Genomic DNA, 224792 nt, shown 5'->3' on the forward strand with positions numbered 1-224792 from the left:
CTGGAGCACACTCTCGGGGGCAAGGACATCGCCGAGGTCCACGAGATGTCGGTCGTCGACGCGCTCGCGCTGTTCAGCGACGGCGACGCGAAGATCCCGGCCGCGGTGAAGATCCTCGACCGCCTCGTCGACGTCGGGCTCGGCTACATCACCCTCGGGCAGCCGCTCACCACGCTCTCCGGCGGCGAGCGGCAGCGTCTCAAGCTGGCTGTCCAGATGGGGGAGAGCGGCGACGTCTACGTCCTCGACGAGCCCACCACCGGCCTGCACCTCGCCGACGTCGAGAACCTCCTCGGCCTCCTCGACCGGCTCGTCGACAGCGGCAAGTCGGTGATCGTCATCGAGCACCACCAGGCCGTCATGGCGCACGCCGACTGGCTCATCGACCTCGGCCCGGGCGCCGGCCACGACGGCGGCACGGTCGTCTTCGAGGGCACGCCCGCCGACCTGGTCGCGAGCCGCGCCACCCTGACCGGCGAGCACCTCGCGGAGTACGTCGGCGGCTGAGCCGACCATCGACGGCGGACGGGCGACGTGCCCGTCCGCCGCTGTGTCGTGCGCTCTTGCCAAATGCGTTAGTGACGACTAACGTATTGCAGGTGGTCGACGCCCTCTCTGCCGCCGCGGAGCCGAGTCGACGACGCATCCTCCAGCTGCTGGCGGCGCGCCCGCTGACGGTCAGCGAGATCGCGGCGCAGTTCACCGTGACGCGCTCCGCGGTCTCGCAGCACCTGCTGGTCCTCGCCGAGGCGGGGCTGGTGGAGGCGGAGAAGGTCGGCCGCACGCGGGTGTACCGCGTGCTGCCGTCCGGGCTGAGGAAGCTCCAGGCCGAGATCGACCGGTTCTGGACCGATGAACTCGACATGCTCGTCGCCGACGCGCACCGACTGAGGAGAGACCAGTGACCTACACGAAGACCGCCACGCTGCCCGTCACGCCCGACGAGGCGTTCGCGCTGATCACCGAGCCGGAGCGGCTGCGACGCTGGCAGACGGTGTCGGCGTACGTCGACCTCCGGGCCGGCGGGGAGTACCGGTGGACGATCACCCCGGGCCACGTCGCGGCCGGCACCTACCGTGAGGTCGAGCCGGGACGGCGCATCGTCTTCGGTTGGGGCTGGGAGGGCAACGACGACCTCAAGCCGGACGCGTCGACGGTGACGGTGACGGTGGAGCCCGTCGACGGCGGCACCCGGGTGACGCTCGAGCACGATGGCCTCACCGAGGAGCAGGCGCGGATGCATGCCGAGGGCTGGGACCACTACTTCGAGCGGCTCGTCGCCGTCGCCACGACCGGCGACGCCGGTCAGGACGAGTGGGCCTGGGCGCCGGAGGCACTGACCCCGGTCACCGCAGCCGACGCCGCGCTGGCGGCGTTCCAGCCCGTGCTGCGCAACCTGACCGCCGACGACCGGCCCAAGCAGACGCCGTGCGCGGACTTCACCTGCCACGACCTCGCCGAGCACCTGTTCACCTCGCTCGAGCAGCTGGGCGCCATGGCCGGCGTGACCGTGACGAACCCCGAGCAGGGCTCGCTGGAGAACCGCATCTCGGTGATGGCCGCCCAGACGATCGACGGCTGGCGCGCGGTCGACCTCGACGGCACCGTCCCCGGTCCCGGCGGCCGCGAGATGCCGGCGGCGTTCGGTGCGGGGATCCTGGCCGTCGAGCTCCTGCTGCACGCGTGGGACATGGCGCAGGGGAGTGGCCAGGTGCTCCGGGTGTCCGACGAGGTCGTGGGCTACGTCGCATCCCTGACCGAGGACATCGTGCCCGGCGGCCGCGGCCGCTCGTTCGCCGACGAGGTGGCCGCCCTGCCCGACGCCACGGCTCTCGACCGGCTCGCCGCCTTCGCCGGCCGCACCCCGGTCACCGCCTGACCACCGAGCACCCACATCCGACCAGACCTGAGGAGATCACCATGACGAAGTACCTGTTCGTGTACCACGCCCCGATGACGCCGGCCGACGCGACACCGCCCGACCCCGCCCAGATCGACGCGGTCATGCAGCAGTGGAACGACTGGGCCGGAAAGGTCGGCGACGGCATGGTCGACTTCGGCACGCCGCTCGCCCACGGCACCCGGGTCACCCCGGAGGGCACGTCGGACAGCACCCGCGAGGTTGTCGGTTACACGCTCATCGAGGCCGACAACAAGGAGGCCGCGATCGAGCTCGCGAAGGTGCACCCGCACCTGAACATGCCGGGTGGTTGCGAGGTCGAGGTGCACGAGGCGCAGGCCCTCCCTGGGATGTAGCCCGCCCGGAGGTCAGTCCCGACCCAGCAACGACTCCATGGCGTCGGCGACGTCGGCCTCGCGGCGGCCCCCTTCGGCACGCATCCCGGCGGCGGCACCGGCGCGGTCCTCGTCGGAGCGGTTCTGGCTGAGCTTCGCCTTGGCCTCGACCTGCTCCACCACGAGCTCGACGCCGACGATCGCGCGCAGCTGCTTGCCGACGTACACCTCGGGGGCGTCGGTCACCGCCCACGGCTCGGCCCGGTGCTGCTCGTGCAGGTCGGTGAGCCGGGTGACGGCGTCCCGGACCCAGTCGGGGTCGTCGTGCACGGTGACCCGGCCGGTGACGTGCACCGCCGAGTAGTTCCAGGTGGGCACGACGCGACCGTGCTCGCGCTTGGTGGCGTACCAGCTCGGCGACACGTACGCCTCCGGACCGGTCACCACCGCGAGCGCGGGCGTGTCCGGCTCGATCGTGCGCCAGTGGTCGTTGGCCCGGGCCAGGTGGAAGATCCAGCGGTCGCTCGCGCGCAGCAGCGGCAGCCGCGACGCGCGCGGGTAGCCGTCGGGACCGGTCGTGACGAGCTCGGCGGCGCCGACCGCGTCGACGAAGGCGGCGACGTCGTCGGTCATCTGGTTGAAGCGGGGCAGGTACACGTCGCGACGATAACGCCGGGCACACGCCGCGGACCCCGCGCGGCGCACGGCGCCCCGATGCGGCAATTCGGACATTTCGCTGCGCGGGGCGGCCGGACTCAGCACACTGGACCCGACGGGATACCGGGGAGTCTCCGGCGTGCACGCGTGCGGCCGGGGTCAGAGGGGGGTGTTCGTGACGTCTCGTACCGACGACGACGCTGCCGGCGCGCCCGTCGCCGCCGACGTCGCGGTCCCCGTGCCCGCCCGGCCGGCCGGGACCGACGAGCCCGCCGTCGCCCCGCGCGCGCGCCCCCGCCTGCTGCCCACGGTGGCCGCTGTCGTCGCGACCGGGCTGTTCGCCGCGTGGCTGGCCGACGACCTCGGCAGTCGGTACCTCCGCCTGCTGGTCTCCGACCTCGTCTTCGTGGCCGCGCCGTCCGTCGCGGCCGTCGCCTGCTGGCGCGCCCACCGGCGCACCGACTCCGGGCACACGGGCTGGCTCTGGCTCTCCGCCGGCATGGCCACCTGGGCCGTCGGCGGCGTCATCTGGGCGGTGTACGAGCTGGTGCTCGGGATCGTCGCGCCGTTCCCGTCCGCCGCCGACGTGGGGTTCATCGGCTACGCCCTCTTCGTCGGGGTCGGCATCGCCCGATTCCCGCGGGCTGCAGGCGGCTTCCTGAGCCGCTGGCGCTCCCTGCTCGACGGCCTGGTCATCGGGGCCTCCATGATGCTGATGAGCCTGATCTGGGTGCTCGCCCCGATCACCGACGATGGGTCGTGGACGGCGAAGCACAGCGTCGCCCTGGCCTACCCGGTCGTCGACGTCATCGTCGCCTCGCTGGCGCTGATGCGCCTGCTGGTGCGGCCGCCCGGGCGACGCCGCACCTGGGCGCTGCTCGGCGCTGCGCTCATCCTGCTGTCCGCGACCGACAGCCTGTACGTCGCCGAGACCTTCGACCGTAACTTCCGGCCGGGCGGCCTCGTCGACCTCGGTTGGCTGGCGACGTTCGCGCTGATCGCCCTGGCCGCGACGCACGCCAAGGACGATCGGCCCGCCCCGGACGAGCAGGCGGAGTCGCTGCCGCCGAGCATGGCGCAGCAGCTCGTGCCCTACGTCGCCATCGGGTTCGCCGCCGCGGCGTACCTCTCCTTCACCGACACCGAACACGGCAGCCACCACTACCTGTGGCTGCTCGTTCCCTACGTCGTGCTCGTCGCCGTGCGCCAGGTCGTCGTGGTCGCCGACCACACTGCCGTCGCCCGCGACCTCGGCCAGGCGGTCGAGCGCCGCACCGCCCAGCTGCGCCACCAGGAGCAGTGGTGGCAGGACCTCGTGCAGAACCTCTCCGACGTCGTGATGGTCGTCGGGCCGGGCGGCTCCGTGGAGTACTGCAGCCCGTCGATCGGCACCGGCCTGGGCTCCTGGCCCGGCCAGGTCGAGCACGTCGCCGACGTGTGGTCGCGGGTGCATCCCGACGACCGGGTCGCGGTACGGCGGTCCATGTCACCGGTCCTCGAGGGCCGGCGGCGGCAGAGCTTCGTCGAGTGCCGGCTATCGCGCGCCAACGGGGTCTGGGGCTGGTTCGAGGTGACCGTCGTGGGTCAGCTCAACGAGCGCGCGCTGGTCGGCGCCGTCGTCACGCTCCACGACGTGAGCGAGCGCCGCCAGCTCACGGACCGGCTGATGCACCAGGCCGACCACGACGCGCTCACCGGTCTGCCCAACCGGCTCTCGCTGATGCGCCGCATCGACGAGCTGCTCGACGAGCGTGAGCCCGGCGAGGGCGTCGCCTCGGCGCTGCTGCTCATCGACCTCGACGACTTCAAGGTCATCAACGACAGCCACGGCCACCCCGCCGGGGACCGGGTCCTCGAGGTGATCGGCCGCCGGCTCGAGGGCGGCGTCCGGGAGTCCGACACGGTCGCGCGGCTCGGCGGTGACGAGTTCGCCGTCGTCACGACCGGTTCGGTGGACGAGGTTCGGGCCACCGCCGACCGGCTGATGCAGCGGATCTCGGAGCCGGTCGCCGTCGGCGGCCGACGGTTCCTGGTGCGCGCCTCGATCGGCGTGGTGTTCGCCGGCGACCGCGAGCACGAGAACGCCGACGCGCTGCTCTCGCACGTCGACATCGCGCTGTACGAGGCGAAGGCGCGCGGCAAGGGCGGTGTCGTCTACATCGAGGGCTCCGAGCGCGAGGCGGCCGCCACCCAGGTGCGGCTGCGCGAGCAGATCGCCCAGCCCGACCTGAGCCAGTTCCGGATCGTCTACCAGCCCGTCGTGGACCTCGCGACCCGCCAGGTGCGCGGCGTCGAGGCGCTGCTGCGGTGGCAGCACCCCGAGCTGGGCAACGTCCCGCCCGACGAGTTCATCCCGATGGCCGAGCACGGCGGCTCGATCCAGCGGCTCGGCTGGTGGGTGCTGGAGTCGGTGTGCCGGCAGGTCGCGGCGTGGTCCCGGCAGGTGCCGCGGCACCGGCTCGCGGTCGGCGTGAACGTGTCGATCCGCCAGCTCGACGAGCCCGACTTCGCCGTGCGGGTGCTCGACCTGATCGACGAGCACGGCCTCGAGCGGGACCAGATCATCCTGGAGATCACCGAGCAGTCGCTCGCCCGGGACTTCGAGAACGCCGTCGAGGTGGTCGCGCAGCTGCGCGCCGGCGGGGTGTCGGTCGCGGTCGACGACTACGGCACCGGCTACTCGTCGCTGCAGTACCTCGACCGGTTCGCCGCCGACGTGGTGAAGATCGACCGCAGCTTCGTGTCGAACCTGGTCGCCAACGAGCACACTCAGAAGATCGTCAGCTCGGTGCTCGACATGGCCCGCGCCCTCGACCTGCAGTCGATCGCCGAGGGCATCGAGACGCCCGAGCAGCTCGACGTGGTGCTCCGGCTCGGCTGCGAGCTCGGCCAGGGCTACCTGTTCTCGCGCCCGGTCGGCGCCGAGGCGATCGGCGAGCTGCTCGGTGCCGGGCCGCTGGCCGAGCCGACGTCGGCCGCGTCGGTCTCCGTCGCCTGACGCCCCGACGGGGACCCGATCGGTCAGGCCTCGCGCAGCCGGTCGGCCAGCGCGTCCTCGTCGTCGCGCAGGTCCCCGGCGCCGTACCCGGTGAGCCGCCAGCGCACCAGCTCACCCTCCGGCGTCACGAGCGAGCCGTGCCCGAGCGCCTCGTTGATCACGTCGCGCACGTGCCCCTCGGCCTCCGGCTCGCAGGCGAACACCACGCGCACGTGCAGCCGGCCGTCCTCGCTCTCGGTCACCGACGTGTGGTGGGCGGCGACCGGGCACGGGGGCTCGTGCTCCCAGGTGCCGCACAGCGCGAGCGTGACCGCTCCGCCCAGGGCAGCGGTGTCCGCGCCGCGGTCGAGACGCACCTCGGCGACCTGAACGTGGACCTGCTTCATCTCGCTCCCTGCTCGCGGACCGCCGCGCCGAACCGCCGCATCGCGAGCGCCCCGAGGACCGGCCCGGGCGCGAGCAGCACGAACGCATACTGCCAGCCCGTGACCGCGGCGAGGAGGGGCACCAGCTGGATCGTGACCACGGTGAGCGAGAACCCGACCGCCGTCTGCACGGTGAGGGCGGTGCCGACGAAGCGCTGGTCGGCGGTCTCGCTGAGCGCGGTGGAGAACACCCCCGAGTCGGCGATCACCGCGGCGCCCCAGACGCAGAGGAACGTCAGCAGCACCGGCCAGGGCGCGACGAAGGCCAGGGGCGAGGCGAGGCAGCAGGCACCGCTGACCGCGAGCGCCCACCCCGCGGCCGGGCCGCGGCCGTAGCGGTCGGCCGCGCGCCCGCCGACCACCGCGCCCACGACCCCGGCGAGACCGATCGCGACGAAGGTGGTCAGGCTGACCGCGGTGGCGGAGCGCTGCGCGTGGGCCGCGGCGAGGAAGAGGGGCAGCCAGGTCCACCAGGCGTACAGCTCCCACATGTGCCCGAAGTAGCCCAGGTTCGCCAGCCGCGGCGCGCGTTCCCCGAACACCGCGAAGGCGTAGCGCGCCTCCGGCCGCGGGCTCGGCGCGAGCAGTGGCCCGGGCCGGACCCACGCCAGCGCGACGGCGGCGGCGCCGACCGTGACCAGCGCCGCCGTGACCATGACCGACCGCCACGGCAGGTCGCCGAGGCCGCGGATCAGGTGGGGGAGCGCGGAGCCGAGCGTGAGGCCGCCGATCAGCCAGCCGAAGGCGCGGCCGCGGTCGACCGGCGCGGCCCACGACGCCATCAGCTTCATGCCCACCGGGTAGACCCCGGCGAGGAACGCGCCCGTCAGCGTCCGCAGCGGTACGGCGGTCGCGAGGCCGTCGGCGAACGCCGCCAGCGCGGCCGTCGTCGCCGCGGCCCCCAGCGCGCACGCGGCGAGCAGCCGGTGCGGCGGGAACCGGTCGGGGAGGTTGAGCAGGCTGGACGTCAGCGCGCCGGCGGCGAAGCCGAGCTGCACCGAGGCGGTCAGCCACACCAGGGCCGACGCGGACAGGTGCCACTCGCTGCGCAACGTCGGCGCGATCGCCGTCGCGGAGAACCACACGGCCAGCCCGAGCACCTGCACGAGCACGACGAGCGCCTTCTGGGTCGGTGCCGACAGGGTGCTCATCGGGGCCGAGTATCGCAGCGCGCCGCGGCGTACCGTCGAGAGATGGCCCGCCTCGACCGCAAGAAGGCGTACTTCTGGCTGATGGGCACCTGCATCGTGCTGATCCTGCTGGCCTGGAACGTCGTGCGGCTGTGGTCGGTCACGGCCGCCGTCGTGATGAGCGTGGTGGCAGCGGTCATCCCGCCGGTCGCGGTCGTCGTCGGCAACTACGGCGCGCTGCGGGACTCCGAGCCGCCCACGGGACAACCCGACCCCGACCGCTGAGCGGCCAGGGACCGCCTCAGGTGTCGTCGCCGCGCTGGTAGACGTCCGGGATGCTGTCCTGGTCGAGGTCCTCGGTCTCCTCGGCCTCGATCCGCCGGTAGACCCGGTTGCGGGCGCGCAGCACGACCGCCGCCAGCACCGCGGAGGTCAGCGAGCCCGCGAGCACGCCGACCTTGACGTGCTCGTCGCGGACGCTGTTCGGCCCGAACGCCAGCTCCCCGACGAGCAGCGCCACGGTGAACCCGATGCCCCCGAGCAGCGCGAGGCCCGCGACGTCCACCCAGGCGAGGTCGCCGTCCAGGTCCGCCCGCGTGAAACGGGCGACGAGGTACGTCGTGCCGAGGACGCCGACGAACTTGCCGACGACCAGGCCCAGCGCGATGCCGGCCGCGACCGGGTCGCCCAGCGCGCCGCTCAGCCCGGCCAGGCCGCCGACCGCGACGCCCGAGGCGAAGAACGCGAAGAGCGGGACGGCCACGCCGGCGGACAGCGGCCGGATCCGGTGCTCGAACCGCTCGGCCATGCCCGGCCCGTCGCGCTTGGTGAGCACCGGCACCGTGAAGCCGAGGAGCACGCCGGCCACGGTCGCGTGCACCCCCGACTCGTGCATGAGCACCCACGCGACGACGGCGAGCGGCACCAGCAGCCACGGTGTCGTCACCCGGCGCTGCACGAGGACGCCGAACAGCAGGATCGGGACGAGCGCCGCGGCCAGCGCCCACAGGTGCAGCTCGCGGGTGTAGAAGATCGCGATGATCGTGACGGCGAGGAGGTCGTCGACGACGGCCAGCGTGAGCAGGAACGTGCGCAGCCCGGTCGGCAGGTGCGTGCTGATGACCGCCAGCACCGCGAGGGCGAACGCGATGTCGGTCGCGGTGGGGATCGCCCACCCGACCAGCTCGCCGTCGGCGGACGTCGCGTTCACGGCCACGTAGATCACCGCCGGCGCGACCATGCCGCCGACCGCGGCGAGGATCGGCAGCGCGGCCCGGCGGGGGTCGCGCAGGTCGCCTGCGACGAACTCGCGCTTGAGCTCGAGCCCCACCACGAAGAAGAAGATCGCGAGCAGCCCGTCCGCGGCCCAGGTGCCCAGACTCAGGTGGAGGTTCAGCGCGGACGGCCCGACCTCGAGGTCGCGCAGCGCGTCGTAGGACGCGCCCCACGGGCTGTTGGCCCACACCAGCGCCACCAGCGTGCCGGCCAGCAGCAGCGCGCCACCCACGGTCTCCTGACGGAGCAGGTGCGCGATCCGGGAGTCCTCGGCCCACGATCCGCGGCGGAAGAGGCGGGTGCGGGGCTGGCTCATGGGCGGTGCTCCTGGCTTCGGGGTCGCGGCATTCCTGCCGACCAGACTTCCCGGCGCACCGTTCGTCACGCTACCGGTCCGCCGCTCCGCCCGCCCGGCCGGTCCAGGTCCCGGCCGGCCCAGGCCCCGTCGGTCAGGCCGGCCGCGGCAGACCCGGGTGCTCGCGCCGCGCGTGCGCCGACAGCGGCATCACGACGGTGAGGACCCCGTCGGTGACGTGCTCGTCGAAGGCCAGCCCGGCCCGCTCGATCGTGCGGAGCACGGTGTCGTTGTCGGGCTGGGTCAGGCACAGCAGCGAGCGGTAGCCGCGCCGGCCCGCGTCGGCCGCCACCTCCCGGAGCAGCCGGGTGCCGATGCCGCGGCCCTGCTGGGCGTCCTCGACGACGACTCCGATCTCGACCTCGTGGGGCGAGACCGGGCCGACGCTGGCGAGGGCGACCACCACGCCGTTCTGCTCGGCCACCACGCTCCACCCGCGCGCGGGGGCGAGGAGCTGCGTCGCGAGCCGCTCGGGGACCCGGGTCACCGGCGCGTGGAAGCGACGGGTGAGCGCGTCGGCGGAGCAGCGCTCGTGCAGCGCGACCGTCGCGCGGACGTCGTCGAGGGTGCCGTAGCGGGTGCGGACGAGGGACGTCGTCACGGTTCCGGTCTTCCTTCCCAGGGGGTACGACGTCCATCCTGTGCGGCTCAGGTTTCACACCGGCCACATGCATGTTTCGCCTGTGCGAAGCGTTGGTGCGCGATGCAAGACTGGCGCGCATGGCAGCTCTCGACGCGGTCCACGAGCCCCTGCTCCCGCGCGACGTCCTGCTCGGCCGCACCACCCACGTCCGGCGCGTGCTGCCCAACAAGACCCGGCGGATGGTCGGTGCCTGGTGCTTCCTCGACCACTACGGCCCTGACGACGTCAAGACGACCGGCGGCATGTGGGTGCCGCCGCACCCGCACACCGGGCTGCAGACCGTCACCTGGCTGTTCGAGGGGCTGGGCAGGCACACCGACAGCCTCGGCTCCCACCAGCTGATCCGCCCCGGGCAGCTCAACGTGATGACCGCGGGACACGGGATCTGCCACGCGGAGGTCTCGCCCGACGACGCCCCGCGGCTGCTGCACGGCGTCCAGCTGTGGGTCTGCCTGCCCGACGCGGTCCGCGACAGCACGCCACCCGACTTCACCCACCTCGCCGACCTCCCGACGTACACCGAGGGCGGGGTGACGCTCAAGGTCCTCGTAGGCGAGCTGGCGGGGGAGGTGTCGCCGGCCCCGGCGTTCACGCCGCTCGTCGGTGCCGAGATCCGGCTGCGCCCCGGCGCGAGCGCGACGCTGCCGCTGGAGCCGGAGTTCGAGCACGCCGTGCTGACCGTTGCCGGCGACCTGCGGGTCGAGGGCCGGTCGGTGCCGGCCCACGAGATGGCCTACCTCGGGACGGGTCGGCACGGCCTCCTGCTCGAGGCGCCGGACTCGGGCGACGACGTCGTGCTGATGCTGCTCGGCGGCGCGCCGTTCGAGGAGGAGATCGTGATGTGGTGGAACCTCATCGGCCGCAGCCACGACGAGGTGGTCGAGCAGCGCGAGGCATGGAACGGTCCGGGCGTGTCGTGGACCCCTCCGAGGTACGGCGAGGTGGCAGGCTTCGACGGTGACCGCCTGCTCGCGCCGCCGATGCCGAACGTGCGCCTGCGCACGCGGGGCCGCACGGCCTGACCGGGCTCACCGGGCGAGCTGCGTCGTGCGGGGCCTTCCACCGTCCCCGCCGCGGGGCCGACACGCCGGGCGACACGCCGTGACGGATGAGATTTCGGGTGTTGTTGTGGCGAATGGGTTGCCCCGTAGGTCACAATGGCCTCACAACCACACATCTGTGACTCCCAGGACTTCCTGGATCCGCGAGACCGCTGGGGAAGGCGTATCTCGACGCCGGATCAACAGGAGGCCAAGGTGACCACACGCACGTCGACTCGGGGCGTTCTCTACGTCCACTCCGCGCCGTCCGCGCTGTGCCCGCACATCGAGTGGGCCGTGGGCGGTGTCCTCGGCTCTGCCGTCAACCTCGAGTGGACTCCGCAGTCCGCCCAGGCCGGCACCTACCGCGCCGAGTTCTCCTGGGCCGGTGAGGCCGGCACCGCCGCCTCCGTCGCGTCCGCGCTGCGCGGCTGGAACCACCTCCGCTTCGAGATCACCGAGGAGCCGACCGCCGGCACCGAGGGGTCGCGCTACTCCTACACCCCGGACCTCGGCATCTATCACGCCGTGACCGGCCTGCACGGCGACATCATGATCCCCGAGGACCGGCTCAAGGCCGCGGTCGTCAAGGCCGCCCTCGGCGACACCACGCTGCTGCTCGAGATCGACAAGCTCCTCGGCAAGCCGTGGGACGACGAGCTCGAGACCTTCCGGCACGCCGGCGACGGCGCCCCGGTGCGCTGGCTGCACCAGGTCGTCTGACCCAGCCCCACCGATCAGCCCCCACCCCAGGAGCCCCCACCTGGGAGCAACGCCCGGACCCGCCCCCCAACGGGTTCGGGCGTTTGCCTGCGCGGGGGTGGTCGCCCCGCCGATGATCTGCGCGTGACTTCTCGGATCACGCGGCTGGTGCCGGTCCTGCTGCTCGCCGCCCTCGTCCTCGGCGCCTGCGCGTCCCAGCCGCCGGTCCGCAGCGCCACCCCGGCCGGCGCGCGGGTCGCCCCGGTCCTGCTCGGTGCGCACAACGACACCAGCACGCCCTTCAACCTCGTCTCGGTGCCCGCCCTCACCCGGCACCGGTACGACGGCCGCGCGCTGCGGCTCGACCGGGTGCTCACCCGGACGCTCGCGTTCACGCGGTACGCCGTGAGCTACCGCAGCGGCGGGATGATCGAGCGCGAGCGCGTGACGCTGGCCGAGAACGGCTTCGTCGCCTTCCAGATCGACTACCGCAACCACGGCGGCTCGACTCGCGAGTCGGGCGACGTGGTGGCCCGGCCGCTCGGCTACCCCGAGGACCTGGTCAACGCCGTGCGCGCCGTCCGCCGGGCCCGGCTGCCCTTCGTCGACGCGACGCGCGTCGGGCTCCTCGGCCGCTCGATGGGCGGGGGCGTCGTGCTCAACGCGCTCGCTGCCCGCCCACGACTGGCGCAGGCGGCGGTGCTGTACTCCCCGGTGAGCTCGTCGGCCGTCGACACCTACCGGCGCTGGGTGCGCCCCGACCCGGTGCTGCGGGCCCGGGTCACCGAGGTCTACGGCTCCTCGGCGACCCGCCCGGGCTTCTGGGCGACGGCGAGCGCGCGCACCTATCTCGACCGGCTCGACCTGCCGGTCCAGATCCACCACGGCACCGCCGACGACGTCTGTCCCGTCCGCTGGAGCCGCGCCACCGCGGCCGCGCTCCGCGCCGGAGGCAACCGCGACGTCACGCTGTACGAGTACGCGGGGGAGGACCACCGGTTCGGACCCGCGTGGGGTCGCTTCATGAACCGCGCCGTGATCTTCCTCCGGGCCGAGCTGGCCTGAGCGACCGGCTCAGCCGGGGCGACCGGGTCAGCGGCGGCTGGTGACGACGGCCTGCGACTCGGCCACCCAGACACCGGCGTCCATGGTCTGCCCACGGAACTCGGGCGGGGCGCCCGGGATGTTGATCGGGTTGCCGTTGAGCTCGAACGCCAGCGACCAGACAGGGGTGCCGCTGGCTGCGTAGGCGTCGTGCCCGTCGACGCTCGCCCGGCCCCGCGTCGCCGACGACCGCTCGTAGGCGTGGCTGCAGGTGTCGGACTGCGCCGTCGTCCAGGGGCACTGCACGGCGCCCGAGCCGTCGCCGGGGTCGACCTCGATGTAGTCCGGGGTCGCGATCGCGACGAGCCCGAACGCCGAGGAGCCGGTGAGGTCGTCACCGGACAGACCGTCGGCCCAGAACCAGGTCGGCAGCGAAACGAGGCTGCGCGTGGTGGGGTTCACCGACAGCTCGCCGACCGGCGGGGCCAGCTGCCCGATGGCGGTCCACGCCTGGTCGATGAGTGGCGGCGTCGGCGGGTTGGCCGGGTCGATCCAGATGGCATCGAAGCTCTCGGCCAGGTTGGCGCCGATGCAGACCCGCACCTTCCACTCGGCGTCCGGCGTCGGCGGCGGCGACTTCGGGGGCGCGAACGGCACCACGGAATCGCGCCAGTAGCAGGAGTTGGGGCCCACGCAGAACGTGCCTGGCGGCTTGAGGTCGCAGGACGGTCCGTTGCTGCCACCGCCGCCCTCGTCGCCCGGACCACCGGGCTCGCCAGGCTCGTCGCCGTTGCAGACGTAGGTGATCTGGCCGGTCACCGGGTCGAGCACCAGGCAGTCGTCCGCCTGCGCGGGTCCGGTGGGTGCGAACGCCACCCAGAACAGCGCACACGTGAGCGCCGTCAGCGCGTGCAGCGGCAGCCAGCGGCGTCGGCCGGTGGTGGTCATGCGTCCCCCTCGTTCGTCCCCGCCGCTCGCGGGCGGCGCCTCCATGATTCCCAACGATCTGCGGCGCGTAACGTCACGCCGCCTTGCAGCCACCGCCGCCGCCGCGCTTGAGGACCTCCCAGCCCGTCGGGCTGTCGGGCGACGTCGCCAGCGTGAACTCGATCCGGGTCGGCGGCGAGGTGCCGACCTTCTCCTCGGGCTTGGCGAAGGTCATGTACATCTCCATCTCGGAGTTGTCGAAGCACGTGACCGCGGTGGCCCGGTCGCCGTCGACCGTCACGTCGACGGGCGTGTACACGATCCGACCGCGCAGCTGGACGCCGTTGGACTGCTGGATCGCGACCTGCTGACCGTAGGCGCGGGTGTACTTCCCGCCGGTCAGCGTGCGCAGCGCCCTCATGTCCAGCCGTGTCTTCGCAGGGTCTGCGAGCGCCTGGGCGTACCAGTCGTTGAGCGCCTCGACCGTGTCGAACACCGCCTGCTGGTCGGCGTCGAGCCCCGAGGCGCTGTCGTCGCCGAGCTGCGGTGCGTCCGCGGACGACGCGGACTCCTCCGGCCCGCTGGCCGGGTCGCCGGAGCAACCGGCGAGCACGACGAGGCTCGCGGCCGCGATCGTGCAGCGCAGAGCCCGAGAGGGCGAGGTTCCGAGCAACGTGCCTCCTCCGTCGACGCAGCAGCATAGGGGAACTGCCGAGGATGTGTGCTGCGGCCACATAGGCCGGTCAGGTGAGCACCGACACGATGAGCCGCATGCGCTCGTCTCGGACCTCCCGCCGGCTTCTCGCCGCCGCCCTCCCGCTGCTCCTCGTCGTGCCCACCGGCGCCGCCGCGTGGCCGGCCGCCGCCGACCCGGCGTGCACCGCGCCCGCCGTACACGGGGCGGAGCGGCAGGTGACGGCCTGCCTCGACGACCTGACCACCGCCGGCACGGTCGCGAGCGGCCACACCAACCCCGACGACTGGGCCGGCCTGCACGCGGCGGGGACGACCAACCCGTCGGGCGTGCCGGGCGTGCAGGTCGACGGCTACTTCCCGGACGACTCGACGACCAACACCAACCACGGCTGGAACCACGACAGCCAGTTCGTGGTGAGACTGCCCGACGACTGGAACGGCAAGCTCGTCGTGTCCGGTGCCCCGGGCACCCGCCGGCAGTACGCCAACGACTTCATCATCGGTGACTGGGTGCTCGCGCAGGGCTACGCGTTCGCGTCCACCGACAAGGGCAACACCGGCGCGGCGTTCTACCGGGACGGGTCGGCGCCGGGCGGCTCGATCCGCGAGTGGCACCACCGGGTGACGCAGCTGACGAAGGCGACGAAGAAGGCCGTCGCCGAGCACTACGGCGAGCGCCCGCGGCGCACCTACATGTTCGGGATCAGCAACGGCGGCTACCTCACCCGATGGCAGCTCGAGAACCGGCCGGGCCTGTACGACGGTGGCCTGGACTGGGAGGGGACGCTGCTGCGCGCCGACGGCCCGAACCTGCTGACCTACCTGCCGGCCGCGCTGAAGCACTATCCGGCCTACGCCGCCACGGGGGACCAGGCGGCGCACGACGCCATGATCGCGGCGGGCTTCGCACCGGGCTCGGAGTTCCTCTGGCCGTTCCACTACTCCTACTACTGGGACCTGACCCAGCGGATCTACCGCGAGGAGCTCGACCCGGAGTGGGACGGCGCGCTCGACGCCGGCGTGCCCTTCTGCCCGAGCGGCAGCACGCCGTCGTGCGACGCGGACTACGACTACTCCTCCCGGCCCACGGCGGTGAAGGACGCCGTCCGCTCCGTGCAGCTCACCGGCCGGATCGGCAAGCCGCTGCTCACGGTGCACGGCACGCTCGACACGCTGCTGCCGCCCGCGACGTCATCGGATGCGTACGACGCCCTCGTGGACCGCGCCGGCCGCGGTGCCCGGCACCGCTACTACGTCGTCGAGGACGGCACCCACGTGGACGGCTTGTACCCGACGTACCCCGACCGGCTGCGGCCGCTGCTGCCGTGCGCGCGGACGGCGTTCACCGCGCTCACCCGCTGGGTGGAGCGAGGCACGCGGCCGCCCGCCGACGGCTACTACGCGCGTCCCGAGAGCGGCGACCTCCTGAACACCTGCGACCTCTGAGGCAGACGCGACCCGCCTCAGGCGGACTCGCCGTCGTCGAGCGCGGGGTGGAAGTCGTCCATGCGGCAACCGACCGCGTGCCAGTCGCCGACGACGCGGTCGGCCAGCCGCCACAGCTTGACGTTGCCGTCCTGGGAGCTGCGGCGGAGGTACTCGAAGGCCTGCTCGGTGGTGAGGTCGTAGCGGGCCATCAGCAGCCCCTGGGCCAGGCCGATGGTGTGCCGGGTCTCCAGGGCGCTGTGCAGGTCGTCGACCTTCCGCCGGACGTCGTCCAGCTCACGACGACTCTCCTCGTGCCGGCTCACGGCCCTCCTCCTCTCGCTCGGGCACGGGCGGGGCCGGGACCCGCATGGAGCGGGTCCCGGCACCGGACCCTCAGGACGACAGCGCCCGCTCGTCGCGGTTGCTGCGGGTCACCTCGATCTTGCGCGGCTTGGCGCGTTCGGCGACCGGCACGGTCAGCCGCAGCACGCCGTCCTCGTAGTGCGCCTCCAACCGGTCGAGGTCGATGTTGTCGCCGAGGACCAGCTGCCGGCTGAAGAGCCCGGTGGGTCGCTCGGCCGCCAACGGCTCCCAGTCGCCGTTGCGGGCGGGCCGCTCGGCGCGGATGGTCAGCACGTTCCGCTCGACGTCGATGTCGAGGGTGTCGGCCGCGATCCCGGGCAGGTCGAACTCGAGCCGGAAGACATCGCCCTCGCGCCACGCGTCCATCGGCATGACGGCCGGGCGGGACGTCGTGCCGGTGCCGAGCAGCTGCTGGGCCAGGCGGTCGAACTCGCGGAACGGGTCGGTGCGCATCAGCATCGTGGACATGGGGTCGGTCTCCTCTCGACTCGAAGGCTGGCCACATCTATGGTGGTGGCTATAGGTTTTATATAGCGCTGGTACCCTCTTCGCGCAAGACCGAAACAGGCCGGACCGGAGGTGAGTCGTGCAGCCGCTCCACACGAGGGCCGTCTACGCCATCTCCGTGGCCGCCGAGCTCACCGGCGCCGGGATGCAGAACCTGCGGGCCTACGAAGCGCACGGGCTGGTGACGCCCACCCGCACCCATGGCGGCACGCGCCGCTACAGCGAGGCTGACCTCGACCGGGTCCGCCGGATCCTCGAGCTGCTCGACGACGGGCTGAACCTCGCCGGCATCGCGCTCGTGCTCGACCTGCAGGACGACAACGCCCGCCTGCGCGCCGAGCTGGACACCCTTCCGGACCGCTGAGCGGTTTCCCCGCTCCCGGCAGACTGGTGGCGTGCACCGCCGTACCGGCGTCCTCGCCGGCGCCGGAGGCCTCGCCCTCGCGCTGGCCCTGACCGCCTGCACGTCCCCCGACCGGCCCGCCGCGGAGCGTGAGGGGCCCCGCGCCCCCGCGACCTCGTCGGCCGCGCCCGAACCCGTGCAGCCTGGGGAGCCGGAGGTCGCTGCGTCCCCGAGACCGCGGCCGGTCTCGCTGCCGGCGCTGTTCGACCGGCAGTACGACGGCGGCGCCCTGCGCACCGGCGCCGTGCTCGCGGAGACCGAGGCCTACACGCGCTACTTCGTCAGCTACCGCAGCGACGGCCGGCGGATCTCCGGCATCCTCAACGTCCCGCGCGGCCGCGGACCCCACCCGGCGCTGGTGCTGGCCCACGGCTACATCGACCCCGCGCTCTACGTGAACGGCCAGGGCCTGATGCGCGAGCAGGACTGGCTCGCCCGGGCCGGGTACGTCGTGCTGCACACCGACTACCGCAACCACGCGCAGAGCGGGAAGGACCCCAGCGCCGAGCGGCGGATGCGCCTCGGCTACACCGTCGACACGATCAACGCCGTGCACGCGCTGCGGCGGACGAAGCAGGTCCGTGTCGACGACGACCGGATCGGCCTGCTCGGACGCTCGATGGGCGGGGGAGTCGTCTACAACGTGATCGCCGCGCAGCCCGGCCTGGTCGACGCCGCGGTCGTCTTCGCGCCGGTCAGCTCGCGGACGATCGACAACTTCGACCGTTGGATCCGCGACGACCCCGGGCGCAGCGCGCTGTCGGACTTCGTCCTCCGGCGGTACGGCGACCTGCGGGAGGCGCCGCGGTTCTGGCGCGAGGTGAGCCCTCGTACGTACTTCGACCGGGTCACCGAGCCCGTCCTGATCCACCACGGCACCGCCGACGAGAGCTGCCCGATCCGCTGGAGCCGCGCCACCACGCGCGCGATGCGGGCGGCCGGGGTCGACGTGCGGATGCACACCTACCCGGGGGAGCCGCACGCGTTCGTCGCGGACTGGCCGCTGTCGATGCGAAGGACCACGGCGTTCCTCCGCGCGCACCTGGCCTGAGACGGCCGGTCACAACGTGAGACGGGCCGCGGACGGGGGATTGCCGCGGCCGCGGCCGGGTATCGATGAAGCGTCAACCAATGCCAGTGAGGAGAGCACATGACGACCCAACAGCTCGGATCCCTGACCGGTGAGTACGTCGTCGACGGGACGCACTCCCGACTCGGCTTCGTGGCTCGGCACGCGATGATCACCAAGGTGCGCGGCCAGTTCAACGAGTTCGAGGGACGGGCCCACATCGACTTCGAGGACCCGGCCAGGTCCACGGTCGAGGCGACCATCACGGTGCAGAGCATCGACACGCACAACGAGCAGCGCGACGGGCACCTGCGGTCCAACGACTTCTTCGACGCGCCGAACCACCCCCAGATCACGTTCCGCTCGACCGGGGTGACCCGGCAGTCGGACGAGACCTACGAGGTCGAGGGCGACCTGACGATCAAGGGCACCACCAAGCAGGTGTCCATCCCGTTCGAGTTCACCGGCACGGCCAAGGACCCGTTCGGCAACACCCGGGTCGGGTTCGAGGGCAGCCTGACGGTGAACCGCAAGGACTGGGGCATCGAGTGGAACGCCCCGCTCGAGACCGGCGGCGTGCTCGTCTCGGAGAAGGTGACGCTCGAGCTCGAGATCTCCGCGATCAAGACGGAAGGCTGAGGCTCCGGCTCAGTCCTTCGCCGACCGGGGCGGCGCCGCGTAGAAGTGCACGTGGTGCCGCTCGGTCGCCGACCCCCACGGGTCCACCGCCAGGAGCCGCCAGCCCCGCTTCTCCAGGAACGCCATCCCGTCGACGCTGGTGCTCACCACGTCGGTGACCGGCACGAGGCCGCGTCGACGTACGTCGTCGACCGCCACGTCGAGCAGGTCGGTCGCGATCCCGCGCCGCCGCACCTTCTGACGCACGAACAGCCGGCTGATCCGGGCCAGCTCGGTCGTCTCCTGGCCGGTGATCTCCTGCCAGCGCACCCGGGAGATGCCGTTGCGCGGCACCGTCGCGACCGCGACGTGGCCGAGGACCTCGCCCTGCACCTCGCACACCCAGGCGTCGAGGACGTCCGGCCCCGCCAGCCACGAGCGCGGCGCGTCCGGCCAGCGCGCGGGGTACTGGTGCTCGTTGGCCACCACCCGCAGCAGGCGGGCGCAGGCGGGCAGGTCACGCGCCGTGCGTGGCCGGATGCCCTCCGGCAGCCCGGCACCCTCGGCGTGGGCCTCGGCGGGAGCCTGGTCGCGACGCTGCGTCGGCACGTGCGTGCCCACCGTGCCTCGGCCGGCCACCCAGCTCGCGAGCGTGCGCCTCATCGGCTCTCCCTCCCCGTAAGCGTGACTCTAAGCCTCGGACGAGTCCGCAGGGAGGGGTTTTACCAACGAGTAACCAGAAGCGCGACGAGGCGTGCTACAGCGGGATGTTGCCGTGCACGCCGCGCTGCACGATCCCGGCGTCGGCGATGGCCTTCGCCAGGGCGGTGCGGGTGACGGTCGGGTCGACCACCTCGTCGACCACGCCGATCTCCACGGCCTTGTCGACGCCGCCCGCGATCCGCTCGTGCTCGGCCGCCAGCTCGGCCTCGACCTGGGGCCGGATGTCCGGCGCCACCTCGAGGAGCTTGCGCCGGTGCAGGATCCGGATCGCCGCCACGGCGCCCATCACGGCCACCTCCGCGCCCGGCCAGGCGAACACCTTCGTGGCGCCGAGCGACCGGGAGTTCATCGCGATGTAGGCGCCGCCGTACGTCTTGCGGGTCACCAGTGTCACCCGCGGCACGACCGCCTCGCCGAAGGCGTGCAGGAGCTTCGCGCCGCGCCGGACCACGCCGTCCCACTCCTGCCCGACACCGGGCAGGTAGCCGGGCACGTCGACCACGACGATCAGCGGCACACCGAACGCGTCGCACATCCGCACGAAGCGGGACGCCTTCTCGGCCGAGAGCGAGTCGAGGCAGCCGCCGAGCCGGAGCGGGTTGTTGGCGATGACGCCGACCGTGCGGCCGCCGAACCGGCCCAGCGCGGTGACGATGTTGGGCGCCCAGCGGGCGTGCACCTCCTGGGCGGTGCCCTCGTCGAGGATCGCCTCGACGAGCGGGTGCACGTCGTACGCCCGCTTCTTCGACTCCGGCAGCATCTGCGACAGGTCGACGTCCTCGACGTGCTTGACGTCGAGGGTGCCCTGGGCGCCCAGGAGCGAGGCGACGCCGCGGGCGCGCTCGAGCGCCTCGGCCTCCGACTCGGTGAGGATGTGCACCACGCCGGACCGGCGGCCGTGCGGCTCCGGCCCGCCGAGGCGCAGCATGTCGACGTCCTCGCCGGTCACCGAGCGGACCACGTCGGGACCGGTCACGAAGATCCGGCCCTCGGGCCCGAGGATGACGATGTCGGTCAGCGCCGGCCCGTACGCCGCACCACCCGCGGCCGGCCCCAGCACGACCGAGATCTGCGGCACCTTGCCGGACGCCTGTGTCATCGCGTGGAAGATCTCACCGACGGCGTGCAGCGACAGCACGCCCTCCGCGAGCCGGGCGCCACCGGAGTGCCAGAGGCCCACGATCGGCGCCCGGTCGGCCAGCGCGCGCTCGTAGGCGTGCACGACCGCCTTGCAGCCGACCTCGCCCATCGCGCCGCCCATGACCGTCGCGTCCGAGCAGAACGCGACCACGTGGGTGCCGGCCACCTTGCCGACCGCCGCGAGCATGCCGCTGCCGTCGTCCTCGGTGATCAGCTCCAGCGTGCCCTCGTCGAAGAACGCGGCGAGCCGGTGGTTCGGGTTGCGCGGGTCCTCCCCGCGGGGGAGCTTGGCGGGCTTGGCAGCGGCGGGCGCCTGCGTCATGCGGTGGCCTCTCGGTGTGGGTCTCGCGGACGGTCGGGGTCGAGCAGCGTCGGTCAGACGGTCGCGAAGGCGACGGCGACGTTGGAGCCGCCGAAGCCGAAGGAGTTGTTCATCGCCGCGAAGTCGCCGGCCGGCAGGTCGCGCGGCTTGGTGGCGATGTCGAGGTCGACGGCGGGGTCCTGCCGGTCGAGGTTGATCGTCGGCGGGACCACCCGGTGGTGGACCGCGAGCACGGTGGCCAGCGACTCCAGCGCCCCGGCGCCACCGAGCAGGTGACCGGTCATGGACTTCGTCGAGGTGACGACGACCCCGGACGCGGCCTTGCCGAGCGTCGCGTGGATCATCAGGCCCTCGGCGACGTCGCCCTGCGGGGTCGAGGTCGCGTGGGCGTTGATGTGCTTGATGTCCGAGGCGGACAGGTCGCCCTCGATCAGCGCGCGCGCCATCGCCCGGGCGCCGCCACGACCCTCGGGGTCGGGCTGCGCGATGTCGTGGGAGTCGTCGGTGAGGCCGGCGCCCCGCACCTCGGCGTAGATCTTCGCGCCGCGAGCCTTGGCGTGCTCCTCGGACTCGATGATGAGCACGGCCGCGCCCTCACCGAGCACGAAGCCGTCGCGGTCGACGTCCCACGGACGCGAGACCGCGGCCGGGTCGCCCTCCTTCTTCGACAGCGCCATCATCTGGCCGAACGCCGCCATCGGCAGCGGGTGGATCGCGGCCTCGGTGCCGCCGACGACCACGACGTCGGCGCGGCCGAGCCGGATCTGGTCGACGCCGAGCGCGACGCCCTCGTTGCCGGAGGCGCAGGCCGAGACCGGGCTCTGCACCGGGCCCTTGGCGTTGACGAGGAGGCCGACGTTGGCGGCCGGGGCGTTCGGCATCAGCATGGGTACGGCGAGCGGGGAGACGCGGCGGTAGCCCTTCTCCTTGAGCGCGTCGTAGTTGCTGAGGAGCGTCTGCACGCCACCGATGCCCGAGGGCAGCGCGACGCCGAGGCGCTCGGGGTCGGGCGGAGCCTGGTCGAGGCCCGCGTCCTTCCAGGCCTCCATGGCCGCGACCATGGCGAACTGGGTGGACCGGTCGAGGCGGCGGGCCTTGACGCGCTCGAGCACCTCGGTGGGCTCGACCGCGGCGACACCGGCGATCTTGACCGGGATGGTCTCGGCCCAGTCGTAGGGCATCAGCTTGACGCCGGACTCACCGGCGAGCATGGCGGCCCAGGTGGACGCCACGTCACCGCCGAGCGGCGAGGTGGTGCCGAGGCCGGTCACGACGACGCGCTTCATGGATTGTGCTCCTCAGGATGTGGTGGGGGAGGGCCGGCGTCATACCGACATCGGTAGTCCTTGCGTGACCCCTGGGTCACCCTCCGACTACCGACATCGGTATGTCGGAGGTCAGCCCTGGGCGCGCTCGATGAACGCGACCGCGTCGCCGACGGTCTTGAGGTTCTTGACCTCGTCGTCGGGGATCTTCACGTCGAACTTCTCCTCGGCCGCGACGACGACCTCGACCATCGACAGCGAGTCGACGTCCAGGTCGTCGACGAACGACTTGTCGAGCTGCACCTGGGCGGCGTCGACTCCGGCGACCTCCTCGACGATCTCGGCAAGGTCGGCGCGGATTTCCTCGGTGGTGGCCATCGGGTGGCTCTCCTTCTCGGTGGGTGGTTGCGGTGTGTTGCGGTGGTGCGGTGGGCTGACCCGGGGCTGGATCAGGGAACCGTGACGACCTGCGCGGCGTACGCGAGGCCGGCGCCGAACGCGATGAGCAGGGCGGTGTCGCCGCTCTTGGCGTCGCCCTCCTCGAGCATCCGGTCGAGGGCGAGCGGGATGGACGCGGCGGACGTGTTGCCCTGGTCGGCGATGTCGCGCGCGATCTTCACCGTGTCGGGCAGCTTCATGGTCCGCGCCATGGCGTCGATGATCCGCATGTTGGCCTGGTGCGGCACGAACACGTCGAGGTCGTCGACGGTGATGCCGGTCCGGTCGAGGGTCTGCTGCGCGATCTTGGCCATCTCGAAGGACGCCCAGCGGAAGACCGGGTTGCCCTGCATGACCAGGTGCGGCATGGAGGGGTTGTCCTGCTCGAGGACGTCGCGCCAGTCCTCCTTCTGCCGGATCAGGTCGAACTGCTCGCCGTCGGAGCCCCAGACCACCGGGCCGATGCCCGGCTCGTCGCTCGGTCCCACGACGGCGGCACCGGCCCCGTCGGCGAAGATGAACGCCGTACCGCGGTCGCCGACGTCGGTCAGGTCGGAGAGGCGCTCCACGCCGATCACCAGGACGTGCTGCGCGCTGCCGGCCTTGACCATGTCGGAGGCGAGCGCGATGCCGTGGCAGAAGCCGGCGCACGCGGCCGAGATGTCGAACGCGACCGGCCGGTTGAGGCCGAGCTCGTGGGCGATCATCGTGGCGACGGCCGGGGTCTGCAGCATGTGCGAGACGGTGGCGACGACGACGCCGTCGATCTGGGCCGGCTCGATCCCGGCGCGCTCCATGGCGATCTTCGAGGACTCGACCGACATCAGCGTGACGGTCTCCTCGGGGGTGGCCCAGCGACGGGTCTTGATCCCGGAGCGCTGCTGGATCCACTCGTCGGAGGAGTCGATGGCCTCGACGAGCTCGGCGTTGGGGATCAGCCGCGAGGGACGGTAGGAGCCGACACCGAGGATGGTGGCGTGCCGGGCGCCCTCGACGTCCTGGAGCTTGGTCATGACGGGACTCCCTCGGGGTGGAGGCGGATCAGCGGCTGGCCGGGGGAGACCAGGTCGCCGTCCTCGACGAGCCACTCGACGACGGTGCCGCCGTGGGGCGCGGTGACCGGGGTCTCGTCGCGCAGGCTGGCGACGGAGCCGATCGTGGCGTCGGCGGGGATGGCGTCGCCCTCCTCGGCGTCGACCCCGCGCTTGAAGGTGCCCTTGGCCGGTGCAACCAGCATCCGCCAGGTCGGGGCGGTGTCCATGGCGGACGGCGCGACACCGTGCTTCTCGATGAACGCACGCGCGTCGTCGAGCTGGTCGGGGGTCTTCAGGGCGAAGGTCTCGACGCCCTTCAGGGCGCGCTTCGCGATGCCGGTCAGGGTGCCCGCGGGCGGCATCTCGAGGATGCCGGTGACGCCGAGGTCGAGCATGGTCTCCATGCAGAGGTCCCAGCGGACCGGGTTGCTGACCTGGGTGACGATGCGCTTGAGCGCGTCGCGGCCGTCGTGGACGACCTGCCCGTCGCGGTTGCTGATGATCGGGATGCGCGCATCGTGGGTGGACACCGACCGGGCGAGCCGGCCGAGCACGTCGACCGCGGGAGCCATGTGCCGGGTGTGGAAGGCGCCGGCCACCGACAGGGGGACCAGCCGGGCCTTGGCCGGGGCGTCGTCGGCGAGGGCCGCGAGCTCCTCGGCCGTGCCGGCGGCGACGATCTGGCCGGGGCCGTTGTCGTTGGCGGGGGTGAGGCCGTGCTGCTCGAGCTTGGCGAGCACCTCGTCGCGGTCGCCGCCGAGCACGGCGGTCATGCTCGTCGGGGTCTGCGCGGCCGCCGCGGCCATCGCCCTGCCGCGCTCGCGGACCAGCACCATCGCCGACTCGGCGGTGATCGCGCGGGCGCCGGCGGCGGCGGTGAGCTCACCGACGCTGTGCCCGGCGACCGCCCCGATCTTGCCGAACGCGTCGGCCGGGTGCGGGAACAGCTCCAGCGCGGCCAGCAGGCCGGAGGCGACCAGCAGCGGCTGGGCCACGGCGGTGTCGCGGATCGTGTCGGCGTCGGCCTCGGTGCCGTAGTGCACCAGGTCCATGCCGGCGACGGCGGAGAGCCAGCCGAGACGCTCGGCGAAGGTCGGGTTCTCCAGCCAGGGAGTCAGGAAACCGGGAGTCTGGGCCCCTTGTCCGGGGGCGACGATGACGAGCACAGGTCCATGCTGCCGGGCCGCGGGCCGGGATCGCGCCTTGGATGCGCACGAAGTTCGACCGCCGTGTCTTGTAGGAACCCTACAAAGTCTCGGGAGGACTGGCCTCCGGGGCGGCGAGCCGGCCGAGGGTCAGCGCAACCCGGTAGGTGTAGGCGTGACGCGGATCACTCACCGCCATGCCGGTGATCTCGCCGGCCCGGCGGAGCCGGTAGCGAACCGTGTTGGCGTGCACGAACATCGCGCGCGCGGTGCCCTCGATCGAACCGCCGTGGTCGAGGAACGCCGCGACCGTTTCGAGCATCGGCGCACCCGCCTCCACGAGCGGGCGGTAGACCTCCTGGACGAGCTGACGCCGGGCGTGGCCGTCGCCGGACAGGGCGCGCTCGGGGAGCAGGTCGTCGCTGGTCACCGGCCGGGGCGCCTCGGGCCAGCCGGGGGCCGCGCGCAGGCCGGCCACCGCGGCCCGGGCGGAGACGTGCGCACTGACCAGGTCGGCGACGACCGGTCCGACGACGACCGGGCCCTCGCCGAAGTGTTGAGCGACACTCGCGCCTGCTTTGTCGGGATTGTCCACTCCGCCGAGGACGACGACGAGCCGGTCGCTCTGCACCGCGCACAGGGCGACGAGGCCCACGTGACGGGCCGACCGGCGCACCTCGTCGAAGAGCGACTCGCGGGCGCTGGCGGACTGGTCGGGGTCGGGCGCGCGGCCCAGCACCACGGCGACGTCGCCGCGCGACTCCCAGCCCAGGGCGCTCGCCCGGGACCGGGTGGTCTCGTCGGCCTCCGCGCGCAGCACCGAGTCGACGACCAGGGCCTCGAGCCGGGCGTCCCAGGCGCCGCGCATCTCGGCGGCGCGCGCGTAGACCTCGGCGGTGGCGAAGGCGACCTCGCGGGCGTAGCGCACGACCGCCTCGCGGACCGTCCGCGCCGCCTCCTCGTCGTCGTCGCCGACCGCCGTACCGACGTTCTCCTCGACGACCTCGATGGTCAAACGCACCATCTCGACCGTTTGGTGAAGGCTCACAACGCCGGTGAGCGCGCGCGGCGCGGCGCCGAACACCTCGGCGGTGATCGGCGTGCGGCCCTCCGGCTCCTTGAACCAGGTGACGAAGGCGTTGATGCCCGCCTGCACGATCATCCCGATCCAGGACCGGTCCTCGGCCGAGAGCTGCCGGAACCAGGGCATGTCGCGGTCCATCCGGGCCAGCGCCGCGGTGGTGAGCGTTCCCAAGGACGCCTGGAGCCGCCGGGCGACCTCGTCGGCCCGGTCCTGCTCCTTCCTACCCATGTGGGGAGCCTAGTGGGACACGCCGGAGGGGAAACGGGTGCCCGAACGGACGGATTGTGTGTGATTCCGTGTAACGAAGTGCAAACGGGGCACACATCGAGAACTCGTTCTCGCTACAGTCACGCTCGGTTCACCGTGCATCAACGTGCAAGGAGCCCCATGGTCAAGGCCCCGGAGGTTCAGTACCTCACCATCCACGGGCACCGGCGAGCGTTCGTGAAGGAAGGCCAGGGGCCGGCGCTGCTCCTGCTGCACGGCCTGGGCTGCGACCACACCACCTGGGCGCCGGTGATCCAGACCCTGGCCCGGCGCTACACGGTAATCGCGCCCGACCTGCTCGGCCACGGCCTGAGCGACAAGCCGCGCGGCGACTACAGCGTCGGCGGCTACGCCAACGGCATGCGCGACCTGCTCACGGTGCTCGGCATCGACCGGGTCACCGTCGTCGGGCACAGCCTGGGCGGCGGTGTCGCGATGCAGTTCGCGTACCAGTTCCCCGAGCGCACCGAGCGGATGATCCTGGTCGCCCCCGGCGGCATGGGTCCCGACGTCACCCCGGCGATCCGCGCGATCTCGCTGCCCGGCTTCAACGCGGCGATGGGCCTCGTGACGCTCCCCGGGGTGCGGCACGTGACGACCGGCTGGCTGCGCACGCTCGCCGCCTCCGGCCTCTCCGCCGCCCGCGACCTCGACGAGGTCGCGACGATCGTCGACTCGTTCAAGGACGCCAAGGCCCGCTCCGCGATCCGGCAGGTCGTGAGCGCCCTGGTCGACTGGCGCGGCCAGGTCGTGACGATGGCCGACCGCGCGTACCTCACCGAGGCGATGCCGATGTGCGTCATCTGGGGCACCGACGACAAGGTGATCCCCGTCCGGCACGCCGGCCTCGCCGCCGAGATGGCCCCCGGCGCGACCGTCGAGGTGATCGCGAACGCCGGCCACTTCCCGCACAAGGACCACCCGCAGCGGTTCGTGAAGATCGTGAGCGACTTCATCCGCACCACCCAGCCGGCGACGTACCACCGCGGCCGCTGGCGCGCCCTGCTCAAGGCCGGCAAGCAGACCCCGCTGCCCGCCGAGGTCAGCCGCCTCGCCGCGGAGGAGATCGCCTGACGGCCTGGCCGCCAAGGCCGACGGAACGAGAAACGGGTCACGAACGACGCGCGACACGCCGTGCCGCTCGTCGTTCGTGACCCGTTGGTCGGGTCAGCGACGCCTACGCGTCGCCGCCCTCCTGCTTCACGCCCGACACCGCGGTCGGGTCGTCGATGCGGTACTTCGCGAACGCCTCCTGAACGGTCTCCGGCTTGACCTCGCCGCGGGCGGCGAGGGCGGCCAGCGCCTGGACGACGACCGACTGGGCGTCGACCTGGAAGTAGCGCCGCGCGGCCGGGCGGGTGTCGGCGAAGCCGAAGCCGTCGGTGCCGAGCACGTGGTAGTCGGTCGGGACCCACTTCGCCATCTGGTTCGGGACGGCGCGCATGTAGTCGCTGACCGCGACGATCGGGCCCTCCGCCTCCTTCAGCTTGTCCGTGATGTACGGCGTCCGTGGCGACTCGCCCGGGTGGTTGAGGTTCCACCGCTCGGTCTCGACACCGTCGCGGGCCAGCTCGTTCCACGACGTGACCGACCAGGTGTCGGCCGCGACGCCCCAGTCCTCGGCGAGCAGCCGCGCCGCCTCGGTGATCCACGGGAAGCCGACGCCCGAGGCGAGCAGCTGCACCCGTGGGGCACCGTCGCGCGCGCTCTCGGGCAGCTCCGGCGGCGTGGCCACGTGGTAGATGCCCTTGAGCAGACCCTCGACGTCGAGGTTCTCCGGCTCGGCCGGCTGCGCGATCGGCTCGTTGTAGACCGTCATGTAGAAGATGACGTTCTCGCCCTGCGGGTGGGCCTCCGACTCGCCGTACATCCGGCGCAGGCCGTCCTGCACGATGTGCGCGACCTCGTAGGCCATCGCCGGGTCGTAGTGCACGACCGCCGGGTTGGTCGCCGCGAGCAGCGGCGAGTGGCCGTCGGCGTGCTGCAGACCCTCACCGGTCAGCGTGGTGCGACCGGCCGTGGCGCCGATCAGGAAGCCGCGCGACAGCTGGTCGGCCATCGCCCAGATCGAGTCGCCGGTCCGCTGGAACCCGAACATCGAGTAGAAGATGTAGAACGGGATCATGTGCTCGCCGTGCGTGCTGTACGTCGAGCCGGCGGCCGTCGCCGACGCCATCGCGCCGGCCTCGGAGATGCCCTCGTGCAGGAGCTGGCCCTGCGCGGACTCCTTGTAGGTCAGCAGGAGCTTGCGGTCGACCGACTCGTAGGTCTGCCCGGCCGGCTGGTAGATCTTCGCCGTCGGGAACATCGAGTCCATGCCGAACGTGCGGAACTCGTCGGGCGCGATCGGCACGATCCGCTGGCCGATCTCCTTGTCCCGCATCAGGTCGCGCATCAGCCGGACCAGCGCCATCGTGGTCGCGACGGACTGCTTGCCCGAGCCCTGCTTGAGCTCCTTGTAGACCTCGTCGCCCGGGAGCTTGAGCAGCGTCGAGCGGTCGACCCGCTTGGGCAGCGAGCCGCCGAGCTGCTTGCGGCGCTCGAGCATGTACTCGATCTCGGGGGAGTCGGCGCCGGGGTGGAAGAACGGCGCGACGTCGCTCTCGTCGATGTCCTTGTCGCTGATCGGCAGGTAGAGCCGGTCGCGGAACTTCTTGAGGTCGTCCTTGGTCAGCTTCTTCATCTGGTGGGTGGCGTTCTTGCCCTCCAGGGCGTCGATCGTCCAACCCTTGATGGTCTTGGCCAGGATGACGGTCGGCTGGCCGCTCTGCTTGGTGGCCGCCTCGAACGCGGCGTACACCTTGCGGTAGTCGTGGCCGCCGCGCGGCAGCTTCTCGATCTGCACGTCCGTCATGTGCTCGACCATCTTGCGCAGCCGCGGGTCCGCACCGAAGAAGTGGTCGCGGATGTAGCCGCCGTCCTCGACGGAGTAGGTCTGGAACTGGCCGTCGGGGGTGCTGTTCATCCGGTTGACCAGGACGCCGTCGACGTCGCGGGCGAGCAGGCCGTCCCACTCGCGGCCCCAGACGACCTTGATGACGTTCCAGCCGGCGCCGCGGAACTGGGACTCCAGCTCCTGGATGATCTTGCCGTTGCCGCGCACCGGGCCGTCGAGCTGCTGCAGGTTGCAGTTGACGACGAAGACCAGGTTGTCGAGCTCCTCGCGCGCGGCCAGGCCGATCGCGCCGAGCGACTCGGGCTCGCCCATCTCGCCGTCGCCGAGGAACGCCCACACGCGCTGGTCGCTGGTGTCCTTGATGCCGCGGTTCTGCAGGTAGCGGTTGAACCGCGCCTGGTAGATCGCGCCGAGGGCGGTCAGGCCCATCGACACGGTCGGGAACTCCCAGAAGTCCGGCATCAGCCGCGGGTGCGGGTACGACGACAGCCCGGCGTGCACGCCGTGCTGGACCTCCTGGCGGAAGTGCGCGAGCTGCTTCTCGTCGAGCCGGCCCTCGAGGAAGGCGCGGGCGTAGATGCCCGGGGACGCGTGACCCTGGATGTAGATCTGGTCGCCGCCGCCCGGGTGGTCCTTGCCGCGGAAGAAGTGGTTGAAGCCGACCTCGTAGAGCGAGGCCGACGACTGGTAGGTGGCGATGTGGCCGCCGACCTCGAGGCCCTTGCGGTTGGCCGTCGAGACCATCACCGCGGCGTTCCAGCGGATGAACGCGCGGATCCGGCGCTCGATGTCCTCGTCGCCGGGGAACCACGGCTCCCGCTCCGGCGGGATCGTGTTGATGTAGTCGGTGGACCGGAGGGCCGGCACGCCGACGCTCTGCTCACGCGCGCGCTCGAGGAGGCGCAGCATGACGTAGCGGGCGCGGTCGCGGCCGCGGTCACCGATCATGGCGTCGAACGAGTCCAGCCACTCGTTCGTCTCGTCCGGGTCGATGTCGGGCAGCTGCGTGGGCAGGCCCTCGTGGATGACGGAGGGGCGGTTGTGGCCGCCCTGGCCGGCGGACTGGTCAGAGCCTGAAGCCATGGGTTCCTCTGCTCTCGCGCTCGTGTCGAACTCGTCGTCTGCGTCTGGATCGATGTCGGGCCCGAGCCCCGGGTTCGCCGGCGGCTCCGACCGGACGCCAACCGCAATCGTGTCACGCCTGCCGGGGAGGTGGTATCTACCGCCCAGTAGCGATCGGAGGGCGCCTCCGCCGCGGGGCTGCGCGTGGTGCCGCAACCGGCTGGGTACCGTGACACGCAGGTCGTACGACGCGCGGATCTTGCTTCCCGGGGGGAGTTCCGGTGGACTACGCGCAGGCAGTGACCTCGTCAGACGCAGGACGATCGGAGAGATACACGTGAGCGCGACCCCGGGTGGGCAGGACGGTGCCACCCAGACGACGCCGGGAGCCGGCCAGAAGCTCGGCCTGTCGAAGGGCATGGTCGTCCAGGAGCTCGGTTGGGACGAGGACGTCGACGACGAGCTCCGTGTGGCCATCGAGGACGCGATCGACGCCGACATGGTCGACGGCGACTACGGCAACGTGGTCGAGTCCGTGGTGTTCTGGTGGCGCGACGACGACGGCGACCTCGTCGACGGCCTGATGGACTCCCTCACCGACCTCGTCGGGGGCGGCGTGGTCTGGCTGCTGACCCCCAAGGTGGGGCGGCCCGGGTCCGTCGACCCGGCCGACATCGCCGAGGCCGCCGAGATCGCCGGCCTGGCCAACACCACGACCGCGGGCGTCAGCAAGGACTGGACCGCCAGCCGGCTGGTCGCCCCCAAGGGTCGCTGACCCCTCCCGCGGAGCGCCGGTAACCCGGGGCTACGTTCGTCGTTGGACCGGGTACGACCGGATCCCTCGGCAGGAAGGTGGCTCGTGCGAGCCGTGCAGCAGACGCTCCAGCAGGTGGGCAAGTACCCGACGATGCTCCGGGTGCTGCTCGGCACCGGCATCGTCCGCCCCTACTCACCCGTCGTCCTCGCCCGGATGGCCCGCACCCTTCTGGAGTGGGGCACCGGCCCCGCCGGCGGCTTCACCGCGCTCGCCCTGCGTGAGCCCGACCGCACCGGTCTCGTCGACGAGCTCGGTGAGCTCACCTTCCGCGAGCTGCACGAGCGGAGCAACGCCCTCGCCGCGACCTGGAAGGGCCTCGGCGTCGAGGCCGGCGACGGCGTCGCGATCATGTGCCGCAACCACCGCGGCTTCGTCGACGCGAGCATCGCGGCGGCCAAGGTCGGGGCCGACCTCGTCTACCTCAACACCGCGTTCGCCGGCCCCCAGCTCGTCGACGTGCTCGAGCGCGAGTCGCCCGCACTGGTCGTGCACGACCAGGAGTTCACCGGCATGCTCGCCAGGGCCGAGGGCGTCGACCGGGTGCTCGCCTGGGTCGACGACGAGACCGAGGTCGGCGACACCCCGACGCTCGAGCAGCAGATCGCCGCCGGCGACACCGCCGACCACCGCGCACCGGAGACGCCCAGCCGGATCATCATCCTGACGTCGGGCACCACGGGTACGCCGAAGGGCGCGCCCCGCTCCGAGGCCGGCATCGACTCCGCCGTCGCGCTGCTGTCGCGGCTCCCGCTGCGGCAGGGCTGGCGCACCCACATCGCCGCCCCGCTGTTCCACACCTGGGGCTGGGCGCACTGGGCGCTGGCGATGCTGCTCGGCTCGACGATCGTGCTGCGCCGGAAGTTCGACCCGGCCTCGTGCCTGTCGACCGTCGAGGACGAGGGCTGCGACTCGCTGGTGGTCATCCCGGTGATGCTCCAGCGCATCCTCCAGCTCCCGCAGGACGAGCTCGACAAGCACGACCTGTCGCGGGTGAAGGTCGTCGCCGCCTCCGGCTCGGCACTGCCGGGCGACCTGGGCATCACCTGGATGGACCAGTACGGCGACACCCTCTACAACATCTACGGCTCCACCGAGGTCGCCTACGCCACCGTCGCGACGCCCGACGACCTGCGCCGGGCACCGGGCAGCGCCGGCAAGGCGCCGTGGGCGACGGTCGTGAAGATCTACGACGACGAGGGCCGGGAGGTCCCACCGGGCGAGCCCGGCCGGATCTTCGTCGGGAACACCCTGCTCTTCGAGGGCTACACCGGCGGTGGCAGCAAGGACATGCAGGACGGGCTGATGGCCACCGGCGACGTCGGCCGGTTCGACGAGGAGGGCCGGCTCTTCGTCGAGGGGCGCGACGACGAGATGATCGTGTCCGGCGGCGAGAACGTCTTCCCCCAAGAGGTCGAGGACTGCCTCGCGCGCCACGACGCCGTCGTCGAGGCCGCCGCGATCGGGGTGGACGACCCCGAGTTCGGCAAGCGCCTGAGGGCCTTCGTCGTACTCTCGCAGCAGGTCGACGAGGACACCCTCAAGGCCCACGTGAAGGACAACCTCGCGCGCTACAAGGTGCCGCGCGAGATTGTCGTGGTCGACGAGCTGCCGCGCAACGCGACCGGCAAGGTGCTCAAGCGCGAGCTCGCCGAGCGCGACTGACCCGACCAGCAGACCACCGAGGAGCGACGCGGATGGGCATCGAGGCCGGCGACGAGGCCCCCGACTTCGAGCTGCGCGACCAGAACGGCCAGCCGGTCAGGCTGTCGACGTTCCGCGGGGACAAGACCGTGGTCGTGATGTTCTACCCGTTCGCGTTCAGCCGCGTGTGCACGGGCGAGCTGTGCGCGGTGCGCGACTCGCTGCCGCAGTGGCAGTCCGACGACGTCCAGCTGCTCGCGGTCTCCTGCGACATGATGTTCTCGCTGCGGGCGTTCGCGGAGCGTGACGGGCTGGAGTTCCCGCTGCTGTCGGACTTCTGGCCGCACGGCGCCGTGGCGTCGGCGTACGGCGTCTTCAACGAGGCGACCGGGGCGGCCGACCGGTCCACGTTCATCGTCGACCCCGACGGCGTCGTGCGGTGGGTGGTGCACAACGAGATGCCGGAGGCCCGCGACCTCGCGGAGCAGGTCCGGGTGCTCACCGACCTGGCCTCCTGACCCCGCGAATCCGGGCAACCAGGACAGGGTGCCGCCGCGATCCCGAGCGCCAGGTAAAGAAATCCTCGATTTCGCGGTTTTCCTGTGACAGTGCGACGGGCGCGGGGTTGAATATCTCTTGCACGGCCGCTGGTGACCCGAGACGCCAGCGGCCGTCGCTTTTTCCCCTCCCGCTCCGGCCCCGGTAGGCTGCGGCCCGCGCGCGAGCGCCCGGGCGTATAGCTCAGCGGTAGAGCACTGGTCTTACAAACCAGCGGTCGCAGGTTCGATCCCTGCTGCGCCCACCGGTCCTCCCGAACCTTTCACCTCACCCGATGAGACCCGGTGAGACCGGTGAGACCGGTGAGAGCAGTCTCATCGCGGCCTCACACCACCCTCATCGACGCCTTCCAGGCTGGTGCCCGTCCAGATCGCACCAACCCGGATAGGGGAACCACGATGAAGAAGATCCTGCTCCCGCTCGGCACGCTCACGGTCGCCGGTGCCGTCGCCCTCGGCCTGCTCGGCACCGCCGGCGCCAACGCCGCCGACGGCAACGACACCCAGGACAACCCGGCCTTCCTCAAGCGCGAGGACAAGGTCGGAAGCCTGGTGCTCGTCGCCGACGACGATGACGACGACGACAACGGCGACACGAGGACCCGGACGCGGACCGGAGACGGGACCGGCACGCAGGGCACCGGGTCCAGCCGCTCGCGCGCCGACGGCACCAGCTCGCGCTACAGCAAGGTCAGCCGCGACGCCGACCGCAGCCGCGGCGACCTGACCCGCGACTGGACCCGGGACGGCGGCGACCGCACCCGCGACCTGACGCCGAACCTGACCAACGACCGCTCGCGCAACGACACCCGGGGCTGAGCCGGATGACCGAGCCCACCGCAGGTGACGAGTCCTGGGGCTTCACCGAGGGCGATGCCATCACCGACGACCTGACCGCGATCCGGCTGCTGGGCGGCGGTACGTCGTACGAGGCCTACCTGGCCTTCGACGACGTCACGTACGCCCCGACGGTCGTGAAGGTCGTGCGGCCGCACCGGCGCGACGACACGTCGAGCCTGCGGGGGCTCGCGCGCGAGGTCGACATGCTCGGCTCGGTCAACCACCCGGTCGTGGCGCGCGGGCTGCGCGCGGTGCTGGAGGGGGAGCGGCCGCACGTGGTGCTGGAGGCGATCGACGGCCCGAGGCTGTCGACGCTGATCCGGCGGCACGGGCCGCTCCCCGAGCAGCAGTACCTGCCGCTCGGGATCGAGCTCGCGTCGGCGCTGCACTACTTCCGCCGGCGCGGGATCGTGCACCTCGACATCAAGCCGAGCAACGTCATCATGGGCGCTCCGGCGCGGCTGATCGACCTGAGCGTCGCGCGCACCGTCGAGGACGCGGAGGCGCTGACCTACCCGATCGGGACCGACGAGTACATGGCGCCCGAGCAGTGCGACCCTCCGGGCAGCGGCACGCCCGGCTTCGCCTCCGACGTGTGGGGGCTGGGCGCGACGCTGTTCCACGCGATCGCGGGCTACCGCCCGTTCGCCGGCGGCGACGCCGCGTCGGACGACGTACGGCGGAGGTTCCCGCAGCTCGCGGACCTCGCCTACGCGCTGCCCGGCACGGTCGCCGGCGACGTGGCGAAGGTCGTGCTCGCGTGCCTGGAGCCCGACCCGGCGGACCGGCCGCTGCCGCACGAGCTGGCCGAGGGTCTGCAGCCCGCGCTGGAGCGTTCGCCGCGCGGCCGGCTGGCCGGTTGGAAGGTCCGCTAGCAGGTCAGCCGCAGCGGTAGCCGACACCGCGCACGGTCGTGACCACCCCGGCGCCGAGCTTCTTGCGCAGGTAGCCGACGTACACGTCGACGACGTTGGAGCCGGGGTCGAAGTCGTAGCCCCACACCAGGTCCAGCAGCTGCTCGCGCGAGAGCACCTGGCCCGGGTTGCGGAAGAAGATCTCCGCGAGGCGGAACTCGCGGGCCGACAGGTCGACCTCACGACCGGCCTGCAGCACCGCGCGGGTCCGGACGTCGAGCTGGACGTCGCCCACGGTGAGCACGTCGCCGTCGGGGCCCGAGCCGTCGACCGGCTGCCGGAGCCGGGCCCGCACCCGGGCGAGCAGCTCGGCGAACCGGAACGGCTTGCTCATGTAGTCGTCGGCGCCGCTGTCGAGCGCCGAGACGGTGTCGGTGACGGAGTCGCGGGCGGTCAGCACGATCACCGGCATCCGGCTGCCCTGCGCGCGGAGCTGGTCGAGCACGTCGAACCCGGAGAGGCGTGGCAGCCCGATGTCGAGCACCATCAGGTCGAACTCGCCCGACAGTGCGTGGTCGAGGCCGACCTGCCCGTCGGCCACCTCGGTCGTCGCGTGCCCCTCGGCCTTGAGGCCCTTGGCGATGAACGACGCGATGCGTTGCTCGTCCTCCACGATCAGGATCCGGGCCATGGTTCGTCCTTCCGTCGGTGGGGCAGCACGAGCGTGAAGACCGCGCCGCGGCCGGGGGCGTCGTCGACGCGGACGGTCCCGCCGTGCGCGCGGGCGATCGCCGCGACGATGGACAGGCCGAGGCCGAACCCCTCGTCGTCGTCGCGCACCCGGGCGCGGCTGAACCGGTCGAAGATGTGTGCCTTGTCCGCGTCGTCGACACCGCGGCCGGTGTCGCGCACCCACAGCCGGACACCGCGCTCGTCGACGTGGGCCCCGAGACCGATCTCGTCGCCGTCGTCGGTGTGCTTCACGGCGTTCTGCGCCAGCTGCAGCATCGCCTGGGTGACCCGCTGCTCGTCGAGCTGCGCGACGTGGGCACCGGCGTCGTCGACGACCCAGCAGCGCGGGCCGAGCGCGCGGCACTTCTCCAGCAGCGTCTCCACGTACGGCGCCAGCTCGACGGCGTCGATGCGGTAGTAGTCCGGCCGGTCCGTCTTGGCCAGCGTGATCAGCTCGTCGACCAGCCGCGACATCCGGTCGACCTCGTCGAGCAGCAACGCCCGGGTCGCCTCGACCTCGTCGGCGTCGTCGCTGTCGAGGAGCTCGAGGTGACCCTGGAGCACGGTGAGGGGTGTCTTGAGCTCGTGGCCGGCGTCGTCGAGGAACTGCCGCTGCCCGCGGAACGCCGCGTCGAGCCGGCCGAGCATCTGGTTGAACGTTCGGGTCAGCGCGGTGATGTCGTCGTTGCCGGTCTCGGGGATGCGCCGGGAGAGGTCGGTCTCGGAGATGTCCTGGGCGGTCTCGCGCAGCGTGCGCAGCGGCGACAGCAGGCGCCCGGCCTGCCACGCGGCCGCGCCGGAGATCAGCAGGAGCAGCAGGGCGGAGACGAGGGCGTACGTCGTGATCGTCTGGTTGAGCTCGCCGTACTCCTCGCGCATGAAGTTCACGATCACCAGCGCGCCGGAGGTCGAGGAGTTGGCGGCGGGCACCACGGTGACGACGACCTCGCCGTGCTGCGACTCGAAGCGTTCCGTGCCGCCCGAGTCGAGCCGACGCGTGACGACCTCGGACAGCTCCGGGGAGCGGGCGTACCCCTCGTGCGGGGACTCCGACTGCAGCCGGGCCCGGCCGCCCCAGAAGCCGATCAGCGTCTCGTCGTCGTCGGGCACGTTGCGCGAGAGGAACAGGTCGATCAGCGCCTCGACGCTGGTGAACGGCTCGCCGGTGGCCGGGTCGGTGCCCTCGGCCTGGAGCGTGCGGAACTCCTCGACCTCCTGGTCGACCTGGGTGGCGACCGCCTCCTCGATCCGCCCCGCCTCGTAGGTGTAGACGAAGACACCGGCGCTCGCGAGGGCGAGGCCGGTGAGGGCGGCGACGGCGGTGATCAGCCGGCTCCGGACGGAGACCCCCCGGAGCCCCGCCGCTCCCGGGTCAGTCGTCATCCGTCACGTCGTCGCCCGGGTGGTCACGGTCGTTCTCGTCGTCGAGGTCGCGACCGTCGTCGTCGGAGTCGTCGTCGAGGTCGTCGGGGTCGGGCCGGACGACCTCCACCTCGTCACGGTCGTCGCCCTCGTCCCGGCCGTCGCGGTCGTCCCGGTCGTCGTCGCGGTCGCCCGTGGCGCCGTCGTTGCGCGGCCCCTCCGAGTGCGACGGCTCGGGCGCGGTGTCCCCGGAGGACGGGTCCTGGACGACCACGGGCTCGAGGCGGTCGGGCAGGTCGGCGGGCGCGCCGGCGAGGCTGCCGGTCACGTAGGCGCCGACCGGGAGTGCCAGGAGCAGCACCACCAGTCCCTTCCAGAACCACGACATGCGGGCAATTCTGCCGGTCGTTCGTGGCACCGGCGTGAGACGACCATGAGAGTGCTCTCATCTATCCTCACGGGCATGCCGATCGCGCTGCGAGACGTCGTGAGCCTGCTCGACGGGTGGTACGACCCGGCCTGGGCGGAGTCGTGGGACGCCGTGGGGCTGGTCACCGGCGACCCGGAGCAGCCGGTGCGCAAGGTGCTGTTCGCGGTGGACCCGGCACCCGCCGTCGTCGAGGAGGCGGTCGCGTGGGGGGCCGACCTCGTCGTCGTCCACCACCCCTTGCTGCTGACACCGGTGAGCTCGATCGCCGCGACCACGCCGAAGGGCCGGGTCCTGCACACGCTGGCCCGGCACGGCATCGCGCTGCTCACCGCCCACACCAACGCCGACGTACCGGCGGACGGGGTGAACGAGTCGCTCGCCCGCGCCGTCGGCATCGCCGACCCGCGCGTGGTGGTCGACGAGGGACGCAGTGCCGACAACGCGCTCGACAAGCTCACCTACTTCGTCCCGCGGGGGCAGGCCGACGTCGTGCGCGACGCGGTGGCCGATGCCGGCGCCGGGCAGGTCGGCGACTACGACCGCTGCTCGTTCTCGTCGCCGGGGGAGGGCCGGTTCCGGCCGCTCGAGGGCGCGAACCCGACGCTCGGCGCGGTTGGGGAGGTCGAGACCGTCGAGGAGGTGCGGGTCGAGTGCGTGCTGCGCCGGTCGCAGCGCCGCGCCGTCGTGGCCGCCCTGCTGGCTGCGCACCCCTACGAGACCCCGGCGTACGACGTCGTCGCCCTGGCGAACGACGACGGCCCGTCGGACCGCGGGCACGGCCGGATCGGCAGGCTGGCGGCGCCGACGACCCTGCGGGAGTTCGCCGACCGGGTCCGTGACGCGCTGCCCGGCACCGCGCACGGCGTACGGGTGTCCGGCGACCCGGACCGGCGCGTGGAGACGGTGGTGGTCGGCAGCGGCGCGGGCGACTACCTGCTCGACGTGGTACTGGGCACCGGAGCCGACGTCTACGTCACCTCCGACCTGCGGCACCACCGGGCGGCGGAGTTCCGCGAGCACGACGGCCCGGCCCTGGTCGACGTCGCGCACTGGGCGGCGGAGTGGACCTGGCTGCCGGTGGCCGCGCGCAAGCTGGCCGCCGCGCTCGAGGAGCGCGGCGGGGCAGGGGCTACGGTGGAGACCCGCGTGAGCACGACCGTGACCGACCCGTGGACGTTCCGGGTCGACTGAGCCACCGACCGACACACCGAACCGACCAGGAGCCTCCGCTGAAAGCCGACGCCTTCTCCCAGCTCCGGCTGCTCGACCTCCAGGAGCTCGACTCCCGGGCCGACCAGCTCCGGCACCAGCTCGCCAGCATCCCCGAGGCCAAGGAGCTGGCCGCGCTGAAGACGCAGCGCGGCACGGTGGACACCGCGGCGCGCGACGCTCGGATCCTCGTCGAGGACCTCACCCGGGAGCAGCGCAAGGCCGATGCCGACGTCGAGCAGGTCAAGGCGCGCCGCGTCCGCGACCAGCAGCGGATGGACCAGGGCCTGGTCACCAACCCCAAGGACCTCGAGCGCATGCAGGGCGAGCTGGTCTCGCTGGAGCGCCGGATCTCCAATCTCGAGGACGTCGAGCTCGACGTGATGCAGCGGCTCGAGGACGCCCAGGCCGAGCTCGACCGGCTGACCGCCGACCTCGAGCAGATGGACCGCCGAGCGGCGGACCTGTCGGCGACCCGCGACGAGAAGGCGGGCAAGCTCGACGCCGAGGTCGCCGAGGTGGCCCTCCAGCGCAAGCCGCTGGCCGACGGGCTGCCCGCGGACCTCGTCGCCCTCTACGACCGGCTGCGCACCCAGAAGGGCGGCGTCGGCGCCGCGGCGCTGCGGGCCCGTCGCTGCGGCGGCTGCTCGCTGGAGCTGACCGCCGCCGACCTCTCCGTGATCAGCAAGGCGCCGACCGACGAGGTGCTGCGCTGCGAGGAGTGCAACCGGATCCTCGTGCGGACGTCGGAGTCCGGCATCTGATGACCGATGCCTACACGTCGGTCGTCATCGAGGCCGACGGCGGTTCGCGGGGCAACCCCGGGGCGGCGGCGTACGGCGCCGTGCTCAAGGACGCGACCACCGGAGCCGTGATCGCCGAGGCCGCGGAGACCATCGGCGTCGCCACCAACAACGTCGCGGAGTACCGCGGCCTGATCGCCGGCCTGGAGCTGTACCACGACCACGCCCCCGAGGCGGACCTCGAGGTGCGGATGGACTCCAAGCTCGTCGTCGAGCAGATGTCGGGCCGCTGGAAGATCAAGCACCCCGACATGAAGCCGCTGGCGTCGGCCGCCCACCGGCTGGCGCCGTTCGGGACGACGTTCACCTGGATCCCGCGCGAGCAGAACAAGCACGCCGACCGGATCCTCAACGCGGCGCTCGACGCCGCGGCGGGCAAGCCGGTGAAGGCCGCGCGCACCGCCACACCCGAGCAAGGGGAGCGCAAGCCGCTGCGGCCGCTCCCCGAGATGGGCGAGCCGACCACGCTGATCCTGGTTCGGCACGGCGAGACCGCACACACCAAGGACCGCCGGTTCAGCGGCACCGGCGGCGACGACCCCGGGCTCGACGCCGACGGGGAGGCGCAGGTGCGCGCCACCGCCGAGTGGCTCGCCCCCCTCGCCCGCGACATCGACGCGCTGGTGTCGTCCCCGCTGCGGCGCACCCGCGAGTCCGCGGCGATCCTCGGCGAGGTGCTCGGCATGGAGGTCGCGATCGAGGAGGGGCTGGCCGAGGCGGCCTTCGGGGTCTGGGACGGGCTGACCTTCGCGGAGGTGCAGGAGGCGCACGCCGACGACCTCGACGCGTGGCTCGGCGCCTTCGACGTCGAGCCCACCGGTGGCGGCGAGTCGCTGGAGACCGTCGACAACCGCGTGCGGCGGGCGCGGGACCGGCTGATCGCGGCGTACCCGGGCAAGACCGTGCTCGCGGTCACCCACGTCACCCCGATCACCGTGCTCGTCCGGCTCGCGCTCGGCGCGCCGATGGAGTCCCTGTTCAAGCTGCAGCTCGCCCCGGCCTCGGTCACCGTCGTGTCGTGGTACCCCGAGGGCCAGTCGACGCTGCGCATGTTCAACGCCCGACCGACGGAGGCCGCCTTCCTCGGGCGGTGACGAGAGAGAGCCATGAGCCCCAGCACCAGCAACAGCAACAGCAGCAAGGCCACGATCGCGGCCGTCCTCGCCGTCGCCGTCGTCGTGGTGGCGACGCTCGTCCTCGTGCAGACGCTCGGCGGCGGGGGAGACGAGCAGCAGGGCGCCACGACGGCCACCGAGGCGCCGCCCACCGACGGCACCTGCAACGAGCCGCCGGCACTGCCCGAGAAGCCCCTGCAGTTCGACGAGGTGCCGCCGAAGTCGCTGGCCGAGAACACCACCTGGACCGCGACCGTGCACACCAACTGCGGTGACATCGTCATGGAGCTCGACGGCAAGAAGGCTCCGCAGACCGTGTCGTCGTTCATCTCGCTGGCCCGTGAGGGCTACTGGGACGACAGCGCCTGCCACCGGCTCACCACCGCGGAGACCGACGGGCTGTCGGTCCTGCAGTGCGGCGACCCGACCGGCACCGGCTCCGGCAACCCGGGCTACGGGTACGGCGTCGAGAACGCGCCCAAGGACTACCAGTACCCCCGCGGCACCCTCGCGATGGCGCGCACCCAGGACCCGAACTCCAACGGCGGCCAGTTCTTCATCGTCTACGACCAGACCGAGCTGCAGGACCCCACCGGCTACTCGATCTTCGGCAAGGTCACCGAGGGCATGGACATCGTCGACCGGGTCGCCGAGCAGGGCATCGGCGGCACCCTCGGCCCGGCCGCGCCGAAGCAGCCGATCAGCATCCTGTCGGTCGACGTGGAGAAGACTGCTTCCTGACCACCGGGCGGTCGAGCCTGTCGAGACCCCTCAGAGCTCGGCGACGACGACGTCGAGCCGGGTGCCGGTCTTCGTGGCGTCGCCCAGCTCGACCTTCCAGCCGAGCCCGGTGAGGTGGTCGGCGAAGCGCGCCGGCGACGACGGCGCGGTGCCGTCCTCCAGCAGCGCGCGCACCAGCCGGCCCTTCGTCGCCTTGTTGAAGTGCGACACGACCTTGCGCACGCCTCCGACCTCGTGCAGCACCCGGACGGTGACGACCTTCGGCGCCAGGTCGGGGCCCGGCCGCCAGAACGGCACGTAGGTCGACGAGCGCAGGTCGACCACCAGGCCGCGCCCGGCGGCCTCGCGGACGGCGGGGTCGAGGTGCTTGCTCCAGTACGTCGCGACGGGTCCGGTGCCGGGCAGCGAGACGCCGCCGGCGAGCCGGTAGGCCGGGATCCGGTCACCGGGGCGGACCAGCCCGAACAGCGACGACGTGACCGCGAGCCACGACGTGGCCCGGCGCCGCGCGGCCGCGTCCAGGCTCGCGACGTCGAGCGCCTCGTAGACGACGCCCGAGTAGACCTGGTCGGCCCGCGCGGTCGGGGCCTCCCGGAGCGCGGCGTTGCGCGCCACCTCGTCGAGCTGGGTGGTGCCGAGGCCCAGCACCGTGGCCGCGACGGCGGCGTCCCCGCGGCACACGTCGGTGAGGGCGTCGAGCATCGTGCCGCGGGCGTCGTACAGGGCCGGGAAGGCGAGGTCGTCGAGCCGCAGCGGGCGACCGCGCCGGGGAGCGGCCTTGCCCTCGGACGGGGGCAGCAGGATCAGCACGCGGGTCACCCTATGCCCGGCCCTATGCTGGGCCGGGACCAGTCGATCCGAGGGGTGACCGAGCTGTGCCGAGACGAGTCGTGAAGGTCCTGCACACCGACGGCGACGAGCTGCGCGACGGGATCGCGCAGATCCAGGAGGAGCTCGGCGTGACGCCGTCGTTCCCCGCCGAGGTGGAGGACGCCGCCGCCCAGGCCGCCGACGGTGCGGTGCTGCCCGGGCTCGACCGCACCGACATCCCGTTCGTGACGATCGACCCCGAGGGCGCCCGCGACCTCGACCAGGCGCTGCACCTCGAGCGCGACGGCGACGGCTACGTCGTCCACTACGCCATCGCCGACGTCGCGGCGTTCGTGAAGCCGGGCGACCCCGTCGACGTCGAGGCCCACCGCCGTGGCGAGACGCTGTACGGCGCCGACTCGAAGGTGCCGCTCCACCCGACCGTGCTCTCGGAGGGGGCGGCCTCGCTGCTGCCCGACCAGGAGCGGCCCGCCCTGCTCTGGACGATCAAGGTCGACGAAACCGGCGAGGGCACCGACGTCGACGTCGTCCGGGCCCGGGTGCGCAGCCGCGCGCAGCTCGACTACGCGGGCGTGCAGGCACAGGTCGACGCCGGCACCGCCGACGAGATGATCGGCCTGCTCCGCGAGGTCGGCGAGCTGCGGATGAAGCGCGAGGCCGCCCGCGGCGGCGTCTCGCTGCCGCTGCCCGAGCAGGAGATCGACATCGACGGCGACCGGTGGACGCTGTCGTTCCGCGACCTGCTGCCGGTCGAGCAGTGGAACGCCCAGATCTCCCTGCTCACCGGCATGGCCGCGGCGTCGCTGATGGTCTACGCGCGCGTCGGCCTGCTGCGCACGCTGCCTCCGCCGGAGCCGGGCGAGGTGCAGCGGCTGCACCGCACCGCCAAGGCGCTCGACATCGACTGGCCGGCCGAGCAGCTCTACCCCGACTTCATCCGGTCGCTCGACCCGGCGAAGCCGCAGCACGCGGCGATGCTGCTGGCCTGCACGCGGCTGCTGCGCGGCGCCGGCTACGTCGGCTTCGACGGCGAGGTGCCGGAGCAGCCCGAGCACGCCGCGCTGGCGTCGGAGTACGCGCACGTCACCGCGCCGCTGCGTCGCCTCGCCGACCGCTACGCCTCCGAGGTGTGCGTCGCGCTCTGCGCCGGCGACGACGTACCTGGGTGGGTGCTGGCGAAGCTGCACGACCTGCCCGCCACCATGCAGGGGAGCGGGCAGAAGGCCAACGCCTACGAGAGCGCGGTGGTCGACCTGGTCGAGTCCGCCGTGCTGCGCCCGCACGTCGGGCAGGGCTTCCCCGGTGTCGTGGTCGCCGTCGACGACGAGGAGCCCGCCCAGGGCGAGGTCGTCGTCCAGGACCCCGCTATCGAGGCCCGGGTGTCGTCGAAGTCGGGCGACCCGCTGCCGCTCGGCACCCACGTCGAGGCTGTTCTCGCCGAGGCCGACCCCGGCACCCGCACGGTGCGCTTCGAGGTCTGACTTGGTGCGGACGGTCCTCGCGGCGATGCTGCTGGTCGCGGGGGCCGGCTGCTCCGCCGCCGACGAGGCGCCCGCGCCGACCTCGACCATCCACGTCTCGCTCGGCTTCACCCAGCTGCTGCCCGACGAGGGCACGCCGAAGGGCCTGCTCCGCGTGGTGAACGAGGGCGACGAGCCGCTCGCCGTCACCGGCGCGGGACTGCGCTGGAGCGGCTACGGGCCTGAGTTCACCCGGGCGCAGGACGCCACGCTCGCGCCGGGCCAGACCCTCGATCTGCACGTGCTGCTGCCCGAGGCTCGCTGCGACGAGGGGCAGGAGCCGATCTCCGGCGTGGTGTCCACGGCGGGGGAGACGAAGGTTCAGCGGCTGACGACGAGCGGCCAGCAGTTCCTGCGCCGCCTCTGGAAGCGCGGCTGCGACGATGCGCTGGTGGCAGACAACGTCGCGATCTCGTACGCGCCGGGGTGGCGGACCACGCCGGACGCCACGTCGCTCGACGGGGCGCTGCGGCTGGTCAGGAGGACCGGCGGCGAGCCCGTCACCGTGACGTACGCCGACGGCTCGGTCCTCTACGACCTGGTGCTACCGGGCGAGGTCACGATCGGTGCCGACCAGCGCAGCGCCGACGTGCCCCTGTCGATCCAGCCCGGCAACCGCTGCGACGAGCACGCCATCGGGCAGGCGACGGCACCGTTCGCCTTCCGCGTCGGTGTCCGGGTCGGGGTCGGCCCGGACGCGACGGAGACGCTTGTGCTCGTCCCGCCGCCGGTCAGGGTGCAGGCGCAGGCGACGAGGATGCTGCTCGCCTACTGCCGGGCGTAGGCCGGGTAGGCCGTCAGGCGTGCCGGAGTCCCTGGTTCACCAGGGACTCCGGCACTTCCAGGGTGTTGCAACGCCCTGGAAGTGCATGACTTGCCCGGGCAGTTGCGGGATCAGCCGTCCAACAGCGGCTTGCCGACCTGCTCCTTGATCCCGTCGATGGCGTCCCAGTCGTTGGCGTGCATCGCCGCAGCGACGACGCCGTCCTTGACCCAGTAAGCCCGGAACACGCGCTCGCCGCTCGTGTCGCCCCGCACGACGACGTCGTCCGCCGCTGCCGGGTCGACGTGTCCGACGTACTCCATGCCGAGGTCGTACTGGTCGGTGAAGAAGTACGGCAGCCGGTCGTAGCTGACGTCCTCGCCGAGCATCGCCCGGGCCGCGGCCTTGCCCTGCTCGATCGCGTTGTCCCAGTGCTCGACGCGCACGCGGCGGCCGAGGACCGGGTGGTCGGCGTTGGCGATGTCGCCGGCGGCGAACACGTCAGGAGCAGAGCTGCGCAGCGACGCGTCGACGAGGACGCCGTTGTCGACGTCGAGGCCGGCCGCCTCGGCGAGCGAGGTGTCGGGTGCCGCGCCGATGCCGACGACGAGCAGGTCGGCGTCGACGGTGCCGCCGTCCTCGAGGGTGAGGCGGACCCCGTCGCCGTTCTTCTCGATGCGGCCGACCGACGCGCCCAGCCGCAGGTCGACACCGTGCTCGCGGTGCAGGTCGGCGAAGACCGACGCCACCGCCGGACCGAGCACGCGCAGCAGTGGCTGGTCGAGCGACTCGACGACCGTCACCTCCGCGCCGGCCTTGCGCGCGGCCGAGGTGGCCTCGAGGCCGATCCAGCCGGCGCCGAGCACGGCGATGCGTGCGCCGTCGGTGAACGCCTTCTGCAGGCGCTCGGTGTCCTCGAGCGTGCGGAGGTAGGCGACGGGCGCCCCGGACGCGTCGGCGTCCGCGAGCCGGCGCGGCTGCGACCCGGTGGCCAGGAGCAGCTTGGAGTAGCCCTGCGGGTCGCCGGTCGCGGTGACGGTGTGCGACCCCGGGTCGATCGCGCCGACGCGCACCCCGAGCCGGAGGTCGACGTCGTGGTCGGCGTACCACTGCGCGTCGTGGACGAAGACGCTGTCACGCTCGTCGTCGCCCATCAGGTAGCCCTTGGACAGCGGCGGGCGTTCGTAGGGGAGGTGCTGCTCGGCGGCGTACACGACGAGTCCTCCGTCGTACCCACTCTCGCGCAGCTGCTCGACGGCCTTCGCGGCGGTCAGCCCGCCACCTACGATCACGAACGGTTCGCTCATGCCCCGAACCTAGTACCCCGACCCCATCGGCGGCCCGCTCCGCGGCGCCCGGCGGGCGCCCGGCGGCGTTGTCGAGGACTCGACGATGCTTCGCATCGCCTTCGCCTCTTCGCCTTGCCGGCCATCCCGCCAGACGCCGCTCGCCGGGGCCGACGATGGGGCCGCGGCACTTGCGCGGGATAGGATCCTGCTGGATGAGCTGGCCGGGCGGCCGCGAGGAGGTGACTCCTCGAGGAAGGTCCGGGCTCCGAAGGGCAAGGGTGGTGGGTAACGCCCACCCGGGGTGACCCGCGGGACAGTGCCACAGAAAGCAAACCGCCGCCGCGCTTGCGCGGAGGTAAGGGTGAAACGGTGGTGTAAGAGACCACCAGCGTTCCGGGTGACCGGAACGGCTCGGTAAACCCCACCCGGAGCAAGGTCAAGAAGGACCGTCGCGAGACGGTCTGCGCGGATGTTCGAGGGCGGCCCGCCCGAGTCCGCGGGTAGACCGCACGAGGCTGTCGGCAACGGCAGCCCTAGATGGATGGTCGCCGACCGCGACGCCGCGAGGCGCGCGGGGACAGAACCCGGCCTACAGGCCAGCTCATCCCTCGTCCCGGCGGCCATCGCCTGCTGTAACGCGGGGTTGTGGACGCTTCACAAGGCGCATGCCGCTGGGGAAGCGTCCGTACGCCTGGGGAAGTGCCGCCGTACGGCGGTCGTCAACGTCACCTGTGAGGGGCAAGACGCGCCGACTCGGCAGGTCTGAAGGGGCAGGACGCGCCGACTCGGCAGGGCTGGGAGGGCAAGATGCGCCGACTCGCGCTCTCGCGGCGCGAGGTTCGAGCCGGGTCGGCGGGTCTGCGTGGGAGGTTCGAGCCGGGTCGGCGGAAGCGGGCGTCAGCCGGTGAGCCAGCGGTCGAAGGCGTCGGTGTTCGTCGGGCGGCCGAGGAACGACTCGACCAGGTCGGCGGCGTCGCGCGAGCCGCCGGCGGCCAGGACCGTGTCGCGGTAGCGTCGCGCGACGTCGGGCGCCAACAGGTCGTCGTGGTCGAACGCCGAGAACAGGTCCTTCGCGATGACCAGGCTCCAGAGGTACGTGTAGTACGACGACCCGTAGCCCTCGTCGGCGAGGTGGCCGAACGACGTGTGCTTGTGCGTGCCGTCGAGTCGCTCGAACGGCATGTAGTGCTTCGCGAGGTCGTCGATGTACGACGTGAGGTCGTCGGGCACGTCGGCGTGGATGCCGACCGAGATCGCGGCGTAGAAGATCTGCACCCGGACGTCGAAGCCGCGGCCGAACTCCTGCGCGGCGCGCATCGTGGCGACCAGCTCGGCCGGGATGGGCGTGCCGGCGTCGTCGGTGGCGAACGACGCGAGAACGTCGGCGTCCCAGGCCCACTCCTCGAGCATCTGGCTCGGCGCCTCGATGAAGTCGCGCTCGGTCGCGACGCCGCTGAACCGCGCCCAGTGCTGCCGGCCGCCGACCACGGCGTGGATCAGGTGGCCGAACTCGTGGAAGAGCGTGACCACGTCGCCGTGCGTCATCAGCCCGCGCGGCAGGTTGCACAGCAGCGCCGACTGCGGCAGCTGCACGTCGCGCACGCCCTTGACCAGCGGGAAGTGCGCGGCGTGCTTGAACTTCCCGTCCCGCGGGTGCAGGTCGAGGTAGATCCGGCCGAGCAGGGCGCCCTCGGCGGAGACGTCGTACGTCGTCACGTCCTCGTGCCAGGTGGGAACGTCGGGGCGCTCGGTGTACTCGAGCCCGAAGAGCCGCGATGTCACATCCAGCAGTCCCGCACGCACCTTGTCGAAGGCGAAGTAGCGGCGCACTTCCTGGGCGTCCAGCCCGAGGCGCTCACGGCACACGACCTGGGCGTAGTAGTTGACGTCGGCCCAGCTCATCGACGCCAGGTCGGGAAGGTCCTCGCACTGCCGCTCGACGAGCGTCGCGAGGTCGCGGTCGGAGGCCGGCCCGGCGGCCCGGTCGAGCCGCTCGACGAAGTCGCGGATCGCGGCCTCGGAGCCGATCATCCGGACCTCGGCGTCGTAGTCGGGCCAGCCGTCGTAGCCGAGCAGGCGGGCGCGCTCGCGCCGGATCTCGGTCAGCTCCCGAAGGATCGGGTCGTTGACCGGCCAGCCCCGGTTGTCGAACTGCTCGTACAGCGCGTGCCGCGCGTCGCGGTCCGTCGCGAACGTGCGGAACGGGAACACGTCCGGGTAGTCGGTCGTGATCGTCACGAGCCCGTCGTCGCCCACCGGGTGCGCCTCGACGTAGTCGTCGGGCAGCCCGTCGAGCTGCTCGGGCCGCAGCCGCACCTCACGCACGTCGTCGCTCACGTTGCGCTCGAACGTCTGGGACAGCGTCTTGTCTCGCTCTGCGAGGTCGCGCAGCCGTTCGCGCGTCGTGTCGTCGCGGTCGACGCCGGCCCGACGGAAGTCGCGCAGCGCCATCTCCAGCATCCGGGTCGCGTCGTCGTCGAGACCGTCGGCGTCGACGGCGGAGAGCGCGTCGTAGAGGCGGCGGTCCTGGCGCACCTCGTTGGTCGTGGCCGCGACGGCCTGCTCCGCGGCGTCCGCGCGGTCGCGGATCGCGGCGTCGGGGTGGGCCTGGCCCAGCAGCCCGGCGGCGGTGGTGGCGTTGAGCAGCGCGACGGTCAGCTCGTTCCAGCGCTCCAGCACGCGCGCCGCGTCGCCGGGCTCGGCCGCGATCGCGTCAGCGGTACGCCGCACGGCGTCGAGGTTGTCGTCGCAGCGGGAGACCAGGAAGGAGGCCCAGGCGTCACGGTCGTCGGGGCGGGCGGGGAGCTCGAGCGGCAGCACGCTGGCACCCTACGCGGCGCCGGGGCCGCAGGTGCGCGGGAATGCCGTGGGCGCGGAGTACGTTCGAGAGGACACCGGGACGAGAGGGAGGAGTCACCGTGTCGCTGCCACCGTTCGAGCTTCCTCAGGGGATGCGAGCTCCCGAGGGCGACCGCCACCCGGCGGACGCGTACCAGGAGGCCTGGCGCCTGCTCGAGGCGTCCGCTCCGCTCGAGGCGATCGAGCTGCTCGACCCCGCCGTCGCGGCCGAGCCGATGTCGACGGGGCTGCGCACGCTGCGCGCCTGGGCGTACTTCAAGAGCGCCCAGCTGGGCCGCGCGGAGGCCGACCTGACCCGCATCGTCGAGCTCGACCCGAGCGACGTGTGGGCGCGCTTCGCGCTCGGTCGCGTGCTGGAGCGCCAGTCCCGGTACGCCGACGCGCTGCCGCACCTCCGTCTGGCCGCCGTGATGTCGGGCGACGCCGAGCACGAGGCCGGGGTGCTGCGCGTGGAGCGTCGCCTCGCCGAGCGGCAGGGCACGCTCGACAAGCTGTCCTGACGGAACCCTGACGGCGTCAGGGGAGCGTGAGCACCTCCGCGCCCGTCTCGGTCACGAGCAGGGTGTGCTCGAACTGCGCGCTCGCCTTGCCGTCCTTGGTGACGACCGTCCAGTCGTCGTCCCACATCTCCCACTCGTGAGTGCCCAGGCAGAGCATCGGCTCGATGGTGAACGTCATGCCCGGTTCGATCACCGTGTCGTAGGTGGGGTTGTCGAAGTGCGGGACGATCAGGCCGCTGTGGAACGTCGTGCCGATGCCGTGCCCGGTGAACTCGCGCACGACGCCATAGCCGAAGCGCTTGGCGTAGGACTCGATGACCCGGCCGATCACGTTCATCCGCCGCCCCGGGCGGACGGCCTTGATCGCCCGGCGCAGGGACTCCTCGGTGCGCTCGACGAGCAGCCGCGTCTGCTCGTCGACGTCACCGGCGAGGAACGTCGCGTTGGTGTCGCCGTGCACGCCGTCGACGTACGCGGTGATGTCGATGTTGACGATGTCGCCGTCCTCGACCACCCGGCTGTCGGGGATGCCGTGGCAGATCACCTCGTTGACGCTGCTGCACAGCGACTTGGGAAAGCCCTTGTAACCGAGCGTGGAGGGGTAGGCGCCGTTCTCCACCAGGAAGTCGTGGCCGATCGCGTCGAGCTCGTCGGTCGTGATGCCCGGCGCGACGTGCTTGCCGACCAGCTGCAGCGCCTGGGCGGCCAGCCGCCCCGCGACGCGCATCCGGGCGATCGTGTCGGCGTCCTTGACCTCGGAGCCGCGGAACGGAAGCGGGGCCGGCTGGTCGACGTACTCCGGCCGGTCGATGTGCGCGGGCACGGGACGCCGAGGAGAGATCGCGGCGGGGGAGATGGGGGACACGCGTCGAGTGTAGTTTCCGAGGCATCGGGAACGATCGGGTCGTCCGCGTCGCCGACGCGGACCGGACCAACGAGGAGGACGGGTCATGAGTGACGACGGCGACTACTGGTTCTGCCTCAAGCACCACACGGTGGAGGGCCGCGACGGCTGTCGCAACGCCGATCGGCTCGGCCCCTACGCGACGGCCGAGGAGGCCGGTCGGGCGCTCGAGAAGGTCGAGGAGCGCAACGAGGAGTGGGACAACGATCCCAACTGGAACGACGAGAACCTGGAGGACTGAGCCGGGCCGCCGAGCGTTACGGGCACAGCACGAGGCCCCGGCACCCTGAGGGTGCCGGGGCCTCGTCGCGTCCGGTCAGGCCTTCTTCGCGGTCCGCTTCGCAGCGGTCTTCTTCGCGGCCCCGGTCTTCTTGGCCGCCGCGACCTTCTTGGTGGCGGTCTTCTTCGCGGCCGTCGTCTTGGCGGGCGCCTTCTTGGTGGCCGTCTTCTTCGCCGCCGTGGTCTTCTTGGCCGCGGTCTTCTTCGCCGGAGCCTTCTTGGCCGCGGTCTTCCTGGTGGCGGTCTTCTTCGCGGCGGTCTTCTTCGCCGTCGCCTTCTTCGCGGTCTTCTTGGCGGTCGTCGCGGCCTTCTTCACGGCCTTCTTCGCGACCTTCTTGGCCGGTGCCTTCTTCGCAGTCGTCTTCTTGGCGGGGGCCTTCTTCGCCGCGACCTTCTTGGTGGTGGTCTTCTTGGCGGGCGCCTTCTTGGCCGCCGTCTTCTTCGCCGTGGACTTCGTGGCGGCGGCCTTCTTGGCCGGCGACTTCTTTGCCGCGGTCTTCGTTGCTGCAGGCACCTTGCTGCCTCCTGGTTCGAGAGTCCGACCCGGTGTCGGCTTCACTGTTCCCTCTTGGTAGGCGGCCTCTGGTCGCCCTTCGCAGAGAATCTTGCCGACAAAGACAAGCGAGGTAAACGAAATCGCAAAAGTACGTGCGCGTGTCGCGATTGCCGACATCAACGGATTGGGATAGAGGCCAGCAATGGGAGTTGCTCAGAACCCCTTGTTTTGTTGATGATTCTCACACGACAGTCACACGCACGACGAAAGCGAACGATGAAGCAGGACTTCGAGAAGTCGGGACCGTTCTTCGCGGTCGGCGGGCTCGCCGTCGCCTTCTTCCTCTATGCGTACGTCGCGATCGCGATGCCGAGCTTCGTCCACACGGTCGTGCTCCCACTCGTCTGGCTGGCGCTCCTCGTCCTGTCAGTGCGCTGGTTCACCCGTCGGCCGAAGGCCGCGATGGCACTGCCCGTCGTCGCGATCGCCGTGTGGTTCGCGGTGATGCTGCTCGTGCCGCGCTGATCGCACGATCTCCTTGCCCAGCGGGTCAGAACGTGTGCTCGGGACCGGGGAACGAGCCGTCGGCGACGTCGGCGGCGTAGCGCCTCGCCGCGTCGAGCAGCACACCGTGCACGTCGGCGTACTGCTTGACGAACTTGGCCATCCGTCCCGTGCGCAGGCCGAACGCGTCCTGCCACACCAGCACCTGTCCGTCGCAGTGCGGGCCGGCGCCGATGCCGATCGTCGGGATCGTGAGCTCCGCGGTGACCTTCTCCGCCACGTCGCCGGGCACCATCTCCATGACGAGCGCGAACGCGCCGGCGGCCTCCATCGCCTTGGCGGAGTCGAGCACGCGGGTGGCGGTGTCGCCCCGACCCTGTACGCGGTAGCCGCCGAGGGTGTGCTCGGACTGCGGCGTGAAGCCGATGTGCGCCATCACCGGGATGCCCGACTGGGTGAGCTTCTCGACCTGCGGCACCATCTCGGTCCCGCCCTCGAGCTTCACCGCGTGGGCGTTGGCCTCCTTCATGAACCGCACCGCGGTGTGGAAGGCCTGCTCGGGCGAGGCCTGGTAGGAGCCGAACGGCAGGTCGGCGACGACGAGGGCACGGCGCGCCGACCGGGTGACGGCGCGCACCAGCGGCACGAGCTCGTCGACGGTGACGGGCAGCGAGGTCTCGTTGCCGTAGACGTTGTTCGAGGCGGAGTCGCCCACCAGCAGCACCTGGATGCCGGCCTCGTCGAAGGTCTGCGCGGCGTACATCTCGTACGCCGTCAGCATGGCGAAGCGCTCGCCCCGCTCCTTCATCTCGCGCAGGTGGTGCGTGCGCACGCGACGCACCGGCGCGCTGGTCTGCTGGGCCGTCGGGCCGGTGCCGTAGGGGGCAGCCGTCTCGCTCATGGGTTCCTCCGCTGACGTGTTCTCGTGGCTCCCTGATGGAGTCCCCGGACCGTCTCTCAGGCTAGTCCCGGCACGGCGTGCGGCACCTGTGTCGCCTGTCACGTCGGGACGTGCCTCGCCCGGGCTGGCAGACTCGTGACGTGGACTTCACCTCGGCCTACGACCAGGGCTTCGCGCGGGTCGCGGCGTGCACGATCACGACCGCGATCGCCGACCCCCGTGCCAACGCCGCGTCCGTGCTCGCGGAACTGCGTGAGTGCGCCGACGAGGGCGTCGCCGTGGCGGTGTTCCCGGAGCTGACGCTGTCCGGCTACGCGATCGACGACCTGCTGCTGCAGGAGCCGGTGCTGGACGCCGTCGAGGAGGCGATCGAGGACCTGCGCGACGGGACCCTCGGCCTGTCCGTGCTCACGGTGGTGGGCGCACCGCTGCGGCAGGGCACCCGCGTGCTCAACTGCGCGGTCGTCCTGCACGACGGCGAGGTGCTCGGCGTCGCACCCAAGTCGTACCTCCCGACCTACCGCGAGTTCTACGAGCGGCGCCACTTCGCGCCCGGCGACGACCGCCGCGGCCAGTCGATCGTGCTCGGCGGCCGGGACGTGCCCTTCGGTCCCGACCTGCTGTTCCGGGCCCCGGAAGTGCCCGGCCTGGTGCTGCACGTCGAGGTCTGCGAGGACATGTGGGTGCCGGTGCCGCCGAGCGCCGAGGCCGCGCTCGCCGGCGCCACCGTGCTGGTCAACATCTCGGGCAGCCCGATCACCGTCGGCCGGGCCGAGGACCGCAAGATCCTCGCGCAGTCCGCGTCGAAGCGGTGCCTGGCGGCCTACGTGTACGCCGCCGCGGGGTTCGGCGAGTCCAGCACCGACCTGTCGTGGGACGGCCAGACGTTCGTCTACGAGTGCGGCGAGCTGCTCGACGAGACCGAGCGCTTCCCCGACGGACCGCGCCGCGCGGTCGCCGACGTCGACCTGCTGCGGCTGCGCCAGGAGCGGCAGCGCCAGGGCACGTTCGACGACAACCGCCGCACCCACGACGCGCGGATCCGCGAGTTCCGCACGGTCGACGTCGACCTCGTCCCGCCGGCCGGCGACGTCGGACTGCGCCGGCACCTCGACCGGTTCCCGTTCGTGCCCGACGACCCGGAGCGCCTGGCGCTCGACTGCTACGAGGCCTACAACATCCAGGTCTCCGGCCTGGAGCAACGGCTCAACGCGATCGGCAACCCCAAGATCGTCATCGGCGTCTCGGGTGGTCTCGACTCGACGCACGCGCTGATCGTCGCGGCGAAGGCGATGGACCGGCTGAAGCGGCCGCGCACCGACATCCACGCGATCACCATGCCGGGCTTCGCGACCAGCGCCGGGACCAAGGACAACGCCACCCGGCTCGCGCAGGCGCTCGGCGTGACGTTCGAGGAGATCGACATCCGCCCTGCCGCGCGCCGCATGCTCGAGGACCTCGACCACCCGTTCGCCGACGGCGAGCCGACGTACGACGTGACCTTCGAGAACGTCCAGGCCGGCCTGCGCACCGACTACCTGTTCCGGATCGCCAACCACCGCGGCGGCATCGTGCTCGGCACCGGTGACCTGTCGGAGCTGGCGCTCGGCTGGTGCACGTACGGCGTGGGCGACCAGATGTCGCACTACGGCGTCAACGCCGGCATCCCCAAGACGCTCATCCAGCACCTCATCCGCTGGGTCGTCGCGACCGACCAGCTCGAGCCCGGATCCAGCGAGGTGCTGCTGGAGATCCTCGACCAGGAGATCTCGCCCGAGCTGGTGCCGGTGAAGAAGGGGGAGAAGCCGCAGAGCACGGAGAGCGCGATCGGTCCCTACGCGCTGCAGGACTTCACGCTCTTCCACGTGCTGCGCTACGGCTACCCGCCGAGCCGCATCGCGTTCCTCGCCGAGCACGCGTGGTCCGACATGGAGCGGGGCGCGTGGCCGCCCGGGTTCGACGACGCGCGCCGGGTCGCCTACGACCTGCCCACCATCCGGCGCTGGCTCGAGGTGTTCGTGAACCGGTTCTTCGCGTTCAGCCAGTTCAAGCGCTCCGCGCTGCCCAACGGGCCCAAGGTCGTGGCGGGCGGCTCGCTCTCGCCGCGGGGCGACTGGCGCGCGCCCTCCGACGGCAACGCTCGGGTCTGGCTCGACGAGCTCGAGCGCAACGTGCCGAAGTTCTAGCCCCAGGGGAGGGCGCGATCAGTCCAGCGGTCGCAGCTCGTCGGCGTACGACACGGAGATCCGGCGCAGCACGCCGTCGTCGCTCACGGCGTACTGGCCCATCCGCCACAGGGGCGGGCTGTAGACGTGCACGGACACCGAGCCCGCCCGCGCACCGTTGAGCCGGTGGATGTGGTCGGGGCCGAAGCAGAACGCCAGCCCCTCGGTGACCGGCGTCTCGACGCCGCCCCCAGGGCCGGTGCCGAGCGCGAGGTTGTTCTCGACGAGCTCGCCCGCGACGACGGCGACCGCGCCGGAGGAGATGTCGTGGTCGTGCCAGCCGGTGTCGTTGGCCGGTGTCCAGCACAGCAGCCAGACGTCGACGTGCGCGTCACGGTGGAGGGACGCGTAGACCCGCTCGTCGTCGTCGAAGCCGACGAGGTGCGTCCACGTGTCCGGGTCGTCCGCGACGCTCGCGGCCAGCGCACGGCACTCCTCGGGGGTCAGGTCGCGGCCCGGGAGACCGCTCAGCGAGAGGCTCCCGGCGGCTTCGCCGACCGGCACCGCGGCGGCCGCCGGGACCGCCGCGGTGCGGGTCAGCTGGCTCGTCGCCACGTGGGCACCTCCCGCTCGGGGACGGGCAGCGTCAGGGGCGTGTCGTGGCCGGTGAGCACGCGGCGCGGGTTGGCCTCGCGGACGGCGTACGTCGCCGCCTCCCCGAGCAGCCGGTCGACCGGCAGGCCGTAGGGGCGGTCGCTGCCCAGTGCCAGGGCGTCGATGCCGAGCACGCGGACCAGCGCGTCGAGCGCCTGCGGACCGTAGGACGAGGTGTCGACGTAGACGTCGGGGTCGACCGTCGTGGCCACGCCGCCGCGGGCGAGGTGGCGCTCCTGGTGAACCGGTGCGAGGCCGGCGCCCGCGCCGAACAGCACCCGCAGCCGCGGGAACAGCTCGCGCCCGCCGGCCGCGTGCCAGCCCCACCACGCCGTCTGCATCTGGGTGGCGTAGCCGACCACCGGCGCCCACCACGACGGCAGGCTGCCGGTCAGCGGCCGGGTCACCTCCGGCCCCGGGTGCACGAACACCGGCTTGCCGGCGCGCTCGGCCACCCGCAGCACCGACCCGGCACGCTCCCACGCAGCGGGGGAGGCGAGGTCGGTGGCGGGCACCTGGAGACCGACGAAGACGTCCTCGGCGAGCAGCCCGGCCAGGTCGTCGAGGTCCGGGTCGACCACCGGGACCGACGCCCAGGCACGGAAGTGCTCGGGCAGGTCGCGGACGCTCTCGTGCCAGACGTCGAGCAGGGCGCCCGCCTCGGGGCGGACGAGGTACTCCACGCCCAGCGGGGCGGAGAGGGAGACGCAGGCGAGGCCCACCCCGGCGGCCTCGTCGGCGGAGGTCCGCGCGGTGGCGTCGTGGTCCCCCGGCGTGACGTCGTACGGCGCCTCACCCCGGGTGTGCAGGGTCCAGCCCCGCAGGAACGGTGCGCGGGCGCGCGCCCGCAGCCGGTCCACGAGCGGCTCCGGCCACAGGTGCTGGTGCAGATCGACGGCAGATGGCATGGGGTCCTCCCTCCAGGTCCTCGGATAACTATAGTAAATCACTCGACTTAACTGGGAAGGAGCGACGCGCCGAAGGACCTCAGGATCGGACGTCGGCGCGTGCCCACGGGGGCGAGGCGGTGCCCGTCACCGCTGCGAAACATGGGAGAGTCAGACTGTCCGGCGGTCAAGGCATCTCGTGCGAGACAGGAGCATCGATGGGCAAGCAGGAAGACTTCGTACTCCGCGCTCTGGAGGAGCGCGACGTGCGCTTCGTCCGGCTGTGGTTCACCGACGTCCTGGGGTCGCTGAAGTCCGTCGCGATCGCCCCCGCCGAGCTCGAGGGCGCGTTCTCCGAGGGCATCGGCTTCGACGGGTCGGCGATCGAGGGCTTCGCCCGCGTCTACGAGGCCGACATGCTGGCCAAGCCCGACCCGTCGACGTTCCAGATCCTGCCGTGGCGCGGTGAGGGCCCGGCCACGGCTCGCATGTTCTGCGACATCGTGATGCCCGACGGGTCCCCGTCGTACGCCGACCCGCGGTTCGTGCTCAAGCGCACGCTGTCGAAGGCGGCCGAGGCGGGCTTCACCTTCTACACGCACCCCGAGGTCGAGTTCTACCTGTTCAAGGACACCCCGGAGCCGGGCGCCGAGCCGGTGCCGGTGGACCGCAGCGGCTACTTCGACCACACCGCGCAGAGCATGGGCTCCGACTTCCGTCGCGAGGCCATCACGATGCTCGAGGCGATGGGAATCTCGGTGGAGTTCAGCCACCACGAGGGCGGGCCGGGTCAGCAGGAGATCGACCTCCGGTACGCCGACGCGCTGTCGACCGCCGACAACATCATGACCTTCCGCACCGTCGTGCGTGAGGTCGCGCTGTCGCAGGGCATCTGGGCGACGTTCATGCCCAAGCCGTTCACCACGCACCCCGGCTCCGGCATGCACACCCACGTGTCGCTTTTCGAGGGCGACCGCAACGCCTTCTTCGCCGCCGGCTCGGAGTACCAGCTCTCGACGGTCGGACGGCAGTTCATCGCCGGTGTCCTCCGGCACGCCTCCGAGATCACCGTCGTCACCAACCAGTGGGTGAACTCCTACAAGCGGCTGATGTGGGGCGGCGAGGCGCCGTCGTACATCTGCTGGGGGCACAACAACCGCTCCGCGATGATCCGGGTGCCGATGTACAAGCCCAACAAGGGCCAGTCGACCCGCATGGAGCTGCGGACGATCGACTCCGCCTGCAACCCGTACCTCTCCTTCGCGGTGATCCTCGCCGCCGGCCTCAAGGGCATCGAGGAGGGCTACGAGCTGCCGCGCGAGGCCGAGGACGACGTCTGGTCGCTGACCGAGCGCGAACGCAAGTCGCTGGGCATCGACCCGCTGCCCAAGAGCCTGTACGACGCGATCCAGGTGGCCGAGTCCTCGGAGCTGCTGGCGGAGACGCTCGGCGAGCACGTCTACGACTTCTTCCTGCGCAACAAGCGCAAGGAGTGGGAGGAGTACCGCATCCAGGTCTCGACCTTCGAGCGCGACCTGATGCTGCCGGTGCTCTGACGCGTCGCACCCGGTCGATCTGAGTACCCGTACGGATCCGCCCGCGGGTCGCGCGGGCGCACTCTGAGGGCATGACACGCGCAGTCGACCGCTACCTCGCCGGGCTCCTCGTCCTGCTCCTGCTGGCTGCGCTGGCCGGCGCCGTGCCGGGCCTCTGGATGGTGGGCGACGACCTGCAGTACTCGGGGGAGATGTTCGACGGGCTCGGCCTCGGCCTGGGCCTGGCCGCGCTGGGGGTCGTGGCGGTGCCGGCGACGGTCGCGGTGCTGGCGCTGCGTCGGCTGTGGTCCGGCCGCCCGACCGCCCACCGGTGGGCGCTCGCGGCGGGGGTGCTCGGGGTCCTGGCCGTTGTGCCGTTCGGGGTGTTCTACCACCCGCTGTTCGCCCTGCTGGTGGTCCCGGGCCTGCTGGTCGTCTCCGCGATCGGCACCGAAGCGGGCAGGCCGTGACGACGCTGCGTGGCCGGCTCGCCACCCTGCTCCTGGTCGGGTACGCCGTGTCCGGCCTCTGGGTCGTGGTCGGCGCCCTCGTGCTCGCCGCGGCCGTGTCCGGGCTCGGTGGGCTGGGCGACCTGCTGGCAGACCTGCTCACCTGGGCCGCGGTCCTCGTGGGCGTCCTGGCGGTGCTGCCGGGCGTCGCGCTGGCGGTCCGCGTCCGGAACAGGAGGGCCGGCGACGTGGTCGCCACGCTGTACGGCGCGCTCGTCGTGGCGCTGACCGCCGGCCAGGTCCGCGAGGACACGATGTTCCTCGTCCCGCACCTCGCCGGCCTGGTCCTGGTCGTGTGCGCGTTCCCGTGGGAGGAACCAGTAGATTCGGCCGCGTGAGCGCCCCGATCCTCGTCGTGCAGCACGAGACCGACTGCCCCACCGGCTGGGTCGGTGACTGGCTGACCGAGGCCGGCGCCACGCTCGACGTACGCCACCCGTACCTCGGCGACGACCTGCCGGCGTCGCTCGCCGGCTACGCCGGTCTGCTCGTGCTCGGCGGCTCGATGGGCGCCGACGACGACGCCGACCACGCCTGGCTGACCGCGACGAAGGCGCTGATCCGCGAGGGCGCCGACCGCGGCGTACCCACCTGGGGCATCTGCCTCGGTCACCAGCTCTGCGCGGTCGCGCTGGGCGGGGAGGTCGTGCGCAACCCGCGTGGGCAGCAGATCGGCGTGCTCGACGTCGGCTGGCACGACGAGGCCGTCGCGGACGAGCTGTTCGGGGCGACCGCCGGACCGGTGCGCGCCGTGCAGTGGAACAACGACATCGTGACGCGGCTGCCCGACGGTGCCGTCCTGCTCGCGGAAACCGCCGCCGGCGAGGTGCAGGCCGCCCGGTTCGCCCCCACGGTGTGGGGCGTGCAGTGGCACCCCGAGGCCGGCCACGAGATCATCCGGACCTGGGTCGACGAGGACCGCGACGACGCCGCCGAGCGCGGGATCGACGTCGACTTCCACGTCGCTGCGGTCGCCGACGCCGAGCAGGAGATGCGCCGGACCTGGCGCCCGCTCGCCGAGCGGTTCCTCGCCCTCACCCGGAGCGGGCGACCGCAGCCGACCTCCGCGGTGTCGTGAGGTCCTGAGGTCGTGAGCGACGGGCGGCTGTCCACGGCGGCCGGGCAGCTCGCCCGGCTGGGCTTCCGTGACGTCGAGCGGTCGACGGCCGCCCTGGAACGGATCGGCCCGCACGCCGACGTGCTGATGCACCTCGGCTCGGTCGCGGCCGACCCCGACCAGGCCGCGTGGTACCTGGCCGACCTCGCCGACCGGGTCGACGAGCGCGACGCGATGCTCGAGGCCGTGGCCTCCGACGAGGGCACCGCGATGCGGCTGCTGGGGGTGCTCGGCGCGAGCTCGGCCCTGGGCGACCACCTGCTGCGGCACCCGGAGCACTGGCGCGACCTCACCGACCCGACGCTCGGCTCGACGAGGCCGGCGGCGTTCCACGTGCGCGGCCGGATGCTCGAGGCCGTCGGCGCCGACCCGGCCGACGAGACCCCTGTCGCCACCCTGCCGGACGGAGAGGCGGTCGACGTGCTGCGCGTGCAGTACCGGCGGCTGCTGCTGCGCCTCGCCGCGCGCGACCTCTCCCACGACGTCGGCGTGGACGACGTCGCCGCGGAGCTCTCCGACCTGGCGGCCGCGACCCTCGAGGCGGCCCTCGCGATCGCGCGGGCCCGGATGGGGGAGGCGGCCGAGTCCGTCCGTCTCGCGGTCGTCGCGATGGGCAAGTGCGGCGGGCACGAGCTCAACTACGTCAGCGACGTCGACGTGATCTTCGTGGCCGAGCCGGCCGAGGGGCACGACGAGGTCGCCGCGCTGCGGGCCGGCACCCAGCTCGCCTCGCACCTGATGCGGATCTGCTCCGACCACACCGGCGAGGGCACGATCTGGCCGGTCGACGCCGCGCTGCGCCCCGAGGGCAAGGCCGGCCCGCTGGTCCGCACGCTGGCCAGCCACCAGGGCTACTACGGGCGGTGGGCCAAGACCTGGGAGTTCCAGGCCCTGCTCAAGGCGCGGCCGGTGGCCGGCGACCTGGCCCTCGGGCGGGAGTACGTCGAGATCGTCTCGCCGATGGTGTGGACCGCCGCCGAGCGCGAGGGCTTCGTCACCGACGTGCAGTCGATGCGCCGCCGGGTCATCGAGCACATCCCGGCCGCCCATGCCGACCGGCAGCTGAAGCTCGGTGCGGGCGGCCTGCGGGACGTGGAGTTCGCGGTCCAGCTGCTGCAGATGGTGCACGGCCGCGCCGATGTCGACGTCCGCTGGCCCACGACGCTGAGCGCGCTCGCCCACCTCACCCGCGGCGGGTACGTCGGGCGGGAGGACGGCGCGGCCCTCGACGAGTCCTACCGGTTCCTGCGCGCCCTCGAGCACCGCATGCAGCTCGCCCAGCTCCGCCGGACGCACGTCGTACCGACAGACGAGCACGCGCTGCGCTGCCTCGGCCGCGCGATGGGGCTGCGGAAGGACCCGGCCGACGAGCTCGAGCGGCAGTGGAAGCGGCACAAGCGCGAGGTCCGCCGGCTGCACGAGAAGCTCTTCTACCGCCCCCTTCTCGCGGCCGTCGCCAAGCTCCCCGGGGACGAGGTGCGGCTGTCGCCGGAGGCGGCGCAGACCCGGCTGGCGGCGCTCGGCTACGAGGACCCGGTCGCCGCGATGCGCCACCTCGAGGCGCTCACCGCCGGGGTGAGCCGGACCGCCAGCATCCAGCGGACCCTGCTGCCGGCGATGCTGGAGTGGTTCGCGGAGTCGCCCAACCCCGACGCGGGGCTGCTCGGCTTCCGGCGGATCTCCGACGCGCTCGGGTCCACGCACTGGTACCTCAAGACGCTGCGTGACGAGGGGCAGGTCGCGCAGCGGCTCGCCACCGTGCTGGCCTCCAGCCGCTTCGGCACCGACCTGCTGCAGCGTGCGCCCGAGGGCGTCCGGATGCTCGGCGAGGACGACGGCCTCGTGCCGCTGACCCGCGAGGCGCTCGACAAGGAGATGGACGCCGCCGCGCGCCGGCACGACGACCCGGTGGAGGCGATCACGGCGCTGCGCGCGATCCGGCGGCGCGAGCTGTTCCGGATCGCGGTGGCCGACCTCGTCGAGGACCTCGACGTGGCCGACATCGGCTACGCGCTGAGCGACATCACCAGCGCGACGCTCGACGCCGCGCTCACCGTGGCGACGTCGGCGATCGAGGCCGAGCGGCGTGCCCCGCTGCCGACACGGATGGCGATCATCGCGATGGGACGGTTCGGCGGAGCCGAGCTCGGGTTCGGCAGCGATGCCGACGTCATGTTCGTGCACGACCCGCTCGAGGGCGCGTCGTCGCAGGAGGCGTCCCGGGCGGCCCACGAGGTGGTCCAGGAGCTGCGGCGGCTGCTCGCGCTGCCCGGCACCGACCCCGAGCTCGCCGTCGACGCGGACCTGCGGCCCGAGGGCCGGTCGGGCCCGCTGGTGCGCACCATCGAGTCGTACGCCGGCTACTACGCGAAGTGGTCGGCGGTGTGGGAGGCACAGGCGCTGCTGCGGGCCGACCCGTCGATCGGCGACCCAGACCTGCGTCGGCGCTTCCGCGAGCTGATCGACCCGCTGCGCTTCCCGGCCCAGGGCATCGCCACGGACGACGTACGCGAGGTGCAGCGGATCAAGGCCCGCGTCGACGCCGAGCGCCTGCCTCGCGGCGCCGACCCCGCCACCCACCTCAAGCTCGGCCGCGGTGGGCTCGCCGACGTCGAGTGGACGGTCCAGCTGCTGCAGATGCAGCACGCCGGCCGGGTCGAGGGCCTGCGCACCACGCGCACCCTCGACGCGCTCGAGGCCGCCGTCGAGGCCGAGCTGATCGGGCTCGCCGACGCGCAGTCGCTCGCCGCGGCGTGGCGGATGGCGAGCGGCCTGCGCAACGCGATCGTGCAGGTGCGCGGCAAGGGCTCCGACCAGCTGCCGCGTGACACCCGCGAGCGCGCCGCCGTCGCGCACATCCGCGGCTACGCGCCCGGACAGTCCGACAAGCTCGTCGACGACTACCTCCGGGTCACCCGCCGGGCCCGCCAGGTCGTCGAGCGCGTGTTCTGGGGCTGAGCCCGTCCGACGGACCGGCTGTAACGCGGGGTTATGGACGCTCAACAAGCGGCATTCCGCGTGGGAAGCGTCCATCCGCCTGGGGAAGTACGGCGTCCGCTCCGGACGAGCCACCGGCAGGATGCGCCGACTCGGCGGTCCGCCCGGGGCGGGACGAGCCCGGTCGGGCCATGGCCGGCCGCCACCGAGCAGGCGCACGGTGGGAGTGAACCCGTCGTCGTCGCCCATCGCGACGGACCGCGAGCCACAGGAGGCCGTGATGCTCGACGAACCCCAGCTCCTCGCTGCCTTGCGCCGGCACTGGGAGTACTCCGGCAAGGACGAGGACCGCGCCCACGAGATCTACCACGAGAACGCGGTGCTCGAGTTCCCGCAGTCGGGGGAGCGCTTCGAGGGTGTCGCGAACTTCCGCGAGTGGCGGCGCCAGTACCCGGCCGAGCTCGCGTTCCACCTGCGTCGCATCTCGCACCGCGACGACCTCGTGGTCACCGAGTACCTGATCAGCTACGACCGCGCGCCGTGGATGTTCACCGTCAGCATCATGGAGCTCGAGGGCGATCGTGTGGCCCACGAGCGGATCTACATCATGGACGGCTGGGAGCCCGCTCCCTGGCGAGCACCCTGGCGCGCCGAGGCGAGGGCGGACCCGGCGCCGCCGCCCCCGTGAAGCCGGGGCAGGCCCGACGTACCGACCGGGCCCTTGGCCTCTGGGCGGGACGAGGTGGTCGCGGTTGTCTAGGAGCAGTCGGCGCCCCCAGGACGGGTGACGGGCGCCGAGCCCGAGCCGACCGGGAGGAGCTCCCCGATGACGACGACCTACGAGAAGCGGCGTCCCCGGCCGACCGCGACGGAGCTCGCCCGGGAGGTCGGGTCCGTGATCGCCGACCTGCCTCGGTTCGCGACCGCGCCCCTCGTGCGCTCCTGGCACCAACGCTGGGGAGCCACCGATCACGAGGTGGGCGCGGAGATGCCGGGTGACGAGCTGATCACCGAAGTGGCTTCCGTGGCCACCCGCGCGATCACCATCGACGCGCCACCTGAGGCCGTCTGGCCGTGGCTGGTCCAGATCGGATGCCTCAAGGCCGGCTTCTACGCCAACGACCTCCTCGACAACCTCGGCCACCCCAGTGCCCGCGAGATCCTGCCGGAGTTCCAGCACCTCGAGATCGGTCAGTGGGTTCCGATGTCGCCCAACCCCAGCGACACGACGGCGTTCAGGGTCGCCGGCTTCGAGACGAATCGGTGGCTGCTCTGGCAGCAACCGCTGAGCACCTGGTCGTGGAAGCTCACGGAGCTCCCCGGTGGCCGCACCCGGGTCGTGACCCGGTTGCGCGCGCACCTCGACTGGAGCCACAAGACCGTCTCGGTCTTCTCGCTGCTCCTGCTCGAGCTCGGCGACTTCCCGATGATGCGTCGGATGCTCCTCGGGATCCGGCAGCGAGCGGAGGCGGCCTCGAGCGGCCGTGCACCGTGAGGGTGAGACACGCCGACTCGACGGGTCTGAGAGGGCAAGACGCGCCGACTCGACGCGTTTGAGAGGGCAAGATGCGCCGACTCGGCGGGGTGGGGGGGTCAGGCGGAGAGGCGGAAGGCGTCGCGGTACCTGATCCGGCCGCCGGTGCGCAGCAGGGTGCGCTCGTAGAGCCGGCTGCCGACGCGGACGAACACCACCGCGGCCGCGAGGGTCGCCAGGATCGCGACCGCGACCTGCCACCACGGCACGTCGCCCTGCGCCATCCGGCCGGGCATGATCATCGTCGAGACGATCGGCAGCATCGAGACGACGGTCTGCACCTTGTCGCTGGCCATCACCGAGACGAAGTACGGGATGATCAGGATCAGCTGGCCGGGCATGGTCGTCGACTGCAGGTCCTCCTGGCGCGAGGCGAGGGAGCCCGCGACCGACCACAGCGCGGCCAGGGCCAGGAAGCCGAGCACGAAGAACGCGACGTACCACAGCGCCGCCCAGGTGATGCCGGACAGCAGCTCCCGCCGGCCGGTGACCGCCAGCCCGACGAGGCCGACGAGGACGATCAGCACGACCTGGCCGAGGGCGAGCAGGGTGTTGCCGATGATCTTGCCCCAGAGCAGCGCGCGGATCGGTACGGCGGCGGCGAGGATCTCGACGACGCGGGACTCCTTCTCCTGCGTCACGCTCTGCGCGATGGACATGCCGAACCCCAGCGCGGTCATGAAGAAGACCAGGGCGAACGCGAAGGCGACGACGCCGCGAGCGCCGCTCTGGTCGGCGTTCTCGTCGAGCAGCCGGACGGCGAGGGTGGTGCCCTCGTTGAGCGCCTCGAGGTCGACGTCCTGCGCGGCGGCGTTCTCCTCCAGCACGTCCTGCGCGACCGCGGTGGTGAGCGCGACCCGCAGGCCGGTGTCGACGTCGTCGTCGCCGACGAGCTCGTACCCGTCCTCGCCGCTGACAACGGCGGCGTCGACGTCCCCGGCGCGCACCAGGGCCTCGGCCGCGTCTGCGTCGTCGACCTCCTCGACGGTGATCGAGCCGTCGGGGGAGTCCGCCTGCAGCACCGTCTCGGCCTGCTCGACGAGCGCGGTGTCGGCGCTGCCGACGACGGCCACGTCGAAGTCGTCCGACCGTCCCTCGACGAACGAGCCGATCACGAAGAAGCCGACCAGGAACAGCAGGGTGAAGATGGTGGCGCCGATGAACGTCTTGTCGCGGATCTTGGTCGTGAACTCCCGCTCGGCGACGATCCGCCACACGGGCGTGCTGCGGGTGCTGCTGCTCATCTGACGGCCTCCCGGTAGATCTGGGCGAGCGGGCGGACGACGCGCGCGAACTCCGCGACCTGGGCCGTGCCCTGGATGATCTCGAGCGCCTTCTCCGGGGTTCCGTCGATGATCTCGACGAGCGCCTCGGCCCCCTGGGCGTCGAGGACGGACAGCTGGGGTACGTCGCGCAGCGTGCCCGCGTCGGCGCCTCCGGTGAGCACGACGCGGTAGCGGACCGCGTGCCGGCCGCGCAGGTCGTCGACCGCGCCGGAGGCCACGAGCCTGCCCCGCGACAGGATGACCAGGTCGTCGCAGAGGTTCTCGACGAGCTCGAGCTGGTGCGACGAGAACAGCACCGGCATCTGCGGCGACACCTCGTCGCGCAGCAGCGAGACCATCGAGTCGACCGCGATCGGGTCGAGGCCGCTGAACGGCTCGTCCATCACCAGCGCGTCGGGGCTGTGCACCAGCGCGGCGGCGATCTGCACGCGCTGCTGGTTGCCGAGCGACAGTGTCTCGAGCACGTCGCCGGCCCGCTCGTCGAGGCCGAGCCGGTCGAGCAGGTCGTGGGCACGGGCGGCCGCCGCGGCGGTGTCCATGCCGTGCAGGCGGCCGAAGAAGACCAGCTGGTCGAGCACCTTCATCTTCGGGTAGAGGCCGCGCTCCTCGGGCATGTAGCCGATCCGGCGGCGCTGCTCGGCGCCGATCGGGGCACCGTCCCAGGTCACGGACCCGCGAGTGGCGGCGAGGACACCGACGATGATCCGCATCGTGGTGGTCTTGCCGGCCCCGTTGGCGCCGACGAAGCCGGTCATCCGGCCGGGACGGACGTCGAACGAGACGCCGTCGAGCACGGTGGTCGTGTCGTAGACGCGGGTCAGGTCGCGCACGCTGAGCATGCGCCGAGCCTAGAGAGCCGGCGGCCGCGTCGTCGTCCGTCGCGAGAGTGATCCTGGGGCGGTCCGGGCCCGCCGGCGTCAGTCCTGAGGTGGACCCACGAGGCCGGAGCGGTACGCCAGCACGACGGCCTGCACCCGGTCGCGCAGGCCCAGCTTGGTGAGGATGCGCGAGACGTGCGTCTTGACCGTCGCGGTGCCGACGACGAGCTCCTCGGCGATCTCGGCGTTGCTCTTGCCCTCCGCGACCAGCGCGAGCACGTCGCGCTCGCGATCAGTCAGCTCCGCGAGCGCCGGGTGGTGGTCGGCCGGCTCCGCCGCCGCGGGGGTACGGCGGTCGGCGGTGAACCGGTCGATGAGGCTGCGGGTCATCTTCGGGGCGAGCAGCGCGTGGCCGTCGGCGACGTTCCGGATCGCGCCGACGAGCTCGTCGGCCGAGCAGCTCTTGAGGAGAAAGCCGGACGCGCCGGCTTCGAGCGCAGCGAACAGGTAGTCGTCGCGCTCGAACGTGGTGAGGATGACGACGCGGGCGTCGGACCGCTGGACGATCCGCCGGGTCGCCTCGATCCCGTCCATCGTCGGCATCTGCACGTCCATCAGCACGACGTGCGGGGCGAGCTCCTCGACCAGCCGGGTGGCGGCCAGCCCGTCGGCCGCCTCGCCGACGAGCTCGATGTCGTCCTCGACGGAGAGGATCATCCGGAAGCCGGTGCGCACCAGGTCCTGGTCGTCCACCAGGGCGACGGTCGTGGTCACGAGGCGGCCTCCTGCTCGACGGGCAGTCGCACGCGCACCCGGAAGCCGCCGTCGGGCCGCGGCCCGATCTCGCACTCGCCGCCGTGCAGGCCCACACGTTCGCGCACCCCGGTCAGCCCGTAGCCGGTGCGGCCGTCCCGGGCCGCCGGCCGCGGCGTGCCCTGGTCGAGCACCTCCACCTCCACGGCGTCCCCGCCGCCGAGGTACCGCAGGACGACCTCGGCGCGCCGTGCGGTCGAGTGCCGGCGGACGTTGGTCAGTGCCTCCTGCACCGTGCGGTAGGCCGACGTCCCGACGACCGGAGGAACCGGGAACGCGTCGCCGACGACGCGGTAGTCGACCGCGAGGCCGTCGTCGGACGCGGCGCCGGCGAGGTCGCGCAGGCCGGTCAACGACGGCTGCGCCCCTCCGTCACCGTCCGCGTCGCGGAGCAGGCCGACCATCTGGTGCATCTCCCGGACGGCGGACCGGCTCGAGGACTCGATCGCGGCGAGCGCCTCGCGGCTGGCGGCCGGGTCGCGGTCGAGCACGTGCCTGGCGGCCGCCGCCTGGACGCCGATGCCGGTGACGTGGTGGGCGACGACGTCGTGCAGGTCGCGGGCGATCCGCAGGCGCTCGTCGACGACGGCCCGTTGCGCGCTGAGGTCGCGCTCGGCGCGCAGCTCGTCGGCCTGCTGCGCGAGCAGCTCGCGCTGGTGGGCGGAGCGGTGGGCCGCGAGACCCCAGGCCATCGCCCCGAAGAAGTAGACGATGTTGACGCCGAACGTGATCAGCGTCAGAGCGACCGCCGGGCTGGTGATGCCGGACGCGTCGGGCACGTCCGGGAACGGCGAGGTGACGATGATGTGCACGAGCCACGCGAACATCCCGACGATGACCGCCGCGCTGGCGACGTACAACGCCCGCCGGTTGCGGGCCCACGCCCAGGCGGAGTAGATCGACATGAAGTAGCCGATCTGCACGACGACCGAGGCGTTCACCGGCGTCACCCGCTCGCCGACGCCGTAGAACGCCAGCGAGCACAGCAGCATCACGGTGATGGGGAAGCGGCGGCGCACCACCAGCGGCAGCACCGCGGCGACGCCCCAGCCGAACGCCTCGGCGGTCCGGCCGCCGAAGTCCTCGACCGCCGGGGTCGAGCGCAGCAGCTCCACCATGAGCAGCGACAGGACGACGAGGCCGGTGCCGACGAGGGCGTCGGTGCGCTGCTGGTCGCGCGTCGGTGGCGGACGCAGCCAGTCGTCGTCGAGGGCGAGCACGCGCCGAGACTATCCAGCCACCGGCGGGCCTACTGTCGACGACATGACCACTGCGGACAAGGCCACCCGATTGCTGGCGCTGCACCAGGCACCCGAGATCCTCACCGTCGTCAACGTGTGGGACGTCGTCAGCGCCCGCGTCGTCGCGGACGTCGAGGGCACGACGGCGCTGGCGACCGCGAGCCACTCCATCGCCGCGTCGCTCGGCTACGAGGACGGCGAGCGCATCCCGGTCGACGAGATGGTCGACGCTGTGGCGCGGATCGTGCGCGCCACCGAGCTTCCCGTGTCGGCCGACCTCGAGGCGGGGTACGGCGACCCGGCCGAGACGATCCGCAAGGCCATCGGGGTCGGCGTGGTCGGGGCCAACCTCGAGGACCGGATGCGGCCGCTGCCGGAGGCGGTGGCGGCGGTCGAGGCCGCGATCGGGGCGGCCCGCGCCGAGGGCGTGCCCGACTTCGTGCTCAACGCGCGCACCGACGCGTTCCTCGTGGCCGGCGACCGCGACCCGGCCGACGTGCTGGCGGACGCGGTCGAGCGCGGCCGGGCGTTCCTCGAGGCCGGGGCGCCGGTGGTGTTCGTGCCCGGCCGCCTCGACGAGGCGCAGGTGTCCACCCTGGTCGACGCGCTCGGGCCGCAGCGGCTGACCCTGATCTGCGTGCCCGGATCGCTCAGCCCACGACGGATGGAGGAGCTCGGCGTGGCCCGGGTGTCGTTCGGGCCGTGGTCGCAGCGGGTCGCGCTGACGGCGCTCAAGCACCTCGTGGGCCGGGCGCGACAGGGACAGGGCCTGCCCGACCACGTGGAGGCGCTCAACTGACGCGATGGTCCACACTGGCCCCATGCTCCGGCTGGGGACCTGGAACCTGGAGAACCTCTTCCGGCCCGACGCCGGGTCCGGTGCGCCGACGACGAGCACGGCCTACGAGTCCAAGCTCACCCGGCTCGCGGCGACGATCGACGCGCTGGGTCTCGACGCGGTGGCGGTGCAGGAGGTCGGGTCGCCGGAGGCGCTCGACGACCTGCGCGACCGGCTGAGCGGGCGCTGGCGCGCGGAGACCGCCGACCCCGACGCCCGGGGCATCCGGTGCGGCGTGCTGTCGCGGCTCCCGGTGCTCGGCACCGCGCAGGTGCGGGACTTCCCGGAGCTGCTGCTGCCCGTCCAGGTCGACGACGACGGCACCACCCTCGCCGAGCTCGGCCGGCCGGCGCTGCGCGTGCGGGTCGGGGTGCCGGACCCGGTCGGTGCCGTGACCGCGGTCGACCTGGTGTCGGTGCACCTGAAGTCCAAGCTGCTGACCTTTCCCGGCGGACGCTTCTCCCCGCGCGACGAGGACGAGCGGGCGCGGTACGCCGTCTACGCGCTGCACCGCCGCGCGGCGGAGTCGGCCGGCGTGCGCGCCGCCGCGACCGCGCTGCTGGCCGCGCCGGACGCCGTACCCGTGGTGGTGGCGGGAGACCTCAACGACGAGCCGACCGCCGCGACGACGCAGATCCTGCTCGGCCCGCCGGGATCGGAGATCGGCACCGGTGGCTTCGACCAGCCCGACCGGGGGGACCCGCAGCGGCTGTGGAACCTCGCCGCCTTGATCCCGGAGGAGGACCGGTACTCCCGCGTGTACCGGGGCAGGCGCGAGCTGATCGACCACCTCCTGGTCTCGCACGCGCTGGTGACCCGGGTGGTGACGGCGACGACCGGCGGGCCGACACCGCCGTCCGTGGTCGACAACCCCAACGTCCGGGTGGACGACCCGGTCTCCGACCATCGGCCGGTCCTGGTGACGCTCGACGTCTGACGGCCCGCGTGGCCGGTTGGCCGGCCGGGTTTTCCGGCGGAAGATGGCACCGGACGGTACGGCGACAGGAGGGGACCCGGTGACGGACAAGAAGCAGAAGCGGAAGGGCCGGTCGCCGGTCAAGAACCTGATCGGCCTGGTGAGCCTCGGGCTGCTCGTGACCGCGTTCGTCAAGGAGCTGCGCACACCGACCGAGACGCGCACCTGGCACGGCGAGCTGTTCGGTGTCGTGCCGTACGACCTGCGGCCGCCCACACCCACCCGCATCCGGCAGAGCCTGTGGCAGCCGGAGTCGGACCGGCTGATCCTGCCGCGGTCGTTCGGCGTGGGCTGGTCGGTGAACTTCGCGCGCGTCGTCGAGCTCGCCAACCGGCGCACCGGCGACGACCACGCCTGAACCGCTACGCGGCGAACACACCGCCCGCGGCGAACGACGGGGCAGAGGACGGGGGAGATCAGCAGCAGCGGGGTGGTGGGGTGCCCGTCGCGGATGGTGTCGAGGAACCCGTGCACCGCGGCGGTGAACGCCCGCAGCCGCATGACGTCCTGGTTGGTGTATTTCCCTAGAGCCTTTAGACAAATCGACTGTCCAGGGGAGGTTGTCCCCGGGCAACGAGAAAGGCCCCGACGCTGTCGCGTCGGGGCCGAACTCGGGGTGGTGCTACCACCGTGTGCGACCGTCAGGGGGGCTTGACGGCTGCGGGCGAAGGATCGGGGGGCTGACCCTTCACCACGATTCTCGGCAGGGCGGCGGGGCGACTTGAGGCCGGCCGCCCACTGGTCTGGACCAGGCGGCTCCCTCAGAAGAACCCGTCCCGCGCCCGCGGGTCGACCGCCCGACGCCCGGCCGAGACCTGCGCCAGGTCGCGGCTGATCGCGTCGGCCACCTCGACCAGGTGCGGGACCACCTCGTCGAGGACGGTTTGCGGCTCGGTGCGGCCGCGGGACGTGGAGTAGGCGAGTGCGGCGACGACCTCGCCCGAGGGGTCCCGGACCGGCGCGGCGGCGGAGAGGAAGCCGGGCTCGAGCTCGCCGTCCACGACCGCGAAGCCGTCCTGGCGGACGGCGTGCAGCGCGTCGCGGAAGGCCACGGGGTCGGTGACGGTGGTCGGGGTGAGCTGCTCGAGACCGGCCGCGATGACGCGCTCGACGACGCCGGGGTCCGCCCACGCGACCAGCACCCGGCCCATCGACGTGGGGTGCACGGGCAGCCGGCTGCCGACGTCGACGTTGAGGCTCATCACCCGGCGCACGTGCACCCGGGCGACGTAGACCACGTCGGTGCCGTCGAGCTGGGACAGCGACGCCGACTCGTGCGTGAGCTCGGTGAGCCGCAGCAGGTGCGGCTGGGCGACCTCGGCGACCCCGTGCGTGGCGGCGTAGTGCTGGCCGATCGTCAGCACCCGCGGCGTGAGCCGCCAGCGGCGGCCGTGCGCGGCGACGTACCCCAGCTGCTGCAGGGTGAGCAGGATCCGGCGGACGGCCGGCCGGGACAGGCCGGTCGCCGCCGCGAGCTCGGCCAGCGTGGGGTCGGGCAGGTCGCGGTCGAAGGCGAGCAGGACAGCGAAGCCGCGCTCGATGCTCTGGATGAAGTCCCGGTCGCTGACGGTCCCGTCCGCCTCACTCATAGCCCCGTCCTCCTGATTGATCGCAACTGGGTACCGATGGGGGTGGTCCGACCCGTTGACGCGGGCCTGTGACCACAGCCACAGTCGTGTGAACGCAAAGCGTGCAGAGAGTACGCAGAGCGTACACCGGAGGTGGGATCCATGGACGCACGAACGCTCCGGAACGCGTTCGGCCAGTTCGCCACGGGCGTCACCGTGGTCACCTGCAGCACCGACGGCGGCGAGCCGCACGGCGCCACCGTCAACGCGTTCACCGCGGTCTCGCTCGAGCCGGCCCTGGCCCAGGTCACCCTGGGCCGCTCGTCGCGGGCGTGCGAGTACCTGAAGGGGCAGCCCTTCACGATCAACGTGCTCGCCGCCGACCAGCTCGACGTGGCCTGGCACTTCGCCGGCCGCCCGGCCGACGAGCCGCCGCGCTGGGCGGACGGGCCCACCGCCCCGCTTCTCGAGGGCACCGCCACGACGATCTCGTGCCGGCCCTGGCGCACCTACGACGGGGGCGACCACCTCATCGTGATCGGCGAGGTCGCCGACGTCGGCATCCACGACCGCGACCCGCTGCTCTTCCACGGCGGCACGTTCCGTCACCTCTCACCCGTCGAGACCGGCGTGCACTGGGGCGGCTCCCTGGACTGCCCCCACCGCGGCTGGTTCGACGCCACCGCCACCTTCACGCCCCTCACCACCGCCGGGCTCTCCTGAGCCCCGCAACCGACCCAAGGAGCATCCGTATGACCGTCACAGAGGACCGCACGACCCAGCAGACCGGCGCGCCGGTGACCGCCCCGATGACCGGCGACGAGTACATCGAGTCGATCCGCGACGACCGGGAGATCTGGATCTACGGCGAGCGGGTCGAGGACGTCACCGAGCACCCGGCGTTCCGCAACCCGGTCCGGATGACCGCCCGGCTGTACGACGCGCTGCACGACGACGCGACCAAGGCCAAGATCACCGTCCCGACCGACACCGGCAACGGCGGCTTCACCCATCCGTTCTTCCGCACGCCGCACAGCTCGGCCGACCTGCAGCAGGACCGCGTCGCCATCGAGCACTGGGCGCGGCAGTCGTGGGGCTGGATGGGCCGCAGCCCCGACTACAAGGCCAGCTTCCTCGGCACGCTCGGCGGCAACACCGAGTTCTACGCGCCGTACGAGGAGAACGCGAAGCGCTGGTACAAGGAGAGCCAGGAGAAGGTCCTCTACTGGAACCACGCGATCATCAACCCGCCCGTCGACCGCAACCTGCCGCCGGACGAGGCTGGTGACATCTTCATGCGCGTCGAGAAGGAGACCGACGCCGGCGTGATCGTGTCCGGCGCCAAGGTCGTCGCGACCGGCTCGGCGATCACCAACTACAACTTCATCGCGCACTACGGGCTCCCGATCAAGAAGAAGGAGTACGCGATCATCTGCACGGTGCCCATGGACGCACCGGGCGTGAAGCTGATCTGCCGCCCGTCGTACACGATGCAGGCCGACGTGATGGGCAGCCCGTTCGACTACCCGCTGTCGAGCCGGATGGACGAGAACGACACCATCTTCGTCTTCGACAAGGTGCTCGTGCCGTGGGAGAACATCTTCCTGTACGGCGACGTCGACAAGATCAACGGCTTCTTCCCGCAGTCCGGGTTCATCCCGCGCTTCACCTTCCACGGCTGCATCCGGCTCTCGGTGAAGCTCGACTTCATCGCCGGCCTGCTGCTCAAGGCGCTGGAGTGCACCGGCAGCAAGGACTTCCGCGGGGTGCAGACGCGCGTCGGCGAGGTGATCGGCTACCGCAACACCTTCCGGGCGCTGGCCGACGCGATGGCGCTCAACCCCGACGAGGGACCCAACGGCACCGTGCTGCCCAAGCTCGACTACGGCCTGGTCTACCGGCAGCTGATGATCGAGGCCTACCCGCGGGTCAAGGAGATCATCCAGCAGGACGTCGCGTCCGGCCTGATCTACCTCAACTCCAACGCGGTCGACTTCAAGACCCCGGAGGTCCGGCCCTACCTCGACCGGTTCGTGCGCGGCTCCAACGGCTACGACGCGGTCGAGCGCACCAAGCTCATGAAGGCGCTCTGGGACGCCGTCGGCACCGAGTTCGGCGGCCGCCACGAGCTCTACGAGCGCAACTACTCCGGCAACCACGAGAACGTCAAGGCCGAGGTGCTGTTCGCCGCCGAGGCACAAGGCGAGACTGATGCCATGAAGAACTTCGCCGAGTCGATGCTCGCCGAGTACGACCTGGACGGCTGGACCGTTCCCGACCTGGTCAACCCCACCGACGTCTCTCGGATCCTGAACAGGAGCAAGTGACATGAGCACCACCCAGCAGTCGCCGACAGCCGCCGGTTCCGGCGCGAACGCCAGCGAGAACTTCAAGGCCTCGGCCGAACGCCGCGGTGTCGCCGACACCCCGCCCGAGCGGGTCGCCGCGATCGTCACCGCCGTGCTGAAGGGCGTCCACGGCGCCATCCAGGAGTACGACGTCACGTACCCGGAGTTCCAGGCCGCGAAGGCGTGGCTGATGGCGGTCGGCGAGGGCGGGGAGTGGCCACTCTTCATGGACGTGTTCGTCGAGCACGCCGTGGAGGAGCAGGTCGCGGCCTCGCAGCACGGCACCAAGGGGTCGATCGAGGGGCCGTACTACCTCGCCGACCAGGTCCGGCTCGAGTCGACCTGCCGGCTGCCCCGGCGCGACGACGAGCCCGGCACGGCGCTGGTCCTCGAAGGGCAGGTCCGAGGCCTCGACGGCACCCCGCTCGGTGGTGCCGAGGTGGACATCTGGCAGGCCGACGCCGACGGCTACTACTCCGGCTTCGCGCCGCACCTCCCGGAGGGGAACCTGCGCGGTGTCGTGGTGACCGACGCCGAGGGCCGGTTCTCGATCAGCACGGTCCAGCCCGCGCCGTACCAGATCCCGACGGACGGCCCGACGGGCCGGCTCATCGAGGCGGCCGGCTGGCACCCGTGGCGCCCGGCGCACCTGCACATCATGGTGCGCGCCGACGGCCACCGGACGATCACGACCCAGCTCTACTTCGCCGGCGGCGAGTGGCTGGACTCCGACGTCGCCGAGGCCACCAAGCCCGAGCTCGTCATCGACCCGCAGGACGACGGCACCGGCACCCGCCGCGCGACCTACGACTTCGAGCTCGAGCCGGCCTGACGGTGTGATGGAGCCACGCCGACGCGTCTGGGGCAGCTGGCCGGAGCCCGGAGAGCTGGAACGCTCCGTGGTGACGATCGGGGTCTTCGACGGCTTCCACCGCGGCCACGTCGCGCTCGTCGAGGCGGCGCTGGCCGCGGGCACCAGGCGGGGGTCCCCGACGGTTCTGCTCACCTTCGACCCGCACCCGCTGGCCGTGCTCGCACCCGCGCAGGCCCCGCGCCAGCTGCTTCCCGTGGACGACCGCGTCGAGCATGCGTTCGCCCTGGGGGTGGACTGCGTCGTCGTGCTGCCGTTCACGGCGGAGCTGGCCGAGCAGTCGGCCACTGACTTCGTCGAGCAGGGTCTGGTCGGACGGATGGGCGTCGAGTCGCTGGTCGTCGGCAGCAACTTCAGGTGCGGCCGCGGCGGCGAGGGCGACGTCGACCACCTGCGCCGTGCGGGTCGCCGGCACGGCTTCGACGTGCGGGTCGTGGACCTGGTACGGCGGGGCGAGCGGACGTGCTCGTCGACCGAGGTGCGCCGGGCGCTGGCGGCCGGCGACGTCCACGACGCGTTCGACGTGCTGGGCCGGCACGACCCGCGCATCGCGGCGGCGGCCGGCTGAGCTCTACCAGAGCCCGTAGAAGGGGCCGAACAGGTAGAACCAGACGAAGCCGATCGTGTCGTCGAAGCCGTGCGCCAGCACCGGCGCCCACAGCGTGCCGGTCCACAGCCGGAGCAGGGCGAACACGACGCCGCCGAGCGCGCTCGCCACCACGCCGACCACCCCCTGCTCGGTGTGCAGCAGTCCGAACAGCGCCGAGGACAGCACGACCGCGGCGACGACCGCCGCCCGGCCGCCGCCGAGCAGGTCGCGCAGCCGGGTGAGCAGGTAGCCGCGGAACGCCGTCTCCTCGGCCAGGGCCGCGACCACCCAGGACAGCACCAGGTAGGCGGCGAGCAGGCCCAGGTCGCCCTCGAGGTGCGCGAACGCACTGACGTCCTGGCGCTGCCCGCTGAGGTGGTTGGTCACCGGGATCAGCAGCGCGACGTTCAGCAACGTCCACCCGGCCGCGAACGCCAGCATCCGGCCGGCGAGCCGCCACGGGTGGGCCGGGCGGTGGAACCCCAGCGACGACGGGCGCTGCCGGCGGACCACGAGAGACACCCCGGCCATCACCACCAGCACCAGCGAGGGGATGAACCAGTCGGCGACGACCGCGACCGTGGCCGCGGCCACCTCCACGAGAGTGAGCACGGTCCACCACGGGCGCCGGCCGCTGCGGCCTGGGGGTCGCGCGCCGGTGCCGCCGCTCGGTGAGGTCTCGGCTTTGGTGGTCATGGCGTCGCCCCGGTGCCCGTCGCGCGCGCATCACTGGCCGCGACCTCGTCGAGGACCGGAGACGACCTGGGCGGCGGCACCACCGCGGTGGCCCCGGTGGCCCGGTCGAGCAGGGCACGGCGGTGGAACCAGGCGACGGCGAGCGCCACGAGCACGAACCCGACCATGTCCCACGGCTGCGCGTCGGGCCAGGCGGGGCCGTTCATCTGCGCGTGGAAGAGGACGGCGACCAGCAGGCTGCCGCCCGCGGCGTTGAACATCGCGGTGAGGATGACCGAGATCGCGACCACGCCGAGGAAGAACGGCCAGAAGCTCCACGCGGCCTGCTTCGTGCCCGAGAGGAAGAAGGCCGGCGTGTGCCAGACGGCGGACACGACGCCTACGACGAGTGCCGCCACCAAGGGCGTGAACCGCCGCTGCAGCAGCGGCAGCGCGACGCCCCGCCAGCCGAGCTCCTCGAACGGGCCGATCAGGAACGCCGGGAGCAACGCGGGCAGGACGCCGTACCAGGGGTCGAAGGGGAAGTCCCCGGCGGAACCGCTCGCGGCCGCGCCCAGGTAGAAGACCGCGGGCATGCCCAGCGCCAGCAGCAGCCACCAGCCCAGGCCCATGCGCCAGAGCCGGAGGCGCCGGAGCAGCCCGACCACGCCGGCGCGACCGTGGTGCCGCCACACGAGGAACAGGGCGACGAGACCGGGCGCCCAGACCGTGACGACGAACGCCGGGTTGGTGTACCCCATGGGCCCGAGGAGCGCCTCGACCTGGTCCATGAACAGGACCACCACGACGCCCAGGCCCCAGCTCAGGGCGAACGTCCCGGCGAAGAACCACCACGCGGTCCGGGCGGTCATCGGGATCCTTCTTGCCGACGCGAGAGCAGCCCGAGCACGACCAGCAGGCCGGCCACGGTCCCCATCACCGCCTGCAGCATGCTCGGCCCGACGAACGGGACCTGCACGACGAGCTCGAGGGCCAGCAGCAGACCGGCCACGACCGCCGCGGTCCCGAGGCGCCGCGAGCGACGCCAGGCGAGCACCGCGACCACGCCGCACGGCACGGCGACCGAGGTCGCGAGCCAGAGACCGGGCAGCACCCACGAGTCCAGGCCCAGCGGGTCCAGGTCGCTGACCGGCGGCGTGAAGGTTCCGGTGACGAGCTGGACGGCGCCGGCCAGCCCAGCCAGGGCGGTGACGCCCGCGACGATCCCGAGCGTCCGCCGCCACGCGACCGGCCGCGCGACGGTGGGGGAGGTGGTTGCGGTGCTGACGTCGTGCACGCTCATGGCGACTCCTCGGCTCTCACTCCGACTCTCCTCGCGCGGCGACCGCCCGGGCAGGGCTGGAGTCCCCGCCGTCGACGGTCCTCCGGCCCTGTCCCGGCGTGGCCCGGTGCCGCCAGGCTCGGGGCATGAAGGCAACGCTCCCTGCGCTCGCCGGCGCGTCCGTGCTCTCGGCGTACGCCGCGCTGCAGGTGCTGGGGCGGACGTCGGGAAGCACGCCGGCGGAGCGTCGCGCGGCGCTGCCCGGGGACGCGCTGGTGCCCGACGCGCACCTCGTCACGGACCACGCCGTGAACGTCGCGGCGTCGCCGGACCAGGTCTGGCCCTGGCTGGCGCAGATGGGCTGGCACCTCGGCGGCTACTACACCCCGCGCTGGGTCGACCGGCTGATGTTCCCGGACAACCGGCCGAGCCTCGACCACCTCGACCCGATGCTGGTGCGCGACCTCGGACCCGGCGACGTGATCCCCGACGGCCCGCCCGGCACGGCGGCGTACGTCGTGGTCGAGGCCGAGGCGCCGCACCTCCTGCTGCTGCACTCGACCACCCACGTGCCGCCGGGCTGGGGCGAGAGGTACGGCGCCCGGATCAGCTGGACCTGGTGCTTCCTGCTCACGGCGACCGCCGGCGGGACCCGGCTGCACACGCGCGTGCGTGGGCACATGCAGCCGCGGTGGTTCGCCGCGTTCTACGTCGCGACGATCGTCCCGGCCGACCACCTGATGGCCACCGGGATGCTGCGCGGCATCAGGTGCCGCGCCGAGGAGTCGGCGTGCCGGGCCCGGCTGCAGCCGGACCCGACGTCCCCTGTCCCGAGGGGCTGACGCGCCCGCGGCGGTACCCCCGACCCCGGCGCACATGCGCGTCCCGTGCGGCCGCCGACGAAGCGAGCACAGGCATGCCGACGAGCGAGGTGGGCACCGCCCCCACATGCCCGTGGACCTCGCGCCCTCCGTCTGCTCCGCCAGGCACGTCGTACGAGGTGCTCAGCCCGCGCACGATGCCGTCCGGTGGATCGCGGGGCCCTTGTCAGGAGAGGAGTGAGACCACGATGCCGAGCATGTCGAGCAACGTGAAGAACGAGAAGCAGTACGAGGCGCTCGAGGACAAGGGCATGCGCACGGAGCGGAGCTCCGAGGGTGCGTCCATGAGTCGAGACGCGTGAAACCCGTCCCCGAGACCGTCGAGGCGCTGCGCGCGCTGCACCTCGGCGACGGCGAACGCGGCGACCTCGCCGACCTGGAGAGGCTCTCGTGCCGCGTGGAGGCGCTGGTGCCGACCTGCACGGGCATGAGCATCGCGCAGTCGCCAACCGGCATCACGTTGACGTTCGTCACTCCGGGAACACCGTTGCAGAGGACGGACCCGCTGGACTTCCTCATCCGGTCGCGGGACGGCGAGGGGGCGACCCGGCTCCGCGCCGTGCCGGACGACCCGACCGACGAGGAGGCCTGGCGCCTCCACGCCACCGCCGATGCCTCAGCCGGGGTGCGCAGCACGCTGTCGCTCCCGCTGGTCGAGGAGGGCGAGGTGCTGGGCAGCGTCACCCTGTACGGCGAGCACCCGGACACCTTCGCCGGCAGGGAGGAGGAGCTGGCGGCCGTCGTCGGTGCCTGGGCTCCCGGCGCCACCAGCAACGACGACCTGTGGTTCTCCTCCCGGCTGCGCGCCGCGGCCGCTCCGACGATCGTCGCCGAGCAGGAGACCATCGACGTCGCGGTCGGTGTCGCGGCGGCGCGGTTGAACCTCCGTCTCACGGAGGCACGGCGGCGGCTCCGCGAGGCGTCCTCGCGCGCGGGCATCAGCGAGCCCACGCTCGCGCGGATGCTGCTGAACGGGCAGCGGGGCTCCTGAGCGACGGTCAGGCTCCCGGGTCCTCCGTCGCTGCGTCGTCTGCGTCGTCCAGGTCCTCGCGGAGGTTCCCGAGGATCCGCGTGATGAGCCGGGACACGTGCATCTGCGTGACCCCGATGTCCTCGGCGATCTCCTGCTGCGTGGCCTGGTGGAAGAACCGCAGCTCCACGATGCGGCGGTCCCGCTCGCCGAGCCGGCGCACCAACGGAGCAAGGGTCATCCGCGCCTCCGCGCTGGCCAGGTCGTGCGACTCGTCGGTGAGGCGCTCGCCGACCGTCGTGGTCGAGTCCTCGACCAGAGGCCGGTCGAGTGACGTCGGCTGGAAGCACCCGTCCGCCGACATCGCCTCGTCCAGGTCGACGCCGTCGACGTGCAGCTCGTCGGCGAGCTCGTCCCGGTCGGGAGAGCGCCCGAGCTGCTGGGCCATGTCCGAGCGTGCGCTCGAGATCCGTGCCTGCAGCTCCTGCACGCGTCGGGGCGGACGGACGGACCAGCCGCTGTCGCGGAAGTGCTTCTTCAGCTCGCCCCGGATGCAGGGGACGGCGTACGAGAGGAAGTCCGACGACAGCTCGGTGTCGTAGTTCTGCGCAGCGCGCGTCAGCGCCAGGTAGGCCACCTGGTCGAGGTCGTCCTCGTGGAGCCCGCGGTCGCGGTAGCGCTGGGCGACGGAGCGGGCGACAGGCATGTTGAGCAGCACGACCTGCTCGACCAGGTTGTCCCTCCTGGCGGGTCGGGCATGGCGGGCCTCGTCGAGGCAGTCGGCGGTGCGGGCCATGCGCTCCGCACGTGGAAGTTCGGTGGTAGGTGCGGCGGACGTCATGTCGTTGCTCCTGGGGGTGTGCGTCCGAGACGCCGCCGGTGAGCTCCAGCGACCCTGTGCACGGGACGACCGCTCGCGGTCGCGCTTCTTCGCACGCTACCCCGCGGACACACCAGGGCAAGTCGGGCGTCGTCGACCACACCGCGATACCGGCGCGCCAGGCGAGGTTCGGACGGTGCAGATCTGGGTAGGGCCTCGGGTATAGCCATCACCGCTGGAGAGAACGGCGGGGCCGAGACGCACGACGGAGCAGTACATGTCGACGTCGCACCGAGCCCGACGCACGCCGTCCGGGGTCACCGAACAACCGCTCACCCGCTCCCAGCGCATCGAGCGCACCGCCCACCTGCTGGAGCAGGCCCAGACATCGAGACCCGCTCAGCGACACCGCCTGCTCGACGAGGTCGTCGTGCTCAACATGCCGGTGGCCCGCTCGGTGGCGCACCGCTACCGCAGCAAGGGCATCGCCGAGGACGACCTTGACCAGGTCGCCTTCATGGCCCTGGTCCGCGCGGCCCACCAGTTCGATCCCGGCTTCGAACGTGACTTCCTCTCCTACGCGGTGCCGACCATCCGCGGGGAGCTGAAGAAGCACTTCCGGGACTCGGGATGGACGGTCCGGCCACCCCGCTGGATCCAGGAGCTGCAGGGCCGCATCGCCGAGGCGGCCGCGGAGCTCACCCAGGAGCTCGGCCGGTCGCCGCGTCCGTCCGAGATCGCCGACGTGTTGGAGGAGGACCCCGAGCGGGTGCTGGAGGCGCTGAGCACCGACGGCTGCTACCTCCCGGACTCGCTGGACCGTCCGGTGCGCGAGGACGAGTCGAGCGGCTCGAGCCTCGGGGACCACCTCGGCGACGAGGCCGCCGCGTACGACGCGGCCGAGGCCCGGCTCCTCCTCGCGCCCGTCGTACGGCGGCTCGGCGAGCGGGACCGCCGGATCCTGGACCTGCGCTTCTTCCACGACCGCACGCAGCAGGAGATCGCCGACGAGATCGGCGTGACCCAGATGCACGTGTCGCGCCTGCTCGCGCGCATCCTCGACGACCTGCGCTCGCAGCTCGACGAGGACGACGCGGCCGCCGAGCACCTGGCGCTGAGCGGCTGAGCCCGGGGGAACAGAGAGGACTACCTGGCGGGCACGTGGGCACCGCCGGCGCATGAGCGAACTCAGCGCCCTGGTCCTCAACTGCAGCCTGAAGCCGGCACCGACCGCCTCCAGCAGCGAGACGCTGGGGCAGGAGCTGCTCGACGCCCTCGCCGAGCACGACGTGCGCGGAGAGCAGGTGCGCGTGGTCGACGAGCGGGTGAGCTTCGGTGTCCAGACCGACGAGGGAGACGGTGACGGGTGGCCCTCGATCCGCCGGCGCATGCTCGACAGCGACATCGTGGTCATCGCGACACCGATCTGGCTGGGACAGCCCTCGTCGGTGTGCAAGGTCGTGCTGGAGCGGCTCGACGCGGAGCTGTCCGAGACCGACGACGAGGGCCGCATGCTCACGTACGGCAAGGTGGGCTGCCTGGCCGTCGTCGGCAACGAGGACGGCGCCCACCACGTGACCGCGGAGGTCTACCAGGCGATGAGCGATGTCGGCTTCACGATCCCCGCGAACGGCGTCACCTACTGGGTCGGCGAGGCGATGCAGCCGACCGACTACGCAGATGTGGACCCGCGGCCGCAGAAGACGGCGCAGACGACCAAGACTCTCGCGGCGAACGCCGCGCACCTGGCCCGTCTGCTGCGCTCCTCGAGCTACCCCGCCGCCTGAGGAGGGACCGACATGGATGCCCGTGCCTTCGCCGAGCTGGCCCGTGAGCTGGCGGCTCAGCCGGACGAGGTCGTCACGTTCGAGCAGGTCGTCAAGCGAGCTCTGGAGGTCGTGCCCGGGTGCACCCACGCGGGCGTCACGCTGCGGACGCGCCGCGGACGCCTCGAGTCGACCGCCACGAGCGACGGCGTCGTCGTCGCCTGCGACGAGCTTCAGTACGAGCTCGGTGAGGGGCCGTGCCTCGAGGCGGTGACCGAGGACTTCTCGTACGTCTCCAACGACCTGGCGCACGACGACCGGTGGCCGCGGTGGGGGCCGCGGGCCGCCGAGCTCGGGGTCGGCTCGGTGATCGCCGTCCAGCTCACGGACACGACGAACGTGCTGGGCGCGCTCAACATGTACGGCGACGGCCCGCGGGCGTTCAGCACGAACGACGTGGACCTCGCGATCACCTACGGCATCCACGCCACCACCGCCATGCGCACGGCCCGGTTGATCACCGGGCTGGAGTCGGCACTCCGGTCGCGGCACGACATCGGCCTGGCCCAGGGGATCCTCATGCAGAAGTTCCGCCTCACGCCCGACCGGTCGTTCGAGGCGCTGCGGCGGGTGTCCAACGACCGCAACGTCCCGCTGCGGGACCTGGCGCGGCAGGTCGTGGAGCACGGCGGGATCCCGACGGCCGGTGACGACCCCGGCTGACGACGCCGGGTGGAAGCCGGCCTCGAGCCCGAGGCGCATGGTCACTGTGCGACCGGGTACCGCAACCCGTGGAGCCCGCTCCGACGCCGAGCCCACTCGACCCCGACCTGCCCGGGCCGGACCCGACCGAGCCGCAGACCGAGCCCTCCACTCCGCCGCCGCCTCCGGGCTGACCGGACGGAGCGAGGATGACGACCGAGGTCCTGCCCGCACGGCAGGACCCGGACGGACGGAGTGCCGATGACCGCCGACCTCGTCTACGCCTTCGTGGGCGGCGCCCTCCTGCTGGCCGTGACGCTCCCGGTCCTGCTGCACCGGCAGGCCGTCTCGGCCCCGATGGTGCTGCTGACCGTCGGGGCGCTGCTCGGGCTGCTCCCGATGCGCGACGCCTCGCTGTCACCGGGGGAGCACCGGGTCTTCGTCGAGCACCTGACCGAGTTCACCGTGGTGGTCGCGCTGATGGGCGTCGGGCTGGCGCTGGACCGGCCGCTGCGCTGGCTCCGGCCCCGGAGCTGGGGTGCGTGGAGCACGACGTGGCGCATGCTCGGCATCGCGATGCCGGTGTGCATCGCGGGCGTCTTCCTGCTCGGGTGGGGGCTGCTGGGGATGGCCCCCGCGGCGGCGCTCCTGCTCGGAGCCGCCCTGGCGCCGACGGACCCGGTGCTCGCGTCCGACGTACAGGTGGGCGGGCCGACGGTGCTCGAGGACGACGCCCAGGAGCACGAGGGCATCGACGAGGACGACGAGGTGCGGTTCGCGCTGACGTCCGAGGCGGGGCTCAACGACGGCCTCGCCTTCCCCTTCGTGCACGCGGCCCTGCTGGTGGCGGCGTCGGCCGGCGCGGCTTCGTGGACCGTCTGGTTCGCCTGGGACCTGGTGGGCCGGGTGGTGCTCGGCGTGCTCGTCGGCGCCGCGACCGGGTGGGTGCTCGCGCGCGCGGCCTTCCGCTCGCCCGCCCCGTCGCTGCGGCTGGCGGAGTCGGGGGAGCCCTTGCTCGCCCTGGCCGCCGTCCTGCTGTCGTACGGCGTCACCGAGCTGGTGCACGGCTACGGCTTCGTCGCGGTCTTCGCCTGCGCGGTGGCGCTGCGCCAGGCGGAGCGCGGGCACAGCTACCACGAGCACATGCACGCGATGATCGAGCGGCTCGAACGCCTGATGACGCTCGTGGTCCTGCTCCTGCTCGGGATGGCGCTGACCAACGGCCTGCTGGAGCACCTCACCTGGCGCAGCGTCGTGATCGGTGTCGGGCTGCTCCTGGTGGTGCGGCCGCTGTCGGGCGTCGTGGCGCTCTTCCTCGGCCGCACCGGGCGCCCAGGCACCGGCCCGTTCCGCCCCGCGGAGCGGTTCGCCGTCGCCTTCTTCGGCGTGCGCGGCGTGGGCTCGCTCTACTACCTCGCGTATGCCACGGGTCAGGCCGACTTCGGTGGGCACGACGAGCTGTGGGCGACCGTGGGGTTCACCGTCACCGCCTCGGTGCTGCTGCACGGCATCACCGCGACGCCGTGGCTGCGCCGGCTCGAGCGGACGCGGGAGCGCGTCCGTGCCGACGGCGGGTCCTAGTCGGCGACGAGGAGGTCTCCACCGCCGCGGCCTGGCCTCGTGGCCATGGCCTGGATCAAGGGGACGGCTCGCCGTACCTGCGCCTGCGAGCGATCGACGGTGCGCCGAGGGTGCGCGACGACGACTACGCTGGTGGGGTGCCGACACCTCGGGCCGACCACGACGACCCCGCTACCTCCACCGTGTCGTCGCACGACCGTGCCGAGCTCCTGGCGCGGCTCGCCGCCGAGCTCCAGCAGGCGCCCGGCGAGGCCCTGACCGCGAGGACGATGGTCGAGCGCACTCTCGACCTGCTGCCCGGGGCGGACTGCGCGAGCATCACGGTCCGCGCCCGGCACAACCGGTTCGTCACGCTCGGCGCGACGGACGACTGCGCCGCTCTGGCGGACGCTCTCCAGTACGACCTCGGCCAGGGGCCGTGCCTCGAGGCGGGCGACCACGTCGAGTGGTACCGCAGCGGGGACGTGGCCACCGACCCGCGGTGGCCGGTCTGGGGGCCTCGGGCCGCCGGCGAGCTCGGGGTCCGTTCGCTGCTCAGCGTCCGGCTGGTGGGGGAGACGGACTCCCTGGGCGCGCTCACCGTGTACGCGCGCTCCGCCGGCCGCTTCGGCGACCGGAGCGACATCGACCTGCTGCTGCTCTTCGCGACCCACGCGACGATCGCCCTCGCCGCCGCCCGGGAGGTCAGCGGGCTGCAGACGGCCGTGCACTCGCGGCACGTCATCGGGATGGCGCAGGGCGTCCTCATGGAGCGCTACGACCTGGACTCCGACCAGGCGTTCGCCTTGCTCCGGCGGTACTCCAACGCCCTGAACGTGAAGGTGCACGACGTCTGCGAGGACATCGCCGCCACCCGGCGGCTGCCGGTCCTGCCCGACTGAGGCAGCGCGTGCCGGTGCCGGTCCCGCCATCGCCCTCCGAGACGTCACCGGCGCTTGTGTCACAGTGGCGGGAACCGACGTCGACGTCTGTTGGGGCGACCACATGAGCACGCAGGACCGCGCCGCGCTGCTGGCCGACATGGCCGGCGAGCTGAAGCGAGCACCCGACGACGAGGTCACCGCCAAGACGATGGTCGCCCGCACCCTCGACCTCCTGCCGAGGTCGGACGCCGTCAGTCTCACCGTCCGCGGCCGGCACGGCCGGTTCGCGACGCTGGGCGCGACGGACGAGCGCGCCGAGCGCGCCGACGCGCTGCAGTACGACACCGGCGAGGGCCCCTGCCTCAGCGCGGTGGAGCAGGCGGACTGGTTCCGCAGCGGCGACGTCTCGGTCGACGCCCGGTGGCCGACCTGGGGGCCGCGCGTCGCCGCCGAGGTCGGGGTCCGCTCCCTGCTCAGCGTCCGGCTGATGGGCGACGAGGACGCCCTCGGCGCGCTCAACGTGTACGGCGTGGAGCCGGGGCTCTTCACCGACCCAGACGACATCGACCTGCTGCTGCTCTTCGCGACCCACGCGGCGATCGCCCTGTCCGCCGCCCGGGAGATCGCCGGTCTGCAGACGGCCGTGCACACGCGGCACGTCATCGGCCTGTCCCAGGGCATCCTCATGGAGCGCTACGACCTCAGCGCCGACCAGGCCTTCGCGCTGCTGCGCCGCTACTCCAACGACCTCAACGTCAAGCTGCACGACGTCGCGCACGAGCTCGCCACCCACCGCGAGCTGCCGGACCTGCCCGGGGCGCGCCGCCCCGAGCCCGACTGACCGAACCCGGGTCGGACCCGGCGGCTCACCACGACGAGGGCAGGTCGCCGGCCAGGTCGTCGCTCGGGGCACCGTCCTCGGCCGCCCCCGAGAGCCGCGACGGGCGCTGCTGCTGGGAAGGGCGCACACGCGCACGTGCAGTCGATCAGCCGGACTGCGCCGCTGCGACCGACCGGACGTCCAGCCAGCGCGGCACCGTCGCGCAGTACTCGTCGTACGCCGCGCCGAACTTCGCCGCCAGGGCCTGCTCCTCGAAGAGCACCTGGTACCGGTCGATGAAGGTGACGAACGTCGCGGCCGGCACGAGCGCCCGCCAGGAGCCGCGGTACGCCGCGTGAGCGAGCAGCAGGCCGGTCATGCCGACGTACATCGGGTTGCGGGTCAGCGCGTTGGCGCCCGTCGTCACGAGCGTCGAGGCCTGCTCGGGCTCGAACGGCTGGACCGTGGTGCCGCTGCGGCGGAAGCGGGTGGCCGACGCGCCGGCCAACGACGCCGACGCGACCGCCAGAGCGACGGCCACCGTCGTCCGGCCGCGGCTCGGCGTGGCGGACGGTGAGACGACCCGCTGGACGACGCCGGCGGCGAGCATCAGGAGCGGTGGCGGGAGGCGCAGCACACCTGACACGGTCCACCATCGGCGCGCGTACGTCGAGAGGTGGGGGCACGACCGGGTGGGCCGGTGCCCCACCCGAACGGTGTCTACCGAGGGGCCGGGGGGCGTGCTTAGCGTGAGAGGGACGCACGCGCACGGTGCATCCTCTCGGGCTGTCACGTCCGGAAGGGGGACGCCATGGTGACGACGGAACATCGGGCCCACCTCGCCACGACGAACCGGCTGCACATCGGCCCGGTGGTCGCCGGGTCCCTCCTGACCGGGCTCCTGGTCGCCGTGTTCCTCGTGCTCGCCCCCTTCGTCCCGCCGGAGGAGCACGTCGTCACCGGCGTGACCCTGCTCGGCTTCGCCGTCGGGTGGGCCGCGCTGGCGTTGCTGTCGACCCGGCTGACCCTGCAGCCGCAGCGCTGGGCCTGGGCACCGGCGGCGTACATGGCCGCGAGCGTGGCCGTCGTGCTCCTGGCGCCGGGGACGACGCTCGAGCGCGCCGCTGCCTGGGTGTGGCCGCCCGTGCTGCTGGTGCTGGTCGTGTGGATGTTCCTCCGCTCCCGCAGGGACCTGATCAGCGCGACGCGCCCTTGGCTGCTCTACCCGGTGTTCACCGTCCTGCTGGTCCTCGCCCTCGGCGGAGGCTACGAAGCGGTCAGCTCCGCGCGCGACGTGTCGGCGGCCGTGCCGGGCCGGCTCGTCGACGTCGGCGACCACCGGCTGCACCTCAGCTGCACCGGGTCGGGCAGCCCCACCGTCGTGCTCGAGCCGGGCGCCGGCCTGATGTCCGCCGAGATGGGCTGGGTCGCCCCGGCCGTGGCGCGCGACACGACGGTCTGCGTGTACGACCGCGCTGGCCGCGGCTGGAGCGACCCCGCGCCCACACCCCCCGACGGCGCCCAGACGGCCACCGACCTCCGCACGGCGCTGCACCGGGCCCACGTGCCCGGCCCGTACGTGCTCGCCGGGCACTCCTTCGGTGGGCTGTACGTCATGTCGTTCGCCGCGCAGTACCCCCGCGAGGTCGCCGGACTGGTGCTCATCGACTCCACCGCCCCGTCGTCGGCTCCCGTGCCCCCCGAGAGCACCGGGTACGACCTGGCCGGACGCGTGGCGGCAATCGCGGCGGCGACCACCCGCGTGGGCGTCGGCCATCTCCTCGCCCAGACGAGCTACGCCGACCTGCCCCCGGGGTCGCGTGACGTGGCCCGGGCCAGCGCCTCCACCGCCGACCACGTCGCCGGCACGGTCGAGGAGTACGCCGTGGGCTCCCGCTCGACCAGCCAGGCCGGGCGTCTCGACGACCTCGGCGACCGGCCGCTCGTCGTGCTGACCGCGGGCGTCGGCAGCGACGCCGAGTGGATCGCCGACCAGGACGAGCTGGCCACACTGTCGACCAACAGCCTGCACCGGGTCGTGGCCGGCGCCAGCCACGGCACACTGCTCGAGGACCCGGTTGCTGCCGCGGCTGTCAGCAAGGCCGTGCAGGACGTCGTCGAGTCGGTGCGAACGTCCTCGCCGCTGCCTCGCCGGTGACGGCCAGGGACCTCGGCCACGCTGTGCGGTGACGTTCGGCCCTGGCAGTCACGTCGTGCCGCCGTACGTTCGCTTGTATGGAGCGTGTGCTGGTCGACCGCTTCGGCGGGCCTGAGGTGATCAGGGTGGTGGAGGTCGACGACCCGCAGCCGGGTCCGGGTGAGGTGCGGGTCGAGGTGCTGGCCGCGGGGGTGTCGTTCACCGACGCCCAGCTGCGTGCCGGCACGTACCTGGGTGTCCCGAAGCCCCCGTTCACGCCGGGGTACGAGCTGGTGGGAGTGGTCGACCAGGTCGGTCCGGGCTGCACCCGGCTCCGGGTCGGGGACCGCGTCGCGGCCCTCACGGTGTGGGGCGCGGACGCCGAGCGCGTGTGCGTGCTCGAGGAGAACACGGTGGAGGTGCCCGACGACCTGGACCCGGCCGAGGTGGCCGGCCTCGTGCTGACCTACATGACCGCCTACCAGCTGCTCCACCGCATGGCCGAGGTCCGGGCGGGGGAGTCCGTCCTGGTGCACGGCGCGGCCGGCCGGGTCGGCACGGCGGTGCTGGAGCTCGGAGCGGTCGCGGGACTCCGGATGTTCGGGACCGCCGCGCACCGCGACCTGGCCACGGTGGAGAGCAAGGGCGCGGTGGCGATCGACTACCGCAACGACGACTTCCTCGCCCGGGTGCGGGCCCTGCCCGAGGGCGGCGTCGACGTGGTGCTCGACGGCATGGGTGGCGCGCTCTCGCTGCGCTCGTTCCGGGCGCTCCGGCCGGGCGGCCGGTTGGTCGTCTTCGGCCACTACTCGACGCTGTCGCACGGCCACAAGAGCTGGCGGGCGTGGGCGGAGTGGTACGCCGCGACGGGCGGCGTGGCGCTGTGGGGCCTGCTGTCGCCGCGGCGGAAGGTGATGGCCTACCGCATCCAGAAGCTCCGTGAGGGACGTCAGCTGGTCCCGGTCAGCAAGCGGTCCGAGGCGCTCCCGGTCGGCGGGGGTCCACGCGACCCGGCACAGTTCCGCGAGGACTTCTCCGCGCTGCTCGCGCTGCTGCGGGCCGGCCGGATCCGGCCGATGATCGCCGAACGCCTGCCGCTCTCCGAGGCGCGGCGCGCGCACGAGCTGCTGGCCGGCTCCGCGGAGAAGGGCAAGCTCGTCCTGGTCCCGGACGGGTCGGACCGACCGGGCTGACCGTCACCGGTCGGCCGCCCCGGACATTGCGATCGACCGGGCGGCGTCCATGCCGCGCATCGTCTCGGGCGCGGGGCGGGGCCGGCTCGCCGCGGGGCGCTCTGGACGCTAGCATCGTCATATGGCGATGAAAGAGGTGGTGGGCGATGTCATGGCGGCAGCCGTGCGGGACGACGATGTCGCGGAGGTCGACGAGGTCGCCGCGCTCACGGCGGCGGCCTGCCTGTTCCACGGCTTCAGCGACCGGTCGCGCCTGACGATCGTGCAGCACCTGGCGCTGGGGGAGCACCGGGTCGTCGACCTCACCCGGCACCTGGGGCTCGCGCAGTCGACGGTGTCGAAGCACCTCGCCTGCCTCCTCGACTGCGGGATCCTCACCGTACGTCCCGAGGGGCGCGCCTCGGTCTACGCGCTGGCACACCCGGACGCCACGCTGGCCCTGCTGGCCGCCGCGGAGCGGCTGCTCGGCGAGACCGGCGACGCCGTCGTGCTGTGCCCGCGGTTCGGCCCGGGTGGCACCGAGGAGCACGGGTGAGCGCCACGACTGCGGCGACGGTCGACCGCGACGAGCTGCGGCGCCGGCTCGGCCGGCGGGCGCAGCTGCTGGCGCTCGCGTCGGTGACCTACAACGTCGTCGAGGCGGCCGTCGCCATCGGTGCCGGGCTCGTCGCCGGATCGGTCGCCCTCGTCGGGTTCGGGCTGGACTCCGTGGTCGAGGTCTCCTCGGGGTTGATCATCCTGTGGCAGTTCCGGCACCGGATGCCCGAGAGCCGCGAGCGCCAGGCGCTTCGGCTCATGGCCCTCTCGTTCTTCGCGCTGGCGGCGTACGTCGCGTTCGAGTCCGTCCGTGCCCTGGTCATGGGTCACGACCCGGACGCGTCGCCCGTCGGCATCGCGCTCGCGGTCGCGTCGCTGGCGATCATGCCGTTCCTCTCGTTCGCGCAGCGGCGCACGGGCAGGGCGCTCGGTTCCAACGCCGTGGTGGCCGACTCCACCCAGACCCTGCTGTGCACGTACCTGTCGGCCGTCCTGCTCCTCGGGCTGCTGCTCAACGCCACCGTCGGCTGGTCCTGGGCCGACCCGGTGGCCGGCCTGGTCATCGCGGCGGTCGCGGTCAAGGAGGGTCGCGAGGCCTGGCGCGGCGAGGGTTGCTGCGCCGGCTGCGGTACCGACGCGAGCGGTCCGCGGGCGATGTCACTCCTGCCGGTCACCTCCGATCCGAAGGCGCGCGACTGATGGGCGCCGGGCACGGGCACGGTCACGCGCCTCTGGCCGGGTCGGAGGGGCACGCGGGCGGGAGGCACCGTTGGCGCCTCGCGGTCGCGTTCGGCCTCGTCGCGTCGTTCTTCGTGTTCGAGCTGGTCGTCGCCCTTCTGTCGGGATCGCTCGCCCTGCTGTCCGACGCCGGCCACATGGCCGCCGACGTGGTGGCGCTGGGCGCTGCCCTGGTCGCGACCCGGATCGCGACGAGACCCGACAGCAGCGGGCGGCGCACCTATGGCTCCTACCGCGCCGAGATCTTCGCGTCGGGCCTCACCGTCCTGCTCATGCTCGGCATGTCGGTGTACGTCGTCGTCCAGGCGGTGTCGCGGCTCGGTGAGGGCGTCGTGGTCGACACCGGTCCGATGCTCGTCGTCGGCGCGATCGGCCTGGCGGTCAACGTCGTCGCGCTCCTGCTGCTGCGCGGTGGGTCGTCGGAGTCGCTGAACGTCAAGGGCGCCTACCTCGAGGTCGTCGCCGACACCGCCGGCTCGGTCGGGGTCATCGCCGCCGGCTGGTTGATCGCCGTCACCGGTGACCCGGTGTGGGACACCGTCGTCGCGCTGGCGATCGGACTCTTCGTCGCCGTACGCGCGGTCGTCCTCGGCCGCCAGGTCCTCGCCGTCCTCGGCCAGCACGTCCCGGCGGACATGGACGTCGACGTGGTCGCGCGCGACCTCACGGCCGTCGACGGCGTCGACGACGTGCACGACCTGCACCTGTGGACCCTGACGTCGGGCATGCACGTCGCGACGGCACACCTCGTCGCGACCGAGTCGGGCGACTTCGCCGGCATCCTCGAGGAGGCCCGACGCGTGCTGCGCGACGACCACGGGATCGTGCATGCCACGCTGCAGGTGGAGCCGACGTCGAGCCGCGCCTGCCACGAGCTCGACTGGTGAGGGGACTGGCTCGGTTGGGGCGTTCCGATCTGGTGTGAATTCGCCATGGCGGAAGGACGGAGCCGCAGGGTCCACTGACGTTCTCAGCAGGACGTCACCATCGGCGTCCAGCCGGAACCGACGGGGGTTCTCATGGCTCACTCGATCTCGCGCGTCGTCATCGTCGTCGCGACGGCGCTGGCCGCCATCGGAGGGGGAGCGGCGCACGGCCAGGAGCTGACGTACGCCGACGGCGCCTCCGACGTCTACCTGCTCCAGGCCGACAACACCGCGACGCTCTACGGCGACATGGTCAACACCGACGTCGTGTCGGTGCTCGTCGACCACCGCAACCGGCAGATCAAGGCGAAGTTCGGCTTCACCGACCTCGCCCGCACGAGCCAGCGCTTCATCGCAGCCCTGAGCGTGCGCACCTCCGACAGCCGGCGCTACCGCGTGGTGGTCAACGCGCTCAGCTCCTGGCGCGGCGAGGCGGCGTTCGAGACCTGGAACGGCAAGGAGATCGAGTGCGCGTCGATCCACCACGCGATCGACTACGACGCCAACACGATCGAGCTCGCGTTGGACACGGACTGCCTCGAGAAGCCGCGCTGGGTGCAGGTGGGCCTGGTCACGGCGTCGACGCCGGACGGCAACACGGTGTACGTCGACGACGCGCAGCGCCCCGACTTCCCGCGGTGGAACGTGTGGTCGAGCAAGGTCCGGCGCGGCTGAGGACGCGCCTCCAGCCGAGTCACGAAGGACGAACAGGCGGCGCGCGGCCGGCCTGGCATGATCCGCCGCATGATCATCGGTCTGGTCGGCGACCTCGAGGGTGACCGCGAGTGGGCCGTCAGCCGCCTCCGAGCACTGGGGGAGCGCGGCGACGTGGAGGTGGCCTGTCAGCTGGGTGACCTGCGGTTCGGCATGGGGGCCGACCCCGAGGGTTACCTCGCCGCGATCGAGTCGGTCTGCGCGGAGCTCGGGCTGCGGCTCCTCTGCATCGGTGGCAACCACGAGAACTGGGCTCGCCTCGACCAGCTGTGGGCCGACCCGCGCCGGCGCAGCGACGACGGCAGCCTGAGGCCGATCCAGCTGTCCGACCATGTCGCGATGCTGCCGCGCGGACATCGCTGGGAGATGGGCGGCCGCTCGTTCGTGGCGCTCGGGGGTGCTCCGTCGGTCAACCGCCACCTGCTGACCGAGGGGATCGACTGGTGGTCGTCCGAGGTGATCCGCGACGAGCACGTCGAGGCGACGATCGCCGGCGGCCACGCCGAGATCATGCTCACCCACGACAGCCCGGGACCGCCGTACTGCACCGAACCCGTCGCCGACATCATCCGGAGCAACCCGTGGGGCTGGCCGGACTCGTCGCTCGCCTACGCCCAGGACGGCATCGAGAAGGTCACGCGGGCCGTGCTCGGCGTCCAGCCGCTGCTGCTCGCCCACGGTCACTTCCACGTCACCGGCCAGGCCGCCGTACGACTCGCGGGGTCCGGCCACGACACGACGATCTGGTCCCTGGCCGCCAACCAGGACCCCGGCAACGTCCGGCTGCTCGACCTGGACACCCTCTCCGACGCGAGCGAGACGGACGGTTCACGACACCAGGAGGCCCGCAGCCGATGAGCTCGAGCGTCACGTGTGCCAACTGTGGGAGACCGCTGCCGGCCGACCATCCCGGGGACGGCGGGTACTGCGCGACCTGCACCACGGCCTGGAGCGGGGGCAGCGAGGCCGACCCGCCGTCGGCGGCCGACGTGGCCACCGACCCCCGCGGAAGTGCCCGTCTCTGTACCAACTGCGGGGCACCCTTGCCGGCCGGCAGACCCGCGAACCACGGCTACTGCGACGCCTGCACAGCCAGGTGGCAGCGAGGCAGGGCAACTCGGGCGAAGCCCGACTCCTGAACCGGTTGACGCGCGGGGCCGTCCTGAGGAATCTGAGGCAACGGGAGGCGTCCGCTCGGACGCACGATGACCGAGGAGCGCCATGCTGTTCCACATCAAGCAATCGCACGCACCGGCGGACTGCCCCTTCGGCTCGGGTGGATCGCGCTCGTTGTTCGACGGCGACCACCCCGACGTGACGGTCCACGGCTACTGGCTGGCGTTCCCGCAGCACACGACGTACCTGGTGGTGGAGACGGACGACATCGCGCACCTCCAGGCGTTCCTCAAGCCGGGCGCCGGCGTCACGTTGTGCGAGATCACCCCGGTCAGCGACCGGCCGGTCGCCCCCCACCGCTAGACGCTGCCGGAGAAATCTGCCGACGCCGGCGGCGCCTCGCGGCGATAGGCTTGTGCCTGTCGACACGGAAGGAGTCGTGTCATGGCGCTGCTGGCCTGGTTCGTGGGCATCACCCTGGTGCTCGGTCTGCTGTGGGCGGGGTGGTACGACCACAAGCAACGACGCCGCGGGGCCGACCCGCACGACATCAGGGGCGCCGCCCGCGACGCACGCACCAAGGCCGAGGGCAAGGGCACCGAATGGGGCTCCTAGTCAGGTGGCCACGGCGACACCGCCGGGGCAGGGCGACGAGCGCGACTCAGATCGCGAGCTGCCCGCCGTCGGCGACGAGCTCCGTCCCGTGGATGTAGGACGACTCGTCGGAGGCGAGGAACGCGACCAGCGCGCTGACCTCGTCCGGGTCACCGAACCGCTGCATCGGGATGGACGCGGCCGCGATCTGGTTGCGCAGCTCCTCCGGGACGGTGTCGACCAGCATCTTGGTCAGGATGCCGCCGGGGTGCACGGAGTTCACGCGGATGTTGCTCGCGCCGTACTCCGCCGCGACCGCCTTCGTCATCCCGCGGACTGCGAACTTCGCACTGGTGTACGCCAGGTTCGGTGTGTCCGGCTTGTGCTGGAAACCGGCGGTGGAGGAGATGTTGACGATGGACCCGCCGCCGACCTCGAGCATCCCGGGGATGACGGCGCGCATGCCGTAGAAGACGCCGTGCTGGTCGATCGCGATGGTGCGCAGGTAGTCCGCGTCGCTGAAGTCGGCTGCCTTGACCTCGGGGCCGGCGTACCCGGCGTTGTTCACCAGGACGTTCGGAATGCCGTAGGTCTCTCGAGCGATCTCGACGACCTGGGCCCACGAAGCCGGGTCGGTGACGTCGTGCTGGACGAAGACGGCGGCCCCGTCGATGGAGTCGGCGACCTGCTGACCCAGGTCGGCGTTCAGGTCGGTCAGGACGACCTTCGCACCGGCGGAGGCGAGCCGTCGTGCGTGCGCCTCTCCCGCACATCCCGGGCGGGCCGACCCGGCACCGCACGTCAGCCGAAGGTGGGGTGCTGCTGACTCACCATCCGAGCTCACGCAGCCGCGCGTCGCCGATTCCGAAGTGATGACCCACCTCGTGGATCACTGTCCGCCGAACCTGCTCGACGACCTCGGCCTCGCTGGCACACACCGCGCAGATGGCACGCCGATAGATCGTGATCCGGTCGGGCAGGGCGCCGGCGTACGACATCGAGCGTCGGGTCAGGGGCACGCCCTGATAGAGCCCCAGCAGGCCCGCCGGGCCGCCGTCGTGCTGCACCGTGACGGCCACGTTGCTCATGAGCTCGCCCAGCTCGTCCGGGATGCCGTCGAGCGCCTCGGCCACCATCACCTCGAAGCCCTCGGGATCGACCTCGACCATGCCGCAAGTGTCCAACCCGATGTGCACGCGCGGCCACCGACGTCGTCGCCTGGCCCCTCCCGTCATCGAGCCTGTGGCTCGCGGAGGTAGAGGTCGCGCAGCAGACTGATCTCTGCACCGTGGTGGAAGATCTCGACGCTCGTGTAGAGGACGACCCTCGCGACGGGCGCGTCGGCGAACTCGGGTGGACTCTTGGAGCCTTGCCGCGCGGCGAGGCCCTCGTCGCCGAGCTCGCGGACTCCGGCCACCCAGGCGGCGTAGGTGTCGTCGAGCCGGCGGAGAGCCGTCTCGGCGCTGCCCGGGTAGTCGAACGTCTCGGCCGTCACCCTCGGGCCACCGAAGTAGACGCCGTTCATGGAGGCGAGGGTCTCGATGAGGTGCCCGAGCCGCCAGGCGATGGTGGTCATCGGCGCCGGACCATCGGACGCCGGGCCGTAGTCCCAGGTGTAGTCGCCGGCCCCGTACGACACGGGTGCCGGGCTTTCCCCGCGGCGGTGGATCGTCCAGCTGCCGGGCGCCGGTGCCCAGTAGTACTCCTCGTCCGACAGCCCCTCCAGGCGGGGTCGCAGCCGTTGGTGCCAGTGCGTCTCGACCTGGTCGAGCAGCTCACCGTTCCAGTCGATCGCCATCGGCGGACGTGAGCGCCGTGACCGCGCCACCTTGGTCCCGCGGACCGCGACCGGCTGCGCCTCGTGCGACATGGAGCCCTCGTCGGGCGGGTCGGTGTCGGTCATGAGTGGGTGCCCAGTCGACGTCGCACCACGCGTCGCCGAAGGGTGGGCGAGGACACCACCTCGTAACCGGCCTCGACGAAGACCTGCACCAGCCCGACGGAGGCCTCGTCCCAGATCACGGACTTTCCCGGCGGCGGCTCGATCGGGTACCCCTCCAGGACCCGGGCGCCGACCTGCTCGCCGTACTCGACGGTGGCGGTGGCGAGCTCGTAGGTCAGCCCCGACTGGCGCCAGCCCTTGCGCACGACGAAACACGTGACCGACCAGACGCCCTCCAGATCGGGGTCCATCCGCATCCACGCCTGCTTCCGGCTCCACAGCCTGGGGTAGTTCTCGCGAGGCTCGACCGCGACCCAGCCGACCGCCTCGCCGTCGACGTACCCGATCAGCCCAGACGTCGGTCCGGTCGTCGTGCCGCAGGCGGTTTGCTCCAGCAGCGCGGCGTCCCTCTGCTCCTGGGTGGTGTCGCGCCAGATCCAGCCAGGCACCTTCAACGCTTGGCAGCGGCACTTGTGGGCGCCCCCCGTGGCGAACACCGCCTCGACGTCCTCTGGTGCTGCTTGGTTGGCCGGGAGCCAGGTGAACTCAGGCATGCGGCGACCCTAGTTGCCGGCCGGACGCTCGGAAGCGGATCAGGACCCGAGGTGTGAGCCGACGGGTCGCCGACGTCACCGCACTCGTCGAACGGGGTATCGCCCGAGGAGAGCCGCGGTCCGACCTCGACCCGGAACTGGTGACCGACCTCCTGCTGGGACCGCTCCACCACCGGCGTCGATTCCCACCGACCCTGTGGCCTGTCGCGTCCACGAATAACCGGCTGCGCATCCGGGGCAAGCGCGGCAGGCTCTGCCTGTGGCAACGGCGATCCAGACTCTTCAGGAACTGGTCTCCCGGGAGGCGCCGGGCTCACCCGTGGCCATGTACCTGACCGGCTCGTACTGCGACGGCGGGCTGCGCCCCGAGAGCGATCTCGACATCTTGCTCATCACCCGCGCGCCGCTACAGACTGGTGAACGTCGCGTTCTGGTGGAGCACCTCCTGCGCTGCTCCGGGAGGCGGGCCACCCTGCAGCCGGGCCGCCCCATCGAGCTGATCTCACTCGTCCAGGACGACATCAAGCCGTGGCGCTACCCGGCGATGCGCGACTTTCTGTACGGCGAGTGGCGTCGGGCCGACTACGAGGCCGGCGTCCTACCCCGCCGCGAGACCGATCCCAACCTTCCGGTTCTGATCACGTCCGCACGCCAGCACTCGTCCGTGCTGATGGGTCCGCCGCTGGTCGAGCTCACCGACCCGGTGCCCCGGGAGCACCTGACGCAGTCGATGTTCGACGCCTTGCCCAGCCTGCTCGACGGTCTCGTCGGCGACGAGCGCAACGTGCTTCTCACGCTCGCTCGCATCCTATTCTCGCTCCGCACCGGCCTCATTGCGCCGAAAGATGTGGCTGCGGCCGACATCTGTTCGAGCCTCGCATCGGCGCACGCAGACATCGTGGACCTCGCTGCGCGGGCTTACCGGGGCGAGGCCCGAGACGACTGGACCGAGCTCCACAGCGAAGCAGCCGCCACAGCCACGGCCCTGACTGATCGCATCCACGCGTTCCGGGCTTGACCCCACGGCCGGCCGCCACTCATCGCTGGGCCACCGAACCCCACGCCTGCGCTGTGATCCGTACGCGCTAATCGGCTCTCACGCGTCTGGTGTCGTATGCCCACATCGCGATCTCGACGCGGTTGCGGGCGCCGAGCTTGGTCATCAACGATGCGACGTGGGTCTTGACCGTGCTCAGGCCGACGAAGAGCTCGGTGGCGATCTCGGCGTTGGTCCGGCCCCGCGCCACCAGCGCGAGCACCTCCTCCTCGCGCTCGGTGAGCGGGTCGATGGGCTGGACCGGTACCACCGGCGCCTGGTCGGCGAAGGTCGCCAGCAGCCGGCGGGTGACGTTGGGGGCGATCAGCGCGTCCCCGTTGGCCGCCGCGTGGATGGCCTGCACGAGGAGCTCCGGCCCGGCGTCCTTGAGCAGGAAGCCGCGGGCGCCGGCGCGTAGGGCGCCGAGGACGTACTCATCGAGGTCGAAGGTGGTGATCACGACGACCGCCATCGGGTCTGTCACGCCTGGCCCGGCCAGGCGCCGCGTCACCTCGACGCCGTCGAGGCCGGGCATCCGGATGTCGACGAGGAGGACATCGGGACGCAGCCGGGTCGCCAGGTCGAGCGCTGCGAGCCCGTCTGCTGCCTCCCCCACGACCTCGAGGCCGGGTTGCGCGCCGAGGATCATCACCAGCCCGGTCCGGACCAAGTCCTGGTCGTCGGCTACGACAACACGGATGCTCATGCCGGCGCCTCCACCGGCAGCACGGCCTCGACCACCCAGCCACCCTCGGGCCCCGGCCCCGCGGAGAGCGATCCGCCGAGGAGCTGGGCGCGTTCGGCCATGCCCAGCAGGCCGAACCCAGGCTCCGGGGCTGACCCCGGCTCGGTCTGTCCATCGTCGCTGACACGCAGCCTGACGGCGTCGCCCTCCCGGCGTACGTCGATCCCGACGCGGGTCGCGCTCCGGGCGTGCCGTACGGCGTTGGTCAGCGATTCCTGCGCGAGCCGGTAGAGCGCGGCATCGACGGGTCGTGCCAGCCGGGTCAACGCACCGTCCAGCGAGACCTCGACGGTGGGCGTCGCGTCGGCGCGCGCCAGAGCGCGCAGGTCCGCGACACCCAGCTGCGGTGAGTAGGCGACGGCTTCCTCCTCACGCAGCACCCGCACCATGGATCTCATCTCCGCCAGGGTTCGCGACGCTTCAGACTCGATCGCGGCCAGGACCTCGACGGCCTTCTCAGGCTGGATGCCGGCGACCACGCCACCGGCCTGCGCCTGCACCGCGATGGCCGAGACGTGGTGGGCCACGGTGTCGTGCAGCTCGCGCGCCAGCGCCACCCGTTCCTGATTGCGGATCTCGCGCTGTTGGCGGTGCCAGAGGTCCGCGCGGTAGCGGAACACCGCCGCGAGGGCGACGAACAACAGCAAGAGGACGCTCCCGCCGAAAACGTCGGCCCAGCCCGCGGAGGCGACGTACATCCCCAGCGCGACGACGACTGTCACGAACGCCGTCCCCAGGACCATCTCCCGACCCGAGCCCCACCGCACCAGGGAGTAGAGCAGGATCAGGACGGCCATCATGGAGGAGAGGCCGAGGTCCCCGGCGTGCGCAGTCAGCTGGAGGACCGAGAGCAGCCCGGCGACGCCCCATCCGAGCAGGGCGGCCGTCAGGGGGCGACTCCGCCGCCAGAGCAGGGCAGGCATCAGCGCCAGGGCGAGCACCGTCACCAGGGGGCGCCAGGCCAAGCCCGGCCGAGCGATGCCCTCGATCAAGGCGGCGGCCGCGAACACGCCCACCAGCAGCCAGTCGAGCCGACCGATGGGTGGGGCGTCAGCAGGCCGCGGCTCATGCCAGATGGAGCGCCGGGCAGTGACCACGGCTCCAGCCTAGGGATCGGCGCGCCTCTGCGTGTCCGCCTAAAGAACGAGAGAGAGACCGTGCCATCGGCCGGGTGAACCCCAGCCTCCGGGCCGAGGCGCCCGCCACCGGGCTCAGTGATCGTGGACCTACCGATCCTCACCACCACAACGGAGCCCATGATGAGAACATCTCAACCCACCGCCGTCACACTGGAAGATCAGCGGATCCCGGTGCGAGCCAAGCTCGCCGCAACGTGGACAAGCTTCATGTTCCTGTACGCCTACGTGGACATTCTCAACTTCTTTACGCCCGGCGTCGTCGCAGACATCCTCGACGGCAAGGTCTTCGAGTTCGACCTCTCCCAGACCTTCTCGACCACGGCGCTGACCCTCGTGGCCATCCCGATCCTCATGGTCGTGCTGTCGATGACGCTGCCCGCCCGGGCGAACCGCATCACGAACCTCATCGTGGCGTCGCTCTACGTCCCCGTCACTGCATTCAACGCGGTGGGCGAGTCCTGGCTGTACTTCTACGGCCTTGGCATCGTCCTGGAACTGATCCTTCTCGCCCTCATCGTGCGGTACGCCTGGACCTGGCCCCACGCCGCACCGTCGGCGACGGCGACGGCGACGGCGACGGCGACCAGCCCGGACCGTGCAGCCGTTCGCGCCCAGCAGCAAGCGTGACCCACGAGCAGTCCCCGTCCTGTTCGGAGCCATCCGCCTCGATGCCGCGGTGCGGGCCTCCTGGCGGTGGGAGACCAACTACCACTGGGACGTCGCGTAGGGCCCTCCAAGGCCCCTGTCCACTCAACCCGGGATCGGCGACCTGCCCGGGTTCGCTTTGTGCTGGTGAGGTACTCCGCCCACCGCTGGGTCGCCATCGCCGAGCACATGACGCATGATCGTAAAGACTTGGTCTCGCGCGCAGGCAGCGTGCCGTAACCCAGCGGCGGAACTCGGCGGTCCACGAGGTCGTGGGCGTTGAGGAAGCGGTGGTCATTTGGCTCCTGACAGTCCGAATTGTCGGTCGACGTGGTGCCAACGCCGGTTGGCGCGCGTCGTCCGGACAGTGATGGTGTGCCTTGCCCTGGCGCTGGGACCGGGTGCGATCAACCCCGGACCGGCATGGGGGGCCGACGGGAACACCGTGATCAGTCTGACCTTCGACGATGGGCATGCCAGCCAGATGGCGGTGGCCCGGATGCTCCGGTCCCGGGGCATGTCCGGGACCTTCTACATCAATTCGGGGCTGGTCGGCGCGAGCCCGTACTACCTCACCTGGTCCCAGGTGCACCGGGTGGCCGAGGCCGGCAACGAGATCGGCGGGCACACGGCCCACCACGTGCCGCTGGTCGCAGGCACCAGCCGGCGCACCGCCGTCGCCGAGGTGTGCTCGGACCGCCACCAGCTGACCGAGCTGGCCCACGCGCCGGTGGCGTCGTTCGCCTACCCCGAGGCCGTGGTTCCGGGCCGCGGTGTGGAGAACCTGATCCGAGCGTGTGGCTATCGAAGTGCGCGGAATGTCGGAGGAGTGTTCAACCTGGACTGTCCTCGGTGTGCGTACGGCGAGAGCATCCCGCCGCGTGATCCCTACAAGCTGCGTACCGTCCCGGGGGTGACCGACCGGGTCGTCCCGGCGAGCCTGCAGGCCAGCGTGACCAATGCCGAGCGGCATGGCGGGGGATGGGTGATCTTCACCTTCCACGGCATCTGCGACAACCGGTGCACCGCGGCCGATTCGATGGCGACCAGGCCGTTCACCCAATTCCTGGACTGGCTCGCGACCAGGCGTGATCGGGGCACTGAGGTCCGGACCGTCGGAGACGTGGTCTCGAACGGCCGATCGGTGCCGCGAGCCCCGTTGCGCACCGCGATCCGCTGCGACTCCAAACCCTGCGCCGCCCGGCTCGGCGATCGCGGCACCGTGTCCATCAGCTTCGACCTCACCGGCGGCGGACATGCTCCGACAGCCACGTACTACACGACCGACGGCTCCGACCCTCGCACCAGTCTCACGACCCATCACTACACGCGCCCGTTCGTCGTGGTCACGAACGAGGTGATCCGGTACTTCTCACGAGATGTGGCAGGACGCGCCGAACCGACACAGATGCAGGAGGTGCGGGTCACGAGCGGGCCTGACGAAGCCGACGCGCCGACGGGAGTCGACGCCTTCCTGTGGTTGGGCGGGCTGCTGGTCTTGGGTATCACGTTCCTGGGCATGGTTGCGCGTCACCGGCAGTTAGCCCGATTCGGCTGACTGCGGCGTGACCGCGACGTCCGCGGTCCGGCTCTGACTGAGCAGACTCCTTCGTCCGGCGCGTGACGATGCCGCGGTCGACGCAACCCGCTGAGTTCCTGCCTGGGGTGGTCCATTCGCACATCAGCTGGCACGTGGACGAAGGGGCCAGATCCGCCGCTCAACGGCCCTGCGGGCGGCGCTGCCGCGCCGTCCTCGGGGCGTCGACCGCAGGAGGGCAGCGGTACCAAGGGGCTTCCACCCCTCTGGACCCTCGAACACGGAGCACCCTCGACGGCCAGCCGTTGACCTCGGGTCGTGTTCGAAGCCGTCGAGGCCGCCCTGGGGAGCGACGACCGCGGTCACTCTCGTCCCTCCGTACACGCCTGTGGTCGGCCAGGGCTCCGGCGGGCGCTGAGTACACATGGGGTAGGGAAAACGGAAAACGGCGGCAGACGCTGCGATACCTCTGAAGGTACAGCCGCAGGTCAGCCGCCGTTTCCGATCAGGCCGAGCGGGGCGTGTAGCCCCGACTGCTAGATGTCGTAGTACAGGCCGACACCGGGAAGGCACGCATCGAACCGTCGCAAAAGCGCAGGTCAGAGGCCCAGTCTGCAGCTCGTCTGAATGGGGGTAGGCGCGCCAGACCGGCGCTGATTCGGCGTGCCGTTGGGGGATTCCTGGGGGAAAGCAGTTCCCACGGATCCATCATGCGAGCCCGCAGATCCCATCGCTACAGCCCGAACGGACGGTCGCGGACCCCCTCGGCGGGCAGTGCGTGCCGGACCGTCTTGCGACGCGCACGAGGTGCTCGACCCGGCGAACGCGCGTGGGGAGTTGGGGCGACCGGGCCGCTCAGCCCTCGACAACGTGACCGTGCGGCCGCCCGGGGTCGTCGTACACCGGTGACCCCTGACCGGCCCGCAACGACTCCAGTTGCGCGCACACCGCCGCTCCGTAGAACAGCGCGATCGACGACAGCAGTGCCCAAAGCAGCAGCGCGAAGACGCCGGCGAGAGGCCCGTAGATGCTGCCGAATGACGAACTGGCGTTGACGTACACCGCCAGACCGCCGGTCGCGAGCATGGCCAGCAGCACGGCGACGCCGGAGCCGAGCGCGAGCCAGGAGAGTGCCGGTTGTCGACGCCGCGGTGCATGGTCGAGCAGGACGGCAATGGTGATGACGAGGAGGACCACACCGACCGGCCAGCGGACCACATTCCACACGTCGACGGTGGTGCGGGACCACCCGTAGTCACGCGCCATCGCGTCCGCAAACGCTCCGCCGGCGACGAGCAGCACGAACCCGGTTCCGACCGGTCCGGCGAGCAGGGCCGTGAAGACCGCGGCACGGCCGTACTTGCCCAGCGCCGGCCGGTCCCGCCGGATGCCGTAGATCCGGTTGGTGCCGCGCTCGATCTGAGCCATGGCCGTGGTCATTGAGACCAGCGCGAATGCCAGGCCGAACCCGAGGGCCAGCTCGCCGGCCTCCTCGCTGCTGTCCTCGCCCGTGACCGCGCTCGCCAGCGCGTCCGACTCGCCCTGGCCGGGCGAGACCGCCTCGATGGTGCGCGCCACGACGCGCGCCGGCCGTTCCTCGTCGAGGTCGGCGGCCAGGCCGGTCAGCGCCAGCAGGAACGGCACGACGGCCAGGCAGGCCTGCAGCGCGAGCGCGCGGCTGTTGGTGAAGCCGTCGCCGTACCGGAAGCGAACGAAGGCTCCGATGGCGACGCGCCGCAGCCCGAACCGTCGGGCGAGGTGCCAGGCGTCCTCCGCGTCGAGCTCCTCACCGTCCATCTCCGTGGTGACGGGGACGGTGCGCGCCGTGGTCATGGCGAGCAGGCTACGGGACCGCAACGGTGCGCGAGTGGCATGGGACACGCTCGGCGGCTACCCGGAACAGCGGGCCGGCGTCAGATCGTGCGCCGTCGACATCAGATGGGCGAAGGACTCATCGGTGAGCGCGGCTGGTGCTGCTGCGGTCCTCGGGAGACGGCTGGGCACCCAACGCTGCGGCGCACGGATTTCGCTGTCGCAGGGCGGGTGGCGGCATACGCTGCTGCCACTGCCGTCGCGACCACAGGAGGCCGCCGTGCCCGTTCTCAACGGCCGCGAGTGGGGCGCCCTCCGTGTCTGCTCCGGGGCGTTTGCGGTGCTGGTGGCGGCGGCGCTGGCGCCCTCGTCGGCGAACGCGGACGCGCCGCGTGGTCGAGCGGCTGCCGGGAAAGTCGTGTTCGCCTCGGCGCTCGACCCATCCCTTGGCGCTGCGCGCGCGGGCTACGCGCGTCTGTCGGCCGACGGCCGTGTCGTCGCGTTCGACGCGGCTGTGCCCGCGTCCTCGGTGCCGACCCAGGCGTACGCTCGCGACCTTCGTTCCGGTTCCCCCGCGCAGTTGGTTTCCGTCGCCGTCGACGGCGGCCCCGCGGACGCGGACGCCCGCGTGGCGTCGGTCTCGACCGATGGGAGGTTCGTCGCGTTCTGGTCGGCGGCAACGAACCTGGTTGCCGGTGACACCAACGGCGTGTACGACGTGTTCGTCCGCGACCGGGTCGCCGGGACGACCAGCAGGGTGTCGGTCGGGTCGGCGGGGGAGCAGGCGACCGGCGACAGCACGGCCGGGTTCATGTCGGCGGACGGGAACCGGGTGGCGTTCATGTCGAAGGCGGACAACCTGGTCCCCGCGGACACGAACCGCAGAGGCGACGTCTTCGTGCGTGACCTGACCGCCGGAACCACCCGTCGGGTCTCGCTCGCCCCGGGTGGGGCGCAGTCCGCGTGGCCGTCGCATGTCACGTCGATCTCTGCGGACGGCGACCACGTGGCGTTCATGTCCACCGGCTCGGACTTGGCGGACCCCGACTCGGCGCACCGGTACCTGGTCTACGTGCACCATCTGCGGTCCGGTCGCACTGAGATTGCCTCGGTCGACCGGCATGGTCGGCTGCCGGACGGCCGGTCACTGGGCGGGTCCCTGTCCGGGAACGGCAGGTTCGTCGCGTTCGCCTCCAGCGCGGACGACCTGGTGTCCAGTGATCCGGGCCGGGACACCGACGTGTACGTCCGCGATCTCAAGCGCGACCGTAACGAGATTGTCTCGGTGCGCCGGGACGGCAGCTCGGTGAACAAGGCATTCAGCTCATTGGTCTGGGACGGCGCTCTCTCCTACGACGGCCGCTTCGTCGCGTTCTCCTCGTCGGCGCGCCTGCTGCCGGGTCAGCCTCCTGGCAACTTCATCCGCGATCGCCGCACCGACACGACCACTCGGGTTACTTCAGGGGGTGACCTGCGGCTGGCCGGGGTCGCCCGTCGCGCCTCCTTCACCTCGGGCCGGGTACTGGTCGACGCAGACACTGACGGCCTCTCCGACGTGTACGTGACGTCCTTCCGCTGACCACGGGCCAGGACTTTCGCGGCGGGTGTCGGGGCGTGTCGCATCCCTGTCGAGCGGCCCGCGGTTCGCTGGGGGCGGCGACGTCGCGGCTCAGTCCCGGCAGAACCTCCGGGGAGTCCGAGACCGCCGAGGCCCACCGCAGTCCAGCGAGGTGCCGGCGCGGCGGCTCATCAGCTCAAATGCTTCGGCTCTCGACCGACCAACATCGGCACCCATGACGACCGCATCCACGGCACGTCGGCCGACGCCGTCACCCACGGCGGAAACGATGCGGTCATCGGAATCCCCCGCGCAGGGCGCGGCCCAGGTTCCGCCGCAGGGACTTGCGGTGGCTCTTCGCGAACGGGTCACCGGTCTTCTGGCTGACCCCGGTCGCGATGTACTCCGCGACGAATCCCCGGCAGCGTGAGGGCGGACCTCGGCTTGTAGGCGCGGCGGGTCGCCGGCACCGCGGTGCGCCGGCCAGTCGGCGCGGCGCCCAGGCCAGCGAACCAGGCCAGCGCCTCCTCGCGCAGCCACAGGTTCCGGGCAAAGCCGGCCTTGGACCGGGGAAAGGCGGCGGTGTAGTTGTGGGTGCGGGCGGCGTCCAGCGACAGGTGGAGGGCGGCCGCGACGTGGTCGATGGTCCAGATCGCTCGGTCGGTCGCGGCGGGACCGACCCGGTGGGGTCCACGCGCGCCGCCGGTGGATGGCGGCCGGCACCGCCCGGCCGTGTCCGCGGGGCTCCGGCCAGCGGACGCGTGCCGAACCCGGGTGCCGCAACGACGACGGCCCCCGCTGGGGGAATCCTGGGGGAATCCTCCGCGGGGGCCGCGCGAACCTGCAGGCCAGGGGCGGTTTCCGCCCCGACCGTCAGATGTCGTAGTAGAGCTCGAACTCGTGCGGGTGCGGCCGCTGCTGCACCGGCGCGATCTCCTGCGTGCGCTTGTAGTGGATCCACGTCTCGATCAGGTCCGGCGTGAAGACATTGCCGGCGGTGAGGAACTCGTGGTCCGCCTCGAGCGCGTCGAGGACGGCACCGAGCGAGGTCGGCACCTGGTCGATCTCGGCCATCTCGTCCGGCGGGAGCTCGTAGATGTCCTTGTCGATCGGGGCGGCCGGCTCGATCTTGTTCTTGATGCCGTCGACACCGGCGAGCATCAGCGCCGAGAACGCGAGGTACGGGTTCGCCGACGGGTCGGGGAACCGGGTCTCGATGCGCTTGGCCTTCGGGTTGCTGCCCGTGATCGGGATGCGGACCGACGCCGACCGGTTGCGCGAGGAGTACACCAGCGAGATCGGGGCCTCGAAGCCCGGCACCAGGCGGTGGTAGGAGTTCACCGTCGGGTTCGTGAACGCCAGCAGCGACGGGGCGTGCTTGAGGATGCCGCCGATGTAGTAGCGCGCCATGTCGGACAGCCCGGCGTAGCCGACCTCGTCGTAGAACAGCGGGTCGCCGTCCTTCCAGAGCGACTGGTGCACGTGCATGCCGGAGCCGTTGTCACCGAAGATCGGCTTCGGCATGAAGGTGACCGACTTGCCGTTGTGCCAGGCCGTGTTCTTGATGATGTACTTGAACTTCATCACGTCGTCGGCGGCGCGGAGCAGCGTGTCGAAGCGGTAGTTGATCTCCGCCTGGCCGGCCGTGCCGACCTCGTGGTGCGCGCGCTCGACGAGCAGGCCCGAGGCCTCGAGGTTCTTCACCATCTCGTCGCGCAGGTCGCTGTAGTGGTCGTACGGCGCGACGGGGAAGTAGCCACCCTTGAAGCGGGTCTTGTAGCCCAGGTTGTCGCCCTCGGCGCCGGAGTTCCACCAGCCCTCGACCGAGTCGATGTGGTAGTAGCCCTCGTTGGCGTCGGTGGAGTAGCGGACGGAGTCGAAGATGTAGAACTCCGCCTCGGGAGCGAAGTACGCCGTGTCCGCGATGCCCGTCGTCTCGAGGTAGGACAGCGCCTTGCGGGCGATGTTGCGCGGGTCGCGGGAGTAGGCCTCGCCCGTGATCGGGTCGTGGATGAAGAAGTTCAGGACCAGGGTCTTGGCGGTCCGGAACGGGTCGATGAAGGCGGTGGTCGGGTCCGGGAACAGCGCCATGTCGGACTCGTTGATGGCCTGGAAGCCGCGGATCGAGCTGCCGTCGAAGGCCAGACCGTCCTCGAAGACGCTCTTGTCGAACGACGACACGGGGACCGTGAAGTGCTGCATGATGCCCGGCAGGTCGCAGAACCGGATGTCGACCATCTCGACGCCCTCGTCCTTGACGTACTTCAGCAGCTCTTCGCTGTTTGCGAACATTCGTCCTCCTGCGGCCGCGGGTCGCGGCCATGAATCCATCACATGTGTCAGGTGCGGCGCTGCACCACTGATCCGCAACCTACGGAGATGCGGTTTCTCGACCGTATCCGGTTTGTTTCGTCCATGTAACAGACCTCTGGACCGCTCGGGCGGTACGGCGACCCGCGGAGCGGCTCGGTAGGTTGACGCCGTGAACACCGACGCGCCGTACCCCGGTCAACGGCTCGGCGTGCCCGCCGACGGACCAGGCTCCGTGGCGTCCTGGGGCCGGCGGCTCCTCGCGCTGGTCGTCGACTGGGCGGCGTCCCTGCTCGTCGCCGGCCTCGTCTTCGGACGCGAGGTCTGGGGCCAGGACTGGCAGGCGTGGATGCCGATGGCGGTGTTCCTCGTCGAGGCGAGCCTCCTGACGGCGCTGCTCGGCGGCTCGTTCGGCCAGCTCGTGCTGCGACTCGGCGTCGCGCGGCTCGACGGCAGGCCGGTCAACCTGCTCCAGGCGCTCGGCCGGACGGCGCTGATCTGCCTGGTGGTGCCGCCGCTGGTGTTCAACCGCGACAACCGCGGCCTGCACGACCTGGCGTTCGGCACGGTCGCGCTGCGGCGCTGACGGCCGGCGGTCAGGGGCGCACCAGCCGGAGCTGCGCCACGTCGAGGTAGCCCGTGCGGAACCCGGCCTCGCAGTAGGCGAGGTAGTACTCCCACATCCGCCGGAACCGGTCGTCGAAGCCGAGGTCCGCCACCCGCGACCAGCTGGCGCCGAACTTCTCGCGCCACAGCCGCAGCGTGTGGGCGTAGTGCTGACCCATCCCGTCGACCCGGTCGAGCGCCAGCGCTGTGTGCGACGTGAGCGTCTCCTCGATCGCCCGCACCGACGGGAGCAGGCCGCCCGGGAAGATGTACTTGTGGATCCAGGTGTAGGTGTCCCGGGTCGCGAGGTAGCGGTCGTGCTCCATCAGGATCGCCTGGATCGAGACGGCACCGCCGGGGGCGAGGAGGGCGTCGATGGCGCCGAAGTAGGTCGGCCAGTACTTCTCGCCGACCGCCTCGATCATCTCCACGCTGACGATCGCGTCGAACAGCCCGGTCTGGTCGCGGTAGTCGCGCAGCGCGATCTCGACGCGGTCGCCGACCCCGGCGGCGTCGACGCGCTGCTGGGCGAGCGCGGCTTGCTCCGAGGAGATCGTCAGCGTCGTGACGTGCGCGCCGCGGCGGGCGGCCCGGATCGCGAGTGTTCCCCAGCCGGTGCCGATCTCCAGCACCCGGCTGCCCTCGGTGACGCCGGCCTGGTCGAGGACGGCGTCGATCTTGCGCAGCTGCGCGGCCTCCAGGTCGGGAAGGGCCGGGTCGGTGTCGAGGGAGTCGAACAGCGCCGAGGAGTACATCATCGACGGGTCGAGGAACGCCGCGAACATCTCGTTGGAGAGGTCGTAGTGCGCCTCGATGTTCCTGCGCGCGCCGGCGACGGTGTTCTCGGGGTTCAGCCCGCGGGGCAGCACCGCGTGCCGCATCTTGTAGAACACCGGCTTGATCAGGCTGGTCATCCGCTCGGCGAACGGCGCCAGCGCGTCGGCGAGGTCGGTGCCCGGCGCGGCGCGCCACTCGCCGGCCATGTAGGCCTCGCCGAGACCGATCATCGGGCTCTGCGCGAGCCGGGCGAAGAACGCGTCCGGCTCGTCGATCACCAGCGTCGGCGCGCCCGGTGCGCGGGCGCCGTACACCTCACCGGTGGCGAGCCGGGCGGTCACCGGCATCGGCTTCAGGATGCGGGCCAGGACCCGCTTGGCGATCGCGCCGCGCAGGCCGTAGGTCGGGGCGGGAGCGAGCGCCTGCGAAGCGTTGGGGACAACAGGTGCGAGGGACGTCATGCCATGCCTTCCGGTGCTTCGTGCGGCCGCCGCGGGATGACCGGGAGGCGGCGCAGCCAGAGCCTGATGCCGTGCCAGCGGATCAGCGCGGACACGCGGTGGGACGGGAGCGGGTTGCGCGCCACGGCGGCGAGCGTACGTCGGGCCGTGGCGGGCGACAGGGGGCCGTCGACGGAGGCGGTGAACACCGTCTCGTCCTCCTGGCTCAGCGAGATCGCGACGGCGACCCGGTCGCCGGTGAGCCGGGTGCGGATGTCGTAGCGGCCCTCGACGGTGAAGAACGGCGAGACGTAGAACTCCTTGTCGACCGCGGCCGCGCCGTTCTCGACGGCCAGCGGGTAGCAGTGCCGCTCGCCGTAGGTGTTGTGCACCTCGGCGAGCACGCCCTCGACCCGGCCCTCGGCGTCGAGGCAGAAGTACGTCGTCAGCGGGTCGAACACGTAGCCCAGCGACCGCGCGTTGGCGAGCACGAGCACCCGGTCGGCCGACCAGCCGAGCCCCTGCGCGTCGAGGAACGAGCGCACCTTGGCCAGGAGCGGCCGGTCGTCGCCCGCGGCGAAGTGGTCGACGGCGCGGATCGACGCCAGCGGGCGCAGCCAGCGCGGGAAGGCCGCATCGGGCGCGGCCGCGTCGACGAGCCACATCGTCGTCCGGTGCGCGAACTCGTAGCGGAACGGGCGGTTGCGGCGGTGCCGCACGCGCGCCCGGACCACCGCGGGGGTCGGGCCGGCCGTCACCAGGAGGCCCCCAGCGCGCGAGCGGCGTCGACGCCCGAACGGCAGCCGTCCTCGTGGAAGCCCCAGCCGTGGTAGGCGCCGGCGAAGGCGAGCCGGTCGTCCTTCAGCCCGGCCAGCCGCCGCTGGGCGGCGACGCTGGCGGGGGAGTAGGTGGGATGCCGGTAGGTCATCGTCGCGACGACGTCGTCCGGGGCCGCGCCCTCGTCGGGGTTGAGCGTGACCAGCAGCGGGTCGGCCTCGGGGTGCGCTTGCAGCCGGTTCATCCAGTAGGTGACGCGGGTCCGGTCGGTGAGCGTGTCGCAGTCCTCCAGCCGGTAGTTCCAGCTCGCCCGCGCCCGGGCGTGCGCCGGGAGGAAGGACGTGTCGCGGTGCAGCCAGGTGAGGTTCGTGGAGTAGCCGAACGTGCCGAGCACGTCCTGCTCCTCGTCGCCGGCGTCGGTGAGCAGGTCGAGCGCGATGTCGGCCGGAGTCGCGATCACGACCTTGTCGAAGCCGACGTGCTCGGTGGGCCCGCCGCCGGCCGGCTGGACGTCGAGCTCGACCGCCTCGGGCTTGCGGCTCACCGCGACGACGCGGTGCCCGGGCCGGACCGCGTCGAGCCGGCTCGTGATCGCCTCGACGTACGACCGGGAGCCGCCGACCACGGTGTGCCAGGTGGGGGCGTCGCCGAGGGTGAGGAAGCCGTGGTGGTCGAGGAACGCGAAGAGGTACGCCGCGGGGTAGGCGAGCGCGTCGGCGTGACCCATCGACCAGACGCAGGAGACGACCGGCAGGGCGTAGTGGGTGACGAAGTGGGTGTCGAAGCCGTGCTGCTCGAGGAACTGCCCGTAGCTCAGGTCGGGGTCGGCCGGGCCGTCGAGCAGCGCGCGGGCCTCCTTCTGGAACCGGCGCACGCCGAGCAGCAGCCGCCAGAACGTCGGGTCCACGGCCCGGCGGCGCTGCGCGAAGATGCCGTCTGCGCGGGTGCCGCCCTTGTAGCTCAGCCCGCAGCCCTCGCAGCTGATGCTCATGCTCATCTCGGTCGGCCGGGTCTCCACGCCGAGCTCGGCGAACAGCCGGCGTAGCAGCGGGTAGGTCCGGTCGTTGAGCACGATGAAGCCCGAGTCGACGGGGACGACGCGGCCGTCGGAGAGGGGTACGTCGTGGGTGTGGGCGTGCCCGCCGAGACGGTCCTCGGCCTCGAAGAGCGTGACGTGGTGGCTCGGCTGGAGCAGGTAGGCGGCGGTGAGGCCGGACACGCCGGCCCCCACCACGGCGACGCGGGGGCGGGCGTCAGGGGTCGTCATGCACCGGGTTCGTGGTCGGCGGTCCCGGGGATTGGTCCGTCGACGACCTCGAGGCGGACCCGTTTGTTGCCCTTGCCCTTCGACTCCGTGCCGGTGACGCGGACGCCGCCGACCTCGGAGGTGTCGAGCACGTGGGTGCCGCCGTCGGCCTGCTTGTCGAGGCCGACGATGTCGATGACCCGCAGCGGGTCGATCTCGCGGGGGATGAGGTTGGCGCTGGTGCGGATCAGCGCGTGGTCCTCGTCGGCGACCTCACGCCCGACGAACTCCACGAGGATGCGGTGCGCCCGGGCGATCTCCTGGTTGATCCGGGCCTCGACCTCGCGTCCGAACTCGGCCGACATCGACGGCAGTGGGAAGTCCAGACGGCCCCGGCCGGGGTCCATGTTGCCGCCGGTCACCGCGACCTGGTGGTCGGCCCAGATCACCCCGCAGAGGATGTGCAGCGCCGTGTGCGTGCGCATCGTGAGGTGGCGGCGCTCCCAGTCGAGGAGACCCTCGACCGTGGCGCCCGGGTCGGGCAGGCCCGCCTCGGGGTCCAGCCAGTGCCAGATCCTGCCCCGGTCGCGGCCCACCTTGGTGACCGCCGCCTCGCCGTCGCCCCAGCGCAGCGTGCCGAGGTCGTGCGGCTGACCGCCGCCGCCGGGGTAGAACGCCGTGCGCGCCAGCAGCACCCGGCCGCCCTCGACGTCGACCTCCTCGACCTCGGCCTCGAAGTCGCGCATGTAGGCGTCCACCGCGAACAGCTCCCGCGCGGCCAGCTCCGCCGGCGCGTTGTCGGGGACCGGCCGGTCGGCTCGTCCGGGTACCGCCATGGTCCTGCTCCCTCCGTCGCCACTTGCTGCCCGTTCCGCCCCTCGGGCAAACGCCGTCGACCCCGGCGGGTCGTTACCGCCCGTCAGGACGGCGCCGTACGCTTCAGGAAGACCCTAGGCCCGAAGGGGGAGCTGCATGCGTTCCCAGCGCGTCATGACCCGCGTCCTGTCCGGCGTCGCCGGATCCGTCCTGCTGCTGACCGTGGCGGCGTGTGCCGGCGATGGCACCGGCACCGCCGAGGACACGCCCGGCAGCGACACCGCCTCGTCGGCCGGCGTCGAGGAGTCGCCCGCCGCGGACGACACCGCGGAGTCGCCATCGGCGGACAGCGAGACCGAGGCGGAGGGTGGCTACGACTCCGCCGAGCTGCTCGACGCGATGAAGGCGGCGATCGCTGACGCCGAGTCCGCGCACGTGACCATGGAGGTCAACGGCAACGGGCAGCAGGCCATGACGGGCGAGGGCGACGTCTCGTACGCCGGTGACTCCACCGCGATGCAGATGACGATGTCGATCCCGCAGATGGGCACCGGCGAGATGGAGATCCGGATGCTCGACGGCGTGATGTACATGGCGATGCCGCCGATGACGCCCAAGGGCAAGTTCATCAAGATCGACACCAACGACCCCAACAGCCCGCTCGGTGACCTGAGTGGGGTCACGACCGGCGATCCGCTGGCGACGTTCGACGCGTTCGACGCCGGTCTGCAGGACGTCGAGTACGTCGGTGCCGAGAGCGTCGAGGGCGAGCAGATGGACCACTACATCCTCACCGTCGACGCCAAGAAGGCCGCCAAGGCTCAGGGCCAGAAGTGGCAGCAGGGGATGCCCGACACCATCTCCTACGACATGTGGCTCGACGACTCCGACCTGATGCGTCGCATCGAGTTCGACATGGGCGCGATGATGGGCCAGTCCGGCGGCACCGGCGGCATGGTGATGACGATGTCCGACTGGGGCAAGCCGGTCTCGGTCAAGGCCCCGCCGGCCAAGGACCTCATGGAGATGCCGGGGGCACCCCAGAGCTGACCGGGCCCAGCAGCGCGGGGAGCACGTCCTCGACGCTGCGCCGGAGCAGCCGCACCGGCGCCGCGTCCAGCGCCGCCTCGTGCCAGAGCAGCTGGACCGCCCGCGTGGGGGTGCGCCCGGCGACGTCGAGCGCGACCTCGACCGTGCCGGGACCGCCCGCGCCGCGTGGGGCGACGGTGACGCCGAGGCCGGCCGCGACCAGCCCCGAGGCGGTCGCCAGGTCGCGGCACTCGTAGCTCGGCTCGACGTCCACGCCGACCTCGGCGACGAGCGCCTCGGTGATCGTGCGCATGCCGTAGCCGTCGGCCATTCGCACCAGCGGCTCGCCCTGGATCGCGGTCAACGGGACCGGCGCGTCCGCGCCGGCGAGCCGGTGCTCGGCCGGGACGACCAGCACCAGCTCCTGCTCGCCGAGCACCTCGCTGGTGACGTGCGGCCGCTCGACCGGCGCCGGCAGCGCGACCAGCCCGAGGTCGATCTCGCCGTCGGCGACCTGGCCGGCGAGCATGTGCGCGCCGCCCTCGACCAGGTCCACGCGGATCGCCGGGTGCTCGTCGTGCAGCTGCCGCAGCACCCGGGGCACGAGCTGGGTGCCCATCAGGTGCTGGAAGCCGAAGCGCACGAGCCCCCGCTCCGGGTCGACCTCGGCGCGGATCCGCCGGACCGCCGCCTCGGTGTCCGCGACGACCCGCTCGGCGACCGCGGCGAGCTGCTCGCCGTACCTCGTCAGCACGATGCCGCGCCCGTGCCGACGGACCAGGGGAGCGCCCACTTCGGCGGAGACCCGGGCCAGCGAGCGGCTGAGGGTGGGCTGCGCGACGCCGAGGATGGCGGCGGTGTCGGTGACGTGCCCGGTCTCGGCGAGGACGGCCAGCTCGCGCCAGGACCGGAGCAGCGACGACAAGTCATGCGTCATGGCTATGAGTGTGCCGTGTCTCATGCATTGGAGTCATGGTCGGGTTCCTGGCACCGTCGGACGGGTGAGCACGAGGACGCCCGCGACGGCCCCGACGACCGCCGTACCCGACCTCCGGCACCGGCCTGGGTCGCCGGGCTTCCGCCGGCTGAACCTCGCGACCGCGCTGGTCGGTCTGGCCGGCTTCGGCCTGCTCTACGCCACCCAGCCGGTGCTGCCGGAGCTGAGCGCGGAGTTCGACGTACCGGCCGCCACCGCGAGCCTGAGCGTCTCGGCGACCACCGGCGCGCTGGCTCTGCTGGTCGTCCCGGCCACCCTGCTCGGGCTGCGGCTCGGCCGGGTGCGGCTGATCCGGGGCGGCCTGCTGGCGGCCGTGCTGCTCACGCTGCTCGCGGCGGCCGCACCGACGTTTCCGCTGCTCGTCGTGCTCCGCGGTCTCGGGGGAGCGGCCCTGGCCTGCGCGGTCGCGCTCGCGATGGGTCACGTCGCCGCGGAGGTGCATCCGCGCGGGCTCGCCGCCGCGATGGGCCTGTATGTCGCTGGCAACTCGCTCGGCGGCGTGGGCGGGCGGCTGGTCACGGCCGGCCTGGCCGACCTGGTCTCGTGGCGCTGGGCCATTGGCGGGCTCGCCGGTGTGGCGCTGCTCGCCGCGCTCGCCGCGTGGTGGCTCCTGCCCGACCCGCAGCCGGTGACCTCCGAGCACGCCCGGGGCGAGCGCGGCTTCGGCGTCCTGCTGCGCGACCCCGCCGTGGCGGCGGTGCTGGTCGTGCCGTTCGTGCTGATGGGCGGCTTCGTCGCCACCTTCAACTACCTGACCTACCGGCTGGCCGCCCCGCCGTTCGCGCTGCCGCCCGCCGTGATCGGGCTCGTCTTCGTCACCTACCTCTCCGGGTCGGCGTCGTCGGCGGCCGCGGGCTCGCTGGCCGGCCGGATCGGCCGCGGGCCGGTGCTGCTCGGCGCGCTGGGCGTGATGGCCGTCGGGGTCGCGCTCACCCTGCCGGACACGCTCCCGACGCTCGTCGTCGGGCTGGTCCTGCTCACGGCCGGCTTCTTCGCCGCGCACGCGGTCGCCAGCGGCTGGGCGCCGGTCGTCGGGAGCGCGTCGCCGTCGCGGGCGAGCGGGCTCTACGTCGCGGCCTACTACGCCGGCGCGAGCGTGCTCGGCTCGCTGGCCGGGCTCGCCTGGGACGGCGCGGGCTGGCCGGCGGTGGCCGCGACGGTCGGCGGACTGGCCGCGGCGGCCGCGCTCGCGGCGGCGTACCTCTGGCGGGTCAGCGCCCGCGCATGTTCTGCCGCGCGCCCTTGAGGTTGGTCGGCATCGGGCCCTTGGGCAGCGGGATGTTGGACCGGTTGGCGTCGAGCGCCCGGAGCCGCGAGAGAACGTCGGTCATCTGCGCGCCCTTGAGGTTGCGGCCGAGCTTGGTCACGTGGCGGGTCAGCTTGGAGATCGGCACGGCGCCGGGGGTGCGGCTCGGGTCGCCGACGAGGACCTCGTGGATGGGCGTCTCGGAGACCACCCGCTCGTGCTTGCGGCGCTCGGTGGCGATCAGGGTCTTGAGCCGGTTGGGGTTGCCCTCGCCGATGAGCACGATGCCGGGCGGGCCGACGACCCGGTGCACGATGTCCTGGTTCTTGTTGAACGCGATCGCCGGGTCGGTCTTCCAGCCCCGCTTGAGCATGCCGAGCGCGGCCGCGGCGGCGCCGGGCTGGCCCTCGATCTGGGCGTACGCCGCCCGCTGGGCGCGGCGGCCGAACACCACGAGCGCGGCCAGCAGGCCGATCATCACCGCGGTGACGAGGTCGAGGATCCAGTCGCCGGGCAGGAAGAGGAACAGCAGGTAGCCGAGCGCGGCCGCGACGACGAACACCCCGAGCAGGACGAGCCCGATCTTGGGGTCGGACTTCTTCGTCATCCGGTAGCTGGCCGCGATCTGCTTGATGCGGCCCTGCTTCTCGGGGGCGGTCGGGTTGTCCTTCTTGGCCATCGGCTGGGTGCCTCTCAGCGGGTGGTCGAGCTCGTCGAGACCACCTCGGGTTGTTCGGGTGGAGCGCGGGTCAGTGTACGGGGCTGCTGATCGGCAGCGGCATGCCCTCGGGCTCCCGGCCCTCCCGGCGCGCGACGGCCTGCTGGTAGAGCCGGCCGGCGCGGTACGAGGAGCGCACGAGCGGCCCGGACATCACGCCGGCGAAGCCGATCTCGTCGGCCTCCTGCTTGAGCTCGACGAACTCCTCCGGCTTGACCCACCGCTCGACGGGGTGGTGCCGCACGGAGGGACGGAGGTACTGGGTGATCGTCACCAGCTCGCAGCCCGCGTCGTGCAGGTCGCGCAGCGCCTGGGAGATCTCCTCGCGGGTCTCGCCCATGCCGAGGATCAGGTTGGACTTGGTGACCAGGCCGAACTCGCGGGCGGCGGTGAGCACGCCCAGCGACCGGTCGTAGCGGAACGCCGGCCGGATCCGCTTGAAGATGCGCGGCACGGTCTCCACGTTGTGGGCGAGCACCTCGGGGCGCGACTCGAACACCTCGGCGAGCAGGTCGGGCTTGCCGTTGAAGTCGGGGATGAGGTTCTCCACGCCGGTGCCCGGGTTGAGCTCGTGGATCGCGCGGACCGTCTCGGCGTACAGCCAGGCGCCGCCGTCGGGCAGGTCGTCGCGGGCAACGCCGGTGATCGTGGCGTAGCGCAGGCCCATCGTCTGCACCGACTCGGCGACGCGCCGCGGCTCGTCGCGGTCGAGCGGCTCGGGCTTGCCGGTGTCGATCTGGCAGAAGTCGCACCGCCGCGTGCACTGGTCGCCGCCGATGAGGAACGTGGCCTCGCGGTCCTCCCAGCACTCGAAGATGTTGGGGCAGCCGGCCTCCTGGCACACCGTGTGCAGGCCCTCGGACTTCACCAGCCCCTGGAGCTCGCGGTACTGCGGACCCATCTTCGCGCGCGTCTTGATCCACTCGGGCTTGCGCTCGATCGGCGTCTCGCTGTTGCGCACCTCCAGCCGCAGCAGCCGCCGCCCCGCGGGCTCGACGGCACCGCTGGAGGAGCCGGTGCTGGTGGGCTGGGTGGGTGCGTGAGTCACCCGACCATGCTACGCCGCGGGCCAACCCCGATTCGTCCGTGGTCACCCCGCGTGGGACGGACGCGGAAGTGCGGACGAATCGGGTGGGGTCAGGCGACGTCCCGCCGGGAGAACACCAGCCACGACACCAGCAGGGCCAGCAGCAGCACGCCGCCGAGGTACGCCGCGCCATGGCCCAGCGACAGCTCGTAGGAGCGCTGGCAGCCTGCGAGACCGGGGCGGCAGGGAAGGTTGTCGTCGAAGACCCGGGCGCCGTCGTGGATCCAGGCCAGCGCGTTGTTGGCCAGGCTCCACTCGCCGGCCCGCTGGAACGGCAGCGCGAAGACCAGCGCCTCGCCGCCCACGACGTACGCGAAGAGGAGCGCGACCGTGCCGACGGTACGGCGCAGCACGACCGTCACGGCGTACCCGCCGAGCCCGCCGCACGCGGCGATCACGATGCCGCGCAGCGCGGTCCACCTGACGTCCCAGAGCACCCGGTCGGGCGTGCTGATGCCGCGCGCGTCGGCGACGAGCGACAGCACCGCCCAGAAGCCGACGACCAGCACCGCGGCGACGACGAGGCCGCTGAGCAGCACGGCGAGGCCCTTGGCCGCCCACACCGTCGTCCGGCGCGGCACGAACAGCAGCTGGTTGCTCATCGACCCCGTGGTGAAGTCGGCGCCGACGAAGGTCGCGCCGGCGATCACCAGCAGTGACGTGACGATCACGATCAGCGCGGTGCCGCGGCCGTGGACGACCTTGCCGAGGTCGAGCGTGGCCCGGGGCACGAAGTTCTCCAGGCGGGGCACCAGGAAGTCCGCGCACTGCTCGCTGGTCGTGCCCGGACCGAAGAACGCCTCGGGGTTGTCGCGGCAGTCGTCGACGTCCTCCTGCAGCTGGGGGTCGTCGAGCGCCTGCTGCAGCTGGGCCTCGGCCCGGGCCCGCTCGGCCCAGGACACCGGCCGGGTGTCCCAGAGCGCGGTGGCGGCGAGCAGCACGGTCAGCAGCGTCGCGACCAGCACGAGCATCGCGACGGCACGACGGGAGCGGTACCGGTCGAGCTCGACCGCGAGGAGCCTCATCGCCGGTCCTCCCCGTGGTGGTCGCCGTCGTCGGTGTCCTCGGTGTCGTCGAGGTCGCCGGGGAGCGGACCGCTGGCCCCGCCGAGCGTCACGTCGCGGGTGAGCTGCAGGAAGACGGACTCGAGGTCGCCGCGGACCGGCATGAGGGCGCGGACGTAGTGGCCCCGGTCGGCCAGGGCGCGGGTGATGTCCTCGGGGTGCTGGGCGCCCTCGACGTCGAGGTGGTCGCCGGCGCGCGCGACGTGGTAGCCGGCTGCCTCGAGGATCCCCGTGGCCGCGTCGGGATCGGCGACGTACACGCGGACGACGGAGAGCGTGTTGTCGCCCACCAGGTCCGCGACCGGCCCGGACGCGAGCAGGTGGCCGTTGCCGATGATCGACACCGAGTGGCAGACCTGCTGCACCTCGGCCAGGATGTGCGAGCTCAGCAGCACGGTCACGCCGCTCTCGCCGAGGCCGCGGATCATGTCGCGGATGTCGCGGATGCCGGCCGGGTCGAGGCCGTTGGTGGGCTCGTCGAGGATGAGCAGCTCGGGCTGCTTGAGCAGCGTGGCCGCGATCGCGAGCCGCTGCCGCATGCCGAGCGAGTAGCCGCCGTACCGGTCCCGGTCACGGGTGTCGAGCCCGACCTGCTCCAGCGCCGCGTCGACGGCCGTGCTGGGGATGCCGAGCGGCCGGGCGAGCAGCTGGAGGTTCTTGCGGCCGGAGAAGGTCGGCACGAACTTCGGCTCCTCGACGACCGCGCCCACCCGGTCCATCACGGCCGGGAGCCGCGCGGGGACGGTCTCGCCGAACAGCCGCATCTCGCCGCGGTTCGCGCGGGCCAGGCCGAGCAGCATCCGGATCGTGGTGGTCTTGCCCGACCCGTTGGGCCCGAGGAACCCGTGCACGCCTCCGGCGGGGACGACCAGGTCGAGGTCGTCCACGGCGACCACGCGCCGGCCGGCCCGGGTCCGGTACACCTTGCGCAGGCCCGCGGTCTCGATGACCGCGGTCGCGTCCGCTGTCACGCTCACCCGTCCACCCTGTCGCACCGGCCACGGCCAGGTCGCACCGACACGCCCCGCCGGGCCGGGACGGCTCAGCGCAGGGCGGCAGCGGGGTCGATCAGGCGGACCCGGCCCGGCTCCGGCTTGGCGGCGTAGTCCGGGGTCGGGTCGAACGGCTCCCACGCGAGCAGCGCCCGCAGGTGCTTCTCCGCCACCGGCGCGACCTCCTCGACGGTCACGTCGCGGCCGAGCTCCTTGCTCAGCGACGTCACGCCGGCGTCAGCGATGCCGCAGGGCACGAACGTGTCGTACCAGCCGAGGTCGACGTCGCAGTTGAGCGCGAAGCCGTGCATCGTCACGCCGCGGCTGACCCGGATGCCGATCGCGCCGATCTTGCGCTCGGGGCCGCGGTCGTCCTCCGCGAGCCAGGCTCCGCTGCGGCCGGGCACGCGGGCGGTCTCGACGCCGAAGTCGCGGCACGTGGCGATCAGTGCCTCCTCGATCCGGCGCACGTAGTCGACGACGAGCACGTGGTCCGGCAGCCGCACGATCGGGTACCCGACCAGCTGGCCCGGGCCGTGGAAGGTGATCTTGCCGCCCCGGTCGACGTCGATCACGGGGGCGCCGGGCACCACCGGGCGCTCGTGGTCGTCGGTGCGCTTGCCCGCCGTGTAGACCGGCGGGTGCTCGAGGAGCAGCACGACGTCGGAGCCACCGTCGGCGACGCCCGCGTGGACCTCGCGCTGCAGCTCCCACGCGGCGACGTACTCCACGGCGTCGTCGCCGAACCCGACCACCCGGAACTCCAGATCGCTCACGTCCCCGAGGGTACGCCGCTCCGTGGAGCCGTCTGCGGTGCGTCCGCCACGGCCATGCCACACAATGGGACCCCTCGGTCCGGCAGTCCGCGAGAGAGGCCGCACGATGCCTGAGCACGCAAGGCCGGAGCACGCCCGGCACGAGCACGTCCGTGCGTCCCACCGGGGCACACGGTCCCGGCGATGGGTCCTCCCGCTCCTCGTGGTCCTCCTGTGGCTCGTCGTGGGTGGCCCGATGGGCTCCTTCGCCGGACGGCTCGCCGAGGTGCAGGAGAACGACAACGCCGCGTTCCTGCCGCAGAGCGCCGAGTCGACACGCGTGCTCGACACCTTCCTCGAGTTCACCGGCGTGGAGACCATCCCGGCCACCGTGGTGTTCGAGCGCGAGGGCGGGCTCACCGACGACGACAAGGCCGCGATCGAGGCCTACGCCCAGGACCTCGCCGCCGTCGACCACGTCGACGCCGACGGCGTGGAGCAGCCGGTGTACTCCGAGGACGGCACCGCCGCCCAGGTCGTCGTTCCGGTGGCCAGCAGCGACGGGGAGGTCATCCAGAGCACCATCGCCGACCTGCGCGAGGTGGTCGCCGACCCGCCGGACGGGCTGACCGCGCTCGTCGGCGGGCAGGCCGGAGTGCTCGGCGACTTCATCAAGGCGTTCGGCGCGATCGACGGGATCCTGCTCGTCGTCGCCGGCATCGCGGTGCTGCTGATCCTGCTGCTCGTCTACCGCTCGCCGATCCTGCCGTTGGTCGTCGTGTTCTGCGCGCTGCTGTCCCTGGGCGTCGCCGCGGGCGTGGTCTACGCGCTGGCGACGAACGACGTGCTCGACGTCAACGGCCAGAGCCAGGGGATCCTGTTCATCCTGGCGATCGGCGCCGCCACCGACTACGCCCTGCTGATCGTCGCCCGGTTCCGCGAGGAGCTGCGCGACACCGAGTCGAAGTACGACGCGATGGGGCGCGCCTACCGGCGCTCCCTCGAACCGATCCTGGCCTCCGGGCTGACCGTGATCCTCGGCCTGCTGTGCCTGCTGCTCTCGGACCTGTCCAGCCTGCGCGGCCTCGGCCCGGTCGGGGCGCTCGGCGTCGCGTTCGCCATGCTCTCCGCGCTGACCGCCGTACCGGCGGCGCTGGTGCTGCTCGGCCGCGCGGCGTACTGGCCGTTCCGGCCCGCCTTCGGGTCCGAGCACCCCGACACCCGGGGTGTCTGGGGGCGGGTCGCGCGGCTGGTGGGGCGCCGGGCCCGGCCCGTGTGGGGGCTGACGTTCGTCGTGCTCGCGGCGTTCGCCGCCTTCCTGCCCACGATCAACGAGGACCCCGCACCGCAGACCGAGCTGTTCCTGACCGAGGTCGACTCCGTCACCGCCCAGGACGTGCTCGACCGGCACTTCACCGCCGACAGCGCCAACCCGGCGATCATCGTCACCCCCGAGAGCAAGCTGCAGGACACGCTGGCCGTGGTCGGCGCGCACGAGGGGATCGCACCGAAGGGCACGATCTACCTGCCCGATGGCCCGCCCACCGCCGAGGGCCCGCCGCCGCCCAAGGTCGTGGACGGGCAGGCGATCGTCCTCGCGACGCTCGCCGACCCGGCCGAGTCCGAGGCCGGCACGCAGACGATCCGAGACCTGCGCACCGATCTCGACGAGGTCGGCACCGGCGTCGAGGTGGGCGGCTCCACCGCGATCCTCATCGACACCCGCGACACCACCGACTCCGACCGCGCGAAGGTGATCCCGGCGATCCTCGGCGTCATCTTCGTGGTCCTCGCGCTGCTGCTGCGCTCGCTGGCCGCGCCGCTCCTGCTGCTGGTCGCCAACGTGCTCTCGTTCGGCGCCACGATGGGCGTCTCGGCGATCCTCTTCGAGCACGTCTTCGACTTCCCGTCGACCGACCCGTCGGTGATGCTGATCGGCTTCGTCTTCCTGGTCGCGCTCGGCATCGACTACTCGATCTTCCTGATGACGCGCGTGCGGGAGGAGTCGGTGCGGCAGGGCACCCATCCCGGCGTGCTCAAGGGCCTCTCGGTCACCGGCGGCGTGATCACCTCCGCCGGCGCGGTGCTCGCCGCGACCTTCGCCGCGCTGAGCGTGATCCCGATCCTGTTCCTCGCGCAGATCTCCTTCATCGTCTCGTTCGGCGTGCTGCTCGACACCCTGGTCGTCCGGTCGTTGCTCGTGCCCGCTCTCAGCTACGACCTCGGTCCCCGCGTCTGGTGGCCCTCGAAGCTGTGGCACACCCCCGACCACGCCGACCGCCAGACCGCCGCGATGCTGCACGTCGGCGAGGCCGGGGGCGTGCAGGTGGAGCGCGACTGACTCGTCGGGTGGTCGAGCCTGTCGAGACCCTTCGGGTGGTCGAGCCTGTCGAGACCCTTCGCCTGTGGACGACCGCCGACGCCTGTCGGCGGTTTCCGCGAGGCTGGACCCATGCCCGCACTCCACGGACGACACGTCCTCCCACGCCGGTCCTGGTGGCCCGGAGTGCTGGGCGTGCTCGTGGTGCTCGCCGCGGTCGCCGGGCTGTTCCTGACCCGCCCGGGGACGATGCCGAGGCCCGCCCCCGTCAGTGCCGAGGGACCGACCGTGCAGGCTGCCGCTGTCCTGCGCGGGTGGGACGCCGCCCGTGCCGAGGCGTGGGCCGCCGGCTCGGTGCGTTCGCTGCGTCGCCTGTACGTCGACGGGGCCGGCGAGCGCGATGTCGGGCTGCTGCGCGACTACCTCCGCCGGGGGCTCAGCGTCCACGACCTGCGCGTGCAGGTGCTCGCGCTCGACGTGCTGTGGCACCGGCCGGGGGAGTGGCGGCTGCGGGTGACCGACCGACTGGCGGCCGGCGCCTTCGTGACGGCCCGCCACGAGTCCGGCACGCGACAGCCGCTGCCACGCGACCAGGCGACGACGCGCGAGGTGGTGCTCGTGCGCGACGCCGGGACGTGGCGGGTGGCGGAGGTGGTGCCGCTGGAGTAGCGCCTCATCGGCTCGGCCAGTCTTGATATTCCTAGCGAAAAGACTGAATTACTATGCTTTGTGCTAGCGTCGCCCGCCACGAGAAAGAGCGACGGTGGAGAGAGCATGCGACGAGATCGACGGGCATCCAGGACGTGGTGGGCAACCATCGGCGTCGCGCTGACGGCAGTTGTCGTCGCCGCGCCGACCGCCGTCGGCGGCACAGCGACGGCCGCTGCCGGTGAGTTCGGGACGCCGGCGCCCGGGCCGGAAGGTCACCGGGTCGCGGTCGGCACCGGCGGAGCCGTCGCCACGACGAGCCCGGCGGCGACCCGCGCCGGCGTCCGGGTCCTGCGTGCGGGTGGCAACGCCGTGGACGCCGCCGTAGCCGCCGCAGCCGTGCTGGGCCTGACCAACCCGGGCAACACCGGTCCCGGTGGCCTGAACTACATGACGATCTACCGCAAGAAGCAGGACGACGCGGTGGTGATCGGCAATCGCGCGCCCGCGCCGGCCGCGTTCAAGCAGGCCGATCGGGTCGGGCTGAACGTCACCGGCGCGCTCTCGGTGGGCGTACCGACCGCGGTGAGGGGCTGGGAGCAGGCGCTCGAGCGCTACGGGACGATCTCGCTGCGCCAGGCACTGCAACCGGCGATCAAGGCAGCCCGTGACGGCTTCGTGGTCGGCACGGCGTTCCCGCGGGCCGACCGCTACAAGGCCTTCACCTCGTCCCGTGAGCTCTTCTTCGACGACGACCTCGAGCCGTACGCCGTCGGCTCCCTCTTCCGCAACCCTGACCTGGCGCGGACCTACGAGCTGATCGCGAAGCGGGGCGCGGACGCCTTCTACGAGGGGCCCATCGCCCGGGCGATCGCGGACGTCATCGAGCATCCTCCGCTCACCGACGATGCCGACCAGTACATCGCCGAGGCCGCACAACGTCCCGGCAAGCTGGTCCTCTCCGACCTGACCGGCTACCGGCAGCCGGACGTCTGGGCCCCGACCAAGGTCGACTACCGCGGCTACGACGTGTACTCCACGCCGCCGCCGGAGAGCGGGGGATCGACGGTCAGCGAGATCCTCAACATCCTCGAGGGGTTCGACCTCTCCGGTCCGGACCGGGCGCTCGCCGAGCACCGCGTGATCGAGGCGTCCAAGCTCGCCTACGCGGACCGTGCGCGCTTCGTCGCCGACCCGGAGTTCGTCGACGTGCCGCTCGAGGAGCTGCTCTCGGACGCCTACGCCGGCCAACGGCGCTGCCTGATCGGCGACGCGGCACTGTCGGCACCGGTCGCGGCCGGCGACCCGACGTCGCCCGACGGCGCCTGTGCGGACAACGGACCCGGCAGCCAGGAGGGCGACCACGTGGGGTCGACCGACCATCTCGCCGTCGTCGACAGGTGGGGCAACGCGGTCAGCTACAACGGGACGAACGTCAGCAGCAGCGGGATCGTCGTGCCGGGGTACGGCTTCACCCTCAACAACGAGATGACGAACTTCAACCCGCAGCCCCTCTTCGAGGGCGACCCCAACCTGGCCGACGGTGGCAAGCGCCCGCGAGGCAACATGGCGCCCACAGTGGTCGTCCGCGACGGGCGGCCGGTGCTCTCGGTCGGGGCCGCGGGCGGAACGACGATCCAGACGACCGTCCTCGGCATCATCGTGAACCACCTCGACTTCGGTCTGGGGCTGCCAGACGCCCTCGCGGCGGGCCGCGCATCGCAGGCCAACACGGCCACGACGTCCGCCGAGTCGCCGTTCCTGCAGACCTTCGGCAACGAGCTCACCACCAGGTTCGGCCAGCGCTTCAGCGGGAGCAGCGGGATCGCGGTCGCTCAGGGTGTCTCGGTACTTCCCGACGGACGCCTCGTGGCCGTCGCCGACGCGCGCGGCGGTGACGGGGATGCCCGTGTCCTGCGCAGCGAGGAGTGACCACCGCAGGCGGAGGTCGCGTCAGGCGTGCTCGGGGCCGATCGAGGGTTGCCACTCCCGTCTGAGCAGCCCGTAGACCCACGAGTCGGAGACGTCGCCGTTGACGACGCAGTCCTCCCGCAGCGTCCCCTCGCGCACGAACCCGAGCTTCTCCAGCACCCGGGCAGACGCCGTGTTGCGGGTGTCGGTCTCGGCCTGGACGCGGTTCAGGTCCAGCGTGTCGAAGGCCCACCGCAGCAGGGCGCGCGCGGCCTCCGTGGCGTAGCCCTGGCCCCAGGCGGCCTCGGCGAGGCAGTAGCCGAGGGAGGCGCTGCGGTAGTCCGGGTTCCAGCGGTTCAGGGTGCACCAGCCGACGAACGTGCCGTCGCTGACCCGGTCCACCGCGAGGCGAGCCCCGGTGCCCTCCTCGGCCATCCGCCGGCTCAGTGACAGGAACCGGTCGGCGCGCGAGCGTTCGCTCCAGGGCGGCGCGTCCCAGTAGCGCAGCACGAAGGCATTGCTGTGCAGCGCGTAGAGGTCGTCGCGGTCGGTGTCGGCGACGGGACGCAGTCGGAGACGAGCCGTCTCCAGCGTCGGGGTGGGCAGCGACACGACGGCCGCTAGATCCGGCCGAGCGCCGACAGCAGGCGGGTCTCCAGGGTGGGGTGCTCGAAGACGAATCCCTCGTCGAGCAGCCGGCGCGGCTCCACCCGTGTCGACCCGAGCAGCTCGCTCGACACGTCGCGCAGCAGCGTCCTGATCGCGAATGCCGGCGCGCGGACAAGTTTCGGGCGGTGCAGCAGCTCGGCGAGCTGCGCGGTGAACTCCGCCTGGGTCGTCTGCTGCGGGGCGGTGAGGTTGTACGCGCCCTCCGCCGCGTCGTTGCCGGCGAGCCAGGTGGCAGCGCGCAGCCAGTCGACGAGGGAGATCGTCGAGAAGTACTGCTCGCCGCTGCCGATCGGGCCGCCCACGCCGGCTTTGAACTGCCGCAGCATCGGCTTCAGCGCGCCTCCGCGCCGGTCGAGCGCCACCCCGGAGCGCATCACGACGACCCGGGCGCCGGCCTCGCCGGCCGGCTCGGTGCACGCCTGCCACTCGCGGGTGACCGTGCCCATGAAGGTGTCGGCGTCCGTCGGGGACTTCTCGGTGACGACCGAGTCGCCGCGGTCGCCGTAGCCGGCGATGCCGTTCTGGGCGAGGAACGTCGGCTTGCGGTCGGACGCGGCGATCGCGGCAGCCAGCGTCCGGGTGGTGGCCGTGCGGCTGGTGACGAACGTGCGCTTGTAGGACTCGGTCCAGGGGAAGTGCGCCAGGTTCGCGCCTGACAGGCACGCGACGACGTCGGCGGACTCGATGACGTCGCGGTCGACGCTGCCCGTCATCGGGTCCCAGGACGACTCGTTGGCCGAGAGGGCCTCGCCGCGCACGAGGCGCACGACCTCGTGCCCCTCGCGAGCGAGGTGGTCGCGCCACGCCGTACCGAGAAAGCCGGAGGCCCCGGCCAGGACGAATCTCATGAGCCGACCCTAGCCAGTCGGCCGTGCTCCGAAACGCGTCGTGCGCGCGACCCCTCCCCGACGGGAGGCGCCGCGCGCACGACGGGCGCTGCGGTGGGGTGCCGCTCAGACCTCGAACTGACCCGCCTCGAGGCGCTGCTTGACCTCGCTGAGGAAGCGGGCGGCGTCGGCGCCGTCGACGAGCCGGTGGTCGTAGGTGAGCGCCAGGTACACCATGTTGCGCACCGCGATCGTCTCGCCGAGGTTCGCGTCGTCGATGACCACGGCCCGCTTGACCACCGAGCCGGTGCCGAGGATCGCGACCTGCGGCTGGTTGATGATCGGGGTGTCGAAGAGCGCGCCCCGGCTTCCGGTGTTGGTCAGCGTGAACGTGCCGCCGGCCAGCTCGTCGGGACCGATCTTGTTGGTGCGCGTGCGCTCCGCAACGTCAGCGATCTTGCGGGCGAGCCCGGCGATCGACAGGTCGCCGGCCTCCTTGATCACCGGGACGAGCAGACCCTTGTCGGTGTCGACGGCGATACCGAGGGCCTCGTGGTCGAAGTAGGTGACCTCGCCCTTCTCGGTGTCGATCGACGCGTTGAGCGACGGGTGCTGCTTGAGCGCGTCGATGGCCGCCTTGGCGAAGAACGGCATGAACGACAGCTTCACGCCCTCGCGGGCGGCGAACTCGGCCTTGGCGGCGTCACGCAGGCGCGCGATCGACGTCACGTCGACCTCGACGACCGTGGTGAGCTGGGCCGAGGTCTGCAGCGACTCGACCATCCGCTTCGCGATGACCTTGCGCAGCCGGCTCATCTGCTCGGTCTTGCCGCGCAGCGGGCTCGGCGTCGGCGCCGCCGGGGCCGGAGCCTGGCCACCGGCAGCCGGAGCGGCCGAAGCGGCCGGCGCGGCTGCGGGCTCGGGCTGGGCCTTCGCGGCCTCTGCCGCGTCGAGGACGTCCTGCTTGCGGATCCGGCCGCCGACACCGCTACCGGTGAGGGTGGCGAGGTCGACACCGTGCTCGGCGGCCATCTTGCGGACGAGCGGGGTGACGTACGCGCCGTCACCCGAGCCCTCCGCCTGCGCGGCGGCGCGAGGCGCGGCCTGCGGCTGCTGCGCGGGCTCCGGGGCCTGAGCCTCCGGCGTGGCCTGCTGGGTGGCCGGCCGCGGCGCGGGTGCGGGAGCCGACTGGGAGGACGCCTCGGCGGCGCCGTCGCTCTGGCCGGACTCGTCGGCCGGCTTCGCCTCGGGCTCGGGCGTCGGCTCGGGCTCGGGCGCCTTCTCCTCGGCCGGGGCCGGGGCGGGCTCGCCGCCTCCCGAGGGCGCGGCGTCGCCGGAGCCGATCACGGCCAGCTCGGCGCCGACCTCGACGGTCTCGTCCTCGTTGACCTTGATCTCCAACAGGGTGCCGGCGACGGGCGAGGGGATCTCGGTGTCGACCTTGTCGGTGGAGACCTCGAGCAGCGGCTCGTCGACCGCGACCTCGTCACCGACCTGCTTCAACCAGCGGGTGACGGTGCCCTCGGTGACGGACTCGCCGAGCGCGGGCAGCGTGACCGGGGTGCCGGAGCCGCCGCCGGAGCCACCGGAGCCGCCGGCCTGGCCGGCGGCGTCGGAGGACTGCTGCTCGGGCGCGGTGTCGGCGGACCCCTGTGGGGTCTCGGCCTGGGCCGGGGCCTCGTCGGTGCGGGCGGCGGGCGGGTCGGTCTCGGTCTCGGTCTTCTGCGCACCGGACTCGTCGGCACCGTCGGCGCCGCTCTCGTCGCCGGGTGCGGCCTGGTGCTCCTGGGCGGCGGTCTGCTCGGGCTCGGACTCCTGGCCGCCGCCGTCGGAGGAACCGGCGGACTCGCCCTCGTCGCCGACGGTGCAGAGCTCGGCGCCGACCTCGACGGTCTCGTCCTCCTGCACCTTGATCTCGATCAGCGTGCCCGCCACGGGCGAGGGGATCTCGGTGTCGACCTTGTCGGTCGAGACCTCGAGCAGCGGCTCGTCGACCGCGACGGTGTCACCCGGCTGCTTCAGCCAGCGGGTGACGGTGCCTTCGGTGACGGACTCGCCGAGGGCCGGGAGGGTGACTGAGGTCGCCATTGCGTTCCTTCGCTCCTTGGGTGCTTCGCTGGTCTGAGAAGTCCGGTGATCGTGAGTCTATGAGTGGGCGTGCAGCGGCTTCCCGGCGAGCGCGAGGTGCGCCTCGCCGAGCGCTTCGTTCTGGGTGGGGTGCGCGTGCACGAGCGGCGCGACGTCCTCGGGGTGCGCCTCCCAGGCGTAGATGAGCTGCGCCTCGCCGATCAGCTCGCCGGCACGGGCCCCGATGATGTGTACGCCGACGACCGGGCCGTCCTTGGTGCGCACGAGCTTCACGAAGCCCTGCGTCTTGAGGATCTGGCTCTTGCCGTTGCCGCCGAGGTCGTAGGTGAGCGACTCGACGGCGTCGGCGCCGTACCGCTCCTGCGCGGCTGCCTCGGTGAGCCCGACGGAGGCCACCTCCGGGTCGCAGTAGGTCACCCGCGGAACCGTCGACTCGTCGATCGGGGCCGGCTCCAGGCCCGCGACCTCCTCGGCCACGAAGATGCCCTGCTGGAAGCCGCGGTGCGCGAGCTGGAGACCGGGCACGATGTCGCCGACGGCGTACACGCCGTCGACGTTGGTGCGCAGCCGGTCGTCGGTGAGCACGAAGCCGCGGTCCATCGAGACGCCCTGCTCGTCGTAGCCGAGCCCCTGCGTCGTCGGGCCGCGGCCGACGGCGACGAGCAGCACCTCGGCCTCGATCACGTCGCCGCCCTGGACGGTGACCTTCACGCCCTGGTCGGTGTGCTCGACCGACTCGAACGGGGTGCCGGTGCGAAAGCCGATGCCGCGCTTGCGGAACGACCGCTCGAGCGTCTTGGAGACCGCCTCGTCCTCGAGCGGGACGAGCCGCGGCAGTGCCTCGACGATCGTGACGTCGGCGCCGAACGACTTCCAGACGCTGGCGAACTCGCACCCGATGACACCGCCACCGAGCACGACGGCCGACGCCGGCACATGGTCGAGCTGGAGGGCGTGCTCGCTGGTGATGACCTTCTGGCCGTCGACGTCGAGCCCGGGGAGACTCTTGGAGTAGGAGCCGCTGGCGAGGACGACCGCCTTCGCCGCGGTGTACGGCGTGCCGTTGACCTCGACGGTGCGCGGGCCGGTCAGCCGGCCCTCGCCCTCGATCACGGTGATGCCGCGGCCCTTGATCAGGCCGGTGAGGCCCTTGAAGAGACGGGAGACGACGCCGTCCTTGTACTTGTTGACGCCGCCCATGTCGATGCTCTCGAAGGTGGCGTTGACGCCGAACTGCTCGGACTCGCGGGCCGAGTCGGCCACCTCGGCGGCGTGCAGCAGCGCCTTGGTGGGGATGCAACCGACGTGCAGGCACGTGCCGCCGAGCTTGCCCTTCTCGACGAGGGCCACCGACAACCCCAACTGGGCGGCGCGGAGGGCGCAGGCGTAGCCGCCGCTCCCGGCCCCGAGAATCACGATGTCGAACTGCTGATCGCCTCCGGCTCCGCTCGTGTCGGTCACCGTCACTCCGTCCTGTGTCCCAGATATGGCCAGCTCTGCCAGTCGGGTCGTACCCGCCCGTCATCCTTGCACCAAACCCGAGATGGTCGACACCCGGTCCCACGGCCCGTACCCCGTGGCCGCTGTGCCTGAACAGCGGGTCCCGCTTCGCCTCATGCGCCACACTTGCGGCATGGGGTTGATGGACCGGTTCCGCCGCGGCGGGACGAAGATGCGCCGGCCGAAAGGCCAGGGGCCGACGACGGTCCGCGCCTCGGACGGCGCCGACGCGAAGCACCTCGAGGAGTTCGCCCGCAGCCGGCGCGGCGTCGAGGGCTTCGTCGAGCCGCGCACCGCAGTCAGTGACGTCACGATCATGCTCGTCGCGCACGACGGTGAGTGGACGCGCCGGCGGGTGCCGTCGGTGCAGTGGGCACACGCGTTCGCGAACAAGCACGGCATCCCGTCGTACGACGCCGCGGTGGTCGGCTACCCGGCGCGGATGCGCGAGTGGAACCGGCGGCAGAAGCAGAACGGCCTCTCCTGACCCGCCCAGGGCCTCCTAGGCGCTGGTCTCCGCCATCTCCCGCGCCAGCTCGACGAGCGTGGCCACGGTGACCCCGGTGCCGCCGGCCGTCACGTGGCCGTACGCGCCGCGCTTGTTGAAGCCGGGGCCGGCGATGTCGACGTGCGCCCAGGCCTGCCCCTCGGGCACGAAGGCCTGGAGGAAGGCCGCGGCGTAGCTCGCACCGCCGTAGAGGTCCACGTTGTGCTGCATCAGGTCGGCGACGGTGCTGTAGGTGCGCACCTTGACCGGCATCTCGTCCGAGATCGGCATCGGCCAGTGCGTCTCGCCGACGCGTGCGCCGGCCTCGCGCACCCGCGCCACCACGGCGTCGCTGCTGCCGAACAGCCCGCTCACCCGGTCGCCCAGCGCGGTCTCGCAGGCGCCGGTGAGCGTGGCGACGTCGACGACGAGGTCGGGCTTCGCGTCGCCGGCCATCGAGAGCGCGTCGGCGAGCACCAGGCGCCCCTCGGCGTCGGTGTTGAGCACCTCGACGGTCTGGCCGTCGTGCATGGTCAGCACGTCACCGGGCCGGGTGGCGGTGCCCGACACCATGTTCTCCGCCATCGGCACCCAGGCCGTCACCTCGACCGGCAGGCCGAGCTCGGCGACCGCCAGGGTCGCGCTGACCACGGCGGCGGCACCGGCCATGTCGGACTTCATCGTCACCATCGACGGCCCGGGCTTGATAGTCAGGCCGCCGGAGTCGTAGGTGATGCCCTTGCCGACCAGGCCGAGGTGCGCGTGCGCACCCCGGGGCTTGTAGTGCAGCCGGACCAGCCGGGGCGGGTTCGCCGACCCCTGGCCGACGCCGAGGATGCCGCCGCACTGCTCGTCGGCGAGCGCCTTCTCGTCGAGGACGGTCGCGGTCACCTTGCCCTTGCGCTTGGCCTTGGCCGCGTCGACGACGGCGTCGGCGAAGGCGGGCGGTGCCAGGTCGCCGGCGGGCGTGTTGACCCAGTCGCGGGTGCGGGCGACCGCGGCGGCGACGACCTGCGCGGTCTCGAACGCCTCCTGCGTCGCGGCGGCGCGGGCCGCCGGGCTCAGCACGACGACCTCGCCGGGGGTGTCGTCGTCGCCCTTGCTGCTCTTGTACGTCGTGAACGTGTAGCCGCCGAGCAGGTAGCCCTCGGTCGCCGCCCGCACGTGCGCGGCGTCGTCGGCCGGCAGGGCCAGCGCGACGGTCGCCGCGTTGGTCACGGTGCGCGCGGCCGCCCCGGCGGCGCGGCGTACCGCGTCCGGGTCCACCTTGTCGGCCGGGCCGAGCCCGACCACGACCAGGAGCGGCGACTTCAGCGTGCCCCCGGTGGGGATCCGGGCGACCTCGCCGCGCTTGCCGGTGATCCCGAGCGTCGCGAGCAGCGGACCGAACTTGCGCCCGTAGGCCGAGGCGACGTCCTCGCCGCCCGACGCCGCGACGACGCCCTTGCCGGCGCTCACGACGCCGATGACGAGGGCGTCGGTGCGGGTCTTGGCCGGGGAGCCCTTGCGCAACGTGTAGGTGGTCATCAGCGCAGAGCCTAGCCGCGGTCGGCACGTGGATCCGCCGGGGATGCGCTGGGGTAGGTTGCGGCCATGCCTGACCTGAAGACCTCCCCGCTGCACGACAAGCACGTCGCACTGGGCGCGAAGATGGCGGAGTTCGGGGGCTGGCTGATGCCGCTGGAGTACGCCGGGGTCCTCAAGGAGCACAACGCCGTCCGCGAGTCCGTCGGCGTCTTCGACGTCAGCCACCTCGGCAAGGCGGTGGTGCGCGGTCCGGGCGCGGCGGCGTACGTCAACGCCTGCCTGTCCAACGACCTCGGCCGGATCGAGCCGGGCAAGGCGCAGTACACCCTGTGCTGCGACGACGCGACCGGCGGCGTCGTCGACGACCTGATCGCCTACCTGCACGGCGACGACCACGTCTTCCTGATCCCGAACGCCGCCAACACCGCCGAGGTGGTCCGCCGCCTCGCGGCGGGCGCTCCGGACGGCGTCGAGGTGGTTGACCAGCACGCCGACTTCGCGATCCTCGCCGTGCAGGGCACGCACTCCGACGAGGTGCTCGACGCGATGGGTCTGCCGACCGGGCACGACTACATGTCGTTCGTCGAGGCCGAGTACGCCGGGCACACCGTCGTCGTCTGCCGCACCGGCTACACCGGCGAGCGCGGCTACGAGCTCGTCGCGCCCAACGCGGTCGCCGGCGAGCTGTGGGACGCGATCCTGGCGGCGGGGGAGTCGCACGCGATCGCGCCGGCCGGGCTCGGGGCCCGCGACACCCTGCGCACCGAGATGGGCTACCCGCTGCACGGCCAGGACATCAGCCTCGACGTCACGCCGGTCCAGGCCCGGCTCGGCTGGGCGGTCGGCTGGAAGAAGGACGCCTTCTGGGGCAAGGACGTGCTGGTCCGCGAGAAGGGGGAGGGGCCTAGCCGGCTGCTGCGCGGCCTGGTCGCCTCGGGGCGGGGCATCCCGCGCCCGGGCATGCGGGTGCTGCTCACGCCGGACTTCGCGGTCGGTGCGGTCACGTCCGGCACGTTCTCGCCGAGCCTGAAGAAGGGCGTCGGGCTCGCGCTGATCTCCGCCCAGGTGCAGGAGGGCGCCGAGGTCTCGGTCGACGTCCGCGGACGGGCCGAGGTCTTCACCGTGACCAAGCCGCCGTTCATGACGCCCGGCGTGCGCGAGAGCTGATCAGCCGGCCGCGACCAGCGCGACGAGGGCGACGGTGAACGTCGCCTCGACCACCGCACCGAGCACGTCGCCGGTGATGCCGCCGAACCGGCGTACGGCGCGCCGGCCGACGAGCAGACCGCCGAGCAGCCCGACCAGCGCGAACCACGGGGACGGACCCGAGACGACCACGGTCGCGGCTGCCCCGACGACCAGCACGGCGAGCACGACGAGCGCGGCCGTGGCCCGCGAGACCGACCCGGCGACCATCGCGCCGAGCCCTTCCGGACGCGCGGCCGGGATGCCGGCCAGGCAGGCCAGGGGCAGGACGAGCCGGCTCACCACCAGCGCCGCGGCGACGTCGGCCGGCCCGTGCCGGGTCGTCAGCAGGAACGCGACGCTGACGACCTGGGTCAGCAGCACGAGCACGAGGGTGACGACGCCGAAGGGGCCCACGTCGCCCTTGCGCATCACCTCCAGCGCGCCCTCGGCCGGGCGGCCCGAGCCGAGCCCGTCGGCGGTGTCGGCGAGGCCGTCGAGGTGCATGCCACGCGTGAGCAGGGCGAGGGTGCCGACGACCAGGACGGCCGTCAGCTGGGGCGGGACGAGGTCCTCGAGCACGACGGTCTCGACGAGCACCACCAGCGCCAGGACGAGCCCGACGAGGGGAGCCAGCGCCATCGCCCGCCCGGCGGTACGGCGGTCGACGGACGGCACCTTGACCGGCAGGACCGTCAGCGTGCCGAACGCCAGGCGCAGCGCGTTCACAGCGGTGACACGCGGCCGGCGACGCACCAGCGCACGTCCTCGGTGGCGGCCGCGACCAGCGCGTTGAGCCGGCCCATCTCGTCGCGGAACCGTCGCCCCGACGCGGTGTCCGGCACCACGCCCTGGCCGACCTCGTTGCTCACCGCCACAACGCGCCGGGTGGTCGCGCGCCAGGCCCCGACGAGTGCGTCGACCTCGTCGCGAACCGCCTTGCGCGCCGCGGACCCCCAGGCCGCGTCGGACCAGGCGTCGTGCCGGTCCATCACTCGGGTCAGCCACAGGGTCAGGCAGTCGACAAGCAGCGGTGAGCCGTCCGCGGTCAGCAGCCCGACGAGGTCGAGGGTCTCGACGGTCGACCAGTGGTCGGGCCGGTCGGCCCGGTGCAGCCGCACCCGCTCGGACCACTCGTCGTCGTGGTCGGCCGGGTAGGCCGTCGCCACGTAGACGACCTCGGCGCGGTCGCGCAGCAGCCGCTCCGCCTCGCGGGACTTGCCGGACCGGGCGCCGCCCAGCACGAGCGTGCGCGTCACCTCGCGCGGCGCCGGGCGCGTGCCGGCGAGCGACGTACCGTCGTCGACCACGCGCGCGCCCCAGTCCGCCAGCCGCCGGGCGAGCTCGGCGGTCGGCGGGTTGTGGTGCGACAGGTGGATCGCGACGACGTCGGTCCCGTCCTGCACCGCGCCCACCCCGCGCAACAGGCGCAGCTGGTCGGCGAACGTCGTCAGGTGCAGGTGGTCGGTGCCGTGGTCGGCCTTGTCGCCGAACGTCTCCTCCAGCAGCACGGTGTCGTACGCCGCGCCGGCTGCCGCCGCGACCGTCTCGTCGGGCAGCCGGCCCGTGTCCGTGGCGTAGAGCAGCCGGGCGCCTCCGGAGGCCACGTCGTAGAGCACGGCGTCGTCACCGTGGGAGGCCGCGAGGACGCGGACGTCGTACGGCCCGAGCGACAACCGGTCGCCGGGAGACACGGTCGTGAATGTGACCGCGGGGTCGTCCGGGGCCAGCCACATCCGGGCCTGCTCGACCACGGACGGCGGCCCGACGACGTCGAGCGGCGCGTCACCGACCCAGGACCGGAACAGCAGGAACGCGGGGGCGCAGTGGTCGGGGTGCGCGTGGGTGATCAGCACGTGCCGCAGCCGGGACAGGTCGACGCCGGCCCGCTGCGCGGCGTGCGGCGTCTCGGGGCCGCAGTCGAGCAGCAGCACGTCGTCGACGAGGGCCGCGGTCTGCCCGCGCAGCCGGCCGGCGGCCCGTTCGGTGGCGCAGGACGGGCAGGTGCAGAAGGGGTTCGGCCAGCCGTCGGCCGACCCGGTGCCGAGCAGCCGGACGTCCATCAGGAGCTGCCCGAGTGCTCGAAGACCACGGGGGCGTCGAAGGCCGCGCGGCGGCCGGCCCTGCGCAGGGCTCGCAGGAGCGAGCGTCCGGCCAGCGCGATCACCAGCAGGGAGACCAGCGACCGGCCGAGGTCCCACGCCAGCGACGTGGTGACGTAGAAGACGAGGTAGCGCGCGAGGTTGTCGGCGACCGGGGCGCCGGCGACGTAGGAGACCTCGGGGCCGTACGCGGCGAACGGCCAGAACCACAGGTTCATCAGGGCCCCGAAGGCGAGGCCGACCGCCGCGGCGTACCCGGCGACGACCGCGATCTCGACCCGCCCACGCGCCGGCGGCAGGCACCCGGCGAAGAAGCCGACCCAGCCGGCCGCGACCATCTGGAACGGCAACCACGGGCCGACCCCGCCGGTGAGCAGCGCGCCAACGAAGATCGTCACCGCGCCGAGGACGAACCCGAAGCCCCTGCCGAACACCCGTCCGCCCAGGATGATCACGGCGAAGCTCGGCTCCAGGCCCGCCGTGCCGGGCCCGAGCGCGCGCAGCGCGCCGCCGACCGCGGCGAGCATGCCGAGCATCGCGACGGCCTTGGCGTCGAGGACCCCGGAGGTCAGCTCGGAGAGCACCACGACCGCGAGGAGCGGCAGCAGCGCGACGAAGACGAACGGCGCGTCCCCGGAGTGTGAGGTGTCGAGCGCCGCGCCGGGCTCGATCACGAACGGCCAGCCGAACGCGACGAGGCCGACGAGGAAGACCAGCGCGAGCGACAGCCCTGAGCGGGCGCGGACCGGGACCAGCGTGCTCATCGCGGGATCCGGCTTCCCGACGCCAATGCCACCGCGACCTCGGTCGGCGTCAGCCAGCGCTGCGGCGCGAGCACCTTGGCGACCTGCGGCGCGAAGGCCGGCGACGACACCACCACGTCGGCGGTGGGTCCGTCGGCGACGAGCTCCCCGTCGGCGACGACCAGCACCCGGGTGGCCACCTCGGCGACGAGCTCCACGTCGTGGGTGGCCAGCAGCACGGCGTGGCCGTCGGCGGCGAGGTCGCGCAGGATCTCGACGAGCCGGTGCTTGGCCGTGTAGTCGAGGCCGCGGGTCGGCTCGTCGAGCAGCACCAGCGGCGGCTCGGCCGCCAGCACGATCGCCAGGGCGAGCGTGAGCCGTTGCCCCTCGGACAGGTCCCGCGGGTGCTGGTCGAGCGGGACGCCGGTCGAGAGCCGCGCGAACAGCTCCTGCGTCGTGCCCGCCGTCAGGTCGCCGTCGCGGTCGGCCTGAGTGCACTCGTCGCCGACGGTGGTGGCGTAGAGCAGGTCGCCGGGCACCTGGGGCACCAGGCCGACGTGGCTCAGCAGGTCGGCGGGCGGCAGCTCGGTGGGCACCTGGCCGTCGACGACGACGCGACCGCCGGACGGGCGCTTCGTGCCGACGAGCGCCTTGAGGAGGGTGGACTTGCCGGCACCGTTGCGGCCCATCAGCGCCACCACCTCGCCCCGGCGGAGGGTGGCGGAGATCCCGCGGAGCGCGGGCACCTGGTGGTACGACGCCACGAGGTGCTCGACCTCGGCGACGACGTCGCCGGTGACGGCGGTCTCGCGGTCGGGAGGCTCCACCTCGGTGAGCGTCTCGCGCAGCGGAGCGGCCTTGCGGCGCGCGTCGCGCACCGCGAGCGGCAGCGGCTGCCAGCCGGCGATCCGGCCGAGCTCCACCACCGGCGGTGCGACGGGGGCGTCGGCCAGCACGTCGGCGGGTGCGCCCGAGACGACCGGACGGCCGTCGCCGGGCACGAGGACGACGCGGTCGGCGTACTGCGCCACCCGCTCCAGGCGGTGCTCGGCGAGCACGACGGTGAGGCCGAGGTCGTGCACCAGCCGCTGCAGCGTGGCCAGCACCTCCTCGGCAGCGAGCGGGTCGAGCGCCGAGGTCGGCTCGTCGAGCACCAGGATCCGCGGGTGCGTGGTGAGCACCGAGCCGATGGCGACCCGCTGCTGCTGACCGCCCGAGAGGGCGGCGAGCGGCCGGTCGCGCAGGTCCGCGAGGCCGAGCAGGTCGAGCGTCTCCTCGACCCGCTTGCGCATCACGTCGGCCGGCAGCCCGAGCGACTCCATGCCGTAGGCGAGCTCGTCCTCGACGTTGTCGGAGACGAAGCCGGACAGCGGGTCCTGCCCGACGTACCCGACGACGTCGGCGAGGTCCCGCGGCCGGTGGTGCCGGGTGTCGCGGCCGTCGACGAGCACGCGGCCGGTCAGGGTGCCGCCGGAGAAGTGCGGGACCAGGCCGTTGATCGCTCGCAGCAGCGTGGTCTTGCCCGAGCCGGTGCGGCCGACGACCAGGGCCAGCTCGCCCTCGTCGATGCGCAGGTCGACGCCTGCGAGCACGGGCCGGTCCGCGTCGGTGAACCGGACGCCGGCGTCCTCGAAGCGGATCACGCGGCCACCTCCAGCGGGCGCGGCGCCCGGACGACGGGCAGTGGGGGAGCGAGGACGGCGGGCAGCATCGCGACCAGGATGCCGAGCACCGCGATCGTCGGCACCGGCGGGACCATCACGACGGTCGCGAGGTACAGCTCCTCGGGCGCGACCGCCACGTTGACGAACATGGCGACGGCCGCCGTCACGCCGCAGCCGGCGACCAGCCACTCGGGCAGCGCCCAGGGGTCGGGGCGGTACCGCGTCCGTCCGGTACGGCGTCCGCCGACGGCGATCCCGGCGGCGGCGATCACCGACCCGGCGAGCAGCATCGGCAGGCCCAGCCACGACGACGTGGTGCCGTCGAGCAGCCCGTAGACGCCGACGCACACGCCGAGCAGGCCGCCGAACACCAGCACCCCGGTCAGCCGGCGCGAGACCCGGGAGTCGTCGGTGGTGCGGCCGTAGCCGCGGGAGTCCATCGCCGCGGCGAGGTCCACGGAGTGCTCCAGCGCGCCCTCCAGCACCGGCATGGCCAGGCGCTTGAGCGAGCCGAGGCCGCGGGTCTTGCGGCCGCGCAGCCGGTGTGCCTCGCGGACGCGCTGCGCGTCGGTCACCAGCTGCGGGGCGAACGTCAGCGCGATCACGCAGGCGACTCCGATCTCGTAGAGCGCACCGGGCACGTAGCGGAGCAGCCGCCGCGCGCTGCCCAGCGAGTTGGCCGCGCCGATGCAGCACAGGATCACGGCGAGCTGGAGGCCCTCGTAGAACGCACGCAGCACCGCCTCGAGGGTGACCTCCCCGCCGAGCTTGAGCCCGCTGCCCTCGGGCATCGGCACCTCGGGGAGGGTGAACAGCACGGTCGGGCCCTGCGACCCGGTGGACAGCAGCGCCTGGAACACGATCCGGACGGCGATGATGACCAGCGCCAGCTTGAGGAAGGCGCCGTACGACTTAGCCCACGGGGCGGTGCTCCGGCGGGCGGAGACCACCAGCCCGGCCACGGCGAGGATCAGCAGCAGCGGCACCGGGTTCTGCGTGCGGCTCGCGGCCGCGGCGAGGCCGATGGCCCACAGCCACCACGCCCCCGGGTGCAGGCTCCGGGGGAACGTGAGGCGTGACTGCGGGCGCACCGGCGTCTCGGCCCGGTCAGGAGTCGCGGTTGCGTCGCGACAGCGGGATCGCGACCGCGCCGATCACCACGACGAGCGCGATGACCGCCACGAGGGGCCAGCTGATGCCGCCCTCGTCCTCGGCCGAGGCCTCGTCGGTGGAGTCGCCGGCGGTCGCGGAGGCGTCGTCGGAGGGGGCCTCCGAGTCGGTGGCGGCGGTCGCCGCCGCGGGCAGCGCGAACGCGACGGTCGCCTGGTCCTTCTCGACCTGCGCGTCCTTGACGGTGTCGAAGCAGGGACCGGAGGCCGGGTAGCCGTCGATGGCGCAGATGCCGCCCTGCTCGGTGCGCACGTCGGCGACGGACTCGAGGGTCTGGAGGCCGGACGCGTCCTCGGGGACGACCGCGCAGTAAGCGGTCGGCTCAACGGGGGTGCTGCCGCCGGGGGCGTCGGCCTCGGTGCCGTAGTCGACCAGGACCGCGACGCGCTTCTCGCCGTCGCCGGAGTCGGTGCCCTCGCAGACCTGGTCGAACCCGGTCTCGGCGAGGTCGGCGCGGGGCTCGATGCCGACCTGCTCGGTGGAGGTGCCGAAGCGCCAGCCCTCGACGGCGCCGTCCCTCGGTGTGGTGTCGGCCGGACCCTTCTGGGCGAACGCGTAGGCCTCGTTCTCGACCTGGAAGTAGTTCCAGTACTTGTAGCCGTCCTCGGCGCTCGCCGGACCGGCGGTGGCGAGGAGGGTGGCCGGCGCCAGCACGACGGCGGCCAGGACGCCTGCGATGCGGCGCAGGGTGGTGTGCGTGCCCATGGGGCCCTTTCTTGCGGCGATCCGAAGACGGGACCGGACCGCGGGGCGCCCCAGAGCATGCGGGTGACCGAGTCCGGCTCCGTCCCGTAGACCTCGACGGATGTGGGGAGCCGCTGCCTGGTCGCGGTGTTCCGGCTCGCCGTACCCGCTCGTCGCGGACGGCCTACGGTTGCGGGTCAGCGCCGGCTTCGGACCGGCTTTCCCGCGACGCGGCAGTTCTGTGTTGCGCCCTCAATCTCCCACGCGCCGCGAACCGGCGTCAAAGGAACCCGGTCGGTGGACACCGTTACCCTCGCCACATGACGCACTCGCTGGAGTCCTCCGCGTTCGGCACCCCCGAGCCGCACCCGTCCCACGTGTGGCACTGGCGGTTGGAGGACGCCGACGGCAACGAGGTGACGTCCGGCGAGGGCAGTCCGCGCTTCCCGTCGCAGAGCGACGCCGAGTCGTGGGTCGGCGAGGTCTGGCGCGACCTGGCCGACGACGGCGTCGACCAGGTCACGCTGCTCGAAGGCGACCGCGAGGTCTACGGCCCGATGAGCCTGCACGCGGCCGGCTGACCGCGGCTAGCCGTTCCGCCGGCTCGGCGACTGGGTCTTCGCCGGGTCGCGCTCGACGACCGGGTCGAGGATCTCGTCGATCTTCTTCAGCAGGTCCGGGTCGAGGCGTACGCCGGCGGCCCTGACGTTCTCGGTCACCTGCTCGGGCCGGGAGGCGCCGATGATCGCGGTCGACACGTTGGGGTTCTGCAGCACCCAGGCGACCGCGAGCTGCGCCATCGACAGGTCGGCCTCCTCGGCGAGCGGAGCGAGCTCCTGCACCCGGGTGAGGACGTCGTCGCGCAGCCACCGCGACACCATGTCCGCGCCGCCCTTGTCGTCGGTCGCCCGCGAGCCGGCCGGCGGCTGCTCGCCCGGCTTGTACTTGCCGGTCAGCACGCCCTGCGCGATTGGCGACCAGACGACCTGGCCGATGCCGAGCTCCTCGCTCGTCGGCACGACCTCGGTCTCGATGACGCGCCAGAGCATGGAGTACTGCGGCTGGTTGGACACGAACGGGACGTGCAGCTCACGCGCCAGCTCGTGCCCGCGGCGGAGCTGGTCGGCCGTCCACTCCGAGACGCCGATGTAGTGCGCCTTGCCGGCCTTCACGACGTCGGCGAACGCCTCCATCGTCTCCTCGAGCGGCGTCGCGTCGTCGTACCGGTGCGCCTGGTAGAGGTCGACGTACTCGGTCTGCAGCCGTCGGAGCGAGCCGTCGATCGACTCCATGATGTGCTTGCGGGAGAGCCCGGAGTCGTTGTGCCGCTTCTCGTTGGTCGGGAAGTAGACCTTGGTGAAGATCTCGAGGCCCTCGCGGCGCTCGCCGGCCAGCGCCTTGCCGAGCACGGTCTCGGCCGCGGTGTTGGCGTACACGTCGGCGGTGTCGAACGTCGTGATCCCCTCGTCGAGGGCCTGGCGGACGCACGCCAGCGCGGCGTCCTCCTCGACCTGCGAGCCGTGGGTGAGCCAGTTGCCATAGGCGATCTCGGAGATCCGGAGACCGCTGCTGCCGAGGTGTCGGAATTCCATGTCGTCGAACGTACCCACGGACGGTGACGACGCATCACGCCACTAGGTTGGCCGCATGCTCGTCGCCTTCAGCATCAGCCCGACCGCCGCCGACGACACCGGCGGCGTCAGCGCCGCGGTCGCCGAGGCGGTGCGCGTCGTCCGCGAGTCCGGCCTGCCCCACGAGACCAACGCGATGTTCACCAACATCGAGGGGGAGTGGGACGAGGTGATGGCCGTGGTCAAGCAGGCCGTCGACGTCGTCGCCGCGACCTCACCGCGCGTCGGGCTGGTGCTGAAGGCCGACATCCGGCCCGGCTTCGAGGGTCAGCTCACCGCCAAGGTCGAGCGCGTCGAGCGTCACCTCGCCGGCTGACCACCGATATCGGTGGTCCGACCGTGACCTATGGGTCACCCTTCGACTACCGATATCGGTATCGAGCCACTCCCGGGGACGAGGTCGAGCGCGCCCGGTCAGTAGCGGTCGGGCAGCTTCTCGCCGACCTTGACCTGCCGCTTGGGCAGCCGCAGCCAGCGCATCTGCAGCGCCCGTAGCACGGCGTACGACGTCACGCCCTTGTGCGAGTCGTCGGGGAACCGGGTGCGCACCTCGCGCTTGAGCCGCCACACCATCAGCACGGTGTCGAGGGCCACGACCAGGATCGTGGCGCTCCACAGCCCGTTGGCGAAGGTCGGGTTGAAGGTCTGCGCGACCATGATCACGACCAGCAGGGGCAGCAGGAACTCCGCCATCGAGATCCGGGCGTCGACGAAGTCGCGGGTGAACTTCTTGACCCGGCCCTGGTCGCGGGCGGGCAAGTAGCGCTCGTCGCCGGTGCGCATCCCCTCGCGCATCTTGGCGTTCTGCTTGGTCCGCTGGTCACGCAGCGTCTGCCGGGCGGCCTTCTTGTCCATGGGGGCACGGGCCCGCGCCTTGGCGGCGGCCTCGGCCTCCTTGCGGGTCGGCGTCGGCCGGCCCTTGCCGCCCTCCTTGACCTCGGCGGTGGTGGCGGCGCTGGCGGTCTCGTCGGACTTGGAACGTCGGAACAACGGGCTCGAACTCTTCTCTGGCACAGGGGAGCGGTCGTGAGGTCTCACGATACCGCCGCGCCGCAGGTGCCCCGCGACGAGAAGGCTTCCGGCGTACGGCGGGGGAGGACCGGAACTCTCTCCCGATCCCACCCGTTCTGACCGTAGGGTGGTCGGCGTCGGCAGACCGTCACCCAAACCACCCGAGACAGAACGAGGGGGCCCGCCCGTCATGAGCCTCATGAAGCGCATGAGCCTGATCTTCCGCAGCAAGGCCAACAAGGCGCTCGACCGCGCCGAGGACCCGCGCGAGACGCTCGACTACAGCTACCAGCGCCAGGTGGAGCTGCTCTCGAAGGTGCGTCGCGGCGTCGCCGACGTCGCCACCAGCCGCAAGCGGGTCGAGCTCCAGGTCGCCCAGCTCGAGCAGCAGGAGAACAAGCTGACCGAGCAGGCCAAGAAGGCCCTCTCGATGGGCCGCGAGGACCTCGCCCGCGAGGCGCTCACCCGCAAGTCCGGCCTGGCCGGTCAGGTGAGCGAGCTGCGCCAGCAGCAGGCCCAGCTCCAGGGCGAGGAGGAGAAGCTGACGGTGGCCTCGCAGCGGCTCCAGGCCAAGGTCGAGGCCTTCCGCACCCGCAAGGAGACGATCAAGGCCACCTACACCGCCGCCGAGGCGCAGACCCGGATCAACGAGGCGTTCTCCGGCATCTCCGAGGAGATGGGCGACGTCGGCCTCGCGATCCAGCGGGCCGAGGACAAGACCGCGCAGATGCAGGCGCGCGCGGGTGCCATCGACGAGCTGATCGCCTCCGGCGCGCTCGACGACGCCACCGCCATCGGTCAGGGCGACGACATCGCCCGCGAGCTCGAGGCGCTGTCCTCGGGCTCCGACGTCGAGGCCGAGCTCGCCGCCCTCAAGGCGGGCGGGTCCGGCAGCTCCGCGCCGCAGGCGCTCGAGGCCGGCGACTCCACCCCCGCCGCGCAGCCGACCGCCCAGCCCGTCGCCGAGCCGGTCGCGGAGGAGACCAAGCAGGAGGGTCAGCCGTGATCATCCGGATCCTGGGCGAGGGCCAGTACGACCTGCCCGAGGCCGAGGTGTCCGGCCTGAACACCCTCGACGACACCCTGGAGCAGGCCGTCGAGGCCGGCGACGACGCGGCGTTCACCGAGGCCCTGGCCGGCCTGCTGACGGCCGTCCGGGGTTCCGGCTCCCTGCTCGCCGACGACTCCCTCGAGGACTCCGACCTGATCCTGCCGCCCGCCGACGCGAGCATCGACGAGGTCCGGGAGATGCTCACCGGCGAGGGCCTGATCCCCGGCTGACGCCCCCCACCGCACCGCACGAAGGACGACACATGGCGCACACACGGTTCATCAAGGACACCGGCCTCACCGCCCGGATGACGCTGGTGATGTTCCTGCTCGGTGCGCTGCTCGTCGGGTTCGTCGCGGTGCTCCTCGCCGCGTTCGGCAACAGCCCCGGGCTGATCCTGCTCATCGGCGGGATCGGCCTCGGCGTGGTCTGGTTCCAGTGGTACAACTCCGACACCTTCGCGATGAAGGCGATGCGGGCCCGCGAGGTGACGCCCGAGCAGGCACCCGAGCTGCACGCCGTCATCGACCGGCTCTGCGCGCTGGCCGACATGCCCAAGCCGCGCGTGGGGATCGCCTACACCGACCTGCCCAACGCGTTCGCGACCGGCCGCTCGCCCAACCGGGCCGTGGTCTGCGTGACGACGGGCCTGCTCGACCGGCTGTCGGCCGAGGAGGTCGAAGCGGTCCTCGCGCACGAGCTGTCGCACGTCGCCCACCGCGACGTGCTCGTCATGACCCTCGCCTCGTCGGCCGGCATCATCGCCGGGATGGCCACGCGCGGCGCGCAGTACGGCGCGATCTTCGGTGGCCGCGGCCGCGACAGCAACAGCGGCGGCGCACCCGTGTGGCTGGTCGTCCTCGTGGTCAGCATGGTCACCTACGCCATCAGCTTCTTCCTGACCCGGCTGCTGTCGCGCTACCGCGAGCTGTGCGCCGACCGGTCCGGCGCGTTCCTGACCGGCAAGCCCTCGGCCCTGGCCAGCGCGCTCACCAAGATCACCGGTGACATCGCCAGCATCCCCAACAAGGACCTCCGCTCGGCCCAGTCGATGAACGCCTTCTTCATCACCCCGGCCATCAGCGGCATGTCGCTGAAGACACTCACCTCGACCCACCCGTCGCTGGAGCAGCGGCTCGAGCAGCTCGCCAAGATCTCGGCCGAGCTCGGCCGTCCCCTCGACGGCGGCTTCCCGCAGCCCGGCCAGCCGGGTCAGCTGTGAAGATCGTCGACGCGCTGCTGGGTCGCCGGCCCAAGGTCCGCAACGACCTCGACGACCTGTTCGCCGTACCCACCGCGGCGATCACCCTGCAGACCGCCGCCTCGTTCGAGCCGACCGGCGTGGGCGCGGTCTGCTTCCGGGCCGCCGAGGGTGCCGCGTTCGCCGCGGCCGAGGCCGAGATCACCGCGGTGCTCGACAACGACGAGGACCCCGATCTGGAGCGCCAGGTCGACGAGTTCGGCTTCACCTGGCTGATCGCGCGCCAGGACGACACCTCGGCGCTGGTCACCGACCTGCACGCGATCAACACCGCGCTCGAGGCGCAGGGCTTCGGCCCGCAGCTGCTGTGCTCGCTGGTGTCCTTCAAGGACGCGACCGGCCGGCCGCTCGCGCTGGTGTACCTCTACAAGCAGGGCACCTTCTACCCGTTCGCGCCGAAGCCGGGCGCCGGGCAGCAGCGCGACAACCTGCTCGAGATGCAGGTCCGCGACCTGGTCAAGAACGACCTGCCGGTCGAGCCGGACATGCAGCGCTGGATGGCGGTCTGGGGAGCCCCCGGCGTCTAGTCCTTCGCCGCGGTGCGGGCCGGGAGGTCGAGCATCCGCTGCAGCGCGACCAGCGCCCACTTCTCCGTCTCCGGGTCGACCTGGATCTGGTTGACGACGGTGCCGGCGACGAGGTTCTCCAAGGCCCACACCAGGTGCGGCAGGTCGATCCGGTTCATCGTCGAGCAGTAGCAGACCGTCCTGTCCAGGAACACGATGTTCTTGTCCGGGTGGGCGTCCGCGAGGCGCTGGACGAGGTTGAGCTCGGTGCCGATCGCCCACGAGGAGCCGGCCGGGGCGGCCTCGATCGTCTTGATGATGAACTCCGTCGAGCCGACCAGGTCGGCCTTGGTCACGACCTCGTGCTTGCACTCGGGGTGGACCAGGACCTGCACGTCGGGGATCTTCGCCCGCAGCTCGTCGACGACCTCGGCGGAGAACCGGCCGTGCACCGAGCAGTGCCCGCGCCACAGGATCATCTTCGCGTCGCGGAGCTCCTCGGCGGTGAGGCCGCCGTTCTGCTTGTGCGGGTCCCAGACGACGCAGTCGTCGAGCGAGTAGCCCATCTGCAGGACCGCGGTGTTGCGGCCCAGGTGCTGGTCGGGGAGGAAGAGGACCTTCGCGTCGGGCTTCTGGGCGAACGCCCACTCCAGCGCGACCTGCGCGTTGGACGAGGTGCAGACGGCGCCGCCGTTGCGGCCGCAGAACGCCTTGATGTCGGCCGAGGAGTTCATGTAAGTGACGGGTACGACGCTGTCGGCGATGCCGGCCTCGACCATCGCGTCCCAGGCGTCCTCGACCTGCGCGATCCGCGCCATGTCGGCCATCGAGCAGCCGGCGGCGAGGTCGGGGAGGATCACCTTCTGGTCGGGGCCAGTGAGGATGTCGGCCGACTCGGCCATGAAGTGCACGCCGCAGAAGACGATGTACTCCGCGTCCGGACGGGCGGCCGCGTCCCGCGCGAGCTTGAACGAGTCGCCGGTGACGTCGGCGAACTGGATGACCTCGTCGCGCTGGTAGTGGTGGCCGAGCACGAACAGCCGCGACCCCAGCGCCTCCTTCGCGGCCCGCGCGCGGGCGACCAGGTCGGGGTCGGAGGCGGCCGGCAGGCTGCCCGGGCAGTCGACGCCGCGCTCGGAGGCCGGGTCGGTGCCGCGCCCGAGCACGAGCAGGGGGAGGTCGGTCGTCGTCACGGCGTCATCTTCCCATGCGCCCCCGAACCGTCGTGACGGTCAGAGGAAGTGACCGCTGGGCAGGTACGGCATCGGTGGCTTCATGCGCCGCATCGCGAGGTAGCCCGCCGTGTGCAGGTCCATCCGCGCGGCCATCCCGACGTCGACGGCCCACTCGTTCACCGCGGTGACGTGCCCGACCACCACGCTGCGCTCCGGGCTGGACGCGGCGAGCGTCTCCCACAGCAGGTCGGCCGCGGTACGGCGGTTCGTCGCGGCGAGCAGGTACGGGCCGCCGCCCGGCTCGACGTACGCATAGCCCGACCCGGTCGACCGGTCCACCACGACGAGCCGGTACATCGACGTCAGCAGCTCGTGGTCGACGCCGTGCGCCGCCTCCCGGGTCTGCCGGTCGACGGAGTTCATCAGGTCGATGTCGGACGCGCTCCCGGCGCGCACCCGCTCGACGACCGGCAATGCTTCGCGCGGCACCCGGCCCATCAGGTACATCGCCGGGTGCAGCGTGAACCCGGCCATCCGGTAGCGCCGCACCGCCGGCGGGTCCTCCGAGGCCGCGATCAGCCCGCGCAGGCAGCCGCGCCCGTGCTGCAGGGAGGCGTCGAGCAGCTGCCTGCCGACACCGCGACCCTGCAGGCCGGGCTTGACGACGTACGTCGCGAGGATCCACATCAGCTCGCGGCGCAGCGACACGCTGGCGCCGATCAACCCCGACGCGTCCTCGGCGACGAAGCAGCCGCCCGCGTCGTGCTCGAGCATGTGCCGCACCCGGATCTGCCAGTTCACCGACTTCTCCGGCGACCGCGGCGCCGGCGCGGGCAGGTGCGGGCGGTGGGTGCGCACGTCGAGGTCGTGGAACGCCTCCGAGGTCAGCCGCTCCACCCCGATCACGTCGTCCTGCGTCATCGGGCGGACGTAGTAGTCGGGGGAGCCGGGCACCCGCCCAACCTAGTGGCGTCGAGGCGACCGGCAGGATGGGCGCATGCGCGTGCTCATCGCCCCCGACAAGTTCGCCGGCACGCTCAGCGCCGTCGAGGCGGCCGCCGCCATCGCCGAGGGCTGGCGCCGCCGGGCACCGGGTGACGAGCTCGACCTCGCGCCCATGGCCGACGGAGGCCCGGGCTTCGTCGACGTGCTGCACGCGACGCTCGGCGGCGACCTGCTCGCGGCCACCGTCCGCGGACCCTACGGCGACCCGGTGCCCGGCACGGTCCTCCGGGTCGGGGACAGCGCCTACGTGGAGGCCGCCCAGGCGTGCGGCCTGCACCTCACACCCGAGGACGACCGCCGGCCCGAGCACGCCTCGTCGTACGGCGTCGGCGAGTTGGTCGCCGCGGCGGTGGACGCCGGGGTGGCGAGGGTCGTGGTCGGGCTCGGCGGCACCGGGACCAACGACGCGGGAGCCGGCCTGCTCGCGGCCCTCGGCGCGACCAGCACGCCCCCGGACGCGCTGACCGGGGGCCCGGCCGGTCTGGCCGGGCTCGACGCCGTCGACGTGGCCGCGGCGCGCGAGCGGGTGGCCGGCGTCGAGCTCGTCGCGGCGAGCGACGTCGACAACCCGCTGCTCGGGCTCATCGGCACCACCAACGTCTACGGCCCGCAGAAGGGGGTCGCCGACGACCGGCTGCAGGCCGTCGACGCCGCGCTCGAGCGGCTCGCCGCCGCGGCGGACAAGAAGCTCGCGCTGGCCAAGGGGGCGGGCGCGGCCGGCGGGCTGGGCTACGCACTGCTGCTGCTCGGGGCCGCCCGGGAGCCGGGCATCGCCCTGGTCGCCGACGCCGTGGGTCTGCCCACCCGGGCCCGCCGGGCCGACCTGGTCGTCACCGGTGAGGGCGCCTTCGACTTCTCGTCGCGCTCGGGCAAGGTGCCCTACGGCGTGGCCCAGGTCGCGGCCGAGGCGCTGCGACCCTGCATCGCGCTGGCCGGCCAGGTGCTGATCGGCTCGCGTGAGATGCGCGCCGTCGGGATCGAGTCGGCGTACTCCGTGGCCGACCTGGTGGGGCAGGAGGCCAGCTTCGCCGACCCCGCGGGGAGCCTGGCGGCGCTTGCGGAGCGCACCGCCCGCACCTGGTCCACCATGTGAGCGCATGTGACCCACGACGCACGGTCCGGGCGTGGGAATAGCCGGGGGTGTGCGACCATTGAAGACGAGCAAGAAGCCTCCGAGACCCATGGGAGCCAGCAGATGACCGAGCAGGTCGAGACCGAGACCGCGGTTCGCACCGACAGCATCAACGTGAGCGACGCCGCTGCCGCCAAGGTGAAGGCGCTCCTCGAGCAGGAGGGCCGCGACGACCTCCAGCTGCGCATCGCCGTCCAGCCGGGTGGCTGCTCCGGGCTGCGCTACCAGCTCTTCTTCGACGAGCGGAACCTCGACGGCGACGTCGTGACCGACTTCGACGGCGTGGCCGTGGTCGTCGACCGGATGAGCGTCCCGTACCTCAACGGCGCGGTGATCGACTTCGTCGACACGATCGAGAAGCAGGGCTTCACGATCGACAACCCCAACGCCACTGGCTCCTGCGCGTGCGGTGACTCGTTCCACTGAGCCGCCCCCGCTGAGCCCTTACAAGGCCCCCGCGACCTGGTCGCGGGGGCCTCGTGCTTGCCGGGTACCGCTCGGGTTCAGTACGCCGGCTCGCCCTCGCTGCCGTCGCTGTACGGTGCGTCGGCGCGAGGAATCCGGGTGTCGTCGCGGGAGCCGTCACGCACCACCCGGTCGCCCAGGGGCGACTGCAGGGTGACGTCGACGGACCGCATCAGGGCGATGTCGATGCAGACGACCTCGCGGTCGCTCTTGGGCGGGGTCTTGGGCAGCGTCACCGTCACCGTGCTCGCGGTCTCCGCCACCTGCGGCTCGCCGACCGTGCCGTAGCACTCCGGGATGCCGGTCGCGTAGTTGAGCGCCAGCGTCGTGTCGTCCCGCGCGAACCAGCCTTCGATCGCCTGGGTCCCCGCTTGCGGCGGCGGCGCGGCGTCAGGACCGGGCACGGGGGTGAGCCCGCCGTCCGGCCTGTCGGGCTGACCGGGATCGGCGGGGTCGCCACCGCCGTCCTGGCCGGGGAAGCCGGGCACGGAGGACGCCGAGGGCGGAGCGGGCGCGGAGCCGAAGCCGGGCCCGGGGTCGCCCGGCCGCTGCGACCACCACACGGCGGCCATCACCAGCACCACGGCGAGCGCGGCGCCGGCGGGCACCAGCCAGCGGCGAAGTCCTGCGTCCATGTCACTTCGACGCGGCAGCCGGGCCGGCGGTTCCCGGGCAGTTTGCCCGGGTCGTCCCGGATTGCATGGCCCACCTGGGCCATCCAGGGGGTCCGGTCAGGGCATTCACAGGCGCCCGGGGTGCCCAGTTGGCTGGTCCGACGGGCGGGGGGAGGGCCTCCGTCCCCTTGTTCCGACCCAGAGGGGGAGCACCACTCATGACTTCACCCAGGAAGCGCGCGCTCGTGGTCGCCTGTGCCGGCGCCGTGGCCGCCGCGCTGGCCGCCGTACCCGCGGCCAACGGTGCGGGTTCGGCCCGCGCCGTCGAGGGACTCAACGGACCGCGCGGTCTCGACATCGGCCACGGCCGGATGATCGTCGCGGACTCCGACGGGGTCATCAGCGAGATCGACCGCAGCGACGACAGCGCGCACAAGATCGGCAAGGTCGCGAAGGGCTTCGGCTCCGCGGTCGCCGTCGCCGGCAACGGCGACGTGTGGGCGCTCACCGGCGGTGGGCACGGCACGCTCTACCTCTGGAGCGGCGACCACAAGCGCCGGGAGGTGCTCGACGTCGGCGCCTGGCAGAAGCGGCACAACCCCGACCCGTACGACCTCGAGGACAAGGCGGCGGAGAGCAACCCCTACGGTCTCGACGCCGTCGCGGACGGAGTCCTCGTCGCCGACGCGGCCAACAACTCGGTCATCCACGTGACCCGCAAGGGCAAGGTCACCCCGATCGCCCGGGTCAAGACCCGCACGGTCGAGATGCCCGAGGGCTTCGACGACCCGGAGCTGCCCCCCGCCGGCACGCCGATCCCGTCGGAGGCCGTCATCACGTCCGTGGTGCAGGGCAAGGACGGCGCGATCTACCTGGGCGAGCTCCGCGGCTTCCCGGCCACCCCGGGTACGTCGCAGGTGTGGCGTGTCGAGCCGGGCGCGCACGGCGCGGTCTGCAAGCCGAACAAGCCGACCAAGGGCGCCTGCACCCGGGTCGCCGACGGCCTCACCTCGATCGTCTCGCTGGCGATCGGCGGCAACGGCGCCCTCTACGCGGCCGAGCTGTCCAAGATGGGCTGGCTGGCCGCCGAGATGCAGCTCGAGGGTTCCACCGAGGGCGCGATCATCAAGATCAGCAAGAACCGCGAGCGCATGCGCGAGCTCAGCCCCGGCAAGGTGCACCTGCCCGGCGGCGTGGCGGTCGGCGCGAACGGCAACGTGTTCACCTCCGGCCCGGTCTTCGGTCCGGGTGGGGTGATGAAGGTCGGCTGAGGCCCTGAACGGCTGACCGACGAGGGAAGGCCCGTGCCACCGAGGTGGCACGGGCCTTCTTCTGCTCTCGTCCCGGCGACGGGACGTCGCTCTAGTCCAGGTGCAGGTGCAGCGCGGCGGCGAGACGAGCCGCGGCCTCGGAGACCTCGATCGTCGGCTTGGGCACCTCGCGGGGGTAGTCCTCGTAGCGGATGCTCGGCGCCGGCCGCCGCAGCGCCGTCACCACGGCCGCCGCCTTGCGGGCGTCGGAGGTCATCTGCTCGGCGCTGGCCGCGTCGTCGTACGGGAGCCGCTGGTAGGTCATGGCAGTGACGCTAGGGATTACCGATCGGTACCCCAAGCCGGCCGGCAGGTAGGCTCCGCGTGTCCAGACCGCCCGGTTCCCCAGACCCCCCGAGGACCCCGCTCGTGTCGCTGCTCGTCACCGGATCGATCGCCACCGACCACCTGATGTCGTTCCCGGGCCGGTTCTCCGACTCGCTCGTCGTCGACCAGCTCGACAAGCTGTCGGTCTCGTTCCTGGTCGAGGACCTCGAGGTACGCCGCGGCGGCTGCGCCGCCAACATCTGCTTCGGGCTGGGCAACCTCGGCCTGCGTCCGGTGCTCGTGGGCGCGGTGGGCGAGGACTTCGTGGAGTACCGGAGCTGGCTCGAGCGGCACCACGTCGACTGCGAGTCCGTGCACGTCTCCGAGACCCGGCACACCGCCCGGTTCGTCTGCACGACCGACAAGGACATGGCGCAGTTCGCGTCGTTCTACGCCGGCGCGATGAGCGAGGCCCGCGAGATCGAGCTCAAGCCGATCGCCGACCGGGTCGGCGGCGCGACGTTCGTGCTGGTCGGCCCCAACGACCCCGACGCGATGCTGCGGCACACCCAGGAGTGCCGCGAGCGCGGCATCCCGTTCCTCGCCGACCCGAGCCAGCAGCTCGCGTTCGGTGACGGCGAGCTGATCCGCGAGCTCATCGACGGCGCGCACATCCTGTTCAGCAACGAATACGAGTCCGCGCTGATCGAGAAGAAGACCGGCTGGACCAACGACGAGATCCTCGAGCGCGTGGGCACCCTCGTGGTCACGCTCGGCGCCGCCGGCGTGCGGGTGGAGCGGGCGGGGGAGGAGCCGATCGTCGTCCCGGCCGTGCCCGAGATCGAGAAGGTCGAGCCGACCGGCGTCGGCGACGCCTTCCGGGCGGGCTTCCTCGCCGCGCTCGAGTGGGGGCTGTCGCTCGAGCGCGCCGCCCAGCTCGGCTGCCTGCTCGCGGTGTACGTCGTCGAGCGGGTCGGCACGCAGGAGTACACCCTGCACCAGGCGGCGTTCGTGGAGCGGTTCGCCGAGACGTACGGCGAGGGCGCGGCCGCCGAGGTCGCGCAGCACGTCCGGACGCCGCGCCCCTGACGTCCTGAGCGAGTCCTGAGTCAGTCTCAGTCAGAGGGCGCGCCGCACCGTGTAGCGGGGCACCCCGTCGTCGGCGGTGTCCTGCCCGACGAACTCGTGCCCGCGCATGCGGCACCACGCCTGCGTGTCAGGCCCCGTCGCCGGGTCGTCGGCGACCACCGCGACGGTCCCACCCACGGGGACGTCGCCGATCGCGTTGGCGAGCCGGATCACCGGCAGCGGGCAGCGCAGCCCGCGGCAGTCGAGCTCGAGGTCGGTCACGGCCGGAGCCCCGCGACCGCGCTGGGCAGCACGTCGAGGAACGCGTCCACGTCGGCCTCCGTGGTGTCCCGGCCGAGCGAGACCCGGACGTTCCCGTGGGTGAGCGCGCCCATTGCCGCGAGCACGTGCGAGGGGGTCAACGTCGACGCGCTGCAGGCCGAGCCGCTCGACACCGCGAAGCCGTGCTTGTCCAGCTCGCGCACCAGGGCCTCGCCCTCCACGTAGAGGCTGGAGAACGTGACGACGTGAGGGAGCCGGTCGTCGGGGTCGCCCACGATGTCCACGTCGGGCACCTCCGCGGCGACCCGGCCGCGGATCCGGTCGACCAGGGCTCGTTGCCGGGCGCCGGTCTCCTCGCGCTCGGCCACGACCGCCTGCAGCGCCGCGGCCGCGGCCAGCGCGCCCGGCACGTTCTCGAATCCCGCCACCCGGTGGTCGATCCGGTCGTCGGTGGGAAACGGTGAGCGCCAGCGCGTGCCGGTGCGCACCAGCAGCACGCCGACGCCGGCCGGCCCGCCCCACTGCGCCGCCCCGGCGGACGCGGCCGCCCAGCCGGAGGGGAGTGGTAGCCGGCCCGCGGACGCGGCCGCGTCGACGAACAGTGGCACGTCCCGCGCCGCCGCGAGCTCGGCGACGGCCGCGATCGGCTGCACGGTGCCGACCTCCCCGTTGGCCGCCTGCACCGCGAGCACGCCGGCCCCCTGCGCGAGAGCGGCCTCGACCTCGGGGAGCAGCACCCTTCCGTGGGAGTCCACGCCGACCACGTCCGACGTACCACCGGAGGCGGACCACCACTCCGCTGCCTTGAACACCGCGGAGTGCTCGACGGCGGAGTGCACGAGACGGTCGCTCGCCCGGCGCCGGCCCTGGAGCAGGCCGAGGACGCCGCGGTGCACCGCCGTGGTGGCCGAGGACGTGAACGTCACCTCGTCCGGCCGGGCGCCCAGCAGGGACGCGGTGACCTCGCGCGCGTTGTCGAGCAGCAGACGTGCGTTGCGCCCCGCACCGTGCAGCCGCACCGGGTCGGCGTACCCCTGGTCGAGCGCCGCGAGCAGGGTCTCGCGCGCGGCGGGGTGCAGGGGCTCGGCGGAGGCGCTGTCGAGGTAGCCATGGGCCGCACCGGTCGGATAGGTCACACCCGTGAAACTACCGGGCCCTGCACGGCATTCACCCCAGCCTCAGTAGTAGTGTTCGGGCTGACCGTCGTCGTGAGAGAGAGGCTCGTTCGTGGGTCTGGAACTCCCCCCGCGTGCCCGCAGGGTCGGACTGCTGACCGTCGGGTCCGCGGGCCTCCTGCTGCTTGGCGCCTGCTCAGTCGAAGACCAGGCGCAGATCCGGCGTCTGGCGATGCCGGAGCCGGTCACCGACCGTGCTCCGTTCATCTACGACCTGTGGCACGGCGCCTGGATCGCCGCCATCATCGTCGGCATCATCGTCTGGGGCCTGATCGGCTGGGCGGCCTGGAAGTACCGCCGTCGCGCCGAGGACGAGATCCCCGTGCAGACGCGGTACAACCTGCCGATCGAGATCCTCTACACGGTCGCGCCGATCGTGATGGTGCTGGTGTTCTTCTACTACACCGTCACCACGCAGAACGACGTGCTCGAGGAGGTCAGCGCCGACCAGGCCGACCACAACATCAAGGTCGTGGGCCAGCAGTGGTCGTGGACCTTCAACTACATCGAGGACGACGCGCTGGACGGCTCGACCTCGGTCTACGAGGGCGGTACGACGGCCGACCGGCCGACGCTCGTGCTCCCGGTCGACGAGTCGGTGCGCGTCGAGCTGCTGTCGCCCGACGTCATCCACTCGTTCTGGGTGCCGGCGTTCCTGTTCAAGATGGACGTCATCCCCGGCCGCGCCAACAGCTTCTCGTTCACGCCGACCGAGGAGGGCACCTTCGTGGGCCGCTGCGCCGAGCTGTGCGGCGCGTACCACTCGCGGATGCTCTTCAACGTCGACGTCGTGAGCGCGGACGAGTACGCCCAGCACCTCGCCGATCTGCAGGAGCAGGGCAACACCGGTGAGGCCCTCGGCGGCTCCGACGCCACGACGCAGCCCGGTCTCGAGGACGAGGTCCAGGACGACGACACGACGGAGGGGTCGGAGTGACCGACACAGCCGCATTCCAGGCCGGGCGCACGCGCACCGTGCCGAAGACGCTGGGCCAGCAGGTCGTGCGCGTGCTGACCACCACCGACCACAAGCTGATCGGCAAGCTCTACCTGGGCACGTCGTTCGCGTGGTTCCTCGTCGGCGGCGTGATGGCGCTGCTCATCCGCTCCGAGCTGGCGTTCCCGGGCAACCAGGTGGTCAGCGACGAGGTCTACAACCAGCTGTTCACCATGCACGGCACGATCATGCTGCTGCTGTTCGCGACGCCGCTGTTCTTCGGCTTCTCCAACGTGATCATGCCGCTGCAGATCGGTTCGCCCGACGTGGCGTTCCCGCGCCTCAACATGTTCAGCTACTGGCTGTTCCTGTTCGGCGGACTGATCGCCGCCGTCGGCTTCCTGACCCCCGAGGGCGCGGCCGACTTCGGCTGGTTCGCCTACACGCCGCTGTCCAACGAGGTCCGCTCGCCGGGCGTGGGCGGTGACCTGTGGATCATGGGTCTGTGGATGGCCGGTTTGGGCACCATCCTCGGCGCGGTCAACTTCATCACCACGATCATCTGCATGCGCGCGCCCGGCATGACGATGTTCCGGCTCCCGATCTTCGTCTGGAACACCCTGGTCACCAGCCTGCTCGTGCTGATCGCGTTCCCGATCCTGGCCGGCGCGCTGCTGTCGCTCGAGGCCGACCGGATGCTCGGGGCGCACGTCTTCGACGCCGCCAACGGCGGCCCGATCCTGTGGCAGCACTTGTTCTGGTTCTTCGGGCACCCCGAGGTCTACATCATCGCGCTGCCGTTCTTCGGCATCATCACCGAGGTCCTCCCGGTGTTCAGCCGCAAGCCGGTCTTCGGCTACGTCGGCCTGGTCGCCGCGACGATCTCGATCGCGGTGCTGTCGGTGGCCGTGTGGGCGCACCACATGTTCGTGACCGGCGCCGTCGACCTGCCGTTCTTCTCCGGCATGACGTTCCTGATCGCCGTACCCACAGGTGTGAAGTTCTTCAACTGGATCGGCACGATGTGGGGCGGGTCGATCTCGTTCGACACCCCCATGCTCTGGTCGATCGGCTTCCTGACGACGTTCCTCTTCGGCGGCCTGACCGGCGTCATCCTGGCCAGCCCGCCGCTGGACTTCGCGGTCTCCGACTCCTACTTCGTGGTGGCGCACTTCCACTACGTGGTGTTCGGCACCGTGGTGTTCGCGATGTTCGCCGGCTTCTACTTCTGGTGGCCGAAGATGACCGGCCGGATGCTCGACGAGCGGCTCGGCAAGGCCCACTTCTGGCTGCTGTTCATCGGCTTCCACACCACCTTCCTCGTGCAGCACTGGCTGGGCGTCGAGGGCATGCCGCGCCGCTACGCCGACTACCTCCCGAGCGACGGGTTCACCACGCTCAACCAGGTGTCCACGGTCGGCGCGTTCCTGCTCGGCGCCTCGACGTTGCCGTTCCTGTACAACGTGTACAAGTCGAGCCGCAGCCCGATGGTCGAGCGCGACGACCCGTGGGGCTGGGGCCGCTCGCTGGAGTGGGCGACGTCCTCGCCCCCGCCGCGGCACAACTTCGTGACCATCCCGCGGATCCGGTCCGAGTCGCCGGCGTTCGACTTGCACCACCCCGAGGTGGCCGCGCTCGAGATGGAGCAGAACGACAAGCTCGGCGAGAGCGACATCGTCGACGCGCCCAGCGTCGAGGGCCGCGCGGAGCTGCTGCGCGACAACCTGCAGGACCAGGGCAAGACGATCCCGCACGACCGCGACGGAGGCGACAACTGATGAAGGCTGAAGCCTGGCTGTTCGTCATCTGCTCGGTGTTCTTCGTGCTGGTGGCCCCGGCCTACTGGCTGATCGCCAAGGACCCCACGGGCACCTCCGCGCTGGTGATGACCGCGCTGCTCATGCTGCTGGTGACCTTCTACCTCGGCTTCCACGCGTCCCGCATGGAGCCGCGCCCGGAGGACCGCAAGGACGCCGAGATCGCTGAGGGCGCCGGTGAGCTCGGGTTCTTCCCGCCGTACAGCTGGTGGCCGCTGTGGTGCGCCGCCACGCTCGGCCTGATCGTGTTCGGCACCGCGATGGGCGCCTGGTGGCTGCTCATCATCGGCGTCGGCCTGGGCTCCATCGCCCTGTGCGGCTGGATCTATGAGTACTACCGCGGAGAGCACGCTCACTGAGCGCGCCGTGACCCGAACGTGACGGGCCCCACCAGCCGCGGAGGCAGGTGGGGCCCGTTCCCGTTGTTACCCTGGATGAGCAGCTGTACGTCGCACGAGGGGATCCCATGTCCATCCACGGCACTCATCCGCGCCCGCAGGCGCGTCGACGCCTGCCCGCGCTCGCCGCCGGGCTGTCCCTCGCCATCGCGCTCGCCGGCTGCACCGCCGGCGCCAACGACGACGACGCGGCCGCCCCGATCGGCGGCGGCGACGGGCCCGGCCAGGCCGAGGAGTCGGCTACTCCCGAACCGGCCGCCACCATCTCCACGAACCTCCCCAAAACGGGCACGGTCCCGGTTGACGGGACGCTCGAGCTGACCGCGACCGACGGCACGTTCCGCAAGGTCGCCGTCACCTTCGGCAAGCGCAACCGGCCGCTTAAGGGCGACCTGAGCAGCGACAAGACGGCGTGGACGTCCGCGCAGCGCCTCGAGCCCGGGCTGCGCTACCGCGTCCGCAGCGTCGCCGTCGACGTCGACGGGCTCGAGACGCGCTCGTCCAAGGTGTTCCGGACCGACGCGCTCACGCTCGACCAGCAGACCTTCCCGTCCGTCGCGCCGCTCTCCGGCGAGGTCGTGGGCGTCGGCATGCCGGTCATCGTGCAGTTCGACGTACCCGTCACCGACAAGGCGTCGATCGAGAAGCACCTGACCGTCACCTCCTCGCCCCAGCAAGCCGGCGCCTGGCACTGGATCAGCGACAACGAGGTGCACTGGCGGCCGCGGACCTACTGGCAGCCCGGCACCCAGGTCACCGTCGACGCCGACGTCAACTCGATCCCGGCGGGCAACGGCGTCTACGGCCAGCTCAGCCGGTCCACCAGCTTCACCGTGGGCGACGCGATGGTCAGCCGGGTCGACATCGCCCGGCACACCATGAAGGTGTTCAAGAACGGCACCCTGCTGCGCACCCTGCCGATCACCACGGGCAAGGCGGGCTTCACCACCCGCTCCGGCACGAAGGTGATCATCGAGAAGTTCCGCGAGCGCCGGATGAACTCCGAGACCGTCGGCATCAACCGCGACGACCCGGAGTACTACGACATCGACGACGTCGAGTACGCCATGCGGCTGACCTACTCCGGCGAGTTCATCCACGCCGCCCCGTGGTCGGTCGGCTCCCAGGGCTACGCCAACGTCAGCCACGGCTGCACCGGCATGAGCACCGCCAACGCGGCCTGGCTCTACAACATCTCCAAGCGCGGTGACGTCGTGGAGTACACCGGCAGCGACCGCTGGATGACGCTCACCAACGGGTACGGCGACTGGAACGAGCGGTTCCGCCAGTACCGCGCCGGCTCCGCCCTGAGCTGATCGGACGGCCGGGTCTCGGTCCTACGGCCGACCCGGTGTCCTCCTGAGGGAGGACGTGGCGGCCCGTCGAGATCGGACTCCAGTACCTGGTGGGCGAGGGGCCCTGATCGGCAGGCTTGTCCTCATGAACACGCCGATCACCACCGCCATCGCCCTCATGTCCTTCGACTCCTCGATGACCACGCTGGGCTCCGCCCGTCGTGACCGCCAGGTGCGCCGCACGGTGCGCGCCATGAACCGCGCCGGCCGGCACGAGCACGCACGACGACGCTCGCACGCCTCGCCGCCACCGATCTGACCGACGTTCGACCACCCGGATGGACGACGAAGGGCCCCACCGCGAACGGTGGGGCCCTTCGTCGTTGCCTGTCAGTGACTCAGTGCTGGCGGAGCTCCTCGCCGGAGACGCCATGACGGCCGTCGAACTGGTGGCCGTCGGCCGCGTGGCCGTCGAGCTCGTAGTCACCGGTGTAGTCGCCGCTGACGTGCTGGTGCCCGTCGTCGCGCACGGCCAGCTCGTGCTCGGCGTGGTGCCGGGCCTCCTCGAGCTCCGTCGTGGTCGGCTTCTGCACGTTGTGGGCGAACCACGCACGTGAGAGGCGGGCCCGCAGCCGGTGGAGCCGGACGTGGCGGGCTGCCACGCCGTTCTCGTCGGCGGCGGTCGGAGCCGGGAGCAGCGGGTCGCGGTCGCGGGCGGTGAGGGTGTAGGCCTCGTCGCCGGAGATCGGCAGGTGCTTCTCGGCGTACGCGCCCTCAGGGGAGCGCATGATCACGCCGGTCTCGTAGCCGTGCAGCAGCCGGGCCTCGTCCTGACGCTGGAGCGAGATGCACCAGCGCCTGGTGACGATGAACGCGACCACCGGGGCGACGAAGACCATGACCCGCATGAAGTACGTGATGTAGTTCAGGTTCAGGTTGAAGATCACGGCCAGGAGGTCGTTGCCGCCGGCCATCCAGAGCATGCCGTACGCGGTCATGAGCGAGACCAGGAACGCGGTGCGGGTGGGCGCGTTGCGCGGCCGCTGCAGCAGGTGGTGCTCCCGCTTGTCTCCGGTGATCCAGGCCTCGATGAACGGGTACGCCAACATCGCGGCGAGGAACATCACCGGGATGATCTGGCCGGGAAGCATCACGTTCCAGCTGATCGTGAAGCCGAAGATGTGCGTCTCCCAGCCGGGCATGATCCGCAGCAGACCCTCGGCGAACCCCATGTACCAGTCGGGCTGCGAGCCCGCGGTCACCTCGGCCGGGTTGTACGGGCCGTAGCGCCACACCGGGTTGATGCTGAGCAGGCCGCCCATCAGGGCGGTCACGCCGAAGACGATGAAGAAGAAACCGCCCGCCTTCGCGGCGTACACCGGCAGCATCGGGTAGCCGACGACGTTGTTGTTCGTGCGGCCGGGGCCGGGCCACTGCGTGTGCTTCTGGTACACGAGCAGCAGCATGTGCAGCCCGATCAGCGCCAGCAGGATGCCCGGGATCAGCAGCACGTGCACGATGTAGAGCCGCGGGATGATCACATCACCCGGGAACTCCCCGCCGAACATGAAGAACGACATGTACGTGCCGAGGACGGGGGTCGCCTTGACGAGGCCGTCGGCGATCCGGAGGCCGGTGCCGGACAGCAGGTCGTCGGGCAGCGAGTAGCCGGCGAAGCCCTCGATGACACCGAGCAGCAGGAGCAGCAGCCCGATCAGATAGTTGAGCTCGCGCGGCTTGCGGAAGGCGCCGGTGAAGAACACGCGCATCATGTGCACGAACATCGCGGCGATGAAGAGCATCGCCGACCAGTGGTGCATCTGGCGCATCAGCAGGCCGCCGCGAATGTCGAACGAGATGTCCAGCGTGGAGGCGTAGGCCTCCGACATGTGCAGTCCGCGGAGCTGGTCGTAGGAGCCGTCGTAGACGACCTCGGCCATGCTCGGCTTGAACCACAGCGTGAGGAACGTGCCGGTGAGCAGCAGGACGACGAAGCTCCACAGGGCGATCTCGCCCAGCATGAACGACCAGTGGTCGGGGAAGACCTTGCGGATCTGCTTCTTCGACACCGCGGCCAGACCGGTCCGGTCGTCGGCCCAGGTCAGCAGCCCGCCGAGGGGGTTCGCACGCTTGGCCGTCGCGGCCTTGGCGCCGTTGGTGGTTGCATGACTCATCGTTGTCACCCACGTTCCCAGTAGCTGGGGCCGACCGGCTCAGGGAAGTCGCTCTGAGCCACGAGGTATCCCTCGTCGTCCACCATAAGCGGAAGCTGCGGAAGGGCGCGTGCGGCCGGACCGAAGATCACCTTGCCGTTGTCGGCGAGGTCGAACGTCGACTGGTGGCACGGGCAGAGCAGATGATGGGTCTGCTGCTCCCACAGCGAGATGGGGCACCCGACGTGGGTGCAGATCTTGGAGTAGCAGAGCACCCCTTCGACGCCCCAGTTCTCCCGGTTCGGGTACGGCGTGATGTCCTCCGGGCGCATCTTCACCAGGATCACGGCCGCCTTGGCCTTCTCCTGCTGCAGCTCGACGCCCTCGACGACGGGCTCGCCCTCCTCGTCGACCGCGAAGAAGATGCCCGGCTCGGCGTTGACCAGCTGGCCGATCTCCATCTGCTCGGCCTTGATCGGGGTGCCGGACACGTCGTTGACGACCCGCATGCCCTTGCGCCACACCGTCTGCTCGAGCGCCGTACCGGGCAGCGGACCGAGGTCGCGCAGGGCCACGATCGCCGGGAGGCCGAGCGCGCCGAGCGCGCCGAGCAGCGAGTTGCGGATCAGCGGCCGGCGGCCGATGGCGGAGTCGGCGATGCCCTGGTTGAGCGCGCTCAAGGCGATGTCGCGGTCCTCGTCGGAGGAGCGCGAGGGGTGCCGCGCCTCGGAGATCTCGACGTCGCTCATCAGCTTGCGGGCCCACTGGATCGCGCCGATGCCGATGAACAGCAGGGCGAGGCCGAGGGTCAGGCCGAGGAAGATGTTGGACGCGCCGTAGCCGAGGAACAGGTCGGGCTCGTCACCGATGTCGAAGGTGAAGTAGGCGACGCAGAACAGGATCGCCATCACCGACGACAGGCCGAAGAACGTGGCGACCTGGCGCTCGGCGCGCCGCCCCGCGACGTCGTCGATGTCGGTCGGGCGGGGCTGGTGCTCGTGCATCCCCGGGTTGACGATCGGCTCCTCGGCGTGGTCGCCATCTCGTCGGGCGATCTCGTCGTGGCTCACGACTGGGTTCCCTTCTTGGAGCGCGTGGAGGAGGAGGCGATCCACACGGCGAAGCCGACGCAGGCGCCGATGCCGACCAGCCACGCGAAGAGACCCTCGCTGACCGGGCCGAAGGCGCCCATGTTGCCGCCGCCGTACCGCGGAGCGTCCTCGATGCTGTTCAGGTACGCGATGATGTCGCGCTTCTCCTCGGACTTGAGGACCTCGTCGGAGAAGACGGGCATCTGCTGCGGACCGGTGAGCATCGCCTCGTAGATGTGCTTGTCGGAGACGCCGCGCAGGCTCGGGGCGTACTTGCCGCCCGGAAGCGCGCCGCCGGACGCGGCGAAGTTGTGGCAGGCCGTGCAGTTGGTGCGGAAGAACTCGCCGCCCCGGACGATGGCCTCCTCGCGGTCCTCCTCGGGGATCGCCAGGGGGTCGTAGGCGTCCGACTCGGGGATGGCCGGGCCGGGGCCGAGGGAGGCGACGTACGCCGCCAGCGCCGAGATCTCCTCCTCGGAGTACAGGACGTCCTTCTTCGGCGCCTGGACGCCCGGGCGAGCCATCGGCATGCGGCCGGTGCCGACCTGGAAGTCGACCGCGGCGGCGCCCACGCCGGCGAGCGGCGGACCGTACTGGTTGCCGTTCTGGAGCGTGACGCCCTCGCCGTTCTTGCCGTGGCAGGACGCGCAGCCCACGAGGAAGAGGGCGCGGCCCTGGTCGACCGTGGACTGGTCGGCCGCCTCGTCGGATGCCTGGGCGGGGGACAGGACGGCGTACGCGCCGCCCGTCACCAGCAGCCCCAGCATCAGCACGACGACGCCGGCGTACCGGCCCCGACGGCCACGCGAGAGGCGGGCGGCCAGTCGATCGGTGAGGAGTCTCACGAGGAAGTTCCTTCTGTGGTTTCGGTCCAGAACTACTTGATCAGGTAGATGGTCGCGAACAGGCCGATCCAGACGACGTCGACGAAGTGCCAGTAGTAGGACACGACGATCGCGCTGACCGCTTGTTCGTGGGTGAACTTCCGGGCGATGTAGGTGCGGCCGAGCACGAGCAGGAAGGCGATCAGGCCGCCGGTCACGTGCAGTCCGTGGAAGCCGGTGGTCAGGTAGAAGACCGAGCCGTAGGCGGACGACGGGATCGTCACGCCCTCGTGCATCAGCTCGGTGTACTCGAGGGCCTGGCCGCCGATGAAGAAGGCACCCATGAGGTAGGTGAGGATGAACCACTCACGCAGGCCCCAGCCCTTGACGTTGAGGACACCGCCCGTGCGGCCGACCTGACCGCGCTCGGCGGCGAAGACACCCAGCTGGCAGGTCAGCGACGACAGCACCAGCACGGTGGTGTTGAGCGTGGAGAACGGGACGTTCAGCTTGGCCGTCTCCTGGGCCCACAGCTCGGGCGACACGGCGCGAATCGTGAAGTACGACGCGAACAGGGCCGCGAAGAACATCAGCTCCGAGGAGAGCCACACGATCGTCCCGACGCTGACCATGCTCGGCCTGTCGTGGTGCCCGTGCAGGCGGGAGGCAGGGATTGCTGTCGCTGTAGTCGCCACGGGCGACATTATTGCCGTACGTACCGACCGGATGCACCCCGACCCCCGGCTTGTCGGCGTCACATGTTTCACATCCGTTGCCGCCGCCGGAGCCGGGGCGTGGACCCGCTCCTAGGCTGGTCCCGTGATCCCCATCCTCGACGGCGCGGCGGAGCTCGCGGGGCTCCCGCCGTTCGACCTCGGCCGGGTGTTCACGGGGTGGGGGATCGACCCGTTCCTGTTCGTGCTGCTGGTGTGGGTCACGGGCCTGTACCTGCTCGGCGTGTGGACGCTCCGCCGGCGCGGCGACGCGTGGCCGCTGGGTCGGACCGTCTCCTTCGTCGTGGGCGGGATGTGCCTGTTCGGTTTCGCCACGATGTCCGGTCTGGGCCGGTATGACACGGTTCTACTCTCGGTGCACATGGTCCAGCACATGCTGCTGGCGATGCTCGTGCCGCTGTTCCTGGCGCTCGGGGCGCCCGTCACCCTGGCGCTGCGCACGCTGCCGGCCCGGCCGCGCGGCTGGCTGCTCGCCCTCCTGCACTCGCGCCTCGCGATGGTGCTGACGTTCGCGCCGCTCACCCTCGCGCTGTTCGTGGCCAGCCCCTGGGCGCTCTACTTCACCGGCTGGTACGACGCCTCGCTCCGCTCGGACTACGTGCACGAGATGATGCACGTCCACCTGGTGCTGGTCGGCGCGCTGTTCTTCTGGCCGATGGTCGGGATCGATCCGGTGCCCGGACGGATCGCGTACCCGTTCCGGCTGCTGATGGTCTTCCTCACGCTGCCGTTCCACGCGTTCCTCGGCGTGACGATCATGGGGCAGACCGAGCTCATCGCCGGCGACTGGTACCGGGCCCTGCCCGAGACGGCCGGTCTCGCCTGGCTGCCCGACCCGGCCGCCGACCAGCACCTCGCCGGGGGCATCCTCTGGGGGTCCGGCGACATCATCGGCCTGGTCTTCCTCGCGGTGCTGTTCACGCAGTGGGTGCGCGCCTCGATGAAGGAGGCCGCCCGCGAGGACCGGCGCCTCGACCGGCTGGAGCGATCCGGCGGCTGACCACCGCACGTGGCGCCGATCGCCACCGGTACGATCAGCCGCGTGAGCGACGCCACCACCAGCCAGCCGTTGAAGGTCCTCGTCTACAGCGACGACGCGAACACGCGCAGCCAGGTCATCCTCGCCCTCGGCAAGCGCCCGCACCCGGACTTTCCCGAGCTGGCGTACGTCGAGGTGGCGACCCAGCCGGTCGTGCTCCAGCAGATGGACTCCGGCGAGATCGACCTCGCGATCCTCGACGGCGAGGCCGTCCCCGCCGGCGGCATGGGCCTCGCCAAGCAGATGAAGGACGAGATCTTCAACTGCCCCCCGATCCTCGTGCTCACCGGGCGTCCCCAGGACGCCTGGCTCGCCACCTGGTCGCGCGCGGAGGCCGCCGTACCGCACCCGATCGACCCGGTGCAGCTCGCCGAGGCCGTCATCCGGCTGCTGGCGTCGCGCGTCGCTGCCTGATCCCGTGAGCGCCCACACCTGGCCCGAGGTGCTCGCGGCCCTGGTGTCGCGCACCGACCTCACCGCCGACCAGACCGCGTGGGCGATGGGGGAGATCCTGCGCGGCGAGGCGACCGAGTCGCAGATCGCCGGCTTCGCGATCGCGCTGCGCGCCAAGGGCGAGACCGTCGACGAGGTCGAGGGGCTCATCGACGCGATGTACGCCGTCGCGACGCCGATCGTCGTCACCGGCCGCGTGCTCGACATCGTCGGCACCGGCGGCGACCGCTCGATGTCGGTCAACATCTCCACGATGGCGGCGATCGTCGCCGCCGGCGCCGGAGCCCCCGTCGTCAAGCACGGCAACCGCTCGGCCTCGTCCAAGGCCGGCTCCGCCGACGTGCTCGAGGCGCTCGGCGTCCGGCTCGACCTCTCGCCGACCGAGGTGGCCCGCGTGGGTGAGGAGGTGGGCATCACCTTCTGCTTCGCCGCCGCCTTCCACCCGGCGCTGCGCCACGCCGCCGTCCCGCGGCGGGAGCTGGGCGTCGCCACGACCTTCAACCTGCTCGGACCGCTGGCCCACCCCGCCAAGCCGGCCGCCCAGGCGATCGGCTGCGCCGACGTCCGGCAGGCGCCGCTGATGGCCGGCGTGTTCGCCCGGCGCGGCGTCGACGCCTGGGTGTTCCGCGGCGACGACGGCCTCGACGAGCTGACCACCACCACGACGTCCCGGGTCTGGGCCGCGAGCGGCGGGGAGATCGAGGAGTTCACGATCGACCCCGACGACTACGGCCTCGGCGGCGGCACGCCCGAGGGGCTGCGCGGCAAGGACGCCGCCTACAACGCCGAGGTCGTCCGGCGCCTCGTGGCGGGGGAGCAGGGCCCGGTGCGCGACGCCGTGCTGCTCAACGCCGGCGCCGCGCTCGCCGTACACGCGGGGGAGGCGGGCGACCACCGGTCCCGGCTCGAGGCCGGCATCGCCCGGGCGCGGCAGTCCATCGACGCCGGCGCCGCTCAGTCGACGCTCGACCGCTGGGTCGAGGCCTCCGCCGCGGCCCGCTGAGCTCAGACCTCCATCACGAAGACGTCGCCCTCGCGGCGAAAGCCGATCTTGTCGTAGTACGGCGCCACCATGGCCGGCGGCGACACCACGCGGCGCAGCCCCTGCTCGCGCAGCACGTCGCTGCGCCGCCACACGAACTCCCCGGGCGCGAAGTCCCGGAACCGGGGCGACACCCAGTCGAGCTCGATCTGCAGGACGCCGTCCGCCTCCTCCCGGGCGAGCACGACGCCGACGGTCTCGTCGCCGTGCAGGACGAGGAAAGCCCGCCGGCCGGGAGCACCGCCGTCCCACAGCAGGTCCGGCTGGTGCTTGAGCATGTCCGACTGGTGCACCCGCAGCACGTGGCGCAGGTACTCGTCAGCCGGTGACACCTCGAGCACCGCGAAAGCTCGCTCGTCGTGGCGCTCGGAGAGCAGCTTCCGGAGGAACCACAGGTTGATGGCGGAGAGCACGACGTTCATCGCGACCATCGGCCAGATCCCCAGGACGGCGTTGAAGACCACGAGGATCAGGCAGGCGACGAGGTTGAGCACACGGAAGCGCAGCACCCGTGCCTGCATGAGCGAGAAGACCAGGAGCGCCGAGCCGGCCCATCCGAGAGCATCGAGCCATGACATGCGCGGAGGATACCGGCGACGCTGCGCCCGACAGCCCGGTGGTTCGAGCGGGGGAGCCGAACGGGTACCGTAGAGCCTTTGCCGGGTGCCTTCTCGCGCCGTCAGGCGGCGAGAACCGGGAGAAACGTGCTGAATCGACGGGGAGAGACTATGCCCGATAAGACGGCGGACGTCGTCGTGATCGTGCCCACGCTGGGGGAGCGTGTCGACACCCTTGGCGCGTCCCTTGCGAGCGCGCTCGGGCAGGACGACGTACGGGTCCGAGTTGTCGTCGTGGTGCCGGAGAGTGCCACGACCGCCCGGGTGATGGCCGGCGACATGGGTGCGACGGTGGTGGACGACCCGGGGCGCGGACTGTCGGCCGCGGTGAACGCCGGACTCGACAGTGTCGAGGAGGAGCGTTACTACGCCTGGCTCAACGACGACGACTTCCTGGCGCCTGGCGCGCTCGCAGCGCTGCGCGACATGCTTGACAACGACCCCGACGCATCCGTTGCGTTCGGAGCCTGCACCTACATCGACCCGGAGGGTCGACCGATCGGAGTGAGTCGCGCTGGCGACGTTGCGACACGGATCCTGGGCTGGGGCCCCGACCTCGTCCCACAGCCTTCGGCGCTCCACCGTCTGGCTCACGTTCGACGAGCCGGCCGCTATGACGAGACGCTGCGCTACGCGATGGATCTCGACATGCTGCTGCGCCTCAGACGACTCGGACCGTTCCTGTCCACCAAGCGGGTGGTCTCCAGCTTCCGCTGGCATCCCGAGTCGCTGACGGTCGCGAATCGCCGTCACTCGCTCGCCGAGTCGGAGATGGTTAAGCATCGCTACCTGTCGAGGCGTACCCGAAGGTTGGCGCCGCTCTGGGACCTTCCGGTCCGACTCGCGACTCACGTCGCGGCGCGCCAAGTCAACCGAAAGGCGAGCAAGGTCGCGCTCGCCCACGCCACCTCATGACCCGCTCACGGTTCACGCCGAGGCGGCGTACCCGAGGCCATGCGGTCCCCGCGCCGAGACGTCATCCGACCTACGATGCAGGGGTGTTCGATCCACACGCCGACGGCACTCGTATCCTCGTGGTGCTCCCCGCGCTCAACGAGGCCCGATCCGTCGGCAGCGTCGTCCGCGACGTGCGGGATCGCTGCCCGGACTACGACGTGCTTGTCGTCGACGACGGGTCCACGGACGAGACGGCCAAGCGTGCCTCGGAAGCCGGCGCGATGGTGTGCAGCCTACCGTTCAACCTCGGCGTCGGCGGGGCCATGCGGGCGGCCTACAAGTTCGCCCTCCGACACGGGTACGACGTCGTGGTCCAGGTCGATGCGGACGGACAGCACGACCCGGCGTACATCCACAAGCTGGTCGATGGCCTGGCTGACGTGGACCTCGTGGTCGGGGCGAGGTTCGCGGGGATCGGCGAGTATCGAGCTGCTTTTGCCCGCCGGCTGGCCATGCGACTGCTCGCCTCCGTTCTCTCGCGCCTGGCCGATGTTCGCCTCACAGACGTGACGAGCGGGTTCCGGGCCGCCGGGCCTCGGTGCATCGAGCTGTTTGCCCTCCACTACCCGGCCGAGTACCTCGGCGACACAGTCGAGTCGCTCGTGATTGCCTTGCGCACGGGCTGCTCTATCGACCAGATGCCCGTCGAGATGCGCACGCGCTCATACGGAGCTCCGTCACAGTCCGCGTTCCGAGCGACGTTGTACCTGGCCCGCGCGGTGGCCGCGCTGAGCCTCGCCCTGGTCCGCCAATGGCCCGTGCCAGAGGAGATCCGCGATGCCGAGCTCCCCGAGTCGCAAGGACATCACGAATGAGAGCCAATCTGATCCTGGGCCTGATCGGCTCCGTCTTCACGCTCGTGCTGCTGTTCGAGTTGCTTCGACGTAAGCACCTTCGTGAGAAGTACGCGGTGCTCTGGGTCGCGGTGTCGTTGTTGACCCTGGCTGTGGCAGCCTTCCCGCAGACGATCTACTTCTTGTCCGACCTGATCGGCGTCGAGGTGCCAGTCAACCTGCTCTTCTTCGTCGCCAGCATGCTGCTCCTCGGGATCAGCGTTCACCACAGCTACGAGCTGGGGCGGCTGGAGGACCGAACGCGTGCCCTCGCCGAAGAGGTTGCTCTTCTCCGTCTCGGCCTCGAGCACCCGGAGACCAACCGGGAAGCGACACTTCAGGCCGACGACTGGAGCGTCTCCGACCATCAGGACCGCTGACCCGACCCGGACCATTCTCGGCACGGGCTGACGGGTCAGTTCGACGCAACCGCCCTGTAGACCTCCACGTGCTTGCGTGCGCAACGATCCCAGGTGTAGGTGCGCGCGCGTTCGATGCCACGGGGAGTCAGCGTCCGAGTCTGCATGGCGCTCATGATGCTGCTGGCCATCGACGTGATGTCGAAAGGATCGAACATCACCGCGGCGTCCCCGCAGATCTCTGGCAACGAGCCGGCGCAGGATGCCGCAACGGGGCAGCCGGACGCCATGGCCTCCAGCGGGGGGAGACCAAAGCCTTCGTAGAGGCTGGGGAATGCGAGACAGGCGGCCTCTCGATAAAGGTTAAGGAGCTCCGTTCGTGACACCAAGCCACGCACCTCGACCCAATCAGGCACAAGACCGAGTGTGTCGAGCGCGCCTCCTGTCAGCACGAGGCGTGTCTCCGGGTGGTGCTCTCTCACCAGTCGCATGGCTTCGATGAGCCGTGCATGATTCTTGTGGGGCCACCCGCGCGCCGGGTACAGGACGAAGTCCTGCCGTCTGCCGGTATTGGGTTCGAAAGCACGCGCGTCGACGCCCAGGTGAGCAACGTGGATGCGGTCGAGAGGAATGCCGAGGTGACTGTTTATGCGTTCCTTGCAGAACTCGCTGATGGTGACCACGGCGTCAGCGCGCTGTGAGGGGCGGTCGTAGCGGAACTTGCGGTACCAGAGCTCTGCGGAACTGAAGTGATCGGGGAAATCGTGGTGTTGCGTGTCGAGGAGCGTGACCACCGCGGGCTTGCCTCGGGGCGGGCGTGGGCTAGGGACAGTGAGGGGGTAGTGGACGACGTCACTGTCGCGGATCAGTTGCCGCATCGGTGACGAGACCTCGGCAGTCAGCTGACTGCCAAGTCGCCTCGAAGCCGAACTCCCGCCCCGTACGCTGCCCGCCAGCACGCTCCGAAAGGGGAGGTCCGGCTGCGCGGCTGTGGCCGGGAGTCCGACGGTGATGGCGACGTCCTCCATCGCGGCCAAAGCCTTGGCAAGCTCCACGGCGTAGGTCTCGCTGCCGCCCATCCCCCCGGGGACGAGGTTCATCATCGGCAGGGACACGCGAAGGACGCGTGTCGCGTGATTCGGCATTGGCACTTCGCTCATCTCTCCACGCGTATCGATCTCGCCTGATGCTTTCATGGCAGGTCGATGCTCTCGTCGTCACCCGCCCACCGCGCGCCCGCAAATGGACCACTAGGCTGGCTGAACAGTTGCCGGTCGAGAAGGGTCGTTGTGACGTCAGGTCGCCATCGCGCGCTCATCACAGGTGTTCTTGGTCAGGATGGTTGGTACCTGGCGCGCCGGCTGGCGGATGCTGGCCACGAAGTGCATGGAACTGACCGGCACGCGGAGCGCGTGAACACCCGGCATGACGACCTGCCCGGTGTCCAACTGCACCACGCCGACCTCGTGGACGAGCGCGCCATGGGGCACCTGGTCCAGGAGCTCGAGCCGACCCACATCTTCAACCTGGCGGGCTCCACATCTGTCGCTCGCTCGTGGTCCCACCCTGCTGAGTCTGCAGAGGTGTTGGGTGTCGGGGCGGTCCGACTGTTGGCGGCAGCGTGGGACCTGCACGCGCACGGGCACCCGGTGCGCTTCCTTCAGGCGTCCAGTGCGGAGATCTTCGGTGATCCTCCGGTCAGCCCTCAGAACGAGGACACGCCCATCGCGCCGGTGACACCGTATGGAGCCGCAAAGGCGTTCGCCCACTCGATGGTCGGGGTGTATCGGCGACGCGGCCTCTTCGCTTCGACCGCCATCCTCTACAACCACGAGTCCCCTCGACGCCCAGAGTCGTTTGTTGCTGCCAAGATCGCTCGTGGCGTGGCTGAGATCGCGGCAGGCCAGCGCGAGAAGTTGACCCTAGGCAACATCGACGCGGCCAGGGACTGGGGGTTCGCACCGGACTACGTCGATGCGATGTGCCGGATCATCGACGCGCCGGCGGCAGGCGACCACGTCGTGGCGACAGGCGAGGCACGCAGTGTGCGCGACTTCGTCGCTGCAGCGTTTCGGATGGTCGGGATCGAAGACTGGGAGAGGCGCGTCGAGATCGACAGGAGTCTCTTTCGACCTGCGGACCCTCTCTCATTGGTGGGAGACGCGACGAAGCTTCGAAGTCTCGGCTGGAGGCCGACCGTTACTTTTGAGGGAGTGGTCGAGGCGCTGATGACCGCTCAGATCCAGCACCTGAGCGTCTGACGTGACGAGGTCGGGACACTGACCTAAGCGTTGGTCGCATCAGGAGCAGTTGGCAGTCCAGTTTCTCGTGCCATCGCGTTTCACGGTGGCGCTGCGGGAGGCGTCGCGTGTCGGCGGTTCATGAGCCGCCCCGATCGGCGTGATGCTCAGCCACCGAGTGCCCGGGAGGCGGCGGTTTCCGATCGCCGAGTCGCGTCGTGTCGGCGAGAACGGCTGCCGTCAGCCAAAGAATCACGCCGAGAACCGTCACCAGGACAATCCAAGAGATCTTCGGCTGGAGCCACTCGTCACTGCCCGCAAGTGGACTGGTGAGTGCTTCCCGCGTAAGCACCTCTGCGACGCTGGCAACGTGTGCGAGCGCGAGCACGACGAAGGGCGCAAAGATGACGATCCTCGGGAGGCGTCGTCCTTCGAGTGCTTTGTCGAGCGCCAAGCCTCCGACCAACACGACGCCGAACGTGAGTGGCAGCGTGTACCGACCCTGCCACGCGAAGCCGATCAGCTGGTAGGTGCGGAGCGTGGCGAGGACTGGGAGGGCGATTCCGGCAACGCCGACCAGCGTAGTCATGACCCGCATGCGCCGCGAGCCCAGGATCATCACGGCCGCAAGCCAGCCAATCAGCAACAACAACTCCAAGATGTAGACATACAAGGGCGCGTACTCGTTGCGTGTCGGAAAGGCGGCGATGCTCTGTAGGACCCACAGCATGCTGTGGGCGACGAACAGGGTTGGCGAGTTGAGCTCAGTGGCGTCGAGCGGGGTGAGAGTGGCCGACTGACCGACCGCGTTCGGCGTTCTCAGCAGCGACCACGCCAAGGCACCTGCACCAGCAATGACTCCCACAGATAGGAAGAGCATCGTCGGTCCACGAGCTTGACTCCAGATGGTTCGAACGCGCTTTCTTGACAGGCACAGACAGCTCAAGCCGGTGATCGCCAGCCACCACAGCGGTCCCAGAAGCCGAGGAACAACGAGGGGCACCGTTGCAGCCGTGGCGAGGAGCAGCATCAGTCTCAACTGGCCGACGTCCTCGGTTCGGCCGAGGCCCAAGAGGGCAGCCCACAGGGCAATCGCGGCAGCCATTTCGACGCCGTTGGGGGACGGCAGGCTGAGGGAGTAGAGGGCCATCGGCGTCAGGGCAATGCACAAGGCAATCAGAGGAGCAGTTGTCCTCGCCCACGTCGAGATGGCGAAGGCGGCAACGGCGACGAGGGCAAGACAGATCATCGAGGAGACGATTCGCATCAGGTAGAGGGCCTGAGCCCCGTGCAGCAAGAGCGCTGGCCAGCCAACGACAGCGTAATAGGCAGGGTTGTAGTTGGCGGCTGCACTTGCCACAAGGACTAGCCCGCCTGGGGAGGTCCGGACCGCGTGGCAATTGGCCTCGGTGACATAGTCATAGGTACGGCAGACAGGCGATGCTGCTCTGACAATGCTGGGGTCGGTAGCGATGAGTTGGCCCCAGGCAATGAGGCCATCCGCAGGGAAGGATTCAGACACCCAGTGGCCATTCACTACTGAGGCGGCACGGTAAGCGTGGTCGAACTCGTCGATTCCGCGGAATGGTGGAACCACAAGTACCCAAGCCGCTTGGACCAACAAGGTGCCGACAGACACGAGCAGGGCTGTCCGCGCTCGGTTGCTGAGGCTTCGGGTCACGCGATGCTCAATCCAGACCCAACGAGAACGCCGACTCGAGATCGTGTCGCGAGTACGTGCGGAACGCAATATGCGTCTCGGTCGCAGTCACGCCGGGCACCTTGTTCAGCCGGTCCGCGACCACGGTGGCCACGTCGTCGTGGTCGCGGACACGGACGAGCGCGATCAGGTCGATCTGGCCGGTCACGGAGTAGACCTCGCTGACGCCGTCGAGAGACGCGATCTGCTCGGCCACCTCGGGGATGCGGGCGACGTCGGCTTTGACGAACACGATGGCTGTGATCACCGGACCACCGTAAGGCAACCGGCACGGCCTACACGGCCTAACGCGCGGGCTGGTGCTCGGGCCGCAGGCCGCGGTGGTCCTCGAACGGCACGAGGCGCTCCCGCGACTGCTGTACGGCGTCGTGCACGCGGAGGTGCTTGGTCGCGCCCCCGAGCGGACACGTCCACTCGCCGTCGACGTGGACGAGCCGCACGCCGTCGGACTCCAGCCAGCGGAGCAGCTTCTCGCTCTCCTCGGCGCTGGCGGCGGGGGTCGGGCCGGGGCCGGCGGTGACCGTCTCGGCAGAGGCGCGGAGCTCGTCGACGTACTGGCCGGCGTGCGCGCCGGGCGGGATGACGCCCGCGGCCGCGAGCCGTCCGTGACGAACGACGTGGACCGCCCATCCGCTCGCCTCGCGTCGGGCGGCGACCATCTCGGCGCACCTCGTGAGGGCGCGGAGCCGCTGGGTGCGGGCCGCGGCCCGCAGGAACGAAGTCAGCCGATCCCGCCAGGAGCCGGCGTCCTCGTAGCGCTCGAGGTCGGCGAGCGCCTGCATGCGCGCGGACAGCGACGTCACGACGGCGTCGGGGCGGCTCAACAGGGACGTGCGCAGGTCGGAGACGACCTGCGCATAGTCGTCGGCCGTGACCGAGCCGTTGCACGGGGAGAGGCACTTGCCCATCTCCGCGAGCGCACAGGCGCTGAGCGCGGGGCGCTTGGGCATGCGGCCGCTGCACTGTCGGATCGGGAAGGCCTCGTGCAGTGCCGCCAGGGAGCGATCGGCGTTGCGCTTGGAGCCGAACGGTCCTATGTAGTCGGCGCCGTCGTCGAGGACCTGGCGCACGAGCGACAGCCGGGGCCAGGGCTCGACCGTCAGCTTGATCCAGTGCACCCGCTCGGGGAACCGTGACCGCCGGTTGTAGCGCGGCTTGTGCTCGGCGATCAGGCGCAGCTCCCGCACCTCGGCCTCCAGCGCGGTGGCGCACTCGATGCCTTCGACGCGAGAGGCCAGCCCGACCATCTCGCCCATGCGGGAGCGCGTCTCGGAGGCGGTGAAGTAGGTGCGCACCCTGGTCCGGAGGTCCTTCGAGGTCCCGACGTACAGGACCCGGTCGCGGTCGTCGCGGAACAGATAGACGCCCGGAGCGTGGGGGAGTGCCTCGGCGAGATGACGTTTGCGCCGCTGCGCGGACGAGACCCGTGAGGAGAACGTCTGCAGCTCCTCGAGGGTGTGCACCCCGAGGTTGCCCAGCCGCGCCATCAGGCCGTGGAGGACGTCGACGGTGGCGCGGGCGTCGGACAGCGCCCGGTGGTTGGGGGTGGTGCCCGACCGGAACAACACGGCCAGTGAGCTGAGCTTGCAGTTGGGGGCGTCGTCACGGGTGATGACGCGCCGCGCGAGCTTGGCGGTGTCGAGAACCTCGAAACCGGGCCACGCCCGGCCCTGCTGCTCGGCGAAGTAACGCAGGAACCCGACGTCGAACGGCGCATTGTGGGCCACGAGCACGCAGCCACGCGCGAACTCGAGGAACTGAGGGAGCGCCTGCTCGACCGGCGGGGCGACAGCGACCATCGAGTCGGTGATGCCGGTGAGCACCGCGATGAACGGTGGGATCGCCATGTGCGGGTTGACCAGGGTCTGGAACTCGCCGAGCACCTCGCCGCCGCGGACCTTGACGGCGCCGATCTCCGTGATCATCGAGCCGTCGGCGGCCGAGCCGCCGGTGGTCTCGAGGTCCACGACGCAGAACGTCACGTCGCGCAGCGATCGGCCGAGCTCGTCGAAGCTGCGCTGCTCCTCCCATCGCGACCGACCCGATGCGTCGGGGGTCGTGGTGGGGGAGAGGCTCATGTGAAGGACGCTAGATGTGGCCACCGACCAAATCGGGTCGCCACGCGGCATACCCTTTGAGCACGACGTACGACGAGACGATGCACGAGGAGCTTTCATGGTTGCCCTGCCCGATGCCCGCACCCGTTGGCGCTGCAGCGGGTGCGGCAACCTCACGCGGTTCGACGTCGTGCGGACATCGCGCACCACGGAGTTCTGGCACTTCGACCTCGCCGGCGACCACACCGTCGAGGAGTCCAGCACCGACCACGAAGTCGTCGCCAGCGTGACCTGTCGGTGGTGCGGCCGGTCCGACGCGATCGAACTGACCGAGCGCACGGAAGCAGACGTCAGCACGCCGTGACGGCCGCCGTGGAGGACTCCGGCGACCGGCTCGCGGGCCCGTTGCCCGAGCCGGTGCGGCAGCGTGTCGTCGCCCTGGCGGCCGAGGCCCTCGGCCGCATGCCGCAGGAGAACCTCCCGGCGACGCTCAAGCGCGTCGCCACGTTTGCGCCGGGTCGCCGCGCCAAGCTCGCCGGCAGCCAGATCGCCGGGGTCATCGAGAGCGACGCCACGTTCCGTGAGCACCTCGCCCGTCAGGTGCGCACCGCGGTCGCCGCCGTCGCCGACGCGCTCGAGGCCGGCGCACCCCCGGCCGCTGCCGATCCCGTGGAAGTGGCCGCCATCGCCTACCTGTTGCGTCCCGACGGCTGGCTCGACCTCGTCGCTGCCTCGGCCGACGCGGCCGCGGCCGAGCGCGAGGTGGAGGTGTCGCGCCAGAGCGCCGGGCAGGTCGACCGGCTGAGGCGACAGCTCGAGGCCGCTGCGGACGAGCTGCGGGACGTCCGCGCCCGCAACCGGGAGGAGGTCGCCCGGCTCAAGGCCGAGAACGCCGAGCTGCGCCACAAGCTCGGAGACGTGCGGACGCGGCTACGCAGTGCCGAGGTGGCGTCGACCGCCGCCGAGGAGGCGGCGACGGAAGCCGGGCGCAACGTCCAGGCCGCCGTGACGGCGGCCGAGGCCGAGACGCGGCGGTTGCGAGTCCGGATCGAGGAGCTCGAGTCAGACCTCGCGGCGGTACGGCGCACCGAGCGCACCGGGCGCGGCGCGGAGACCCTGCGCGCTCGCCTGCTGCTGGACACGCTGCTCGACACCGCGCAGGGCTTGCGGCGGGAGCTGGCACTGCCCGCGGTCGAAGGGGCGCCCGCCGACCAGGTCGAGGCGCACGTCGCGGAGCAGGGCAGCCGCACCAGCACCGGGCACGGTTCGATGGCTGTCGACGACCCCGCGCTGCTCGAGCAGCTGCTGGCCCTCCCGCGGGTGCACATGGTCGTCGACGGCTACAACGTCACGAAGACGGCGTGGCCCGAGCTGTCGCTGGAGAAGCAGCGCGATCGGCTGCTGGGTGCACTCGCTCCGCTGGTCGCGCGCAGCGGTGCCGAGGTGACGGTCGTCTTCGACGCCGCAGACAAGAAGGAACGCCCCCTGGTCAACCGGCCTCGGGGCGTGCGGGTCCTGTTCAGCCCGGTGGGCGTCATTGCCGACGACGTGATCCGCGAGCTCGTCGCCGCGGAGCCGCAGGGCCGGCCCGTCGTGGTGGTGACGACGGACCAGGCGGTGGTCCGTGACGTGGTCAAGGCGGGAGCGCGTCCGGTCGCGTCGGCTGCCCTGTCGCGACTACTCGCTCGCAGCTGACGCCGGCTGATCCTCCGTCGACCGCGGGTAGAGCATCGCGTCCTGGCTCCACCGCTGACCGACCGACAGGTCGTACTGCACGAGCCGGTAGTCGTGCAGCAGCTGCTGGGCCTCCGGCGCGAGCTCGTCGGGGTCGAGGCGGCTGCCCTCGCCGTCGTACAGCTGCCCGGCGCGCATGGCGGGGATCTGGGCGTGCAGCTGCAGGAGCAGCTGGTAGTACGGCGGCAGCGGCGCACCGAGCTGGTCCATCAGCAGCGGCAGCAGGAACACCGGGCTGGTCACCGGTTGGGGATTGTTGAACGTGAGGAAGTTCGACCACATCAGGAACGGCGTCTCGCGCATCCCGACCGGCCCGTTCTCCTCGGCGACGTGGTCCGGCCACACGGGGGGCAGGTGGTCACCGAAGAAGAGAACCGCCGTCTTCTCGTCGCTCTCGGACAGGGTTGTCAGGAACTTCCTCAGGGCGCGGTCGCTGAAGCTCAGGCCGCGCAGGTAGGCCTCCGCGTCGTCCTCGGTGGACCCGTCGGCGCCGCGCACCGTCATCGGCGCGTCGTAGCTGTCAGCCATCGGGAAGTGGTTCTGCATGGTGACCAGGTGCGTGAGCAGCGGCTTGTCGTGCGTGTCGATCTGGTGCTGCACCTCGGTGAACGCCGAGTTGTCGGAGATGAACGGGCTGCCCTGGATGCGCTTGCGCACCGTCATCTCGCGCCGGTCGACGAAGTCCTGGAAGCCGAGGATCGGGTACACAGACTCGCGCCGGTACATGTAGGTGTCGTAGGGGTGCACCGCGACCCGGTCGTACCCCCACGCGCGGGTCAGCCCCACGAACGACGGGAACTGGTCGTAGCGCGGCACCAGCATCTGGTACGGCGTCATCAGCCGCGGGTCGAACTGGGACGTCGACATGCCGGTGAGCGTCTCGAACTCCATGTTGGCGGTGCCGCTGCCGTAGCGCTGCGCCAGCATTTGGCCCGACGTCGTCTGCTCCATCAGGCTGCGCGTGTAGGGGATCGGGTCCTCGTCCAGCTCGATCCCGTCCAGCATCGTCGGGTCGCTGAAGCTCTCGCTCAGCACCACGACGATGTTGACGCCGTCGAGGGCGGTAGGGGAGCGGGTGGCGTTCGTCGTCTGCGCGGCGGCCACGTAGCGAGCCGCGATCTGCTCCATCGTGGCGCGGCTGTAGTCGTCCGGCTTCTTCATGACCGGCACGTCGAGGTTGTAGAGCATGCCGCCGACGAACCCGTTGTAGGTGTAGTTCTTCTCCTGCGACCACGACGCCCACTCCGCGTCGCCGAGCCGGTAGGCGGCTCGGACGGCGTTGCCGGGCTGGTTGAAGCCGGCGGCGTACACGAGGGTGCCGACGGCCAGCGTTGCCACGACGAGGCGGACGACCAAGGCCCGGACGAGGGTGCGGCGACCTTCGCGCGGCGGCCGCGGGTGCCGCTTGCGCCACCGCCACCCGACCACCAGGGCGAGGGCGGCGAGCAGCACGGTGACGGCGGCGACGGCGGCGACCGTGCCGCCACCCACCATCTCCTCGAGGAACCCGGCGTGCGGGGCGATGGCGAAGTCGTCGGGGTAGAGGGGCTCCCGCCGCAGGACCATCTTCACGTGGTTGGCGTAGCCGATCAGCACGGTCACCACGACCAGCGCTGCCGCGGCGACCCGGAGACGGCCGGTGAGGGCCCAGACCGCCACCATCGCGACCCACAGGAGCAGGCTGCCCAACAGGAACAGCGCGGGCTTGAGCGCGAACGTGAACCCGCCGCTCGACTGCAGCAGCTCGATCGCCAGGTTGCAGAGCGCCGCCCAGGCGAAGGCCAGCAGCGCCTCGACACCCGTCCGCCGCGTGGTACGGCGGATGCGGGCACGGTCGAAGCGTCGAGGCACGACGTGCACGCTTCACCTCCTGGCCATCGCAGCGACACCGGAACACCGACGGGATGTCAACGGTAGACGTACCCACCCCGGCGTGGCGCGCGACCGGTTCTGTCGGTGGTCGATGTCACGGTCTCCGCAACGAACGACGGCCGACGAGAGCCGACAGACTTCCCCTGGAGGCGCGATGAGCGTGCACATCGACTGCGACACCTGCGTGGTGCGTGGTCTCGCCTGCCACGACTGCGTGGTCACCGTCTTGCTCGGGCCACCACCCGAGGTCGGGTTCGACGAGGAGGAGGCCCGTGCGCTCGACGTGCTCGCCGGCTCCGGTCTCGTGCCGCCGCTGCGGATGGTCGCGCCGCTCGACGGGCCGGACGTGGCCAGTGCCTGAGACGACGGGTGTGGCTCGTGTGACCTGTGTGACATCTGAGGCGTAACGGCGAGACATGATCCACAGATCGCCGGAGACGCGCCGTACGACCGTTTGCTCCCGGTGCCGTCGCCCCCTTACCCTCAATGGCTCAAGCGCCTGTACAAGTCGGCCAGACCGGGTCGGCTCAGGCGCTGCGTCGAGTCCGGACCAGACCGGGGGTAGTCGAAATCCGGAGCCGGGGAACCAATCTTCCCTGGGGTGAATCGCGCAAACCGGATCTACCTACCTGTGGACCCGTGCGCGCGTAGGGCTCTTTGCCGCCCGAACCCGTCAGCTAACCCGGTAGGCGTCACGACAAAGAGGAGACCGACCGCTCGTGCTGAACGGCCGGAAGCGCACCGCCAGCGTCCTGGCGACCCTGTGCATCACCGCTCTGAGCGGTTCGGTGCTGGTCGCTGCCCCCACCTTCGCGGAGCCCGACATCGACGACGTCCAGTCTCGTGTCGACTCCCTGTACAAGAAGGCCGAGCAGGCCTCGGAGCGCTACAACGACGCGCGGCTCAACCTCCAGCGCGCTCAGAAGCGGCTCACGGCGCTTCGCGCCGACCTCGATCGTCAGCGGGACAAGTTCGAGTCCGTCCGGCAGGACATGGCCGCCTCGGTCGTGTCGCAGTACCAGGGACAGGCGCTCTCGACGACCACCCAGGTCCTGCTTGCCAAGGACCCGGATGCGTTCCTCGACCAGGTCGCGACGGTCAGCGGCTACAACGACCAGCAGTCCGAGATGATGGCCGACTTCGCCGTCCAGGCCCAGCAGCTCGAGATGCGCGAGGCCGCCGCGAAGCGCGAGCTCGACCGGATCGCCGCCACCAAGAAGACGCTGGCCGACGAGAAGGCCGAGATCGACGACAAGGCCGCGGAGGCCAAGGACCTGCTCGACCGCCTCGAGGCGCGCGCCGCCCCGGTCAGCCGGAGCGCCGAGCGCCTGCCGGACGTGCCGGTGTCGGGTCGCGCTGGCGCGGCGGTGTCCTACGCGCTGGGCCAGGTCGGTGACTCCTACGTCTACGGTGCCGCCGGACCGAGCGCCTTCGACTGCTCCGGTCTCACGATGATGGCGTGGGCCCAGGCCGGCGTCGGCCTGCCGCACTCGTCCGGCGCCCAGATGGGTTCCGGCAGCCCGGTCTCCCAGGACCAGCTCCAGCCCGGCGACCTCGTCTTCTACTACTCGCCGGTGAGCCACGTGGGCATCTACATCGGCAACGGCCAGATCGTGCACGCAGCGAACCCCAGCACTGGGGTCCAGGTCAGCCCTGTGTTCTCGATGCCGTACTCCGGTGCAGTCCGACCTGGCTGAGCCCACCAGCACCCCGGCACCTCGTCGTCGCCGCAAGGCCGGTCGCTCACGTCGCTGGGCGACCGGCCTCGTGCTGTGCGTTCTCGCGGCCGCGGTGTCCTACTGGGTGCTGAGCCGGCCCGAGACGGCGGTTCTGCCGCGTCCTGGCGACTCGGCGGCGCCGCGCACCCGTGAGGACGCGGCGGCCGGGTTGCTGGCCGATCTCACGACCGCCCTCGAGACCGGCAGCCGGGCCGACGTCGAGGCGCTGGCCGCGCCGGGTGATCGCGACGCCGTCCGCGAGCTCGCCGCGCTGCAGGGCAACGTCCAGCGGCTCGGCGTACGCGACCTCGAGATGCGGTACGTCGACGAGAACGCCGGCCGGACGGTCGCGGGTGTCGCGCCGCCCTTGCGGAAGCGTGCCTGGGTGGGGGACGTGGCGCTGTCCTGGGGCCTCGACGGCTTCGACGGCGGCGACAGTCGGATGGAGGTCACGATGACCTTCGCGGGGACCGAGGACGGCGCCGCGTTCGTCACGGCCCGCGGAGACTACGGGCGTGCCGCACCGCTGTGGATGCTAGAGCGGCTGGCGGTGCGGCGCAGCTCCCAGGCTCTGGTGATGGTCGCCGCGGGTGCGACGGGGGCGGGGCCGGGAGGACGCGGCGTCGCGTCGTACCACGCGCTCGCGGACCGGGCGGTCGTGGACGTCCGCAAGGTCTTTCCCCGGTGGCAGGGCCCGCTCGTCGTGGAGGTGCCCAGCAGCCAGGACGAGCTCGCGCGGGCGCTCGGGTCCGAGCAGACCGCGTACAGCTCGATCGCGGCCGTGACGACCCCCGTCGACGGGTCGAGCGGGGCGGACAGCCCGATCCACATCTTCGTCAACCCGCCGGTCTTCGGTCCGCTGGGCGAGCAGGGCGCGCAGATCGTGATGAGCCACGAGGCCGCCCACGTGGCGACCAAGGCCGCGGCGTCCTCGATGCCGACCTGGCTGCTCGAGGGCTTCGCCGACTACGTCGCGCTCGCCCACGTCGACCTGCCCGTCGAGGTCACGGCGAGCCAGATCATCGCGCAGGTGCAGGACCAGGGCGCCCCGCCTACCCTGCCCGGCGCTTCCGAGTTCGAGACCGAGAACACCACGCTGGGTGCGTCGTACGAGTCCGCCTGGCTGGCCTGCCGGCTGTTGGCCGAGCAGTACGGCGAGAAGAAGCTGCTCGCCTTCTACGAGCGCGCCGACCAGGACGGCTCCACGAAGGCAGCGTTCCGGGACGTCCTCGGCACCGATGAGCGAGCCTTCACGGAAAGCTGGCGCGACTATCTCGAGGGGCTCGCCGGCGTCTGAGGCGCCGTCCAGGATCCCTTCAGGTCGACATGGCAGGCTGTGCCGCGTGACCTCGACGCCGCGCCTGAACCGACGTGGTGCGGTTGCGATGCTCGTCCTCGCCGTGGTGGGGCTTGTCCTCGCCGCCTCGTTGCTCGTCCCGTGGGAGTGGGTGCCCGGAGGGCACCTGGTCCCGATGTCGGCAGGGAAGCTGTTCACGGCCGAACAGCTCCTTCGTGGCGAGGAGTACGCCCGCGTGGCCCGGCTGCTCAGCTGGTCCTCGCTGGCCGTGTCGCTCGCGGTGGTCGGGGCTCTCGGGTTCACGCGACTCGGGTCGCGCCTGGTGTCAAGGCTGACCAGTTGCAGGCGCTGGTTCCTGGCCGTGCCGGTCGCCACCCTGGCGGTGCTGCTGGTGGGTCGGGTGGTCACGCTGCCGTTCGGCCTGGCACTCCGGCAGCGCAACCTGGACTACGGGCTCACGCGGCAGTCGCTCGCCGGCTGGTTCAGCGACTGGGGACGCGGCCTGCTGGTGGACGCGGTCGTGACCTCCCTTCTCCTGCTCATCCTGGTGGCGCTGATGCGGCGCCGGCCGCGGGACTGGTACGTCGCGGGTGCCGGGGTAGTCGTGGTGCTGACATTCGTCGGGTCGCTGCTCTACCCGGTGGTGATCGAGCCGCTGTTCAACAAGTTCACCCCGATGGCGGACGGCGCGTTCAAGTCGGCCGTCCTGCGGCTCGCCGACAAGGAGGGCGTGCACGTCGATGACGTCCTGGTTGCGGATGCGTCCCGACGGACGACGACGTACAACGCCTACGTCTCCGGCTTCGGCGGCACCCGCCGGATCGTAGTGTTCGACACCCTCATGGAGGGTCTGCCGCGAAAGGAGGCGCTCGTCGTCGTGGCACACGAGCTCGCGCACGCCAAGAACAATGACGTTCTCGTCGGCACCATCCTCGGTGCGCTCGGCGGTGTCGCGGGGGTCGCCGCGCTGGCCCTGGTGCTGGACATTCGGGCGGTTCGCGAGCGCGCCGGTATCGACGACCCGGCCGACGCGCGGCTGGTGCCGCTCGTGCTCGCCCTCGTCGCGATCGGGAGCCTGCTCGCCAGCCCGGCCGTCAACTCCGTGAGCCGCGCGCTCGAGGCGAGGGCCGACCGGGTGTCGCTGCAGACGACCGGCGCGGACGGGGCGTTCATCGCGATGCAGCACCGTCTGGCGGTTCAGGCGGTCCGCGACCCCACCCCGCCGGCGTGGAGCCAATTCTGGTTCGGAACCCATCCCACGGTCCTGCAACGTGCCGGACTTCCGTCGAGTCTCGAGGCAGCGCGCTCGTGAGCCGGGTCTTGGTTGTCACCAACGACTTCCCGACCCGTCGTGGCGGAATCGAGTCGTTCGTGCTGGCGCTCTGCGAACGGATGCCGGCCAACGAGGTCGTCGTGTACACGGCGTCGATGCCGGGGGACCAGGACTACGACCGGACCCTGGCCTTTCCCGTGCACCGCGACCCGTCGCGCATCCTGCTCCCGACACCGGCCGTTGCACGGCGCGTGTCGAAGGTGTTCCGCGACGAGGGTTGTGACCGGGTGGTCTACGGCGCCTCCGCCCCGCTTGGCCTCCTGGCACCGAGGCTGCGCCGCGCCGGCGCCGTACGACAGGTGGCGCTGACACACGGGCACGAGGTGTGGTGGGCGCGGGTGCCGATCGCCCGGTCCCTGCTGCGGCGGATCGGCGACAGCGTCGACGTGATGACCTACGTCAGCGAGTGGTGCCGCGACCACATCGCCCCCGCGCTGTCGGACGAGGCTGCCTCGAGGATGCAGCGGCTTTCACCCGGCGTCGACACGTCACGCTTCTTCCCGGGTTGCGGCGGGGCTGAGGTGCGCCGACGCCTGGGAATCGCCCCCGGCGCGCCCGTCGTCGTCTGCACGGCCCGGATGGTCCGCCGGAAGGGTCAGGACACGTTGGTGCGGGCGTGGCCGGCGGTGCTCAGTCACTTCCCGGACGCGCGACTGCTGCTGGTCGGCGACGGAGCCGATCGCCGCCGGATCCAGCGCCTCGTCGATGACCGCGGCGTGTCGGGCTCGGTCGTTCTGACCGGGAGCGTCCCCTGGGATGCGGTGCCCGCCTTCACGGATGCGGGCGACGTGTTCGCCATGCCGTGCCGTACGAGGCGCTGGGGCTTCGAACCGGAGGCGTTCGGCATCGTGTTCTTGGAGGCCCAAGCCTGCGGCCTGCCGGTCGTGATCGGAGACTCCGGCGGGGCTCCGGAAACGACTCGTCTTACGCGTTCTCGTGTGGTCTCGGGGGGCAACGAGAGCGAATTGGCAGCTGAGTTGTGCGGCCTGCTGCAGGAACGGCGAAAGCCCCAGTCAGTCTCCGAACTCTCCGGAGATGACTGGGGCAGTGTCGTGCGCACTTGGCGCCACCTGCTGTCGGACTGACCTGTGTTAGCAGGCGCCCGGCGAGGCCTTGCTCGCCAGGGTGCTGCACGAGTCCGAGTAAGTCTCGCTGACCACGTTGCCGAGTGCAAAGACCACCAGTGCGATCACGGCTGCGATCGCGAACACAAGGAGGCCGTACTCGACAGCGGAGGCACCCCGCTCATCCTTCCGATGCGAGATTTCCATGACAGTCTCGTTTCTCCGTGACGCGGCGATATGACAAATGGGGTGGACGCTACTTCAGCGTCCACCCCATGCTGTCTGCTGCGATCAGCAGGTGGCCGTGGTGCCGGCGCTGCCCTGGATCGTGCTGCAGGTGTCGGTGAAGACCTCCTTCACGACGCCACCCAGGGCGAAGACGATCAGGACGATCAGGGCCGCGATCGCGGCAACGAGGAGGCCGTACTCGACGGCCGAAGCGCCGTCCTCGTCCTTGCGGTTGAAAAGGCGCTCGATGAGCTGCTGCATGTTGGTACTCCCAAGGTTTGCGAATGAGGAGGCCACCGCGGACTCCTGACATCAACAAGCATCGGCGCTTTCACGCCGGTTCTCCATCGGGAGAACGGTCCCGTTGTGGCGTCCAGTTGGAGGATCGCTCGCGGCAGGGAGATGGCCCGAGTGGACCATTTTTTCCCGTTTCGGAATCAAACAGGCGAATCGTCTGACAGGAGACCTGCTCGTATGGCATTCATGATCGCCTGGGCCCGGTTGGCCGCTCCGAGCTTCTCGTAGATCTTCGAGATGTGCGTCTTCGCGGTCGACTCACTCACGAAGAGCTGACGCGCGATGGCGGCAACACCCAGGCCCTCGGCCAGCAGCCGCAGGACCTCCGCCTCGCGCGGCGAGAGCTGCGGTCCGGAGGGGGTCATGCGCCGGCGCATCGCGTCTGCAAGATTGGCGGCAGTGAAGGACCGAGGAGACACCGTGGCGTGCCGCGCCGCCGCGACGACGTCGTCGGAGGGGGCATCCTTGGCGACGAACGCCGAGGCGCCGGCCTCAAGGGCCTCGAAGAGCTGTTCGTCGCCCGCATACATGGTGAGGACGACGATTCCCACCTCATCGTCGGTCTTGCGCAACTCGCGGACGAGGTCGAGGCCGGTCCCGTCAGGGAGACGGACATCCGTCACGACGACCGTGGGCTTGAGGTCGTTGACCAACCGGTGTCCTTCAGAAACGGACCCGGCCTCGCCGACGACGGCGAAGTCATCATGACGGTCGAAGGCATGGGCCAGACCCTGGCGGATCAACTCGTGGTCGTCGACCAACACCACCGTGTGCGGGGTCGTCATGAAGTCGTTCTCCTCCCGGGGCCCGGCTCAGGCGAGAGCCGGTTCCTCGGCGCCTACTGTAACGGTGACGCTGGTGCCAGGCGCGATACCGACGAACGCGTTCTCGGAGATGTCGAGCCGCGCACCGATCCGGTCTGCCCGCTCGCGCATGATCTTGATGCCATAGGAGTCTTCGCGGCCCACTCCGAGGCCTGATCCATCGTCGCGCACACTGATCTGCGCCATCGGCGGCTGGATGCGGCAGTCAACCCAGAGGTTGGTGGCGGAGGAGTGCTTGCGCGCGTTGGTGATCGCCTCCTGGGCGATACGGAACAGCTCCGTCTCGACCTCGCCCCGTAGTCGGACTGGGGCGACGTCGAGGGTCAAGTGGACCGTCAGCCCGGACCGGGCCCCGACCTCGCGCACGTAGTCGGACAGCGCCGACCCGAGCCCGGCGGACACTTCGGTCCGCAGGTCGAAGATCGAGAGCCGGAGCTCGCTCACCACGCGCGTGAGTTCGCCTCGTAGGGCGTTCAGCTTCTTCCGCTGCGTGTCACTCGTCGCGTTCGCGGTCAGGTCGTCGACGACGTAGCCGAGCGACGCGATCTCCTGAGCCACACCGTCATGAATCTCTCGCGCGAGACGATGCCGCTCCTCCATCGTGGCGATCGACCGGATCTCATCGAAGGCCAGCGCGGCGTCGAGCCGCAATGCGTGCTCGTCAACCTCCCGCATGAGGTCATGGACCGCCTTGGGGACGGGAGCTGACGGACGATCCAGCACGACAACGCCGATCATCCGAGATCCAACCCGGAGTGGTAGCACGATGCGGTGGCGCCGGTTGGCGAGCCCGGAAGCCTGGATGTCGTACGCCGGCTCCATCTCCGTCCAGCACTTGTCGATCAGATAACCCTCAGGCTTCAAGGCCTCGCGAGCCGACGTGCCGCGGAAGCCGAGAGGAGCCAGGATGCCACCATCAGTTCGGACGAACACGGCCGCGTGCGTGTCGTCGAGGTGCTGATGCACGCTGGCCAGCAGGTGGCTCGACATGGTGACGGTGTCCAGGCCGGAGGACAGGCGCCTGGCCACGGTGCGCAGCTGCGACAGCAGCCGACGGGCCGCCTCGTAGCTCTCATCGGATTCCGTGGGGGCGCCGCCCCGCAGCACGCGCAGTCGAGCGCTCACCAACCCGACGCCCAGGGCCGTCAGCAGCCACGGACCCACGATCTCGGCCAGATCGGCCGACTCCTCGAGCATGCCTGCCACGAGTAGGACGGCTAGAAGCGCCAACACCTCGACGCTCATGACGACAAACACGCGGAACGCGCCGCTCAGATGCCCCGCGAGTAGCGCCGGGACCACCAAGTAGGGCAGTAGCACGACTCCCTGCGGCAAGACGAGCCCGATCACGAGGGACGTGAGTGCCGCTTCCACCACGACGACCCACCAGTCGGGCAGGCGTGAGGAGATATCAGCGGCGATCGCGGTGGCCGCGACGGCCGCCAACATCAGGGTGCCTTGTAGCGCGACCTTGTCGAGGAACGCCAATGCCATCCCGAGGATGGCCGCAACGCCGAAGGCGCGTGCCGCGGTCCCGAAGCGCGCGGTACGGATCACAGCCTGCCCGAGAACGCCTCGAAGATGCCGATGGCCGCGGGCCCGAGCACGGCGATGAACAGACACGGGAGGATGCAGAAGATGAGGGGAACGAGGATCTTGACCGCGACCTTCTGGGCCTGCTCCTCAGCTCGCTGCCGCCGTTTCGTGCGAATCTCACGAGCCTGGACGCGTAGCACTTGAGCGATGGGGATGCCGAGGGCATCCGCCTGCACCATCGCCGAGACGAATCCCTTCAGCTCGGGAACGTGAGTCCGGTCGCCGAGGGCGCGAAGGGCGGCGCCGCGGCCGAGGCCGATCTGCATCTCCTGCAGAACTCGGGCGAACTCCCCGGCGAGAGGACCTTCGGTGTTGCGCGCCACGTGGGACAAGGCAGCGTCGAAGCCGAGACCTGACTCGACCGAGATGGTGAGCAGGTCCAGGGCGTCCGGCATCGCCTTCTGGATTGCCTTCGTGCGGTCGTAGCCCTTCTGGTAGAGGTACAAGTTGGGCGCCGTGTAGCCGATGAGCGCGGCAATGACACAGATCGCGAGCATTGGCGCGATCCCGAGCCCGAATACCATCGCGAAGAGAAGACTCAGGACGAGGGCGGCCGCGAACCCGATGAACTTGAGGGAGATCACCCGGTCAACCGTCCAACCGGGCGGATTACCCGCGACTTCGAGCTTCAAGCGGATGCGTTCGTAGTGATCTGCCGGCGTCAACTTCTTGCCGATGGTCAACGCTCGATCCAACAGTGGTGTCAGGACCCGATCGTTGAAGGACGGGTCCAGCTCCTTGCGCAACTCCGGCGGAGCGGCCGAGTACGCCTCCATCACTGACAGGGACTTGCTGACCCCGCGTGCCTCGTTGTCGAAGACGCCGACGGCCGTGAGAGAGATCATGATGGAAAGGAAGATCCCGGCGATGCCGCCGACCATCAAAATGGTTGCGAGCTCCACGTCTAAACCTCCACCTTGACGAGCTTCTTCATCCAGAAGACTCCAGCAACAAGGAGTACTGCCATGCCACCCAGCATGATGTAGCCGATTGGTGTGCTGATCAACGGATGCAGGTACTCGGGGTTGGCGACCAGCAGGTACAGCATGAAACCCGGTGGAAGTCCACCCAGGATCCAGACCGACAGACGGCCCTCTGCGGACAGCGCCAAAACCTGTCGCTCGAGGTACTCGCGCTCGCGGATGGTTTCGGCCACGCTCGTGAGAAGCTCAGCCAGGTTGCCACCGACTTCGCGTTGGATGCGGATCGCCATGACGACCCATCTGAAGTCGACGCTTTCCATCCGTTCGCCAACCCCCTCGAGCGCGTCTTCGATCTCGACACCGAGACGAGCCTCGACGAGTGCGCGACGGAACTCTGTGCCCATGGGATCGCTGCCTTCGCGCACCACGGTATCGACTGATTGGGCGAGCGAGAGACCGGCCGAAAGGCTTCCAGCCATCAGTTGAAGAGTGTCTGCCAGCTGTGCTTTGAACGCCTTGACCCGACGACTCCTCTTGAACGAGAGGAACAGCCAGGGCAACGCGCTCCCGAAGGCCAGACCGATCACGGCGATAAGGAAGTTGCCACTGCTGAGAAGAAGACCGAGCAGTCCCACTGCGAAGGCGATGCCGGCGTGGGTGAGCAGCCATTCCGCGGGCTTGATGGACATACCGGCGGCCTCGAGTCGTTGACCGAGGGCGGACTCCAGGTTCGCATTCCTCTCCACGACCTTCGTGGCCACGCCGACGGCCTGCGCGGCGACGCTCTGGGACTCGGGAGCGGGCGCGGACAACTTGCGCGAACCCTTGCGCGTGTAGGCCGCGATCCGGTCCTGAACAGTGTCCTTGCCGCTGCCGAGCCCTCCGACAGCGCCCACGATGAGGATGATCACGCCGAGAGCCGCGGCCACGAGCCCGCCGTACATCCAGACTCGCGGGATCTCGAAACCGGACGGCTCGACGGCCTTGAGCTGAGTGGGGTCCGGACCTGGCGGCGTAGCGGCTGCGCTGGCAACCGTCACGAACGCGGAGTCGGTGTAGGCCTCGCCCCCCGCATCGACCGCGACGGCGAGCGTGCCCTCGCTGGCGGCGAAGTCCTCGGGCGGGGTCACGGTCACCAGGATCTGGCTCGCGATGGCCGCGGCCTCGTCGGCGAACACCTGGGTCAGTGCCTCGGGGTCGTCCGCGGTGATGACCGAGCCGCTGCCGGCGTCGGCGAGCTGGGTCAGGAGCGCGGTGTCCTCGGGGGACTGGGCAAGTGCGACGACGTCGACCTTGACCTGAGCGAGTTCCACGGCCGACGTGACCCGCTCGATCGGGGTGTCAGAGGTGTCGCGACCGTCGGAGAGGACCAGCAGGCTGCGCGAGCCTTCCGTACCCGAGGCGGTCACCGACTCGAGCACGCCGTCGTAGAGGCGCGTCTGGTTCGACAGGGTGAGCCCGTCGATGACGGCGGCGGAGGACTCGCGGTCGAGCGTCGGCTCCTGGGCCACCTCGACGTCGCCGGCGAACGTGACGATGCCGACGCGCAGGTCGTCCGGCGCCGCGGCGAGGAACGCCTTTGCCGCGGTCTGCGCCTCGCCGAACCGGTTGTCCTTCCGCATGCTGGAGCTGACGTCCATCGCCAGGATCGTGGTGCGCTCGACGGCCTCGGCCTCGTCGGCGGGCTCGGCGGTCGCAGGCAGCACTTCCCCGTCCAGGGACACGGACACCGAGTCCAGGTCGGGCTCGACCGCGCCGGCACCCGGCAACGAGAAGAGCACCTGGAACGAGCCGTCGCCCGGCTCGACGTGGTCGATGCTGCCGTCGGCTGCGTGCGCTGCCGGTCCGGTCAGGAGCAGCGGCGTCGCCAGCAGCAGCGCCACGCTCGCGCGCGTCCGCCAGCGCCGAGCCGGCTGGGGAGGTGTGGTCACGGTCAGATCCCGTCCATCGCGAAGAGCATCGGGTCGACCTTGACGTTCTCGTGGGCCAGCTTGTCGATGAACTTGGGGCGGAGCCCCGTCGCGCGGAGGCGTCCGAGGCTGCGTCCGTTCTCGTCGAAGCCCATCGAGTGGTCGTAGAGGAAGATGTCCTGGAGGGTGATCACGTCACCCTCCATGCGCTCCACCTCGGTGACGTGGGTGATGCGGCGCGAGCCGTCCCGCAGGCGGCTCTGGTGGACGATCAGGTCGACGGCTGAGGCGACCTGCTCGCGGATGGCGCGGATCGGCAGGTCCATGCCGGCCATCAGCACCATGGTCTCGATGCGGGCGAGAGTGTCGCGTGGGCCGTTGGAGTGGACCGTACAGATCGAGCCGTCGTGGCCGGTGTTCATGGCCTGCAGCATGTCGAGGGCGGCGGAGTCGCGGACCTCGCCGACGACGATGCGGTCGGGGCGCATGCGCAGCGAGTTCTTGACCAGGTCGCGGATGTCGATCGCACCCTTGCCCTCGATGTTCGCCGGGCGGGACTCGAGACGCAGCACGTGGTCCTGGTGGAGCTGGAGCTCGGCGGCGTCCTCGATGGTGACGATGCGCTCGTCGGTCGGGATGAACGACGAGAGGACGTTGAGCGTCGTCGTCTTGCCGGCGCCGGTCGAGCCCGACACGATGACGTTGAGCCGGCCCTTGACGCAGGCAGCCAGGAAGTCCGCGGTGCGCTGCGAGTAGGTGCCGAACGCCACGAGGTCGTCGGAGGTGTACGGGTCGGCGGAGAACTTACGGATGGTGAGCAGCGAGCCGTCGATCGCCAGCGGCGGGATGACGGCGTTCACGCGGCTACCGTCGGGGAGGCGGGCGTCGACCATCGGGCTGGACTCGTCCACGCGTCGGCCGATCCTCGACACGATCTTGTCGATCGTGCGCCGGAGGTGGGCCTCGTCGCCGAACGCGCCCTCGACCTTGTGCAGCTTGCCGGAGCGCTCGATCCAGATGCTGTCCGGGCCGTTGACCATGACCTCGGTGAGGTCGGGGTCGCGCAGGAAGGGCTCGATGGGGCCGTAGCCCAGGATGTCGTCGGCGATCTCCTGCGCGATCCGGGTGCGGTCGGCCGGCGTGATCAGCACGTCCTCGTCCTGCATGGCGTCCTGGAGCGCGCTGCGCACCATGCGCTCGAGCTCGGACTGCGTCAGGTCCGCGTCGTACAGCTTGGGACCGAGCTGCTGCAGCAGGCGGTTGTGGACCGTGGCCTTGAGGTCGCGGAACTCGTCCTCCTGCCGGGTGGTTGTCGTGGTGCGGTCGGTCCCTGCTTTTGCGGGGAGGGCGTCCGTCTGGCCCGAGCCCGAGCTGGTCCGGTCACGTGATGCCGCGGCGAGGCGGTCGGCGAGACTGCTCATGTCTACTACCTACTGTTCCGTCGGAGCAGCCCACGCTTGGGAGCTGCCGCACGAGACTTGGGGGCGCTGGCGGGGGTCTCTTCGGCCTTCTGCTCGAAGGACTGAGCCAGCCGGGTCACGGCCTGGCTGACCGGGTGCTTGGGCAGCGCCGAGGTGATCGGCTCCCCCGAGTTGGTCGCGTTGGCCACCTGCGAAGAGGTCGGGATCGCGACCTCGATCTTCATGGCGAGGGTGCTCTCGACCTCCTCGGCCGAGAGGCCGACCTTGTCGTCCGCCCGGTTGAGCACAAGATGGCGCCGGCTCTTCGGGAAGTTGAGCAGGTCGAGGGTCTCGACGGCGATCTTGACGTTCTTCAGCGTCGGTACGTCGAGCGTGGTGACCAGCAGCAGCTCGTCGGTCTCGTCGAACGCGCTGAGCACGAACTCGTCGAACGTCGGCGCGGTGTCGACCACGACGAAGTCGAAGTTGGCCTTGAGCATGCTGAGGATCCGGCCGACCAGCACAGCCGGGATCGAGTCCTTGGCGTCCGGCTGGACCGGGGCGACGAGCGCCGAGATCCCACTGCCGTGCGGCGTCAGCAGCGGCTCGAGCACGCTGAAGTCCAGGCCGCTCTCGAAGTGCACGGCATCGGCCATCGTGCGCGCCGGGATCAGCTGCAGGGTGATGGCGATGTCGCCGAACCCGAGGTCGAGGTCGACGACACAGACGCTCTTGCTGCCCTTGTCGGCGAGTGCGATGCCGAGGTTCACGGCCAGCGTCGTCTTGCCCACCCCTCCCTTGGGGGAGAACACGGTGATCAGCTGACCGACCGGGCCGTTGGACTCCGTCTGGCCCGGTCCGTTGAGCGCGGTCCAGACCTGCTTGGCGCGGCCGACGGCGGCACCCAGGCCGGTGAGATCGCGCTCCTCGACCACCTCGCGCATGCCGGAGCGCAGCGCCTCGGCCAGCACGCTGGTGTCCACGCGACGCCGGATCAGGATGACGCTCGTCGAGGGACGGGTCACGCGCAGCATGTCGGCGAGCGACGCAGCGGCCTCGAGGTCCACGCCGGGACCCAGCACGATGGCGAACTCGTCCGGGGTCGCGCTCAGGGTCTTCTTCAGCTCGTCGAGGTTGTCGACGACGCGTGAGGAGCTGCCGGTGACGGAGGTGAACAGCTCCGCACTGCCGGAGTTGCTCTCAACGATGATCGGCATCGGCGATCACCGGAAGAGGTTGGCGGAGGTCGTACCCGGGCCGGCCTGGACCTCGGACTTGTCGTTGAGGTAGCCGAAGGAGAGCTCGCCGGTGGTGCTGGCGAGCATGATCTGCTCGGCCTGGTCCTGGTCGACGGCGAGCGTGAACAGCGTCTTGGGGAGCTGCTCGGTCGTCTGCGCACCCTCGGTGTTGGTGGTCGTCGTCGAGACCACCGTGGTCGCACCGACGGCGACGACCTCGATCTCGGGCTGGAGCAGGCGCACGCCCGTCTGGCCGCTGCCGATGTCGCCGTTCATGAAGATGGCGACCTTGTCGCCGGGCACCACGAAGCCGGCCACACGCCCGGTGTCGGACAGGGTGACCGAGATCGCGATCTTGCCGTCGGGCAGCGTCAGGGTGTCCTGGTCGCCGGGGGATCCGAACTTCGCCGTGATGATCTGCTCGTTGGGGTAGACCGGCGACAGCGCCACCTGGGCGCCGAGGGTCTCGATGCTGTTCACAGCCCCCGGGAGGACCTGCTCGCGGGGCACCTCGCCCAGCTCGAGCTTGCCGGCGGCCTGGGCGGCGTCGAGCGTCTCGCCCGGGTTGATCTGGGCGATCGCCTTCAGCACCTGGACCGGCGCCTGGGCCTCCTTGGCGCGGTTGTCCGCGCCCCGGACGTACAGAAACACCATCGTGCTTCCGAGAGCGGCGATGAGCGCCGCCACGATCAGGAGTACTGTCCTGCGTCCCATGCTTCGACCTGTCTACTCGAGCTGCGGCCGCTCCAGGTGGCTCCGGAGCGTGCGATGAGGCTGCTCCCAACAGCCTCACGGTTAAGGGTTCTACAAACCCCGGCCGTCGTCCTGGAAATCGCCTAAATCACCCCCAGACTGTCCGTTCGGCTGACGCGCGTGGTCACGCCGGGTACAAGCGGTCGATCTCGTCGCGCACGAGCCGGCTCACATGGGTCCGCCGGAGTTTCAGACTGGGCGTCAGGTGGCCCTCCTCCTCGGTCCAGTCGGTGGCCAGCACCCGGAACTTCCGGATCGACTCGGCCTGAGAGACCAGCTCGTTGGCCTCGTCGACGGCCTGCTGTACCTCGGCCAGCAGGTCCGGGTCGTCGACCAGCGCTGCGGGCGACGTGGGCTTGCCTCGGTGGCCGGCCCAGGTCCGAACGGCGTCCGGGTCGAGGGTCACCAGCGCGGCGATGAAGGGCCGCCCGTCGCCCACGACCATGCACTGGCTGACCAGGTGGTGCGCGCGGACGCGGTCCTCGAGCGGGGCCGGGGCGACGTTCTTTCCGCCCGCGGTCACCAGGATCTCCTTCTTCCGACCGGTCACCCGGACGAATCCTTCGTCGTCGATCTCGCCCAGGTCGCCGGTGCGCAGCCATCCCTCGGCGGTGGTGACCTCGCGGGTGGCGTCCTCGTCGTGCCAGTAGCGGCTCATCACCTGGCCGCCGCGGACGAGCAGCTCGCCGTCGTCGGCCACGCGGATCGTCGTACCCCCGAGGGGCTGGCCGACGGTGCCGATCCGCTGGGCTGCGGGACGGTTGACGGAGATCGCCGCTGTCGTCTCGGTGAGCCCATAGCCCTCCAGGACGGTGATGCCGACGCCTCGGAAGAAGTGTCCGAGCCGCTCGCCCAGTGGGGCACCGCCCGACACTGCGAACCGACACCGCCCTCCCAACGCGGCCCGGAGCCGTGCGTAGACCAGCCGGTCGAAGAGCAGGTGTCGCGCGCGCAGGACCGGGCTGGTGCGGCCGCGGTCGAGCGACTGGCTGTAGGCGATGGCGGTGCGTGCGGCCCGGTCGAAGACCCCTCCACGACCGTCGACCACGGCTCGCTGCGAGGCGGTGTTGAACACCTTCTCGAAGACGCGGGGGACTGCGAGGACGAAGGTCGGCTGGAAGGCGCCGAGGTCGTCGACCAGCGACGTGATGCCTGCGGTGTGTCCCAGCCGGACGCCCGCCCTGACGCAGCCGACCTGGATGACGCGGGCGAACACGTGTGCCAGCGGGAGGAACAGGAGGGTGGCGGCGTCGTCGCCCTCGAAGAGCTCGGGCAACCCGTCGAGGGCCACGCCGAGCTCGAACTGGAAGTTTCCGTGGGACAAAACGCAGCCCTTGGGGCGTCCGGTCGTGCCCGAGGTGTAGATCAACGTGGCGGCGTCACCGGGACCGGCCGTCGTACGGCGGGACTCCAGGTCTGCGTCGGGGACGGACTCGCCCCGGCGCACGAGCGCGTCGACCGCGCCCTTGTCGAGGGTCCACAGGTCGTGAACCTGCTCGGACCAGCCGGCACCGTCGCGTGCCTGGTCGACCCGGTCGGCGTGCGCGGCGGTCTCGGTGACGACCGCGACGGCGCCCGAGTCCTCGAGGATCCAGGCGACCTGCTCCACCGAGGACGTCTCGTAGACGGGCACCGTCACCGCACCTGCGAACCAGATGGCGTAGTCGAGAAGGGTCCACTCGTAGCGGGTGCGTGAGATCAGCGCGACTCGCTCGCCGGCCTCGACGCCGGCGGCCATCAGCCCCTTCGCGACGCCGCGCACCTGGTCCAGGAACTGGGCGGCGGTCACGTCCTGCCAGCCGCCGTCCCGGGCGACGCTGAAGGCGACAGACTCGGGTGCCGCGTGGGCCCGGCCGACCACGTCGTCCGTGAGGTTGCCCGTGGAAGGGAGCTCTGTGGTGAGCGGGGTGGAGTACTCGCGCACGCCTGTCCTCCGGGTGACGTCGGTCTGCGAGGGCGACGCTACCGGCTGGCCTGCCGTCGGCACGCCATCGGCTACGCTCCGCATGTTCCGACGCCCACGAAATCGAGGTCGACCTGATGGCCGAGCAGACCACCTCCAGCATCGTGATCGACGCCGAGCCGAGCGCGGTCATGGCGGTGATCAGCGACTTCGACGCCTACCCCGTGTGGGCACAGGGAGTGAAGAAGGCCGAGGTGGTCGAGGACGGCACGGACGGTCGGGCCGAGCAGGTGTACTTCGAGCTCGACGCCAGCCCGATCAAGGACGCCTACACGCTGGAGTACGACTGGACGGGTGACGAGGCGGTCCGCTGGACGCTGGTCGAGGGCAAGATGCTCAAGGCGATGGACGGCGCCTATGAGCTCGCTGATCGGGGCGGCAGCACCGAGGTGACCTACCGCCTCGCCGTCGACATCTCCATCCCCATGATCGGGATGCTCAAGCGCAAGGCCGAGAAGGTCATCATCGACACGGCTCTGAAGGGGCTGAAGAAGCGGGTCGAGTCGCTCGGGTGAGGGTCGTCCTCTTCACAGGCAAGGGCGGCGTCGGCAAGACCACGGCAGCGGCCGGCACCGCGGCCCTCGCCGCGCGGAGCGGCGCACGCACCTTGGTGCTGTCGACCGATGCCGCGCACTCGCTGGCCGACGCGCTCGGGGCACCTGTCGGAGCGGAGCCGACTCGAGTGGAGAAGCGGCTTTTCGTCCAGCAGGTCGACGCGCAGCGGCGGTTCGAGCGCTCGTGGGCCGAGATCCAGGGCTACCTGCTGAGCGTGCTGGACGCGGCGGGCGTGGACCCGATCACCGCGGAAGAGCTCACCGTCATCCCCGGCGCCGAGGAGGTGCTGGCGCTCCTGGAGCTCCGGGCGCAGGTGCTGTCGGGGGAGTGGGACGTGGTTGTCGTCGACTGTGCGCCGACGGCCGAGACGCTCCGGCTGCTCGCCCTGCCGGAGGCGCTGGGCTGGTACATGGACCGCGTCTTCCCCACGGAGAGACGCATCGTCAAGGCGCTGCGACCGGTGCTGGCCAAGGCTGCCGGGGTGCCCATGCCGCAGGACGACGTCTTCGACGCGATCGAGCGTCTGCACCGCGACCTCGAGGAGGTGCAGCAGCTGCTCTCGGGCGCCGATGCCAGCGTCCGACTGGTCCTCACGCCTGAGACCGTCGTCGTCGCCGAGGCGCGGCGGTCGCTGACGTCTCTGTCGTTGTTCGGCTATCGCGTCGACGGCGTCGTCGCCAACCGGGTCTTCCCGTCCGACGGGGCAGACCCGTGGCGCGAGCAGTGGGTGCAGGCGCAAGCGGGCGTGCTGGACGAGATCCGCCAGTCGTTCGGCGGGCTCCCCATCTGGTCGTCCGACTACCTGTCGGGAGAGCCCGTCGGCGTCGACGCGCTCGCCGAGTTCGCAACGCGGGCGTACGGCGACGACGACCCGCTCGCCGTACCGGCGGGCGAGGGGCCGATGTCTGTGCGGCGGACCCCCAGCGGTGCCACCCTGCGGATCGCACTACCGTTTGCCGATAAGTCTGACATCGACCTGGCCCGACACGGAGACGAGCTGGTGGTGACCGTGGGTTCGTACCGACGCCTGCTGTCGCTGCCTGCTGCGCTGGCGCGGCACAGCGTGGCCGGAGCGCGCGTGGAGGACGGAAGCCTCCAGGTCCGGTTCCGTCCCGTCGAGGAGACGGCCCAGGAGGGAACGGCATGACGGACGAGGAGCGGCCGCCCGCGGATGCGGTCGGGAGCCTCGCCGAGGAGGCGGCGAAGCTGCTCGGTGCGCTCGGCGGCTGGGCCTCCGACGGAGCCGGTGATGCCGCGTCCGGTGCCGCGGGGCTGCTGCACGACCTCAACGAGCACGTCGCGACTGGCGGGGCGGAGTGCCGCTACTGCCCGCTGTGCCAGGTGATCTCGGCCGTCCGTGACACCTCCCCCGAGGTGAAGCAGCACCTGGCCACGGCGACGACGTCGCTGCTGCACGCCGCCACCGGGGTGCTCCAGTCCCGGGCCGGGAAGGGCGGGGACGCCGCGGCACCAGAGCCCGTGCGGAAGATCGACCTCGAAGACGCCGATGACGACACGGAGTGGGAGGACTGAGAGATGGGTCTGACGGTCGGAGTCGACGTCGGCGGGACCAAGATCGCGGCCGGTGTGGTCGACGAAAAGGGTCAGATTGTGGCGACCTCGCGGCGCGAGTCACCGGCCATGGACAGCGAGGCCGTCGAGGCGACCATCGCCGAGCTCGTCCGCGAGCTCAAGAAGGAGCACGCGATCGAGGCGGTCGGCGTCGGCGCCGCCGGCTTCGTCGATGTCCGACGGTCGACAGTCCTCTTTGCTCCCAACATCGCGTGGCGCGACGAGCCGCTCAAGGCCGAGCTCGAGCGCCTCACGGACCTCCCTGTCGTCGTCGAGAACGACGCTAACGCGGCCGCCTGGGGTGAGTTCGCCTTCGGCGGCGGCAAGGACTTCGACGACTTCCTCCTGGTCACGGTCGGCACCGGGGTCGGTGGCGGCATCGTGCTCGACGGGCAGCTGCACCGGGGTGCCTTCGGCGTCGCCGCGGAGATCGGACACCTGCGCGTGGTCCCGCAGGGCCGACCGTGCGGGTGCGGGAACCTCGGTTGCTGGGAGCAGTACGCCAGCGGATCGGCCCTCGTCCGGGACGCGCGCGAACGGGTCGCTGCGGGTAGTGACGACGTCGCGAACCTGCTGAGGCGGGCCGGCGGGCGGGCGGAGGACCTGACGGGTCCGATCATCACCGAGGCCGCGCAGGATGGCGACGCCGTGGCGGTCGAGCTGCTGTCCGAGGTGGGGCGCTGGCTCGGCGAGGGCATCGCGTCGCTGACTGCGGTGCTCGACCCCGCGGTCGTCGTGATCGGGGGAGGCGTCTCCGAGGCCGGCGATCTCTTACTGGAGCCAATCCGTCAGCACTTCCGAGCGAACCTCACGGCCCGCGCCTACCGGCCCGAGCTTGAGATCCGGCCAGCGGAGCTGGGCAACAAGGCGGGTCTGATCGGAGCTGCCGATCTTGCGCGACAAGACTGAGCGGGGTCATCGCGCAGCACGACGGGCTACTCAAGGAAGGCGCGCGTTCCTGTGGAAAGCCAGTCGAAGCACGGTCGCCCGGCAAGGCAAGGAAGCGTTGTCCAGGTTGCCGCTGGCAAATCTGGAGACCAGCGATTCATCGGAGTCGACGTCGGCGGGACGAAGATTCTCGCCGGCGTCGTGGCGGAGGACGGGACAGTCGTCGACGTCCTTCGCGCGAGCACCCCGGGCCGGTCCGACGCGCCCGAGGTCGTCGAGCGCGCGCTCGTCGAGGGGGTGACCACGCTGCGTCAGGAACATGACGTGACTGCCATCGGGGTGGGCGCTGCCGGGTTCGTGGGCCTCGACGGAAGGGTCAGGTTCGCGCCGCATGTGTCGTGGCGTGACGAGCCCTTTGCTGCGAAGCTCACTGACAGACTGGGAATCTCGGTGGTCGTCGACAACGACGCGAACGTCACCGCCCTCGCCGAGCTCCGGTATGGCGCCGCGGCGGGACGGCGCGAGGTGCTCGTGCTGACGCTCGGCACCGGCATCGGGGGAGCGGTCGTGATGGGCGGCGCCGTACGACGAGGGGCTCAGGGTCTCGCCGGGGAGTTCGGGCACCTGCAGGTCGTGCCGCAGGGCCGCCTGTGCCCGTGCGGCCACCGAGGCTGCTGGGAGCAGTACGCCAGCGGCACCGCCCTCGTCCGCGCGGCGCGGGAGGCCGGCGCTCCGGAGGACGTCACCGGCCCAGAGGTCACGGCGGCCGCCGGCACGGGGACGAGCTGGGCCGAGGCCGCGTTCGCCGAGGTCGGCAGGTGGCTCGGGGTCGGGCTCGCCGGCCTGGTGGCGGGGCTCGACCCGGAGCTGGTCGTGATCGGCGGCGGCCTGTCGGCGGCCGGCGACCTGTTGCTCGACCCGACGCGGGCCGCGCTGGCGGACCGGTTGCCCGGTCGCCGCTACCGGACCGTGCCGCCCGTGGTCGTGGCCGCCTGCGGCCCGGAGGCGGGAATGATCGGTGCCGCTACGCTCGCCCGCGAGTCCATGGGACAGGTCGGAGGCACAGTGGGAGGATCGTCCGCGTGACGCGCATCCGGGTGGCGACGTACAACATCTTCATGGGCGGCCGACGAGGCGCCGCCCTGCACGACGTCGTGCGTCGCATGCGGCCCGACGTGCTGCTGGTCAACGAGAGTCCCAAGCGACCACTCGTCTGGAAGCGACAGTGCAGCCGGCTCGCCGACCGCTGGGTGCTGCGCTGCGTCGCGGGCGGTCGACCTGCCGGTTCCAACCTCGTCGCGGTCGGCCCGAGGGTGGTCGTCAAGCGCGCCGGCGCCGAGCGTCTTCGGCAACCGCTGTTCCAGCCCCGCCGCGGCATCGCGTGGGCCCAGCTGCGCGTCGAGGGTCGCCTCCTGGGCGTCGTCAGCTGCCACCTCAGCCTGGACCGCGACCGCCGGCTGGTCGAGGTTCGGCGGATCCTCGAGGTCGCGGCGACGCTTCGCGGCCCGGTCGTCCTCGCCGGCGACCTCAACGAGCCGCCCGGCGGCCCGTCGTGGCGGAGGCTGCGCGACGCCGGCTTCCGCGACCACGGCGACGGCGGCTGGCTCACCTTCCCGAGCGAGGACCCCACGTCGCGGATCGATGCTCTGCTCGTCCGCGGTACGACGGGGCGGGTGCTGTACAACGGCGACCCCGGTTTACCGGAGACGCTGCTAAGCGCGGCCAGCGACCACCGGCCGATCCTCGCCGAGATCGAGCTCGACTGAGCGAGCGAAGCGTCAGGGCCGGCGGTACTCCGGCACCAGCTCCTGCGCCAGCTGCTCGAGGAACAGACCGACGTCGGTGACGATGCCGCGCGCCTGGGAGGAGCCGCGGTCGGCGAGCTTGGTAACCGTCGCCGGGTTGATGTCGACGCAGACCAGCGGGATGGACGCCGGCAGGATGTTGCCGGTCGCCACGGAGTGCAGCATGGTCGCCACCATCAGGCAGAAACCGACGTCTGCCAGCTTCGCGCGCATCGCGCGCTGCCCGTCGATCACGTCGGTGTAGACGTCCGGCAGCGGGCCGTCGTCGCGGACCGAGCCGACGAGCACGAACTCCTTGTCGTGGGTGACCAGCGCGTGCATGATGCCGCCGCTCAGCACGCCGCTGTCGACGGCGGCCTTGATCGAGCCGGCCTTGCGGATCGTGTTGAGCGCACGGATGTGGTGCTCGTGGCCGTGCTCGACGCCGCGGCCATGCGCGAGGTCGACGCCCAGCGACGTGCCGTAGAGCGCGGACTCGATGTCGTGGGTGGCCAGCGCGTTGCCGGCGAACAGCACGTCGACGAAGCCGGCGTTCACCAGCGCGACCATCGCCGGCGAGGCGCCGGTGTGGACGACGCCCGGGCCGCCGACCCAGAGCACCTTCTTGCCGTTGTCCTTGGCGTCGCGCATCCCGTCGGCGACCTGGCGGACCAGGACGGCCTGCGGCTTCTCCGAGGACACGTCGGACTCCATGAACCCGAACGACTCCGAGCTCTTCGCCACCTCGGGCACCGTGACCTTGATGCCGGCGGCGCCGCAGACCACGCGCATGCCGGCCTTCACGTCGGACATCGGGAGCGTGTAGACCCGAGTTCGGTCGCCCTCGCCTTCGACCACCAGACCGCAGTCCATCTCGGGGTTGTCGACGGCGACCCAGCGGCCGTCGACCCGCACCCGGGTCTCGAGGTTGGTGGTGGAGTAGAACTCGTCGGGGAACACCCCGTCGGTGTCGGCGACGGTCACGCTGGCCTCGCCGGGGTCGACCATGTTCACGCCGTGGGTCTGCAGCCGCATCAGCAGCCGCTGCAGGTCGTCGTCGTCGTCGGTCCAGATCTTGATCGTGGCCGTCGACATGTCGCTGGCCTCGTGACCGACGTCGATCCGCTCGATGACCCAGTCGCCGCCGTACTGGCGGATGTCGTCGAGGACCCGGGACAGGATGCCCGAGTCCATCAGGTGACCGGTGATCTCGACGTGCTCGGTGGACGTCACGAAGGCTCCTCGCGTGTGGCAGGGGTACGGCGAGGACGATCGTTACACAACGGCCCCGTCGTCGCCCGACCAGTCGTCGCGGCGGCCGCGCGGCATCGTCGCGACGAGGTAGCCGAAGCCGCCCACGAATGCCACGACGAGCAGGAACGACACCCAGGCGGGGTAGGTCCAGCCGAACACGATCCCGAGGAGCATGGCGAGCGGGCTGCCGAACAGCCCGATCCACGCGGCCTTGCGACGCGGCTCCAGGACCGGCAGCGGCGGGGGCGGGGGCGGCACGTAGTGCCCCTCGTCGTCCCACGGCACCGGTCCGTCGCCGACGTCGTCGCGGTCCTCCTCGGCCCGCTGCAGCTGAGCGTCGAGGTAGGTCCGGTCGAACAGCGAGGGGGAGGGCGCGGCCGGCTCGGACGGCGCGGGCTTCCCGGACGCTTCGGCGTCGAGAGCGACGTCGGGACCCATCTCCGGACGCTCGCCGTAGTTGGCCACGATCTCGAGCCAGGCGGCCTCCTCGTCGAGGGGACGCTTGGCGTCGTCGGTGCCGCCGGAGCGCTCTTCCGGCGTGCGGTCGTCGGGCTGGTGGGTCATGTTCCCGTCACTCGTCGTACGAAATCGGCGGACTCCTCCAGGATGACGGAGGCGTCGTTGTCGAGCGTAGCCACGTGGTACGAGTGCTCGAGGATCCGCTCGGTCAGGTCGCGCGAGGAGACCGAGGCCAGGATGATCCGGCCCGACGACGGGTCGACGACGTGGTCCTCGGCCGAGCGGAACATCAGCAGCGGCGACGTCACCTTCGGCAGGTCGGCGCGGACCTGCTTCCAGCCCAGCATCATCGAGCGGGCGGCCTTGAGCGGCGTGCGGGTGTAGCCGTGCTCCTCGACGTCCGGCTTCTTGATGTCGTTGGCGATCCCGGGGAACGAGCCGACGACGTGCTGCAGCACGGGCAGGGCCAGGACGTCCTTGCGCTGGGTGTGGACGGCCGGGTTCACCACGACGATGCCGGCGACGTCGCGGCCGCGGTCGGCGGCGAGCTGCAGCACGAGCCCGGCCCCCATCGACAGGCCGCCGACGACGACCTGGTCGCAGTTGGCCCCGAGCTTGTCGAACGCCCGCTGGACTTCGCCGTACCAGTCGGCCCAGCGGCACTTGTTCAGCTCCTGCCAGGTGGTGCCGTGCCCGGGCAGCCGGGGTACGGCGACGCCGTAGCCGAGCCCGGCGAGGTGCTTCCCCCACGGCACCATCGAGGCCGGCGAGCCGGTGAACCCGTGGCTCAGCAGCACGCCGATGCGCTGCCCGTCCGCGCCGGTCGGGGTGGCGTCGGCGTAGAACGGCTCGGCGTAGGGCGAGATCGGCAACGGTCGCTCCATGAGACGGCGGGCTGGTCCGGACCTGAATGGTCGCACGCCACCGACGATGGGGATAGGGTTTCGGCGGCGGTCCGGGACGGGCGGTCGCCGAGTCGCTCGCTGGAGGTGTCGGATGTTCTACTGGCTGCTCAAGTGGGTGCTCGTCGGACCGGTTCTCAAGCTGGTCTTCCGGCCGCACACCGAGGGCGCCGAGAACGTCCCCGACGAGGGCGCCGCGATCCTCGCCAGCAACCACCTCTCGTACGCCGACTGGCTGTTCATGCCGCTGACGCTGGCCCGACGGGTCACCTTCGTGGCCAAGGCGGAGTACTTCACGACGCCGGGCCTCAAGGGCTGGTTCCAGAAGCAGTTCTTCTCCGGCTCCGGTCAGGTCCCGATCGACCGCTCGGGGGCGAGCGCGGCCGAGGGTGCGCTGCAGTCCGCCAAGAAGGTCCTCGGCGCGGGCGAGCTGTTCGGCATCTACCCCGAGGGCACCCGCTCCCACGACGGCAAGCTCTACCGCGGCAAGACCGGCGTCGCCCGCCTCGCGCTGGAGATGAAGGTCCCCGTCGTCCCGGTCGCCGTCGTCGGCACCGACGTGGTCGCGCCGCCCGGCAAGAAGTTCGGCTCGTTCACCCGTCCGGTCGTGCGCTTCGGCACCCCGCTGGACTTCTCCCGCTACGAGGGCCTGGAGAACGACCGGTTCATCTTGCGGTCGATCACCGACGAGATCATGTACGAGATCATGCGGCTCTCCGGCCAGGAGTACGTCGACATGTACGCCACCCAGGCCAAGGCCCTCGACAAGGAGGCCGCGGCCGCCCAGAAGGCGGGCGACAAGGGCGACAAGGGCGACAAGGGCGACAAGGGCGACAAGGTCGGCCAGGGCGCCGGCCGGCCGGCCGCCTGATCGCCGACCGGTGAGCTCCCTCGAGCCCCGCCGCGCCGGCGGCGCCGTCGGCCTGCCCGGGCGCGTGCCGGCGACCGGCTGGGGCTGGGGCCCGGGTGGTTCGCCGTCCGACCAGGTCGGGACGTCGCTGTTCCGCGCCCTCGCGATCCTGCGGGTGGTCGTCCTGGTCTACAGCCTCGCGGTGACCCTGTCGCGGTGGGACGACCTGGCCCGGCCGGGCCTCGGGGCGTTCGTGCTCGGCGGGATGGTGCTGTGGACCGGCTTCGTCACGTGGGCGTACGACGAGCCGCGGCGCCGGACGACGGCGCTGCTCGTCGCGGACGTCGTCGTCTCGTGCCTGGCGCTGCTGTCGACGCCGCTCGTGCAGGGCGCCGAGATGATGCAGGGACCCAACGCCTCGACGGTGCCGTCGTTCTGGGTGATGGCGTGCGTGCTGGCCTGGGCCGCGCAGCGCGGCTGGCTCGCCGGCGTGCTCGCGGCGGCGGTGGTGTCGGCATGCGACTTGTCCATCCGCACGACGATGACCGCGGCCAACTGGGGCAACATCTTCCTGCTGCTGCTCGGCGCCGGCATGGTCGGCTACTCCGCGACGCTGGTGCGCGAGGCGACCGAGGCGCGGGCGCGGGCCGAGCGGCTGGCCGCGACGATGGAGGAGCGCGCCCGGCTCGCCCGGGTGGTGCACGACGGCGTGCTCCAGGTGCTGTCCCTGGTGCAGCGGCGTGGCTCCGAGCTCGGCGGCGAGGCGGCGGACCTCGGCCGGTTGGCGGGGGAGCAGGAGGTCGCGCTGCGCGCGCTGGTCCAGGGCACGGCCGCCCGCGCCGCCCACGACGAGCCGGTCGCGACGGATCTCATGGAGGCGCTGGCGCCGTACGCCACCCGCGCGGTCACGGTCTCCGGCCCGGGCGGGCCGGTCGAGCTCCCGGGAGGCATGGTGGCCGAGCTGGTCTCGGTCGTCCGGGCCTGCCTGGACAACGTGGCCAACCACGTCGGTCCCGACGCGCCCGCGTGGGTGCTCGTCGAGGACCTCGGGGGCTCGGTCGTGGTGACTGTGCGCGACGAGGGTCCCGGTATCCCGGCCGGTCGGCTCGAGACCGCGCAGCAGGAGGGCCGGCTCGGCGTCTCCGAGTCGGTGAAGGGGCGGGTCGCCGACCTGGGCGGCACCGCCGTCCTGGTCACCGGCCCCGGCCAGGGCACCGAGTGGGAGCTGACCGTCCCGCGCCCGTGAGGTCCTCGGCGCTGGCTAGGCTCGCGGCCGTGACGATCCACTCCGAGCACCCGTTCGCGGACCCTGAGGGCGGCCGCGACCCGGCCCGGCGGCTGCGCGGCCGGCTCGGCGCGACGGTGTGCCTGGTCACCACCGGCAGCGGTACGGCGCGCGCCGGGCTCACGGTGTCGTCGGCGATGGTCGCGCACGGCGACCCGGCGCACGCGCTGCTGCTGCTGGACCCCGACTCCGACCTGGCCGACGCCCTGGCCGGCGGCGTGGGCGAGCAGGGGCGCGGCGTGCTGCACCTGCTGTCGTGGGAGCACCGCGACCTGGCCGACGCGTTCGCCGGGGTCGCGCCGGCGCCGGGCGGCGTGTTCCGGCTCGGCAGCTGGACCGACACCGCCTGGGGGCCGCTGCTCGACGGGGTGAGCGCGTGGGCCGGCTTCACCGTCGACGACGCGCGCGAGGTCGGCTGGTCGCTGCTCGTGGACGCCGTTCTCGACGAGATCCACCTCGCCGAGGAGGGCGAGCCCTTGGTGCACCGGCGTGGGCGGTACCAGCGCCCGGCCGGCACGTCGTAGCCTTCGGGCACCCGACTACCGATATCGGTAGTCGAGGAGTGACCCAGGGGTCACGGTAGGACTACCGATATCGGTAGTGGTCCGGGGGAGGAGCGCGAGATGAGCTTGACGGTGATGGTGGTCGACGACCACCCGATGTGGCGCGACGGGGTGGCGCGCGACCTCACCGAGGCCGGGCTGGAGATCGTCGCGACGGCGTCGACCGGCACCGAGGCGATCACCCGGGCGAAGGCGACGCGGCCGCAGGTCGTGGTCCTCGACCTGCAGATCCCCGAGCCCAACGGTGTCGCGGTCACCTCCGCGCTCGTCGCGGACGACCCGGGCGTGCGGGTGCTGATCCTGTCGGCCTCCGGCGAGCAGGACGACGTGCTGGAGGCGGTCAAGGCCGGGGCGACCGGCTACCTCGTGAAGTCCGCCTCCCGCGACGAGCTGCTCGACGCGGTACGGCGGGTGGCGGCGGGCGACACGGTGTTCACGCCGGGGCTGGCGGGGCTGGTGCTGGGGGAGTACCGCCGGCTGTCCGACACCCCCGCCGCCAAGACCGACGACCCCGACGCCCCGCGTCTCACCGAGCGCGAGACCGAGGTGCTGCGCCTCGTCGCCAAGGGGCTGTCCTACAAGCAGATCGCCGAGCGGCTCTTCCTCTCGCACCGCACCGTGCAGAACCACGTGCAGAACACGCTCCGCAAGCTGCAGCTGCACAACCGCGTCCAGCTAGTGCGGTACGCCATCGAGCAGGGGCTCGACGAGGACCTCAAGCAGTCCTGAGCACCAGCGTTCAGAGCTTTGAACGCCGCCCCTGAGCGTGAACCCGCCGCCGTTCAGGGTGTTGAACGCGATTCCGGTCATGCGCGCCCCCGGCGGTGCTTAGCGTCGTTCTCGTGTCGCCGGGGGGCGACGCATCTCGGGATCTGTCGCTAGAGCCCACGAGGGGGCCTCTTCATGTCATCTCGCACCTCCAACGTGCCGCGCTACCGCGGCCTGCCACGCACCACGCGCAGGCGCGCCCTGGCCGCGGCGGCCTCCGCCCTGCTTGCGCTCGGCGCACTTCCGTCGGGCTCTGCCTTTGGTCTGGCGATCACGAACGCTGTCTTCAGCGGCGGAACCGGGACGGCGTCTTTCGCCGGAACGTTGTACGCCACGCCGGGCGCCTCCGTGACGTTGACCGTGCAGACCGACAGCGACGCCAGGTGCGTCAAGCTGGGCGGCGCGTTCGACGCCGTGCAGGTCTCCGATGTCGCCAAGACGACGTGGAGTTTTCCCCTCACCGCCCAGTCCACCAATGGAGTGGCCACGACGACGGTCGCGGTGTCCGACAAGTTCAACAACAACCAGGGCAACGGCAACAACTGCACCGGCAATGGCAACCTCACCACGACCGCGTCCTACGTCGTCGACGGCACTGGCCCGGTTGTGACCGCCGGCCTCAGCCCCGCTGCCAACGCGGCCGGCTGGTACAAGACCGACGTGACAGTCCGCTGGACCGCGACCGACACCGGCTCCGGCGTGGCTGGGGCCCAGCCCTTCAGGACCGACACCGTGTCGGCCGAAGGCATTTCGACGATTACGGCGCCTGGGCAGACCGACCGGCTGGGCAACACCGGCGCGGCAGGATCCGTGACGGTGCGCGTCGACAAGACGAACCCGACGATCACAGCGGCACAGACCAAGCACGCCGACGGCACGACGACCGTCACGTTCACCTGCTCGGACCCTGACCCGGCTGGCGGAGTGGCGTCGGGGATCGTGTCCTGCTTGGCGGCGGGCTCGACCACCAACTCGAAGACGGTGGGTCCGAGCGTCACGGTGAACGGCACGGCGACCGACCGAGCCGGCAACACCGTCACCACGAGTTCGACGACTCCGGTCGGCGACACGACGCCGCCGAGCCTCTCGGGCACTCCCACCACTTCGCCCAACGGAAACGGCTGGTACCGGGGCGACGTCACGATCGACTGGACCGCGGCTGACCCGGAGTCAGGTGTCGTGACCGCACCGGCGAACACCATGATCAGCAGTGAGGGCACGGGCCTGACCAGCAGCCAGACGGTCACGAACGGGGTCGGGCTCAGCACGACCGCCTCGAGCAGCCCGTCTGTGAACATCGACCGCACCGCGCCGACGACCGGCCTGACCGGCACCTCGAACGACTGGGTCGACGACGAGGTCACCGTCGGCTTCGACGCGACGGACATCCTGTCCGGTGTCGACACGACGACGTACACCGTCGACGGTGGCTCACCCCAGACGGGGAACAGCGTGACGCTGTCGACCGACGGGACCCACACCCTCACCTACTTCAGCACCGACAAGGCCGGCAACGCCGAGGCCGTGAAGACCGCCGAGGTCAAGATCGACCGGGCCGCTCCCACGATCGGGCACACCTTCAGCCCGTCGACGTACACCGACGGTGCCTGGACCAACGGCAACGTGACCGTGACGTTCAGCTGCGAGGACCAGGGCGACTCGGGGCTGAAGAGCTGCACAGCGCCGGTGACGGTCTCCGAAGAGGGTGCCGGGCAGCAGGTGCACGGCGCTGCCGAGGACAACGCCGGCAACACCGCCACCGACCTGGCGACGGTCAGCATCGACAAGACCGACCCGACGATCACGGCCCAGGCCGACCGCGTGGCCAACGACGCCGGCTGGTACGACGACGACGTCACCGTCAGCTACACCGCCTCCGACAGCCTGTCGGGCATCTCCGGCACGCCGGGCAACGATGTGCTCGGTGAGGGTCAGGGCCAGTCGGCCGGCGCGTCCGTGGCGGACGCGGCGGGGAACTCCGCCTCGGCCGGCGTCACCGGCATCAACGTCGACAAGACCGACCCGGAGCTGACCGCGTCGTACAGCACCGACTGGCACACCGGCGACGTCACTGTCGACTGGAGCTGCTCGGACGCACTGTCGGGCGTCGCCACCGGTCCCGTGGACGACACCGTGACGGGCGAGGGCGACAACCTCTCCTCCTCCGCGAGCTGCACGGACGAGGCTGGCAACTCGGTCACGGAGACCGTCCAGGGCATCCGGATCGACCGCCATGCCCCGGTCACCACCGGCTCGTTGGACGGCACGCTGGCCAACGGCTGGTACCGCAGCACCGTCGAGGTCACTTTGTCGCCCTCCGACAACCTCTCGGACGTCGACACCACCTACTACGAGCTGGACGGTGGCGCGACCCGGACCTACGACGGCCCGTTCTCGGTGACGAGCGAGGGCTCCCACACGGTCGAGTTCTGGAGCGAGGACGTCGCCGGCAACGTCGAGACTGCCCCTACGCCGCTCACGTTCCACATCGACACGACAGCTCCGACGACGACGGTCACCAGCCCGCTGTCGACGGCTGGCGACTGGCACGTCGAGAGCGGCATCGCGTTCGCCTTCGGGGCGACCGACGCTCGCTCCGGCGTGGCCGCGACGTACTTCACCATCGACGGGGGTGAGCAGCAGACCTACGGCGCGCCGTTCACCGAGGACCTCTCCGACGGGACGCACAGCGTCACCTACTGGAGCGTCGACGCCGCCGGCAACGTCGAGGTCGAGCGCTCGTTCGACCTGTTCGTCGACACGGTGGACCCGACCATCTCGGCCACCCAGACGCCGGCCAAGAACGCCTTCGGCTGGAACAACACAGACGTCGAGGTGTCGTTCTCGTGTGACGACGCCACGCCCGGCTCCGGTGTCGCCAGCTGCACCGACAAGGTGCTTCTCGTCAACGAGACCGCTGGCGAGATGGTGAACGGCAGCGCCGTCGACAGGGCTGGGCGCCAGGCCTCCACGTTGTACGGTCCGGTGAGGATCGACACCACCAAGCCGACGCTGCAGGGTGTGCTTCCCGACGCCAACGCGGCGGGCTGGTACCGGGACGACGTTGTCGTGACCTGGGTCGGTGACGACGCCCTGTCGAAGCTCGACCCCGCGACGCAGCCGGGCGACAGCACCATCACCGGTGAGGGCAGCAACCTCGGTGCCGGTCCGGTCACGATCAGTGACAAGGCGGGCAACGAGAGCGAAGAGACCTCGGTCAGCGGCGTCAACATCGACCGGACCGCTCCGGTCATCGCCGGTGGGCCGACCACCGCGCCCAACGCGGCGGGCTGGTACAACGGCGAGGTCGTCGTGGACTTCACGTGCACCGACGTCCTCTCGGGCGTCGCCACCTGCCCGACGAGCAGGGTTCTCAGGGGCAATGGCGCAGGCCAGAGCGTGACGAGCGACCCCGCGTCCGACGTCGCCGGCAACGTGGCGACGGGCAAGACAGTCGGTGGCATCAGCATCGACGGCACGGCTCCCGTGACCGCGGCCGACAACCTGTGCACCAAGGTGAACGGGTGGTGCACCGGATCGACGGCCAACGTCGTTCTCACGGCCCAGGACCAGGCCGGTCTCGCGGGCGTCAAGGAAATCCATTACAGCGTCAACGACGGGGCAGAACAGGTGGTGGCCGGCTCTTCGACGACGGCCGTCGTGCCGCTCAACGGCTCGGGTCAGGGCACGGTGGACTACTGGGCCGTGGACAACGCGGGGAACCGTGAACGGCTGAACTCGGCCGAGCTCCAGTGGGACAACATCGCCCCGACGGTGACCCACAGCGTGTCGCCTGCCCCGAACGCTGAGGGCTGGAATCGGAGCAACGCCACCGTGACATTCGACGCCACCGACGACGACAACGGGTCCGGTGTCGACGCCAGCACAGTGACCGCCCCGGTTGTCGTGTCGGCGGAGACGGCCGGACAGCTCGTGGCCGGATCGGCCAAGGACCTTGCGGGCAACGTCGGCGCCGACTCGGCGACCGTCAAGCTCGACAAGACCACCGGCTCGATCTCGGGCGCGATCACCTCGGGCACCAAGGGCGACAACGGCTGGTACACCGGTCCGGTCAAGGTCGAGTTCACCTGTGACGACGCGCTGTCCGGCGTCGCCGCATGCGCGGCCCCCGTCGTCCTGACCGCCAACGGCGCGAGCAACTTCGCGTCCGGAACCATGACCGACGTGGCTGGCAACACCGCCGACACGTCAGTCGCCGGCATCAAGATCGACCAGGAGAAGCCGACGCTGACCACGGCAGGCGTGAACGTCCAGGGCGGCACGTACACCGTCGGCCAGGTGCCGGCGGCGACCTGCACGGCCACGGACTCGTACTCCGGTGTCGCATCCTGCACCGTCACGGTCACCGGCGGCAACGCCAACGGTGTCGGCGAGTACGCCTACAGCGCGACCGCGAAGGACCAGGCCGGCAACGCGACGACGATCACCGGCACCTACAAGGTGATCTACCGGTTCGACGGGTTCCTCCAGCCGATCAACGACACGGCGCACCAGGTGGGAACTTTGACGAGCATCTTCAAGGCCGGCAGCACCGTGCCGGTCAAGTTCCAGCTGAAGAAGGCCGACGGCACCGTCGTCCAGGCGACCTCGGCGCCGAAGTGGCTGACCCCGGTCAAGGGCAGCGCGATGACGGCGCCCGTGGACGAGACCGCGTACGCGATCACCGGCGACAGCGGCTCGACGTACCGCTGGGACGCCTCGGCCCAGCAGTACATCTACAACTGGAAGACCGACAGCAAGGGCGGGAACTACTGGCGGATCGGCGTCACGTTCGACGACGGCCAGACGTACTACGTCAACATCGGTCTCCGGTGACGGTCGGCACCACCACCTGACGAGCGGGGCCTCGCGCACTCAGCGCGAGGCCCCGGTCTCATCCCGAGGAAGGGCGGCTCCATGACGGCCACGGTCGGTACGACGGAGGCGAACTGCCCCGCCTGGTGCGCGCGGCGGCACGGCAGGCACGACGTCGGCGACGAGGAGCAGCTCCACGTCAGCGGAGCTTTGCAGGTCCGCCGCACCCTGCTCCGCCTGGTCAGCACCGTGGAGACCGTGGCCGGGATCCAGGGCGGGCCGTACGTCGTCGTCGGCGAGCAGGACTACACGCTCCACGAGGCGGAAGTGCTGATCGCCGCGCTCACCCAGCTCGTGGACGAGGCCCGGGCGGCTACTGGCCCCGGAGTGCCTCGAATGCGGAAGCCCGGTCCTTGACCCGCAGCTTCTTCAGCACCGTCGACACGTGCACCCGCACGGTGGTGGGGGAGAGGAACAGCCGCCTCGCGACCTCGTCGGTGGACAGGCCCTCGGCGAGCAGCTCCATGACCTCCCACTCCCGCGCGCTCAGCTTGGCGGCCGCCGTCGACGTGCGCACGAAGCGGGGCGTGGCGGGGGCGCGGAACTCGCCGAGGATCCGGGCGACGAGGCGCCGCGGCATTGCGGCCTCACCCTCGAGCACCCCCCGGAGCGCGAAGGGCAGCCGCGCCGGGTCGGTGTCCTTCAGCAGGTAGCCGGACGCGCCGGCGCGCAGCGAGTCGAAGAGGTCGTCCTCCTCGGCGGACTGCGTCAACATCACGACGGTGACGTCGTTGAGGCCGCGGGAGATCTCGTGCGCCGCCTGGATGCCGCTGCCGGGCATGTGGATGTCCAACAGGGCGACGTCGGGATGGTGCTCCGCCGCCAGCCGTACGGCGTCCGGTCCCGTCGCGGCCTCGGCGACGACGTCGCAGCCGCCGACCTCGAGGGCCTCGCGGATCCGGCTGCGGATACGGGCATGGTCGTCGGCGATGACGACCCGGATCGGCCGGTCGGCGGTCACCACGTCACCTCGACGGTGGTCCCGCGGCCCGGCTGGGAGTCGATGTCGAACCGCCCGGACAGGGCGGCGGTGCGGTCGCGCATGCTGATGAGCCCGTACCCGCCGCTCGTGCCCACGCGCTCGAAGTCGAACCCGCGGCCGTCGTCCTCGACCACGAGCTTCCTGTCCCCGTCGAGGCGGCCGAGCCGCACCTGGATCGAGCCCGCCTCCCCATGCCTGACGGCGTTGCTGATCGCCTCTCGCGTGATCCGCACGAGCGAGTGGCGGTGCTCGGGTAACGCGTCCACCGAGTAGTCGACGTCGACCACCACGCGGGCGCCGTACCGCTGCGCCGCCTGATGAGCAACGCGGTCCAGCACGAAGCCGAGCGGCTCGTCGGGTCCGCGGCCGAGCGCGTCGACGGCGGCGCGGGCCTCGTCCTGGGCGCGGTCGCAGGCGGCGAGGACGCTGGCCTTCAGGTCGCTCTCCGAGATCTGGTGTCCCTCGCTGCGGATGTACGCCAGCTCCTGGACGACGCCGTCGTGCAGCTCACGCGCGAGCCGGCGCCGGTCCTCCAGCACGGCTGCCCGGGCGTAACCGGTCCAGTACTGCCCGATCTCGCGCAGCGCACCGACCAGGAGGAGCGCGTAGCAGCCGGTGCGCAGCACGTCCCCGGTGTAGAGCCAGTCGCTGTACAGCGAGGGAAACAGCACGTAGCTCACGCGGGCGAATCCGCCGAGCGCGCAGGCGGGCCCGAGCAGCCGCAGCAGACCGTCCTCGCGCCGCGTGGCCTGGGTCGTGAACAGCAGCGAGGCACCGAGGAAGCACGCGGCGGCGACCACCTGGGCGACGAGCAGCAGCCAGTGTCCGTCCACGACCGGGTGCTGCGCGGACGCGGGTGGGCTCGGTGCGAGCGCGACCGGCAAGCGGTCGCGCACCAGGAAAAGCAGCGCGGCCAGGACGAGGAGGAGGAGCCACGGCGCGGAGGGGGCCGACGCCGAGAGGCGGCGCGGGGCCGGGCGGTCACCGGTGGCAGCGGCGGCGACGATCAGGACGGCCGCGACCAGGCGCAGCGCCAGCGGCAGCCACACGTCGACTGTCCGCGGCGGCCCGAGCGGTACGTGGCTGAGCAGCAGCGACAGGGCGAGACCCGCCACGCCGAGCAGCACCAGGCCGTGCGTGAGCAGCAGGTCCTGCAGCCGGCCGCTGCGCCGGAACCGGCCGTTCAGCAGGTACGCGAGCAGCAGCGCGACGCAGCCGTCGACGGAGTCCAGCACGAGGTGCAGCGCGGGACTGTGGTAGCCGAAGACCAGGTACGGCGTGCCGAGGATGCCGCCGGTGACGAGCAGACCGACCGCCCACGCCAGCGCCGTCAGCGCGCCCGGCGGCACGGATCGGTTCGTCTGAACCGTCCGGCCCACGGCGGCCCCCCGGTCATGCATCTTTGAATGCTAAATGAGAGGTTCGTCCGGTCGATCCGTTTCGGAAATCTTCGTCGTCGCCGCGGCTAGGCTCGCGACGTGGCCCGACGACGACTCGTGCTGATGGCGGACACGCACCTGCCCAAGCGGGCGAAGGTGCTGCCGGACGAGCTGTGGCGTGCCGTCGAGCACGCGGACCTCGTCGTGCACGCGGGCGACTGGGTCGACGTCGAGCTGCTCGACGAGCTGGAGAATCGCTCGCGGCGGCTGCTGGCCTGCTACGGCAACAACGACCACGGCGAGCTGCGCACCCGGCTCCCTGAGGTCGGTACCGCGGAGGTGGACGGCCTGCGGATCGCCGTCGTCCACGAGACAGGGCAGGCCCACGGACGGGAGCGGCGGTGTGAGGAGCGGTTCGCCGGTCACGACGTGCTGGTCTTCGGGCACAGCCACATCCCCTGGGACACGACGGCCGACACCGGGCTCCGGCTGCTGAACCCGGGCTCGCCCACCGACCGACGCCGCCAGCCGCACTGCACCTACATGACCGCCGACGTCGTCGACGGCCGGCTGGACGAGGTCCGGCTGCACCGGCTCCCGGCCCGCGGAAACGTCGCATGAGCAAGGACACCGACCCCGAGGAGACCTTCGCAGCGATCGCGGAGGAGCTGTACGGCGTGTCGCCGGCGGAGTTCACGGACGCGCGCAACGGCTACGCCAAGGAGCTGAAGGCCGCCGGCGACAAGGAGCTCTCCGACCGGGTCAAGGTGCTCAAGAAGCCGTCCGTCGCGGCCTGGGTGGTCAACATGCTCGTGCGGCACAACGCCGAGGAGATGACCCAGGTGCTCGACCTCGGCGCCTCGCTGCGCGCGGCTCAGGCCGATCTCGACGGCGACGCCCTGCGCGAGCTGACCAAGCAGCGCCGCCAGCTCGTCGCCGCGGTCGCGGGCAAGGGCCGCGTGCTGGCCAAGGAGCTGGGCCAGAAGCTGTCGGAGTCCGTGCAGCGGCAGGTCGAGGACACCCTGCACGCCGCGATGATCGACACCGACGCCGAGGCCGCCGTGCGGTCCGGGATGCTCGTCGACCCGCTCACCCCGTCGGGCATCGGGTCGGTGAAGGCCGCGTCGGCGGTCGCCGACCACACCGCGATGGGCCGCTCGGCCCGGCCGCTGTCGGAGGTCACCTCCAGCGCCGCCCAGCGCCCGAACCTGACCGTCGTACCCGAGATCGACCCGGAGGAGCGCGAGCGCGAGCGGCGGCGGGAGGAGCGCACCGCCGCCAAGCAGGAGCTGCGCACGGCCCAGGCCGACCTCAAGGTCGCGCAGAAGGAGCTCAAGCAGCGCGACAAGCGGGTCAGCGACCTCGAGGCGGCGGCCCTGCAGGTCAACGGCGAGATCGACGAGCTGAAGCGCCGGCTCGACGAGCTCGACGCGCGGCTGGAGCGGCTCGACGACCAGCTCGGTACGGCGACCGAGGAGCGCGACGATGCGGCCGAGGACGTCGCCGAGGCCCAGAGCGCCGTCGAGGAGGCGCAGGCCGAGGTCGACCGCTTGGCGGACTGACCGCTACAGGCCGGCCCAGCCCTTCGACCGCTCGACCGCATCGGTCCAGCGGGCGTACGCCGCGTCGGCGTCCTTCCGCGACCCGGTCGGCTCGAACCGCTGGTCGAGCCGCCAGGTCTCGCGCAGGTCGTCGAACGACGTCCACACGCCGGTGCCGAGTCCGGCCAGGAACGCCGCTCCCAGCGCGGTCGTCTCCACGATCTGCGGCCGCTCGACCGGGACGCCGAGCTGGTCGGCCTGCATCCGGCAGAGCAGGTCGTTGGCGGACGCGCCGCCGTCGACGGTCAGGGACGTCAGCGCGGCCCGGGACGGGAGCGTCTCGACGACGTCGCGCACCTCGAACGCGATCGCCTCCAGCGTCGCGCGAACGACGTGCCCGCGGGTGGTGCCGCGGGTGATCCCGACGATCAGGCCGCGGGCGTGCGGGTCCCAGTGCGGTGCGCCGAGCCCGGTCAGGGCGGGCACGAAGACCACGCCCTGCGAGTCCGGCACGGTCGAGGCGATCGCCTCGGTCTCGGCGGCGGAGCCGACGATCTGCAGCCCGTCGCGCAGCCACTGCACGGCCGCGCCGGTCACGAAGATCGCGCCCTCGACGGCGTACGTCAGCTCGCCGTCCGGCGACTTCCACGCCGCCGTGGACAGCAGCCCCGCGTCGGAGCGGACCACCTCGCTGCCGGTGTTGGTGAGGATGAACGAGCCGGTGCCGTAGGTGCACTTGGAGTCGCCGACGTCGAAGCAGGTCTGCCCGAACAGCGCCGACTGCTGGTCGCCGGCGATGCCCGCGATCGGCAGCTCGAGCCCGAGGAACGTGCGCGGGTCGGTCGTGCCCATCGTCGACCCGTCGCCCCAGGACGGCACCACCTCGGGCAGCGCGTCGCGCGGCACGCCGAACAGGTCGCACAGCTCGTCGCTCCACTCACCGCGCTCGAGGTCGAACAGCAGCGTGCGGGAGGCGTTGGAGACATCGGTGACGTGCCAGGTGCCGCGCGTCATCCGGGCGACGAGGTACGAGTCGACGGTGCCGATCGCGTAGCGACCGTCGTCGACGAGCGCCCAGGTGTTCGGCTCGTTCTCGGCGATCCAGACGAGCTTGGTGCCGGAGAAGTACGGGTCGAGCCGCAGGCCGGTCAGCTCGGCGACCCGGTCCTCGTGGCCGGCCTCCCGCAGGCGCGTGCAGATGTCCGCCGTACGGCGGTCCTGCCAGACGATCGCCCGGCGGGGGGAGCCGAGGGTCTCCCGGTCCCAGAGCAGGACCGTCTCGCGCTGGTTGGTGATGCCGAGCGCGCGGAGGTCCGGGCCGCCGGTCTGCTCGTAGGCCTTGAGGCAGGCGCGGGTCGCCTCGAGGGTGGCCTGCCAGATCTCCTCGGGGGAGTGCTCGACCCAGCCCGGGTGCGGGAAGTGCTGGGCGAACTCCTGGTAGCCCTTCGCCGCGATCGTCCCCTCCTGGGAGACGACGAGCGCGGTGACCCCGGTGGTGCCTGCGTCGATGGCGAGAACGCTCATGACGCTGGATCCTCGCACCGGCGGGTGGCGGTGCGCACGCACCGCCACCCGGCCGTCATCACCGAGTCACTTCCGCAGGACAGCGGCGGCCCGAACGAGCGCGAGGGTCTGCTCGACGATCGCGTCGCGACGGTGCACGAAGCCTCGGTCGCTGATCCGCCGCTTGTGCGGCACGCCGAGGACCGGCGTGTGCACGTGGCCGCCCACGTTCGCCGCGTCCGCGCCGTCGCGCAGCAGCGTCGCCCGGTAGGCGATCTCGTTGGACAGGTAGTCGCCCGGGCTGCCGGAGACCGCCTCCCATCCCGGCGTCGGGCCGTCGGTGTGGGTGCGCTCCTCGCCGGTGGCCGGGTCGCGCTCGGTGATCTCGCGGTTGACCCGCACGCGGTAGTCGCCGGTGTCGCGCTTCTGCATCCGCTTGACCGGGAGGTTCGTGCGGGTGAACTGCGGCTGCGGCGTCACCGTCGGGTAGCCGTCGGGGATCGGGATCGTCCCGGTCCGCTCGAGGTTCTCGTTGTCGGCGAAGCCGCCGCGGTGGGCGCCGTTCCAGACCTCGAGGTCGAACTGGTCCGGCCGGCCTTGGCTGACCGTGACCAGGGCGTCGAGCCCCCTGGTGACCTGCGGGGCGAGCGTGTGCTCGACCTCGCCGTCGGTGAAGTCGTCCCAACGGACCGGGAAGGTGGCGGTCTCGATCCGGATCCAGCCCTTCGTCGTGCGGATCTCGCGGCCGTCGAGGGCGAGCGCGACGGCGCCGGACGGGTTGCCGATCCGGGTGTCCTGGTCGAGCGTGAACGGGTCGAAGCCGGTCACCACGACCTGCCGGGTGCCGGGACCGTCGGACTTCCGGTGCGTGGCCAGGGTGTCCTGGCCGCGCGACGTCGTCTCCAGCCGCTGCAGCAGCTGCTCGCGCGTGCCGTTGGCCAGCTTCTCCGGCGGCTGCCACTGGGTCAGCAGCCGGGTCATCGCGACCCGCGCCCAGTACAGCGGCCGGTCGTCGCCGCCGGGCAGCGTGCCCTCGACGGCGGTCCTGCCCTGTGCCCGAGCGGTGGCCCACCGCCACAGCGCGGATCCGTGCCGCTGCACGGTGGTGCGGACCTGCGGACCCGGCTTCGCGCGACAGAGGTCGGCGGCGAAGGCCTCGACGCGCGCGTCCGCCCCGCTGCGCTCGAGGACCAGTCGCGGTGCGCGCCGGTCGAGCCGGGCCTGCTCGACGGTCTGGTCGACCGTGGTGTCGAAGCAGTCGGCCGCGCCACGGGACTGGCCGGGTGGTGCGGCGGTGGCCGGGACGAGCGCGGTGCTCGTCAGCGCGAGCGCGGCGAGGGATGAGGTGATGACCCGAGAGATGTGCATCGTGCCTGATTACTCCAGCGCCGTACGACGGGCAAGCCGGGACCGCCACCTCGTGAGACGCGGCAGTGGGGTCTGGATCGATCAAACGGGTCGTCGCTAGGTTTGTCGCGAACGTCTCGACACCCCGGACCAGGAGGAAGAGCAGATGCGCGTCGGAGTGCTGACCGGTGGCGGTGACTGTCCCGGTCTCAACGCGGTGATCCGGGGGGTCGTGCGCAAGGGCGTCAAGACCTACGGCTACGAGTTCGTCGGGTTCCGCGACGGCTGGCGCGGTCCGCTGGAGAACGTCACGATGCCGCTCGGTGTCGACCAGGTCCGCGGCATCCTCCCGCGCGGCGGCACCATCCTCGGCTCCTCGCGCACCAACCCGTTCAAGATCGACGGCGGCGTCGAGAAGATCAAGGACAGCCTCGCGGCCAACGGCGTCGACGCGCTGATCGCGATCGGCGGCGAGGACACCCTCGGCGTCGCCACCAAGCTCGCGGACCTCGGCGTGAACGTCGTGGGCGTGCCCAAGACGATCGACAACGACCTCAGCGGCACCGACTTCACCTTCGGCTTCGACACCGCGGTCAACATCGCCATGGAGGCGATCGACCGCCTGCACACCACCGCCGAGTCGCACCACCGCGTGCTCGTCGTCGAGGTGATGGGCCGGCACGCCGGCTGGATCGCGCTGCACGCCGGCCTCGCGGGTGGCGCGAACGTCGTGCTGATCCCCGAGCAGCCGTTCGACATCGAGAAGGTCTGCGCGCTGGTCGAGAGCCGGTTCGAGACCCGCTACTCGCCGATCATCGTGGTCTCCGAGGGCGCCGTCCCGGCGGAGGGCGGCGACATGACGCTGCAGAGCGGCGAGCTCGACGCCTTCGGACACGTCCGACTCGGCGGCATCGGCGACCGGCTCGCCAGCGAGATCGAGCACCGCACCGGCAAGGAGGCCCGCGCGGTCGTCCTCGGCCACGTGCAGCGCGGCGGCACGCCCACGGCCTTCGACCGCTGGCTCGCCACCCGCTTCGGCCTGCAGGCGATCACCGCCGTGCACGACAAGGACTACGGGAAGATGGTCGCCCTGCGCGGCACCGAGATCGTCCGCGTCCCGCTCATCGAGGGCACCGGTGAGCTCAAGCTCGTCAGTCCCGAGGAGTATGCCGAAGCCGAGGTCTTCTTCGGCTAGCCTCCCGGCGTGGCGGTCGACCGGGTCAGCACGTTCCTGAAGGAGCGCATCGCCCCGTCGCTGCGTGCCGAGGGTTTCAAGGGGTCGGGCCAGAAGTTCGAGCTGCCGGTCGCCGGCTGGTGGGCGCTCCTGGAGTTCCAGCGTGCCCGCTTCGGCACCAAGGACGACGTGCTGGTGACCGTCAACGTGCTCGCCTGCTCGCACGAGACCTGGGAGCAGGCACGTCGCGAGCGGCCGGCCATCGGTGACCGACCTGTCGGCTACGCGATCTACCCCGAGCCGGTGTGGTGCTCGCGCATCGGCTCGCTCATGCCGGCCGGCACGGACCACTGGTGGCGGGTCACCCCGGACACCGACCTGGACGATCTCGCCGACGAGATGCTCGAGGCGATCACGACGTACGCGATTCCGGCGATCCGTTCCCGGCTGCCCTGAGGTCCAGGTCCACCACCAGCGCGCGGTGGTCCGACATCGGCAGCTGCCGCGCCTCCGTGTGCGTGGCGTGCAGCCCCCCGGCCGTCAGCACGTGGTCGATCTGCACGACCGGCTGGTCGGCCGGGAACGTCAGGTGGCTCGCCAGCGGCCGCATCCCGGTGAGCCGGTGCGCGGCTCCCGGTTCCATGTTCAGGTCGCCGGTCAGGACGCGCGGGCCGGGCAGGCTGAGCATGGCGGTCGCGAGCCGACGCAGCTGCCGGCCGTTCCAGTACGGCAGGAACGTCAGGTGCGTCGCCACCACCGTCAGGCCGTCGAGCTCGGCGGCCAGCGCCACGCGCGGCTCGTCGCGGACCAGGGTCGGCCGCGTCGCGCCCGGCCAGCGGTACGGCGCGCGCCCCGGCGCGGGCGACAGCCGCAGCACGTGCCACGCCCGGACCGGGAGGCGGCTGAGCAGCGCGATGCCGTAGGCCGTGGCCGCGGAGGCGTCGTCCCGCCCCGCCGCCCGCCACGCGCTGCCGGGGGTGCCCACCAGCGCGGGCACGAACGCGTGATGGGTGGCGCCCATCGCCTCCGCCGCGACCGTGGTCAGATCGGCCCCGCGGGAGCGGCGCTGACCCCGGTCGACCTCCTGGAGGGCGAGCACGTCGGCGTCGAGGGAGCGGACCGCGTCGGCGTACCGCCCGAGGTCGGCACGCTTCTCGCCCACGGTCCGACCGCTGAGGATGTTGAAGGTGGCCAGGCGCACCCGGTCAGCCTGCCAGTCCTGTGGACGGCCCGTCGTGGCCGTCGGTGCCGTTCCCTACGGTGAACGCATGACCACCACCGCACTCGCCGACAGCCGCGCCCAGACCGCACACCGGGTCATCGAGGCGATGGCCGGCGCCGGCGCGCGGCTGCGCGACGACCAGGAGACCGCCGTCGCCGCGCTCTGCGAGCCGGCCGCGCGGGTGCTCGTCGTGCAGGCGACCGGGTGGGGCAAGTCGGCGGTCTACTGGGTGGCCACCGCGATCCGGCGCAGCGAGGGCGCCGGCCCGACCCTCGTCGTGTCGCCGCTGCTCAGCCTGATGCGCGACCAGGTCGCCGCCGCCGGCCGGGCCGGGCTGACCGCGGCCACCCTCAACTCCTCCAACTTCGACGACTGGTCCGCGATCGAGGACGGCCTGCTGGCCGGCGACATCGACGTCCTGCTCGTCTCGCCCGAGCGGCTCGCCAACCCGGGCTTCGGCCGGCGGGTCCTCGACGGGCTCGCGGGGCGGCTCGGCCTGGTCGTCATCGACGAGGCGCACGCGGTGTCCGACTGGGGCCACGACTTCCGGCCCGACTACCGCCGCGTCTCCGACGTGCTGCAGCGGCTCAACCCCGACACCCCGGTGCTGGCCACCACCGCGACCGCCAACGCCCGCGTCACCGACGACGTCGCGCACCAGCTCGGCGACGCCACGCTGGTGCTGCGCGGCCAGCTCGCCCGGGCCAGCCTGGAGCTGTCGGTGGTCGACCGGCTCACCCCGCTCGACCGCTACGCCTGGGTGGTCGACCACCTGCCCCGGCTGCCGGGCTCCGGCATCGTCTACACGCTCACCGTCGCCGACGCCGAGCGGCTCGCCGCCGCGGTCACCGAGGTGCACGGGCGCGACGTCCCGGTCGCGGCCTACACCGGCCAGCTCGAGGCCGACGCCCGCCACGAGCTCGAGGACGCGCTGCGCGACAACCGGCTCAAGGCGCTGATCGCCACGTCCGCGCTCGGGATGGGCTACGACAAGCCCGACCTCGGGTTCGTGGTGCACGTCGGGGCGCCGCCGTCGCCGGTGTCCTACTACCAGCAGGTCGGCCGTGCCGGTCGCGCGATCGAGCACGCCCACGCGGTGCTGCTGCCGTCCGACGCCGACGCCGGCGTGTGGGACTACTTCGCCAGGGCCACCATCCCGGTGCCCGAGCAGGTCGACAAGGTGCTGGCGGTGCTGTCGGCCGACGAGCCGGTCAGCGTGGCCGCGGTCGAGGCCCAGTCCGGGGTACGCCGCGGGCGCGTGGAGCTGATGCTCAAGCAGCTGGCCGTCGATGGGGTCGTCGACCGGCTCGAGGGCGGCTGGGTCGCGACCGGGACGCCGTGGGTCTACGACCACGAGCACTACGACGGTGTCGTGGCGGTGCGCCGCCGCGAGGCCGACATCATGCGCGCCTACACGCGCGGGGAGCGCTGCCTGATGGAGCTCCTGCAGTCCTCCCTCGACGACCCGCACGCCGAGCCGTGCGGGCGCTGCTCGGTGTGCCGCGGCGCGCTGCCCGACGCGCTCGACGGGGCACCGTCGGTCGAGACGCTCAAGGCCGTCACCGACCTGCTGCGCCGGCAGGTGCACCTGCTCGAGCCGCGCAAGATGTGGCCCGGCGGCGCGTTCGGCACCCGCGGCCGGATCGCGCCCGAGGACGGCCACGAGGTCGGCCGCACCCTCGTGCACGCCGACGCCCCCGAGTGGCGCGAGACCGTCGCGTCCCTGTTCAAGATCGACGCGCCAGCGCCGGACGAGGTGGGGGAGGCCTGCGTCCGGCTGCTCGCAGGCTGGAAGGACTCCTGGTCGCAGCGTCCCGAGGTCGTCGTCGACCTCCCGGCCTTCGGCTTCCCGACGATGACCGCCTCGGTCGCCGACCACGTCGCGGCGCGCGGGCGGCTCGACCGGGCGTCGCTGCCCGTGCCCGCGCGCGTGCCGGACCTGCGCGCCATGTCGTCGGCCGACGAGGCCGCGTTCTGGCGCGACACGCTCACCCCCGACTCGCTCCCTCCCGAGGTTGCGGACCGGTGCGTCCTGCTGGTCGTCGACGCCACCTCGTCGCTGTGGCCGATCACGGTCGCGGCCGCCGCGCTGCGTCGTGCCGGGGCGTCCGCCGTACTCCCGATGCTGCTGCACCGGAGGCCGTGACCCGACCTCGCGTGCTTCGTTCTGCCCCTTCGGGGGAAAGAGACAGTGAACGAGCGACCAAGGAGGGTTCATGAGCACCGAGGTCCAGCCCGATCAGGGCCACGAACAGCACGAGCTCAAGCGGGTGATGGGGCCCAAGCTCCTGCTCCTGTTCATCGTCGGCGACATCCTGGGCGCCGGCGTTTACGCGGTCACCGGCGACATCGCGGGCGAAGTGGGCGGAATCGCCTGGCTGCCGTTCCTCGTGGCGTTCACCGTCGCGACCCTGACGGCGTTCTCCTACCTGGAGCTCGTCACCAAGTACCCCCATGCCGCCGGCGCCGCGCTGTACACGCACAAGGCCTTCGGCATCCACTTCGTCACGTTCCTCGTGGCGTTCACCGTGGTCTGCTCCGGCATCACGAGCGCGTCCACCTCGTCGAACCTGCTCGCCGCGAACCTGCTGGCCGGCCTCGACGGCACCATCGGCGGGGTCCCGACCTCGACCGGCGCCACGCTCGTGGTCGCGCTCGGCTTCATGATCGTGCTCGCGCTGATCAACCTCCGAGGTGTCGGCGAGAGCGTGAAGTTCAACGTCGTGCTGACCCTCGTGGAGATCTCGGCGCTGGCGATCGTCATCGGCATCGGCTTCTACGCCATGTCGACCAACGGGGTCGACCTCGGCCAGGTCGTCGCGTTCGAGGACGCCAACGACCGCGGCATGTTCGTCGCGGTGACCGTCGCGACCGCGATCGCGTTCTTCTCGATGGTCGGCTTCGAGGACTCGGTCAACATGGTCGAGGAGTGCCACGAGCCGGAGCGGATCTTCCCGCGCACCATGCTGACCGGTCTCGGGATCGCGGTTGTCATCTACATGCTCGTCGCGGTCTCAGTCGTGATGGTGCTGCCCCTCGGCGAGATCGAGAGCTTCGACGGCGAGACCGGGATCCTGCTCGAGGTGGTCAAGGCCGGCGCCCCGAACTTCCCGGTCGACACGATCTTCCCGTTCCTCACCGTCTTCGCGGTCGCCAACACCGCGCTGATCAACATGCTGATGGCCAGCCGCCTGATCTACGGCATGGCCAAGCAGGACGTGCTGCCCCGCTCGCTCAGCCGGGTGCTGCCGGGCCGCCGCACGCCGTGGGCCGGCATCGTCTTCACCACGCTGCTCGCCCTCGGCCTGATCACCGTCGTCACGTACCAGGCAGAGTCCTCGATCGTGGGCGCCCTCGCCGGTACGACGGGTCTCCTCCTGCTTGTCGTCTTCTCGATCGTCAACGTCGCCTGCCTCGTGCTGCGGCGCGACACCCAGACGCCCACGCGCTTCCGGGCGCCGACCGTGTTCCCGGTGCTCGGCGCCGTGGCCTGCCTGTTCTTCACCGGCCCGTGGGCGCGCGACCCGGAGGACTGGATCCAGTACAAGATCGCCGGCGGCCTGCTCGCCGTCGGCATCCTGCTCTGGGCGCTGACCTGGGCGACCAACCGCGGCGTGCGCGCGCAGAAGACCGGCTTCCGCGACCCCGACCACATCGACGGCTGACGCCGGAGGGATCGAGCTGGAGTGCGGCCCGACCGGCAGGACGGTGGCGTACTAGAGTCCAATTGACCAGCCGAGGTCAACGGACGGATTCAGAGTCCCGTTGCCGTCCGCTGGACTTGGGCAAACACCGATCCGGCGGGGAGTGTACGAGCAGTGGGTGTGACTGCACCATCTTCGGAGATCCGAACGGGAGGAGGAGTCTCCTCACTCAGGGCCGCGGTCCCTGAGCGAGCTGTTCATCTTCTGGGCGTGGCTGCCTTGTTCGCGCTGTTCTTACTGGCCTTTCGTTGGGGCTTGCACTTCCGGCTCGTAGACGCAGTGCTCGGCACCGACGGAACCGGCTTCGTCAGCTCGTTCCAGCTCGACTCGGACGGACTCGTATTCCGGCGCCTCGAGCAGAACCGTCTGACGGGGCTCCTCTCGGGTGAGATGGCGCTCAGGATGGACCCGGCCTATGCCCAGCCGTACGGACCCTTCTACGCCAGCCAGTTCGGCCTCGGAGGATGGCTGCTGACCTTGCTACCGACGGCCTTGGGGCTGTACGGCACCGCCGGAATCTCATTGATGCTGACGCTGGTGGCGGCGGGCAACGCCGCCATCGCGACCTTGGCTGTCGTGGCGAGCCGACGAGTGATGTCAATGGGAGCGGCAGTCCTCTGCGCGCTGGCCCTGCTCCAGCCGTGGCCCGTCGCCATGGCCCACAGCGCCTACTGGATGATCGGGTTGAAGGTGCTCCCGGCAGCCGCACTGGCGATTCTCTACGCACGCGGCCGCGCTACACGACCGCGTGTCTTCGTGACGGTGGCCGTTGTGTCGACGTTCACCTTCCTGTCGGGATACGAGTTCGCGACGGTGGTGGTGGCGACTGCTCTCGGCGTGGCGACCTATATCTGCCTCGTGGAGCGCAGGGGCGTCACCGCGTCGCTGATGGAGATCGCAAACGTCCTTGGTGCCTGCCTGTCTGGCTTTGTTGGGGCGATAGTGATCCACCTGGTTCAGCTCAGCGTGCGACTCGGTGGCATGACCGTTGCTCTCGAAGCGTTCGAAGAGACGGTGTCGAAGCGCACCGGGGCGACGAGCCTGGAGCTCGACCCGGCCTACTTGGAATCGCTCGCGGTCAGCCCCAGCCAGGTTCTCGCAACTTATCTCGGCGTGCCGGTCATCGGTTCGCCACTCGCGCTTCCGATCGTCAGCTCCTTCTCCGTGGCGGCACTCATCGCGGTCTGCATCGTCGTCGTGGTGACGGACGCGCCGCGGTCGGTGCATGGAGGCCTCGACCTCAGACAGCACGCCATGGGCATCGCCTGGTTCGTTACCCTCCTGGGCCCGTTGGGGTGGTTCCTGCTCGCCCGACCCCACAGTTACATCCACACGCACATCAACCCGGCACTGTGGTTCCTGCCGGTCGTGCCCCTCGGGCTCGCACTACTGTGGAGACCGCTACGCATCGGGACGATCTCACTGCGCTCTCATCCGGTGGCTCTGGTGGCACTCGCCGCCGTCATGACGTGCATCGTGCTCTTTTACGGCTACTCCCTGTCCACCGTGAAGTAGCAGTTGTGGGACCGACAACTCGACTGCCTCACGGGTTGTAGCGACCCAGGCACGCGGAGAGCAGGACTTTGATCAGTTCGGCGTTGCCGCGCAGGCCGCTGATCTTGGTCGGGACCTCACCGTCGGGATACACGCGCGACGTCGGGAGTTCGAGGCAGCGGTACCCGAGACGGGGCACGCGGTACGTCAGGTAGGCGAGGAGTTCGTAGGCCTGGAAGACCTCGCGGAACGGAGCCACGCGCAGGTCCCGGAGCACCTCGCTACGGTACCCACGGAAGCCCTGGGTCGTGTCGGTCCACCGGTGTCGCGACGCGAGCGAGAGGGCAGGCGCGTGGAGCAAGCGGATCGCTAGGTCCCGCGACAGCGGCGTGTTCACGGCCACTCCACCCTCGACGAACCGCGAGGCCTGGACGAAGTCGACACCGGATTGGAGGGCCTCGAGGAAGTTGGGGATGGGGGTCGGGTCGTCCTTGTCGTTCCCGTCGATGGTGACGATCCCCTCGTAGCCCTGCTCCAGGACGAAGGCGTACGCGCAGCGCAGCTGGGCACTCAGCTTGCCCGGACCGGTCTTGACGAGGAGAGCGGCCACGTCGGCGTCGTCGAGCAGGTCTGTGGGCAGCGAACCGTCCGTCGACCCGCCGTCCACGATGATGATGTCGGCGAGGGACGGGACGTCGATCGCGCGCATCTTGGTGAGCAGGGATCGGATACGCGGGCCCTCGTTGATGACCGGGATGACCACGCAGTCCCGGCGCGTGCGGCCGCGCCAGCGGACCGTGTCGTACGCCGGTACCTCCCAGGTCCCACCTGCGTGCATGCGCGATTGCTCCTAGATCGTCTTGAGGGAGATGAGGGCGACGCCCAGGATCACGAGCGCGATCCCGGCGATGGTGCTCCAGGGCAGCGACTCGCCGAAGAACACCGCCGAGCCCAGCGCGACGGCAGCGATGGCGCCGGACGTCAGGATGGGATGGGCGACGTTGAGCGGGAGCTTGGTCAGGGCTGCCGTGTAGATCAGGAAGGTAGCGCCGTACAGGACCAGCCCGACCCAGAACGGCCAGTTCAGCAGGGCGCCGATCGGGTCGGCGAGGCTCGGCATGCGGCGGGGCTCGGTCACCGCCTTCTTCACTAGGAGGCTCGCCGCGGCGTTGGCAAGGATGCCGAGGGCGAGCACGAGCCACTTCACGAGGCGCCCTGTCCGTAGCGCTGCGTGACGAAGGCGACGGCTCGCTCGACCGCGGCGACGGCGGGCTCCTCCTCGGTCATCAGCATCTCGATGCAGGCAACGTGCCCCGGGAGGTGCTGCTGGAGCACGCGCGCGGCCCACTCGTGGTCGCCGCTGCCGTCGCCCACCGGCGCGAGGCCGGGCTCGCTGAGGTGGACGTGGCCGACGATGTCCGACACCGCCGGGACGACCTCCGCGACGTCCTCGCCGTTCATAGTGCACGCTCCCAGGTCGAGTTGCATCCGGATGGCCGGGTGCTGCACCCGTCGGACGACTTCGGCCGTCTCGGCCGACGTCGTCATGAAGTTGGCGCCGTACTTGGTGGGGTTGGGCTCGAGATCGACCACGACCCCATGCGCGGCGGCTCGGTCGCCCAGGGCGTGGAAGAAGCCGGTCGAAACGTCGAGCACGGTGTCGTCGTCGAGACCGGCGCGGTCCCGATTGCGTGGGGAGCCAAAGACAAGCTGGCGAGCCCCGAGCGCGCTGCCGACGCGGCAGACCGCACCGAGGTAGTCGAGCATCCGTTCGCGCACGTCCTCGGGCCCGAACACGTTGAAGCCCGAGGTCCCGAAGAGCAGCGACTG

At 71.5% G+C, this 224792-nt stretch carries 227 protein-coding genes, 1 tRNA gene, 1 other RNA gene, 1 pseudogene and 1 riboswitch (2 of these 231 cut by a window edge); of the genes and pseudogenes, 123 read left to right on the forward strand and 107 right to left on the reverse strand.

Annotation, left to right across the window (positions count from 1 at the left end):
* From ETU37_RS20585 to ETU37_RS20600, 4 genes are all read left to right on the forward strand, one after another.
* Positions 1-507, forward strand: the 3' portion of a protein-coding gene (locus ETU37_RS20585; RefSeq protein ID WP_129989225.1) for an ATP-binding cassette domain-containing protein. It extends 1860 nt beyond the left edge of the window; 507 of the gene's 2367 nt are visible here — the last part of the coding sequence; its start codon lies off the left edge, out of view; the stop codon is at positions 505-507.
* A gap of 92 nt (positions 508-599) precedes the next feature.
* Positions 600-905, forward strand: coding sequence for an ArsR/SmtB family transcription factor (locus ETU37_RS20590; RefSeq protein WP_206054090.1), 306 nt, complete (start codon positions 600-602; stop codon positions 903-905).
* Positions 902-1879: a TIGR03086 family metal-binding protein gene (locus ETU37_RS20595; protein ID WP_129989226.1), complete on the forward strand. Its 978-nt coding sequence runs from the start codon at positions 902-904 to the stop codon at positions 1877-1879. The genes ETU37_RS20590 and ETU37_RS20595 overlap by 4 nt, the downstream gene beginning before the upstream one ends.
* 41 nt (positions 1880-1920) lie before the next feature.
* Positions 1921-2256 carry a YciI family protein gene (locus ETU37_RS20600; protein ID WP_129989227.1) on the forward strand — a complete coding sequence of 112 codons (336 nt, stop codon included), beginning with the start codon at positions 1921-1923 and terminating at the stop codon, positions 2254-2256.
* Positions 2257-2268: 12 nt separating this feature from the next.
* Here ETU37_RS20600 and ETU37_RS20605 read toward each other — a convergent pair whose 3' ends face one another.
* Positions 2269-2892, reverse strand: coding sequence for an FMN-binding negative transcriptional regulator (locus ETU37_RS20605; RefSeq protein WP_129989228.1), 624 nt, complete (start codon positions 2890-2892; stop codon positions 2269-2271).
* Between the two features lie 175 nt (positions 2893-3067).
* On the opposite strand from ETU37_RS20605, the gene ETU37_RS20610 reads away from it, so the two are divergent.
* Complete coding sequence (locus ETU37_RS20610) at positions 3068-5890, forward strand: putative bifunctional diguanylate cyclase/phosphodiesterase (RefSeq protein ID WP_129989229.1); 2823 nt, start codon at positions 3068-3070, stop codon at positions 5888-5890.
* A 23-nt stretch (positions 5891-5913) separates the two neighbouring features.
* Here the strand turns inward: ETU37_RS20610 and ETU37_RS20615 are convergent, their stop codons facing one another.
* Both ETU37_RS20615 and ETU37_RS20620 read right to left on the reverse strand, forming a co-directional pair.
* Positions 5914-6276 carry a hypothetical protein gene (locus tag ETU37_RS20615; protein ID WP_129989230.1) on the reverse strand — a complete coding sequence of 121 codons (363 nt, stop codon included), beginning with the start codon at positions 6274-6276 and terminating at the stop codon, positions 5914-5916.
* Positions 6273-7466, reverse strand: coding sequence for an MFS transporter (locus tag ETU37_RS20620; RefSeq protein ID WP_206054091.1), 1194 nt, complete (start codon positions 7464-7466; stop codon positions 6273-6275). The genes ETU37_RS20615 and ETU37_RS20620 overlap by 4 nt, the downstream gene beginning before the upstream one ends.
* Positions 7467-7508: 42 nt before the next feature.
* On the opposite strand from ETU37_RS20620, the gene ETU37_RS20625 reads away from it, so the two are divergent.
* A complete protein-coding gene (locus tag ETU37_RS20625; RefSeq protein ID WP_129989231.1) occupies positions 7509-7730 on the forward strand; it encodes a DUF3099 domain-containing protein in 222 nt (73 codons plus the stop codon).
* A gap of 16 nt (positions 7731-7746) precedes the next feature.
* Here ETU37_RS20625 and nhaA read toward each other — a convergent pair whose 3' ends face one another.
* Both nhaA and ETU37_RS20635 read right to left on the reverse strand, forming a co-directional pair.
* A complete protein-coding gene (gene nhaA / locus ETU37_RS20630; RefSeq protein WP_129989232.1) occupies positions 7747-9036 on the reverse strand; it encodes a Na+/H+ antiporter NhaA in 1290 nt (429 codons plus the stop codon).
* A gap of 133 nt (positions 9037-9169) precedes the next feature.
* Entirely contained in the window at positions 9170-9676 is a 507-nt protein-coding gene (locus tag ETU37_RS20635) for a GNAT family N-acetyltransferase (protein WP_165372623.1), read from the reverse strand.
* A 119-nt stretch (positions 9677-9795) separates the two neighbouring features.
* Here ETU37_RS20635 and ETU37_RS20640 point away from each other — a divergent pair, with 119 nt between their 5' ends.
* The 3 genes from ETU37_RS20640 to ETU37_RS20650 all read left to right on the forward strand — a co-directional run bounded on the left by ETU37_RS20640 (position 9796) and on the right by ETU37_RS20650 (position 12525).
* Complete coding sequence (locus ETU37_RS20640) at positions 9796-10740, forward strand: pirin family protein (protein WP_129989234.1); 945 nt, start codon at positions 9796-9798, stop codon at positions 10738-10740.
* Positions 10741-10974: 234 nt separating this feature from the next.
* On the forward strand, positions 10975-11481 hold the full coding sequence (locus tag ETU37_RS20645) for a DUF3145 domain-containing protein (protein ID WP_240755860.1): 507 nt from the start codon (positions 10975-10977) through the stop codon (positions 11479-11481).
* A 123-nt stretch (positions 11482-11604) separates the two neighbouring features.
* Positions 11605-12525 carry an alpha/beta hydrolase family protein gene (locus ETU37_RS20650; protein WP_129989236.1) on the forward strand — a complete coding sequence of 307 codons (921 nt, stop codon included), beginning with the start codon at positions 11605-11607 and terminating at the stop codon, positions 12523-12525.
* Positions 12526-12552: 27 nt separating this feature from the next.
* Here the strand turns inward: ETU37_RS20650 and ETU37_RS20655 are convergent, their stop codons facing one another.
* The gene (locus tag ETU37_RS20655; RefSeq protein ID WP_129989237.1) at positions 12553-13452 is read right to left on the reverse strand and encodes a hypothetical protein; all 900 of its coding nucleotides are present in this window, start codon (positions 13450-13452) and stop codon (positions 12553-12555) included.
* Between the two features lie 73 nt (positions 13453-13525).
* On the reverse strand, positions 13526-14104 hold the full coding sequence (locus ETU37_RS20660) for a hypothetical protein (RefSeq protein WP_129989238.1): 579 nt from the start codon (positions 14102-14104) through the stop codon (positions 13526-13528).
* A gap of 98 nt (positions 14105-14202) precedes the next feature.
* Between ETU37_RS20660 and ETU37_RS20665 the strand changes: the two genes are divergently transcribed.
* Entirely contained in the window at positions 14203-15573 is a 1371-nt protein-coding gene (locus ETU37_RS20665) for a tannase/feruloyl esterase family alpha/beta hydrolase (protein WP_129989239.1), read from the forward strand.
* A 17-nt stretch (positions 15574-15590) separates the two neighbouring features.
* On the opposite strand, the gene ETU37_RS20670 is transcribed toward ETU37_RS20665, so the two are convergent.
* Both ETU37_RS20670 and ETU37_RS20675 read right to left on the reverse strand, forming a co-directional pair.
* Positions 15591-15878, reverse strand: coding sequence for an ANTAR domain-containing protein (locus ETU37_RS20670; RefSeq protein ID WP_206054092.1), 288 nt, complete (start codon positions 15876-15878; stop codon positions 15591-15593).
* A gap of 70 nt (positions 15879-15948) precedes the next feature.
* A complete protein-coding gene (locus ETU37_RS20675) occupies positions 15949-16386 on the reverse strand; it encodes an Hsp20/alpha crystallin family protein (RefSeq protein ID WP_476703577.1) in 438 nt (145 codons plus the stop codon).
* Between the two features lie 118 nt (positions 16387-16504).
* Here ETU37_RS20675 and ETU37_RS20680 point away from each other — a divergent pair, with 118 nt between their 5' ends.
* From ETU37_RS20680 to ETU37_RS20690, 3 genes are all read left to right on the forward strand, one after another.
* Positions 16505-16789: a MerR family transcriptional regulator gene (locus ETU37_RS20680; protein WP_240755861.1), complete on the forward strand. Its 285-nt coding sequence runs from the start codon at positions 16505-16507 to the stop codon at positions 16787-16789.
* A gap of 31 nt (positions 16790-16820) precedes the next feature.
* Positions 16821-17879, forward strand: coding sequence for an alpha/beta hydrolase family protein (locus ETU37_RS20685; RefSeq protein ID WP_240755862.1), 1059 nt, complete (start codon positions 16821-16823; stop codon positions 17877-17879).
* Between the two features lie 99 nt (positions 17880-17978).
* Complete coding sequence (locus tag ETU37_RS20690; protein WP_129989241.1) at positions 17979-18536, forward strand: YceI family protein; 558 nt, start codon at positions 17979-17981, stop codon at positions 18534-18536.
* Positions 18537-18545: 9 nt separating this feature from the next.
* Here the strand turns inward: ETU37_RS20690 and ETU37_RS20695 are convergent, their stop codons facing one another.
* From ETU37_RS20695 to ETU37_RS20725, 7 genes are all read right to left on the reverse strand, one after another.
* Positions 18546-19178, reverse strand: a complete 633-nt coding sequence (locus ETU37_RS20695; RefSeq protein ID WP_129989242.1) for a GNAT family N-acetyltransferase — start codon at positions 19176-19178, stop codon at positions 18546-18548.
* Between the two features lie 94 nt (positions 19179-19272).
* Positions 19273-20700, reverse strand: coding sequence for an acyl-CoA carboxylase subunit beta (locus tag ETU37_RS20700; protein ID WP_129989243.1), 1428 nt, complete (start codon positions 20698-20700; stop codon positions 19273-19275).
* A gap of 53 nt (positions 20701-20753) precedes the next feature.
* Positions 20754-21986 (reverse strand): beta-ketoacyl-[acyl-carrier-protein] synthase family protein, encoded by a 1233-nt coding sequence (locus tag ETU37_RS20705; RefSeq protein WP_129989244.1) that lies wholly within the window; start codon positions 21984-21986, stop codon positions 20754-20756.
* A gap of 111 nt (positions 21987-22097) precedes the next feature.
* Complete coding sequence (locus ETU37_RS20710) at positions 22098-22343, reverse strand: acyl carrier protein (protein WP_129989245.1); 246 nt, start codon at positions 22341-22343, stop codon at positions 22098-22100.
* Positions 22344-22414: 71 nt separating this feature from the next.
* Positions 22415-23416 (reverse strand): beta-ketoacyl-ACP synthase III, encoded by a 1002-nt coding sequence (locus tag ETU37_RS20715; RefSeq protein WP_129989246.1) that lies wholly within the window; start codon positions 23414-23416, stop codon positions 22415-22417.
* A complete protein-coding gene (locus ETU37_RS20720) occupies positions 23413-24603 on the reverse strand; it encodes an acyltransferase domain-containing protein (protein ID WP_129989247.1) in 1191 nt (396 codons plus the stop codon). Before ETU37_RS20720 ends, ETU37_RS20715 begins: the two co-directional genes overlap by 4 nt.
* 79 nt (positions 24604-24682) lie before the next feature.
* A complete protein-coding gene (locus ETU37_RS20725) occupies positions 24683-25894 on the reverse strand; it encodes a PucR family transcriptional regulator (RefSeq protein ID WP_129989248.1) in 1212 nt (403 codons plus the stop codon).
* Between the two features lie 159 nt (positions 25895-26053).
* Here ETU37_RS20725 and ETU37_RS20730 point away from each other — a divergent pair, with 159 nt between their 5' ends.
* Complete coding sequence (locus tag ETU37_RS20730) at positions 26054-27007, forward strand: alpha/beta fold hydrolase (protein ID WP_129989249.1); 954 nt, start codon at positions 26054-26056, stop codon at positions 27005-27007.
* A gap of 103 nt (positions 27008-27110) precedes the next feature.
* Here the strand turns inward: ETU37_RS20730 and aceE are convergent, their stop codons facing one another.
* Positions 27111-29912 carry a pyruvate dehydrogenase (acetyl-transferring), homodimeric type gene (gene aceE / locus ETU37_RS20735; RefSeq protein ID WP_129989250.1) on the reverse strand — a complete coding sequence of 934 codons (2802 nt, stop codon included), beginning with the start codon at positions 29910-29912 and terminating at the stop codon, positions 27111-27113.
* A 316-nt stretch (positions 29913-30228) separates the two neighbouring features.
* Between aceE and ETU37_RS20740 the strand changes: the two genes are divergently transcribed.
* From ETU37_RS20740 to ETU37_RS20765, 6 genes are all read left to right on the forward strand, one after another.
* Positions 30229-30666: a DUF3052 domain-containing protein gene (locus ETU37_RS20740; RefSeq protein ID WP_129989251.1), complete on the forward strand. Its 438-nt coding sequence runs from the start codon at positions 30229-30231 to the stop codon at positions 30664-30666.
* 84 nt (positions 30667-30750) lie between these two features.
* Positions 30751-32370: an AMP-binding protein gene (locus ETU37_RS20745; RefSeq protein ID WP_240755863.1), complete on the forward strand. Its 1620-nt coding sequence runs from the start codon at positions 30751-30753 to the stop codon at positions 32368-32370.
* 32 nt (positions 32371-32402) lie between these two features.
* Entirely contained in the window at positions 32403-32867 is a 465-nt protein-coding gene (locus tag ETU37_RS20750; protein WP_129989252.1) for a peroxiredoxin, read from the forward strand.
* 212 nt (positions 32868-33079) lie between these two features.
* Positions 33080-33151, forward strand: a tRNA-Val gene (locus tag ETU37_RS20755).
* Positions 33152-33305: 154 nt separating this feature from the next.
* Entirely contained in the window at positions 33306-33725 is a 420-nt protein-coding gene (locus ETU37_RS20760; protein ID WP_129989253.1) for a hypothetical protein, read from the forward strand.
* 5 nt (positions 33726-33730) lie between these two features.
* On the forward strand, positions 33731-34621 hold the full coding sequence (locus ETU37_RS20765; RefSeq protein ID WP_129989254.1) for a serine/threonine-protein kinase: 891 nt from the start codon (positions 33731-33733) through the stop codon (positions 34619-34621).
* 4 nt (positions 34622-34625) lie between these two features.
* Here the strand turns inward: ETU37_RS20765 and ETU37_RS20770 are convergent, their stop codons facing one another.
* Genes ETU37_RS20770 through ETU37_RS20780 form a run of 3 tightly spaced genes read right to left on the reverse strand, consistent with a single transcriptional unit; the run spans position 34626 to position 37082 of the window.
* Positions 34626-35291 (reverse strand): response regulator transcription factor, encoded by a 666-nt coding sequence (locus ETU37_RS20770; RefSeq protein ID WP_129989255.1) that lies wholly within the window; start codon positions 35289-35291, stop codon positions 34626-34628.
* The gene (locus ETU37_RS20775; protein ID WP_129989256.1) at positions 35276-36715 is read right to left on the reverse strand and encodes a sensor histidine kinase; all 1440 of its coding nucleotides are present in this window, start codon (positions 36713-36715) and stop codon (positions 35276-35278) included. Before ETU37_RS20775 ends, ETU37_RS20770 begins: the two co-directional genes overlap by 16 nt.
* On the reverse strand, positions 36705-37082 hold the full coding sequence (locus ETU37_RS20780) for a hypothetical protein (protein ID WP_129989257.1): 378 nt from the start codon (positions 37080-37082) through the stop codon (positions 36705-36707). The genes ETU37_RS20775 and ETU37_RS20780 overlap by 11 nt, the downstream gene beginning before the upstream one ends.
* 75 nt (positions 37083-37157) lie before the next feature.
* Here ETU37_RS20780 and ETU37_RS20785 point away from each other — a divergent pair, with 75 nt between their 5' ends.
* The 4 genes from ETU37_RS20785 to ETU37_RS20800 are packed head-to-tail and all read left to right on the forward strand — an operon-like array spanning position 37158 to position 40992.
* Positions 37158-38315 (forward strand): Nif3-like dinuclear metal center hexameric protein, encoded by a 1158-nt coding sequence (locus ETU37_RS20785; RefSeq protein ID WP_129989258.1) that lies wholly within the window; start codon positions 37158-37160, stop codon positions 38313-38315.
* Entirely contained in the window at positions 38294-39097 is an 804-nt protein-coding gene (locus ETU37_RS20790; protein WP_240755864.1) for a zinc ribbon domain-containing protein, read from the forward strand. The genes ETU37_RS20785 and ETU37_RS20790 overlap by 22 nt, the downstream gene beginning before the upstream one ends.
* Positions 39097-40230, forward strand: coding sequence for a bifunctional RNase H/acid phosphatase (locus ETU37_RS20795; RefSeq protein WP_129989259.1), 1134 nt, complete (start codon positions 39097-39099; stop codon positions 40228-40230). Before ETU37_RS20790 ends, ETU37_RS20795 begins: the two co-directional genes overlap by 1 nt.
* Positions 40231-40242: 12 nt before the next feature.
* Positions 40243-40992, forward strand: coding sequence for a peptidylprolyl isomerase (locus tag ETU37_RS20800; RefSeq protein WP_129989260.1), 750 nt, complete (start codon positions 40243-40245; stop codon positions 40990-40992).
* Positions 40993-41022: 30 nt separating this feature from the next.
* On the opposite strand, the gene yaaA is transcribed toward ETU37_RS20800, so the two are convergent.
* Positions 41023-41802: a peroxide stress protein YaaA gene (yaaA, locus tag ETU37_RS20805; protein ID WP_129989261.1), complete on the reverse strand. Its 780-nt coding sequence runs from the start codon at positions 41800-41802 to the stop codon at positions 41023-41025.
* Positions 41803-41882: 80 nt separating this feature from the next.
* On the opposite strand from yaaA, the gene ETU37_RS20810 reads away from it, so the two are divergent.
* Positions 41883-43304: an RNB domain-containing ribonuclease gene (locus ETU37_RS20810; RefSeq protein WP_240755865.1), complete on the forward strand. Its 1422-nt coding sequence runs from the start codon at positions 41883-41885 to the stop codon at positions 43302-43304.
* A gap of 4 nt (positions 43305-43308) precedes the next feature.
* Complete coding sequence (locus ETU37_RS20815; RefSeq protein ID WP_129989262.1) at positions 43309-44127, forward strand: hypothetical protein; 819 nt, start codon at positions 43309-43311, stop codon at positions 44125-44127.
* A 110-nt stretch (positions 44128-44237) separates the two neighbouring features.
* Here the strand turns inward: ETU37_RS20815 and ETU37_RS20820 are convergent, their stop codons facing one another.
* The gene (locus tag ETU37_RS20820) at positions 44238-45413 is read right to left on the reverse strand and encodes an NAD(P)/FAD-dependent oxidoreductase (RefSeq protein WP_129989263.1); all 1176 of its coding nucleotides are present in this window, start codon (positions 45411-45413) and stop codon (positions 44238-44240) included.
* A 195-nt stretch (positions 45414-45608) separates the two neighbouring features.
* On the opposite strand from ETU37_RS20820, the gene rnpB reads away from it, so the two are divergent.
* Positions 45609-46003: RNase P RNA component class A (rnpB, locus tag ETU37_RS20825), an RNA gene on the forward strand.
* A gap of 289 nt (positions 46004-46292) precedes the next feature.
* Here the strand turns inward: rnpB and ETU37_RS20830 are convergent.
* A complete protein-coding gene (locus tag ETU37_RS20830) occupies positions 46293-48215 on the reverse strand; it encodes a M3 family metallopeptidase (RefSeq protein ID WP_206054094.1) in 1923 nt (640 codons plus the stop codon).
* 98 nt (positions 48216-48313) lie between these two features.
* Here ETU37_RS20830 and ETU37_RS20835 point away from each other — a divergent pair, with 98 nt between their 5' ends.
* Positions 48314-48754, forward strand: a complete 441-nt coding sequence (locus tag ETU37_RS20835) for a tetratricopeptide repeat protein (protein ID WP_206054096.1) — start codon at positions 48314-48316, stop codon at positions 48752-48754.
* Between the two features lie 16 nt (positions 48755-48770).
* Here the strand turns inward: ETU37_RS20835 and map are convergent, their stop codons facing one another.
* A complete protein-coding gene (map, locus tag ETU37_RS20840; protein ID WP_240755866.1) occupies positions 48771-49619 on the reverse strand; it encodes a type I methionyl aminopeptidase in 849 nt (282 codons plus the stop codon).
* Positions 49620-49704: 85 nt separating this feature from the next.
* On the opposite strand from map, the gene ETU37_RS20845 reads away from it, so the two are divergent.
* Entirely contained in the window at positions 49705-49899 is a 195-nt protein-coding gene (locus ETU37_RS20845; protein WP_129989265.1) for a hypothetical protein, read from the forward strand.
* Between the two features lie 75 nt (positions 49900-49974).
* Here ETU37_RS20845 and ETU37_RS20850 read toward each other — a convergent pair whose 3' ends face one another.
* A complete protein-coding gene (locus ETU37_RS20850; protein WP_165372624.1) occupies positions 49975-50451 on the reverse strand; it encodes a histone H1-like repetitive region-containing protein in 477 nt (158 codons plus the stop codon).
* 258 nt (positions 50452-50709) lie between these two features.
* On the opposite strand from ETU37_RS20850, the gene ETU37_RS20855 reads away from it, so the two are divergent.
* Positions 50710-50958: a hypothetical protein gene (locus ETU37_RS20855; protein ID WP_129989267.1), complete on the forward strand. Its 249-nt coding sequence runs from the start codon at positions 50710-50712 to the stop codon at positions 50956-50958.
* Between the two features lie 25 nt (positions 50959-50983).
* Here the strand turns inward: ETU37_RS20855 and panB are convergent, their stop codons facing one another.
* Complete coding sequence (gene panB, locus ETU37_RS20860; protein ID WP_129989268.1) at positions 50984-51838, reverse strand: 3-methyl-2-oxobutanoate hydroxymethyltransferase; 855 nt, start codon at positions 51836-51838, stop codon at positions 50984-50986.
* A 140-nt stretch (positions 51839-51978) separates the two neighbouring features.
* Between panB and ETU37_RS20865 the strand changes: the two genes are divergently transcribed.
* On the forward strand, positions 51979-54024 hold the full coding sequence (locus tag ETU37_RS20865; RefSeq protein WP_129989269.1) for an NAD(+) synthase: 2046 nt from the start codon (positions 51979-51981) through the stop codon (positions 54022-54024).
* Between the two features lie 18 nt (positions 54025-54042).
* Here ETU37_RS20865 and ETU37_RS20870 read toward each other — a convergent pair whose 3' ends face one another.
* Positions 54043-54618, reverse strand: coding sequence for a cysteine dioxygenase (locus ETU37_RS20870; protein WP_129989270.1), 576 nt, complete (start codon positions 54616-54618; stop codon positions 54043-54045).
* Positions 54600-55565, reverse strand: a complete 966-nt coding sequence (locus tag ETU37_RS20875) for an amidohydrolase family protein (protein ID WP_129989271.1) — start codon at positions 55563-55565, stop codon at positions 54600-54602. The genes ETU37_RS20870 and ETU37_RS20875 overlap by 19 nt, the downstream gene beginning before the upstream one ends.
* A 230-nt stretch (positions 55566-55795) precedes the next feature.
* Here ETU37_RS20875 and glnA (ETU37_RS20880) point away from each other — a divergent pair, with 230 nt between their 5' ends.
* From glnA (ETU37_RS20880) to ETU37_RS20910, 7 genes are all read left to right on the forward strand, one after another.
* Positions 55796-57100: a type I glutamate--ammonia ligase gene (gene glnA / locus ETU37_RS20880; protein WP_240755893.1), complete on the forward strand. Its 1305-nt coding sequence runs from the start codon at positions 55796-55798 to the stop codon at positions 57098-57100.
* Positions 57101-57171: 71 nt separating this feature from the next.
* The gene (locus tag ETU37_RS20885; RefSeq protein WP_129989273.1) at positions 57172-57549 is read left to right on the forward strand and encodes a hypothetical protein; all 378 of its coding nucleotides are present in this window, start codon (positions 57172-57174) and stop codon (positions 57547-57549) included.
* A complete protein-coding gene (locus tag ETU37_RS20890) occupies positions 57546-57926 on the forward strand; it encodes a hypothetical protein (RefSeq protein ID WP_129989274.1) in 381 nt (126 codons plus the stop codon). Before ETU37_RS20885 ends, ETU37_RS20890 begins: the two co-directional genes overlap by 4 nt.
* Entirely contained in the window at positions 57923-58666 is a 744-nt protein-coding gene (locus tag ETU37_RS20895) for a type 1 glutamine amidotransferase (RefSeq protein WP_129989275.1), read from the forward strand. Before ETU37_RS20890 ends, ETU37_RS20895 begins: the two co-directional genes overlap by 4 nt.
* Positions 58667-58678: 12 nt before the next feature.
* Positions 58679-61663 carry a bifunctional [glutamine synthetase] adenylyltransferase/[glutamine synthetase]-adenylyl-L-tyrosine phosphorylase gene (locus ETU37_RS20900; RefSeq protein ID WP_129989276.1) on the forward strand — a complete coding sequence of 995 codons (2985 nt, stop codon included), beginning with the start codon at positions 58679-58681 and terminating at the stop codon, positions 61661-61663.
* A 259-nt stretch (positions 61664-61922) separates the two neighbouring features.
* Positions 61923-62330 carry a nuclear transport factor 2 family protein gene (locus tag ETU37_RS20905; protein WP_165372625.1) on the forward strand — a complete coding sequence of 136 codons (408 nt, stop codon included), beginning with the start codon at positions 61923-61925 and terminating at the stop codon, positions 62328-62330.
* Positions 62331-62468: 138 nt separating this feature from the next.
* A complete protein-coding gene (locus ETU37_RS20910; RefSeq protein WP_206054098.1) occupies positions 62469-63137 on the forward strand; it encodes a hypothetical protein in 669 nt (222 codons plus the stop codon).
* 98 nt (positions 63138-63235) lie between these two features.
* Here the strand turns inward: ETU37_RS20910 and ETU37_RS20915 are convergent, their stop codons facing one another.
* The 4 genes from ETU37_RS20915 to ETU37_RS20930 all read right to left on the reverse strand — a co-directional run bounded on the left by ETU37_RS20915 (position 63236) and on the right by ETU37_RS20930 (position 67313).
* Positions 63236-64420: an ABC transporter permease gene (locus tag ETU37_RS20915; protein WP_129989278.1), complete on the reverse strand. Its 1185-nt coding sequence runs from the start codon at positions 64418-64420 to the stop codon at positions 63236-63238.
* On the reverse strand, positions 64417-65301 hold the full coding sequence (locus tag ETU37_RS20920) for an ABC transporter ATP-binding protein (RefSeq protein WP_129989279.1): 885 nt from the start codon (positions 65299-65301) through the stop codon (positions 64417-64419). Before ETU37_RS20920 ends, ETU37_RS20915 begins: the two co-directional genes overlap by 4 nt.
* 78 nt (positions 65302-65379) lie before the next feature.
* Positions 65380-66054, reverse strand: coding sequence for a response regulator (locus tag ETU37_RS20925; protein ID WP_276319700.1), 675 nt, complete (start codon positions 66052-66054; stop codon positions 65380-65382).
* Positions 66051-67313, reverse strand: a complete 1263-nt coding sequence (locus ETU37_RS20930) for a sensor histidine kinase (protein WP_129989280.1) — start codon at positions 67311-67313, stop codon at positions 66051-66053. The genes ETU37_RS20925 and ETU37_RS20930 overlap by 4 nt, the downstream gene beginning before the upstream one ends.
* A 43-nt stretch (positions 67314-67356) precedes the next feature.
* On the opposite strand from ETU37_RS20930, the gene ETU37_RS20935 reads away from it, so the two are divergent.
* From ETU37_RS20935 to ETU37_RS20945, 3 genes are all read left to right on the forward strand, one after another.
* Positions 67357-68133: an isocitrate lyase/PEP mutase family protein gene (locus ETU37_RS20935; protein WP_129989281.1), complete on the forward strand. Its 777-nt coding sequence runs from the start codon at positions 67357-67359 to the stop codon at positions 68131-68133.
* Between the two features lie 22 nt (positions 68134-68155).
* Positions 68156-69109, forward strand: a complete 954-nt coding sequence (locus ETU37_RS20940; protein ID WP_129989282.1) for an endonuclease/exonuclease/phosphatase family protein — start codon at positions 68156-68158, stop codon at positions 69107-69109.
* A 79-nt stretch (positions 69110-69188) separates the two neighbouring features.
* On the forward strand, positions 69189-69506 hold the full coding sequence (locus ETU37_RS20945) for a DUF5808 domain-containing protein (RefSeq protein WP_129989283.1): 318 nt from the start codon (positions 69189-69191) through the stop codon (positions 69504-69506).
* Positions 69507-69909: 403 nt separating this feature from the next.
* Here ETU37_RS20945 and ETU37_RS20955 read toward each other — a convergent pair whose 3' ends face one another.
* Positions 69910-70737, reverse strand: coding sequence for an IclR family transcriptional regulator domain-containing protein (locus ETU37_RS20955; protein WP_129989284.1), 828 nt, complete (start codon positions 70735-70737; stop codon positions 69910-69912).
* Positions 70738-70878: 141 nt separating this feature from the next.
* Here ETU37_RS20955 and ETU37_RS20960 point away from each other — a divergent pair, with 141 nt between their 5' ends.
* From ETU37_RS20960 to ETU37_RS20975, 4 genes are read left to right on the forward strand one after another with little or no spacing between them, the layout of a single operon-like run.
* Positions 70879-71439 (forward strand): flavin reductase family protein, encoded by a 561-nt coding sequence (locus ETU37_RS20960; RefSeq protein WP_129989285.1) that lies wholly within the window; start codon positions 70879-70881, stop codon positions 71437-71439.
* Between the two features lie 29 nt (positions 71440-71468).
* Positions 71469-73043: a 4-hydroxyphenylacetate 3-hydroxylase family protein gene (locus tag ETU37_RS20965; RefSeq protein WP_129989286.1), complete on the forward strand. Its 1575-nt coding sequence runs from the start codon at positions 71469-71471 to the stop codon at positions 73041-73043.
* Position 73044: 1 nt separating this feature from the next.
* Positions 73045-73896, forward strand: coding sequence for a catechol 1,2-dioxygenase (catA, locus tag ETU37_RS20970; protein ID WP_129989287.1), 852 nt, complete (start codon positions 73045-73047; stop codon positions 73894-73896).
* Between the two features lie 7 nt (positions 73897-73903).
* Entirely contained in the window at positions 73904-74503 is a 600-nt protein-coding gene (locus tag ETU37_RS20975) for an FAD synthetase family protein (RefSeq protein ID WP_240755894.1), read from the forward strand.
* 3 nt (positions 74504-74506) lie between these two features.
* On the opposite strand, the gene ETU37_RS20980 is transcribed toward ETU37_RS20975, so the two are convergent.
* From ETU37_RS20980 to ETU37_RS20990, 3 genes are read right to left on the reverse strand one after another with little or no spacing between them, the layout of a single operon-like run.
* On the reverse strand, positions 74507-75220 hold the full coding sequence (locus ETU37_RS20980; protein WP_129989289.1) for a CPBP family intramembrane glutamic endopeptidase: 714 nt from the start codon (positions 75218-75220) through the stop codon (positions 74507-74509).
* Positions 75217-76071 (reverse strand): CPBP family intramembrane glutamic endopeptidase, encoded by an 855-nt coding sequence (locus tag ETU37_RS20985; protein WP_129989290.1) that lies wholly within the window; start codon positions 76069-76071, stop codon positions 75217-75219. The genes ETU37_RS20980 and ETU37_RS20985 overlap by 4 nt, the downstream gene beginning before the upstream one ends.
* Positions 76068-76502, reverse strand: coding sequence for a hypothetical protein (locus tag ETU37_RS20990; protein WP_129989291.1), 435 nt, complete (start codon positions 76500-76502; stop codon positions 76068-76070). Before ETU37_RS20990 ends, ETU37_RS20985 begins: the two co-directional genes overlap by 4 nt.
* Before the next feature lie 125 nt (positions 76503-76627).
* Here ETU37_RS20990 and ETU37_RS20995 point away from each other — a divergent pair, with 125 nt between their 5' ends.
* Both ETU37_RS20995 and ETU37_RS21000 read left to right on the forward strand, forming a co-directional pair.
* Complete coding sequence (locus ETU37_RS20995; protein WP_129989292.1) at positions 76628-77323, forward strand: SRPBCC family protein; 696 nt, start codon at positions 76628-76630, stop codon at positions 77321-77323.
* A gap of 337 nt (positions 77324-77660) precedes the next feature.
* A complete protein-coding gene (locus ETU37_RS21000; protein WP_129989293.1) occupies positions 77661-78353 on the forward strand; it encodes a GAF domain-containing protein in 693 nt (230 codons plus the stop codon).
* A gap of 7 nt (positions 78354-78360) precedes the next feature.
* On the opposite strand, the gene ETU37_RS21005 is transcribed toward ETU37_RS21000, so the two are convergent.
* On the reverse strand, positions 78361-79128 hold the full coding sequence (locus tag ETU37_RS21005; protein ID WP_206054099.1) for a sigma-70 family RNA polymerase sigma factor: 768 nt from the start codon (positions 79126-79128) through the stop codon (positions 78361-78363).
* Between the two features lie 301 nt (positions 79129-79429).
* Between ETU37_RS21005 and ETU37_RS21010 the strand changes: the two genes are divergently transcribed.
* The 6 genes from ETU37_RS21010 to ETU37_RS21035 all read left to right on the forward strand — a co-directional run bounded on the left by ETU37_RS21010 (position 79430) and on the right by ETU37_RS21035 (position 84905).
* Positions 79430-80278, forward strand: a complete 849-nt coding sequence (locus ETU37_RS21010) for a SigB/SigF/SigG family RNA polymerase sigma factor (protein ID WP_129989295.1) — start codon at positions 79430-79432, stop codon at positions 80276-80278.
* Between the two features lie 52 nt (positions 80279-80330).
* On the forward strand, positions 80331-80939 hold the full coding sequence (locus ETU37_RS21015; RefSeq protein ID WP_129989296.1) for a flavodoxin family protein: 609 nt from the start codon (positions 80331-80333) through the stop codon (positions 80937-80939).
* A 12-nt stretch (positions 80940-80951) separates the two neighbouring features.
* On the forward strand, positions 80952-81641 hold the full coding sequence (locus ETU37_RS21020) for a GAF and ANTAR domain-containing protein (protein ID WP_129989297.1): 690 nt from the start codon (positions 80952-80954) through the stop codon (positions 81639-81641).
* 240 nt (positions 81642-81881) lie between these two features.
* Positions 81882-83201 carry a cation:proton antiporter domain-containing protein gene (locus ETU37_RS21025; RefSeq protein WP_129989298.1) on the forward strand — a complete coding sequence of 440 codons (1320 nt, stop codon included), beginning with the start codon at positions 81882-81884 and terminating at the stop codon, positions 83199-83201.
* Between the two features lie 137 nt (positions 83202-83338).
* Positions 83339-84082: a GAF and ANTAR domain-containing protein gene (locus ETU37_RS21030; protein ID WP_129989299.1), complete on the forward strand. Its 744-nt coding sequence runs from the start codon at positions 83339-83341 to the stop codon at positions 84080-84082.
* A gap of 103 nt (positions 84083-84185) precedes the next feature.
* Positions 84186-84905: a GAF and ANTAR domain-containing protein gene (locus tag ETU37_RS21035; protein WP_129989300.1), complete on the forward strand. Its 720-nt coding sequence runs from the start codon at positions 84186-84188 to the stop codon at positions 84903-84905.
* A gap of 145 nt (positions 84906-85050) precedes the next feature.
* On the opposite strand, the gene ETU37_RS21040 is transcribed toward ETU37_RS21035, so the two are convergent.
* A complete protein-coding gene (locus ETU37_RS21040) occupies positions 85051-85521 on the reverse strand; it encodes a methyltransferase family protein (RefSeq protein ID WP_240755867.1) in 471 nt (156 codons plus the stop codon).
* A gap of 174 nt (positions 85522-85695) precedes the next feature.
* Between ETU37_RS21040 and ETU37_RS21045 the strand changes: the two genes are divergently transcribed.
* The 9 genes from ETU37_RS21045 to ETU37_RS23370 all read left to right on the forward strand — a co-directional run bounded on the left by ETU37_RS21045 (position 85696) and on the right by ETU37_RS23370 (position 92860).
* On the forward strand, positions 85696-87042 hold the full coding sequence (locus tag ETU37_RS21045) for an alpha/beta hydrolase (protein ID WP_129989301.1): 1347 nt from the start codon (positions 85696-85698) through the stop codon (positions 87040-87042).
* 77 nt (positions 87043-87119) lie between these two features.
* Complete coding sequence (locus tag ETU37_RS21050) at positions 87120-88214, forward strand: medium chain dehydrogenase/reductase family protein (RefSeq protein WP_206054100.1); 1095 nt, start codon at positions 87120-87122, stop codon at positions 88212-88214.
* A 151-nt stretch (positions 88215-88365) separates the two neighbouring features.
* The gene (locus ETU37_RS21055) at positions 88366-88749 is read left to right on the forward strand and encodes an ArsR/SmtB family transcription factor (protein ID WP_206054134.1); all 384 of its coding nucleotides are present in this window, start codon (positions 88366-88368) and stop codon (positions 88747-88749) included.
* Positions 88746-89450 carry a cation diffusion facilitator family transporter gene (locus ETU37_RS21060; RefSeq protein ID WP_129989303.1) on the forward strand — a complete coding sequence of 235 codons (705 nt, stop codon included), beginning with the start codon at positions 88746-88748 and terminating at the stop codon, positions 89448-89450. The genes ETU37_RS21055 and ETU37_RS21060 overlap by 4 nt, the downstream gene beginning before the upstream one ends.
* Entirely contained in the window at positions 89450-90376 is a 927-nt protein-coding gene (locus ETU37_RS21065; RefSeq protein ID WP_129989304.1) for a cation diffusion facilitator family transporter, read from the forward strand. The genes ETU37_RS21060 and ETU37_RS21065 overlap by 1 nt, the downstream gene beginning before the upstream one ends.
* 132 nt (positions 90377-90508) lie before the next feature.
* A complete protein-coding gene (locus ETU37_RS21070; RefSeq protein ID WP_129989305.1) occupies positions 90509-91090 on the forward strand; it encodes a hypothetical protein in 582 nt (193 codons plus the stop codon).
* 69 nt (positions 91091-91159) lie between these two features.
* Positions 91160-91987 carry a hypothetical protein gene (locus tag ETU37_RS21075; protein ID WP_129989306.1) on the forward strand — a complete coding sequence of 276 codons (828 nt, stop codon included), beginning with the start codon at positions 91160-91162 and terminating at the stop codon, positions 91985-91987.
* A gap of 363 nt (positions 91988-92350) precedes the next feature.
* A complete protein-coding gene (locus ETU37_RS21080) occupies positions 92351-92608 on the forward strand; it encodes a DUF3303 domain-containing protein (protein WP_129989307.1) in 258 nt (85 codons plus the stop codon).
* Between the two features lie 81 nt (positions 92609-92689).
* Complete coding sequence (locus ETU37_RS23370) at positions 92690-92860, forward strand: hypothetical protein (protein ID WP_165372626.1); 171 nt, start codon at positions 92690-92692, stop codon at positions 92858-92860.
* 46 nt (positions 92861-92906) lie between these two features.
* On the opposite strand, the gene ETU37_RS21085 is transcribed toward ETU37_RS23370, so the two are convergent.
* From ETU37_RS21085 to ETU37_RS21100, 4 genes are all read right to left on the reverse strand, one after another.
* Complete coding sequence (locus tag ETU37_RS21085) at positions 92907-93683, reverse strand: SDR family NAD(P)-dependent oxidoreductase (protein ID WP_206054101.1); 777 nt, start codon at positions 93681-93683, stop codon at positions 92907-92909.
* On the reverse strand, positions 93667-94008 hold the full coding sequence (locus ETU37_RS21090) for a metallopeptidase family protein (RefSeq protein ID WP_129989308.1): 342 nt from the start codon (positions 94006-94008) through the stop codon (positions 93667-93669). Before ETU37_RS21090 ends, ETU37_RS21085 begins: the two co-directional genes overlap by 17 nt.
* A gap of 62 nt (positions 94009-94070) precedes the next feature.
* On the reverse strand, positions 94071-94742 hold the full coding sequence (locus ETU37_RS21095) for a DinB family protein (RefSeq protein WP_206054102.1): 672 nt from the start codon (positions 94740-94742) through the stop codon (positions 94071-94073).
* Positions 94739-95335, reverse strand: a complete 597-nt coding sequence (locus ETU37_RS21100; protein WP_129989309.1) for a GNAT family N-acetyltransferase — start codon at positions 95333-95335, stop codon at positions 94739-94741. The genes ETU37_RS21095 and ETU37_RS21100 overlap by 4 nt, the downstream gene beginning before the upstream one ends.
* Positions 95336-95361: 26 nt before the next feature.
* Between ETU37_RS21100 and ETU37_RS24005 the strand changes: the two are divergent.
* Both ETU37_RS24005 and ETU37_RS21110 read left to right on the forward strand, forming a co-directional pair.
* Positions 95362-95670 (forward strand): annotated as a pseudogene (locus ETU37_RS24005) (TetR-like C-terminal domain-containing protein); the annotation flags it as partial.
* The gene (locus tag ETU37_RS21110) at positions 95595-96353 is read left to right on the forward strand and encodes an aminoglycoside adenylyltransferase family protein (protein WP_165372627.1); all 759 of its coding nucleotides are present in this window, start codon (positions 95595-95597) and stop codon (positions 96351-96353) included. The pseudogene ETU37_RS24005 and the gene ETU37_RS21110, both read left to right, overlap by 76 nt.
* Before the next feature lie 67 nt (positions 96354-96420).
* On the opposite strand, the gene ETU37_RS21115 is transcribed toward ETU37_RS21110, so the two are convergent.
* Complete coding sequence (locus ETU37_RS21115; protein ID WP_129989311.1) at positions 96421-97077, reverse strand: response regulator; 657 nt, start codon at positions 97075-97077, stop codon at positions 96421-96423.
* Complete coding sequence (locus ETU37_RS21120) at positions 97074-98213, reverse strand: sensor histidine kinase (protein ID WP_129989312.1); 1140 nt, start codon at positions 98211-98213, stop codon at positions 97074-97076. The genes ETU37_RS21115 and ETU37_RS21120 overlap by 4 nt, the downstream gene beginning before the upstream one ends.
* A gap of 123 nt (positions 98214-98336) precedes the next feature.
* On the opposite strand from ETU37_RS21120, the gene ETU37_RS21125 reads away from it, so the two are divergent.
* Both ETU37_RS21125 and ETU37_RS21130 read left to right on the forward strand, forming a co-directional pair.
* Positions 98337-98882 (forward strand): DUF6326 family protein, encoded by a 546-nt coding sequence (locus ETU37_RS21125; RefSeq protein WP_240755868.1) that lies wholly within the window; start codon positions 98337-98339, stop codon positions 98880-98882.
* Positions 98883-99345: 463 nt separating this feature from the next.
* A complete protein-coding gene (locus ETU37_RS21130) occupies positions 99346-100458 on the forward strand; it encodes a polysaccharide deacetylase family protein (RefSeq protein ID WP_165372628.1) in 1113 nt (370 codons plus the stop codon).
* Between the two features lie 834 nt (positions 100459-101292).
* On the opposite strand, the gene ETU37_RS21135 is transcribed toward ETU37_RS21130, so the two are convergent.
* Positions 101293-102270 (reverse strand): YihY/virulence factor BrkB family protein, encoded by a 978-nt coding sequence (locus tag ETU37_RS21135; RefSeq protein ID WP_129989314.1) that lies wholly within the window; start codon positions 102268-102270, stop codon positions 101293-101295.
* 259 nt (positions 102271-102529) lie between these two features.
* On the opposite strand from ETU37_RS21135, the gene ETU37_RS21140 reads away from it, so the two are divergent.
* Positions 102530-103828, forward strand: coding sequence for a TolB family protein (locus ETU37_RS21140; RefSeq protein WP_129989315.1), 1299 nt, complete (start codon positions 102530-102532; stop codon positions 103826-103828).
* An 852-nt stretch (positions 103829-104680) separates the two neighbouring features.
* On the opposite strand, the gene glnA (ETU37_RS21145) is transcribed toward ETU37_RS21140, so the two are convergent.
* A complete protein-coding gene (gene glnA, locus ETU37_RS21145; protein ID WP_129989316.1) occupies positions 104681-106099 on the reverse strand; it encodes a type I glutamate--ammonia ligase in 1419 nt (472 codons plus the stop codon).
* Positions 106100-106289: 190 nt separating this feature from the next.
* On the opposite strand from glnA (ETU37_RS21145), the gene ETU37_RS21150 reads away from it, so the two are divergent.
* On the forward strand, positions 106290-106703 hold the full coding sequence (locus ETU37_RS21150; RefSeq protein ID WP_129989317.1) for an RDD family protein: 414 nt from the start codon (positions 106290-106292) through the stop codon (positions 106701-106703).
* A 10-nt stretch (positions 106704-106713) separates the two neighbouring features.
* On the opposite strand, the gene ETU37_RS21155 is transcribed toward ETU37_RS21150, so the two are convergent.
* From ETU37_RS21155 to ETU37_RS21170, 4 genes are read right to left on the reverse strand one after another with little or no spacing between them, the layout of a single operon-like run.
* Positions 106714-107961, reverse strand: a complete 1248-nt coding sequence (locus tag ETU37_RS21155; RefSeq protein WP_129989318.1) for an SAM-dependent methyltransferase — start codon at positions 107959-107961, stop codon at positions 106714-106716.
* Positions 107958-108698 carry a DUF1365 domain-containing protein gene (locus ETU37_RS21160; protein WP_206054105.1) on the reverse strand — a complete coding sequence of 247 codons (741 nt, stop codon included), beginning with the start codon at positions 108696-108698 and terminating at the stop codon, positions 107958-107960. The genes ETU37_RS21155 and ETU37_RS21160 overlap by 4 nt, the downstream gene beginning before the upstream one ends.
* Complete coding sequence (locus ETU37_RS21165) at positions 108695-109984, reverse strand: NAD(P)/FAD-dependent oxidoreductase (protein WP_129989320.1); 1290 nt, start codon at positions 109982-109984, stop codon at positions 108695-108697. Before ETU37_RS21165 ends, ETU37_RS21160 begins: the two co-directional genes overlap by 4 nt.
* Positions 109981-110799, reverse strand: coding sequence for an alanyl-tRNA editing protein (locus ETU37_RS21170; protein ID WP_129989321.1), 819 nt, complete (start codon positions 110797-110799; stop codon positions 109981-109983). Before ETU37_RS21170 ends, ETU37_RS21165 begins: the two co-directional genes overlap by 4 nt.
* A gap of 136 nt (positions 110800-110935) precedes the next feature.
* On the opposite strand from ETU37_RS21170, the gene ETU37_RS21175 reads away from it, so the two are divergent.
* The gene (locus ETU37_RS21175; protein ID WP_129989322.1) at positions 110936-111829 is read left to right on the forward strand and encodes an SCO4651 family lipoprotein; all 894 of its coding nucleotides are present in this window, start codon (positions 110936-110938) and stop codon (positions 111827-111829) included.
* On the opposite strand, the gene ETU37_RS21180 is transcribed toward ETU37_RS21175, so the two are convergent.
* Positions 111798-112745 carry a LysR family transcriptional regulator gene (locus tag ETU37_RS21180; RefSeq protein WP_165372629.1) on the reverse strand — a complete coding sequence of 316 codons (948 nt, stop codon included), beginning with the start codon at positions 112743-112745 and terminating at the stop codon, positions 111798-111800. The two genes, ETU37_RS21175 and ETU37_RS21180, sit on opposite strands and share 32 nt — an antisense overlap.
* Before the next feature lie 64 nt (positions 112746-112809).
* Between ETU37_RS21180 and ETU37_RS21185 the strand changes: the two genes are divergently transcribed.
* Complete coding sequence (locus ETU37_RS21185; RefSeq protein WP_165372630.1) at positions 112810-114051, forward strand: MFS transporter; 1242 nt, start codon at positions 112810-112812, stop codon at positions 114049-114051.
* Here the strand turns inward: ETU37_RS21185 and ETU37_RS21190 are convergent.
* The 5 genes from ETU37_RS21190 to lipB form a co-directional block, all read right to left on the reverse strand.
* Complete coding sequence (locus tag ETU37_RS21190) at positions 114017-114730, reverse strand: DUF4191 domain-containing protein (RefSeq protein WP_129989325.1); 714 nt, start codon at positions 114728-114730, stop codon at positions 114017-114019. The two genes, ETU37_RS21185 and ETU37_RS21190, sit on opposite strands and share 35 nt — an antisense overlap.
* Before the next feature lie 70 nt (positions 114731-114800).
* Entirely contained in the window at positions 114801-115817 is a 1017-nt protein-coding gene (gene lipA, locus ETU37_RS21195; protein WP_420819122.1) for a lipoyl synthase, read from the reverse strand.
* Positions 115818-115906: 89 nt separating this feature from the next.
* A complete protein-coding gene (locus tag ETU37_RS21200) occupies positions 115907-116881 on the reverse strand; it encodes a hypothetical protein (protein ID WP_129989326.1) in 975 nt (324 codons plus the stop codon).
* Positions 116878-117897: an ABC transporter ATP-binding protein gene (locus ETU37_RS21205; protein ID WP_240755869.1), complete on the reverse strand. Its 1020-nt coding sequence runs from the start codon at positions 117895-117897 to the stop codon at positions 116878-116880. Before ETU37_RS21205 ends, ETU37_RS21200 begins: the two co-directional genes overlap by 4 nt.
* Positions 117898-117962: 65 nt before the next feature.
* Positions 117963-118688 carry a lipoyl(octanoyl) transferase LipB gene (gene lipB, locus ETU37_RS21210; protein WP_206054106.1) on the reverse strand — a complete coding sequence of 242 codons (726 nt, stop codon included), beginning with the start codon at positions 118686-118688 and terminating at the stop codon, positions 117963-117965.
* 106 nt (positions 118689-118794) lie between these two features.
* On the opposite strand from lipB, the gene ETU37_RS21215 reads away from it, so the two are divergent.
* The 3 genes from ETU37_RS21215 to ETU37_RS21225 all read left to right on the forward strand — a co-directional run bounded on the left by ETU37_RS21215 (position 118795) and on the right by ETU37_RS21225 (position 123567).
* On the forward strand, positions 118795-121008 hold the full coding sequence (locus tag ETU37_RS21215) for an MMPL family transporter (protein WP_129989327.1): 2214 nt from the start codon (positions 118795-118797) through the stop codon (positions 121006-121008).
* Positions 121009-121119: 111 nt separating this feature from the next.
* Positions 121120-121656, forward strand: coding sequence for a hypothetical protein (locus ETU37_RS21220; protein ID WP_129989328.1), 537 nt, complete (start codon positions 121120-121122; stop codon positions 121654-121656).
* 105 nt (positions 121657-121761) lie between these two features.
* Entirely contained in the window at positions 121762-123567 is a 1806-nt protein-coding gene (locus tag ETU37_RS21225; RefSeq protein ID WP_129989329.1) for a gamma-glutamyltransferase family protein, read from the forward strand.
* A gap of 21 nt (positions 123568-123588) precedes the next feature.
* Here ETU37_RS21225 and ETU37_RS21230 read toward each other — a convergent pair whose 3' ends face one another.
* From ETU37_RS21230 to lpdA, 4 genes are all read right to left on the reverse strand, one after another.
* Entirely contained in the window at positions 123589-124158 is a 570-nt protein-coding gene (locus tag ETU37_RS21230) for a GNAT family N-acetyltransferase (protein WP_129989330.1), read from the reverse strand.
* 8 nt (positions 124159-124166) lie between these two features.
* Entirely contained in the window at positions 124167-125063 is an 897-nt protein-coding gene (locus ETU37_RS21235; protein WP_129989331.1) for a TIGR01777 family oxidoreductase, read from the reverse strand.
* A gap of 105 nt (positions 125064-125168) precedes the next feature.
* Positions 125169-127130: a 2-oxoglutarate dehydrogenase, E2 component, dihydrolipoamide succinyltransferase gene (gene sucB / locus ETU37_RS21240; protein WP_129989332.1), complete on the reverse strand. Its 1962-nt coding sequence runs from the start codon at positions 127128-127130 to the stop codon at positions 125169-125171.
* A gap of 57 nt (positions 127131-127187) precedes the next feature.
* Complete coding sequence (gene lpdA, locus ETU37_RS21245; RefSeq protein ID WP_129989333.1) at positions 127188-128591, reverse strand: dihydrolipoyl dehydrogenase; 1404 nt, start codon at positions 128589-128591, stop codon at positions 127188-127190.
* Positions 128592-128763: 172 nt separating this feature from the next.
* On the opposite strand from lpdA, the gene ETU37_RS21250 reads away from it, so the two are divergent.
* A complete protein-coding gene (locus tag ETU37_RS21250; RefSeq protein ID WP_240755870.1) occupies positions 128764-129117 on the forward strand; it encodes a hypothetical protein in 354 nt (117 codons plus the stop codon).
* Positions 129118-129132: 15 nt separating this feature from the next.
* Here the strand turns inward: ETU37_RS21250 and ETU37_RS21255 are convergent, their stop codons facing one another.
* Positions 129133-130644, reverse strand: coding sequence for a leucyl aminopeptidase (locus ETU37_RS21255; RefSeq protein ID WP_129989334.1), 1512 nt, complete (start codon positions 130642-130644; stop codon positions 129133-129135).
* Between the two features lie 66 nt (positions 130645-130710).
* Between ETU37_RS21255 and gcvT the strand changes: the two genes are divergently transcribed.
* The gene (gcvT, locus tag ETU37_RS21260) at positions 130711-131811 is read left to right on the forward strand and encodes a glycine cleavage system aminomethyltransferase GcvT (protein ID WP_129989335.1); all 1101 of its coding nucleotides are present in this window, start codon (positions 130711-130713) and stop codon (positions 131809-131811) included.
* On the opposite strand, the gene cobS is transcribed toward gcvT, so the two are convergent.
* The 6 genes from cobS to ETU37_RS23375 are packed head-to-tail and all read right to left on the reverse strand — an operon-like array spanning position 131812 to position 138213.
* On the reverse strand, positions 131812-132558 hold the full coding sequence (cobS, locus tag ETU37_RS21265; RefSeq protein ID WP_240755871.1) for an adenosylcobinamide-GDP ribazoletransferase: 747 nt from the start codon (positions 132556-132558) through the stop codon (positions 131812-131814).
* Positions 132555-133892 carry a bifunctional adenosylcobinamide kinase/adenosylcobinamide-phosphate guanylyltransferase gene (locus tag ETU37_RS23775; protein ID WP_129989336.1) on the reverse strand — a complete coding sequence of 446 codons (1338 nt, stop codon included), beginning with the start codon at positions 133890-133892 and terminating at the stop codon, positions 132555-132557. Before ETU37_RS23775 ends, cobS begins: the two co-directional genes overlap by 4 nt.
* A complete protein-coding gene (locus ETU37_RS21275; RefSeq protein WP_129989337.1) occupies positions 133892-134695 on the reverse strand; it encodes an ECF transporter S component in 804 nt (267 codons plus the stop codon). The genes ETU37_RS23775 and ETU37_RS21275 overlap by 1 nt, the downstream gene beginning before the upstream one ends.
* On the reverse strand, positions 134692-136317 hold the full coding sequence (locus ETU37_RS21280) for an ABC transporter ATP-binding protein (protein WP_129989338.1): 1626 nt from the start codon (positions 136315-136317) through the stop codon (positions 134692-134694). The genes ETU37_RS21275 and ETU37_RS21280 overlap by 4 nt, the downstream gene beginning before the upstream one ends.
* Positions 136314-137429 carry an energy-coupling factor transporter transmembrane component T gene (locus ETU37_RS21285; protein WP_129989339.1) on the reverse strand — a complete coding sequence of 372 codons (1116 nt, stop codon included), beginning with the start codon at positions 137427-137429 and terminating at the stop codon, positions 136314-136316. Before ETU37_RS21285 ends, ETU37_RS21280 begins: the two co-directional genes overlap by 4 nt.
* A 16-nt stretch (positions 137430-137445) precedes the next feature.
* A complete protein-coding gene (locus ETU37_RS23375) occupies positions 137446-138213 on the reverse strand; it encodes an SCO2322 family protein (RefSeq protein WP_165372631.1) in 768 nt (255 codons plus the stop codon).
* Between the two features lie 299 nt (positions 138214-138512).
* On the opposite strand from ETU37_RS23375, the gene ETU37_RS21295 reads away from it, so the two are divergent.
* Positions 138513-138773 carry a YegP family protein gene (locus tag ETU37_RS21295; protein WP_129989340.1) on the forward strand — a complete coding sequence of 87 codons (261 nt, stop codon included), beginning with the start codon at positions 138513-138515 and terminating at the stop codon, positions 138771-138773.
* Between the two features lie 6 nt (positions 138774-138779).
* On the opposite strand, the gene ETU37_RS21300 is transcribed toward ETU37_RS21295, so the two are convergent.
* Complete coding sequence (locus tag ETU37_RS21300) at positions 138780-139784, reverse strand: aldo/keto reductase family protein (RefSeq protein WP_129989341.1); 1005 nt, start codon at positions 139782-139784, stop codon at positions 138780-138782.
* A gap of 55 nt (positions 139785-139839) precedes the next feature.
* On the opposite strand from ETU37_RS21300, the gene ETU37_RS21305 reads away from it, so the two are divergent.
* Positions 139840-140139, forward strand: coding sequence for a thiamine-binding protein (locus tag ETU37_RS21305; RefSeq protein ID WP_129989342.1), 300 nt, complete (start codon positions 139840-139842; stop codon positions 140137-140139).
* Positions 140140-140237: 98 nt separating this feature from the next.
* Here the strand turns inward: ETU37_RS21305 and ETU37_RS21310 are convergent, their stop codons facing one another.
* Positions 140238-140813 carry a DUF3043 domain-containing protein gene (locus ETU37_RS21310; protein ID WP_240755872.1) on the reverse strand — a complete coding sequence of 192 codons (576 nt, stop codon included), beginning with the start codon at positions 140811-140813 and terminating at the stop codon, positions 140238-140240.
* A 211-nt stretch (positions 140814-141024) separates the two neighbouring features.
* On the opposite strand from ETU37_RS21310, the gene ETU37_RS21315 reads away from it, so the two are divergent.
* The 4 genes from ETU37_RS21315 to pspAB are packed head-to-tail and all read left to right on the forward strand — an operon-like array spanning position 141025 to position 143673.
* Positions 141025-141840: a PspA/IM30 family protein gene (locus ETU37_RS21315; RefSeq protein WP_129989344.1), complete on the forward strand. Its 816-nt coding sequence runs from the start codon at positions 141025-141027 to the stop codon at positions 141838-141840.
* On the forward strand, positions 141837-142115 hold the full coding sequence (gene pspAA / locus ETU37_RS21320) for a PspA-associated protein PspAA (protein WP_129989345.1): 279 nt from the start codon (positions 141837-141839) through the stop codon (positions 142113-142115). Before ETU37_RS21315 ends, pspAA begins: the two co-directional genes overlap by 4 nt.
* A gap of 32 nt (positions 142116-142147) precedes the next feature.
* Complete coding sequence (gene htpX / locus ETU37_RS21325; protein ID WP_129989346.1) at positions 142148-143107, forward strand: zinc metalloprotease HtpX; 960 nt, start codon at positions 142148-142150, stop codon at positions 143105-143107.
* Entirely contained in the window at positions 143104-143673 is a 570-nt protein-coding gene (gene pspAB, locus ETU37_RS21330) for a PspA-associated protein PspAB (RefSeq protein WP_129989347.1), read from the forward strand. The genes htpX and pspAB overlap by 4 nt, the downstream gene beginning before the upstream one ends.
* Here the strand turns inward: pspAB and nadA are convergent.
* On the reverse strand, positions 143670-144845 hold the full coding sequence (gene nadA, locus ETU37_RS21335) for a quinolinate synthase NadA (RefSeq protein ID WP_129989348.1): 1176 nt from the start codon (positions 144843-144845) through the stop codon (positions 143670-143672). The two genes, pspAB and nadA, sit on opposite strands and share 4 nt — an antisense overlap.
* Before the next feature lie 39 nt (positions 144846-144884).
* A complete protein-coding gene (locus tag ETU37_RS21340) occupies positions 144885-145781 on the reverse strand; it encodes a GNAT family N-acetyltransferase (RefSeq protein WP_240755873.1) in 897 nt (298 codons plus the stop codon).
* A 43-nt stretch (positions 145782-145824) separates the two neighbouring features.
* Here ETU37_RS21340 and ETU37_RS21345 point away from each other — a divergent pair, with 43 nt between their 5' ends.
* Positions 145825-146925: a glycerate kinase family protein gene (locus ETU37_RS21345; RefSeq protein ID WP_129989349.1), complete on the forward strand. Its 1101-nt coding sequence runs from the start codon at positions 145825-145827 to the stop codon at positions 146923-146925.
* A gap of 102 nt (positions 146926-147027) precedes the next feature.
* Positions 147028-147390 (forward strand): iron-sulfur cluster insertion protein ErpA, encoded by a 363-nt coding sequence (gene erpA / locus ETU37_RS21350; RefSeq protein ID WP_129989350.1) that lies wholly within the window; start codon positions 147028-147030, stop codon positions 147388-147390.
* Positions 147391-147467: 77 nt separating this feature from the next.
* Here erpA and ETU37_RS21355 read toward each other — a convergent pair whose 3' ends face one another.
* Complete coding sequence (locus ETU37_RS21355) at positions 147468-148064, reverse strand: hypothetical protein (protein ID WP_129989351.1); 597 nt, start codon at positions 148062-148064, stop codon at positions 147468-147470.
* Between the two features lie 197 nt (positions 148065-148261).
* On the opposite strand from ETU37_RS21355, the gene ETU37_RS21360 reads away from it, so the two are divergent.
* Positions 148262-149314, forward strand: a complete 1053-nt coding sequence (locus ETU37_RS21360) for a ScyD/ScyE family protein (protein ID WP_165372632.1) — start codon at positions 148262-148264, stop codon at positions 149312-149314.
* A 91-nt stretch (positions 149315-149405) separates the two neighbouring features.
* On the opposite strand, the gene ETU37_RS21365 is transcribed toward ETU37_RS21360, so the two are convergent.
* The gene (locus ETU37_RS21365; protein WP_129989353.1) at positions 149406-149618 is read right to left on the reverse strand and encodes a hypothetical protein; all 213 of its coding nucleotides are present in this window, start codon (positions 149616-149618) and stop codon (positions 149406-149408) included.
* A 104-nt stretch (positions 149619-149722) separates the two neighbouring features.
* Here ETU37_RS21365 and ETU37_RS21370 point away from each other — a divergent pair, with 104 nt between their 5' ends.
* A complete protein-coding gene (locus tag ETU37_RS21370; protein ID WP_129989354.1) occupies positions 149723-150709 on the forward strand; it encodes a carbohydrate kinase family protein in 987 nt (328 codons plus the stop codon).
* Between the two features lie 30 nt (positions 150710-150739).
* On the opposite strand, the gene ETU37_RS21375 is transcribed toward ETU37_RS21370, so the two are convergent.
* Together ETU37_RS21375 and ETU37_RS21380 are read right to left on the reverse strand one after the other, a co-directional pair.
* The gene (locus tag ETU37_RS21375; RefSeq protein ID WP_129989355.1) at positions 150740-150970 is read right to left on the reverse strand and encodes a sulfurtransferase TusA family protein; all 231 of its coding nucleotides are present in this window, start codon (positions 150968-150970) and stop codon (positions 150740-150742) included.
* Positions 150967-152106, reverse strand: a complete 1140-nt coding sequence (locus tag ETU37_RS21380) for a cysteine desulfurase family protein (RefSeq protein ID WP_129989356.1) — start codon at positions 152104-152106, stop codon at positions 150967-150969. Before ETU37_RS21380 ends, ETU37_RS21375 begins: the two co-directional genes overlap by 4 nt.
* Positions 152107-152197: 91 nt before the next feature.
* On the opposite strand from ETU37_RS21380, the gene ctaC reads away from it, so the two are divergent.
* The 5 genes from ctaC to ETU37_RS23380 all read left to right on the forward strand — a co-directional run bounded on the left by ctaC (position 152198) and on the right by ETU37_RS23380 (position 156911).
* Complete coding sequence (gene ctaC / locus ETU37_RS21385) at positions 152198-153082, forward strand: aa3-type cytochrome oxidase subunit II (protein ID WP_476703578.1); 885 nt, start codon at positions 152198-152200, stop codon at positions 153080-153082.
* A 38-nt stretch (positions 153083-153120) separates the two neighbouring features.
* Positions 153121-154860, forward strand: coding sequence for an aa3-type cytochrome oxidase subunit I (gene ctaD, locus ETU37_RS21390; protein ID WP_420819124.1), 1740 nt, complete (start codon positions 153121-153123; stop codon positions 154858-154860).
* On the forward strand, positions 154860-155258 hold the full coding sequence (locus ETU37_RS21395; RefSeq protein WP_129989358.1) for a cytochrome c oxidase subunit 4: 399 nt from the start codon (positions 154860-154862) through the stop codon (positions 155256-155258). The genes ctaD and ETU37_RS21395 overlap by 1 nt, the downstream gene beginning before the upstream one ends.
* Positions 155259-155365: 107 nt before the next feature.
* Positions 155366-156613, forward strand: coding sequence for a L,D-transpeptidase (locus ETU37_RS21400; protein WP_129989359.1), 1248 nt, complete (start codon positions 155366-155368; stop codon positions 156611-156613).
* Between the two features lie 124 nt (positions 156614-156737).
* Positions 156738-156911 (forward strand): hypothetical protein, encoded by a 174-nt coding sequence (locus ETU37_RS23380; RefSeq protein WP_165372633.1) that lies wholly within the window; start codon positions 156738-156740, stop codon positions 156909-156911.
* A gap of 79 nt (positions 156912-156990) precedes the next feature.
* Here ETU37_RS23380 and qcrB read toward each other — a convergent pair whose 3' ends face one another.
* The 4 genes from qcrB to ctaE form a co-directional block, all read right to left on the reverse strand.
* Complete coding sequence (qcrB, locus tag ETU37_RS21405) at positions 156991-158766, reverse strand: cytochrome bc1 complex cytochrome b subunit (protein WP_129989360.1); 1776 nt, start codon at positions 158764-158766, stop codon at positions 156991-156993.
* A 5-nt stretch (positions 158767-158771) separates the two neighbouring features.
* Complete coding sequence (gene qcrA, locus ETU37_RS21410) at positions 158772-159749, reverse strand: cytochrome bc1 complex Rieske iron-sulfur subunit (protein WP_129989533.1); 978 nt, start codon at positions 159747-159749, stop codon at positions 158772-158774.
* 62 nt (positions 159750-159811) lie between these two features.
* Positions 159812-160681, reverse strand: a complete 870-nt coding sequence (qcrC, locus tag ETU37_RS21415; protein WP_476703579.1) for a cytochrome bc1 complex diheme cytochrome c subunit — start codon at positions 160679-160681, stop codon at positions 159812-159814.
* Between the two features lie 32 nt (positions 160682-160713).
* Positions 160714-161364, reverse strand: coding sequence for an aa3-type cytochrome oxidase subunit III (gene ctaE / locus ETU37_RS21420; RefSeq protein ID WP_129989361.1), 651 nt, complete (start codon positions 161362-161364; stop codon positions 160714-160716).
* Between the two features lie 115 nt (positions 161365-161479).
* Between ctaE and ETU37_RS21425 the strand changes: the two genes are divergently transcribed.
* The 3 genes from ETU37_RS21425 to trpD are packed head-to-tail and all read left to right on the forward strand — an operon-like array spanning position 161480 to position 163889.
* The gene (locus ETU37_RS21425; protein WP_240755876.1) at positions 161480-162394 is read left to right on the forward strand and encodes a cytochrome c oxidase assembly protein; all 915 of its coding nucleotides are present in this window, start codon (positions 161480-161482) and stop codon (positions 162392-162394) included.
* 42 nt (positions 162395-162436) lie between these two features.
* Entirely contained in the window at positions 162437-162847 is a 411-nt protein-coding gene (locus tag ETU37_RS21430; protein WP_129989362.1) for an Rv3143 family two-component system response regulator, read from the forward strand.
* 4 nt (positions 162848-162851) lie between these two features.
* A complete protein-coding gene (gene trpD / locus ETU37_RS21435; protein ID WP_129989363.1) occupies positions 162852-163889 on the forward strand; it encodes an anthranilate phosphoribosyltransferase in 1038 nt (345 codons plus the stop codon).
* Positions 163890-163891: 2 nt separating this feature from the next.
* Here trpD and ETU37_RS21440 read toward each other — a convergent pair whose 3' ends face one another.
* Positions 163892-164506, reverse strand: coding sequence for a hypothetical protein (locus tag ETU37_RS21440; protein WP_129989364.1), 615 nt, complete (start codon positions 164504-164506; stop codon positions 163892-163894).
* 150 nt (positions 164507-164656) lie between these two features.
* Here ETU37_RS21440 and ETU37_RS21445 point away from each other — a divergent pair, with 150 nt between their 5' ends.
* The 3 genes from ETU37_RS21445 (at position 164657) to ETU37_RS21455 (ending at position 166715) form a co-directional block, all read left to right on the forward strand.
* On the forward strand, positions 164657-165460 hold the full coding sequence (locus ETU37_RS21445; protein ID WP_129989365.1) for a glycosyltransferase family 2 protein: 804 nt from the start codon (positions 164657-164659) through the stop codon (positions 165458-165460).
* A gap of 83 nt (positions 165461-165543) precedes the next feature.
* Positions 165544-166317 (forward strand): glycosyltransferase family 2 protein, encoded by a 774-nt coding sequence (locus ETU37_RS21450; protein ID WP_240755877.1) that lies wholly within the window; start codon positions 165544-165546, stop codon positions 166315-166317.
* The gene (locus ETU37_RS21455) at positions 166314-166715 is read left to right on the forward strand and encodes a DUF2304 domain-containing protein (protein ID WP_165372634.1); all 402 of its coding nucleotides are present in this window, start codon (positions 166314-166316) and stop codon (positions 166713-166715) included. Before ETU37_RS21450 ends, ETU37_RS21455 begins: the two co-directional genes overlap by 4 nt.
* 35 nt (positions 166716-166750) lie before the next feature.
* Here the strand turns inward: ETU37_RS21455 and ETU37_RS21460 are convergent, their stop codons facing one another.
* Positions 166751-167890 (reverse strand): glycosyltransferase family 4 protein, encoded by a 1140-nt coding sequence (locus ETU37_RS21460; protein WP_129989368.1) that lies wholly within the window; start codon positions 167888-167890, stop codon positions 166751-166753.
* Positions 167891-167899: 9 nt separating this feature from the next.
* Here ETU37_RS21460 and ETU37_RS21465 point away from each other — a divergent pair, with 9 nt between their 5' ends.
* The gene (locus ETU37_RS21465) at positions 167900-168955 is read left to right on the forward strand and encodes a GDP-mannose 4,6-dehydratase (RefSeq protein ID WP_129989369.1); all 1056 of its coding nucleotides are present in this window, start codon (positions 167900-167902) and stop codon (positions 168953-168955) included.
* A gap of 118 nt (positions 168956-169073) precedes the next feature.
* Here the strand turns inward: ETU37_RS21465 and ETU37_RS21470 are convergent, their stop codons facing one another.
* The 3 genes from ETU37_RS21470 to ETU37_RS21480 are packed head-to-tail and all read right to left on the reverse strand — an operon-like array spanning position 169074 to position 172732.
* A complete protein-coding gene (locus ETU37_RS21470) occupies positions 169074-170615 on the reverse strand; it encodes a DUF2142 domain-containing protein (protein WP_165372635.1) in 1542 nt (513 codons plus the stop codon).
* Between the two features lie 7 nt (positions 170616-170622).
* Positions 170623-170901, reverse strand: a complete 279-nt coding sequence (locus ETU37_RS21475) for an Lrp/AsnC family transcriptional regulator (RefSeq protein WP_129989371.1) — start codon at positions 170899-170901, stop codon at positions 170623-170625.
* Positions 170902-170938: 37 nt separating this feature from the next.
* A complete protein-coding gene (locus tag ETU37_RS21480; RefSeq protein ID WP_129989372.1) occupies positions 170939-172732 on the reverse strand; it encodes a DEDD exonuclease domain-containing protein in 1794 nt (597 codons plus the stop codon).
* A gap of 97 nt (positions 172733-172829) precedes the next feature.
* Between ETU37_RS21480 and ETU37_RS21485 the strand changes: the two genes are divergently transcribed.
* Both ETU37_RS21485 and ETU37_RS21490 read left to right on the forward strand, forming a co-directional pair.
* Positions 172830-173075 carry a hypothetical protein gene (locus ETU37_RS21485; RefSeq protein WP_129989373.1) on the forward strand — a complete coding sequence of 82 codons (246 nt, stop codon included), beginning with the start codon at positions 172830-172832 and terminating at the stop codon, positions 173073-173075.
* Complete coding sequence (locus ETU37_RS21490) at positions 173072-174406, forward strand: NYN domain-containing protein (RefSeq protein ID WP_240755878.1); 1335 nt, start codon at positions 173072-173074, stop codon at positions 174404-174406. Before ETU37_RS21485 ends, ETU37_RS21490 begins: the two co-directional genes overlap by 4 nt.
* Here ETU37_RS21490 and ETU37_RS21495 read toward each other — a convergent pair.
* Positions 174389-176305 carry an LTA synthase family protein gene (locus tag ETU37_RS21495; protein WP_129989374.1) on the reverse strand — a complete coding sequence of 639 codons (1917 nt, stop codon included), beginning with the start codon at positions 176303-176305 and terminating at the stop codon, positions 174389-174391. The genes ETU37_RS21490 and ETU37_RS21495 overlap by 18 nt on opposite strands.
* 166 nt (positions 176306-176471) lie before the next feature.
* Between ETU37_RS21495 and ETU37_RS21500 the strand changes: the two genes are divergently transcribed.
* From ETU37_RS21500 to ETU37_RS21520, 5 genes are all read left to right on the forward strand, one after another.
* Positions 176472-176678, forward strand: coding sequence for a hypothetical protein (locus ETU37_RS21500; protein WP_129989375.1), 207 nt, complete (start codon positions 176472-176474; stop codon positions 176676-176678).
* 192 nt (positions 176679-176870) lie between these two features.
* Positions 176871-177024, forward strand: a riboswitch (cyclic di-AMP (ydaO/yuaA leader).
* A 12-nt stretch (positions 177025-177036) separates the two neighbouring features.
* Positions 177037-178014, forward strand: coding sequence for a C40 family peptidase (locus tag ETU37_RS21505; protein WP_240755879.1), 978 nt, complete (start codon positions 177037-177039; stop codon positions 178012-178014).
* A complete protein-coding gene (locus tag ETU37_RS21510) occupies positions 177995-179332 on the forward strand; it encodes a hypothetical protein (RefSeq protein WP_129989376.1) in 1338 nt (445 codons plus the stop codon). The genes ETU37_RS21505 and ETU37_RS21510 overlap by 20 nt, the downstream gene beginning before the upstream one ends.
* A gap of 46 nt (positions 179333-179378) precedes the next feature.
* A complete protein-coding gene (locus ETU37_RS21515; protein ID WP_240755880.1) occupies positions 179379-180644 on the forward strand; it encodes a M48 family metallopeptidase in 1266 nt (421 codons plus the stop codon).
* Positions 180641-181750, forward strand: coding sequence for a glycosyltransferase family 4 protein (locus ETU37_RS21520; protein ID WP_129989378.1), 1110 nt, complete (start codon positions 180641-180643; stop codon positions 181748-181750). The genes ETU37_RS21515 and ETU37_RS21520 overlap by 4 nt, the downstream gene beginning before the upstream one ends.
* A gap of 6 nt (positions 181751-181756) precedes the next feature.
* On the opposite strand, the gene ETU37_RS23905 is transcribed toward ETU37_RS21520, so the two are convergent.
* The 10 genes from ETU37_RS23905 to ETU37_RS21570 form a co-directional block, all read right to left on the reverse strand.
* The gene (locus ETU37_RS23905) at positions 181757-181936 is read right to left on the reverse strand and encodes a Flp family type IVb pilin (RefSeq protein WP_129989379.1); all 180 of its coding nucleotides are present in this window, start codon (positions 181934-181936) and stop codon (positions 181757-181759) included.
* An 84-nt stretch (positions 181937-182020) separates the two neighbouring features.
* Positions 182021-182218, reverse strand: a complete 198-nt coding sequence (locus tag ETU37_RS21530) for a Flp family type IVb pilin (protein ID WP_129989380.1) — start codon at positions 182216-182218, stop codon at positions 182021-182023.
* A gap of 176 nt (positions 182219-182394) precedes the next feature.
* Positions 182395-183039, reverse strand: a complete 645-nt coding sequence (locus ETU37_RS21535) for a response regulator transcription factor (protein ID WP_129989381.1) — start codon at positions 183037-183039, stop codon at positions 182395-182397.
* Positions 183040-183066: 27 nt separating this feature from the next.
* Positions 183067-184635, reverse strand: coding sequence for a sensor histidine kinase (locus tag ETU37_RS21540; RefSeq protein WP_129989382.1), 1569 nt, complete (start codon positions 184633-184635; stop codon positions 183067-183069).
* Positions 184632-185576, reverse strand: coding sequence for a type II secretion system F family protein (locus tag ETU37_RS21545; RefSeq protein ID WP_129989383.1), 945 nt, complete (start codon positions 185574-185576; stop codon positions 184632-184634). The genes ETU37_RS21540 and ETU37_RS21545 overlap by 4 nt, the downstream gene beginning before the upstream one ends.
* A 2-nt stretch (positions 185577-185578) precedes the next feature.
* Positions 185579-187480: a type II secretion system F family protein gene (locus ETU37_RS21550; RefSeq protein WP_129989384.1), complete on the reverse strand. Its 1902-nt coding sequence runs from the start codon at positions 187478-187480 to the stop codon at positions 185579-185581.
* A 50-nt stretch (positions 187481-187530) separates the two neighbouring features.
* Positions 187531-188928, reverse strand: coding sequence for a TadA family conjugal transfer-associated ATPase (locus tag ETU37_RS21555; RefSeq protein WP_129989385.1), 1398 nt, complete (start codon positions 188926-188928; stop codon positions 187531-187533).
* Between the two features lie 5 nt (positions 188929-188933).
* Positions 188934-190124 carry a CpaE/TadZ family protein gene (locus ETU37_RS21560; RefSeq protein WP_129989386.1) on the reverse strand — a complete coding sequence of 397 codons (1191 nt, stop codon included), beginning with the start codon at positions 190122-190124 and terminating at the stop codon, positions 188934-188936.
* A gap of 6 nt (positions 190125-190130) precedes the next feature.
* Positions 190131-190859: a Flp pilus assembly protein CpaB gene (gene cpaB / locus ETU37_RS21565; protein ID WP_129989387.1), complete on the reverse strand. Its 729-nt coding sequence runs from the start codon at positions 190857-190859 to the stop codon at positions 190131-190133.
* A 163-nt stretch (positions 190860-191022) separates the two neighbouring features.
* Positions 191023-192822, reverse strand: coding sequence for an AMP-dependent synthetase/ligase (locus ETU37_RS21570; protein WP_129989388.1), 1800 nt, complete (start codon positions 192820-192822; stop codon positions 191023-191025).
* Positions 192823-192938: 116 nt separating this feature from the next.
* Between ETU37_RS21570 and ETU37_RS21575 the strand changes: the two genes are divergently transcribed.
* From ETU37_RS21575 to ETU37_RS21590, 4 genes are read left to right on the forward strand one after another with little or no spacing between them, the layout of a single operon-like run.
* Entirely contained in the window at positions 192939-193376 is a 438-nt protein-coding gene (locus tag ETU37_RS21575; protein WP_129989389.1) for an SRPBCC family protein, read from the forward strand.
* Complete coding sequence (locus ETU37_RS21580; RefSeq protein ID WP_129989390.1) at positions 193373-194563, forward strand: ArsA family ATPase; 1191 nt, start codon at positions 193373-193375, stop codon at positions 194561-194563. Before ETU37_RS21575 ends, ETU37_RS21580 begins: the two co-directional genes overlap by 4 nt.
* Complete coding sequence (locus ETU37_RS21585) at positions 194560-194949, forward strand: hypothetical protein (protein ID WP_129989391.1); 390 nt, start codon at positions 194560-194562, stop codon at positions 194947-194949. The genes ETU37_RS21580 and ETU37_RS21585 overlap by 4 nt, the downstream gene beginning before the upstream one ends.
* Before the next feature lie 3 nt (positions 194950-194952).
* Positions 194953-195897, forward strand: a complete 945-nt coding sequence (locus tag ETU37_RS21590; protein ID WP_129989392.1) for an ROK family glucokinase — start codon at positions 194953-194955, stop codon at positions 195895-195897.
* A gap of 30 nt (positions 195898-195927) precedes the next feature.
* Here the strand turns inward: ETU37_RS21590 and ETU37_RS23780 are convergent, their stop codons facing one another.
* Positions 195928-196197 carry a hypothetical protein gene (locus tag ETU37_RS23780; RefSeq protein WP_240755897.1) on the reverse strand — a complete coding sequence of 90 codons (270 nt, stop codon included), beginning with the start codon at positions 196195-196197 and terminating at the stop codon, positions 195928-195930.
* Here ETU37_RS23780 and ETU37_RS21595 point away from each other — a divergent pair.
* Both ETU37_RS21595 and ETU37_RS21600 read left to right on the forward strand, forming a co-directional pair.
* Complete coding sequence (locus ETU37_RS21595; RefSeq protein WP_240755881.1) at positions 196078-196962, forward strand: ROK family protein; 885 nt, start codon at positions 196078-196080, stop codon at positions 196960-196962. The two genes, ETU37_RS23780 and ETU37_RS21595, sit on opposite strands and share 120 nt — an antisense overlap.
* The gene (locus ETU37_RS21600; protein ID WP_129989394.1) at positions 196959-197642 is read left to right on the forward strand and encodes an endonuclease/exonuclease/phosphatase family protein; all 684 of its coding nucleotides are present in this window, start codon (positions 196959-196961) and stop codon (positions 197640-197642) included. Before ETU37_RS21595 ends, ETU37_RS21600 begins: the two co-directional genes overlap by 4 nt.
* A gap of 12 nt (positions 197643-197654) precedes the next feature.
* Here ETU37_RS21600 and ETU37_RS21605 read toward each other — a convergent pair whose 3' ends face one another.
* Genes ETU37_RS21605 through ETU37_RS21615 form a run of 3 tightly spaced genes read right to left on the reverse strand, consistent with a single transcriptional unit; the run spans position 197655 to position 200245 of the window.
* Positions 197655-198893, reverse strand: a complete 1239-nt coding sequence (locus tag ETU37_RS21605; RefSeq protein ID WP_129989395.1) for an ornithine cyclodeaminase, nickel-pincer nucleotide-dependent — start codon at positions 198891-198893, stop codon at positions 197655-197657.
* A 42-nt stretch (positions 198894-198935) separates the two neighbouring features.
* Positions 198936-199478 (reverse strand): hypothetical protein, encoded by a 543-nt coding sequence (locus tag ETU37_RS21610; protein ID WP_129989396.1) that lies wholly within the window; start codon positions 199476-199478, stop codon positions 198936-198938.
* Positions 199475-200245, reverse strand: coding sequence for an alpha/beta hydrolase (locus ETU37_RS21615; protein ID WP_240755882.1), 771 nt, complete (start codon positions 200243-200245; stop codon positions 199475-199477). Before ETU37_RS21615 ends, ETU37_RS21610 begins: the two co-directional genes overlap by 4 nt.
* A 124-nt stretch (positions 200246-200369) precedes the next feature.
* Here ETU37_RS21615 and ETU37_RS21620 point away from each other — a divergent pair, with 124 nt between their 5' ends.
* The 6 genes from ETU37_RS21620 (at position 200370) to ETU37_RS21645 (ending at position 208973) form a co-directional block, all read left to right on the forward strand.
* A complete protein-coding gene (locus ETU37_RS21620) occupies positions 200370-201146 on the forward strand; it encodes a lysophospholipid acyltransferase family protein (RefSeq protein ID WP_129989398.1) in 777 nt (258 codons plus the stop codon).
* A 10-nt stretch (positions 201147-201156) separates the two neighbouring features.
* Positions 201157-202371: a MacS family sensor histidine kinase gene (gene macS / locus ETU37_RS21625; RefSeq protein ID WP_240755883.1), complete on the forward strand. Its 1215-nt coding sequence runs from the start codon at positions 201157-201159 to the stop codon at positions 202369-202371.
* Between the two features lie 29 nt (positions 202372-202400).
* Entirely contained in the window at positions 202401-202934 is a 534-nt protein-coding gene (locus ETU37_RS21630) for a flavin reductase family protein (RefSeq protein ID WP_129989399.1), read from the forward strand.
* A gap of 99 nt (positions 202935-203033) precedes the next feature.
* Entirely contained in the window at positions 203034-203702 is a 669-nt protein-coding gene (locus ETU37_RS21635) for a response regulator (RefSeq protein ID WP_129989400.1), read from the forward strand.
* 174 nt (positions 203703-203876) lie between these two features.
* Positions 203877-208577, forward strand: a complete 4701-nt coding sequence (locus ETU37_RS21640) for an OmpL47-type beta-barrel domain-containing protein (protein WP_129989401.1) — start codon at positions 203877-203879, stop codon at positions 208575-208577.
* Positions 208578-208658: 81 nt separating this feature from the next.
* Positions 208659-208973 carry a hypothetical protein gene (locus ETU37_RS21645; RefSeq protein ID WP_129989402.1) on the forward strand — a complete coding sequence of 105 codons (315 nt, stop codon included), beginning with the start codon at positions 208659-208661 and terminating at the stop codon, positions 208971-208973.
* Here ETU37_RS21645 and ETU37_RS21650 read toward each other — a convergent pair.
* A complete protein-coding gene (locus tag ETU37_RS21650; RefSeq protein WP_129989403.1) occupies positions 208930-209577 on the reverse strand; it encodes a response regulator in 648 nt (215 codons plus the stop codon). The two genes, ETU37_RS21645 and ETU37_RS21650, sit on opposite strands and share 44 nt — an antisense overlap.
* The gene (locus ETU37_RS21655; protein WP_129989404.1) at positions 209574-210998 is read right to left on the reverse strand and encodes a sensor histidine kinase; all 1425 of its coding nucleotides are present in this window, start codon (positions 210996-210998) and stop codon (positions 209574-209576) included. The genes ETU37_RS21650 and ETU37_RS21655 overlap by 4 nt, the downstream gene beginning before the upstream one ends.
* A gap of 78 nt (positions 210999-211076) precedes the next feature.
* Here ETU37_RS21655 and ETU37_RS21660 point away from each other — a divergent pair, with 78 nt between their 5' ends.
* A complete protein-coding gene (locus tag ETU37_RS21660) occupies positions 211077-211598 on the forward strand; it encodes a metallophosphoesterase family protein (RefSeq protein WP_240755884.1) in 522 nt (173 codons plus the stop codon).
* Complete coding sequence (locus ETU37_RS21665) at positions 211595-212539, forward strand: coiled-coil domain-containing protein (protein WP_129989405.1); 945 nt, start codon at positions 211595-211597, stop codon at positions 212537-212539. Before ETU37_RS21660 ends, ETU37_RS21665 begins: the two co-directional genes overlap by 4 nt.
* Positions 212540-212542: 3 nt before the next feature.
* Here the strand turns inward: ETU37_RS21665 and glpK are convergent, their stop codons facing one another.
* On the reverse strand, positions 212543-214042 hold the full coding sequence (gene glpK / locus ETU37_RS21670) for a glycerol kinase GlpK (protein ID WP_129989406.1): 1500 nt from the start codon (positions 214040-214042) through the stop codon (positions 212543-212545).
* A 66-nt stretch (positions 214043-214108) separates the two neighbouring features.
* Positions 214109-215389, reverse strand: a complete 1281-nt coding sequence (locus ETU37_RS21675) for a pyroglutamyl peptidase (RefSeq protein WP_129989407.1) — start codon at positions 215387-215389, stop codon at positions 214109-214111.
* Positions 215390-215534: 145 nt separating this feature from the next.
* On the opposite strand from ETU37_RS21675, the gene ETU37_RS21680 reads away from it, so the two are divergent.
* Both ETU37_RS21680 and ETU37_RS21685 read left to right on the forward strand, forming a co-directional pair.
* Positions 215535-216563 carry a 6-phosphofructokinase gene (locus tag ETU37_RS21680; RefSeq protein ID WP_129989408.1) on the forward strand — a complete coding sequence of 343 codons (1029 nt, stop codon included), beginning with the start codon at positions 215535-215537 and terminating at the stop codon, positions 216561-216563.
* 9 nt (positions 216564-216572) lie between these two features.
* Entirely contained in the window at positions 216573-216998 is a 426-nt protein-coding gene (locus tag ETU37_RS21685) for a DUF4304 domain-containing protein (protein WP_129989409.1), read from the forward strand.
* On the opposite strand, the gene ETU37_RS21690 is transcribed toward ETU37_RS21685, so the two are convergent.
* Positions 216955-217743, reverse strand: coding sequence for an endonuclease/exonuclease/phosphatase family protein (locus ETU37_RS21690; protein ID WP_129989410.1), 789 nt, complete (start codon positions 217741-217743; stop codon positions 216955-216957). The genes ETU37_RS21685 and ETU37_RS21690 overlap by 44 nt on opposite strands.
* A 67-nt stretch (positions 217744-217810) precedes the next feature.
* On the opposite strand from ETU37_RS21690, the gene ETU37_RS21695 reads away from it, so the two are divergent.
* The 3 genes from ETU37_RS21695 to ETU37_RS21705 all read left to right on the forward strand — a co-directional run bounded on the left by ETU37_RS21695 (position 217811) and on the right by ETU37_RS21705 (position 222983).
* On the forward strand, positions 217811-219910 hold the full coding sequence (locus ETU37_RS21695; RefSeq protein ID WP_129989411.1) for a DEAD/DEAH box helicase: 2100 nt from the start codon (positions 217811-217813) through the stop codon (positions 219908-219910).
* Positions 219911-219980: 70 nt separating this feature from the next.
* Positions 219981-221429: an APC family permease gene (locus ETU37_RS21700; protein WP_129989412.1), complete on the forward strand. Its 1449-nt coding sequence runs from the start codon at positions 219981-219983 to the stop codon at positions 221427-221429.
* Between the two features lie 249 nt (positions 221430-221678).
* Complete coding sequence (locus ETU37_RS21705; RefSeq protein ID WP_129989413.1) at positions 221679-222983, forward strand: hypothetical protein; 1305 nt, start codon at positions 221679-221681, stop codon at positions 222981-222983.
* Positions 222984-223011: 28 nt separating this feature from the next.
* Here ETU37_RS21705 and ETU37_RS21710 read toward each other — a convergent pair whose 3' ends face one another.
* The 3 genes in view from ETU37_RS21710 to ETU37_RS21720 are tightly spaced (at most 12 nt apart) and all read right to left on the reverse strand, a layout consistent with a single transcriptional unit that may run on beyond the window.
* On the reverse strand, positions 223012-223800 hold the full coding sequence (locus ETU37_RS21710) for a glycosyltransferase family 2 protein (protein WP_129989414.1): 789 nt from the start codon (positions 223798-223800) through the stop codon (positions 223012-223014).
* A 12-nt stretch (positions 223801-223812) separates the two neighbouring features.
* Positions 223813-224169, reverse strand: a complete 357-nt coding sequence (locus ETU37_RS21715) for a DMT family transporter (protein WP_129989415.1) — start codon at positions 224167-224169, stop codon at positions 223813-223815.
* Positions 224166-224792 carry the 3' portion of a sugar phosphate isomerase/epimerase family protein gene (locus ETU37_RS21720; RefSeq protein WP_129989416.1) on the reverse strand. Its footprint extends 198 nt past the window's final position, so the window shows 627 of its 825 coding nt (coding positions 199-825); the start codon falls outside the window, past its right edge; its stop codon occupies positions 224166-224168. The genes ETU37_RS21715 and ETU37_RS21720 overlap by 4 nt, the downstream gene beginning before the upstream one ends.

It is taken from the genome of Nocardioides iriomotensis (assembly GCF_004168035.1).
Lineage (GTDB): Bacteria > Actinomycetota > Actinomycetes > Propionibacteriales > Nocardioidaceae > Nocardioides_B > Nocardioides_B iriomotensis.

Bases quoted from the DNA above. Each gene is read 5' to 3' on its own strand.
- ETU37_RS21010 (WP_129989295.1), top strand. From the start codon at position 79,430: ATGTCGACGTCGCACCGAGCCCGACGCACGCCGTCCGGGGTCACCGAA.
- qcrA (WP_129989533.1), bottom strand. From the start codon at position 159,749: ATGCACGAGCACCAGCCCCGCCCGACCGACATCGACGACGTCGCGGGG.
- ETU37_RS20690 (WP_129989241.1), top strand. From the start codon at position 17,979: ATGACGACCCAACAGCTCGGATCCCTGACCGGTGAGTACGTCGTCGAC.
- ETU37_RS20980 (WP_129989289.1), bottom strand. From the start codon at position 75,220: ATGACCACCAAAGCCGAGACCTCACCGAGCGGCGGCACCGGCGCGCGA.
- ETU37_RS20785 (WP_129989258.1), top strand. From the start codon at position 37,158: ATGCCGATCGCGCTGCGAGACGTCGTGAGCCTGCTCGACGGGTGGTAC.
- ETU37_RS20705 (WP_129989244.1), bottom strand. From the start codon at position 21,986: ATGAAGCGCGTCGTCGTGACCGGCCTCGGCACCACCTCGCCGCTCGGC.
- ETU37_RS21610 (WP_129989396.1), bottom strand. From the start codon at position 199,478: ATGACCCACCAGCCCGACGACCGCACGCCGGAAGAGCGCTCCGGCGGC.
- ETU37_RS21455 (WP_165372634.1), top strand. From the start codon at position 166,314: ATGAGAGCCAATCTGATCCTGGGCCTGATCGGCTCCGTCTTCACGCTC.
- ETU37_RS21695 (WP_129989411.1), top strand. From the start codon at position 217,811: ATGACCACCACCGCACTCGCCGACAGCCGCGCCCAGACCGCACACCGG.
- ETU37_RS20800 (WP_129989260.1), top strand. From the start codon at position 40,243: ATGAGCCCCAGCACCAGCAACAGCAACAGCAGCAAGGCCACGATCGCG.
- ETU37_RS20795 (WP_129989259.1), top strand. From the start codon at position 39,097: ATGACCGATGCCTACACGTCGGTCGTCATCGAGGCCGACGGCGGTTCG.
- ETU37_RS21300 (WP_129989341.1), bottom strand. From the start codon at position 139,784: ATGGAATTCCGACACCTCGGCAGCAGCGGTCTCCGGATCTCCGAGATC.
- ETU37_RS21485 (WP_129989373.1), top strand. From the start codon at position 172,830: ATGGTTGCCCTGCCCGATGCCCGCACCCGTTGGCGCTGCAGCGGGTGC.
- cpaB (WP_129989387.1), bottom strand. From the start codon at position 190,859: ATGGGACGCAGGACAGTACTCCTGATCGTGGCGGCGCTCATCGCCGCT.
- ETU37_RS21035 (WP_129989300.1), top strand. From the start codon at position 84,186: ATGAGCACGCAGGACCGCGCCGCGCTGCTGGCCGACATGGCCGGCGAG.
- ETU37_RS20910 (WP_206054098.1), top strand. From the start codon at position 62,469: ATGACGACGACCTACGAGAAGCGGCGTCCCCGGCCGACCGCGACGGAG.
- ETU37_RS21680 (WP_129989408.1), top strand. From the start codon at position 215,535: ATGCGCGTCGGAGTGCTGACCGGTGGCGGTGACTGTCCCGGTCTCAAC.
- ETU37_RS21255 (WP_129989334.1), bottom strand. From the start codon at position 130,644: ATGACCACCTACACGTTGCGCAAGGGCTCCCCGGCCAAGACCCGCACC.
- ETU37_RS20655 (WP_129989237.1), bottom strand. From the start codon at position 13,452: ATGACCACCACCGGCCGACGCCGCTGGCTGCCGCTGCACGCGCTGACG.
- ETU37_RS21070 (WP_129989305.1), top strand. From the start codon at position 90,509: ATGGCTCACTCGATCTCGCGCGTCGTCATCGTCGTCGCGACGGCGCTG.
- glpK (WP_129989406.1), bottom strand. From the start codon at position 214,042: ATGAGCGTTCTCGCCATCGACGCAGGCACCACCGGGGTCACCGCGCTC.
- ETU37_RS21315 (WP_129989344.1), top strand. From the start codon at position 141,025: ATGAGCCTCATGAAGCGCATGAGCCTGATCTTCCGCAGCAAGGCCAAC.
- ETU37_RS20985 (WP_129989290.1), bottom strand. From the start codon at position 76,071: ATGACCGCCCGGACCGCGTGGTGGTTCTTCGCCGGGACGTTCGCCCTG.
- ETU37_RS21225 (WP_129989329.1), top strand. From the start codon at position 121,762: ATGCGACGAGATCGACGGGCATCCAGGACGTGGTGGGCAACCATCGGC.
- ETU37_RS21155 (WP_129989318.1), bottom strand. From the start codon at position 107,961: ATGACGTCCCTCGCACCTGTTGTCCCCAACGCTTCGCAGGCGCTCGCT.
- ETU37_RS21100 (WP_129989309.1), bottom strand. From the start codon at position 95,335: ATGCCTGAGTTCACCTGGCTCCCGGCCAACCAAGCAGCACCAGAGGAC.
- ETU37_RS21635 (WP_129989400.1), top strand. From the start codon at position 203,034: ATGAGCTTGACGGTGATGGTGGTCGACGACCACCCGATGTGGCGCGAC.
- ETU37_RS21190 (WP_129989325.1), bottom strand. From the start codon at position 114,730: ATGGCCAAGAAGGACAACCCGACCGCCCCCGAGAAGCAGGGCCGCATC.
- ETU37_RS21115 (WP_129989311.1), bottom strand. From the start codon at position 97,077: ATGAGCATCCGTGTTGTCGTAGCCGACGACCAGGACTTGGTCCGGACC.
- ETU37_RS21700 (WP_129989412.1), top strand. From the start codon at position 219,981: ATGAGCACCGAGGTCCAGCCCGATCAGGGCCACGAACAGCACGAGCTC.
- ETU37_RS21620 (WP_129989398.1), top strand. From the start codon at position 200,370: ATGTTCTACTGGCTGCTCAAGTGGGTGCTCGTCGGACCGGTTCTCAAG.
- ETU37_RS20915 (WP_129989278.1), bottom strand. From the start codon at position 64,420: ATGAGCAGCAGCACCCGCAGCACGCCCGTGTGGCGGATCGTCGCCGAG.
- ETU37_RS21535 (WP_129989381.1), bottom strand. From the start codon at position 183,039: ATGACGACCCCGCACACGGTGGTGTTGGTCGACGACCACGAGTTGATC.
- ETU37_RS21215 (WP_129989327.1), top strand. From the start codon at position 118,795: ATGCCTGAGCACGCAAGGCCGGAGCACGCCCGGCACGAGCACGTCCGT.
- glnA (WP_129989316.1), bottom strand. From the start codon at position 106,099: ATGTTCGCAAACAGCGAAGAGCTGCTGAAGTACGTCAAGGACGAGGGC.
- ETU37_RS20760 (WP_129989253.1), top strand. From the start codon at position 33,306: ATGAAGAAGATCCTGCTCCCGCTCGGCACGCTCACGGTCGCCGGTGCC.
- ETU37_RS21640 (WP_129989401.1), top strand. From the start codon at position 203,877: ATGTCATCTCGCACCTCCAACGTGCCGCGCTACCGCGGCCTGCCACGC.
- catA (WP_129989287.1), top strand. From the start codon at position 73,045: ATGAGCACCACCCAGCAGTCGCCGACAGCCGCCGGTTCCGGCGCGAAC.
- sucB (WP_129989332.1), bottom strand. From the start codon at position 127,130: ATGGCGACCTCAGTCACCCTCCCGGCCCTCGGCGAGTCCGTCACCGAA.
- ETU37_RS20975 (WP_240755894.1), top strand. From the start codon at position 73,904: ATGGAGCCACGCCGACGCGTCTGGGGCAGCTGGCCGGAGCCCGGAGAG.
- ETU37_RS20960 (WP_129989285.1), top strand. From the start codon at position 70,879: ATGGACGCACGAACGCTCCGGAACGCGTTCGGCCAGTTCGCCACGGGC.
- ETU37_RS21075 (WP_129989306.1), top strand. From the start codon at position 91,160: ATGATCATCGGTCTGGTCGGCGACCTCGAGGGTGACCGCGAGTGGGCC.
- qcrB (WP_129989360.1), bottom strand. From the start codon at position 158,766: ATGAGTCATGCAACCACCAACGGCGCCAAGGCCGCGACGGCCAAGCGT.
- ETU37_RS20940 (WP_129989282.1), top strand. From the start codon at position 68,156: ATGCTCCGGCTGGGGACCTGGAACCTGGAGAACCTCTTCCGGCCCGAC.
- ETU37_RS21250 (WP_240755870.1), top strand. From the start codon at position 128,764: ATGGGGTTGATGGACCGGTTCCGCCGCGGCGGGACGAAGATGCGCCGG.
- ETU37_RS21180 (WP_165372629.1), bottom strand. From the start codon at position 112,745: ATGACGCATGACTTGTCGTCGCTGCTCCGGTCCTGGCGCGAGCTGGCC.
- ETU37_RS21015 (WP_129989296.1), top strand. From the start codon at position 80,331: ATGAGCGAACTCAGCGCCCTGGTCCTCAACTGCAGCCTGAAGCCGGCA.
- ETU37_RS21400 (WP_129989359.1), top strand. From the start codon at position 155,366: ATGTCCATCCACGGCACTCATCCGCGCCCGCAGGCGCGTCGACGCCTG.
- ETU37_RS20615 (WP_129989230.1), bottom strand. From the start codon at position 6,276: ATGAAGCAGGTCCACGTTCAGGTCGCCGAGGTGCGTCTCGACCGCGGC.
- ETU37_RS21560 (WP_129989386.1), bottom strand. From the start codon at position 190,124: ATGCCGATCATCGTTGAGAGCAACTCCGGCAGTGCGGAGCTGTTCACC.
- nhaA (WP_129989232.1), bottom strand. From the start codon at position 9,036: ATGAGCCAGCCCCGCACCCGCCTCTTCCGCCGCGGATCGTGGGCCGAG.
- aceE (WP_129989250.1), bottom strand. From the start codon at position 29,912: ATGGCTTCAGGCTCTGACCAGTCCGCCGGCCAGGGCGGCCACAACCGC.
- ETU37_RS21135 (WP_129989314.1), bottom strand. From the start codon at position 102,270: ATGACCACGGCGCGCACCGTCCCCGTCACCACGGAGATGGACGGTGAG.
- ETU37_RS20885 (WP_129989273.1), top strand. From the start codon at position 57,172: ATGACACGCGCAGTCGACCGCTACCTCGCCGGGCTCCTCGTCCTGCTC.
- ETU37_RS23905 (WP_129989379.1), bottom strand. From the start codon at position 181,936: ATGGAAATCTCGCATCGGAAGGATGAGCGGGGTGCCTCCGCTGTCGAG.
- panB (WP_129989268.1), bottom strand. From the start codon at position 51,838: ATGAGCGAGACGGCTGCCCCCTACGGCACCGGCCCGACGGCCCAGCAG.
- ETU37_RS20955 (WP_129989284.1), bottom strand. From the start codon at position 70,737: ATGAGTGAGGCGGACGGGACCGTCAGCGACCGGGACTTCATCCAGAGC.
- ETU37_RS20875 (WP_129989271.1), bottom strand. From the start codon at position 55,565: ATGCCATCTGCCGTCGATCTGCACCAGCACCTGTGGCCGGAGCCGCTC.
- ETU37_RS23780 (WP_240755897.1), bottom strand. From the start codon at position 196,197: ATGTTCCTGACGCAGCGTGGTCACCCCCTCGACGAGCGCGCGCTCGAC.
- ETU37_RS21355 (WP_129989351.1), bottom strand. From the start codon at position 148,064: ATGGACGCAGGACTTCGCCGCTGGCTGGTGCCCGCCGGCGCCGCGCTC.
- ETU37_RS20965 (WP_129989286.1), top strand. From the start codon at position 71,469: ATGACCGTCACAGAGGACCGCACGACCCAGCAGACCGGCGCGCCGGTG.
- ETU37_RS20905 (WP_165372625.1), top strand. From the start codon at position 61,923: ATGCTCGACGAACCCCAGCTCCTCGCTGCCTTGCGCCGGCACTGGGAG.
- ETU37_RS21165 (WP_129989320.1), bottom strand. From the start codon at position 109,984: ATGACGACCCCTGACGCCCGCCCCCGCGTCGCCGTGGTGGGGGCCGGC.
- ETU37_RS20855 (WP_129989267.1), top strand. From the start codon at position 50,710: ATGAAGCAGGACTTCGAGAAGTCGGGACCGTTCTTCGCGGTCGGCGGG.
- ETU37_RS20920 (WP_129989279.1), bottom strand. From the start codon at position 65,301: ATGCTCAGCGTGCGCGACCTGACCCGCGTCTACGACACGACCACCGTG.
- ETU37_RS21360 (WP_165372632.1), top strand. From the start codon at position 148,262: ATGACTTCACCCAGGAAGCGCGCGCTCGTGGTCGCCTGTGCCGGCGCC.
- ETU37_RS20625 (WP_129989231.1), top strand. From the start codon at position 7,509: ATGGCCCGCCTCGACCGCAAGAAGGCGTACTTCTGGCTGATGGGCACC.
- ETU37_RS21645 (WP_129989402.1), top strand. From the start codon at position 208,659: ATGACGGCCACGGTCGGTACGACGGAGGCGAACTGCCCCGCCTGGTGC.
- ETU37_RS21365 (WP_129989353.1), bottom strand. From the start codon at position 149,618: ATGACCTACCAGCGGCTCCCGTACGACGACGCGGCCAGCGCCGAGCAG.
- ETU37_RS20695 (WP_129989242.1), bottom strand. From the start codon at position 19,178: ATGAGGCGCACGCTCGCGAGCTGGGTGGCCGGCCGAGGCACGGTGGGC.
- ETU37_RS20730 (WP_129989249.1), top strand. From the start codon at position 26,054: ATGGTCAAGGCCCCGGAGGTTCAGTACCTCACCATCCACGGGCACCGG.
- ETU37_RS20710 (WP_129989245.1), bottom strand. From the start codon at position 22,343: ATGGCCACCACCGAGGAAATCCGCGCCGACCTTGCCGAGATCGTCGAG.
- ETU37_RS21555 (WP_129989385.1), bottom strand. From the start codon at position 188,928: ATGAGCAGTCTCGCCGACCGCCTCGCCGCGGCATCACGTGACCGGACC.
- ETU37_RS21460 (WP_129989368.1), bottom strand. From the start codon at position 167,890: ATGAAAGCATCAGGCGAGATCGATACGCGTGGAGAGATGAGCGAAGTG.
- erpA (WP_129989350.1), top strand. From the start codon at position 147,028: ATGACCGAGCAGGTCGAGACCGAGACCGCGGTTCGCACCGACAGCATC.
- ETU37_RS21655 (WP_129989404.1), bottom strand. From the start codon at position 210,998: ATGCATGACCGGGGGGCCGCCGTGGGCCGGACGGTTCAGACGAACCGA.
- ETU37_RS21095 (WP_206054102.1), bottom strand. From the start codon at position 94,742: ATGACCGACACCGACCCGCCCGACGAGGGCTCCATGTCGCACGAGGCG.
- ETU37_RS20780 (WP_129989257.1), bottom strand. From the start codon at position 37,082: ATGTCGTGGTTCTGGAAGGGACTGGTGGTGCTGCTCCTGGCACTCCCG.
- ETU37_RS20765 (WP_129989254.1), top strand. From the start codon at position 33,731: ATGACCGAGCCCACCGCAGGTGACGAGTCCTGGGGCTTCACCGAGGGC.
- ETU37_RS20600 (WP_129989227.1), top strand. From the start codon at position 1,921: ATGACGAAGTACCTGTTCGTGTACCACGCCCCGATGACGCCGGCCGAC.
- ETU37_RS20675 (WP_476703577.1), bottom strand. From the start codon at position 16,386: ATGTCCACGATGCTGATGCGCACCGACCCGTTCCGCGAGTTCGACCGC.
- ETU37_RS21440 (WP_129989364.1), bottom strand. From the start codon at position 164,506: ATGTCATGGCTCGATGCTCTCGGATGGGCCGGCTCGGCGCTCCTGGTC.
- ETU37_RS21080 (WP_129989307.1), top strand. From the start codon at position 92,351: ATGCTGTTCCACATCAAGCAATCGCACGCACCGGCGGACTGCCCCTTC.
- htpX (WP_129989346.1), top strand. From the start codon at position 142,148: ATGGCGCACACACGGTTCATCAAGGACACCGGCCTCACCGCCCGGATG.
- ETU37_RS21055 (WP_206054134.1), top strand. From the start codon at position 88,366: ATGGCGGCAGCCGTGCGGGACGACGATGTCGCGGAGGTCGACGAGGTC.
- ETU37_RS21220 (WP_129989328.1), top strand. From the start codon at position 121,120: ATGCCCGCACTCCACGGACGACACGTCCTCCCACGCCGGTCCTGGTGG.
- ETU37_RS21065 (WP_129989304.1), top strand. From the start codon at position 89,450: ATGGGCGCCGGGCACGGGCACGGTCACGCGCCTCTGGCCGGGTCGGAG.
- ETU37_RS21020 (WP_129989297.1), top strand. From the start codon at position 80,952: ATGGATGCCCGTGCCTTCGCCGAGCTGGCCCGTGAGCTGGCGGCTCAG.
- ETU37_RS23370 (WP_165372626.1), top strand. From the start codon at position 92,690: ATGGCGCTGCTGGCCTGGTTCGTGGGCATCACCCTGGTGCTCGGTCTG.
- ETU37_RS20715 (WP_129989246.1), bottom strand. From the start codon at position 23,416: ATGACCAAGCTCCAGGACGTCGAGGGCGCCCGGCACGCCACCATCCTC.
- ETU37_RS21345 (WP_129989349.1), top strand. From the start codon at position 145,825: ATGCGCGTGCTCATCGCCCCCGACAAGTTCGCCGGCACGCTCAGCGCC.
- ETU37_RS21530 (WP_129989380.1), bottom strand. From the start codon at position 182,218: ATGCAGCAGCTCATCGAGCGCCTTTTCAACCGCAAGGACGAGGACGGC.
- ETU37_RS21590 (WP_129989392.1), top strand. From the start codon at position 194,953: ATGGGTCTGACGGTCGGAGTCGACGTCGGCGGGACCAAGATCGCGGCC.
- ETU37_RS21170 (WP_129989321.1), bottom strand. From the start codon at position 110,799: ATGGCGGTACCCGGACGAGCCGACCGGCCGGTCCCCGACAACGCGCCG.
- ETU37_RS23380 (WP_165372633.1), top strand. From the start codon at position 156,738: ATGAACACGCCGATCACCACCGCCATCGCCCTCATGTCCTTCGACTCC.
- ETU37_RS20725 (WP_129989248.1), bottom strand. From the start codon at position 25,894: ATGGGTAGGAAGGAGCAGGACCGGGCCGACGAGGTCGCCCGGCGGCTC.
- ETU37_RS21275 (WP_129989337.1), bottom strand. From the start codon at position 134,695: ATGAGCACGCTGGTCCCGGTCCGCGCCCGCTCAGGGCTGTCGCTCGCG.
- ctaE (WP_129989361.1), bottom strand. From the start codon at position 161,364: ATGTCGCCCGTGGCGACTACAGCGACAGCAATCCCTGCCTCCCGCCTG.
- ETU37_RS21090 (WP_129989308.1), bottom strand. From the start codon at position 94,008: ATGGTCGAGGTCGATCCCGAGGGCTTCGAGGTGATGGTGGCCGAGGCG.
- ETU37_RS21050 (WP_206054100.1), top strand. From the start codon at position 87,120: ATGGAGCGTGTGCTGGTCGACCGCTTCGGCGGGCCTGAGGTGATCAGG.
- ETU37_RS21005 (WP_206054099.1), bottom strand. From the start codon at position 79,128: ATGGCCCGCACCGCCGACTGCCTCGACGAGGCCCGCCATGCCCGACCC.
- ETU37_RS21500 (WP_129989375.1), top strand. From the start codon at position 176,472: ATGAGCGTGCACATCGACTGCGACACCTGCGTGGTGCGTGGTCTCGCC.
- ETU37_RS20750 (WP_129989252.1), top strand. From the start codon at position 32,403: ATGGGCATCGAGGCCGGCGACGAGGCCCCCGACTTCGAGCTGCGCGAC.
- ETU37_RS21200 (WP_129989326.1), bottom strand. From the start codon at position 116,881: ATGAGGCTCCTCGCGGTCGAGCTCGACCGGTACCGCTCCCGTCGTGCC.
- ETU37_RS23375 (WP_165372631.1), bottom strand. From the start codon at position 138,213: ATGGGCACGCACACCACCCTGCGCCGCATCGCAGGCGTCCTGGCCGCC.
- ETU37_RS21395 (WP_129989358.1), top strand. From the start codon at position 154,860: ATGAAGGCTGAAGCCTGGCTGTTCGTCATCTGCTCGGTGTTCTTCGTG.
- ETU37_RS21575 (WP_129989389.1), top strand. From the start codon at position 192,939: ATGGCCGAGCAGACCACCTCCAGCATCGTGATCGACGCCGAGCCGAGC.
- ETU37_RS21465 (WP_129989369.1), top strand. From the start codon at position 167,900: ATGCTCTCGTCGTCACCCGCCCACCGCGCGCCCGCAAATGGACCACTA.
- ETU37_RS21175 (WP_129989322.1), top strand. From the start codon at position 110,936: ATGCGTTCCCAGCGCGTCATGACCCGCGTCCTGTCCGGCGTCGCCGGA.
- ETU37_RS20620 (WP_206054091.1), bottom strand. From the start codon at position 7,466: ATGAGCACCCTGTCGGCACCGACCCAGAAGGCGCTCGTCGTGCTCGTG.
- ETU37_RS20640 (WP_129989234.1), top strand. From the start codon at position 9,796: ATGGCAGCTCTCGACGCGGTCCACGAGCCCCTGCTCCCGCGCGACGTC.
- ETU37_RS20700 (WP_129989243.1), bottom strand. From the start codon at position 20,700: ATGACGCAGGCGCCCGCCGCTGCCAAGCCCGCCAAGCTCCCCCGCGGG.
- ETU37_RS20935 (WP_129989281.1), top strand. From the start codon at position 67,357: ATGACCACTGCGGACAAGGCCACCCGATTGCTGGCGCTGCACCAGGCA.
- ETU37_RS20845 (WP_129989265.1), top strand. From the start codon at position 49,705: ATGAGTGACGACGGCGACTACTGGTTCTGCCTCAAGCACCACACGGTG.
- ETU37_RS20820 (WP_129989263.1), bottom strand. From the start codon at position 45,413: ATGAGCGAACCGTTCGTGATCGTAGGTGGCGGGCTGACCGCCGCGAAG.
- ETU37_RS21305 (WP_129989342.1), top strand. From the start codon at position 139,840: ATGCTCGTCGCCTTCAGCATCAGCCCGACCGCCGCCGACGACACCGGC.
- ETU37_RS21480 (WP_129989372.1), bottom strand. From the start codon at position 172,732: ATGAGCCTCTCCCCCACCACGACCCCCGACGCATCGGGTCGGTCGCGA.
- ETU37_RS21665 (WP_129989405.1), top strand. From the start codon at position 211,595: ATGAGCAAGGACACCGACCCCGAGGAGACCTTCGCAGCGATCGCGGAG.
- ETU37_RS20995 (WP_129989292.1), top strand. From the start codon at position 76,628: ATGAAGGCAACGCTCCCTGCGCTCGCCGGCGCGTCCGTGCTCTCGGCG.
- ETU37_RS21445 (WP_129989365.1), top strand. From the start codon at position 164,657: ATGCCCGATAAGACGGCGGACGTCGTCGTGATCGTGCCCACGCTGGGG.
- ETU37_RS21235 (WP_129989331.1), bottom strand. From the start codon at position 125,063: ATGAGATTCGTCCTGGCCGGGGCCTCCGGCTTTCTCGGTACGGCGTGG.
- gcvT (WP_129989335.1), top strand. From the start codon at position 130,711: ATGCCTGACCTGAAGACCTCCCCGCTGCACGACAAGCACGTCGCACTG.
- ETU37_RS21710 (WP_129989414.1), bottom strand. From the start codon at position 223,800: ATGCACGCAGGTGGGACCTGGGAGGTACCGGCGTACGACACGGTCCGC.
- ETU37_RS21025 (WP_129989298.1), top strand. From the start codon at position 81,882: ATGACCGCCGACCTCGTCTACGCCTTCGTGGGCGGCGCCCTCCTGCTG.
- ETU37_RS21295 (WP_129989340.1), top strand. From the start codon at position 138,513: ATGACGCACTCGCTGGAGTCCTCCGCGTTCGGCACCCCCGAGCCGCAC.
- ETU37_RS20665 (WP_129989239.1), top strand. From the start codon at position 14,203: ATGCGCTCGTCTCGGACCTCCCGCCGGCTTCTCGCCGCCGCCCTCCCG.
- ETU37_RS23775 (WP_129989336.1), bottom strand. From the start codon at position 133,892: ATGGACGTCCGGCTGCTCGGCACCGGGTCGGCCGACGGCTGGCCGAAC.
- ETU37_RS21675 (WP_129989407.1), bottom strand. From the start codon at position 215,389: ATGCACATCTCTCGGGTCATCACCTCATCCCTCGCCGCGCTCGCGCTG.
- ETU37_RS20775 (WP_129989256.1), bottom strand. From the start codon at position 36,715: ATGACGACTGACCCGGGAGCGGCGGGGCTCCGGGGGGTCTCCGTCCGG.
- ETU37_RS20770 (WP_129989255.1), bottom strand. From the start codon at position 35,291: ATGGCCCGGATCCTGATCGTGGAGGACGAGCAACGCATCGCGTCGTTC.
- ETU37_RS21585 (WP_129989391.1), top strand. From the start codon at position 194,560: ATGACGGACGAGGAGCGGCCGCCCGCGGATGCGGTCGGGAGCCTCGCC.
- ETU37_RS21045 (WP_129989301.1), top strand. From the start codon at position 85,696: ATGGTGACGACGGAACATCGGGCCCACCTCGCCACGACGAACCGGCTG.
- ETU37_RS20990 (WP_129989291.1), bottom strand. From the start codon at position 76,502: ATGAGCGTGCACGACGTCAGCACCGCAACCACCTCCCCCACCGTCGCG.